Consider the following 228,190-nt stretch of genomic DNA (forward strand, 5'->3'; position numbering starts at 1 on the left):
CGCGATGAGCACGGTCAGCGGTCTCGGCAACGGGTTCGTCGAGTACACCTCGCCGTCCGGCGCCGTCGTGACCGTCCTTCACGGCTACCGCGACGACGTCCCCGACTGCAAGTTCTTCGGCAACGCGTTCAGCGGCTGACCGCACCTCTTCGCAGGGGCCCGCTCCCTTCCGGGAGCGGGCCCTCCGCATTTCCCCGTGGCTCCTCCGCAGCTCTCGTGGCTTTGAGCGGACTCATTCCGCTGGCCGCGAACAGGGGCCCCTTTCGCGTGGATGTGTCCGTCGGTTTGGCTAGGGTCGCTCACGTGAACCAGACTTCGATGACAGGGCCGCAGATGAATGGGGCCGCCTCGTCCTACGGCCTCGACGACCACATCTACCAGCGCCTCCTGCGCGAGCGGATCGTCTTCCTCGGCTCCGAGGTGCGTGACCAGAACGCCAACGCGATCTGCGCCCAGCTCCTGCTGCTGTCCGCCGAGGACCCCGAGGCCGACATCTTCCTGCACATCAACAGCCCTGGTGGCTCGGTCGACGCCGGCATGGCGATCTACGACACGATGCACTACATCCCCAACGACGTCGCCACGGTCGGCATGGGTCTGGCCGCCTCGATGGGCCAGTTCCTCCTGTGCGCGGGCACCAAGGGCAAGCGCTACGCCCTGCCGCACGCGCGGATCATGATGCACCAGCCGTCCTCGGGCATGGGTGGCTCGGCCTCCGACATCAAGATCCAGGCCCAGCAGTCGCTGCACATCAAGAAGGTCCTCTTCGACCTCATCTCCCAGCACACCGGCCAGCCGGTGGAGCAGGTCGAGGCGGACGCCGACCGTGACCGCTGGTTCACCGCCGAGCAGGCGGTCGACTACGGCCTGGTCGACCAGGTCATCAGCAGTGCCCGCCAGGCCGCCGACGAGGGCCGCCCGGCCCGCTCCGACAAGAACTGAGGCTTTTCGATGAACTACTACATCCCCCAGTGGGAGGAGCGGACCTCCTACGGTTTCCGCCGCATCGACCCCTACGGCAAGCTCTTCGAGGACCGCATCATCTTCCTCGGCACGCCGATCTCCGACGACGTCGCCAACGCCGTGATGGCGCAGCTGCTCTGCCTGGAGTCGATGAACCCCGACCAGGACATCAGCATCTACATCAACTCGCCCGGCGGCTCGTTCACCGCGCTGACCGCGATCTACGACACGATGAAGTTCATCAAGGCAGACGTGCAGACGGTGTGCCTGGGACAGGCCGCCTCGGCGGCGGCGGTGCTGCTCGCGGCCGGTGCCCCTGGCAAGCGGCTGGCGCTGCCCAACAGCCGGATCCTGATCCACCAGCCCTACACCGAGGGCACCTTCGGCCAGACCTCCGACATCGAGATCCAGGCCAACGAGATCCTCCGCATGCGTGAGCTGCTGGAGAAGATGATCGCCGACCACTCCGGCAAGGACATGGAGACGGTCAGCCGCGACATCGAGCGCGACAAGATCCTCACCGCCGAGCAGGCCGTCGACTACGGCCTCATCGACGCGGTCCTGGAGTCCCGCAAGGCCGTCCCGGCGCTCGCCTGAGCCCGCGAAAGCACCAGAGGCGTTCCGGTGAAGGTTCCCGTGTCTCGACCCCCAACCGGGGGTCTCACGGGGTACCGTCAAGGGGTTTGCACCCCGCTCGACAGCTCGTCCGACGCTCGATCCCCTGAAAGGACCGCCCGTGGCTCGCATCGGTGACGGTGGTGACCTGCTCAAGTGCTCTTTCTGCGGCAAGAGCCAGAAGCAGGTGAAGAAGCTCATCGCGGGTCCGGGCGTCTACATCTGCGACGAGTGCATCGACCTGTGCAACGAGATCATCGAGGAGGAGCTGAACGAGGGCTCCGACGTTGAGCTCGCCGACCTGCCCAAGCCGCGGGAGATCTTCGAGTTCCTCAACTCCTACGTCATCGGGCAGGAGCAGGCGAAGAAGTCGCTCGCCGTGGCCGTCTACAACCACTACAAGCGGGTCCAGGCCGGCTCCCAGACGCCGCCGTCGGGCAAGCACAGCAAGGACGAGGTCGTCGAGGTCGCCAAGTCCAACATCCTCGTGATCGGCCCCACCGGGTGCGGCAAGACCTATCTCGCCCAGACTCTGGCCCGGATGCTCAACGTCCCGTTCGCCATCGCCGACGCCACGGCCCTGACCGAGGCGGGCTACGTCGGTGAGGACGTGGAGAACATCCTCCTCAAGCTGATCCAGGCGGCCGACTACGACGTCAAGAAGGCCGAGACCGGGATCATCTACATCGACGAGATCGACAAGGTGGCCCGCAAGGCGGAGAACCCCTCGATCACGCGGGACGTGTCCGGCGAGGGAGTGCAGCAGGCGCTGCTCAAGATCCTGGAAGGCACCACCGCGTCCGTGCCGCCGCAGGGCGGGCGCAAGCACCCTCACCAGGAGTTCATCCAGATCGACACCACCAACATCCTGTTCGTGGTGGGTGGCGCCTTCGCCGGGCTCGAGCACATCATCGAGCAGCGCGTCGGCAAGAAGACCCTGGGCTTCACCGCCGAGGTCCGCGGCGCTGCCGAGCGCGAGGCCGAGGACCTGCTCGGCAAGGTGCGCCCCGAGGACCTCACGAAGTACGGCCTGATCCCCGAGTTCATCGGTCGGCTCCCGCTCATCGCGAGCGTCAACAAGCTCGACGAGCAGGCCCTCATCCAGATCCTCACCGAGCCGCGCAACGCGCTGGTCAAGCAGTACCAGAAGCTCTTCGAGCTCGACGGGGTCGAGCTGGAGTTCACCGACGACGCCATCCACGCGATCGCGGAGAAGGCGCTGGAGCGCGGCACCGGCGCGCGCGGGCTGCGGGCGATCATCGAGGAGGTGCTCCTCCACGTGATGTACGACGTGCCGTCGCGCGGCGACGTCGAGAAGGTCGTGATCAGCCGCGAGGTCGTCGACGACGACGTGGCGCCGACCCTCATCCCGCGTGAGGCGGAGTCGAAGAAGAAGAAGTCGGCGTAGGTCTCGACTCTGCTCGACCACCGGTAGCGGCGCTCGCTGCACGATCACTGTGGCGTCGGATCGTCCGCGGAGCTGTCACGGCTGAGCGTGAAGTAGTCCTGTGTGACACGTGGGACTAGTCATAACCTAGTCACAACGGGCCATTCACTTCACCCTCCTCCGGACGACAGACTTAAGTCGTCGCATCGAAGGGAACCGGGTGAGCGATCAACACAGACGACCGTTGTTGGCGTTCCTCCTGGTTCTTCTCGTCTGCGTCATCCTTCTCGGCCATGCGGTTCGAAGCGAGGCTCTGCTGGGCCTGCTGACCTCCGCTGACCGGGAACCGCTCGGATCCGAGCAGGTCAGGCTCTCAGCCCTGGCCCCTGACCGGATTGTGGCGGACGCGAAGAGGCAGGTGCGGTCCCCCCGCGCACCGGCACACGCGTCCGCCACTCCGGTCGTCGGCGTGCAGCGCCCCGCCGCCCGCCCGGTGGCGCGGCCCGCACCCGTCTTCGCCCCGGTCGACGGGGGCGGTCTGCGCGTCCCCACGTCGAAGGTCCACGACAAGGGCCACGACAAGGGCCACGACAAGGGCCGCGGCAAGGTCCGCGGCAAGGGTCACGGCAAGGGTCACGGCAGGGACCACGGCAAGGAAGCCCCTCCGGGCCTGGCCAAGAAGTCAGGCGGCCTCCCGCCGGGCCTGGCCAAGAAGTCAGGCGGCGTTCCGCCGGGTCGGGCCAAGCACGACGGGTGACCCCGTCGAGCTCATGGCGTCTCGGCGAGGTCCGCGTGCACCCGTAGGGCGTCCAACCCGGCATCGACGGTGAACGTCAGCGTGCCGGTGATCTTGCCGGTCTTGCGCAGGTCGTCGGCCGCGGACTCGGCCGCCCGCACCGCGCCCTCGGGTCCGGCGATCTCGACCCGCGCCAGCTCGGCGCGCATCGACACCTTCGCCTCGGACTTGGCGCCTCGGATGCCCGTCAGGGCCTCTGCGACCGCGGCCAGCAGACCTGGGTCGCTGACGCCGTCGACCGCAATCTCGCCGCGGGCCGGCCAGGTCGTCCGGTGGATCGAGCCGGGCTGCCACCAGGACCAGACCTCCTCGGTGACGTAGGGCAGGAAGGGCGCCAGCAGGCGCAGCTGCACGTGGAGAGCGGCAGCCAGCGTGGCGCGGGCCGAGACGGTGGCGGGGCCGCCGTCCTCGGCGTACGCCCGCTCCTTGACCAGCTCGAGGTAGTCGTCGCAGAACTCCCAGAAGAACCGCTCCGCCGCCTCGAGGGCGGAGGTGTAGTCGTAGGCATCGAACGCCGCGGTCGACTCGTCGACGACCTCGCCGAGGCGCGCCAGCAGGGCGCGGTCGACCGGCTCGGTCACCAGGCCGGGGTCGACGTCTGTCGCACCAAGCCCGAGGACGAACTTCGAGGCGTTGAGCACCTTCATCGCCAGCCGGCGACCGACCTTCATCTGCGACTCGTCGAAGGGCGAGTCCAGGCCCGGCCGGGCCATCGCGGCGCGCCAGCGGACGGCGTCGGCGCCGTACTTGTCGAGCACCTCTGACGGCACCACGACGTTGCCCTTGGACTTGGACATCTTCTTGCGGTCCGGGTCGACGATGAAGCCCGAGATCATCGCGTGCCGCCAGGGTGCGGTGTGGTTCTCGAAGTGCGCGCGCACGACGCGCCCGAAGAGCCAGGTGCGGATGATGTCGTGGGCGTGGGTGCACAGGTCGAACGGGTAGACCGCCTCCCAGAGATCCTTGTCGGACTCCCAGCCGCCCGCGATGTGCGGGGTGAGCGACGACGTGGCCCAGGTGTCCATCACGTCGGGGTCGCCCACGAACCCGCCCGGCTTGCCGCGATGGCTCTCGTCGTAACCCACCGGGGTGTCGGTCGAGGGGTCGACGGGCAGCTCGGCCTCGGTCGGCAGCAACGGGTGGGCGTAGTCGGTCTCTCCCTCGTCGTCGAGCGGGTACCAGACGGGGAAGGGGATGCCGAAGAACCTCTGTCGCGAGATCAGCCAGTCACCGTGCAGGCCGCCGACCCAGTTGTCGTAGCGGTGCTTCATGTGGGCTGGCACCCAGTCGATCTCGGCGCCGCGCTCGAGCATCTCCTGGCGCAGGTGCGGGTCACGCCCGCCGTTGCGGATGTACCACTGGCGGGTGGCGACGATCTCGAGCGGCTTGTCGCCCTTCTCGTAGAAGTTGGCCATCCGGGTGGTCGGTGTCGGCTCGCCGTCGAGGTCACCCGCCTCGCGCAGCAGCGTGACCATCGCCTCGCGGGCGGAGAAGGTGGTCTTGCCGGCCAGCTGCTCGTCGTACGTCGTCGCGGCGTCGCCCGAGAGCCAGTCAGGCGTGTCGCGCGAGAGCCGGCCGTCGCGGCCGATCACCGTGCGGATGGGCAGGTCGAGCTCGCGCCACCACGTCACGTCGGTGAGGTCGCCGAAGGTGCAGCACATCGCGATGCCGGCGCCCTTGTCGGGCTCGGCCAGGGCGTGCGCCAGCACGGGGACCTCGACGCCGAAGACCGGCGACGCCACGCTGGTGCCGAAGAGCGACTGGTAGCGCTCGTCGTCGGGGTGCGCGATGAGGGCCACCACACTGACCACCAGCTCGGGCCGGGTCGTCTCTATGAAGAGCGGGGTGCCGTCGGGCTGGTGGAAAGCGACCCGGTGGTAGTGGCCGGCGTACTCACGCGCCTCGAGCTCGGCCTGGGCGACGGCCGACTGGAACGACACGTCCCAGAGCGTCGGCGCGTCCTGGAGGTAGGCCTCGCCGCGCGCGAAGTTGCGCAGGAACGCGCGTTGGCTGACCACGCGAGCCTTGCTGCCGATCGTGGTGTAGTGCTCGGCCCAGTCGACGGACAGGCCCACGCGCCGCCAGAGCTGCTCGAAGACCTCCTCGTCCTGCTCGACCAGCTGCTCGCAGAGCTCGATGAAGTTGGGCCGCGAGATGGAGATCTGACGCTTGGGGTCTGGCTTCTCGGGCGGCGTGAAGTCGGGGTCGTAGGGCAGCGCCGGGTCGCAGCGCACGCCGAAGTAGTTCTGCACGCGACGCTCGGTCGGCAGCCCGTTGTCGTCCCAGCCCATGGGGTAGAAGACGGACTTGCCGCGCATCCGCTGGTAGCGGGCGACGAGGTCGGTGTGGGTGTAGGAGAAGACGTGGCCGACGTGGAGCGATCCGCTCACGGTCGGCGGCGGGGTGTCGATCGAGTAGACGTTCTCGCGCGGTTGGGTGTGGTCGAACCGATAGGTCTCCTCGGCCTTCCAGGTCGCCCCCCACTTGTCCTCGAGACCCTCCAGCGCCGGCTTGTCCGGTACGACGACGGCGCGGCGGTCTGCGCTCGTCGTGTCCGGTGCCTGCGTCTGGGTGTCGGTCATGGGTCGAAGGCTAATCGGCGGGGGACACGCGGGGCGAACCGGTAACCCGGTGGTCGAGCGAAGCCGAGACCACCTAGCGTGCGCGGATGGCCGCGCTCCCAGCCCCCGAGCTCCAGTTCCTCACCGACCCCGCCGACTTCCTCGCGGCGACGGGGGAGGTGCTGGCCGAGGACCCCGTCCTCAACACCGTGATCGCGACGTACACCGAGCGCTTGCGCGACGAGGACGCCGACGGCGTGCCCGTCGACCCGGACCTGCCGCGCTGGTGGGTCGTCGTCCGCGACGACGCCGGGGCGGTGGCCGGCGTGGGCATGCGCACCGCGCCGTTCGCGCCCTACCCGCTCTACCTGCTGCCGATGCCGGACGAGGCAGCGGTGGCGATCGCGCGCGCCCTGCACGAGCGCGGCGAGGACGCGGCCGGCTGCAACGGAGCGTTGCCTGCGGCCCGGCTCTTCGCGGAGGAGGCGGCGCGGCTGGTCGGCGGCCGCGCCGAGGTGGCCATCCAGTCCCGGCTCTTCGAGCTCGGCGAGCTCGGCGAGCTCGTCGAGCCACCGGCTCCTCCCGGCCGGCTGCGCCGGGCGACACGGGACGACGTCCGGCTCTGCCTCCGGTGGTACGACGCCTTCGCCCGTGACGCCGACGAGCAGGCCGGGAGGCCCGCCGGGTCGCACCACGACGTCGCCGAGACCGAGGAGTCGATGCTCCGGAGGATCGACCGCAAGCGCGTCTGGCTGTGGGAGGACGAGCTCGGCGAGGTCGTGCACCTGACCGCCGCCAACCTGCCGTCGTACGGCGTCGCGCGCATCGGCCCCGTCTACACCCCCGCCCAGCACCGCGGTCACGGCTACGCGAGCGCCACCGTCGCTGCCGTGTCGCGCAGCATCCTCGACGAGGGCGCCAGGGCCTGCCTCTTCACCGACCAGTCCAACCCGACCTCCAACAAGATCTACGAGACCCTCGGCTACCGGCCGGTGGTCGACATGGCCAACCTGGTCATTCGACCTGCCTCCTAGACTCGGCCACGCCATGACTGAGACTCCGCAGCCGCGACCCGCCGAGACGTACGCCGAGGTCGAGGACGCGCTGCTGTCGCGTTGGCCGGAGACCAAGCTGGAGCCCTCGCTGGACCGGATCCGCGCGTTCACCGAGCTCCTGGGCGACCCGCAGGCGTCGTACCCGGTGATCCACCTGACGGGCACCAACGGCAAGACCTCCACGTCGCGGATGATCGACACCCTGCTGCGCGCCTTCGACCTGCGCACCGGGCGCTTCACCAGCCCGCACCTGGAGAAGATCAACGAGCGGATCTGTCTCGACGGCGAGCCGCTGGACGACGAGGCTCTCGTCCGGGCCTTCAACGACGTGGCGCCCTACACCCACCTGGTCGACCAGTCCGAGCCGTTCCCGCTGTCGTTCTTCGAGGCCGTCGTCGGGATGGCGTACGCCGCGTTCGCGGACGCGCCGGTCGACGCGGCCGTCGTCGAGGTCGGCATGGGCGGCACGTGGGACGCGACCAACGTCGCCGACGGCGCGGTGGCGGTGGTGCTGCCGATCGCGGTGGACCACGCGCAGTACCTCGGCGACACCGCGGCCAAGATCGCGGTCGAGAAGGCCGGCATCATCAAGCCGGGGGCCACGGCGGTGCTCGCGCAGCAGGAACCGGGGGTGACGGAGGTGCTGCTCGCCCGGGCCACCGAGGTCGGCGCGACCGTCGTCCGCGAGGGCCTGGACTTCGGGGTGATCGACCGGGCTGCGGCCGTGGGCGGACAGGTCGTCTCCATGCAGGGGCTGCGGGCCCGGTACGACGAGGTCTTCATGCCCCTGTACGGCGCCCACCAGGCCCAGAACGCCGTCCTCGCGCTGGCGGCGGTCGAGGCGCTCATCGGCCACGACGGACCGCTCGACGAGGACGTGGTGCGCGCCGGGTTCGCGGAGGTCACCTCGCCGGGCCGGCTCGAGGTGGTCCGCCGCAGTCCGACGATCGTCCTGGACGCCGCGCACAACCCGCACGGCGCGGAGGCAGCGGCCGCGGCCCTGGAGGACTCCTTCAGCTTCGACCCCCTGATCGGGGTCATGGGCGTGATGTCCGACAAGGACGCCGAGGGGGTCCTGGCGGCGTTCGAGCCGCACCTGGCGCACCTGGTCTGCACGCAGAACTCCACCTCCCGCGCGATGCCGGCCGAGCAGCTGGCCGCGGCCGCGATCGAGGTGTACGGCGCCGACCGCGTCACCGTCGTGGCCGACCTGGCCGACGCGATCGAGGCGGCGGCGACCCTCGCGGAGACCGGCGGGACCTCGTCGGTCGGGAGCGGGGCGGTCCTGGTCACGGGCAGCGTCGTCACCGTCGGCGAGGCGCGGGCGCTGCTGCGACCGCGCGACGACCACGGCCGGCGCTCGTGAGGTCGCTCGGATGAGATCTCCCAGGCGCGGCATGTGCGCCGCGATCCTGTCCCTCGAGGCCATCACCCTCGGTCTGACCGCGCCCGTCCTGATCACGATCGCGGACGTGCCGACCCGCACCGCCCTCGGGATCGGGCTCGGGCTGATGCTTGCCTGCCTGCTGCTCGCCGGCATGCTGCGCGGCGAGTGGGCCTACTGGCTGGGATGGGCGATCCAGCTCGTCGCGATCGGTCTCGGCTTCGTGGTGCCGATCATGTTCGCTCTCGGCGTGGTCTTCGCGACGCTCTGGGGGACGGCGTACTTCCTGGGACTGAAGATCGAGCGCGAGCGGGCCGCCGCGACCGCGGGCGGCCCGGAGGACGTCACCGCAGGGTGACGACCAGGTCCGGGGGCACGCTGGCCGCCCGGACCAGCCGGGCGTTGGCCTCGTCGGAGCGGGCGACCCACTCCTCGGCGTACGCCGGCGGCTTGCCGAACTCGACGTGCCGGGCGACCAGGCGGCGGACGCGGAGCTCGTCGTCGGTCTCGACCAGCCAGGTCTCGGCGAGCTCGCCGCGGGCGCGGGACCAGGAGGGGTCGGGGAGCAGCAGGTAGTTGCCCTCGGTCACCACGACGCGCACGGAGGCCGCCACCGGGACGGCACCTGCCACCGGCTGCTCGAGCCCGCGCTCGAAACCGGGTGCGTAGACGACCTCGGAGGTCTCGCGCCGCAGGCGGGCCAGCAGGGCGGCGTACCCCCACGCGTCGAAGGTGTCGGGGTGCCCCTTCACGTGGCGCAGCCCCAGGCGGTCCAGCTCGACGTCGGCGAGGTGGAAGCCGTCCATCGGGACGTGCCCGACCACATCGTCGCCGAGCCGGCCGCGCAGCCGTGCGACGAGCGCACCGGCGAGGGTGGTCTTGCCGGCGCCCGGCAGCCCGGCGACGCCCAGGACGGCCCGGCCCGTTTCGGGCACGAGCGCGACCGCGCGGGACACGAGCTCGTCGAGCGGGGGCAGGGTCTCCACGCAGGGCAGCGTAGGCGCCTCGATAGGGTGCGGCGCATGGTCGACAACGCCGTGCAGCGCACCCTCGTCCTCCTCAAGCCCGACGCGGTGCAGCGAGGCCTGGTCGGCGAGATCCTCGGCCGCTACGAGCGCAAGGGCCTGGGCATCGTGGCCCTGGAGCACCGGACCATCGACGGCGAGCTCGCGGACACCCACTACGCCGAGCACGTCGGCAAGGACTGGTACCCCCCGCTGCGCGACTTCGTGCTGAGCGGTCCGCTCGTCGCGGTCGTCTTCGAGGGCGACGAGGCGGTCCAGGTCGTGCGCGACCTCAACGGCGCCACGGACGGCCGCAAGGCGGCTCCCGGCACCATCCGCGGCGACCTCTCGCTGTCCAACCGCTACAACCTCGTGCACGGCTCCGACTCGGTCGAGTCCGCGGAGCGTGAGATCGCGATCTGGTTCACCGACCTGTGAGGCGGTCTCACCTGACCCGTGACAGGTGAGACTGGTGTGACTCGGCGTGGCGTGCCGGGTCGAGGCCTCGCGCGCTCTTAACCTCGACGTACGGGGTCGCCGTCGTGGCCGGCTCCGGCGGGCCATGGGGCTGCCGGGGAGGCTGCTCGCGTCCCGCTGACCACCGGGCTCACCACCCACCCTTCCTTCCCCAGGGACGACGAACGCGAGGCAGCGCGGATGGCGAACATCATCGGCCGGGACATGGCCGTGGACCTCGGGACCGCCAACACGCTCGTCTACGTCCGCGGCAAGGGCATCCTGCTCGACGAGCCGTCCGTCGTCGCGCTCAACTCCCGCACGGGGGAGATCGTGGCGGTCGGCCACGAGGCCAAGCGGATGATCGGTCGCACGCCCGAGGCGATCACCCCGATCCGGCCGATGAAGGACGGCGTGATCGCCGACTTCGAGGCCACCGAGCAGATGCTGCGCCACTTCATCCACCAGGTGCACCGGCGCCGCTACTTCGCCAAGCCCCGCATGGTCATCTGCGTGCCGAGCGGGGTCACCGCTGTCGAGCAGCGGGCGGTGAAGGAGGCCGGCTACCAAGCGGGGGCGCGCAAGGTCTACATCGTCGAGGAGCCGATGGCCGCGGCGATCGGCGCCGGGCTGCCCGTGCACGAGGCGACCGGCAACATGGTCGTCGACGTCGGCGGTGGCACCACCGAGGTCGCGGTCATCTCGCTGGGCGGCATCGTCACGTCGATCTCGGTGCGCACGGCCGGCGACGACCTCGACGCGGCGATCGTGGCGTGGATGAAGAAGGAGTACTCCCTCCTGCTCGGCGAGCGCACCGCCGAGGAGGTCAAGACGAGCCTGGGCTCGGCCTTCCCGCTCCCCGAGGAGCCCGAGGCGGAGATCCGCGGCCGCGACATGGTCTCCGGGCTCCCGCGCACCGTCGTCGTGTCGAGCGCCGAGGTGCGTCAGGCTCTCGACGAGCCGCTGCACGTGATCGTCGACGCCGTCCGCGCCACCCTCGACCAGACGCCGCCCGAGCTGGCCGGCGACATCATGGACCGCGGCATCGTGCTCACCGGCGGCGGGGCGCTGCTGCGCGGGCTCGACGAGCGGCTGCGCCACGAGACCGGGATGCCCGTGCACGTCGCGGAGGACCCGCTGACCTCGGTCGCCTTCGGCGCGGGCAGGTGCGTCGAGGAGTTCGACGCCCTCCAGCAGGTCCTCGTGGCCGAGGGCCGGCGGCTCTGATGGCCCTGCTCGAGCGCCCGCCCCGGCTGCCGCGCGCCGCTTCGGAGGTCCGTCCCACGGGCGGCCGGGAGCGCAGGTGGCGCACGCTGCGCGGCGTACGCCGGCCCGACGGGCGCTACTCCCCGGACCCGCGCGGCACCCGGTCGCTGTTGATCGCGCTGCTCATGGCCTGCGCGACCTTGATCACCCTGGACCACCAGGCCGGTGGTGCCGCCCTCGACCCGGCGCGCCGGGTCATCGGCGAGGTGGTCGGACCCGCCGAGTCGGCCGCCGACGCCGTGGTCGGGCCGCTGACGCGCATCCCCGGGTGGTTCCGCACGCAGGACGACCTGCGCGACCAGGTGGCCGGCCTGGAGGCCGAGAACGCCGGACTCCGCAGCGAGCTGGCCACCGCCGACTTCGACCGCAACCGGCTCGCCGAGCTCGACGGGCTGACCGCCGCCGCCGAGCAGGCCAACCATGCTCTGGTCCCCGCGCGGGTGATCGGGGTCGGTCCCGCGCAGTCCTTCTCGCGGACGGTGACCATCGACGCAGGCTCTCGTGCCGGGATCGAGCCGGACATGACGGTGGTCAACGGGGACGGCCTGGTGGGCCGGGTGCTCCGGGTGACCAGCACGACCGCCACGGTGCTCCTCGTCATCGACGGCGACTCGGTCGTCGGGGGCCGGGTCGGGTCCAGCCTCGAGGCGGGGTTCCTGCGCGGGCGCGGGGTCGTCGGGGACGACGGCCGGCTCGACCTGGAGCTGATCGACGACACCGTCGTGCCCGCTCGCGACGACGTGATCGTCACGTGGGGGAGCGAGGACGGCGCGCCTTACGTCTCGGGCGTCCCCGTCGGCCTGGTCACGCAGGTCTTCAGCAACGTGCGTGAGACCACCAAGCGAGCCGTGATCGACCCCTTCGTCGACTTCTCCTCCCTCGACCTGGTCGGTGTCGTCGTGCCGTCCGGCACCGAGAGCGACCGCGCGGTCGTCGAGGCCGACGGGAGCCTGAGATGACCTGGCTGCGCGCGGCCGCCGCGGGCGCGCTCGTCGTCGTGGCCCTCCTGCTCCAGGTGAGCGTCTTCCCGCACATCGCCTGGGAGGGGGTCGTCCCCAACCTCGCGCTGCTCGTCGTCGTGGGCGCGGCGCTGACCCGCGGTCCCCAGTTCGCGATGACCCTCGGCTTCGCCGCCGGCGTCCTCCTCGACCTCGCGCCGCCCGCCGACCACACCGCTGGGCGCTGGGCGCTCGCGCTGCTCCTGGTGGGGTACGTCGCCGGGCGGGTCCGTCAGGACCTGCGCCCCGGCGCGGGGTCGGTCGTCGCGACGGTCGCGGCGTCGTCCTTCCTCGGCACCTCGGTGTTCGCGCTGAGCGGCCTGGTCCTCGGCGACCTCGACGTGGGCCCGGCCATCGGGTCTGGGGGGCTGCTGCAGGTCGTGGCGATCGCGGTCGTCTGGGACGTCCTGCTCACCCCGTTCGTGCTGCCGTTGGTGATGCGGGTGCTCGAACGGCTCGAGCCCGCCACGGCGACCGTGTGATGGGGTCTCGACTCGGCTCGACCCCCGATGGGGGCCGCCGTACGACCGGCCGGCTCCGGCTGGTCGTCATCCAGGCGCTGGTGTTCTCCCTCTTCGCCACCCTCTTCGTCCGCCTCTACTACCTCCAGGTCGTCGGCGGCGCCGACTACCAGGCCCAGGCGGCGTCGCAGTCGGTGCGCGAGATCGTCGAGCAGCCGGCGCGCGGCCTGGTGGTCGACGCCATGGGCCGTCCGCTCGTCGCCAACCGCAGCTCGTGGGTGGTCTCCCTGGACCGGACCATGCTCGGCAAGATGGACGACGACGTGCGGGGGCGCCTGGTCGCCCGGGTCGCGCGAGCGGTGTCCCTGCCGACCAAGGAGATCGAGGCGCGGCTGGTGACCTGCGGTCACGAGGGGAGCGTCGGCGGCACCTGCTGGAACGGCTCGCCCTTCCAGCCCGTGCCGGTGGCCGTGGACGTGCCGCAGCGCGTAGCGCTGAAGATCCTCGAGCAGCCCGAGGACTACCCCGCTGTGCTCGCCCAGCAGCAGAGCCTGCGTGCCTACCCCAGCCCCTACGGCATCAACCTGGCCCACGTGCTCGGCTACCTCAGCCCCATCACCGAGGACGAGCTCGACGCGGCCGAGCAGCGCGACGACGAGTCGGTCAACGGCGCCTCCGTGGTGGGGCGTGCGGGGGTGGAGAAGCAGTACGACAAGTGGCTGCGCGGCATGCCCGGCTACGAGAAGGTCGCCGTCGACTCCATGGGCCGCGTCCTCGGCGAGGACTCCACCACCTCGGCGCGGCCCGGCGACACCCTCGTCACCTCGATCGACGCCCACGTGCAGAGCGTGGTCGAGAAGCAGCTCGACCTGATGATGCGCACCGCGCGGACCGTGACCGACCCGGTCACCCGCCGCCCCTACGTCGCCGACTCGGGCGCGGCGCTGGTGATGGAGGCGCGCACCGGCCGCATCGTGGCGATGGCCAGCCAGCCGACGTACGACCCGGAGACCTGGGTGGGCGGCATCTCCGAGGCGCAGCTGAGGCGGCTCTACTCCGAGGCCGCCGGGACGCCGCTGCTGTCGCGGGCGATGCAGGGCCAGTTCGCACCCGGCTCCACGTGGAAGCCGTTCATGACCGCGGGGGCCCTGACCAACGGCTACTCCACCGACACGGCGCTGCCGTGCACGTCCGGCTTCCAGGTCGGCAACCGCGTCTTCAAGAACTTCGAGTCCGGCGCCTACGGCACCATCGGCTTCGCCAAGGCCCTCGAGGTGTCCTGCAACACCTTCTTCTACCGCGTCGGCTACGACTTCTGGCAGCGCTACGGCTCGGACGTGGCCGACGTGAAGGCCCGGGACCCCTTGGTCGAGGAGGCCAAGAAGTTCGGGTTCGGCCGGCCGACCGGCATCGACATCCCCGGCGAGGCGTCCGGCCGGATCGCCGACCGGCAGTGGAAGCGCGACTACTTCGAGGAGATGAAGGACTACTACTGCGACGTCGCGTCGAAGCCGCAGGACGGCAAGACGTCGGACTTCGTCTACCTCTACGCCCGCGAGTTCTGCATCGAGGGCTACGCCTACCGTGCCGGCGACGCGGTCAACTTCGCCATCGGGCAGGGCGACACCATCGTCACGCCGCTCCAGCTGGCCAGGGCGTACGCCGCGCTGTCCAACGGCGGCACCCTCTACGCCCCGCGCGTCGGCAAGGCGATCGTCAGCGCCGACGGCCACGTCGTGAAGCGCATCAAGCCCAAGAAGGTCGGCGAGGTCGGCCTGCCGGCGCACGTGCTCGACTACATCGACGAGGCGCTGAAGGGCGTGTCCCGCCAGGGCACCATGGCGTGGAAGCTGCCCGGCTTCCCGCTCGACCAGGTGCAGATCCGCTCCAAGACCGGCTCGGCCGAGGTGCACGGCAAGCAGACGACCGGGTGGGTGGCCTCCTACACCGACGACTACGTCGTGGTGATGATGATCAGCCAGGGCGGCACCGGTTCGGGCTCGACCGGCGACGGCATCCGGGCGATCTGGGAGGCGCTGTACGGCGTCTCCGGCGAGACCGTCGACACCGCGCGCGCGCTGATCCCAGGCGTCGTCGCGCCGGCCCGCCTGCCGAGCTTCCGCCGGGACGGGTCGATCCTGCCGCCTGCGCGCCGAGGAGAGGGCTGACTCGATGAGCCCTGCCACCCGCCCTGCCACCCGTCCCGCTCGTACGTCGGCACGCACACCCGCCCCGGCCCGGTCGCTGCTGCCCGCGCGCGGCCTCGACTGGGTCCTGCTGGGTGCGGTCGCGGGACTGCTCGTCCTCGGCACCCTGCTGGTGTGGTCGGCCACCGAGCCGCGCGAGGCGCTCACCGGCGGCGACCCCACGGCGTACCTGCGCAAGCAGCTGGTCAACGTCGGCATCGGTCTGGTGCTGCTGCTCGCCGTGGCGGTGACCGACCACCGGTGGGTGCGGATCCTGGCGCCGCTGGCCTACCTCGCCTCGATCGGCGGGCTGGTGCTGGTGCTGACCATGGGATCGACGGTCAACGGGTCCCGCTCGTGGCTGATGCTCGGCGGCCTGTCCATCCAGCCGTCGGAGTTCGCCAAGCTGGCCGTGGTCGTCGGGATGGCGCTGGTCTGTGCGGAGCGGGCGGACTGGCTCAAGCGCGGGGTGCGGTCCTTCGAGGTGCTGGCGATGCTGGTCATCGCCGGGATCCCCGCGGCGCTGATCCTGCTGCAGCCCGACCTGGGCACGATGCTGGTGCTGTCGGCCACGGTCTTCGGCGTGCTGGCCGCCTCGGGGGCACCGCGGCGCTGGTTGGCGCTGATGGTGGCCGGGGGTGTGACGGGCGCGGTCGCCGCGGTGTCGCTGGGCGTGCTCAAGCCCTACCAGCTCGACCGCTTCCTGGCGTTCACGAACCCCGACCTCGACCCCCGGGGCGCCGGCTACAACGTCGAGCAGGCGCGCATCGCCGTCGGCAACGGCGGCCTCTTCGGCCAAGGTCTCTTCGACGGGTCGCAGACGCGCTCCGGCTTCGTCCCCGAGCAGCACACCGACTTCATCTTCACCGTCGCGGGTGAGGAGCTCGGCCTGGTCGGCTCGGCCGTGCTGATCGGGCTGCTCGGTGTGGTCATCTGGCGGTCGCTGGTCATCGCGCGGGCCACCGACGACGTGTTCGGCCGGGTCGCGGCCGCGGGGATCGCCTGCTGGTTCGCCTTCCAGTCCTTCCAGAACATCGGGATGTGCCTGGGGATCATGCCGGTGACCGGCGTACCCCTCCCGTTCGTGTCCTACGGCGGCTCCTCGATGTTCGCCTCGATGCTCGCCGTCGGGCTGCTGGTCAACATCGCGCGCCGGCCCGCCCGCCCCAGCTGAGGGCGCGGGGGTTTTGGGTAACGCCCCTTCGGTGACTCTCCTGCCCCGATATATCGGGGCAGGAGCGCAGGCCAAGGGGCGTTACCCAGAAATCCGGGCGCCCTACGGCGAGATCGTCATGAAGATGTACGCCGCCAGGATCACCAGGTGCAGCCCGCCGTTGAGGGGCTTGCTGCGCCCGGGTACGACGGTGAGGACCCCGACCACCATCGACGACAGCAGCAGCACCAGCTCGGTCTCACCCAGCCCGAGCTCGAGCGGGCCGTCGAGCCAGATCGAGGCGACGGCGAGGGTCGGGATGGTCAGGCCGATGGAGGCCATCGCCGAGCCGTAGGCGAGGTTCAGGCTGGTCTGCACGCGGTGCCGGGCGGCGGAGCGGACCGCGGAGATCGACTCGGGCAGCAGCACGAGCAGGGCGATCACCACACCGACGACGGCGTGCGGGAACCCCACCGCGGCGACCGCGTCCTCGATGGCCGGCGACTCGACCTTCGCCAGGCCGACGACCGAGACGAGCGCCACCAGCAGCAGCGCCAGGCTCACCAGGGCGGTGCGCGTCGAGGGTGGGTCGGCGTGCCCGTCCGCGTCCTCGTCGGGGAGGCCCCCGTGACCCTGCTCCACGGGCAGGAAGAAGTCGCGGTGCCGGACGGTCTGGGTGAAGACGAACATGGCGTAGATCGCCAGCGAGGCGAGCGCCGCGAACGCGAGCTGTCCGCCGGAGAACTCGGGCCCCGCCTCGGACGTCGTGAAGCGCGGCAGCACGAGCGTGAGGGTGGCCAGGGTCAGCACCGTCGCCAGCGCCGAGCCCGCGCCCTCCGCGTTGAACTCCGCCAGCCCGCGCTTCTTCAGCGCGCTCACCACGAGCGAGATGCCGACGATGCCGTTGACGCTGATCATGACCGCGGCGAAGACGGTGTCCCGGGCCAGGGTCGAGGTGTCCTCGGGGCCGGTCAGCATCAGGGTGACGATGAGCGCCACCTCGATGACCGTGACGGCCACGGCCAGGATCAGCGAGCCGAACGGCTCGCCCACCCGGTGCGCGACCACCTCGGCGTGGTGGACCGCCGCGAGCACGGCGGCGACGAGCACGATGGCGACCAGGCCGAGCACGAGGGCAGGGGGCTTGGTGGTGAACGTCCCGGCCAGCACGACGAGCGCCAGCACCGGCGCGATCGAGGTCCAGTGCCAGCGGCTCTCAGCGGTGGCCCGGCTCATGCGTGAACCCTAAAGGGCCCCTAAAGGGACCCTAGGAGGGCTGTGCCAACCCCCGGACCCACACCGCCACCGGCTGCGAGAGCCGCTTCACGTCACGGGACAGGTCGCCGTCGACCACGAGCAGGTCGGCGGCGTACGACGCCCGCAGCCGGCCGGTCTCCGCGCCCAGGCCGCACTGCTCGGCCGCGAAGGACGTGGCCGTGGCCAACGCCTCGTCGACGGGGTAGGCGTCGGCGAGCCAGTCGACGGCGCTCCAGAGGGCACCGTGGGGCTTCGGCGGCGCTGCGCCGGCGTCGAGGCCGCTGCACACGGGGATCCCGTGCGCGCGGACGCGGGTGAACACCTCCATCCGGCGAGCGCGCATCTCGTCGGGCCGCATGCCGAACTTCTCGAAGACCGCCACGATGGCCGGGGGCAGCTGCTCGAGGGTGGGCAGGCGGTCGAGGAGCTGGCCATGGGTCGGGCCCACGACCACTCCCGCCTCGGCGACGCGGGCGAGCAGGTCCTCCGACCACGAGGGACCGTTCTCGGTGAGGCACGAGAAGTGCTCGATCCCGTCGGCGCCGGCCGCGAGTGCGTGCTCGATGCCGGCGAGGGAGTGGGCGTGCGCGAGGAGGCGCAGGCCGGCGTCGTGCGCGGCGTCGACGGCAGCGCGCAGCTCCTCCGCCGTGAACTGGACGCCGAACACATCGCTGCCCAGCGTGAGCATGCCGCCGCTCGCCATCACCTTGATCACGTCGACGCCGCGGGCGGCGTGTGCGGCCACCGCTGCCCGCATGCCGGCCACCCCTTCGACCTCGCCGCCGAGGTAGTGGCAGTGCCCCCCAGGCGTCGTCAGTGGGGGCCCGGCGGCCACGATCCGGGGGAGACCGGGCTCGGCCCGGTCGCGCCACGCCAGGGTCCGGAAGCCGACGTCGCCGAGGTCGCGCACGGTCGTGACGCCCGCGGCCGCCTGGGCGCGCAGCGAGCCCTCGATCATGGCGTCGAGCCCGTCGTCGTCGAGCGTCCCTGCGCGCTCGAGCGAGCCCATCTCGCCGTCGGAGACCAGGTGCACGTGGGCGTCCACGAGGCCCGGCAGGAGGGTGCCGTCGTACGACGTCAGCTCGACGCCCTCGGGGACCTCGAAACCGCCGGGTTCCACGCCGATGATCCGGTCACCCTCGACGAGGACCGTGGCACCGCCCTGCAGGAACCTTTCGCCGTCGAAGGCGTGCGCAGCCCGGATCGCGTGCATGGAGGCAGTCTGCTCCATTCGCGCCTCGTCCCTCGGCTCCTCAGGACAAGCCGTTTCGACCGGGTCCCGCCCGCGGCGTACCCTGGGGCCTCTTCCCCCGACGAGAGGTGTCACCGTCATGCCCGCAGCGCCCGAGAGCGTCTTCGCGCGACTCGAGCCGTTGCTCCCCACGGTGAGCAAGCCGATCCAGTACGTCGGCGGCGAGCTCAACTCCACCGTCAAGGAGTGGGACTGCGCGGGCTCGTCCGAGGACGGCGGTCCGACGGTGCGCTGGGCGCTGATGTACCCCGACGCCTACGAGGTCGGGCTGCCCAACCAGGGCGTGCAGATCCTCTACGAGGTGCTCAACGAGCGCGACTGGATCGTCGCCGAGCGCACCTACTCGGTGTGGCCGGACCTCGAGGCCGCGATGCGGGCGGGCGACGCCGACGGGCCGATCCCGCAGTTCACCGTCGACGGCCACCGGCCGGTGCGCGCGTTCGACGTCTTCGGGCTGAGCTTCTCCACCGAGCTCGGGTACACCAACATGCTCAACGCCCTCGACCTGGCGGGCATCCCGCTGCACGCGGTCGACCGCGGCGACGACGACCCGATCGTGCTGGCCGGAGGGCACGCCGCGTTCAACCCCGAGCCCATCGCCGACTTCCTCGACGCGGCCGTGCTGGGCGACGGCGAGGAGGTCGTGCTCGCGATCTCCGAGGTGGTGCGCGAGTGGAAGGGCGAGGGACGGCCGGGCGGCCGCGTCGAGCTGCTCCGGCGGCTCGCGGTGACCGGCAACGTCTACGTGCCGCGCTTCTACGACGTCGTCTACGCCGCCGACGGGGCCATCGAGGCCGTCGTCCCCAACAAGCCGGGTGTCCCCTTCCGCGTGCGCAAGCACACGCTGATGGACCTCGACGCGTGGCCCTACCCGGCGAAGCCGCTGGTGCCGCTGGCCGAGACCGTCCACGAGCGGTTCTCGGTCGAGATCTTCCGCGGCTGCACGCGCGGGTGCCGCTTCTGCCAGGCCGGCATGATCACCCGCCCGGTGCGGGAGCGGTCGATCGAGACGATCGGCGCGATGGTCGACGCCGGGGTGAAGGCGTCGGGCTTCGAGGAGGTCGGGCTGCTCTCGCTCTCGAGCGCCGATCACACGGAGATCGGCGAGGTGGCCAAGGGGCTCGCGGACCGCTACGAGGGGACCAACGTCTCGCTGTCGCTGCCGTCGACCCGTGTCGACGCCTTCAACATCACGCTGGCCAACGAGTTCTCCCGCAACGGCCGGCGCTCGGGGCTGACGTTCGCCCCCGAGGGCGGCTCGGAGCGGATGCGCAAGGTGATCAACAAGATGGTCACCGAGGAGGACCTCATCAGGACCGTCGCCACGGCGTACTCCCACGGCTGGCGCCAGGTGAAGCTCTACTTCATGGTCGGCCTGCCCACCGAGACCGACGACGACGTCCTCCAGATCGCCGACCTGGCCCGCAAGGTCATCGCCAAGGGCCGTGAGGTCTCCGGCCGCAACGACATCCGCTGCACGGTCTCCATCGGCGGCTTCGTGCCAAAGCCGCACACGCCGTTCCAGTGGGCCGCGCAGCTCGACCACGTCACGACCGACGACCGGTTGAAGAAGCTGCGCGACACCGTGCACCAGGACAAGAAGTACGGCCGGGCGATCGGCTTCCGCTACCACGACGGCAAGCCCGGCATCATCGAGGGACTGCTCTCGCGCGGCGACCGCCGGGTCGGCCGGGTCATCGAGGAGGTCTGGCGCGACGGCGGCCGCTTCGACGGCTGGAGCGAGCACTTCTCCTACGACCGTTGGGTCGCCGCCGCCGAGCGCGGACTGACCGGCACCGACGTCGACCTCGCGTGGTACACCACCCGCGAGCGCGACTACGACGAGGTGCTGCCCTGGGACCACCTCGACTCCGGCCTCGACAAGGACTGGCTGTGGTCGGACTGGGAGGACGCCCTGGCCGTGGCCGACGGCCAGGACATCGAGGTCGAGGACTGCCGCTGGACTCCCTGCTACGACTGCGGCGTCTGCCCCGAGATGGGCACCGAGATCCAGGTCGGCCCCACGGGCAAGCAGCTGCTGCCGCTCTCCGTCGTCTGAGTCGGCTCCCGACTCTCCGGGCGCTCGCTAGCGTCGGGTGCATGATCGACAGCGAAGACCTGGCCAGGCGCTTCCTCTCCACCTTGGAGGCGCGCGACTGGGACGCCTGGGCGGCGCTGCTCGCCGAGGACGTCGTCTACGAGATGCCGCAGACACGGGAGCGGGTCACCGGGCGAGCGGCGTACCTCGCCTTCAACCAGACCTATCCCGGCGAGTGGCACCTCTCGCCCAAGGTGGTGATAGGGAACTCGCAGCGCGCGGTGGCGTGGTTCGGGTTCCGGCTGGACGACGAGAGCGGTGGCGGCCAGGCGTTCATCGAGATCGGTCCCGACGGGCTGATCACGCGGGTGACCGACTTCTGGCCGGAGCCCTACGACCCGCCGGCCAGGCCGGTGCCGGTGGAGCGCTGGTGAGCGACCGCGCGTCCGTCGAGGTCCGCACCGCGACCCTCGACGACCGAGCGGCCGTCGCGGCCCTGCGTCGCGCCTGGACGGAGGAGAACGCCGGCGCCACCATCGACGACCCGACGTTCCTGGCCCGCTTCGACGAGTGGCTGGCCCGCGAGCACGACCAGCGGGTGACCTGGCTCGGGCTGGTCGGGGGCGCGCCGGTGGCGATGCTCAACCTGCTGGTGTTCACGCGGATGCCCGCCCCGCGGCCGCCGGGATCGACCCGGGCGACCCAGTGGGGTTACCTCGCCAACTTCTACGTCCGGCCCGAGCAGCGCGACGTCGGCATCGGCACCGCGATGCTCGGGGCCTGCACGGCGTACGCCGACGAGCACGGCTTCGCCCGCATCGTGCTCAGCCCGACGACGGGATCGGTGCCGTTGTACGCCCGCCACGGGTTCGCTCCGGCGACGTCGCTGATGGTGCGCCAGCCCTAGATCAGCTCGTCGGGGAGACGAGCGTCCCGGTCAGCGGGGCGCCGTCGGCGTTGCGCACGATGCACGGCACCTTGTCGCCGGCGGCGAGCTCGCGGGCGGGGGCCAGCGGCCGCAGCTCGAGCGTCTTGGCGGCGAGCTCGGGTGCGACCTTCGCGCACTCCTGCGCGCCGACGGTGCCCGTGTAGCCGTCCTTGACCATGGCGTCGTCGACGACCAGGCCGGCGACGACCTCCGCGTCGTGGGGGTCGTTGCAGTCCACGACGTCGACGGCGGCGATGCTCTCGCTGCCGGCCCTCAGGTCGTCACTGGACAGGCAGTCACCCACGCGCAGGTCGTCGACAGCCGTCTGCCCCCGCAACCAAAGGACGCCGCCGGCCACCAGCCCGATCAGCACGAGCGTCAGGACGAACCAGAGTCCTGCTTGGCTCTGCGCGGGCAGGCCTGGCGTCGGCTGCTGGTCCGCCATGGTGAAGCCGGGCGGAGGAGCGGCCGCTGGGTTCTGGCTGGCCGCATTCTGACTGGCCGGGTCCTGGCCGGGTGGGGCATACCCCGGCGGGTCGTAGCCGGACGGCTCGTACCCGGGGGGCTCGTACCCCGGCGGCAGGTCGTAGCCGGTGGGCTCGTGGTCCGGGTGGGGGTACCTCGGCGGCTGACCCCCGCCGTAGGGCGGCGGGCCCCCAGGGGGCTGCTCGGTCATGCGGGGCTCCCATCGGGTCTGACCAGGTGGCTGCTGGGACGACCATCTGAGCACACGACCGCCCTCCGAGCACCCACCGGCGTGCGCCGCTGCGCGGCACCGACCGGCCGGCTCCGGCTAGCGGTTCGCGCGTGCGAGCGGCTCGAGCTCGTCCTCAAGGGCCCGCGGCCGGGAGACCCTGGCGCCCAGCACCATCAGCGGGACGACCAGCGCGAGCAGGAGCGTGATCGGGCCACGCCAGCCGCCGGTCGCGTCGTGGAGGGCGCCGACCGCGAAGGGACCCAGGGCGGCGATGAGATAGCCGCTGGACTGGCAGAACGCCGACAGCGCGGCGGTCCCGTCCGGCGTGCGGGCGCGCAGGCCGAGCAGGGTGAGCACGAGGGCGAACGTGCAGGTGCCGATGCCGATCAGGATCGCGGAGGGGATGGCGAGGGTGTGGGGCGCGACGAGCAGGCCGGCGTACCCCACGAGGTAGCAGCTCGCGACGCCCAGGAAGATCCCGACCTGGCTCTCCCGGCGAGCAGCCGCGGCGGGCAGCCACAGCGAGACCGGCACGCTCGTGCCGGCCACGAGCCCGACGAGCGCGCCGGCGGCGACGGGGGAGTAGCCGGCGTCGCGCCAGAGCTGGGCGAACCACCCGAAGATCGCGTAGGCCTGGAGCCCTTGGAGGCCGAAGGCGAACGCCATCGCGAGGCCTAGCCGGGTCCTGGCCACCGCGAGCAGAGGGATGGTCGTCGTCTCGCCGGACGGACGCAGGTCGTGCACCACCAGAACCGTCCACGGCAGAGCGGCGAGCAGGGCGAGCACGGCCCAGATCCCGAGGCCGGTACGCCAGCCGCCCCACGCGTTCGAGATCGGCACCGTCAGGACCAGCGCAGCGGTGAGTCCGGCCGACATGGCGGTGGTGTAGAGCGCCGTGACCGGGCCGACGCGATGGGGGAAGTGCAGCTTCACCAGCGAGGGCAGCAGCACGTTGGCCGTGGCCATGCCGGCCAGGGCGACCATCGAGAGGGCCAGGAACAACCAGGCGTCGTCCGTCAGGACCCGGACGCCGAGGCCGGCGACGACGAGCAGGAGTCCCGCCAGCGTGACGCGGTGCAGGCCGACGAGGCGGGCCAGCCGCGGCGCGAGGGCACCGAAGGAGGCGAAGGCGAGCACCGGTAGCGAGGTGAGCAGGCCGGCCATCGTCGCGGACAGGTGCAGGCCCGCCCGCACCTCGGGGAGGACGGGTCCCACCGCCACAGCCGCAGGACGCAGGTTGAGCGACAGGGCCAGCAGTCCGACGAGCACCAGCAGGCTGCCGCCCAGGGCCTTGGGCAGGTCGCGCCGAGGCCCGCTGGATGGCCCGGTGGATGGTCCAGTGGATGGTCCGGTGGATGGTCCGGTGGTCGACCCGGTCACCGGCGTCGACCGGCCCCCTGCCGGACGCCGGCCCTGGTGGCTCGCCGCCGCTCCCGCTTGGCGTCGCTGGCCACGCGCCGGGTTCCCTCCCACCACTGCGGCAACAGCTCGTCCTGGCCACGGGGCATGCCCCACCGGGCCACGGTCAGGTCCTTCTCCCAGGCGGCGACCGAGCGCGCCCGCGACTGGGACTCGAAGTGGTAGAGCTCGACGTTGCACAGCCAGACGATGCGGCGACCGGAGCGGCGGATCTTGCACGAGAGGTCGACGTCGTTGAAGTTCAAGGGCAGTGCCTCGCAGAAGCCGCCGATCTCCATGAAGACCTCGCGGCTGATCGCCGCGCAGGCCGCCGTCACGCCCGAGGCCTCCCGGTTGAGGGCGAGGGCGCCGAAGGGCCCGAGGGCTCCGCGTGGCTCCATGATGAAGGGGTGCTTGTAGTTCTTGCGGGCATAGGCGTGGCCGGCGTGCTGGATGGTCCCGTTGGCGAAGTAGAGCGCCGCGCCGGTCATCCCGACGCCAGGTTCGAAGAGCGGCGCGACCAGCTGCTCGAGCCAGCCGTGGCTCAGCGCCTCCAGGTCGTCGTTGAGCAGCACGAGGTGGCTGCCACGGGAGTGCAGGACCCCGAGGTTCATCTTGCGGCTGTAGTTGAAGGGCTCGGTGAAGCGCACCAGGGTCAGGTCGTCGCCCGCGACGTCGCGCAGTGCGTCGAGCACGTGGGGTGGGGTCGAGGTGTCGTAGACGACGACGACCTCGACGTGCTCCTGGTCGGTCGCCGCCAGCAGTGACCGGACCGCGTCGACGACGAACACGCGCCGGCGACCCCACACCATGCCCTCGGTGCCGCGGGTCGGGATGATCAGGCTCACCGACACGTCCGGGTCGAGATGACGGCTGACGTGGTAGATGCCGGGAACCGGACCGTGCGTCACCTCCGCCCGGATGCCGATCCGGTCGAGATGATCCTGCACGGCGTTGCGGCCGGCGATGGTGGCGTACGGCTTGGCGTTGCTGTCGCCCGCGGCCGAGCCCGGCACCACGCGCCAGTGGTAGAGCACCTCCGGGATGTGCACGACCCGTCGCGCGACCTCTCCGACCCGCAGGATCAGGTCGTGGTCCTGGGAGCCGTCGTACCCCTCCCGGAAACCGCCGATCGCGCGGACCACCGAGGTGCGGATCACCGAGAGGTGGCCGGTGTACATCTGGCCGCGCAGCCGCTCCGGCGACCACGACGGCTTGCGGAAGAGGTCGTAGTGACGACCCGTGTCGTCGACCTTGTCCTCGTCGGAGTAGAGGTAGTCGACGTCGTCGTGCTCGCGGATCAGCTGGGCGTTGCGCTTCAGGGCGTCGGGGGTGAGGAGGTCGTCGTGGTCGAGGAGCACGATGAACTCGCCCACGGCCGCCTCGATGCCGTCGTTGGAGGCCGCCACGATGTGACCGTTGGTCTCGCGCTCGACGACCTTGATGCGCGGCTCCTCGGCAGCCCGTCGACGCAGCAGCTCGAGAACCTCTGGGTCGGTCGAGCGGTCGTCGACGAGGATGAGCTCCCAGCGCCGGAAGGTCTGCTCGACCACGGAGGTGATCGCGGCGTCCAGCGCGTCGAGCGGGGGGTTGAAGACCGGCGTGACGACCGAGAACAGCGGCGGCTTCGCGCCGGTGGCCCGACCGCTCATCGACCGCGCCTGAAGGGCCGCGTCAACAGCCTGCCCGCGCGCCAGGTCCGCGACGCCAGCAGCGCCTCCGCGCGCCGCTCGCTCTCCTCTGCCCGGCGACGCTGGACGCGGATGCGGCGCTGGAGCTCGGCCGCCTTCTCACGTTGCTGGTTGAGGCGCTCCTTGAAGACGACGAGCAGTCGCGCGGCCTCCTCGGCCTTGGCCTCGAGACCGATGATGTGGTCGCGGGTCGTCAACACCTCGTGCTCGGCGGTGACCTGGGCGTCCTTCAGCTGCTGGGCCTCCTGCTCGAGGGTGGCCAGCCGCTCTCGGAGTCGGCGCACCTCCGCCGTGTCGGCACCGTCGACGTGCAGCCGGGCGATCTCCCTGTGGGACTCGAGGAGCGCGTTGCGCTTCTCCATCACCTCGACGTGCAACGTGGCGTACTGGGACTCGTAGCGGTGGACCAGGTCGCGCGCGGTGGGCTGGGCGTCGGGCGGGGCCTTCTGCACCAGGACCGCCCACGGGGCCAGGAACTCGAGGTTGGCGTCGGTCCTCCGGAAGAAGCCGCGCTCGGCGAACGAGGTCACCCACTCCGCCGTCGGCCGCACGTTGATGTGGGTGGGGTCCTCGAAGTGCCCGGGTGTGGACGTGAAGAGGATCAGGTCCGTGGCAGCGCACATCCGGTCGATGGCGAGCTGCGCGTCGGAGGGCAAGAGGTGCTCGAGCACCTCGACGCAGGTGATCAGGTCGTAGCGGCCGTCGATCGGCTCGGTCGCGGACCCCACGCGCAGCCGGTCGCGGACATCGGCGTGGGCCTTGGCGACGGCATGCTCGGACACGTCGACGCCTCTCGCGTCCACGCCCACGGAGACGAGTGCCTGCACCAGGAGACCCTTCGCGCAACCGACGTCGAGCGAGGTCTGCGCGTTCGTCAGTGCCTTGATCCGGCCGGCGGCGCTGAGGAAGAACTCACGCCAGTGGTCGGTGTCCCAGTCGTAGTCCTCGTGGCCGCGGTAGGTGGCGTAGTAGTCGTCGGCGTAGTCGGCGGACGAGGTGCCCGTGGTCGGGGAGCTCTCCGACAACCTCATCACCCTCTCGCCCTCGTCCACAGGATCCACGGCCACGCGACCCGCGGAAACGCTACCCCACTCCCGCTCGCCGACAGCACGCGGTCACGGCGTCTCCGAGCCGCTGCGCGACGGCGTTCCAGCCGTAGTGCTCGTAGGCCGACGCGGCGGCTGCGGCCGTGCGTGCGGCGTACTCCTGGGGGTCGCGGGCCAGAGCGACGGCCTCGGCGAGCGCGTCGTCCCACTCGTGCGCGCGCACGGCTCGACCGGTGCGTCCGTCGTCGATGGCGGCCGCGAAGGCCGGGGTCGAGCTGGCGACGGTCCACGTGCCCACGGCAGCGGCCTCGAAGTACTTCAGCTCGGACTTGCAGACGGTGAAGGCGTGGTGCTGCAGCGGGGCGATGTTGACCTCCACCTCTGCGATGGACCGCTGCAGGCTCAGGTAGTCCATGAACGGCACCACGTCGATCCGCGAGGACAGCTCGGTGAGGTCGCCGACGACGTCGATGCTCCCGACCACCCGGAGGCGGACGTCGGGGTCGCTCCTCAACAGGCGTCCCAGTGCGGGCGCGGCCACCGCGAAGTCGTGCGCGTGGGTGGGGGAGCCGCTGAAGTACCCGATGGTGATCGGTCCGGTCCGTGCGGCTGAGCCGTCCTGCTTGGCGCCGAGGAGCTCACGCGAGTAGGAGTCCTGCCGACGATCGAGGAAGTTGGGCACGACCTCGACGACTCCGTCGGGGAAGTACGTCGCCAGCCGCTCCTGCAGCGGCGGGACCGTGGTAAGAGCCGCGCGGCACCGGCTTGCGGTGGCCTGGAGCTGACCGGTCAGGGCGTACCAGGTCTGCCACCTCGCGAAGCGCTCGACGTCCTCACCGATCGCCTCCATGACGACGGGCACCATGCCGGGGTCGAAGACCAGGTCGTCCACGTCGAAGATCAGGGGAACCCCTGCGGCGTCGGCGCGCGCCATGAAGCGGCTGAGCGCGGGACCGTAGGGGTAGCGGACGACCACGACGGCGTCGAGGTGGCCGACCAGGTGGTGGAGCCCGTCGAGCTCGGCGTCGCCGAACCACGAGGCGCTGACGTCGCTGTCCTCGTCGGAGTTGAGTGCCGCCACCATGTTGGCCACCCGGTAGCGGAAGGTGCTCGTGTCGGGGGATCGATAGATCCACGCCACCCGGCGCTGCTTGCGGAAGAGCTGGCCGATCCGGTCTGCGAGGGACTGCCCCCACACCGGCGGTGCCGCGGACGGGGGAGCGGGCAGGTCAGCGAACATGCCGACCCGAGCCCAGACGGTCCTCCAGCCTGTCGTGCAGGAAGGCGACCGCCTCCCTCGTCGCCGTCGTCCAGTCGCGCTCGAGCTGGTCGTCCTCGACGTGCCGGCGTCGCAGGTCGTCGTCGAGCCCCAACGTCGCCAGCCGGCCCAACCCCTCGACCATCGACTCGATCGCCGGGTCGCACGCGAGGAGGTTCGCCGAGGCGCTCAGGAGGCTCGGGAGGAGGGCCGCGGTCGTGGTGAGCACGGCCGCTCCGGACGCCGCCTCGCTCACCGACTCGCGGGGGGCGGGGTCGCCTGCGGTCGGGACGAAGACCGCGTCGACGTGCGGACGCTCGGTGAGCCACTCCGTCCGGGTCAGGACGCGAGGGCGGACGTCGCGCGCGAGCACGAGGCCCGGCTCGGCGCCGGCCCATATGACGTCCCACACCTGCGGGTCCACGACGTTGCGCTCGATCGCCTGGCACAGCGCCTCGCCACCACGCCAGTAGAGGCTGCGGGGGTCGTCCGCCTCGGCGAGGACGAGGAGCGTCCGCCGCCCGTCGTCGGCCGGCGACGCGGCCCTGCGCACGTCGGGGAAGGCCGGCTCGAACGAGACCGCCTCGTCACGCAGCTGCGGGAAGTCGGCGCAGAGGCGATCCAGGAGGGCCTGGCCTGCGACGGCCACGGGTGACCCGTGCGGCACCGCCAGCGTCTCCGCGCACATGAGGCGCTCGTCGCCATCGAGGTACGCCGCCCGCTCGTCGTCCAGCAGCACGCGGACGATCTCGTCGGCCCCGAGCGCGCTGGCCATCGCTGACTGCGTCTCCCGCCAGCCCGAGACCAGGACGACGTCACGATCGCCCATCAGCAAGGGATGGGCGCTGCCCGACGGGAGGTGGCTCAGCTCGACGTCGCCGAGCAGCACAGCCCCGTGTCGCCGGGCGACGTGGAGCAGGAGCGCGGCGTCGGGAGCCGCGTCCCGGCCCACCAGGCGCAGGCTGGCGCCCAGGCTGTTCGCCAGCAGGGTGCCCAGGACCAGGAGAGCGTCGAGCGACTCGCCCGCACCCGCGTGGGGGAGCACGAGGCTCACTCGCGGCCCCACTCCGGGCACCCGGACGACGGGCCACGAGGCGATCCCGGCCCACTTGGCGGCGTACTGAGCGCGGAAGCTGCCGCGGCGAGGCGCGCCCCGCAGGCTGTCCAGCCCGCCTGCTCGCCCGTACCTGAGGTAGTGGGCGAGGGGGTTGATGCCCGACTCCTCCACGCCGGGGTTCAGCCGCAGGTAGTCGCTCGTGGAGAAGCCCTCGCTGGGGTCGAGCCCTCGGCCGGCTCCCTCGCGGACGTAGTGGTCCACGGCATCGGCGTCCTCAGGGATCGCCGCGTCGTTCGCCTCGCGGTAGTAGGTCTCGTCGAACAGGCCGGACCCGCGGATGAGCCGGGAGTCGTCACCCATCGGGTCGGGCAGCCGGCCTTCTTCCCGGCCCGACCGCAAGTAGTGCACGAGCGGGTTCCAGGCGGAGAACCTCACGTCGCGGTAGCGGGCGAGGTAACCGGCGCTCGAGAAGTGCGGTGAGGGGTCCCTGCCCTCGCGCGCGCCGCGCGTCAGGTAGTGCCGCGCCAGGTCCGTCCCGGTGGCGACGACGTCGGGGTTCTGCTCCCGGTAGTAGTCCTCGTCGAACAGCCCCGACGACACGATCAGCTCCAGGTCACCGGCCTGGTGACGCGACAGCTTGCGGTTCTTCATGAGGAGCGTCTCCGAGCTACGTGGGTGGGGGCGTCGTCAAGGTGGGGTTCCCAGGGGCGCAGCCGATCCTACGAGATGAGGTGATCGTCTTAGCCCTCGACGGGGTCCAGTCGGTCGGCCATCCACTCCTGCAGGCGACCGATCCCCTCGGCCAGCGAGACGCGCGGTGCCCAGCCGAGCTCCCTGAGCGCGGGGCTCACGTCGCAGGCTGCGTGCCGCACGTCGCCGTCCCGAAACTCGCCCGTGACGTGCGGAGCGGGCGCGGAGTGGAACGAGGCGATGACCGTGGCCAGGTCGCGGATCGTCGTGCGCTCGCCGCTGCCGATGTCGAGGGCGCGGCGGCCATCCGCGGGCGGGTCGGCGATCGCGGCCGCCAGGGCGTCGGCCACGTCGTCGATGTGCACGAAGTCCCGCGTGATCTCGCCGTCCTCGTAGAGCGGGATCGACGTCCCCTTGCGCGCGAGCCGGGAGAAGAGGGTGACGATGCCGGTGTAGGGGTTGGTCAGCGACTGGCCGGCGCCGTAGACGTTCTGGAGCCGCAGCACCGAGAGGTCGACGTCGTGCGACCCGGTCCAGGCGGCGAGGACGTGCTCCTGCGCGAGCTTGGTGGCGCCGTAGACGTTGCCCGGGTTGGGCGTCGTGCTGAGCACCGAGCTGGCGAGGTGCCGGGCGCCGGGGAAGTCCCACTGCGCGGCCGCCAGCTGCGCGTGGGTGCGACCCGCGGGCTGGTACGTCGTCCCGTCGGCGCGCTGCCACGTGCCCTCGCCGTAGACGGCCCGGCTGCTCGTGAGCACGACGTGCTGGGGAAGGTGAGCCACCCTTGTGAGGCCGTCGAGCAGCTGGGTGGTGCCGACCACGTTGACCAGGGCGTGTCGCGAGCTCTCGCTCAGCGACTGGGCCGTGCCGGTCTCGGCAGCAAGGTGGACGACCACGTCGGGACGCACGTCGTCGAGGACGGTGTCCCACGTGTGGGGGTCGGTCACGTCGGCGACGACGAGCTCCGCTGCCTCCGTCAGTGCGTCCGGGCGGGCCCGCGACGCATGCACCTGCGGGTGCAGGTCGTCGACGACCACCCAACGGTCGGCTGCCGCGGCGAGCCGTTCGGCCAGTGCGCACCCGATGAAGCCGGCGCCGCCCGTGACCAGCACGGTCCGCCCGGTCGCAGCGCCGGACGAGGACGGGGACATGCGGGAGGACCTCCAACGGAACGGGCTCGTCTGGACCCCGTGAGCGCCGCCCTAGACTAGTCCATCGCCAACGACCGACCGGGGAGGGAATGTGCCGGCCCAGCCGTGCCGGGCCTGCACCGGGCCCACGTCGCCGTTCGCGACCGCGCGGGTGCTGGGACACGTGGAGGCGACCTACCACCGCTGCGGCGAGTGCGGGATGGTCATGGCGATCGACCCGACCTGGCTGCCCGAGGCCTACAGCGACGCCATCGCGGCCCTCGACGTCGGCCTCCTGGACCGCTGCCAGATCCTGAGCAACGTGACCGCGACGCTCCTGCGCGCCGAACGCCTCCGGGGCGGGACCTTCCTCGACTGGGCAGGGGGCTACGGCACCTTGACGCGGATGATGCGCGACCGCGGCTACGACTTCCACCACACCGACCCGATGGCCGCCAACGTCTTCGCGGCCGGCCACGAGGCACCCGACCTCGCCGGCCGGCGCTACGACCTCGTCACCGCCTTCGAGGTGCTCGAGCACCTCGTCGACCCGGCCGCCGACCTCGCCGAGGTCGCCGGTGCCACCGACCGGTTGCTCGCGACCACGCACCTGGTGCCCCAGCCCGCGCCCGGACCCGAGGACTGGTGGTACTACACGCTCGAGTCGGGCCAGCACATCACCTTCTACACCCGCGCTTCGCTGCAGCGGCTGGCCGAACGGCTCGGTTTCGACGGCGTGGTCACCGGGTCCTTCGTGCACCTCTTCCACCGAGGCCGCGTCGCGCCCGCGACCAGGGCGGTGCTGCGCAGTGCCGGGGCCGCCTACGCCACCGGCCTGCTGACCACGCTCGCCGACCGCCGCCACTCCCTCCTCGAGGCCGACGTCGCTGCGGTCAAGAGGCAGGCGACCGTCGGCCGGGACTGACGGCGCGGCGCACCGGCTTGTGCCGCAACGACGGCCGCTCTACGAGGAACCACGACGCGAAGGCCAGCACCAGCACGATCGGCGTCGCCAGGGCGATCAGCTCCCACGGCTGCAGCGACTCGACCTCCTGCACCAGCACCTGCTGCACGGGGAACGCCCAGATGTAGACGCCGTACGACGCGTCGCCGAGGCGGGTGACGAACCTCCCGACCGGAGGCAGGGCGTAGGCGAACCAGTAGGACAAGTAGACCGCGGCCAGCGTCCAGACCACCACGCGCACCGAGGTGGGCCCGAGCCCCGCCGCCAGGCACACCGGCAGCAGGAGCAGGGCGATCGGCCAGGCGAGCACGATGCGGTCGGCGAAGGAGTACGCCGCTGCCCCGACCGCGAAGGCGGCGATGACGTACGTCGAACCGACGGCGTCCGACGTGAGGGGCACCCAGACCGCGGCCCAGCAGAGCCCGGCGACCGCGATCGACGTGATGACCGCTCGCCGGGCCAGCAGGCCGGAGACGCCGAGGAGGAACAGCAGCAAGTAGGCGAACACCTCGACCGGCAGGCTCCAGAGCGGACCGTTGACGGCGCCGGAGTAGAGGTTGTCCTCGAAGACCCCGGGCAGCCCAGCACCGAAGGGGAACAGGAGGGTGACCCGGATCGGGTAGATCCACGTCTCGAGGGAGGAGAAGTAGTCGCCGAGGGGCTGGGTGGTCATGACCGGGCCGATCACGAAGGCCGTCAGCACCGACACCGTCGCGAGCGCGGGCAGCAGGCGCAGGCCGCGCTTGGCCCAGAAGTCGCGTGGCGTGGGGTCCAGCTCCCAGCTGCGGCGGATGAGCAGTCCGCTGACCGCGAAGAAGACCAGCACCCCGACGTTGCCGAGCGTGGTCCCGAGCTGGTGGAGCGGCTCGGGACGCCCGAGCAGCGCGAAGCTGTGGGAGACCAGGACCGACCACGCCGCGAGGAGCCGGAGGAGATCGAAGTTGTTGTCCCGGCTGCCGAGTCGATCGGCGAGCCGCACCATGGCCCGCAGGCTACCAACGGCCCGGTGCGTGGAGCCTGCGTAGGATCGCCGGTCATGGCGCCGGACCCCAGGAGTGGCCCTGGCGCAGCGGCGCCGGCCACGACGGGACGAGAGCACGGCCTCGTGGTGGGCGCGGCCGTCGCCTACGGGATCTGCGGCTATCTCGTGCTGGTCATCGCCGCCCGCACGCTCTCCACGGCGGACAACTCGCACTTCCTGATCTTCTGGGGCGCCCTGTTCACCTGCTTCGGCACCTTGAACGGCATCGCCTCGGAGGCCACGCGCGCGGTCCGCGCCGGGGGGAGCGGGACAGCCGACGGATCCGCGGCCCCTGGGGCGTCCGTGGTGCGGGTCGCGCTGCTGCTGGGAGCGGCGCTCGCCGCTGCGGTAGCGCTGACGGCGCCGGCGTGGTCGCGTGCCGTGTTCGGTGACGAGGACGCGTTCCCGTGGTCGGCGCTCCTCGTGACGGGCCTGCTGCTCTTCACCGTCCACGCCGGCGTGGTGGGGATCGCTGCGGGGCGCGGCCGGTGGGCGACGTACTCACTGCTGCTGGGTGCCGAGCCGCTCGTGCGTCTCGCGCTGGTCGTCGCCGTGTCGTTGACGGCGCGCCACACGTGGGGCTTCGCCGCCGCGGCTGCGCTGGCGGCGGGGTTCTGGCTGGTCCTGGCCGTCGTCGGTCGACCGGAGCTCGGCTGGCGCACCCGGGCAGCCGGGTTGGATGCGCGCGGGCTCGCCGGCCGGATGGCGAGCGCCTGCGCGGCGGCGGCCGCTTCGGCGGTCCTGCTGGTCGGGTTCCCGGTGCTCGTCCGCATCAGCAGCAGCGACGCCGAGGTGGCGACGGCCGCGCCGCTGGTCCTGGCGGTGTCGTTGTGCCGGGCGCCTCTGCTGGTGCCCCTCGGCATCTATCAGAACGTCGTTATCACCCACGTGATCGTCCGCGGGCTCGGGGCGTTGAAGGTCCCGGCCGGTCTCGTCGGCGCCGGCACGGTCGTCGGGTTCGCCGGTGCCTGGCTGATCGGGCCGTGGTGCCTGCGACTGGTCAACCCCGAGTACGACGTCAGCGGGGCGACCCTCGCGCTGCTGGTGCTGTCGGCGGGGCTGGTCTGCTTGCTGTCCCTCACCGGCGCGGCCTGCCTGGCGCTCGACCACCACCACGTCTCCGTCGCGGGCTGGCTCGTCGCGACGCTGGCCATCTTGTCGGTGCTCCTCGGGCCCGGCGACCTCACCTCACGGACCGTGGTGGCCCTGCTCGCCGGGCCGCCGCTAGGGGTGGCGGTGCACCTGGCCGGGCTCCGCCTCGCCGGCCGTTCCGTCGTTAGAGTGTCCGACCGTCCGACTTCCCCCTGAGCGATTGGTGTCCATGAGCCGGCGTCCTCGCCTCCTGGTCGACCTGCTGTCCTACACGGGGACCAAGGGCGGCATGGAAACCTACACCCAGCAGCTCTATCGCACGTTCGGCGAGATGGACACCGGCCTGGAGATCGTGGGGCTGGCCAGCAAGGAGGGCGGGCGGCGCGATCTGTCGTGGTTCCCCGGCGAGGTGATCAGGTCCCGGATCAGCGGGGAGAACCGCTTCGTCTGGGCCGCCGGCGAGCTGCTGGCCACCGGCTGGGTGGCCGGGAGGCGTGGGGCCGATCTCCTCCACTCACCCGCCACTCTGGGACCGTGGCGGACGCAGATGCCGGCGGTGCTGACCATCCACGACACCCTCTACTGGTCGCACCCGGAGCTGATGTCGACCCCGCTCTACACCGGTCCGGTCAAGTGGATGGAGACCAGGGCGGCCCGCAACGCAGCCCACGTCATCACCGACAGCGAGGCCGCAGCCGTCGACATCCGGAAATACCTCCACGTCCCCGACGACCGTCTGCACGTCGTGCCGCTGGCGGCCACGCCCGTGCCGGCGCGTGCGTCCGACGGCAGGCCCACGGGCGAGGTGCTCCTGCTCGCCAGCGGGCAGCGCCGCCCGCACAAGAACTGGGAAGGCCTCATCGAGGCCATCGCTCTGCTGCCCGCGCCCGAGCGCCCCCGACTGGTCATCACCGGCGGGCGCGGCGACGACCCGTTGCGCGCGGTGGTCGAGCGGCTCGGGGTCGCGGACACCGTCGAGCTGCGCGGCTGGGTCGACGAGGACGAGCTGGCGGCGCTCTACCGCGCCGCGACCGCCATGGTCCTGCCGTCGTTCGTCGAGGGGTTCGGGCTCCCGGTGCTCGAGGCCCTGCAGGCCGGCGTACCCGTGCTCTGCTCCGACATCGCCGCCCATCGCGAGATCGCGGGCGAGGCGGCCGTCTGGTTCGATCCTCACGACGTCGCCTCGATCGCGGCCGCCGTCCGCGTCGCGGTGACGGACCCGGGCCGGATGGCGCGGCTGCGGGTCGAGGGCCGGGAGCGGGCGCGGCTGTTCTCGTGGCAGCGGGTCGCGGACTCGACGCTCGAGGTCTTCCGGACCGCGCTGGCGGGCGGGTCGTGAGCTCGCCGCTCAGCTGCGAGTCGAGATGGCGTGCTCGAGGACGGACCGCACGGCGGACGCGTCACGGGAGCCGATCGCGGCAGGGAGCAGGGTCAGCCCGTGCAGCCGTGAGGTCCAGCGCAGCCGGGCGGCGCGCCGTGCCCTGGTCCAGCCCAGCTCGTCCATCTGCCGCGCGGCGACGCCGTAGTAACGGCGCTCGTCGCGCAGGCGGCGTCCGTTGAGCAGGCTGGTGGCGGAGGCGCTCTGGGTGTGCCGGCGGTAGAGGAAGACGACGGTGGGCTCGAGGACCAGCTGGGCGCCACCGGCCACGAGGTCGATGATCAGTGCGAGGTCCTGGACGATGGGCAGGTTCTCGCGGAAGGCGGGCTTGCGCACCGCGTCCGTGCGGAAGACCAGCGACGGCCAGTAGAGCCAGTCACCGTGGAGCAGGCTGGTCGCCAGCTGCTCGCCGCCGAACACGGTGGGCTCGTCGATGCGCGGTCGGAGCGCCCGCTTGACGCGGTCGGCCAGTGACTCGGTGGGGCGCCCGTCGTCGTCGATGGTGCGCACGCCCGGCTGGATGATCGCTGCGTCGGGAAACCGCTCGTGCGCCGAGCGCACGGTCGCGACGTAGTCGGGGAGCAGGACGTCGTCGCAGCCGAGGAACATCATCAACGGCCCGGTCGCCAGCTCACGGCACTTGTCGTAGTTGCCCGTGATCCCGAGGTTGTGGTCGTTGCGGACGTAGCGGATGCGCGGGTCGGTCTCGGCGGCGAAGTGGGCGGCCACCGAGTCGTCGGGGTAGTCGTCGTCGACGACGGTGACCACCCAGTTGTCGTCGGTCTGGGTGCGGACGCTCTCGACGGTCGCGTAGAGGAGGGCGGGATCGCCCCAGTAGGGGATGAAGATGTCGAGCGGGGCCGAGACGGCACTGGTCACGGCGTGCCGTCGCCCTTTCTGTCGTGGTCGAGGTCGCCGCGGCCGTCGGCATCGCCGTCGCCCTCGTCGTGGTACGCCGCCGGGTCGCGACCGCCCTGCAGGTTCTCCAGGGTGAGTCGGAGGAGCGCGACCTCCTCTGCGAGGGTCCGGCTCTGCTCCTCCAGACGCCCGAGCTCGTAGCTGTGCTGCAGCGTGAGGATCAGCAGGACCAGGGAGGCCACGAAGAAGAGGAGGTTGGTCGGCACCACCAGGCCGAGCGCGTCGCTGGCGCCGATCAGGAGCGCCGGGAACATCGCGGTCAGCAAGGCGGCGATCGCGATGAGGAACCAGATGACGGCGTACTTCTCCCGCAGGCGATGGCGCCGCATCATCTCGAAGAGCGTGAGCAGGATGATGGCCGACCCGACGATGCCCAGGACGTTGACCGCGCTCATCGGGACACCGCTTCCTGGTCGCCGTCCAGGACCGACTGCTGCGTGGCACCCTCGGCGAAGCTGGTGGGCCAGCGGCGCACGAGCGCCATGCTCAGGGCCACGACGGCCCGCAGGAGGTAGATCGCGGCGCGCACGGGGGACGAGGACGCGCGCCCGGCGGCGCGCGGGCGCATGTCGACGGGCACCTGCGTCACGGTGCAGCCCATCCGGGTGGCGATGACGAGGGACTCGACGGTGTCGCCGAGGTACTCCGCTGGGTAGTGCGCCGCGAAGACGCCCATGGCGCGCAGGTTGCATGCCCTGTTGCCCGACGTGACGTCGGTCAGCCTGGTGCGGGCCAGCCTGCTGAGGACCTTGGCGAGCAGGACCATCGCCCAGCGCCGCGGACCGCGCACCTGGTAGGGGTCGCCGTCCCGGGCGAAGCGCGCGCCGATGACGACGTCGGCCTCGCTGAGCTTGTCGAGCAGGACGGGGATGAACGCCGGGTCGTGCTGGCCGTCGGCGTCGACCTGCACGGCAGCGTCGTAGCCGTTGCGCAGGCCGTAGCGGTAGCCGGCCCTCATGGCCCCGCCGACGCCGAGGTTGAAGGGCAGCCGGCACACGGCGGCGCCGGCCTGCTCGGCGCGCTCGGCGGTCGCGTCGGCCGAACCGTCGTCGATGACGAGGACGTCGAGGCCGGGGTTGGTCGCACGGATCTCGGCGACCGTGGCGCCGACCGAGTCCTGCTCGTTCCAGGCCGGGACGATGATCAGCACGCGCGAGGAGGCGGCCGGTCGGGACATGCCGGACAGATTAGTCGTAGGCGATCGGGGGTCAGCCGGAGGAGCCGACGGTGTAGACGCGCTGCCGCTTGCCCACCCAGACGAACTCGCTGCTCTGCGTGAGGCAGGGCGCATCGAGCTTCGTGTGCGTGATCAGCGTCTCCACCTTCAGCACCTCGGGGATCGAGCAGGGATCGACACTGATCAGGACGGTGTCCGGCGTGGGGTTGCTCAGGACGGGCTCGGCTCCGGCCGCCCCGTCGAAGCTCATCCGCAGATAGCTGGCCCCGCGGTTCCAGACGAGCTCCTCGCTGCGGTCGGGATCGAGCTCGACCCAGAGGTCCTCGCGCGGCCCGGCGATCTGCCAGCCGGTCATCGACGGGACACCGTTGGCGACCAGCAGTGCCGAGACCAAGGGGTCGTCGCTGGCGACGTACGACGCGTCGGAGCGGGCGTCGGCGCCGATCTGCCGCACCGCCCCGGCCGCTTGGCTGTCACGCAGGTCGCCGAGGCCCAGGATGACGGGGTTGACCTGGGCGCCGGACCAGAGCAGCACCCCGCAGAGCGGCACGATGGCCAGCCAGCTGTTCGGGAAGACCGTCACCACCCAGATCGCGACGACCACCGCGAGCGAGGAGACCCACACCTCGGTGAGGCTCATCGTGAGCAGCGTCCCCCGCAGGCTGGTGACGCCGTACGCCGTCGCGAGCCCGCACGCGAGCGCCACGACCAGTGCCGACCACGGCCCGACCTTCCGCGTCCGTCCGAGGACGATCACGAGCAGCAGCGTCGCGGCGAAGCCGACCGTCTGCGCCGCGCGGGGCGGGGTGACCAGGTTGAGGAGCGGCAGTGCCGCGCCGAACGAGCCCCACGCCGTGGTGCACCAGGCGACCCAGACCGCGATCGACACTCCGAGGGCAGCGAAAGCCGCGCGCTGCGCGCGGGTCGCGTCGCTGGGCCTGAGCACCAGCAGGAGGGCCCACAGAGCGCAGACCAGGAAGGCCGAGCTGTTCTCGCTCTGGTTGCCGATCGCTGGTCGCTCGCCGCCGGTCAGGTGGTGGAAGCCCGGAGCGCCGAGCAGGTGGAACGGGGCGAGCAGGTCGCCTGTCGCCCGTCGCTGGCCGGGGTAGAGCGTGTCGAGGGTGGCGCGCACGGCCTCGGCGTTCTCCCAGAAGACCAGCGCCAGCAGTGCACCGCCGCAGGCGGCGCCGACGCCGAGGACCAGCAGCCCGGCGCGACGCTGCGGACCGAACAGGATCCAGGCCGCGACGGCGAGCACGAGCGGAACGCCGATCGTCAGGCTCCACGGCACGTAGTAGCCGCCGAGCCGCGCCAGCGCGATGCCGCCCAGAGCCGCGAGCACCAGCGCCGCCGCCCGCGACCTGACAGCCGTGGCCGCCGCCCAGCGTTCGGTCGCCACGACCAGCAGGAAGCAGCCGAGAGACGCGTAGGACAGCACGCGCGGCGGGGTGAAGGACCACCACAGGCTGGCGGGCGCCAGGACGACCAAGGCGTAGCCGAGCCACGACAGCGGCCGGCTCGCGCCCAGGCGCTGGAGCAGCGGCGGCAAGGTGAGCGCGAGGACCAGGAACGGGAGCGCGCGGGAGGCGGCGAACAGCATCGCGTCGGGGAGCCACGGACCCAGCCGCAGGAGGTCCCCGTCGTAGAAGAAGAGAGTCTCGAACGGCTGCCCGGAGGCGACCTGGAGGACGAGGTCAGGTGACTCCGCGAGCGGCGCGGACGACGTGTGTCCGAGCGAGAGGACGTTCAGCTCGGCCGCGGTGCCGGTGAGGAACTCGTCCGAGCGGATGTCTCGAGGGGTGCCCCACATCGTCCCCAGCGGGCTCTGCGGGTCCTGCCTGAGGACGCGGATGCCGAGCGAGGAGGTGGTCGCCCCGGACAGCACGACGCCGGCGTACGCAAGGACGGGGACGAGGACCTCGGCCAGCCGAGCCTTGGAACGAGGAGCGGCGCGAGACCTGAGCCGCGCGAAGCGACGGCCGCTCGGGTCGGTCTCGCTGATGGGTCCTCCTCGGTCCGGTCGCGGACAGGTTAGTCCGTCTCCCGGCTAGGGCTGGGCCGTGGGCTGCTGCCTCCGCCAGCGCATGGTCGCGGCCACCGCGACGGCGAAACCGACCATCGGACCGATCGTCAGAGCCACCGGGATGCGCATGGAGAGTCCTACGACCGGCGCGAACGCGAGCAGGGCCGTGACCGTCAGGGTCGGCGCCAGAGCCAGGGTGGCCAGGCGGTGCCGGTCACCGGACACGGCCAACGCGATGAGGACCTGGACGCCGCCCAGCGCCGCGGCCCCGGTGGTGAGGAGCGCGATCTGCAGGTGCCCGATGACGTAGCTCGAGCCGAGGAGGCTGGACAGGAGCCACGGCCCGGCGACGTACGACGCCACGCCGGACAGCGGGACCACGGCGGACAGGAAGAGCAGGATCGTCCTGTAGTCGCCGCCGGCGTACAACGAGCGCCTGCGCACGAAGACCGGGACCAGCAGCCCCTGGAGCAGCATCAGCGCGATCAAGGGGAACCGGGAGATGACGATCGCGTTCTGCAACCTCCCCACGAAGTCCCGCGACGCGCCGACCATGGCCAGCTCGACGAGCACCGGGGCGCCGGTCAGCAGCGCCGCCGCCATCGCGTTGCCCGCCATCAGCGTGGTCGTCCGCCTCAGCATCGCCCGGACCGACTCGGCGCCCCTCGTCCACGTCGCGTGCCGCAGCAGGACAGGGACCCCGATGAGCGCACTGCAGAACGCGGCCGCGGCCATTCCGGGCACGAGGTCGACCGCGACCCACAAGGCGACGAGGACGACGAGCAGGCGGACCAGTGCCTCGGCGGCGGTCATCGCCGAGAGCGCGGTCAGCCTCATGGATCCCGCCAGGTACCCCCGGGCCGCGAACATGGTGGGGAAAGCCGCTGCGCTGGCGATGACCAGGAGCGCCACCCACACCGAACCCATGTGGAACACGTCGAAGAGCGCCACGACCACGAGCGTCATGCCGCCCGCCGCACAGGCGGCGACGATGGCGGTGACGGCGAGCTGCGTGCCGTCGAGGGGGCCGGGTGCCAGCGAGCGGACCCGGGCGACCTCGGGCTCCAGGGCCGCGACGATGGAGGCGCACCCGAAGACGAGGCCCCAGATCGAGATGAACGAGGCGTTCTCCGCCGGTGACATCGCCCGGGCGGCCAGGAACAGGATGGCCACCCCTGCGAGCGTGGCGACGGCGGCTGCGCCCGCGTTGAGCGCGCCGCCCTGGGTCAATCGCCTGACGGAGATCTCCTCACGATCGACCGACGGCATGGCGTGGAGGCTACCGGGATGAACGGGGACGTCCCCGGGCTGCGGCACGATGCCACCGTGCGACACATCACCGACGACGAGCGACGCGCCAGGCTGGCGATCCGGCACGCCCTCGCTCCGTGGGGCCGGGTCGCCGACCCCGTGGCGGCGACGCGGGCGATGACGGTGCTGCACGCGACCGAGCCGCCGACGGTCCACCTGTCGGTCGCGGCCAGGGTCGACGGCGTGACGGTCGAGGACGTCGAGCGCGCACTCTACGTGGAGCGGTCCCTGGTGAAGCAGCTCGCCATGCGGCGCACGCTCTTCGTCTTCCCTCGAGACCTGCTGCCGGCCGCGTGGGGGGCGCCCGGCGATCGAGTCGCGGCACAGGAGCACCGCAAGATCGCGAAGGACGTGGAGGCCGCGGGCGTGGCGGCAGAGGGGGCGGCGTGGCTCGCCGACGTGCGCGGCCAGCTCCTCCAGGCGCTGCGGGCAGCACCGGAGGGGCTGCCGGCCAGGGAGGTGCGTGCGGCCGTGCCGGCTCTCGACCGCAAGGTGGAGGTCCGGCCCGGCAGCAAGTGGGGCGGTGCGACCCAGGTGGCACCCCGGGTCCTGGCCTGGCTCGGCGCGGCGGGCGACGTCGTCCGGGGCCGCAACGCCGGTCACTGGCGGCTGTCCCGGCCGTCGTACACCCGCATGGACACCTGGCTCGGCGAGGTCCCGCCGGCACTGCCTGAGCCGGACGGCTACGCGGAGCTCGTGCGCCGTTGGCTGTGGACGTTCGGGCCGGGCACCGAGGCCGACCTGGTCTGGTGGCTCGGCGCGACCAAGGCGGCGGTGCGCCGCGCCCTCGCGGACCTGCAGGCGGTCCAGGTGTCGCTCGACGGGGGAGCGGTCGGCTGGGTGCTGCCCGGCGACGACGAGCCGCTCGACCCGGCGGACGAGCCGTGGGCGGCGCTGCTGCCGGTCCTCGACCCGACCACGATGGGGTGGCGCGACCGGGACTGGTACCTCGACCCCCTGCACACGCCATACCTCTTCGACAGCAACGGCAACGGCGGGACCACCGCCTGGTGGAACGGCCGCATCGTCGGCTGCTGGGTGCAGGACGAGGCGGGCCGGGTGCGGGTCGTGCCCCGTCAAGAGCTGCCTCGGGACGCGACCCGGGCGCTGGAGGCGGAGGCCGATCGACTCACCGCATGGCTCGACGGCGTGGTGATCTCCAGCGTCTACAGCTCTCTGCAGATGAAGTCAGCGCGCCTGCCCTGAACTAACCTCCATTCGTGCGTGCCCAGCCCGAGCAGCAGGCGCCGCCGGTGCAGCGGCTACGGATCCGCTACGCCAAGCGCGGCCGGCTGCGGTTCACCTCCCACCGTGACTTCTCGCGCGCCTTCGAGCGGGCGGTCGCCCGAGCCGGGCTGCCGATGGCGTACTCCTCGGGCTTCCACCCGCATCCGCGCATCTCCTACGCCGGCGCCGCCCCGACCGGGGCGGCCAGCGAGGCGGAGTACGTCGAGATCGGCCTCGCCCAGGTCGTGGACCCCGGCGACGTGGCCGCAGCCCTGGCCCAGGCGCTGCCCGACGGTCTCGACGTGCTCACCGTCATCGAGTCCCCGGGCGGCTCGCTGGCCGACCGGCTGACTGCCAGCCGATGGGTGATCCAGGTCCCGGGAGCGGGGGCCGACGCCGAGGAGCTCGAGGCGCGGGTCACGGCGTTCCTGGCCGCGGAGACGATGACGGTCGAGCGGATGACCAAGAAGGGACTGCGCAGCTTCGACAGTCGCGCCGCGGTGATCTCGCTGGTCGTGCGCGAGGAGGGCGGGCGCGCCGTCCTGGACCTGGTGCTTCGGCACACGGTGCCCGCAGTCCGGCCCGACGACGTGCTCGCCGGACTTGCCGCGGTCGCGGGTGAGCAGCCGGTGCAGCCCGCTCTCGTCACGCGGCTCGCGCAGGGCCCACTTGACGAAGCGACCGGCCTGGTGGGCGACCCGTTCGTCCCAGCGGATGGCGGCGTCGCGTAGGTCGGAGGCCGCCGGTGTGCGATACTCGCCGTGGTCGACGTGCTCGACGCCATCGCAGGGATCTTGAGGATCCACGCGGAGCCGCCGCAGCACAACGACACGACGACGTTCTCGCCGGTCTCGCCGCTCCAGCACCATCGCGGTCGTGGCCGGCACATCGAGTGCGGATCGTCGTACCGGACCGCGACGCGGCCCGACTCGAACCGGTGACAGCGGTGGCGGAGTCTGGCCCGGCGACCGCGGCGGGGACGACGCGATGCACACGTTGACGCACACGCGGAGGGTGTCGCCGCCCGACAAGGCTTTGCGTCACCGGCCGACCCGGCCACACCAACCGCAGCACCACCCGCAGCACCGGGCGGGACGGCTCCGGTGGCGCCGACACCCCGAGGCTGAGCCTCGGGCGAGGAGCGCAGATGCTCGACGACGAACTGGTCCCCACGACAGAGACCACCACCCCCGAGGCGGCAGAGGCCGCTGAGGCGCCCGCGCAGACCCCCAAGAAGCGGGTCCGCAAGACCGCGAAGAAGGCGCCTGCCGCAGCTGACGAGGGCGCCCCTGACGCGCCGGCGGACGGCTCGGATGACGGTGCCGAGCCGCCCAAGAAGAAGGCGCGAGCCCGCAAGAAGGCTGCTGCTCCGGAGCCCGCGCCGGTCGCCGAGGCGGCTGCTGCGGTCGAGAGCGCCGACGCCGTTGCGTCGGCTCCGAAGGTCACGACCCGCACCCGCAAGAAGGCCGCGGCCCCGCGACCCGCCGAGGTCGAGACTGCAGAGGAGGAGACTCCCTCCGCCGCCGCGACCGCCGTGCTCTTCCAGGCGCCCGAGCCGACGGGTGAGCCCGAGTCGGCGCCCAAGGCTCGCCGCTCGCGCAAGAAGAAGGCCGAGCCCGACGCGGGCACCACCGCCGAGCAGACCCTGCCTGTCGATGGGCCTGTCGATGGGCCAGTCGATGGGCCTGGCGATGGGCCTGACGATGGGCCTGGCGATAGGCCCGGCGATGGGCCCGGCGACACCCCTGACGAGGACCCGTCCGACGGCACCGACGAGCGCGACGACGCCGACGCGGACGACGAGGACGCGGGCTCCGCCTCGCGCCGCCGCCGCCGCCGTGGCGGACGCCGGCGCCGCAAGGGCGGGGCCGCAGGCGAGGACGCCGGCGACTCCGACACCGACGCCGACCTGTCGGACCCGGGAGCCGACGACCCCGCGGAGAAGTCCGGTGCCCAAGCCGGTGCCCAGTCCGGTGCCCAGTCCGCTGCCCAGTCCGCTGCCAAGTCTGGTGGCAAGTCTGGTGGCAGGTCTGGTGGCAGGGGTGGCGACCGGGCTGAGGAGAAGGACGGCGACAAGGAGGCCGGCGACTCCACCAGCACCCGTCGTCGTCGTCGCCGCCGCCGCGCGGGCGAGGACGGTGGCGACGCCACCGACGATCCCGACAAGACCACCACCCGTGTGCGCCGGGGCCGGTCGGCCGAGGACGAGATCACCGCAGTCAGCGGCTCCACCAGGCTCGAGGCGAAGAAGCAGCGTCGTCGCGAGGGCCGTGAGGCCGGCCGACGTCGCGCACCGATCGTGAGCGAGGCCGAGTTCCTGGCCCGCCGGGAGTCCGTCGACCGGGTGATGGCGGTCCGGCAGCGCAACGACCTGACCCAGATCGCGGTGCTCGAGGACAAGGTGCTCGTCGAGCACTACGTTGCCCGCGAGTCGCAGACCTCGCTGATCGGCAACGTCTACCTCGGCCGCGTGCAGAACGTCCTGCCCTCGATGGAGGCGGCGTTCGTCGACATCGGCAAGGGCCGCAACGCCGTGCTGTACGCCGGTGAGGTGAACTGGTCGGCGCTCGGCCACAAGGAGGGCCAGCCCCGCAAGATCGAGTCGGTGCTGTCCTCCGGCCAGGCCATCCTGGTGCAGGTCACCAAGGACCCGATCGGCCACAAGGGAGCCCGCCTCACCAGCCAGATCAGCCTGGCCGGGCGGTTCCTGGTCTACGTCCCGGACGGGACCACCAGCGGCATCTCGCGCAAGCTGCCCGACACCGAGCGCAACCGCCTCAAGACCCTGCTCAAGGACATCGTCCCCGACACCGCGGGCGTGATCGTGCGCACCGCGGCGGAGGGCGCGGCCGAGGACGAGCTGACCCGGGACGTCGAGCGGCTCAAGGCCCGCTGGGAGGACATCGAGAAGAAGGTCGCCAAGGGCAACTCCCCGCAGCTGCTCTACGGCGAGCCCGACCTCACGCTCAAGGTCGTGCGCGACCTGTTCACCGAGGACTTCTCGCGTCTGGTCGTCCAGGGCGACGACGCATGGGACACGGTGCGTGAGTACGTCGCCCACATGGCGCCCGACCTGGAGGACCGGCTCGAGCACTATGCCGCCGCCGACCACCAGGACGTCGACCTCTTCGCGTCCCTGCGCATCGACGAGCAGATCCACAAGGGCCTGGACCGCAAGGTCTGGCTGCCCTCTGGTGGCTCGCTGATCATCGACCGCACCGAGGCGATGACCGTCGTCGACGTCAACACCGGGAAGTTCACCGGCTCGGGGGGCAACCTCGAGGAGACGGTGACCAAGAACAACCTGGAGGCGGCCGAGGAGATCGTGCGGCAGCTCCGGCTGCGCGACATCGGCGGCATCATCGTCGTCGACTTCATCGACATGGTCCTGGAGTCCAACCGCGAGCTGGTGCTGCGCCGGCTCGTGGAGTGCCTGGGTCGCGACCGCACCCGTCACCAGGTCGCCGAGGTCACGTCGCTGGGCCTGGTGCAGATGACCCGCAAGCGCATCGGCACCGGCCTCCTGGAGGCGTTCTCCGAGACCTGCGACCACTGCGGCGGGCGAGGCCTGATCATCCAGGACGCGCCGGTCGAGCCCAAGCGATCCGACGATGCGTCCGCGCGGGGCTCCGGTCGCCGCACGCGCGGCGGCCGCGGCCGGGACGCCGGGCCCAGCAATGGCAACGGCAACGGCAATGGCAATGGCAACGGCAATGGCAATGGCAACGGCAACGGCAACGGTGGCAAGTCCACCGTTCCGTCGCCGCGCGACGTGGCCGCGATGGCCCGCGAGCACGCGGAGAAGCACCCCACGGACGAGGTGACCGAGGAGCTGGACGCCGAGAGCGGTGCGAGCGCGGACGAGGACGTCCTGACAGCCGCGGACTTCGCTCCCGACGCCGACGAGCTCGATGACACCGCCGACGACACCGCCGAGGCGCTGCCTGAGCGAGACGACGCCGACACGCCTGACGACGACCTCGAGCCGCTGGACAGCGTGACCGACGAGTCTTCACGGGCCCTCGACGACGCGCCCGAGACAGGTGCCGCCGAACCTGCTGCCGAGCAGCACGCAGCCCCCGCGACCACGGTGGTGACCAGGACCCGGCGCCGGGCCGCCAGTCGTCCCGCCGGACCCCCGAACACGGAGGCTTCGCCGACGGCCGCCGAGTCGGCACTGGGTGACGCCCAAGCCGCTGCCGGTGGCGGCGGGCTGCTCGACGACACTCCGCACGTCGAGCATGTCCCGATCAAGAAGAAGGGCACGCGCAAGCGCTGACCCTCGTCCAGGAGCGCTCCTGGCGGCGGTTAGCATGTGCCGACAATGTCGACGACGTGAGGGATCATCCGACCGTGGGGAACGAAAGCACTGCCACGGGGACCGCCGTCGAGGGTCGTGGCTCTCCCACCAGCACGTTGCCCAAGCCGATCGCGGTGGCCGCCGGGTTGCCGGTCCGGGTCGACAAGTGGTTCGAGGCGCGCCGTCGGCTTGCCTGGGTGCTCACCACCGTCCTGCTCGGGGTGGTCGCGGCCATCGTCGTGGTGCCAGCGGCGACGGGCCTCCGTGGCGGTGTCTCGCCGGTGGACGAGTACGTCTACACCGACGCCCTCGACAAAGCCGATCGAGGCGAGTTCAGCAACACCGGCGACAAGGTGGACCAGTACGCCCGGCAGGTCATGGTCTGCCGAGGTGTGGTCGGGCTCCAACCGCCGTCTCCCGAGATCTGTGGCTCGCCGCTGCCCGACGGCTCGGTGCCACTCGGCGGCTACACCAGCGCCGACATCCACCCGCCGACGTACTTCTTCCTGACCGCGGGGGTCGCCAAGGTCATCCGCGCCGTCGGGCTCACCGACGACCTGCTCACCTCGGGGCGGCTTGCCGGCGCTCTCTGGCTCTCGCTCGGCATGCTCGCGCTCGTCGCGCTCGCCCGCGCCTGGGGTGCCGGTTGGGTGATGCCGGTGCTCACGGCCGTTGCGATCGGATGCAGTCCCCTGCTCGTCTCGGTCTCGGGCTACGTCAGCCCGGACTCGATGGGGCTGATGGTGGGCGCGGGCGTCCTGCTGGCCGTGAGGCGGTGGCAGGAGGAACGCCTGCCCCACCTCGCCCTGCTCGCGGTTGCGGTGTTGCCGGCGTTCGTCAAGGTTCCGTTCGTCCTGGCCCCGCTCTTCTCGGCTGTCCTCCTCGTCGTGGCAGCCGCGGCCGGCCAGGCCACGTGGAGGCGCACCCTGACAGGGAGTGCCATCCTCGTCGCTGGTGCTGGTGCCGGCGCCGTGATGTGGCAGGAGCTCCGCGGGCTGCTGGCCGTCGACGTGCCTTTCATCCACCCGGACGCCGCGCCCCCTGGGTTCAGGGTGTTCTACGACTACTTCGGCTACTACCTCGACTCCGTCCCGATCAACAGCGGTGCCCCGCTGCCCGTGACGTACGTGCTCACGTATGGCGCGCAACCACTGCCCTGGTTGTTGCTCGGTGCCGCGTTGGGTGGGGTGTTCCTGCTACGCAGGGAGGACCCGGTCCTGCCCGTCGCCTGGGCCGGGATGGCAGGGATGGTCCTGGGGAGCATCGTGCTCAGCTTCATCGTGTTCCTGGCCAGCGGGGGCTTCCTGGTCGGTACGCCGCGCTACGGGCTCGCGTTGCTGCCGATGTTCGCGGTGCCGCTGATGTGCACGCGGCACCCGGTCGCCGTCCTGGGGATCCTCGGCTCGGCCGGCGTGAGCGTCCTGGCCCACGTGTTGCTGTGGTGAGGGCCCGGCTCGCATGGGCAGCCCTGCTGACTTCCGTGCTCATCGGATTGGCCGGCTGCGCCGAGCCGGTCTTCGTCCCCGTTGCCGGACCCGGAGCACCCGGGTACGGGGAGTCGAGGACGACGCCGCCGCCGCAGGTCGTGATCACCCAGGCGGTGGAGGGCAAGCCGCTGCCGGACGGCGGATACATCGACGCCATCGGCCGCGAGGGTGCCGACCTCAGGGTCACCGGCTGGGCGCTGCTGAACCCCGAGCCTCCGCGCGGCGAGCTCCAGGTCGTCCTGCCGCCGGGTTCGACGGCCGAGGTCCTGCAGGTGGAGGCGCTGCCCCGCGGAGACGTCGTCGGTGTGACCGGCAACCCGGCGGACCTGTGGGCCGGATTCACCTTCCTGCTCAGGGGGTCTCTGCCCGACGACGTGGGCATCTGCATCCTTTCGCAGAGCGACCAGGGAGCGTTCCGGCTCGGCGCTTCCGATCGCAAGCTGTGCCGCAAGCACAAGTAGCAGGGCACCTCCGCTCCGGTCACGGATGTCGCTGTGCTGGCTGGCCCGATCCGCCATGATCCGGCTCTCACCTGTATGTTGGGCCCGATCGGTCGCGATGTTCGCGACGGTGATCGCCCCTCTTCATCAGCGACCGACATTGTTCGGTCCGGGCCGGTTGACCGGCCGGGGCAGAGGTGGCGGATCGCACGGATTCGGCACGAGAGGCTTCACCATGTCCTACCGCCTGGCGCCCACCGCCCAGGTAGCCGAGTCAGCGACCGTCGGCGAGGGCAGCGCGGTCTGGGACCTTGCGCAGCTGCGCGAGGACGTCGTGCTCGGCCCTGGCTGCATCGTCGGCCGGGGGGCCTACGTCGGCACCGGTGTCCAGGTCGGCGCCAACTGCAAGATCCAGAACCACGCGCTGATCTACGAGCCGGCCCGTCTCGGCGACGGCGTGTTCGTCGGGCCGGCCGTCGTCTTCACCAACGACACCCACCCCCGGGCGGTGAACCCCGACGGGTCCCTGAAGTCGGCACACGACTGGGAGCCCGTCGGAGTCGTCGTCGAGGACGGTGCTGCGATCGGTGCCCGAGCCGTGTGCGTCGCCCCGGTGACCATCGGGGCGTGGGCGATGGTCGCGGCGGGAGCCGTGGTCACCAAGGACGTTCCCGCGCACGCCCTGGTCGCGGGTGTGCCCGCGCGCGTGATCGGATGGGTGTCCAAAGCAGGGCAGCGGCTCGAGGAGGGCGTGGACGGGACGTTCCGCGACCCCGGGTCCGGCCAGCACTACACGCTCGTCGACGGCGAGCTCAACGAGAAGGGGTCCGCGTGAGCGACGACTTCATCCCGCCCGCCAAGCCGCTGATCGGCGACGACGAGCGAGCCGCGGTCGATCGCGTGCTCCGGTCGGGCCAGGTCGCTGGCGGCCCCGAGGTGGCGGCGTTCGAGGCGGAGTTCGCCAAGGAGCTGGTGGACGGGCGCGAGTGCGTCGCCGTCAACTCCGGCACGTCCGGACTGCACCTCGGTCTGCTGGCCGCGGGAATCGGCCCCGGCGACGAGGTGATCGTGCCGTCGTTCACCTTCGCCGCGACGGCCAACTCGGTGGCGCTCACCGGAGCCACCCCGGTCTTCGCCGACATCGAGCTGACGCACTTCTGCCTCGACCCCGACGACGTCGCCGCGCGGGTGACGTCCCGGACCAAGGCGATCATGCCCGTGCACCTGTTCGGCCACCCCGCCGACATGAGTGCCCTGGGCGCCGTCGCCGAGAAGCACGGCCTGATGCTTTTCGAGGATGCCGCCCAGGCGCACGGCGCGACGTACGACGGTCGTCAGGTCGGTGGCTTCGGGCGGTTCGCGATGTTCTCGCTCTACCCCACCAAGAACATGACCTCCGGTGAGGGCGGCATGGTCGCCTGCGAGGACGCGCAGCTCAGCCGCCAGGTCCGGCTGCTCCGCAACCAGGGCATGGAGCGCCAGTACGCCAACGAGGTGATCGGGCTCAACAACCGGATGACCGACATCCACGCGGCGATCGGGCGCGTGCAGCTGGGCAGGCTGCCGGGCTGGAACGACACGCGCCGACGCAACGCGGCCTTCCTCGACGAGCACCTGGAGGGTGTCATCGTCCCGGCGGTCGCGGCCACGGCGACGCACGTGTACCACCAGTACACCGTGCGCGTGCCGGAGGGACGCGACGAGATGGTGCGACGTCTGCGCGAGGACTTCAATGTCGGGTCCGGCGTCTACTACCCCATCCCCAACCACCGGCTCGAGTCCTTGGCGGCGTTCGCGCCCGGGCTGGACCTGCCGGCCACCGAGCAGGCGGCGCGCGAGGTGCTCTCGCTGCCCGTGCACCCCTCCTTGTCGGCGGACGACCTCGAGCGCATCGTCACCGCCGTCAACGCGATCGCGGGAGCCGGCGCATGACCGGTCAGCCAGTGCGCGTCGGCCTGATCGGCCTCGGTTCGATGGGTCGTCACCACGCCCGGGTGATCCGGACCACGCCGGGCATGGACCTGGTCGCCGTCGCCGACGCCAGGGGCGACAGCTTCGGCGTGGCGGGCGGGCTGCCCGTGCTGGGCGACGTGGTGGCGCTGATCGACGCCGGCATCGACGCAGCCGTCGTCGCGGTCCCCACTGCTCTGCACGAGGACGTGGCCCTCGCGCTCGCGGCGGCCGGCGTCCACACCATGGTCGAGAAGCCCATCGCCGACAGCGTGGTCGCCGCCGAACGGGTCGCGGCGGCCTTCGAGGCTGCCGACCTGGTCGGTGCGGTCGGGTACGTCGAGCGGTGCAACCCCGCCATGCTCTCGATGCGCAAGCGCATCGAAGAGGGTCTCCTGGGCGAGGTCTACCAGATCACCACGTCACGGCAGGGCCCGTTCCCGAGCCGCATCGCGGACGTCGGCGTGGTCAAGGACCTGGCGACCCACGACGTCGACATCACACCGTGGCTGGCCGGGTCGCCGTACGCCAGGATCACCGCGCACATGACGCACCGGTCGGGACGCGACTTCGAGGACATGCTCGTGGCCTCGGGACGGCTCGCCAACGGGGTGATCGTCAACCACCTGGTGAACTGGCTGTCCCCCCGCAAGGAGCGCCAGTGCGTGGTGACCGGCGAGCGCGGGGCGCTCGTCGCGGACACCCTCACCAGCGACCTCACGTTCTACGAGAACGGCACCTTCGAGACCGAGTGGGAGGCGCTGGCGTCGTTCCGCGGGGTGGCCGAGGGTGACATCACCCGGTTCGCCCTGGAGAAGCGCGAGCCGCTCGCGGTCGAGCAGGCCAACTTCCGCGACGCCATCCGGGGCGACCGGTCGCGCATCGTGTCGATGTCCGAGGGCGTGGCCAGCCTGCGGGTGATCGAGGCCTGCCTCCAGTCGGCGAACGAAGGGCGCGAGATCCGCCTCTGAGGCGGGGTGCGGCGGCGCGCGTCAGCTGGGGTCGAAGGCGTTGGCCAGGTGGCCCTCGCGACGCAGCCGGTCGAGGATGACCCGCGTGGGGTGCTGCTGGTCGAGCCTGGAGGGCCGGCGGTAGTCCTCCCAGTGCGCGAGGAAGTCACGCAGCACCTGCATGTCGAGGCCGGTGAGCACGACGTTCTCCCCGAGGCCCTGTTGCGCCTCCGTGGTCTCGCGCTGCACGGCACACGGCTTGCCGATGACCGCGCACTCCTGCTGGAGCCCCCCGGAATCGGTCACGACGAAGCTGGCCCTGCCCAGGAGTGCGGCGAAGGCGACGTAGGGCTGCTTGTCGATCAGCTGGAACCGCTCGCCGAACAAGCGGGTCAGCCCCAGCTCCTCGATCCGGCGGCGCTCGGTGTTGCCGGCGGGCATCACGAGCGGGACCGTCCTGCTGGCCTCCTCGAGCACCTCGAGGGTCTTGGTGAACACGGCTGCGTTGCGGAGCATCTCGAAGCGGTGCAGGGTCACCAGTCCGAACACCTCGGGGAGCCTCTCGGGCGGCGCTCCGGTCTCCATGACGAGGCGCAGGGCGTCGACGACGGTGTTGGCGCCGGTGTCCACCACCTCGCCCCGCACCAGGCGCTCGGAGCGCAGGTGGGCCACCTCGCGCTCGCTGGGGGCGAAGTGCAGGTGGGCGAGCCGGGCGACCAGGCGCCTGTTCAGCTCCTCGGGCAGCGGGTGCCAGAGGTTGCCGGAGCGCATCCCCGCCTCCACGTGTGCGACCCGGGTCCTCAAGAGGCGGCCGATCAGCGCGCCGAGCACCGTGGTGAACGTGTCGCCGTGGACGACCACGAGCGGCTGCCCCGGCCCGCTGCGCAGCTGGCGGCGCAGCCGGCGGGAGTGGCGCAGCGCGTGCCACAGGATCGCGAGCATCCACCCCGGGACCTGCGCCGAGCTGACGAGCGGTGTCTGCTTGCTCGGCTCGATGAAGTGCTCGTCGGGCTGCGGCAGGTCGAGCGCCTCGAGCGTGGCCCGGAACCCGTCGACGTGCTGACTGGTGTTCCAGAGCCGGTAGCCCTCGCCCTCCTCACGGAGCGCACGCATCAGCGGAGCGAGCTTGATCAGCTCCGCGGTCGTGCCCGCGACGATGATGATGGCCAAACCTGCTCCCTGGGTTCGTCGTGCCGCCCGTGGCTGGATCCTGGGCAATTCCGGACGGCGTCTCCGCCGAGATGCAAGTGACATCCGCACCGCAGGTCGAAACCGACGGCCTGATCCCGAAAGACTGCTGCGGAGGGGGCTGAGCGTCCAGCTCGCAGCCTACAACCCTGGCTCCCGACCACTTGGCCGGTCGCTGTGGTGACCTCGGGCGCGTGCTGCGAGCGATACAGAGACCTTCGCGCGAGCCAGTCCCCACAGGCCTCGCCACATCCCGGCTGAGAACACCACGGCGAAGACGGGCGCGAGCAGGGAGAAGCCACGCACGTCCCGGCTGGACACGCCCATGCGTCGGAACCCGAGCGCGGCAGCGAGCCACGCGGCAGGGGCGGCCAGCAGCAGACGGGGCTTCTTGAGGACGGCCAGCAGCGCGAGAGGGCTGAGCACGAAGTACGCGATGAGCGGTGCGAAGAGTCGAGTGCCGGGATGCAGGTAGCTGTCGAGGATGAAGGTGCCCCGGTGGAAGGAGTGCCGTGCGAAGTCCCGGAACCCCGAGCGGGACAAGTAGTCGGCGGCGTAGTCCGGGGCCATCCAGATCCGCTCACGGGCGGCGATCCATCGGATGAGCGTCGTGTCGTCGGACGCGCTCTTCTCGTCGTCGTAAAGGCTGACGAGCTGCCCGTATGCCTCGAGCAGCAGTTCTCGTGGACAGACGAACCCTCCGGTGCCCTTCGGGTAGTAGTCGAAGTCGTCCTGTCCGAAGCTCACCAGCCGCGGTCGAGCGAGGTATCGCCGCCAGCCGAGGAAGGTCAGGACGTACCAGAACTGAGCCTGTGGGTTCCGCTCGCGGGGGATCTCGATGTGACAGTTCCAGACCCGGGCCTCGGGGTGCTCGACCAGCAGGGAGCGCAGGTTGCGGAGCGAGTCAGGGTGCATGAGAACCCGCTCGCCGATGAAGGACACGAGCGTCCCGTGAGCGAGCTCCGTGCCCGCTCGGCTCGCGGCGAGCCTTCCTTGGTTCGGCTGTCGGTGCACCCGGATCACCGTCTCGGTGGTCGCGGCGATCTCCTCGACGATCGCGACCGTGTCGTCGGTCGAGCCGTCGTCGACGACGACGACCTCGAGACCGTGCCAGTCCGCCCGCTCGACGGCGACGAGCAGGTGGTCGAGGGTGCTCCGGATCAAGCCGGCAGCGTTGTAGGCGATGACCACGAAGGAGAGGGTCGGCGGAGGATCCACCGCTGGCATGTGGGTTCGGTCCCTTCGTCGGTGCTCGTCCGGCTGTGCGCGTCGCGGCAAGCATAAGATCCAGCGTCGGCCGACCAGAGCCCCCTCGACCCGGTGGACGGGCGGCACCGTCGAATTGCTGGTCCCGAGCCCTGTCCGTACTATTGACCCTCGGTGCGCCTGCCGTTCGAGGGGCGCCCGTCCTTGCGTGGCACCCTGCTCCTGCTCGAGCGTCATCGTGAGCAGCCAGTGTGTGCCGCAGACCCCGACGTGATCAGCCCAGACGAAGGAGAACGACGTGTACGCCATCGTGCGCGCTGGCAGCAAGCAGCAGAAGGTTGCCGTCGGCGACGTCTTCGAGATCGACCGCACCTCGACGGCGGTGGGTGAGACGCTGACCCTTCCCGTGGTGATGGTCGTCGACGGCGACAAGGTGACGGCCACCAAGCTCGACAAGGCCGCGGTCACCGTCGAGATCCTCGGTGCCACCAAGGGCCCCAAGATCATCATCCAGAAGTACAAGAACAAGACCGGCTACAAGAAGCGCCAGGGTCACCGCCAGAAGTACACCCAGGTCAAGGTCACCGACATCTCCGTGTGAGGTCCCGCCTCACCACCCCGATCCACCGCCACGCGAAGGACTGAACAACATGGCACACAAGAAGGGCGCGGCCTCGACCAAGAACGGTCGGGACTCCAACTCCCAGCGCCTCGGCGTCAAGCGGTTCGGCGGCCAGGTCGTCAACGCCGGCGAGATCATCGTCCGCCAGCGGGGCACCCACTTCCACCCGGGCACCGGTGTGGGCCGTGGCGGTGACGACACCCTGTTCGCGCTGGTCCCGGGTGCGGTCGAGTTCGGCAAGCGCCGCGGCCGGAGGGTCATCAACATCACGCCCCTCGGCTGAGCCTGCTTGGCCGAGAAGAGGGCGGGAGATTGAGGCAGGCTCGGCTCAGGTCAGAGCCTGCGAGGAGCTGAGCGACCCGTCTCGAGACCCGGTGGCCTCTTAGCGAACATCCAGCAGAGGAGCACCCCGAGATGGCCGTCCCCACCTTCGTGGACCGGGTGACCCTGCACGTCGCGGCGGGTCGCGGTGGCAACGGTGTCGCGTCGGTGCACCGGGAGAAGTTCAAGCCGCTGGGCGGTCCGGACGGCGGCAACGGCGGTCCTGGCGGGTCGGTGATCCTGCGGGTCGACCCCGATGTCACGACGCTCATCGACTACCACCACAGCCCCCGCCGCCGCGCCGAGCACGGTGGTCACGGCGCGGGTGACCACAAGAACGGCGGTCACGGCGCCGACCTCGTGCTCCCGGTCCCCAGCGGGACCATCGTCACGACCAAGGACGGCGAGCAGCTGGCCGACCTGGTCGTCGCCGGCTCCGAGCTGGTCGTCGCCGAAGGCGGTCGCGGCGGTCTGGGCAACGCGGCGCTGGCCAGCTCCAAGCGCAAGGCGCCCGGTTTCGCGCTGCTCGGCGAGCCCGGCGACGAGCTCGACATCGTGCTCGAGCTGAAGGTCGTCGCGGACATCGGCCTGGTCGGCTACCCGAGCGCCGGCAAGTCCAGCCTCATCGCGGCGATCTCCCGGGCCCGCCCCAAGATCGCCGACTACCCCTTCACCACCCTGGTGCCCAACCTCGGTGTGGTGCGCGCCGGCGACACGACCTTCACCGTGGCGGACGTCCCCGGCCTGATCGAGGGCGCCGCGGAGGGTCGCGGTCTCGGGCACGAGTTCCTGCGCCACATCGAGCGCTGCGCAGCGTTGGTGCACGTGGTCGACACCGCGACCATCGAGCCCGGGCGCAACCCCGTGGACGACCTCGACGTGATCGAGTCCGAGCTGGCCCGCTACGGCGGCCTCGAGGACCGCCCGCGTCTGGTGGCTCTCAACAAGGTCGACGTGCCCGACGGCTCCGACATCGCTGGGATGGTCGTCGACGAGCTGCGCGAGCGGGGTCTCGACGTCTTCGAGGTGTCCGCGGCCAGCGGCGCCGGGCTCCGCGAGCTGACCTTCGCGATGGCCGCGCTGGTGGAGAAGGCTCGTCGTGAGACGCCGGTCGACGTCACCGAGCGGATCGTCATCCGTCCGCGTTCGGTCGACGGTGGCGACGACTTCACCGTGGCCGAGTCGCCGGAGGGCTGGCGCGTGCGTGGCACCAAGCCGGAGCGCTGGGTGCGTCAGACGGACTTCTCCAACGACGAGGCCGTCGGCTTCCTCGCTGACCGCCTGAACCGCCTCGGGGTCGAGAAGCGACTGCTGGCGCTGGGCGCGGTCGAGGGCGACACCGTCCTGATCGGGCACCCCGACGACGCGGTCGTCTTCGACTTCAAGCCCGGGGTCGACGCCGGCGGCGAGAACCTCGCCCGGCGCGGGGAGGACCACCGCTTCGAGGAGGAGCGACCCGCGATCCGCCGCCGCAAGGACATCGCGGCCGGCATGGAGACGCGCAGCGAGACCGAGGCGCGCGCCGACGTGGCACGCCGGATCGACCGTCGCGAAGACGAGGACCGGCGCCAGACCGGGCCGACCTCCTACGAGATCGGCTCGGCTCAGGACCCGGACGCCGACCGGTGACCCCCCTGTGATCGCGCCGGCCGACCAGCGCCCCGACGTCGTCGCGGCCAGGCGCGTCGTGGTCAAGGTCGGGTCGTCCTCGCTCACCACCGCCGAGGGCGGCATCGACCCCGAGCGCGTACGCCGCCTCGTCGACGTGCTCGCCTCGGTGCGGGCCAGGGGCGTCGAGGTCGTCCTGGTCTCCAGCGGCGCGATCGCCGCGGGCCTGGCACCGCTCGGCCTCGCCCGCCGGCCTGCCGCTCTCGCGGCCCAGCAGGCGGCGGCCGCCGTGGGTCAGGGACTGCTCGTGCACCGCTACACCGAGGAGCTGGCCCGGCACGGCCTGGTGACGGGGCAGGTGCTGCTGACCGTCGACGACGTGACCCGCCGCTCCCACTACCGCAACGCCCACCAGACCTTCGCCAAGCTGCTCGAGCTCGGCGTGCTGCCGGTGGTCAACGAGAACGACACCGTCGCCACCACCGAGATCCGCTTCGGCGACAACGATCGTCTCGCCGCGCTCGTGGCGCACCTCGTGCACGCCGATCTGCTGGTGCTGCTCTCCGACGTCGACGGTCTCTATGACGCGAGACCGGGCACGGCGGGGGCGACCCTGGTCGCCGAGGTGGCCGCCCTCGAGGACCTGGCCACGGTGCGGATCGGTCGCACCGGCGGCGCCGGCCTCGGCACGGGTGGGATGCGCACGAAGGTCGATGCGGCTCGCATCGCCACCGGCGCCGGCATCCCGGTGGTGCTCACCTCGGCCGAGCAGGCGGGAGCCGCGCTGTCCGGTGCCGCCGTCGGCACCTTGTTCCGGCCTACGGGCAAGCGGCGGCCCACTCGGCTGCTCTGGCTGGCCCACGCCACCGAGCCGAAGGGCACGCTGACCCTCGACGCGGGCGCCGTGCGGGCCGTCACCGAGCGGCGGGCGTCGCTCCTGGCGGCGGGCGTCATCGGTGTCTCGGGCGGCTTCGTCGCCGGCGACCCGGTCGACCTGGTCGGCCCGGACGGCGTGCCCCTGGCGCGCGGCCTGGTGAACTTCGACGCCGAGGAGCTGCCAGGCCTGCTCGGGCGGAGCAGCCACGACCTGAAGCGCGAGCTGGGAGCGGCGTACGAGCGTGAGGTCGTGCACCGCGACGACCTCGTGCTGCTCTGACATCTGTGCTTGCCTAGGCGGTGTGGACGACGAGGAGTTCTTCCGCTGGTACGGCGACTGGGACTCGCTCGACCCACGCGGGCTCGCGGAGGTGATGGCCGGCTTCGACCGGCCGTGGTGGATCGTCGGCGGCTGGGCGATCGAGGCGTTCACGGGAGTGCCGCGCGAGCACGAGGACGTCGACCTGTCGATCCTCACGTGCGACGTCCCGGCCTTCCGGGCCCACCTCGGCGCTGACTGGACGCCCTGGAACATCCACGACGGCACACTGCGCCCGCTCAACGACCAGTTCCCCGACGTCCAGCACCCGGAGAGCCAGATCTGGGTACGCCGCAGCGCCCATGAGCCGTGGGTCCTCGACCTGCCCCTCACCCCCGACCGTGGCGGACTTTGGACCAGCAAGCGTGACCCGACCCACGTCGCACCCGTGGATCAGGTGACGTGGGTGGCCACGGACGGGATCCGCTACCTGTGCCCAGAGATTGTGCTGACCTACAAGGCATCACCGTTGCAGCGGCGGCCGAAGGACGAGCGGGACCGGGATCTCGTGTGGCCGCTCCTCGCGCCGGACCGGCAGGAGTGGCTGCGGGCCACGTTGGACAGGGTCTATCCGGACCATCCGTGGCTGGACCTCTACTAAAGTTTCGCGGAACGACCGTCGGGCAGGGCAGAATTGCCCGCATGTCGACCGAACCGGTGACGGTGTCGACGCTCGGGCGGACATCTGGACAGCTCATGGGTCGTGAGCTGGAGCTCGCTGCCATCGAGCACGCGTTCCGCGCGGAGACCCGCGTGGTGAGCCTGGTAGGCCCCGCAGGCGTGGGCAAGACCCGGCTCGCCGTCGAGCACGCCCAGCGGGCCGACATCGAGGGCGACCTGGTCACCGCGGTCGTGCGCGCCAGCGGACTGCTGGACGCGGCGCTGATGGTCGACGAGGTGATCGCGGCGCTGCCCGGCCCCCAGGGGCTGGCCGTCTCGGCCGCCGAGGCGCTGTGGGAACGCTGCCACGGTGACGACCTGCTGCTGGTGCTCGACGACGTGGAGACCGCCGTCGACGCCGGCTCGCTCGTCGACGAGCTCGTTGCGGGCTACCCAGGCCTGAGGGTGCTCGCGACCGGACTCCGGCCGTTGGGTGCTGAGGGAGAGCAGGTCGTCCGGGTGGCGCCGTTCGACACCGAGGCGCCGCTCGATGGTGACGACCTGCCGCCGGGGGTCCTGGTCTTCGCCCAGAAGGCCGTCGCCGTCGACGCGGGCTTCGCGCTCGGCGAGCACAACCGGGACGACGTGCTGGCCATCTGCCACGAGGTCGGCGGACTGCCGCTGGCCATCGAGCTGGCGGCGTCGCGCACGCCCGCGATCCCCGTCTCGGTGATGGCACGCCAGCTGGCCGGCACGCAGGGCATCGGGCTGCTCCGCGACGGCTCGCGCCGGCGTACCGACCGGCACGCCAGCATGGAGCAGACACTGGACTGGACGTGTGCGCTGCTGAGCGACGACGCAGGCGCGCTGCTGGACCAGCTCTCCGTCTTCGAAGGGCGTTTCGACCTCGAGGCGGCGCTCCGGGTGACGGTCCCCGAAGCCTCGGACACCGCCGAGATGCTGGACCGGTTGTCGGCGCTCGTGGACGTGCAGCTGCTCGACCTGGACGCCCGGGACGCCGACCATCCGCGCTTCGCGATGCCGCGTCTCGTGCGCAGCCACGCCGCACGGCGGCTGACGAGGTCGGGCCGCTCGACCGAGACCGAACGGCGGCACGCGCACTACTTCCAGGCCCGGTGCCGGCGCCCGGTGGGCGCCGACCTGCTGCCCGACATCCTGGCCGCCCTGGACCGAGCCGTCGTCGACGGCTCGGTCGACGACGCGCTGCACGCCGCGGTCGAGGCCACCGCGTCCCAGCGAGGGACCACCCAGGTGCTCCAGCACCGAGTGGACGAGCTGGTCGCACGTCTCGACGAGGAGTCCTCGGACCCGGTCCTGCTCGCCCGGGCGCTGATCCGCTCGGCCACGGGGTCCGAGCGGGTCGTCGAGGGCACGACGTACGCCGAGTGGACCACCGGCCGGGTGCGTGGCGCCGTCGCCGCCGCGCGCCGGTCCGGTGACCAGCAGGCCCTCCTCGAGGCGCTCGTGCTGACGGTGCGCTCGTTGCCGACGACCATGGATGCTCCGAGCGCGTTCGCGGCTGCCGCGGAGGGGCTCGAGCTGGCGCGCGACCTCGGGAACGAGGCGATGACGGCCCAGTTCGAGATGTATGCCGCCATGGGTGCCCAGGTCAGGCAGGACGCAGAGAACACCGCGCTCTTCGGCTACGCCGGTCTGCGCCGGGCTCGTGAGGTGGGCGACCTCTACACCGCGACCCACACGGCACTGCTCCTGCACCGGCTGCCGGCGCGCCTGCGCGACCCCGACGTGGCGCTCCCGTCGCTGGAAGAGCTGTTGGAGGCCTGCGAGCGCCAAGGCGACGGCCGGCTCGGCGGCTCGGTGCTGGCGGCATTGGCGGAGCAGGCGCTGGCCGACGGCGACGACGACGCAGCAGCGCGCTGGGCCTACCGGTTGCAGCGGGTCGCTGCGGACTGGCGGCTGACCGAGCCGCTGGCTGCCACCATCCCGATCGTGACGCTCGTCGTGCTGGCCGCGCGCCGGGGGGACGTCCGAGTCGGGACGGTCCTGCACGCCGCGCTGGGCAAGTTCGAGTCCGTCCTGGCCTTCGCCCTCCAGCCCGACGCCCTCCTCCGCTACCAGGAGGCCGGGGGAACGCTCGCCGCGCTGGCTTCGGCCGGCGAGGGGCCGCACGCCCTCGCGGCGTGGCGTGCCGAGGGGGAGGCCCTGTCGCTCGTCGAGGCACACGACCGCGGCGTCGCGTACGCGCGCACGCTCCTGCGAGGCGGCCGGACCTCTCCGCGGGAGGCTGCCGAGGCCTCACCTGCCTCGGAGCCTGCGTCGGTGCCCGCATCGATGACGGGACTGACCCCTCGCGAGACGAAGGTGCTGCAGGAGATGGTCTCGGGGGCCACCAACCGCGAGATCGGCGAGCGGCTCGGGGTGTCGGCCAAGACCGTGATGCACCACTCGGTCGCCATCTATCGCAAGCTCGGGGTGCGTGGTCGGGCGGAGGCCACGGCGTACGCCGTCCGGGCCGGGCTGGCCGCGTCCTGACCGGCTGGCGCCGGTGTCGCGGTCACGGTGCGGGGCACGCCGTACGCTGGGGGATGCGATGAGCGACCCTTCCCCGACCGTCTACCTCGACCACGCCGCCACCACCCCGATGCTGCCGGCGGCGATCGAGGCCATGACGGTCCACCTGGCGGAGGTCGGCAACGCCAGCTCGCTGCACGCCTCGGGACGGCACGCGCGCCGCGTCGTCGAGGAGTCGCGCGAGACCATCGCGCAGGCGCTCGGCTGCCGGCCCGGCGACGTGGTCTTCACCTCGGGCGGGACGGAGTCCGACAACCTCGCCCTGAAGGGGATCTTCTGGGCCAGGCGCGCCGTCGACCCCCGCCGCACCCGTATCCTGAGCACCGCCATCGAGCACCACGCCGTGCTCGATCCGCTCATGTGGCTGGCCGAGCGCGAGCCGGTCGAGAGGGCGGACGTCGAGCTGCTTCCCGTCGACCAGCGCGGCACGCTCGACCTCGACGCGCTGCGTGCTGCGGTCGAGCGCGACCCCTCGACCGTCGCGCTGATCTCGGTGATGTGGGCCAACAACGAGGTCGGCACCCTCCAGCCCATCGACGAGGTCGTGGCCATCGCGGCGGAGCACCGGATCCCGGTGCACACCGACGCCGTCCAGGCCGTCGGCGCGGTGCCCGTGGACTTCGCGACGTCGGGGGTGGACGCCCTCACCTACACCGGCCACAAGCTCGGCGGGCCCTACGGAGTGGGCGCGCTGGTCGTGCGTCGCGAGGTCGAGGTGGCGGCCCTGGTGCACGGCGGCGGCCAGGAGCGCGACATCCGCAGCGGCACCCTCGACGCGCCCGCGATCGCCGGGCTCGCGGCGGCCACCGAGCTGGCCGTGAAGCAGCAGGCCGAGCACGCCACCCGTGTCGCGCAGCTGCGCGACGACCTGGTGCGGCGAGTGACCGAGGTGGTCCCCGACGCGCACCTCCACGGACACCCGTCGGAGCGGTTGCCCGGAAACGCGCACCTCGGTTTCCCGGGGTGCGAGGGCGACTCGCTGCTGATGCTGCTCGACGCCCGCGGGATCGAGTGCTCGACCGGCTCGGCGTGCTCGGCGGGGGTGCCGCAGCCCTCCCACGTGCTGCTCGCGATGGGCTGCAGCGAGGAGGAGGCCAGGCACTCCCTGCGCTTCTCCTTCGGGCACACCTCGACTGCCGCCGACGTCGACGCGGTCGTCGCGGCGATCGGCCCCGTCGTCGAGCGCGCGCGCTCCGCCAACCGCAAGAGCCGCTGAGCATGCGCGTCGTCGCCGCCATGTCCGGCGGGGTGGACTCCGCCGTCGCTGCCGCCCGGGCGGTCGAAGCCGGCCACGACGTGACGGGGATCCACCTGGCTCTCTCGCGCAACCCGGCGTCGTACCGCTCCGGCGCCCGCGGCTGCTGCACCATCGAGGACGCCAACGACGCACGCCGGGCCGCCGACGTGATCGGCATCCCGTTCTACGTCTGGGACCTGTCCGATCGTTTCCACGAGGACGTGGTCGAGGACTTCATGGACGAGTACGCCGCCGGGCGCACCCCCAACCCGTGCCTGCGCTGCAACGAGAAGATCAAGTTCGCCGCGGTGCTGGACCGGGCGCTGTCGTTGGGCTTCGACGCGGTCGCCACCGGTCACTACGCGCGTCTGGAGACGGGGCCTGCCTCACGGGGCGGCCTGGTCGAGATGCACCGCGCCGTCGACCACGGCAAGGACCAGTCCTACGTCCTCGGCGTGCTGACCCAGGACCAGCTCGCACACTCGCTCTTCCCGCTCGGAGGGTCCACGAAGGCCGAGGTACGCCGCGAGGCGGCCGCGCGCGGCCTGCTGGTCGCCGACAAGCCGGACTCGCACGACATCTGCTTCGTCGCCGACGGCGACAACGCCGGCTGGCTGCGCGAGAAGCTCGGCGACCGGGCCCCCAACCACGGGGGCGACATCGTCGACGACGCCACCGGTGAGGTGCTCGGGCAGCACGAGGGCACGGTCGGCTTCACGATCGGCCAGCGGCGCGGGCTCCGCATCGGGCGTCCGGCGCCGGACGGCAAGCCGCGCTTCGTGCTCGACATCTCGCCGGTGACAGGCACGGTGACGGTCGGCCCGCGCGAGCGGCTGGCCGTCGACCGGATCACCGGGCGGGCGCCGCGCTGGTGCGGCGCGGAGCCGGGTCTCCTCGAGGGACCCCAGGTGACCGTGCAGCTGCGCGCCCACGGCGCCGAGCTGCCCGCCAGGGTCGCCGTCGACGGCGGCACCGTCGAGATCGAGCTGCTCGAGCCGGCGTTCGGCATCGCGCCCGGGCAGGCCGCGGTCGTGTACGACGGCAGCCGGGTCGTCGGGTCCGCCACCATCGCCGCGGCGGTGGCAGCGCGATGACCGCCACGGGCGTCGGCTCGTATCCCGGCGAGGACGACCGCGACTACGCCGAGACGGTGCGGATCGTGCTCGGTGAGCTCGCGCCGCCCGACGGGCTGCCGCACCTGCCGGAGCTGCCCGGACGGGGTGCGGGCGCGACCATGACGGGCCGTGCGCTCGCGCTGGTCGCTCTCTCCGCCGACCTGCAACCCGCCGGATGGCGGCTCACCGGCTCGTCGGCGACCTCGGGGGTCGACCACCGGCGGGCCCGGTCGCAGCACGCGCAGGACCTCGACCAGGTCGAGGACCAGGGCCAGGACCTCGTCGGGGCCTTCAAGGTGCAGGTCGCCGGGCCGTGGACCCTGGCCGCGACCGTCGAGAAGCCGCGCGGCGACAAGATCCTCTCCGACCACGGCGCCCGGCGTGAGCTCGCCGAGGCGCTGGCCGAGGGCGTGGCCGAGCACGTCGCCGACGTCCGCCGCCGCCTGCCGGGGGTCGAGCGGCTGGTCGTGCAGCTCGACGAGCCGGCGCTGGCGTCCGTGCTGAGGGCCGAGGTGCCGACGGCGTCGGGGTTCGGGCGACACCGTTCGGTGGACCTGCCGGAGGCGAGTGGCTCGCTCGGGCTGGTGCTCGGCGCCGTCTCGGCCGCCGGAGCCGAGCCCTGGGTGCACACCTGCGCGGCCCGGACGCCGCTCGACCTCCTGCGCGGCGCGGGCGCCCGGGGCCTGGCGGTCGACGAGGCCCAGCTGCTGCCGGGTGACCTCGACGAGATCGCCGTGGCGCTCGAGGCGGGGGAGTGGGTCGCGCTCGGCGTCGTACCCTCCCTCGACCCGGGCACCCCGCCCGAGGCCGCGCGGGTCACCGGCCGGGTGCTGGGGCTGCTGGAGATGCTCGGCCTGGATCCGGGCGTGGTCGGCGGCCAGGTCGTCCTCACGCCCGCCTGCGGCCTGGCCGGCGCGTCGCCTGCCTGGGTCCGCCAGGCGCTCGAGATCTGCCGGACCGCCGCGCGCGACCTCGTCCGCTGACGTTGCGGCCCCGGCCGACAACTTCCGCGCAATTGCGCTGATGTTGTCGCTGCTGGCCGCCTTTCGCGACCACAACGGCGCAATTGAACGGAAGTTGTCGTCGTGAGCGGGTTCCAGCGACCACAACGGCGCAATTGCGTGGTTACGGTCGCCCGACGAGTGCAGCAGGACCCGCACCCCTGCGAGGGTGCGGGTCCTGTGTCGCTGCCGCGAGGCGGTGGGCGTCAGCCCACGTGGACACCCTCGGGGCCGTCGGTGGCCAGCTCGTCGTGCTTCACGTTAAGGAACAGCCAGACGACGATCGACGCGCCGAGCATCAGGAAGCCACCCGTGAGGAACGCCTGGGTGGAGCCCTCGGTGAAGATCTGGTGCTGGGCGATCAGCTGGTACGCCGCCGCCTGGTCCGCCGCCGGCGCGGGGCCTCCGGCGTTCGCAGCGGCCGCGGCGATCTCGGCACCGCGGTCCGTGAACGTCTGGGTCGCGACCGTGGCGAGCACGGCGAGGCCGAGCGCACCGCCGACCTGCTGCATGGTGTTCAGGACGCCCGAGCCGATGCCGGAGTCCTCGTTGCGCAGGTGGTGCACGGCGGTCAGCGTGACCGGTACGAAGGTCAGGCCCATGCCGACCGCCATCATCACGACGAACGGCAGGATGTCGGTGGCGTAGGAGCCCGTCACGTCGGTGACCGGGAACTCCGTGTCGAACGGCAGCGTGGAGAAGCCGAACAACGCACCGGCGGCGATCAGCGTGCCGACACCCGCGATGTAGCGGGGGTCGATGCGGCTGACGAGGTTGGACGCGAGTCCGGCGCCGAAGACGATGCCGACGGTGAAGGGCAGGAACGCGACACCGGCCTTGAGCGGGCTGTAGCCCATGACGTTCTGGATGTACTGGCTCAGGAAGTAGAACATCGCGAACATCGCCGCAGGCGCCAGGAACATCGCGACGAAGCTCGATGCGCGGGTGCGGTTGAGGAAGACCCGGAAGGGCAGCAGCGGGTGCTCCACGCGGCTCTCGATGACGATGAACAGCACGATCATCACCGCGCCGGCGATCAGGCTCGCGATCGTCCAGCTGTCGCCCCAGCCCTCGGTGCCGGCCCGCGAGAGGCCGTAGACGACGCCGAGCAGGCCCAGGGTGCCGGTGACGGCGCCGGGCAGGTCGAGCTGACCGGGGTGCGACTCGGACTCGTTGAGGAAGCGGGGAGCCAGGAACGCGGCGACGACGCCGATCGGGAAGTTGATCAGGAACGTCAGGCGCCAGCCGTCGATGTCGAAGCCGAGGAACTCGGGCGAGGTGCCGGTGAGCCAGCCACCGAGGATCAGGCCGACCGCCGCGCCGGCGCCCGACATGGCGGCGTACACGGCGAAGGCGCGGTTGCGCGCCGGGCCGGCCGGGAAGGTCGTGGTGATCAGCGCGAGGGCGGCGGGGGACGCGAGTGCCGCGCCCAGACCCTGCAGGCCGCGGGCGCCGAGCAGCAGCGGCTCGTTGGTGGCGAAGCCCCCAAGCAGCGAGGCCACGGCGAAGATGACCAGACCGGTCATGAAGATCTTCCGCCGGCCGTAGAGGTCACCGAGGCGGCCGCCGAGCAGCAGCAGGCTGCCGAAGGCCAGGGCGTAGCCGGTCACGACCCAGGTCAGGTTGGCCTGCGAGATGTTGAGGTCGGCCTGGATGTAGGGGAGCGCGATGTTGGCGATGGTGGCGTCCAGGACCACCATCAGCTGCGCGATCGAGATCAGGACGAGGGCCCAGCCCAGGTGGAGCTTGCGCTCCGGGCGTGCCTGCGCCGGTTCCGCTACGGGAGCGGTGCTGTCGAGATGGCTCACGAGTCTTCCTTCTGTGTGTTCTGTGTGGCTTTCGAGTCGGGTACGCCGCCCGGCCGCACGCCGCAGGCCGGGAGGATGATCTGGTCGACGAGAGCGGCGATCGTGCTCTCCGTCGGCGGTTCGCCGAGGACGAAGGTCCGGTGCAGGACCATGCCGGCCAGGGCGGGGGCCACGAGGTCGATGTCGACGTCAGGGTCGATCTCGCCGCGCTCCCGGGCACGCTCGAACGCGGCGCGCCCGATGGTGACCTTGGGACCGATGAAGTCGCGGCGGAACGCCGCGGCGAACTCCGGGTCCTTGTTGACCGCGGTGATGAGGCTGGCGAGCACGCCCATGGCGCGCGCGTCGGTGACACCCCCCTGGCCGCAGTGCATCTCCAGCAGGTCGGCGCGGAGGCTGCCGGTGTCGGGTGCCCGCGCGGGACCCTTCTGGGCCAGGATGGCGTCGATGACGAGGGCGGCCTTGCTGCTCCACCGTCGGTAGAGCGTGGCCTTGGACGCCTTGGCCGCCGAGGCGACCGCGTCCATGGTCAGCCGGTCGTAGCCGACCTCGGCGAGCACGTCGAGGGTCGCCTGCAGGATCTCCTGCTCACGATGGCCCTCGATGCGCGGCCGGTGGGCGGCGACGGTGGCTGCTTCTTGCGGGGTCATGCGGGGTGTTGCTCCTGCCGGTCGGTCTGTTCACGCGGATGAAACGAAACAGTTTCGTTTCATCCGGAACCGTAGCTCCGGGGCAGGCATTCCCCAAATCTCGAGAAACTTCGAGAATTCTCAGATCATCGTCAGAACCGCGTCGCGGGCGTGGGCATTCCAGGTCGACGCGCGGCGCAGCATGTAGTGACCGGCGGCGCGCAGGACGACGTGCTCGGCGGTGGCGGCGACCGTGCTCGCCCGCTCGACGAACCGCTCGCTCTGGCGGTACGACGTGATGCGGTCGTTGCTCCCGTGCACCCCGACCAGGTGCTTGCCGCGCAGCGCCTCGACGGGCTCGTCGCCGGGCCACCAGGGCGCGAGGCCGACGACTCCCACGACGGCCGCGTCGTCCGCGACGTGGACGGCGGTGCGCCCGCCCATCGAGTGGCCGAGCAGCACGACCGGCAGGTCGCCGAGCTCGCGGCGTACCTGCTCCAGCGCCCAACGGGCGTCCTCGACCGGTCCGCTGCCGCCGTTCCAGCCGCGGACCCGATAGCTCATCAGGCAGGTGAGCAGCCCGGACTCGGCGAAGGCCGGTGCGAGCGCCCGCTGCATCACCAGTGACCGCCGCCGCGACAGGCTGCGGTCGTCGACGACCTCGGTGGAGCGGTCCTTGCCGCCGTGCAGCATGAGCACCACGCCGCGTACCCGGTCGTCCGGCGGCGCGACGGCGGCCGGGGTCAGGGTCGGCACGGTCATGCAGCTCTCCTTGTGGGCGCTCACGCTGGTGTGTTCGTCGCCGCGAGCGTGGCAGATGGGTGAGGAGCCGGGAGGGATCCGGGCTGAAGGATGTCGGTGGTTCGCGGCAGGATGAGCCCCATGACGCAGCGCGAACAGGATGCGGGCGAGTCGACGTCTGGGCCGACGTCCGAGCCGCCCGTGCCGACCGCCACGGCCCGCGAGCGGCACGCCGAGCTGAGCGAGCAGGTCGAGCAGGCCCGGTGGCGCTACTACGTCCTCGACGACCCGACCCTCTCCGACGCCGACTTCGACGTCCGGCTGCGCGAGCTGGAGGCGCTGGAGGACGAGTTCCCCGAGCTGCGCACCCCGGACTCGCCGACGCAGAAGGTCGGGGGAGCGGTCTCGACCGAGTTCACCGCGGTCGACCACCTCCAGCGCATGGAGTCGCTCGACAACGCGTTCTCCTACGACGAGCTGGAGGCGTGGTACTCCCGGCTCGGCCGTGAGGGTCTCGAGTCGCCCGACCTGCTCTGCGAGCTGAAGGTCGACGGCCTCGCGATCAACCTCCTCTACGAGGACGGCCGACTGGTGCGGGCGCTGACCCGCGGCGACGGACGGACGGGTGAGGACGTGACGCCCAACGTCAAGACCATCGCGTCGGTGCCGCACCGGCTGACCCCGACTGACGAGTTCCCGGTCCCGGCGCTGATCGAGGTACGCGGCGAGGTGTTCCTGCCCGTCGCGGCGTTCGAGCGCCTCAACGTCTCGATGACCGGGGCCGGCAAGCCGGTCTTCGCCAACCCCCGCAACGCCGCCGCCGGCTCGCTGCGCCAGAAGGACCCGCGCGTCACCGCCACCCGAGACCTCGGCATGGTCTGCCACGGCATCGGCGAGCGTCGTGGGTTCGAGCCCAAGGCCCAGTCGCACGCCTACGAGGCGCTCGCCGCCTGGGGCCTGCCCACCTCCGAGCAGGTGCGGGTGCTGCCCACGCTCAAGGACGTCGAGGCCTACATCGAGCACGCGGGCGAGAATCGCCACTCGATCGTCGACTACGAGATCGACGGCGTGGTGGTGAAGGTCGACGACGTCTCGCTCCAGCGCCGGATGGGCTCGACCTCACGGGCGCCGCGCTGGGCGATCGCGTTCAAGTACCCGCCCGAGGAGGTCAACGCCAAGCTCCTCGAGATCCGGGTGAACGTCGGGCGCACCGGCCGCGTCACGCCGTACGGCGTCATGGAGCCCACCCGGGTGGCGGGATCGACCGTCGAGAACGCCACGCTGCACAACCGCTACGAGGTCGAGCGCAAGGACGTGCGACCCGGCGACACGGTGATCCTGCGCAAGGCCGGCGACGTCATCCCGGAGATCGTCGGCCCGGTGAAGGCGCTGCGGCCCAAGGGCCTGCGCAAGTGGAAGATGCCGACCCGCTGCCCCTCCTGCGGCACGCTGCTGGCCGAGCAGAAGGAGGGCGACAAGGACCTCCGCTGCCCCAACTCGCTCGCCTGCCCGGCGCAGGTGCGTGAGCGGGTGTTCCACGTCGCCGGGCGCGGTGCGTTCGACATCGAGGGCCTCGGCTACGAGGCGGCCGCGGCGCTCCTGGACGCGGGCGTGATCGTCAACGAGGGGGACCTCTTCTCGCTCACCCGGGAGCGGCTGGTCGAGGCGCCGCTCTTCACGCGGGCGCCCAAGAAGGGCGAGGACGGCCCCCAGCTGTCCGCCAACGGCGAGCGCCTCGCCGCCAACCTCGAGAAGGCCAAGAGCGTGCCGCTGTGGCGCGTGCTGGTCGCCTTGTCGATCCGGCACGTCGGGCCGACGGCCGCCCGGGCGCTGGCTCAGGAGTTCGGCTCGATGGCCGCCATCCGAGCCGCGTCCGAGGCTGAGCTCGCGGCCGCTGAGGGAGTCGGTCCGACGATCGCCGAGGCGGTCATCGCCTGGTTCGAGGTCGACTGGCACGTCGCCATCGTCGACGCCTGGGAGCGCGACGGGGTGAGCCTGGAGGACGAGCGCGACGAGTCCGTGGCGCGCACGCTCGAAGGGCTCACGGTCGTCGTCACCGGGTCGCTCGAGCGGTTCAGCCGCGACTCCGCCAAGGAGGCGATCCTCAGCCGTGGAGGCAAGGCGGCCGGCTCGGTGTCCAAGAACACCGACTACGTCGTGGTGGGGGAGAATGCCGGCTCCAAGGCCGACAAGGCCGAGTCGCTGGGGGTCCCGATCCTCGACGAGGCCGGATTCGAGCTGCTCCTGGAGAAGGGTCCCGCCGGCCTGTAGGCCGGCCATGTCAGTGGGGCGTCAGGCAGGGTCGGCCCAGTCGAGCCCGTGCCGGCGCCAGTACGCCGCGATCGCCTGCTCGACCTCCCGTGGCCAGGTGCCGCCGACGGCTTCGACGGCTGACCGACCGTGGGTCCGCAGAGCGTCCTTCGCCACCGTCATGGCCGCGACGACGCTCTCGCGCGTGGCGACCGGGCGGGGGAGCGAGGCGAGGAGCTCGCGCTGCTCGGGCGTCAGCCGGCTGCTCCACTGCTTGAGGCCCATCGGCGGAAGAGGTTCGTTGGCCAAGGCCAGCAGGTTGTAGAGCTGGACGTTGCAGTTGTGGGCGGCGACCTGCCCGAGCAGCCAGTCGCGGCGGGCCACGACCGCCGCAGGGAAGATCGCGCCCTGCCGCAGGAACTCCGTCACCACGGCGTCCATCCGCGCGAGGTCCGGGCCGGGCGGATCGTCGACTGACGTCGGGGTGCCCAGCCCGTCCTTGTCGAGGACGGCGACCCGGTGCCGGTAGGGCGTGTCGGCGTGCGCGTCCACGGCTTCGACCACGACGTCGACCCTGAGCCCGGCGCGCGTGGTGAGCGCGAAGCAGCCGGGCAGGCCGGGTATCGGGATCGTGATGACGGGGTCGAGGGCCGCCCACGTGCCGGGGCCGGCCAAGGCGTCCGGGTCGGGGACGGTGAGGATCACGTCGAGGTCGCTGCCGGCGTCCGCGGTGCCGCGCCCGACAGAGCCCGACAGCCAGACCGCACGGATGCGCTCGTCGTCCCGCGCGATCCCGAGCAGCCTGTCCAGCACGGCGTCGTACCCGTCCTCGAGCGGAGCAAGTGCGGCCGCGACGTCCATGCCGAGCAGGCTATGCGCTCGCCGAGGCTGGGTCAGGAGCCGCCGGAGAGCGGGTGCCGGTGCAGCCGGGTGACCAGCAGCCGGCGCTCGGCGTCGGCGAGCGCGTGGGTGGCCTGCTCCGGACCGAGCTGGGCCAAGCTCCCTCTCGACGCCGCAAGGCGCGCGTTCCCGACAGATCCGTCGAAATAGTCGCAGGGAATCTCAGCACCCACGCCGGGCCGGTCTGGTCCGCTGGCCCGCTCGGACAGATTCCGCGTGTGCTCGACGCGGGTGCGTCGCTACGCTCGTTCCTCTCGGGATCCAGTCCAGGACAGGTGCCTCATGGCCGAACCCGAAGAGCTCGACGAGACCGCTCCCGCCGTCTCCCTGGGCGACGGCGCGCGGCACGGAGGGCTGTCCGCCAGCGCGTGGGCAGCCGTGGCTGCCCTCGGTGCGGCCGCGATCACCGGTGCCGTGACACTCACGACCCACTTCCTGCCTCCTCCCGAGACGCCGGATCCGCAGTCGGTCGCCGCGGCCTCGACGAGCGACGCCGGCTCGGACGACGACGAACCGACGTCCGACCAGCCATCCGCTGCCACTCCGTCGGCCACGGCCACGGCCATGGCCACGGCCGGGTCGGCTCCTCGTTCGGCGTTGCTCGACGAGCTGACCGGCACCTGGTCGGGTCCGGCCAGGTCGGGCGTTCAGAAGTTCACGATGACGTTGGTCGTCACCAGTGACTGCGTCGAGGGCGGGCCGTGCGGCACGCTCACCACCGACCTGCTGCCCTGCGTCGGCAACATCACCCTGGTCAAGATCGACGACGGGCCCGCCTTCGACTTCGCGACCGGCTCCTTCAGCAGCGACAGTTCGTCGTCGTGCAAGCTGCGCCTCGAGGGCGGCGACTACTTCACCCTGGGTGACGACGTGCTGTCCTACGCCACCGGCTACGACGGCGGCCTGCGCGGCACCCTGCACAGGGTCGACTAGCAGAGCCACCCATAGGATCGCGGCATGCCCGAGATCTCCCGCGACGAGGTGGCGCACCTGGCCGACCTGGCGCGGATCGACCTGTCCGAAGCCGAGCTCGACCACCTTGCTCCGCAGCTCAGCGTGATCCTCGAGTCGGTCGCGTCGATCGCCGGTGTCGCCGGCGACGACGTGCCGCCGACGTCCCACGCGATCCCGCTGACCAACGTCTTCCGCGAGGACGTCGTCGTCCCGGGACTGTCGGCGGCGGAGGCCCTGTCCGGCGCCCCGGCGCAGGAGCAGCAGCGCTTCGCGGTGCCGCGGATCCTGGGTGACGAGCAGTGAGCGACCAGCACACCGGGGACCTGACCCGTTTCTCCGCCGCGATGCTCGCCGACCTTCTCGACGCGGGCGACGTCTCGAGCGTCGAGCTGACCCAGGCCCATCTCGACCGGATCGCCGCGGTCGACGGCGAGGTGCACGCGTTCCTCCAGGTCGACGGCGACGGTGCGCTCGCGCAGGCGGGCGACTCCGACGAGCGTCGTCGGGCCGGAAACGCGCAGAGCCGCCTCGACGGTGTCCCGATCGCGGTCAAGGACGTGCTCGCCACCCGAGGGCTGCCCACCACGTGCGGCTCCCGGATCCTCGAGGGCTGGGTGCCGCCGTACGACGCCACCGTGGTCGCCCGGCTGCGTGCCGCCGGTTTGCCGATCCTCGGCAAGACCAACATGGACGAGTTCGCGATGGGCTCGTCGACCGAGCACTCGGCGTACGGCCCGACCCACAACCCGTGGGACCTCGACCGGATCCCCGGCGGTTCCGGCGGTGGGTCCGCCGCCGCTGTGGCCGCCTTCGAGGCGCCGCTGGCGATCGGAACCGACACCGGTGGCTCGATCCGTCAGCCGGGTGCGGTCACCGGCACGGTCGGGGTGAAGCCGACGTACGGCGGGGTGTCGCGCTACGGCCTCGTCGCGCTGGCCAACTCCCTCGACCAGGCCGGCCCGGTCACCCGCACCGTCCTCGACGCGGCGCTGCTGCACGAGCTGATCGGCGGGCACGACCCGCTCGACTCGACCAGCATCGACCAACCGCTGCCCGGGCTCGTCGCCGCAGCGGAGCAGGGCGTCACCGGCGACCTCTCCGGCGTGACGATCGGCGTGGTGACCGAGCTCGGCGGCCCAGGATCAGCAGAGGGCTATCAGGCCGGAGTGCTGGAGCGCTTCCAGGAGTCGGTCGACCTGATGGTCGACGCCGGGGCGAAGGTCGTCGAGGTCTCCTGCCCGTCGTTCGTGCACGCGCTGGCGGCCTACTACCTGATCCTGCCGGCCGAGGCGTCGTCCAACCTCGCGAAGTTCGACGCCATGCGCTACGGCCTCCGGGTCCTGCCTGAGGGCGTGGAGTCGCCGTCGGCCGAGGAGGTCATGCGCGCGACGCGTGACGCGGGCTTCGGCGACGAGGTGAAGCGGCGCATCATCCTCGGCACCTACGCGCTGTCGAGCGGCTACTACGACGCCTACTACGGCCAGGCGCAGAAGGTCCGCACGCTGATCACCCGCGACTTCGAGCAGGCCTTCAGCCAGGCCGACGTGCTGGTCTCGCCCACCGCGCCGACGACGGCGTTCAAGCTGGGGGAGAAGCTCGACGACCCGCTGGCGATGTACCTCAACGACCTCGCCACCATCCCTGCCAACCTCGCGGGCGTGCCCGGCATCTCGGTGCCGAGCGGCCTGGCCGAGGAGGACGGGCTGCCCACCGGCGTACAGATCCTCGCGCCGGCGCTCGCCGACGACCGCGTCTACCGCGTCGGCGCCGCGCTCGAGGCGATGCTCGTGCACCAGTGGGGCGGCGCGATCCTCGACAAGGCGCCCGCGCTTCCCACGGAAGGAGGCTCGCGATGACCACCCAGTCAGTGGGGCTGCTGTCGTTCGAGGAGGCGCTCGAGAAGTTCGACCCGGCCCTCGGCCTCGAGGTGCACGTCGAGCTCAACACGGCGTCCAAGATGTTCTGCGGCTGCGCGACGGAGTTCGGCGCCGAGCCCAACTCCCAGGTCTGCCCGACCTGCCTCGGACTGCCCGGAGCGATGCCGGTCGTCAACGGGAAGGCCGTCGAGTCCGCTATCCGCATCGGCCTGGCGCTCAACTGCGAGATCGCGGAGTGGTGTCGCTTCGCGCGGAAGAACTACTTCTACCCCGACATGCCGAAGAACTTCCAGACCTCGCAGTACGACGAGCCGATCGCGTTCGACGGCTTCACCGAAGTAGAGGTGGACGGCACGACGTACCGCATCGGCATCGAGCGCGCCCACATGGAGGAGGACACCGGCAAGTCGCTGCACGTCGGCGGCTCCACCGGCCGCATCCACGGCGCCGACTACTCGCTGGTCGACTACAACCGCGCCGGCATCCCGCTCATCGAGATCGTCACCAAGCCGATCACGGGCACGGGCGCGGCAGCACCCCTCGTGGCGAAGGCGTACGTCGCGCAGCTGCGCGACCTGCTCCTCGCCCTCGGCGTGTCCGACGTGCGCATGGAGCAGGGCTCGTTGCGGTGCGACGTCAACCTGTCGCTCGCCCCGAAGGGGTCCGGGACGCTCGGCACCCGCACCGAGACCAAGAACGTCAACTCGCTGAGGTCGGTCGAGCGGGCGGTGCGCTACGAGATGCAGCGGCACGCGGCCGTGCTGGACGCGGGGGAGACGATCCTGCAGGAGACCCGGCACTGGCACGAGGACACCGGCGTCACCACGAGCGGGCGCGAGAAGTCCGACGCGGAGGACTACCGCTACTTCCCCGAGCCCGACCTGGTGCCCGTGGCGCCGTCGCGCGAGTGGGTCGAGGGGCTGCGCTCCGGGCTGCCCGAGGCGCCCGAGAAGCGCCGGGCCCGGCTGCAGGCCGAGTGGGGCTTCTCCGACCTGGAGATGCGCGACACCGTCGGCGCCGGCGCGCTCGGCCTGGTCGAGGAGACGATCGCGGCCGGGGCGCCGCCCGCCGCTGCGCGCAAGTGGTGGCTCGCCGACCTCGCTCGCCGCGCCAACGACTCGGGTGTCGAGCTCTCGGCGCTCGGCGTGAGCCCCGCGCAGGTGGCCGCCGTCCAGTCGCTCGTCGACGCAGGCACGCTCAACGACAAGCTGGCCCGCCAGGTGTTCGAGGGTCTGCTCGCGGGGGAGGGGACGCCCGAGGAGATCGTCGCCACGCGCGGCCTCGCCATCGTCTCCGACGACGGCGCCCTGTCGGCTGCGGTCGACAACGCCATCGCCGCCAACCCCGACGTCGCCGACAAGATCCGCGACGGCAAGCACGCCGCGGCGGGCGCCCTCATCGGCGCGGTGATGAAGGAGATGCGCGGCCAGGCCGACGCCGGCCGGGTCCGGGAGCTGATCCTGGAGAAGCTGTCCTGACCGGCTCGCGCGTCCGCCGGCCCCGTCCGGCCGACATGACGGCGCCAGTCGGCGCCCGCGAGGTCTACACCGACGGTGCCTGCCGGGGGAACCCCGGACCGGGCGGCTGGGCGTGGGCGCTCGACGAGGCGACGTACGACTCCGGCGGCGAGGCCGTCAGCACCAACCAGCGCATGGAGATCCGTGCTGCCCTCGAGGCGGTGCGCGCGCTGGACGGGCCGCTGGTGGTGGTCAGCGACTCGACGTACGTCGTGAACTGCTTCCGCGACGGCTGGTGGGAGGGCTGGCTGGCCCGCGGCTGGACGACGTCGGCCCGCAAGCCGGTCGCCAACCAGGACCTGTGGCAGCCGCTCGTCGAGCTCGTCCGCGAGCGTGCCGAAGGCGACGGGCTGTCGTTCCGCTGGGTCAAGGGTCACTCTGGTGACCGGATGAACGACTTCGTCGACGCCCTCGCGGTGGCCGCCTCGCGCGCCTGAGGGCTCTCGGTGTCGAAGAGCGAGACAGTTGTCCGACGGCGAGAACCGCCGGACAGCAACCCGACGTAGTGCGAATGCACCTGTGGGTAACGGCTTCTGGCACGCTCGGTTGTCGGTGGTCGCGCCTAGCGTGGTGTCCACGATGATCGATCCCACACTCTTCCGCCCCCACTCGCCAGCGCAGCGCAGAGCCCGGCTCGTCACCACCCACGAGTGCCAGATCAACGGGTGCACCGTGCCCGCCGCGTGGTGCGACAGCCACCACCGAGAACCCTGGGCACTCGGCGGGAAGACCGACCAGAAGGACCACTTCCTCGCCTGCAGTTGGCACCGCGGCAAGATCCACGACCCCCGATACGACACGACGTATCACTCCGACGACACCATCACCCTGCACCGGCGGACGTGACCGACCGCAGTCCACCGAAGGCGCCCGGATTCCCCGCCGACGTCCCGCAGGAGTACGGTGGCGGCGCACACCACACATCCACGTCCGCACGTGGGGGAAGCCGGTCGAAGTCCGGCGCTGACCCGCAACCGTAGGCCGACCCGATCTCGATCGGGGGAGCGAGCCGGAGCACCTGCCGCGGCACGTCCTCATGAATCGCTGTCGAGGTCACAGCGGGTTCGACCACCTGGTCCGACCCGCTCTGCAGCGGGAAGGAACCCAGTGATCACCATCCGAAAGCGCGTCCTCGCGCTCGCCACGGCCACCGCCGTGGCAGCCACCACGGCCCTGGCCACGACGCCGGCCCAGGCGGCGTCGCCCGCCCAGGACACCGCAGCCTGGCTCACGGGCGAGCTGGTCGACGGCTTGATGCCGTCGGGCTACTCACCGCCGTTCGACAAGGACCTCGGGCTCACCCTCGACACGGCGTTCTCGCTGGCCGCCGTCGGGGGGCACGGCGCGACCGTCACCCAGATCCGCAACGCCTTCGAGCCGCGCATCGGTGAGTACGTCGAGTACGTCCCCAACTACATGCTCCCCACGCCCACCGAGGACGACACGCACCGCGGTGCCGGCCAGCTCGCCAAGGCGCTGGCGTTCGTCCAGCTGGCGGGCGGCAACGGGACGTCGTACGGCGGCCGCAACCTCCTCGCCGAGCTCGAGGGCCGGACCGGGGCCGACGGGCGCATCGAGGACAAGCTCGCACAGGGTGACACCAACCCGGACTCGCCGGGGGACCAGCCCGACACCGACTACGCCAACTCGGTCGGCCAGGCCTTCGCCGCCCGCGCGCTGACCATCGCCGGCTCGCCGGAGGCAGCGGCCGCCCGGTCGTTCCTCCTGCAGCAGCAGTGCCCGGCCGGCTTCTTCCGCGAGCAGTTCGCGGCCAAGGGAGCGCCTCAGCAGGCCTGCAACAGCAACGACGCGCCCGCGACCGACGTGACCGCCCTCGCGGTGCTCCAGCTCGTCGCGATCCCCAGCAAGGACAACGCCACCACCGCCGCGATCACCAAGGCCACGGCGTGGCTGCGCTCGACCCAGCGCGCGGACGGTTCCTTCGGGACCGGCCCGGTCGACTCGGTGTCCAACACCAACAGCACCGGGTCCGCCGCGTGGGCGCTGTCCACGCAGGGCGGGTGCGCCGATGCCGGTCGCGCGGGCGCCTGGGTGCAGAAGATCCAGGTCCGCAACCCCGCGTCCGGCTCGCCGCTCGCCGGTGAGAACGGCGCGGTCGCCTTCGACGTCGATACCTTCAACGCCGCCAAGACGTCCGGCATCGACCCGGCCGCGCGCTACGTCTGGCGACGGGCCAGCACGCAGGCCGCTCCCGGACTGCTCGCGGCGCTGACCGCCGCCGACGTCACCTTCGCGGGCCCGAGCGCGTTCCAGCGGGCGGGCACGACCGCGTCGCTGTCCGTTGGTGGCGTGGGCGAGGGGGAGCGAGTCTGCCTCACGGGACCGGGCATCATCGGGGAACGCAGTCTCACCGGCACCGGCCTCGCCGCCCCGCTCGGCACGACCGTCGCACTGCCCACGAAGACGGCGATCTCGACGTTCACCCTCACCACGGCCACTGGCTCCAAGACCGTCGCGGTGAAGACGCTGGCCAAGACGACGCTCAAGGCGAAGGTCAAGAAGAAGACGATCCGCAAGGGCAAGAAGCAGGTCGTCAAGGTCTCGCGTCTCGAGGCGGGAGAGAAGGTCGTCGTCCGGGTGGGCGGCAAGCGCGTGGCCAAGGGCGTGGCCGACGCGAAGGGCGTCTTCAAGGCCAAGTTCAAGATCAAGAAGAAGCTGGCCAAGCCGGGCAAGAAGAAGGTCAAGGTCTTCGGCCAGTTCAAGAACCTGCGGAGGGGCAGCGCGACCTTCCGCGTCGTTCGATGACCCGTTCGTCCCGTCGTACCGTCCGGCTCGTCGCCGCGGCCCTCTTGGCCGCGGCGGCGGCGCCGGTCGCCCTCGTCGCCGGCCTCGTCGCGTCGGCGGCGCCCGCCGCCGCGGCGGTCTGCCAGGACGCAGGCGGGGTCAGCGTCGTCGTCGACTTCCGTGAGCTCGGCGGTGGCACGCAGACGCTGTGCGACGCCGACGGCGGCGGCAAGAGCGCAGCGGCGCTCCTCACCGACAACGGCTACACGGTCACCTACGTCCAGCGCCAGCCGGGCTTCCTCTGCCGGATCGACGGCGTGCCCGCCGAGGACCCCTGCGTCAACACACCCCCGTCCAACGCCTACTGGGCGTTGTACTGGTCCAACGGCACCTCGGGGTCGTGGGCCTACGCCTCCCTGGGCCCCACGGCGTTGACCATCCCGGCAGGAGGGTCTGTCGGATTCGCCTGGCAGGGGGCGTCGCAGGGGCCGCCGGCGGCCGCCCCTCCGGCCACCGCCGCGTCGCCCTCGGCATCCCCCTCGGCTTCCCCGAGCGCCAGCAGCTCGCCGACCTCGGGCGCGTCGCCGTCGACCAGCCCGACCAAGAGTCCGTCGAAGTCGCCCAGCAGCACGCCGACCAAGAGCTCGGGGGGTACGCCGACCAGCGGCGGCCCCCAGGCCGGGTCGTCCGGAAGCGCATCGCCGTCGGCCGATCCAGGGCAGGGCGGCTCGGCAGACCCGGCAGACCCGGCAGAGACGACGCCTCCGGGATCGACGAGGTCGGCAGGGTCGGCAAGCGCGAGCGGGACCACCGATCCTGCGAGCGACCCTGCGAGCGAACCCGCCAGCGAGCCCGCCAGCGACGGCGCCACGACGGCGACCGCAGAGGCGACCGACGCGACCACGCCCGTGTCCAGCGAAGCCGCGGACCCGGCCGCCGGCGGCGGGTCCGTGCCACTGCCACTGGTGCTCGCCATCTTGGCCGTGCTGGGCGCGATCGTGGCCGGCATCGTCGTCGTCCGCGGCCGGAGGGCCGCGTGATCCCACTCGCTCCTCGTGCCGTCCCATGAGCCGCCTGCCGCGTGACCTGCACCCCGTGGCCTGGTGGCTGTGGGCGCTCGGTCTCGCGGCGGGCTCCTCGATGACCACCAACCCGCTGACGCTGCTCCTGCTGATGACGGTGGCAGCCGTGGTCGTCGCCGCCCGGCGGTCGGACCACGCGTGGTCCGGATCGTTCCGGTTGTACGTCGGCCTGGCGATCGTCATCGTCGTCATGCGCGTGGTCTTCCGGCTGGTCTTCGGTGGCGTGGACGGTGGCCGCGTGCTGCTCGACCTTCCCGAGATCCCGCTGCCCGACTGGGTCGCCGGCGTCCGGTTGCTCGGGCCGGTCACGCAGCAGTCCCTGCTGGCCGGGCTGTACGACGGCCTGCGGCTGGCCGCCCTCGTGATCTGCGTGGGCGCGGCCAACTCCCTGGCCAACCCCAAGCGTCTGCTGAAGTCGGTGCCGCCCGCCCTCTACGAGATCGGCACGGCACTGGTCGTCGCCGTCACGATCTTTCCCCAGCTCGCCGACAGCGTGCGCCGCGTGCGGTCGGCACAGAACCTGCGTGGCGGGCCGAGTGGCCGCGTGGGCCGTTTGCGGCGCTTCCTGGTGCCGGTCCTGGAGGACGCGCTGGAACGCTCGCTCGCTCTCGCGGCGGGCATGGACTCGCGCGGCTACGGCCGGGCTCCCGGCCTCGACAGCAGCGCCCGGCGCCTCACCGGGACCCTGCTCGTCGTCGGGCTCCTGGGCATCTGCGTCGGCACGTACGCCGTGCTCGACCTCACGGCTCCACGGGTCCTCGCCGTGCCGATGCTCGCGCTGGGATCAGTCGCCGCCGTCGCGGGTCTCTGGAGCGCCGGCCGCCGCGTCGATCGGACGCGTTACCGACCAGAGCGGTGGCAGGCCGCCGAGCTGCTGGTGGCGGCCTCGGGCGTGGTCGTCGCCGTGGCGATGTGGGAGGTCGGGAGGACCCAGCTGTTCGTCGCGCACCCCGGTGTGGACCTGACGCCGACGTTGAGCGTGCTGGCGCTGGTCGGCTGCCTCGTCGGACTCGCGCCCGCCGTCCTGGCGCCGCCGCCGACGTCGACGGTGCCGAAGGGGGCCCCGGCCCTTGAGGAGGCGTCCGAGCGAGAGGCGGTGGCCGCCCGATGATCGAGCTGCGCGAGGTCACCGTGCGCTACGACGACGCCTCGGCACCCGTCCTCGACCGCGTCGACCTGGTCGTCGAGGAGAGCGAGCTGGTCGTGGTGTCGGGGCGCACCGGTGTGGGCAAGTCCACCCTGCTCGGTGTGCTCACCGGCCTCGTGCCGCGGTTCACGGGAGGCCGGCTCTCCGGGGATGTGCTCCTCGACGGGGCGAGCATCCTGCACGCACCGCCCCGCGAGCGTGCGGACCGGATCGGCTACGTCGGCCAGGACCCGCTCGCGGGGTTCGTCACCGACACCGTCGAGGAGGAGCTGGCCTACGGCATGGAGCAGCTGGGCCTCCCGACCGCCACGATGCGCCGACGCGTCGAGGAGACGCTCGACCTGCTCGGCATCGCCGACCTGCGCGCCCGTGACCTGCGCACCCTCTCCGGAGGACAGCAGCAGCGGGTCGCGATCGGGAGCGTGCTCACGATGCACCCGCGACTGCTGGTGCTCGACGAGCCGACGTCCGCGCTCGACCCGACCGCGGCCGAGGACGTGCTGGCCACGTTGACCCGCCTGGTCCACGACGCCGGGCTCTCGGTGCTGCTGGCGGAGCACCGGCTCGAGCGCGTGCTGCCCTTCGCCGATCGGATCGCGTTGCTGACCGGCGACGGGGGCGTGCTCGTCGGAGTGCCCGACGAGGTGCTGCCGCACTCGCCGGTCGTGCCGCCGATCGTCGAGCTGGGGCGCGCCGCCGGCTGGCAGCCGTTGCCGTTGACGGTCCGGGACGCGCGCCGGCGTACCCGAGGCCTCACGCTGCCGGTGCCGACGGTCGTCCCCGAACGTGCTGCGACGGCGCCGCTGCTGGCGGCGAGCGGGATCACGGTCACCCACGGCAGGGTCGTGGCCCTGCGTGAGGTCGCCCTGACCCTGCCGACGGGCTCGGTGACCGCGCTGATGGGACGCAACGGCTCGGGCAAGTCGACGCTGCTGTGGACGTTGCAGGGGAGCGGTCGGCGTCGCGCAGGCGAGGTCGCGGTCGGTGACGCGACCCCCGTCGATCCCGCTGCCGTCGACGCTGGGCAGCGGCGGGGGCTCGTCGGGCTGGTGCCGCAGACGGCTGCCGACCTGCTCTACCTCGAGACCGTCGACGAGGAGTGCTCGGCCGCGGACGCCGGGTCCGGCACGGCCGCCGGCACCTGCCGCGCGCTGCTCGACCGGCTGGTGCCGGGCCTGCCCGGCGACCAGCACCCGCGCGACCTCTCCGAAGGTCAGCGACTCGCGCTCGCCCTGGCGATCGTGCTGACCTCCCGGCCCCGCGTCGTGCTGCTCGACGAGCCGACGCGCGGCCTCGACTACCCCGCCAAGCGGCACCTCTCCGACCACCTGCGCTCGCTGGCGGCCGAGGGTCACGCGGTGCTGGTCGCCACGCACGACGTCGAGTTCGTGGCGCAGGTCGCCGACGACGTGGTGGTGCTCGCCGACGGCGAGGTCGTCTCGTCGGGCCCGGTACGCCGGGTGGTCGCCGAGTCGCCCGCGTTCGCGCCGCAGGTGACCAAGATCCTCGGCCCGCCGTGGCTGCGGGTCGATGAGCTCGCACTCACCTCGGGAGCGGCCTCGTGAGCGCGCCGGAGATCCGACCGGAGATCCGACCGGAGATCCGGCCAGAGGTCAGGCCAGAGGTCAGGCCAGAGGTCAGGCCGGAAGTCAGGCCGGAAGTCAGGCCGGGGGTCCCTCGTGCGGTGCACGCGGTGCCGCTGCGACCCCGCTCGCTCCTCGTCCTCGGTGTCGCCTCGCTGGCCGGACTGATGATGCTGGTCTGGCCGCTGCTGGTGAAGGTGCCCGTCGGCGAGCGGATGGACCCGCCCTTCCTCTTCCTCGCGCTGCTGCCGCTCGTGGTCGTGGTCGTGCTTGCCGAGATGAGCGAGGGCGGCATGGACGCCCGCGTCCTCGCCGTCCTGGGGGTGCTCAGCGCCATCAACGCCGTGCTGCGCGCGCTGAGCGCGGGGGTAGCCGGCATCGAGCTGGTCTTCTTCCTGCTGGTGCTCGCAGGCCGGGTCTTCGGCCCGGGCTTCGGGTTCGCGCTCGGGTGCACCTCGCTCTTCGCCTCGGCGCTGATGACGGCGGGAGTGGGACCGTGGCTGCCCTTCCAGATGCTGGTCTGCGCCTGGGTCGGCATGTTCGCCGGACTGCTGCCTCGCCGGGTGACCGGCCGCGCGGAGATCATGATGCTCGCGGTCTACGGGATCGTGGCGGCGTACGCCTTCGGGCTCTTCATGAACCTCTCGGGATGGCCGTTCCTGCTCGGGGTGGAGATCCCGGGCGCGGCGCCCGACGGGGGGCTGTCGTTCGTCCCGGGCGACCCGCTGACCGAGAACCTGCAGCGCTTCGCCTACTACACGCTGCTCACCTCGACCGGCTCCTGGGACACCGGCCGGGCGATCACCACGTCCGTCGCGATCCTCGTCCTCGGGCCGGCGGTGCTGCACACCCTGCGCAGGGCGTCCCGCCGAGCGGTGATCGAGGGCACGGTCAGCCGCCGTTGACGTCGACCACCAGGATCCGGTCGTCCTGGGCCGCGGGCTCGCCGCGGCCGTCGCGGTTGGACGTCGTGACCCACAGGTTGCCGTCCGGGGCGACGACGACCGCCCGCATCCGCCCGTAGTCGCCGACGAAGAAGTCCTGCGGGTCCTTGGCGGTGCCGGTCGACACGTCGACGCGCCACAGCCGGGCGCCGCGTAGGGCAGCCATCCAGACGTGCCCGTCGAGGTAGGCGAGCCCGGAGGGCGAGGCGTCCTCGGTGCGCCACACCACCTGCGGGTCGGTGAGCTCCTCGCGGTTGCCCTGCCCCTCGACCTCGGGCCAGCCGTAGTTGTCGCCCTTCTCGATGCGGTTCAGCTCGTCCCAGGTCGAGTCCCCGAACTCCGAGGCCCACAGCCGGTCGTCGTCGTCGAAGGCCAACCCCTGCACGTTGCGGTGACCCCACGACCACACCGGCGAGCCCGCGAACGGGTTGCCCGGCGCTGGTTCGCCGTCGGGGGTGACGCGCAGGATCTTCCCGCCCAGGGAGTCCCGGTCCTGGGCCAGCGAGGGCTCACCGGTCTCGCCGGTCGACACGTAGAGCATCCCGTCCGGGCCGAACGCCAGCCGTCCGCCGTCGTGGATGAAGCCGTTGGGGATGCCGTCGAGCACCACCTCTGGATCGCCGAGCCTGGCGCCGTCGTACGGCACCCGGACGACGCGGTTGTCCTCGGCGGTGGTGAGGTAGAGGTACACGAAGGAGTCGGTGACGAAGTCGGGAGACACGGCGACGCCGAGCAGGCCCCCCTCGCCCTCAGGCTCGGCGCCGACCCGGCCGAGCTCGTCGACCTCCCCGTCGGCGGTGATGCGCAGCACCCGCGTGGTGTCGCGCTCGGTCACGATCGCGGACCCGTCGGGCAGGAAGTCGATGCCCCACGGGACGGACAGGCCGTCGGCGACGGTGGCGACGACCTCGGGCCGAGCTGGCGGGTCGGGCTCGGACCCGTCGTCGGACGGCCCGTCGTCGGACGGCCCGTCGTCGGACGGCCCGTCGTCGGACGGCTCGGCGGTGACGGTCGCCCCGCCGACCTCCGGGGCGCCGTCGCCACAACCGGACACCAGCAGCGCGGTCACCGCGACCAGCAGCAAGCCCGCCGCGGCAGGAGCCCGGACGGTGGTCGACATGCCGCGATTGTGCCCCAGCACCCCGACTAGTTCGGTGCGGGTTCGGCCATGGGCGCCGACGGACTGGAGCGGGTGGCGCCGATGCTCGCCGCGATGACGCACGCGATGGCGAGCACCTGCAGGGAAGTGAGCAGCTCGCGGAGCAGCAGCAGCCCCGCCAGCGCGGCTGCGGCCGGCTCGAGGCTCATGAGCACGCTGAGCAGTCGGGTGGACATGGTGCGCAGCGCGATCAGCTCGAGCGAGTAGGGCACGACCGAGCTGAGCAGGCCCACCAGCGCGCCCAGCGCCAGGATGCGCGGGTCGAGCAGCGCCGACCCCGCCGTGCCGAGCGCGAAGGGGGTGATGAGCAGGGCCGCCACCACGCTCGCCACGGCCAGCCCGTCGAGGCCGGGCCAGTGCCGGCCGGTACGCGCGCTGAGCAGGATGTACGCCGCCCACGACCCGCCCGCGACGAGCGCGAACAGCACCCCCGGGAGCGTCACCTCGCCCGGCTCCAGCCCGAGGAGGGCGACGCCGGCGGCGGCGAGCGCCACCCAGATGAGGTCGCGCGGTCGACGCGACCCGATCACGGCGAGCGCCAACGGGCCGATGAACTCGATGGTCACCGCGATGCCGATCGGGATCCGGGCGAAGGACTGGTAGATCGCCCAGTTCATCAGGCCGAGGCTCAGCCCGAAGGCGACCGCGACCCGCCAGTCCGCCCCGGAGCGCCCTTTCAGCCGCGGCCGCGCGAGCAGCAGCATCACCGCCGCGCTCGTGAGCAGGCGCAGGCACACCATGGCGGTCGGGTCGATCTCGTCGAAGAGGTACTTCGCGATCGCCGCGCCGAACTGCACCGACAAGATGCCGGTGAGCACCAGCCACACGGGCGAGATGTGCAGCGGCGTCGAATCGGAGCGCGGCGGCACCCGGCCACGCTAGCGGAGGCCGCTCACGAGCGCCCTGACAGCGCAATTGCGCGGAAATGGTCTTCGAAACCGCCGCACGACGGCCCTAACGGCGCAATTGCGCGGAAATGGTCATCGTGAAGATCGTGTCCGGATCGAGATGAATCCATGGGGGTGGCCGGGTCTACCGTGACGTCGAGGGTCGAAGTCGATCGAGGAGGAGCACGGATGAGCACGGTTCTGCTGGTCGGGACGCGCAAGGGCCTGTGGGTCGGGCAGTCGGACGACGAGAGGGCGTCCTGGTCGTGGACCGGGCCGCACTTCCAGATGGAGGAGGTCTATTCCGCCACCGTCGAGACCAGCGGTGACCGGCCGCGGATCCTGGCCGGTGCGTCCTCCTCGTGGCTCGGCCCGCAGGTGTGGCGCTCCGACGACCTCGGCGAGTCGTGGCAGGAGACGCCCAACGGCGCCATCCGCTTCCCCGAGGACACCGAGGCGACGCTCGCGCGGGTCTGGCAGCTCACGCAGGGTGCCGAGCCTGGAGTGGTGTACGCCGGCACCGAGCCGGGCGCGATCTTCCGCTCGACCGACCGCGGGGAGAGCTTCGAGTTGGTGCGCGGGCTCTGGGAGCACCCGCACCGCAAGGAGTGGGGCGAGGGCTACGGCGGGCAGGCCTTCCACACGATCCTGCCGCACCCGACCGACCCCCGGTCCGTGATCGCCGCCATCTCGACCGGCGGGGTCTACCGCACCAGCGACGGCGGCTCGACGTGGGAGCCCGCCAACCAGGGCGTGAAGGCGGAGTTCTTCCCTGGCGAGCGCAACTATCCCGAGTTCGGCCAGTGCGTCCACAAGATCGCCCGGCACCCCGGCAAGCCCGACCGGCTCTACCTCCAGAACCACGGAGGGGTCTACCGCTCCGACGACGCCGCCGACTCCTGGCAGGACATCGCGCCGGGTCTCCCGACCGAGTTCGGCTTCGCGATGGTGGTGCACCCGCACGACCCCGACACCGTGTTCACCTTCCCCATCGCCGACGCCGGCGCGCGGTGGCCGGTCGAGGGCAAGGCCCGGGTCTGGCGCTCGCAGGACGCCGGCTCCACGTGGGCGCCGCTCGGCGAGGGCTCCTTGCCCGATGACTACTTCGTCGCGGTGATGCGCGACGCGATGTGCACCGACGGCCACGACACGGCGGGTCTCTACTTCGGAGGCCGCAACGGCGCGGTGTGGGCGTCGGCCGACGAGGGCGCGACCTGGCAGGAGGTCGCCCGGGACCTGCCCGACGTGATGGTGGTGCGCGCGGCCCGGATCTGACAGACCTGCCTCGACACGCCTGACCGCCGCTTCGCAAGCTCAGCGGCGCGGCTGCTCGACCTGGCCGCGCCCACGCCGTCCGCTCGTTCCTCGCGGGCGGGCTCCGCTGCTCAAAACCAACCGATCGGTCAGGAACACTCCCGACCCTCCCTAGGGAGGGTCTAAGGTGCCGCGCATGGCCGAGTTCACCTACGTGCGCGAGATGGACATCGACGCCGACCCGGCGCGTGTGCACGCCCTGATCAACGACTTCCGCAACTGGCAGCAGTGGTCGCCGTGGGAGGACCTGGACCCCGACCTCCAGCGTGAGTACTCCGGCCCCGCCCAGGGGGTCGGCTCCCACTACGCGTGGCGCGGCAACAAGAAGGCCGGGGAGGGGGCGATGGAGATCACCGAGTCCAACCCGGCGCGCATCGACATCAAGCTCTCGTTCCTCAAGCCTTGGAAGGCACGCAACGACGTCAGCTTCGCGATCGAGCCGACCGGCAACGGCGGCGCGGGCAGCCACGTGGCCTGGCGGATGACCGGCGAGAACAAAGGCATGGCCGCCGTGTTCGCCCGGATGTTCAACATGGACAAGATGCTCGGCAAGGACTTCGAGAAGGGGCTCGCGCGGCTCAAGTCCGCCGCGGAGAGCTGATCAGCTCACGGCGTCGACGATCCGCTCCACGGTCGCCAGCGTCACCGGCTCGTCGATCCCCTCCCGCGCCCACGCCTCGACGTGACGCCGCTCCGCCTCGTCCGGGGCGTCGAGCCAGCGCCGGCACGCGATCTCGGTGATGTGACCGAGCTGGGCGACCAGCATGGTGAGGTCGCCAGGGGTGGTCACCCGGCCCGGACCGCCCGCGGCGACGTACGCCGCGTGGAGGGCGCGGATCCGGTCGGGATCCTCGAGCCCGAAGACGAACAGCGCCGACCCGAGCTCCTGGGAGGGGCTGCCCGGGCCGCTGTTCTCCCAGTCCAGCACCACGAGGCCGCCGTCCGCGCCGGGAAGCAGGTTGTCCTCCCACAGGTCGAGGTGGCAGCGCTGGGTCGCGCGGTAGGGCTCGACGATCCCCTCGACCTCGAGCAGCCGCGGCACCAGCGCGGCCAGGTCGTCGGCGAACGGCGCTCCGGCGTCCGCCAACGTGCCGACCAGCTCGCTCCACCGCGCCGCGCCCACCGGAGCGGCGTACCAGTCGTCGGCGGGCTGGTCGACCGGGACGACCACCCGGTGGATCTGAGCCAGCAGCGCGCCCACCTCGGCAGGGTCGAGGCGCCGGTCGCGGGGCAGCACGTCGACCCAGTCGTAGAGCCGTACCAGGGATCCGTCGACCTCGACCAACACCTGCGCGTCGGGAGTCCGCAGCACGGCCGGCATCGGCACGCCGGCCGCGCGCACGAGGTCCTGGTACGCCGCGTCGGCCAGCGCGTCGTCGGGGGTCGTCTCGACGAACGGGTCCTTGACGGCGTACGCCGCCCTGGAGTCGGCCGGTCCGGTCTCCAGCCGCCAGACCTGGCCCTGCTCACCGCGGGCGACGGGGCCGGTCATCATGGCGTCACCCGGCAGCCCGAACGCGGCGGCGACGGCGGGTCCGGACGCGGGCGTCAGCACCCCGGACAACCTAGTGGGCGTGCGCGGGTGCGGCGACTAGGTTGTCCGGCGTGCTCGACGACCGCGCCCTGACCGCCGCCGCCTCGGCCGCCGGGCTCTCCCCCCTGCGGTTCGAGCGGCAGCTCGGAGGCAGCGACCGCAGCCAGGTCTGCCGGGTCGCCGACGCGGACGGCACGACGTACGTCGTCAAGCAGTACCTCTCGCGAGACGGCGGCACCTACGCGCGCGAGCCCGCGGCCCTCGAGGCGCTCGCGGGCACGGGCGTCGGCCCCCGGCTGCTCGGCTCCAGCCACGACCCCGACCTGGTGGTCCTCGCCGACCTGGGCACCCACCCGACCGTCGCCGACGCGCTGCTCGGCCGGGATCCGGACGCGGCGAGCGCCGCCATCGACGGCTGGGTCGACGCGATCGCGGCACTGCACCTGGCCGGCGACGACGACGTCCTCGACACCTACGGCCGTCGCCTCAGCGCCCGCGCGAAGGACATGGACACCCACCGGATGCCCGGAACGTTCAGCTACGCCGCCGACCGCTACGAGGGCGTGGGCCAGCGGCTGGGCGTCGCTGCGCCACCCGGTTTCCTCGAGGCGCTGCGCGACCTCACCGCCGGGTTGGGGCCGGCCCCGCCCGTGCTCACCCCGGGCGACGCCTGCCCGGACAACAACCTGCTGTCCGACGGACGGGTGGTGCTGCTCGACCACGAGTTCGCCGAGGTGCGGCACCCGATCTGGGACGTCGCCTACCTGCGCGTGCCGTGGCCGACGTGCTGGTGCTCCTGGCGGCTGCCCGACGCCGTGGCCGACGGCGCCGTCGACCGCTACCGGGCGGCCGTCGCACCGCGGGTGCCCTCGGTCACCGGCGACCGGTTCCTCGCCGATCTCGACCTCGCCACGCTGGGCTGGTGCCTGTCGTCGTGCTCCTGGCAGATCGAGACCGCCATCGAGGAGGACCGCGGGCCGGACGGCCTGGACGGCCCGACCGCGCGTCCCAAGATCCTGCACCGGCTGTGGCTGGCGTCTCGGCTGCCCGGCCCTGCCCCGCTGACGGCGTACGCCCGCAGGCTGCTGGACGAGCTCTCCCGGCTCTGGGGCGAGCCCACCCTCGTGCTCGCGCCCGCCTTCCGGTCGGACGACATCACCATCCCCTGACCCCCGTAGGCTCACGCCCATGCCCGAGCACGACATCAAGCCCCGTTCGCGCGACGTCACCGACGGACTCGAGAAAGCCGCAGCCCGGGGCATGCTCCGCGCGGTCGGCATGGGCGACGACGACTTCGCCAAGCCGCAGATCGGCGTCGCGTCGTCGTGGAACGAGATCACCCCCTGCAACCTCTCGCTCCAGCGGCTGGCGCAGGCGGTCAAGAACGGCGTGCACGCGGCGGGTGGGTACCCGCTCGAGTTCGGCACCATCTCAGTCTCCGACGGCATCGCCATGGGTCACGAGGGCATGCACTTCTCGCTGGTCAGCCGCGAGGTGATCGCCGACTCCGTCGAGACGGTGATGATGGCCGAGCGCCTCGACGGCTCGGTCCTGCTGGCCGGCTGCGACAAGTCGCTGCCCGGCATGCTGATGGCGGCCGCGCGTCTCGACCTCGCCAGCGTCTTCCTGTACGCCGGCTCGATCATGCCCGGCCAGGTCGACGGCCGTGACGTGACGATCATCGACGCCTTCGAGGCCGTCGGCGCCTGCCTGGCCGGCAAGATCACCCGCGAGGAGGTCGACCGGATCGAGCGGGCGATCTGTCCCGGCGAGGGTGCCTGCGGGGGCATGTACACCGCCAACACCATGGCCTCGGTCGCCGAGGCCCTCGGCATGTCCCTGCCGGGCTCCGCGGCACCGCCCGCGGTCGACCGGCGCCGCGACGGGTTCGCCCACCGCTCGGGCGAGGCGGTCGTCGGCATGCTGCGCCAGGGCATCACCGCCCGCCAGGTGATGACGCGCGAGGCGTTCGAGAACGCCATCGCGGTGGTCATGGCGCTGGGCGGCTCCACCAACGCGGTCCTCCACCTGCTCGCGATCGCGCGCGAGGCCGACGTCGACCTCGAGCTCGACGACTTCAACCGGATCGGCGACAAGGTGCCGCACCTCGGCGACCTCAAGCCGTTCGGCCGCTACGTCATGAACGACGTCGACAAGGTCGGCGGCATCCCCATGGTGATGAAAGCGCTGCTCGACGCCGGGCTGATGCACGGCGACACGCTCACGGTCACCGGCAAGACGATGGCCGAGAACCTCGACGCCCTGGCACCGCCGAAGGTCGACGACGACGTGATCCGCGACCTCGGTCGCCCGATCCACCGCACCGGCGGCCTGACCATCCTCAAAGGCACCCTCGCCCCGGAGGGCGCGGTCGTGAAGAGCGCCGGCTTCGACGAGTCGACCTTCACCGGCACGGCCCGTGTCTTCGACCGCGAGCGCGCCGCCCTCGATGCGCTGACCGCCGGTGAGATCAAGGCAGGCGACGTCGTCGTCATCCGCTACGAAGGTCCCAAGGGCGGCCCGGGCATGCGCGAGATGCTGGCCATCACCGGCGCGATCAAGGGCGCCGGCCTCGGCAAGGACGTGCTGCTGATCACCGACGGCCGCTTCTCGGGTGGCACGACCGGTCTCTGCGTCGGCCACATCGCGCCCGAAGCCGTCGACGGCGGTCCGATCGCGTTCGTTCGCGACGGCGACCCGATCACCCTCGACGTGGCCAACCGGCGCCTCGACATCGACGCCGACCTCGAGTCGCGCAAGGACGGCTGGGAGCCGCTCCCGCCGACGTACACCCGCGGCGTGCTGGCGAAGTACTCCAAGCTGGTGCAGTCCGCAGCCCACGGGGCCATCTGCGGCTGACCCGCTCGCACCGGCGCGGGGTGCCCACCCTCAGGGGTGGAGGCACCTAGGCTCCCCGCATGCGGTCCCAGACCCCCCGCTCGCTGGTCGCCGCCATCGCCGGACTCGTCCTGCTGGCCGTACCCGTGGCCCTGCCGGGCGTGCTCGCCGAGGGGCAGCTCGCCACCGCGACCGACCAGGCCCCTCGGGTCCGTCCGTCGGCGGACAGCACCCCGTCCGCCGTGCCCCAGGAGCGGGAACGCGCCGCGCAGCGAGTGGAACTCCCCGGCGGCGGCACCAAGGTGTTCGGCCACCGACGCTTCCTGACCGCCTACTACGGCACCGCCGGGACCGGCGTGCTCGGCGTGCTCGGCGAGACCGACATCGACGCCGCGCACGAGCGCGTGGTCAAGGCCGGTCAGCCGTTCCTGCGCAACGGCGAGCTGCTGCTCCCGGTCTACGAGCTGATCGTGACCGTCGCGGACGCCGGGCCCGGCGACGACGGTGACTTCAGCCACGACATCAGCCACCGCCTGGTCGAGCCCTACGTCCGGGCCGCCCGTCGCAACGGCGCGCTGCTCGTGCTCGACCTCCAGCCCGGCCGCAGCGACTTCCTCACCGTCGCGAAGCGCTGGCGGTGGGCGCTCGAGAAGCCGTACGTCGGCCTCGCGCTCGACCCCGAGTGGCGGATGGGCCCACGCGAGGTCCCGGGCCGGACCATCGGCCAGGTCAGTGCGAAAGAGGTCAACCGCGTCTCCGCCTGGCTGGCCGGCATCGTCGAGGAGCGCAACCTGCCCGAGAAGGTCTTCATGCTCCACCAGTTCCGCAGCGACATGATCCCGGACATCCACCGCGTGAAGGCGCGCGAGGGACTCGCCCTCGTCCAGCACGTCGACGGCTTCGGCAACCCGGGGCAGAAGCTCGCGACGTACCACGCCGTCGCCCGCCCGAAGCTCTTCACGATGGGCTTCAAGCTGTTCTACGACGAGGACCGGCCGCGGATGACAGCGCAGGCCGTCCGCCGAGTCACGCCGCCGGTGCGTTTCGTCAGCTTCCAGTGAGAGACGATGCGGTCGTGACCGACCTGAACCCAGGCCCTCTCGACGCTGCCGACCCGCTCGCCGCACTCCGCGACCGCTTCGTGGGCGCCGACACCCCGCTGGTCTACTTCGACGGCAACTCCCTGGGCCGTCCGCTGCGCGTCACTGCCGACCACCTCGCGGACTTCGTGCGCGACGAGTGGGGCGGCCGGCTGATCCGCGGCTGGGACGAGCGGTGGTACGAGCTGCCGCTCACGCTCGGCGACGAGATCGGGCGGGTCTGCCTCGGCGCCGCACCCGGCCAGACCTTCGTCGGCGACTCCACGACGGTGCTGCTCTACAAGCTGATCCGGGCCGCCGTGGACGCAGCGCCGCCGGGCCGCACCGAGATCGTCATCGACGACGACAACTTCCCGACCGACCGCTACATCGTGGAGGGCATCGCCGCCGAGCGCGGCCTCACCGTCCGTTGGGCCGAGGTCGATCGTGCCTCCGGGGTCACCACCGAGCTGCTCGCTCCGCTCGTGGGGGAGCAGACCGCGCTGCTGGTCCTCAGCCAGGTCGCCTACCGGTCCGCCCACCTCGCCGACGTGCCCGCGATCACCCGGCTCGCCCACGACGCCGGCGCGCCCGTGCTGTGGGACCTGTGCCACTCCGCCGGCGTGGTGCCGACCGCGCTCGACGAGTGGGAGGTCGACCTCGCGGTCGGCTGCACCTACAAGTACCTCAACGGCGGCCCCGGCTCCCCGGCCTATGGGTACGTCGCCGAGCGGCACCAGGACTCCCTGCGCCAGCCCGTCCAGGGCTGGATGGGACACGCCGACCCGTTCCTGATGGGGCCGGGCTACACCCCCTCCGCCGGCATCCGGCGCTTCATCTCCGGCACCCCCGCCGTGGTCGGGATGCTCGCCCTGGCCGACATGGTCGCCCTCATCGACGAGGCCGGTGTCGACGCCGTGCGCGCGAAGTCGGTGGCCCTCACGTCGTACGCCGTGGAGCTGGCCGACGCCTGGCTGGCCCCGCTCGGCGTCCAGCTCACCTCACCCCGTGACCCGGCCGAGCGCGGCGGTCACGTGACCCTCACCCACCCGCGCATGCGCGAGGTCGTGGCCACGCTCTGGGAGCGCGACATCATCCCCGACTACCGCGACCCCGACGGCCTTCGTGTGGGCCTGTCACCGCTCTCGACCAGCTTCGCCGAGGTCGAGTCGGGCCTCGCCGCCGTACGGGACCTGCTCAGCGACTGACGCCGGCGAGCTCGCCGTTGGCCCACTTCTCGAGGGCCACCCCGGCGAGCCGGTCGGCCGCCTCGCGGATCGACAGGCCGGCCAGGTCGACCGCATGCTCGCCCCCGTAGCGCTGCCCGACGTCGTTGTTGTGCCGGTCGGCCTGTGAGTCCCGTCGGTCAGGCGTACCGACCTCCTGGGCGTCAGCCACCGACCGCGCCAGCTCGACGCCGTGCCGGGCGGTGAGCAGCGCCTGCCACACGAAGTGCCGGGTCGCGTTCTGCCGTCCCGGCACGCCCCGCCCGCGGCGGGTCGCGACCGTGGTCGCCGCCGCGGAGATCGAGACCACCTGGGCCGCGTCGACCGGGGACGCTCCCGCCTTGAGCGCCGCCGTGAAGATGCGGGGGACCCCCGAAGCGGCATGAATGGCTGCGCGCAGGCTCATCACGGGGCCACTCTGGCATTTGCCTTCGCATCGGCCTTCTCGGGTTCCCTGCGGGGGCTTTGCGTTTCCCCTGGGGTCTGGCTGGTCTGTGGGGTCCTCGTCGTTGCGCTGTGCGCCGGGCTCCGGCCCACCAAGGCCCCGCGCGCAAACCACCCTCTTCGCTCGTTCCTCACGAAGAGGGGGCCAGGCCCATCCACAGCGCGCGGGGCCTTGGTGGTCCGGAACCCGGCTTCGCGCAACGCCGAGGACCAACGCGGGCGGCCGGCTCACGGGCCACGCGGGGTGGAGCGGCGCGCCAGGTCAGCTCGGCGAGACCGCCGTCGGCGGCTACCCGGCGGCCGCCGACGCAACGTCTGCCCGAACCCGGCCTGGTGGGCGCTCCTCCACCCGCGGACCCGCAGGCCGGCCGCCAGCGCAGGAGCGAGGACCCCACAGACAACCGACCCGACGGGGAAACGCAAAAGCCCCCCGCAGGGGATCTCACACAGGGTCGAGCCGATCGGCGGTCGGGAGCGCGTCGGCGGGCGTAGGCGCCAAGCGCGACCAGAGGAGCGTGAGCGTGGCCGCGCCGGCCATGCCCAGGAGGGCTCCGCCGATCCAGACCCGACGGTCGCCCCACTCCAACAGGGCCCCGGCCAGCGGGGGAGCGATGACCATGCCGCCGAGCGAGGCGGCGCCGTACAGGCTCTGGTAGCGGCCGTGCATGCCCTCCGGCGCACGGTCGGCCGCCGTCGCTGTCGCTGTCGGCTTGTAGAGCATCTCGCCGGCGGTCACCACGGCGACGGCGACCAGGACGAGGGCGATCCCGGGCGCGGGGGCGACGACCAGCCAGCCGAGACCCACGAGCAGGAAGCCGGCCGCGATGAGCCGCCAGGCCTCCCGGTGGCGTAGTCGGTGGGCGAGGTAGGGCTCGAGCAGCACGATCAGGGCGCAGTTGAGCGAGATCGTCGTGCCGTAGACCCACGGCTCCGCGCCCAGCTCTTCGAGCTGCCACGGGACGGCGGTGTAAGCCCAGCGGTACGCCGTGTCGACGACGGCGACGCTCACCAGCAGCAGCACGAACCGGGGGTCGCGGCGCAGCGCGCCGAGGACCCGGCGCGGCACGCCCTCCGGAACCGGCACCCGCTCCACGTGGGGGACGACGCCGAGCACCACCGCCAGCATCAGCAGGCTGGCCACCGCGTCGCCGACGAAGATCCAGGTGAAGTCGTACGCCGCCACCAAACCGCCCACTGGCGGCCCCAGCACGGTCCCCGCGTTGTTGACTGCGCGCATCAGCGCGCTGGCCTGCCGACGCTGGTCGGAGGGGAGGGCGCCAGTCACGAGAGCGAAGGACACCGGTCGGGCGGCGCCGCCGAGCAGCCCCATCAGTCCGAGCACGACCGGCAGACCCGACGTGGTGGTGACCGGCACCAGGGCGCAGCCCACCGCGGAGGCGAGCGAGGCGGCCGCGAGCGTGCGACGCATCCCGAACCGGTCACCGAGGGAACCGCCCACGAGGTTGCCGCCGATGATGCCGACGCCGTAGACGGCGGCGATCGTGCCGGCCTCGGGGGTGTCGAGTCCGCGGTCGCTGACGAGGTAGAGCGGGATGAAGACCCACGCCATCGACCCGAGCGCGTTGACGAACCGACCCGCTAGCAGCGCCTTCACCCAGAAGGGGAGGTCACCCATCGTCGGGCTCGAGCTCGCCGAGGGCCTCCTCGCCCTTCCGCTGCGCGGCCTGCCGCTGGTCGGCGTCGAGCCCGGCCCAGTAGTCGTCGAACGCCAATCGGGTGCGCTCGGCGTGCAGCGCGAAGTCGGGGTCGGTCGCGAGGGCACGCACGTGCAGGCGTCCGTCGAGGACCGCGGCGATCTTGTCGCCGAGCTCGGTCCCCGCGGTCTCCGCCGCGCGCTCGCGCAGCTCCCGGCGCAGCCACGCAGCCGCCACTGGGTCGCCGGTCAGCTCGAGGAGTGAGTCGGCCGCTGCGCTCATGCGACCCCCAGCTCGCGCAGGTCCGCGAGGGGCTCGCGGGTCGCCTCGGCCAGCTCCTCGTCGCCGACGTCACCGGACTCGCGGAGCTCGGGTCCGTCGACGTCCACCCGAGGATCCTCGCGATGGCGCCACCACCTCACTGGGACTCCGTGTGCTGTCGCGACGTCATAGCGCGTCCAGCTCACGCAGTGCTCTGCGGGCTGCCTCTGCGAGCTCTGCGTCGCCGACGTCCCCCGGCTCGCGCAGCGCGGGCACGTCGACGTACTCCACGCACTCGATGGCGAGCCGATCGAGGATGGGGAACAGCGGCTCGCCAAGGAGCGGGAGGTGCAAGAACGCTTCTCGGTACGCGACGTCGAAGGTCTGGGCGTCGATCTCACCGGCCACGAAGCGGCGGATGAGGCTGATCAACGCCTCGACGCTGGGTTCCATGTCAGCCCCCTCCTAGCTTGCCGGTCTTGATCACGTTGAGGATCTGCTCGTACGACATCCGCCATGCGCTCACGAACGTACCGTCGGGCTTGAGCACGACCACCCAGCCTGTCGACGCGTCGAAGCCGATAGTCACCGAGTCTCCCCGGTAGGTGCCGGCTCGGGTGCGCGTCCCAGGCGCCGTGAGGAAGTCATCGAGGGCCTTCTTGAACGCCTCGAACCCAGCACGCCCGCGTGGCAGCTCGATCCCGAAGTCCTTGGCGTGCTTGAACTTGCTCTCCAGCTGCTTGAGGTTCGTCGTCATCTTGGCCCTTGGGAGCTCCTTCATCCGCACGAGGGCCCGCGCCGTCTTGAGGTTCTCGAGCGCCAGCCGGATCGGGCCGAGCTTGGCGGTAACGGCGCCGATCCGCACGACCGCTCGCGCAGCGCGCAGCGCCTTCAGCGCGGAGAGGATGCGCACGGCGTACTTCACGGCCCGCGCGGCGATCACGCCGCCTGCCACGACACCTGCCCCACCGAAGGTGAAGAAGCTCAGCCCTACGCCGATACCGGCGCTGACCGCGCACTCGACGGCGAGGTCGTGCAGCAGGTCCTTGATGGTCTGGCGGGTCTCGTCGACCTGGGTGCCGTAGTCACGGCAGGCCTCGCCGAGGGCACGCAGCTGGGCAGCCAGGTCGACGACGTGACCCCGCGTGGTCCCGAGGACGGACAGGGCGGTCGGGATCTCGGGCGAGCGCTGCGTCTCGAGCATGGCGACCGCGACGTCGATCTTGCCGGTGAGGCCCTCGACGGTGCTCGCGGCGGACTCCCACGCGGTCGCGGCGTCCCGGAGCTGGTCGGTGTTGGCGCTCGGCCAGCCGAAGCCCTGGAGGTGGTCGACGACGTGGTTCCACCAGTCCGGCAGGTCGTCGTTGTCGCCGCCGAGGCTGGTCGGCGGGGTGAAGGCGGTGACCTCGACGGGTCCGTCGCCGGGCAGGCCGCCGTCGTACGTCGGTCGTGCCCGTCCGTAGACCGAGTCGGCGTTGGCTCGTCGGTGGTTCTGCACCGACGCGAAGGTGACGTCGCCGAGCGTGCCGAGCCCGTCCACGAGCAGCCGCAGCGCGTCCACAGCCGCCTGCGCGGCCTCGTCGTAGCTGGCGACGAACTCCTCCGAGCTGGCGTCGTCGCCACCGAGCGCGTGGTAGCCGGCGAGCTTGTCCGTCAGGGAGTCGTAGGCCATCGCGGCCACCTGGTTGGCGCCGTAGAGCGCCTCGGCCGCCGAGTCATAGCTGGTGCCGCTGACCTCCAGCCTCACGTCAGGCCCTCCCACATCGTCACGTTGGCGTCGGCCGCCGCGAGGTAGTTGCCGTGCGCGATCCGGGCGGCGGCGCGCAGGTCGGTCATCGCCTCCTTCATGGCGGCCATGCCCTGGGCCCACTCCTGGTGGGCCTCGGTGTGTGCCTGCGCGGCAAGCCCCTCCCAGGTCTCCTTCAGCACCGCCATCTGCTTGTCCAAGTCGGCGGCGAGCGTGAGGAGCGCCGACTCGGTGCCTTCGAGCCGGACGACCACGTCGTCGAGGTCGTCCCGGTCGAGGGTGTAGTCGTCGACGTCGCCGCCCGCCCCACCGGCGCCGCCCATCAGCCGAGCCTCTCGATGATGCGCGTCGAGATGGCATCCAGCGCCTGCTGGGAGGCTTCGTCCTGGGCGACGAAGTCGCGGCGCGCGGCCACGAGCAGCCCGCTCATGGCGACGAGGCCCTCCTCGACGTCGACCGCGGCGGTCAGCCAGTCGCCCCACGCGTCGACGAAGGAGTCGGCGGCCACTCCGGTCCAGCCGCTGCCGAGAAAACCGCGCACCCGCTGGTCGATCGCGCGTCGGTCGGTGCCGAGACGGTCGGAGGCGGCGCGCACGTCGCCGAGGCCCTTGTCGAAGGCGTCGAGGATCAGCTGCATCGTCACGCCGGGCAACCTACCCACGACCGCGGACGCGTAATCGCGTTGATCCGCGACCTGTGGATGGACACCATGACGCATGGCCATCGTCCTCCCCGAGCCCCTTCGCCCCGGCGACCGGATCGGGGTCACGTCGCCCTCGAGCGGCGTCCCGGCGCCGCTGGTGCCGCGCTTCGACGTGGCGGTGCGCGCGCTGCGCGACCGTGGCTTCGAGGTCGTCGTCGGCGACTGCATGGACGGCGAGGACGTCATGAGCGCCCCCAAGGCGGAGCGCGCGGCCGAGCTCACCGCCATGCTGACGGACCCGACGATCCGCGCCGTCATACCTCCGTGGGGCGGCGCCGGCACCGGTCTCGACATCCTCGACCAGCTGGACTGGGACGCGATCGCTGCTGCCGAGCCCACGTGGGCGATCGGCTACAGCGACACCACCGCCTGGCTGTTGCCCCTCACGCTGCGGACCGGGTGGGCCTCGCTGCACGGGTCGAACCTGATGGACACGCCGTTCGCCGCGCCCGAGGGCCTCCTGCACTGGACCGACGTCGCCGCGGCCACGGGGCCGGTCACCCAGCGCGGCGTCGGCCGTTTCCGCGACCGGGTCTTCGACGACTATGCCGTCAACCCCACGATCGACACGTTCGACCTCGACGGGACCGGCGACTGGTCCTTGCTGGACCCGACAGCGGGCAGCGTGGACGTCACCGGCCGCCTGGCCGGCGGGTGCATCGAGGTGCTGGGCGCGATCTGCGCGACGTACGCCGACGTGGCCGGCTTCGGACGTGAGCACGCCGCCGACGGCCTCGTCGTCTACGTCGAGGCCTCCGACGAGGAGGCGTACTCCATCTGCCGCAACCTCCACGCGATGCGGTACGCCGGGTGGTTCGACAACGCCTCGGCCGTCCTTGTGGCCAGGACCCTTGCGCCCGGCTCCGAGGGGATGAGCCAACACGATGCCGTGCGCGACGCCCTCGGTGAGCTCGACGTGCCGGTGATCCTGGACGTCGAGTGCGGCCACGTGGCGCCGTACCTGCCCCTCGTCAACGGCGCGCTGGCCCGCGTCGTCATGGACGGGCAGCGGCGCGAGATCACGCAGGACCTCAGCCGCTGACGTGGCTCCCCTGGGCGCGGGCGGGCAGGCGCCTGTCGAGCCGGTGGAAGAGCGCGATGAGTGCGACGAAGAGCACGGTGACGCCGACGCACACGACCGCGACCGAGCGCCAGCCCTCCTCGCGGAAGTCGAGGAACGGGTAGGGGAACCAGTCCGAGGCGGCGCCCACCACCAGCGTCCCGACCAGCCACACGACCGGCCAGGCCAGCGCGACCACGATCTCGCGGTTGCTCACCCGTGGCCGCGGCCCGAAGAGCACCCAGCCGAGGACCGCGAGGACCGGCACCCCCATGTGCAGCGTCTTGTCGCACCACCAGTCCAAGCCCTCGAGGTCCAGCAGCGGCCGCAGCAGGAAGGAGTGCACGAGCCCCGTCACGGTGATGCCGACCAGGCCGGCGAAGCGCACGATCCGCCAGCGCCGGTCGTCGCTCCAGGGATCGCGCGACAGCATCAACGAGGACGCGGCCACCAGCAGGTTGCTCTGGATCGTGAAGTAGGCGAAGAAGCGGTAGAGCGTCTCGGGAGTCGTCGGCTCGGTCTCGTCGACTAGGACCCGGGCGCCGGTGAGCGCGAGCACCAGCTGCACCACGATCGCGACACTCGCCACGACGCCGACCACGAGGTGCCAGCTCCTGGCGAACCGCTCGTCATCGTTCACGCGCGTCAGCGTAGGACGCGGGAGACTGACCCTGTGGGACGCACGAACCAGTACGGTCAGGCCATCGGCGACGACGTACCCGGCTGGTCGCCCCGACCTCGACCGGCGCCGGTGACGCTGCCCGGGCGCACAGTCACGCTCGAGCCGCTCGGCCCCGAGCACGCGGACGCGTTGTACGCCGCGCTGTGCGCGCCGGACGACGCGTGGCGCTGGACCTACCGCCCGCACGAGATGCCGGCGTCGCGGGAGGAGTCCGACGCGTTGATCGACCGGATGGTCGCCGACGACTCCGTCGTGACGTTCGCGATCGTCCCCACCGATGGGGTCGGAGGCGGGCTGGCCCAGGGGCACGCGACACTGATGCGCTGCGACCCGGCGGCGGGCAGCGTCGAGGTCGGCGGGATCATCTACGGCCGCGCCCTGGAGCGCACGGTCGCCGCGACCGAGGCGCAGGTGCTGCTGATGCGCCACGTGTTCGACGACCTCGGTTACCGCCGCTACGAGTGGAAGCTCGACCACCACAACGCACTGTCGGCCGCGGCCGCGCGCCGGCTCGGCTTCACCTATGAGGGGCGCTTCCGCAACGCGCTGGTCTACAAGGGCCGCAACCGCGACACCGACTGGTTCGCCATGACTGACGTCGACTTCGGCCGGCTGCGGCCGGCGTACGACGCCTGGCTCGACCCGACGAACTTCGACGAGCACGGTCGCCAGCGGTCCCGGCTCGACACGACCGTGGGCGTGACAGGCTGAGGAGATGGACCAGCGTGTCAGCTTCATCACCTTGGCCGTGCGCGACATCGGTGCGAGCCGGGCGTTCTTCGTCGACGGGCTCGGCTGGGAGAGCGCCCTGGACGTGCCGGGGGAGGTGCTGATGTTCAAGGTCGCCGACAAGGTGGTGCTCTCGCTGTGGGACGCCGACCACTTCGAGGCGGAGATCGGCGCCCCGCCGAGCTGGGGTGGGGTCCCGCCCGTGACCCTGGCGCACAACTGCGCGACCAAGGCGGGCGTCGACCGCGTGCTCGAGACCGCGCGCCTCGCCGGATCGGACCAGGTCGCCGCGGCCGTCGAGCGGGAGTGGGGCGGCTACTCCGGCTACTTCGCTGACCCCGACGGCTTCCGCTGGGAGGTCGCCTATAACCCCGGCGAGATCGGCCAGGCCGTCCTGCCCTAGCCCCCACCCGTGGGGAGGCTTCCGAGCGACAGCGCGCCGTGCTTGGTTGGACGCATGAGCGACGACAAGCAGGTGCTGTCCGAGGACGACGTGGCCGCCGAGCAGCTCGTGGCGTGGACGTACGACGCCGCTGACGGAGGGAGCCTGAGGTCGACGTTCGACACCGGAGACTTCGCCACCGGCCTGGCGCTGGTCAACAAGATCGGCGAGCTGGCCGAGGCCGTCAACCACCATCCCGACCTCGTCCTCACCTACCCCGCGGTCTCGGTGCTGCTGACCAGCCACGACGTCGGGGGAGTGACCGTGCGGGACGTGCGGATGGCGCGGTCGATCACGGAGCGTGCCGCCGGTCTCGGCGTGATGCCCCAACAGGGCACGGCAGGCGGCTAGTCCCGACCGGTGACGGCGAGGTTGATGCCCAGGCCGATCATCGAGGCGCCGCCGACGGCGCCGATCGCCTCACCCCGCTTGGGCGAGGCGGTGAACCAGTCGCGGACCCGGCTCGCGACGACCGCCCAGAGCGAGTCGGAGACCAGGCCGATGACGACGGCGACCATGCCGAGCAGGAGCAGCTGCGTGGGCACGTGTCCCGCTTCGGGCAGCACGAACTGCGGGAGCAGCGCGCCGATGATCATGAACGCCTTGGGGTTGGAGACGCCGACGAGGTACCCCTGGCGCATCGCGGTCAGCGGCGGCAACGTGCGGTCCTCGATCTCGGCCGCCCGGAAGCCCTGCCGGTGCCGGATCGCCTGCACGCCGAGATAGACGAGGTACGCCGCGCCGACGAGCTTGAGCACGGTGAAGACCACGATCGACTCCGCGACCAGCACTCCGAGCCCCGCGACGACCAGCAGCACGATGGTCAGCAGGCCGAGGGTGTTGCCGACCACGCTGGCCAGCGCCACGGCGCGGCCGTACGAGAGCGCCCTACCGACGACGAAGACGACGCTCGGTCCAGGGATCGCGATGAGGATCGCGGCGGCGATGCCGAAGGTGGCGGCCTGGTCCCAGGTGAGCACCCGGCCAGCATAGGGATGAGACGAGAGTCCCGTATGGTGGGACGCCTGTCACACTGGGTTGACGCCGGGATGGCGGTCCGGGGACCGTGAGTGCATGCGCCTCCTCGTAGTCCCCGACGCGTGAGCTGAGACCACCCGGTCCCGCCGCTCACGCGTCCGCCCCTCCGCCGCCCTCGGCCGAGGGGTTTTTTGTCGCCCGATCCCAGAACAGGACCCACCGATGACCACCAGCCAGGGGAGCTCCGCCAGCTCAGCCCCCGAGCGGATGACCGGCGCCCAGAGCCTGATCAGGTCGCTGGAGAACGCTGGCGCCGAGCACATCTTCGGCATCCCCGGCGGCGCCATCCTCCCGGCGTACGACCCCTTGATGGACTCCACGAAGATCCGGCACTTCTTGGTCAGGCACGAGCAGGGCGCGGGTCACGCCGCCGCCGGCTACGCCTCGGCGACCGGCCGCGTCGGCGTCTGCATGGCCACCAGTGGTCCGGGCGCCACCAACCTGGTCACCCCGATCGCGGACGCACACATGGACTCGGTGCCGATGGTCGCGGTCACCGGTCAGGTCGGCGCGGCGGCCATCGGCACCGACGCCTTCCAGGAGGCCGACATCCGCGGCATCACGATGCCGATCACCAAGCACAACTACCTGATCACCGACCCCGCCGAGATCCCGCGCACCATCGCCGAGGCCTTCCACATCGCCTCGAGCGGGCGCCCGGGACCGGTCCTGGTCGACGTGGCGAAGTCGGCGCTGCAGGCACAGACGACCTTCGAGTGGCCGACCGAGCTGTCGCTGCCGGGCTACCGGCCGACGACCCGCCCCCACAGCAAGCAGATCCGCGAGGCCGCGCGGATGATCCAGGAGGCCAAGCGCCCGGTGCTGTACGTCGGCGGCGGAGTGATCCGCGCGCAGGCCTGGCGCGAGCTCCGCGTGCTGGCCGAGCTGACCGGCATCCCGGTGCTGACCACCCTGATGGCGCGGGGTGCGTTCCCCGACAGCCACCCGCAGCACCTCGGCATGCCCGGGATGCACGGCACCGTCGCCGCCGTCGCGGGCCTGCAGCGCTCCGACCTGATCATCAGCCTGGGCGCCCGCTTCGACGACCGGGTCACCGGCAACCTCGACTCGTTCGCCCCGAACGCCAAGATCATCCACGCCGACATCGACCCGGCCGAGATCGGCAAGAACCGTTTCACCGACGTGCCGATCGTGGGCGACTGCCGTGAGGTGATCAGCGACCTGATCGTCGCGCTCAAGGCCGACGCCGACGCCGGCACGACCGGCGACTACGAGCAGTGGGTGGAGTTCCTCGCGGGCATCAAGAAGCGCTACCCGGTCGGCTACGACGCCCCGGCGGACGGCTCCCTCGCCCCGCAGCTGGTGATGGAGCGGCTGAGTGCGCTCGTCGGACCCGAGGCGATCTACGTCAGCGGGGTCGGCCAGCACCAGATGTGGGCGGCCCAGTTCATCGGCTACGAGAACCCCCGCACCTGGATCAACTCCGGCGGCCTCGGCACCATGGGCTTCTCGGTCCCCGCGGCGATGGGCGCCAAGGTCGGCCGGCCCGACGCGACCGTGTGGGCCGTCGACGGCGACGGCTGCTTCCAGATGACCAACCAGGAGCTCGCCACCTGCACCATCGAGGGCATCCCGATCAAGGTGGCGGTCATCAACAACGAGTCGCTCGGCATGGTCCGGCAGTGGCAGACGCTCTTCTACAACGAGCGCTACTCCAACACCGACCTCCACACCGGCGCCGACCGGCGGATCCCCGACTTCGTCAAGCTAGCGGAGGCCTACGGCGCGGTCGGGCTCTCCTGCGACTCGCCCGGCGACGTGGACGCCACGATCCGCAAGGCCATGGAGGTCGACGACGTGCCCGTCGTGGTGGACTTCCGCGTGCACCGCGACGCGATGGTCTGGCCGATGGTCGCCGCCGGGACCTCCAACGACGACATCAAGTACGCGCGCGACCTGGCGCCGGACTTCGAGGAGGACGAGCTCTGATGTCGACGCACACCCTGTCCGTCCTGGTCGAGGACAAGCCAGGCGTCCTGGCCCGCATCGCCGGGCTGTTCGCCCGCCGCGGCTTCAACATCAACTCGCTGGCCGTGGGCCCCACCGAGCACCCCGACATCTCGCGGATGACCATCGTCGTCAACGTCGAGGAGTCGCCGTTGGAGCAGGTCACCAAGCAGCTCAACAAGCTCGTGGAGGTGATCAAGATCGTCGAGCTCGACGGCTCGGCGTCGGTCAACCGCGAGCTGCTGCTGGTGAAGGTGAAGGCTGACGCCGCCACGCGGGGCCAGGTGCTCGACGCGGCCAACCTGTTCCGGGCCAAGGTGGTCGACGTGGCGCCCGACGCGATCACCATCGAGGTGACCGGCAACGTCGACAAGCTCGCCGACTTCCTCGCGGTGCTGGAGCCCTTCGGCATCCGTGAGCTCGTGCAGTCCGGCATGGTCGCCATCGGTCGTGGCGGCCGGTCCATCTCGGAGCGCACCCCCCGGCCCGTGCCGGTGCAGATCGCCCCCGCCAGCTGACCTTTTCATCCCACTGATCTCGACAAGCACGATCAACAACGAAGGAGAGCCCCCTGTGGCTGAGATGTTCTACGACGACGACGCCGACCTGGCCCTGATCCAGGGGAAGAACGTCGCGGTCCTCGGCTACGGAAGCCAGGGTCACGCCCACTCGCTGTCGCTGCGCGACTCCGGTGTCGACGTGCGCATCGGTCTGCCCGAGGGCTCCAAGTCGCGGGCGAAGGCCGAGGCTGAGGGCCTTCGTGTCCTCACCCCCGCCGAGGCGGTCGAGGAGGCCGACGTCATCGTCATCCTCGCCCCGGACCATGTGCAGCGAAAGCTGTACGCCGAGTCCGTCGAGCCCAACATCGCCGAGGGCGACACGCTCGTCTTCGGCCACGGCTTCAACATCCGCTTCGGCTACATCACCCCGCCGCCCGGCGTCGACGTCTTCATGGTCGCGCCCAAGGGCCCCGGACACCTGGTCCGCCGTGAGTTCGTCGACGGCCGCGGCGTCCCCGTCCTGGTCGCGGTCGAGAAGGACGAGTCCGGTCAGACCTGGCCGCTCGCGCTGTCGTACGCCAAGGCCATCGGCGGCCTGCGCGCGGGCGGCATCAAGACGACGTTCACCGAGGAGACCGAGACCGACCTCTTCGGCGAGCAGGCGGTGCTCTGCGGCGGCGCGTCCAAGCTTGTGCAGTACGGCTTCGAGGTGCTGACCGAGGCGGGCTACCAGCCCGAGGTTGCCTACTTCGAGTGCCTGCACGAGCTGAAGCTGATCGTCGACCTGATGTACGAAGGCGGCATCGCCAAGCAGCGTTGGTCGGTCTCCGACACCGCTGAGTACGGCGACTACGTCTCCGGCTCGCGGGTGATCACCCCGCAGGTGAAGGAGAACATGATCGCCGTCCTCGAGGACATCAAGAACGGCTCGTTCGCCCAGCGCTTCATCGACGACCAGGACGCCGGCGGCCCCGAGTTCAAGGCGTTCCGCGAGGCCGAGGAGAAGCACCCCATCGAGCAGACCGGCCGCGAGCTGCGCAAGCTGATGGCGTGGGTCAAGAGTCACGACTCCGATTACGTCGAGGGCAGCTCCGCTCGCTGAGCTGATTGCCGGCCGTCGCATCGGGAACGGGAGGAGCGTGCAGACTTTCCTCCCGTTCTCCGATTTCGAGGCGTCCGCGCGCGTGCTGGACGTCAAGCGTCTGGGCAAGCAGCGGGTCGAGTGCATCCAGGTGCTGCGCGGAGGCGGTCTGCGAGCTGCCTCAGTGGCTCGGTGACGACGACGTGCACCGCAGCCACCGGTCGGCGCTCGTCCGCAAGGATCCGGACTTCTACCGTCCGGTCTTCCCGGACGTGCCTGACGACCTGCCGTACGTCTGGCCGACTTCGCGCACCACTGGGTGAGTCGATTCAGCGCAGCGCGGTGATGCCGCCGGGGCCTCGCCACTCGAAAACGCCGGTGGGCAGGCGTGTGTAGCGCCAGAGTCCTGCGGTCTTGGCGCGGTGGTGTCGTCGGCAGAGGGCGGCGAGCTTGGAGGGGCTGGTTTGTCCGGGTGGGCCGTGGGGGTTGTAGGGCTCGATGTGGTCGAGGTCGCAGCGTCTGGCGTCGACTTGGCAGCCGGGGAACACGCAGGTCTTGTCGCGGAGGATGACGGTCTCGCGGATCCTCTCGGGTGGGTCGTGCCGGTCGAGGGTGGGTTCGGGGTGGGCTGCTTGGCCGGTGTTCATCCAGATGACGGGTTGGATCTTCACCCGGGTGTGGCCGACCCAGTCGTGGAGCTTGGCGGTGGTGAGGGGGCCAAGTTTCTCGACCTCGCCGATCCCGGTGGTCGAGCCTGTCGAGGCGGGTTCGTCGAGGAGGTCGGTCAGGTCGGCGTGCACGTAGAGCACCGTCTCGCTGGTGGTCGAGGTGGTCGCGCAGCGACTGTCAGGAGAGCCCGGCGGGGTGTTGACGAGTCCGCAGAGGGCTTCTGCTTTCCGGGCCCCGAGGGGTCGGTCGTCGCCGGCCTTGCCCGCAGCGGCGGCTTGTTGGCAGGCGTGTTGGTAGAGGCGGGTGAGTCCGAGGGTGTCGCCGGTGATGTGGAGCTCGCTGGTCCCGGCGTAGGCGGGGGTGTCGGGGGTGAACAGGGTGACCTCCCACCCGGCGGTCGCGGCTTCCTCGGTTTGAGCGTGCTGCTCGGGTTGGTGCTTCGCGATCACCATCGCGATGGCTTTGTCGATGGTGCGGGGTCCGGCGTGCTTGAGCCTGGGGGCGAGGCGTCGGTCGACCTCCGCCGCGGCCTCCCGGGACAGGGCATTGGTGGCGGTGGCGACCCGGCGTGCTTTCCAGGCGGGGACCTTGAGGGTCTCGACCATGGCGTGGCACAGGGGGAGTCGGTGGCGTAGGTCGAGGGCGTCGGCGATCAGCTGCCGGGCGGAGGCGGGGGAGATCTCGAGGGTGACCGCGAGGGGTTCGGCGGCGAACGCCTCCACGCTGGGGCATCCGTCGCCGCCGAGTGATTCGTCGGTGAGCAGGAACGAGTCACCACCCCAGGTGGAGGTGCCGGTCTGGGTGGTGGCGGGGTGGGTGATCGCCCATTGGTAGGCCAGGGCGAGCTTGTCGGCCTCGGCCTGCCGCGACCTGCGGTCCACAGTGGCGAGGGCGTCGAGCAGCGCGGTGGGGCCGAGGTCGTCGAGACCCGGCTCGTGGTCGCGTGCTGCTGTCATGTCACCAATCCAAGCAGTGGCCACCGACAACGCCCCCCGGGTCGCAGGGCCTTGTTCCACAGGTGGTCTCGCACGCTTCCGGGGTCTGGTGACGGTCGCTGCGCCAGCTCCTCGACTGCCGGGTGGTGGTCTCGACTTTCCGCTCGCTTCGCTCGCTGCTCGACCACCGGGGCGCTGGGTGGCGTCCTCGACCGCCGGGGCGCTGGGTGGCCTCCTCGACCACCGGGCGCGTGGCGCGACGTCCTCGACCGCCGGGGCGCTGGGTGGCCTCCTCGACCACCGGGTGGTGGTCTCGACTTTCCGCTCGCTTCGCTCGCTGCTCGACCACCGGGCGCGTGGCGCGACGTCCTCGACCACCGGGGCGCTGGGCGGCCTCCTCGACCACCGGGAAGGCTGGGCGACGTCCTCGACCAGTGGTCACCGCCGGCCATCGCGTTGCGTGCGCTTGGCAGAATCGAGGCATGAGCACGGTGCAGACGCGACCGTCGGGTGGCAAGGTCGCGTTCCCGACCGCGGTCCTTGTGGTCGGCGGGCTCGTGGCGTTCATGTGGGTGCTGGAGGCGTACGACCAGGCGACCCGACACTCCCTGGACCCTTACGGCATCAGGCCGCAGACTGACGAGGGCTTGGTCAGCATCTTCTTGGCGCCGTGGTTGCACGGCGGCTGGCAGCACCTGATCGGCAACTCCCTGCCATTCCTGCTGCTCGGCACCTTGGTGCTGCTCGACGGTTGGCGGAAATGGGCGTGGACGACACTGACGATCGTCGTGGTGTCGGGCGCGGCCGTCTGGCTGTTCTCTCCGCCCAGCTCGATCACTCTCGGCGCGAGCGGGGTGGTCTTCGGTTGGCTGACCTACCTCCTGGTCCGCGGTTTCTACTCCGGGAGCTTCGCGCAGGTCGGAATCGGGATCGTGGTCTTCCTCCTGTACGGCGGCATCCTGTGGGGCGTGCTCCCCGGCGCCGTCGGCATCAGCTGGCAGGGCCACCTGGGCGGCGCGATCGGGGGAGTGCTCGCCGCCCGTTGGCTGCACCGCACGCCCAGCCGACCATGACCGACACCGCTGGGCGTCCGGTGTTCGTCTTGCACGAGCACCGCAAGCCCGCACCCCACTTCGACCTCAGGCTCGAGGAGGACGGCGTGCTGCGCTCGTGGGCGGTGCCCAAGGGGATGCCCACCGACGTCCGGCGCGATCGGCTCGCGGTCGCCGTGGACGACCACGACCTGGAGCACGCGACGTACACCGACCCCGACAAGGACATCGCCGACACGGGCTGGTGGGAGCTGGAGGACCGCACCGCGAAGCGGTTCGTGTTCGTGCTGCACGGGCGTGAGGGCAGCCGTCGCTACGCGCTCATCGACACCGGGCGCGACTGGCTGCTGCACCGCACCAAGGTGCAGCCCCGGTTCGACCCGTGACAGGTCAGCGGGTGACGCGGACCTTGCCGACGGGGTACGACCCGTCGGCCCGCCGTCCCTGGATGGCCAGGTTCATCGGGGCGAGATAGCCGGCGGGGTCCACCACCGACAGCGCGAGCCGATACCTGCCCTCGGGCAGCCTGGGCAGGCGGAGCTTGGACGAATAGGTCCGCTTGCCCGGCAGCAGCCGCCCCAGCTGCACCCCGAGCGGCCGCGTAGCGACGGTCTCGCCCCGTGCGTCACGCACTTGGAGAACGACGTCCCAGTCGTCGTACGTCGGCGCGGACCCCGAGTTGCGCCAGCGGCTGACCACCGTCAGCTTGTCACCGCGACCGATCCGCTTCGGAACGGTCACCTTGCGTACCTCGTAGCGGAATCCCGCCGCGAGCGCGGCGGCGCGGAAACCCCGCTGTTCCTGGGCTGATCGATCCGGGTACGCCGGTTTGAGGTTGCCGCTGGAGACCTGGGAGATGTGGAAGTCCCGCACCTGGCGGGCGCCCAGGACCGTGCTGGTCGTCGGCGTGCCGCACCACTCGCTCAGCACCGGCGCGGTCTTCCACCGCTCCTGCATCTCGGGGCTCGTGGCGAGCACCGAGAACATGTCGACCTCGCCGAGGCAGTCGACCCGCAGTCCGAGCTGCGGATGGGCGCGCATCGCCGCCAGCACATGACGCGGGTCCATCGCGTTCAGCACCACGTGCTTCGACGGGAATGCGGTGATCACCGCCCGGACCACACGGGCGGCGTTCGCGTCCGAGATCTTCTGACCCGACGACACGTGCCCCTCTCCCCAGGCGCCGTAACCGCCGACGTCGACCCACCCCATGCGTGGGTCGTCGTCGTAGCGGGTCCCGAGCTCGCCCATGAGCCGCTCCCAGCCGGACAGGAAGGCTTCGCTGTTCCAGTCGGGGATGTCGGTTCCGGGCTGCAGCGGCACGAAGGAGGGTGTGGCGTCGTCGAACCAGCAACCGGGGCAGTACGCCAGCACGCGGAAGCCGAAGCGGCCACCGCTCTGCTGGGCTGCCTCGAGGCCCGCTTCGAACCACCGGAGGTCGAAGCTGCCGGCGGTGGGTTCGATGCGTCCCCACGGGACCTGGTCCCGGTAGTACACATCGGTGGTCGGCCACCCGGCCGGCTGGGCTGCCTGTCCGAGCCAGGCGTACTGGCCACGGAACGAGTTAGGCACCTCAGCGGCCTCGCCCCTGGGGCCGATCACCCGGGGCCGGTAGGTCGCGGTCCGCGACTCCTCGGAATGGACCCGCGCGCTCGCGCTGACCGTTTCGCCAATCGGGGGGGCTGGGCGATAGAGCACAGCAGTGGCGAGTGTCAGCGCGAGCGCGGGGACAACCATGGAGCGGAAATTCATTTCCGGCGGACGACCTTCGAGCGTTGCGGGGGGTCAACTGGGGGGAGCCCGTTGAGGTGTTGGACTGACCCTAAGGAAGGTCAAGCACCGACTGAGGGTTTCGGCCAAGGTTGGGGCGTCCGTCCGAGGTGTTTAGCCCGAGTGGGCTATGCCGGAGTAGTCCGTTCGGACCTTGCGCAGCCGCCCGTGCGAGCCATCGGTTCCCATTCAGGGGCTCGAGGCTGGACACCGCCACGTCGTGGCGGCAGCCACGGGTAGGCTGGGCGGCGCACAGCGTCGTGCGCACGCCTGCCCTCCGCAGGCACCCATCGTCGCCACATCATCGCGAGGACCTCACGCTGTGACCCCACAGACCCGCCCGGTAGTCCTGATCGCCGAAGAGCTCAGCCCTGCGACCGTCGAGGCGCTCGGGCCCGACTTCGAGATCCGCAGCTGTGACGGGTCCGACCGCGAGTCCCTGCTGGGCGCGATCGGAGACGCCGACGCGATCCTGGTGCGCTCGGCCACCAAGGTCGACGCCGAGGCGCTGGCGGCCGCACCTCGCCTGAAGGTCGTGGCCCGCGCCGGTGTCGGGCTCGACAACGTCGACGTCAAGGCCGCGACCCAGTCGGGCGTCATGGTGGTCAACGCACCGACCTCCAACATCGTCAGCGCAGCCGAGCTCGCCGTCGCGTTGATGCTGGCCGCGGCCCGCCATCTCTCGCCGGCGCACGCGGCGCTCAAGAACGGCGAGTGGAAGCGTTCGCGCTACACCGGCATCGAGCTCTACGAGAAGACCGTCGGCATCGTCGGCCTCGGCCGGATCGGCGTCCTGGTCGCCCAGCGGCTCTCGGCCTTCGGCATGTCGGTCATCGCCTACGACCCCTACGTCCAGGCCGGCCGCGCCGCCCAGATGGGCGTCCGCCTCGTCGACCTCGACACCTTGCTGGCCGAGTCTGACTTCATGTCCGTCCACCTGCCCAAGACGCCCGAGACCGCCGGGCTCATCGGTGCCGACGAGCTGGCCCGCGTCAAGCCGTCCCTCGTCCTGGTCAACGCCGCCCGCGGGGGGATCGTCGACGAAGAAGCGCTGTACGACGCGCTCAAGACCGGTCGCATCGCGGCCGCCGGGCTCGACGTCTTCGCCAAGGAGCCCTGCACCGACAGCCCGCTCTTCGAGCTCGAGAACGTCGTCGCCACCCCGCACCTGGGCGCGTCGACCGACGAGGCGCAGGAGAAGGCCGGCGTCGCCGTCGCCCGCTCGGTGCGGCTCGCGCTCGCCGGCGAGCTGGTGCCGGACGCGGTCAACGTGCAGGGCGGGGTCATCGCCGAGGACGTGCGTCCCGGGCTGCCGCTCACCGAGCGGCTCGGCCGCGTCTTCACCGCCCTGGCCGGCGAGGTCGCCCAGCAGGTCGACGTCGAGGTCCGTGGCGAGATCACCGAGTTCGACGTCAAGGTGCTCGAGCTCGCGGCGCTCAAGGGGATCTTCCACGACATCGTCGAGGACCAGGTGTCCTACGTGAACGCCCCGCTGCTCGCGGCCGAGCGCGGCACCGCCGTACGCCTGGTCACCGATGCGGAGAGCCCCGACCACCGCAACCTCATCACCATCCGCGGCACCCTCGTCGACGGCTCGCAGGTGTCGGTGAGCGGCACCTTGGTCGGGCTGTCGCAGAAGGAGCGGCTGGTCGAGGTCAACGGCTTCGCCGTCGACCTGGAGCCGACCGACCACCTCGCGTTCTTCACCTACGAGGACCGTCCCGGTGTCGTCGGGACCGTCGGCCGGATCCTCGGGGAGTCGGCGGTCAACATCGCCGGCATGCAGGTCTCCCGCGACGAGAAGGGCGGCGCCGCCCTGGTGGCGCTGTCGGTGGACTCGGCGATCCCGGCCGAGGCGCTCGACGAGATCGCGGTCGCGATCGACGCGGCCAAGGTGCGTGGCGTGAACCTCGTCTGACTCTCACACGTGGGGCTTCGTCAAGACCGCGACGGCAAAGGATGCCGCCTTTCTGAGCCGTCGTCGTGGACAATTGTCACGAATCGATAACGATGCGACCTGACGGACCGGTCGGGTGTATCGGCAACAGTCGGTGCGAGCGCAGGATGCCGAGCGGTGGGAAGGCTGGCCTGCCGTCTCGGTCGTGTCGCGGCCTGAGCTCGGGAACCAGTCTGCCCGCCGTCCGTCAGGTCCGACTCGGCGCGATCCGTCGAGCGGCCAAGGAGACAAGGAACCCATGTGAACCGCATCCACCGACGTCGTCGCCAAGGCTTGGTACTGCTCGTCGCGACGACACTCCTGGGGGGCGGCGTCTTCGCCTCCGCTACCGTCGGCGCCTCGGCGCAGGCGCCCAAGAAGCCATCCAAGGCCTACGTGGCCGCGGCCAAGAAGGCCGACCAGGACAGGGGCCACGTCCGCGAGGAGACCTGGGCACTCGCGAAGAAGCGCGAAGCCCAGAAGCAGGCCGCGCTACAGCGCAAGCTCCAGGGCAAGAAGCCCTTCAAGGGCAGCGGCAAGAACAAGACCGTGCCGCTCGAGGTGGAGGGCAAGGACCGCATCTTCGTGGTGCTGGCCGAGTTCGACACCGAGCGGCGCCACCCGGCGTACTGCGATGCCGAGGCCGTAGAGCCCCCAGGCACCCAGCCCTGCACGTATCCCTCCGACGGCACCCCGCAGGAGTACGACGGCCCGCTGCACAACACGATCCCGGCTCCCGACCGCGCCGTCGACAACTCCACGCTGCACCAGACCGACTACAGCGCGGACCACTACCGCGACATGTACTTCAACCGGATGCGGAAGTACTACGAAACCCAGTCCTCGGGTCGCTACACCTTCGACGGTGACGTGACCGAGTGGGTCAAGGTGCCCTTCAACGAGGCCCGCTACGGCCGTGACTTCTGCGGCGACATCGTCTGCAACAACACCTGGTTCCTCCTCCGTGACGCGATGAACGTCTGGACCGCGGACCAGCTCGACAGCGGCAAGTCCTTGGCCGACATCCAGGCGTACCTGAAGACGTTCGACGTCCAGGACCGCTACGACATCGACGGCGACGGCAATTACGACGAGCCGGACAACTTCATCGACCACTTCCAGATCGTGCACGCCGGTGGTGACCAGGCCGCGGGCGACCCGACGTTCGGCAGTGACGCGATCTGGAGCCACCGCTGGCGTGCAGCCCTGAGCCAGCACCCCAACGGAATTCCCGGCTTCAACATCGGCTCGGGCGGTGTGACCGGTGGCATCACGTTGCCGGACAACTCAACCGATGTGTGGGTCGGCGACTACACCATCCAGCCGGAGAACGGCGGCCTCGGCGTTTTCGCGCACGAGTACGGTCACGACCTCGGCCTGCCCGACCTCTACGACACCTCCGGCAACACCGGAGGCGCCGAGAACAACACCGCCTTCTGGTCCCTGATGTCGTCCGGCGCCAACATCGGCGACGGCGGCTCCGAGGGCATCGGCGACGCCCCGACCGACCTGGGTGTCTGGGAGCTGTTCCAGCTCGGCTGGTTGAACGCGCAGGGCAACCAGGGGCCGTTCTACGACGTCGCGTCCGCGGGCGAGAAGTCGTCACACCGGCTGTCGGCCAACGTGCCCGCGACCCGCAACGGCAAGCAGGCGCTGTTCGTCGTGCTGCCCGACAACATCGTGCAGTTCGACGTCGGGACGCCCTACGAGGGAACGCACCAGTTCTACTCCGGCAACGGGAACAACCTGAACAACACGATGACCAAGCTGGGTACCACCGGCACGGCGTTGACGGCACAGGTCCGCCACGAGATCGAGACCGACTGGGACTACGCGTTCCTCGAGGCCACGACCAACGGCGGCCAGACCTGGGTCCCGGTGCTGACGAACCTGTCGGACAACTCCGGTGACCAGAGCGGCTTCAACGGCTCGCTGACCGGCATCACCGGGACGCGTGCCGCGTGGACCCAGCTCACCGCGACGCTGCCCGCCGGCACCAACGGCGTGCGGTTCCGCTACCAGACCGACGGTGCGGAGGCCCCCTCGGGCTTCCGGGTCGACGACATCCGCATCGGGGGCACGGTCATCGGCAACGCCGAGTCGGACGAGGGCTGGACCTTTGACGGGTTCTCCATCGCGACGACCATCGCCGAGCGTGCCGAGTTCAACGCCTACGTGGCCGAGAACCGTCAGTACGACGGCTACGACAGCTCGCTCAGGACGGCGTACAACTTCTCCTACGGCCTCACCCGGCCGGACTGGGTGGAGACGTACCCGTACCAGAACGGGATGCTCGTGTCGTACTGGAACGAGGAGTTCGAGGACAACAACGTCGGAGACCACCCCGGCGGCGGCCTCATCCTCCCCGTAGACGCCCGTCCGGGCTTCACGCACTGGGCGGACAACACCCTGCTGCGCAACCGGATCCTGTCGTTCGACTCGACCTTCGGGACCGAGGCGACCGACGCGATCACCCTCCACCGCGAGGTGGCGGGTCCGGGCGGAACCGTGGTGACCCAGACGGCCACCATCCCCTCCTCGCCGGCGATCCCGACCTTCGACGACACGAAGACCTACTGGTTCAACGGCGACGGGCACGGCGTCACCGGTGCCCACGTGGGTCGCTACCAGCCCGGCTGGTACAGCGTGGACGTGCCGAAGACGGGCACCACGATCAGCGTGCGTGGCGGGTTCCGCGACGGTGTGCTGAAGGTGGACGTGGCCCCGAAGGGCTGATCTGCACTGCTAGCTCCATCCCGAGGGCCTCGTCCGCAGCAGCGGGCGGGGCCCTTGGCCCGTCAGGCGACCATGACTCGGGATCGTGAGGGAACCGAGACGCGGCCCTGGCTCACGGCCGCCCAGGCCTCGGCGAGGCGGTCGACCGCGAGCTCGAGCTCGGCGACCGAGCGGGTCCACGGCACCCGCACGTAGCGGTTCAGGCCGCCCTCGACGGCGAAGACCGGGCCGGGGGCGACGATCACGCCGCGGCGCTCGGCCTCGGTGACGAGCTCGACCGCTCGGTCGGCCGGCAGCTCGCACCACAGCGCGAGCCCTCCTCCCGGCAGCCGGAAGCGCCACTCGGGCAGCCGCGCGGAGATCGCGGCGGCCAGGACATCACGCTGCTCGCGCAACCGGGCCCGGTGGTGCTCGAGGACGTCGGACCCGCCTTCGAGAAGGTGGGCCAGCACGAGCTGCTCGAGCACAGGTGCGCCCAGGTCGAGCGAGATCCGGGCTCGGGTCAGGCGGTCCATCATCCGATGGGGTGCGCGGATCCAGCCGAGGCGCAGACCGCCCCAATAGGGCTTGCTGGCGCTGCCGAGCGTGATCGTGTCGGCGGCGTACGACGCGAACGGGCGCGGCATCCCCTGACCCTCGAGCGGCAGCGCCTGGTGCGCCTCGTCGACGAGCGCGACGGTGCGGGCGCGGCGCAGGTGGTGGGCGTACTCCTCGCGCTGCTCGTCGGGCATCAGGTGGCCGGTGGGGTTCTGGAAGTCGGGGATGAGATAGGCCAGCGTCGGCGCGTGCTGGCGCAGGCCGGCCGCGACCACGGCGAGGTCCCAGCCGTCCGGGTCGACCGGGTTGCCGACCAGCCGGGCGCCGTGGTGGCGCAGCGACTCGGTCGCGTTGGGATAGACAGGCGTCTCGACCAGCACCCGCTGGCCGGGTGCGGTGAACGCCGCCGACACGATCGACGCGGCGCTCAGCGCTCCGGCGGTCACCATGACCTGGTCGGGGTCGGTGGGCAGCCCGCGGGCGTCGTACGTCGCCGCGATCGCCTGCTGGAGGCGGGGGAGCCCGGCGGGGTAGTAGCCGTGGCCGCTGAGGTAGGCGGGCAGGTCGGCCACCGCCGCCTCGTAGGCCTGCTGGATCCCCGGCGGGGACACCGGCGCCGCGCAGTTGAGGTCGATCGCGTCGGCGTCGCCGGCCCGGGGGAGCAGCGCTCGGTCGTGGGTGCGCGCCCGCCCGCCAGGGACGCGGGTGAAGGTGCCCGAGCCGCGGTGCGCCTCGGCGTACCCCGCCTCGACGAGCGCGGCGTAGGCGCGCGTCACGGTGGTGCGCGACACGGCCAGCGCTGCGGTCAGCTCGCGCTCGCTCGGGAGCCGCGCCTCCACCGGCAGCCGGCCGTCGGTGAGCAGGTGCCGGATCGCCTCCGCGAGGCCGGCGTAGGCGGGGGATCGGTCGAAGTCGCCCACCAGCGTGGCCATGCGCGAGGCGCCGATCGTGGGGGTCATGCAGACCACTCTCGCACGATTGGCTATTTGTTCCATAGCCAATCGAGGGAAGAGTGGCCCTCGTGAGCACCAGCACCACGACTGCGAACGGCACTGCGGCCGTCCTCGCCGACCTCGGCCCGATCGCCCAGCTGCGCGCGGGTGGCCTCGGTCGGCGGCTGCCGCAGCTGTACGCCGGCCTGGTGCTCTACGGACTCTCGATCGCCATGATGGTGCGCTCCGACCTGGGGGTGGCCCCCTGGGACGTGCTGCACACCGGTGTCACCCACCACCTGCCGTTCACGATCGGCCAGGTGCTCGTCGGCGTCAGCTTCCTCGTGCTGGTGTTCTGGATCCCGCTGCGCGAGAAGCCCGGGATCGGCACCGTCTCCAACGCGCTGGTGATCGGCTTCAGCGCCGATCTCTTCCTGTCCGTGCTGAGCACGCCCGACTCCCTCGTCGCGCGGGCCGCGCTGGTCGTCGGCGGCGTGGTTCTCTGCGGCTTGGCGACGGCGGTCTACATCGGCGCGCAGCTCGGCCGCGGCCCGCGCGACGGCCTGATGACCGGCCTGTCGCGCCGTACCGGTCTCTCCCTGCGGCTCGTGCGCACCGGTCTCGAGATCACCGTGGTCGTCATCGGCCTGCTGCTCGGCGGAGCGCTGGGCTTCGGGACGGTGCTCTACGCGCTGGGCATCGGCCCGCTGACGCAGGCGATGCTGCCCTACGTCATCGCGCCCGTCTCGGTGCGCGATGTAGTCACTAGCGCCGAGTAGCGATCACCGCGGACGCGTCGGGGGCGATCATCACCTCGACGGCGGTGAAGCGGTCGTCCGTCAGCCACTGCTCGCGCAGGGTGTCGACGCGGTTGTAGGCCACCGGCGGCCAGGACTCGCACGGAGCGAAGTCGTCGAGCACGACGATCCCGCCCGGCTCGACGAGATCGGCGATCGCGTCCACCCGGACGCTCTCGGGGTCGCCGGAGTCGAGGAAGAGCAGGGAGAACGGACCCTTGTCCATCAGCGTCGACCAGTCCGCCGCCAGCACCTCGACCTGGCTGTCGTCCTCGAAGATCTCGGCGGCCGCGCCCGCCAGCCGGGCGTCGAGCTCGGCGGTGAGGATGTGGGCACCGTTGCGGATGCCCGACCGCAGCCACGCCGTGCCGACGCCGCAGCCGGTGCCGAACTCGGCCAGGGTCCCCGACCTCGTCGCGGCCAGCGCGGCCAGCAGGCGACCGGTCTCGTTGCGGCAGAAGGAGACGTAGCCGGCGCGGCGCGAGACGTCGAAGGCACGCTGCACGATCTCGGGGAGGTCGGGGGGTGCGCTCACCGCGCGATCTTTTCATCCGCGCGGGCGGTCTTCCATGCTGGGCTGCAAGTCTCACATCCTGAACGGAACCGCAAAATCCACTGCCGAGGCCGGACCGGCGGCGTACGGTGGATCCATCATGCGGAGCGTCTTCGTACTTATTGACTGCCGCGGCGAGGCCTGACAGCAAGGCCACCTCGCCGCGGTGTTCGGCGTTGATCCCGCTCCCGGGCCTTGCGAATCGCTGAAGATGCCCGCGGCGCGACGCTCCTCAAGGCGTGACCCGCCTCCTGTGCGCCAGCTCGTCTGGCCAGGCTCTTCTCCACGTGATCCGTGACCGGTCTGGTTCCGGCCTCGTGCCTCTTCCGCGATATCTCAAGGCCCGGGCTGCCAACCCATCCACAGAGAAGTCACAGGAAGAGACAGACCGATGTACGACATGTACCCCGACTGGGGTCCCAGCCAGCACGACCCGGAGAACCCCCGCAGCGCCGAGGCAGCCGTCCAGGCCGCGATCGACCTGCGGGACAACGGCGGTCAGCGCCCGGACGACAACTAGCCTCGTCCACTGTGACCTCCCCGCCGTCCCAGCCTGCCTCCGCACCCGCCCGTCTCGCCGTCATCCCGGGTGACGGGATCGGGCCCGAGGTCGTCTCCGAGGCGCTCAAGGTGCTCGAGGTGGCGTCTCCGGTCAAGCTCGAGACCACCCGCTACGACCTGGGTGCCGAGCGCTACCTCGCGACCGGTGAGGTGCTGCCCGACAGCGTGCTGGACGAGATCCGCGGGCACGACGCGATCCTGCTGGGCGCCGTCGGCGGCCGGCCCGGCGACCCGAACCTCCCGGCGGGGCTGCTCGAGCGGGGGCTGCTCCTCAAGCTGCGCTTCGAGCTCGACCACTACGTCAACCTCCGGCCGTCGAAGATCTACCCCGGTGCGGTGACCCCGCTGTCCGAGGCGGTGCTGGCCAGGGGCGAGGTCGACTTCGTCGTCGTCCGCGAGGGCACCGAGGGCCCCTACGTCGGCAACGGCGGCGCGCTGCGGGTCGGCACCCCGGCCGAGATCGCCACGGAGGTCAGCGTCAACACGGCGTACGGCGTCGAGCGGGTCGTCCGTGACGCGTTCTCCCGGGCCCAGCGCCGGCCCCGAAAGAAGCTCACCCTGGTCCACAAGACCAACGTGCTCGTCCACGCCGGCGCCGTCTGGTCGCGGATCGTCGGCGAGGTCGCGCCGGACTTCCCCGACGTGACCGTGGACTACCTCCACGTCGACGCCGCGACGATCTTCCTCAGCACCGACCCGGCCCGCTTCGACGTGATCGTCACCGACAACCTCTTCGGCGACATCATCACCGACCTCGCCGCCGCGGTCACCGGAGGCATCGGGCTCGCGGCGTCGGGCAACATCAACCCCGACCGCACCGCGCCCTCGATGTTCGAGCCGGTGCACGGCTCGGCGCCCGACATCGCCGGGCAGCAGAAGGCCGACCCGACGGCGACCATCCTGTCTGCGGCGCTGCTGCTCGACCACCTCGGCCACGCTGACGCTGCGGCGGCCATCGAGACCGCCGTGCTGGCCGACCTGAGCGAGCGAGTACCCGGCGCACCCCGGCGTACCGCCGAGGTCGGCGACGCGATCGCGTCCCGTCTCTCCTAGGTCCACCAGCGAGCGGTCCGGGGTGCGGTTTCCCACGTCCCCATGACCCTTGAACGAGAGGTCGGATACCGTGCATTTCGTGTCCAGCACCCTGCAGCTCAGCACCACCCAGAACCCCAACCCCGTCCCTGACGAGCGGCTCGCCGAGATCCTCGCGAACCCCGGTTTCGGCACCCACTTCAGCGACCACATGCTCACCCTCGAGTGGACGCCCGACCAGGGTTGGCACGCCGGGCGCATCGAGCCCTACGGTCCGCTGACCCTCGACCCGGCGACCGCCGTCCTGCACTACGCGCAGGAGATCTTCGAGGGCATGAAGGCCTACCGGCACGACGACGGCTCGATCTGGACCTTCCGTCCCGAGGCCAACGCCGAGCGGATGGTCCGCTCCAGCGGGCGGCTGGCGCTGCCGGTGCTGCCGGTCGAGGACTTCGTCGCGGCCGTCGACGCGCTGGTCACCCAGGACGCACGCTGGGTGCCGGACTCGACGGGGGAGAAGAGCCTCTACCTGCGGCCGTTCATGTTCGCGTCCGAGAAGTTCCTCGGCGTCCGGCCCGCCCAGCACGTGACCTTCATGGTGATCGCGAGCCCTGCAGGCGCGTACTTCAAGGGCGGCCTCAAGCCGGTCACCCTGTGGCTCACCGAGGAGTACACCCGCGCCGGCCGCGGCGGCATGGGCGCGGCCAAGACGGGTGGCAACTACGCCAGCTCGCTGGTGGCCCAGCAGGAAGCGACCGAGCAGGGCTGCGACCAGGTCGTCTTCCTCGACGCCGCCGAGGGCAAGTACGTCGAGGAGCTGGGCGGCATGAACATGTACTTCGTGCACGCCGACGGCCGCATCGTCACCCCCGCCACCGGCACGATCCTCGAGGGCATCACCCGCTCCAGCATCATCGAGCTCGCCGGCAAGCTCGGCCACGACGTCGAGGAGCGCAAGCTGTCCATCGACGAGTGGCGCGACGGCGTCGGCAGCGGCGAGATCACCGAGGTGTTCGCCTGCGGCACGGCGGCCGTCGTCACGCCCGTCGGCGCCCTCAAGTGGGACGGCGGCACGACGCCCGACGTCACCGAGGCAGGTCCTGTGACCCGCCAGGTGCGCCAAGCGCTGGTCGACATCCAGTACGGGCGCGCCGACGACACCTTCGGGTGGATGCACCGCGTCTGCTAGCCGCGTGCCCGGACGTGCGAGCCGGTTGCCCTGATGGGCAGCCGTGGGATCCCGGCTCGGGGCGGGTCGCGCGGGTACATTCGACGGCGTGACGACCGCCTCGCCGGCCCCGGCGCCCGGCCAGCCGACCGGCCAGCCGACCGGCCCGCCGACCGGCCAGCCGACCGGTCCGCCGCCGGGGCTGACCGTCGACGGGTACCGGCTGCTGACCCGCATCGGCGAGGGCGGCATGGGTGTGGTGCACCTGGCCCAGCGCCCGGGCGGCGCGCGCGTCGCCCTCAAGGTGCTGCGCCCGCACATCGTGGGCGACGAGGAAGCCCGTCAGCGGCTGTCCCGCGAGGTGGGGTCGCTGTCCCGGATCCGGCACGTCGGCGTCGCGGAGATCGTCGACTCCGACCCGTGGGGCGACGTGCCCTACGTCGCCACCCGTTACGTCCCCGGGCTCTCCCTGCACGACCACGTCCGCGAGGAGGGCCCGATCCCCGCGGGTGACCTGGTGTGGTTCGCGACCAGGCTCGGTGAGGCGCTCATGGCGGTGCACGCCCAAGGGGTGCTGCACCGCGACGTGAAGCCGTCCAACGTCTTGATGGAGGGTCGTGCCCCGATCCTCATCGACTTCGGCCTGGCGCGCGTGGCCGACGACCCCAAGCTGACCCACACCGGATGGCTGCTGGGCACGCCCGGCTTCCTGGCGCCCGAGATCCTGCACGGCGATGACGCCACGACCGCGTCCGACGTGCACGCCTGGGCCGCCACGGTCGCGTTCGCGGGGACCGGTCGCGCACCGTTCGGCCGCGGCCCGTCGATGGCGATCATGGACCGCGTCCGGCGCGGCGAGCACGACCTGTCCGGCCTGCCCCAGCACGTCCGCTCGGTGCTGGTGGGCGCACTGCACCCCGACCCGAGACAGCGACCGTCGCTGCTCGAGGCAGTGCGCCGACTCCAGGAGCCGCCCCCGGTGCCGACCGCCCGGCGTACCGTCGACAAGCCCTTCGAGGACGACTTCTTCACCACTCCGCTGGCGCTGGCGTCGTCGGCACGTGCCCACGACGTGACGCACCCGGAGCCGACGTACGTCGACCCCACCCTCAACGAACGGGCCGACTCCGGGTGGCACGACCCCTGGGCGATGGACCCGCGCTTCGGACCGACGCCGCCCGCGCCCAAGCCGCCGCTGGGCGTGCGGCTGCGCACCAGCGGCTTGCTCGTCGCCACGGGCCTGGCGATGGGCGGGGCGATCGGCGCCTATCCCTACCTCGCGACCTTCCTGGTCGTCATCGTCGTCTGGCTGCTGCGCAGCGGGTCCCTGGCGGCCAGCGCGGCCAGCAACCGACGGATGCTGCGGGGGCGGTCCAGCTGGTACGACGGACCGCAGCTCCTCCTCGCCACCCCCTGGCACCTCGTGCAGTCCGTGCCCGGCACGCTGATGCTGGCGCTGTGGGGGCTCGGCCTGGCGACCGCGGCGGCACTGCTGGGCTACGCGTTCGCGCTCGGCGTGCCCTGGACGCTGGCGTTCTGCGGCGTCACCTTCATGGTCGGGTTGTGGCTCGGCCCGGGCGGCAGCCGGGTGCGGGGACCTGTGCGGCGGGTGGTCCGCCCGCTCACGGCACGACCCGCGCTCTGGCTCGTCACGACCGCGCTCGTGCTGGCCTCGGCGTCGCTGGCCGGCTGGTCGGTCGACACCCGAGGGCCCGACTGGGCGCCGGCCGACGACCACCTGCTGGCGGGCTTCAGCCTCGACTCGTTCCTCCCTGGTCTGCGCTGACCTCTCGGGAGGGCCATTTCCGCGCAATTGCGCAGTTGTTGCCCCTCCCGGGCGCCCACGACGGCAATTTCCGCGCAATTGCGCGGTTACGGTCCCCTCCCGGTCGGCCGGATCGCGAGACCCCGCCCCAGGACGAACAGGACCGTGCCAGACTCGGAGACGTGCAGCAGTCGCTCATCATCATCGCCTAGCGCGTCGGGACCCTCCCGCCGCGCCAACCTCTCGTCCACGCGAGAGGTTTTTTTACGCCCGAACAGGGCGGAAGGATGAGGAGGATGGGCGGCGGTTCGAGCGCAGCGAGGACGGCCGCCCAGCCGTCTCGAAACCCGGTCAGCCAACGAGGAAGACAGAGATGGAACTTCAAGGTTCGTTCCACGTCTACGACACCACCCTGCGCGACGGCGCCCAGCAGGAGGGGCTCAACCTGACGGTCGCCGACAAGCTGACCATCGCCAAGCAGCTGGACGGGCTGGGCGTCGGCTACATCGAGGGCGGCTGGCCAGGAGCGAACCCTAGGGACACCGAGTTCTTCCGCAGGGCCGCCGACGAGCTCGACCTGCGGCACGCCAAGCTCGCGGCCTTCGGCGCCACCCGCCGCGCCGGCGTACGCGCGGCCGACGACCCGCTGGTCGCCGCGCTCCGTGACAGCGGTGCCTCGGTCGTCACCCTGGTCGCCAAGTCGCACGACCGTCACGTCGAGCTGGCGCTGCGGACCACGCTCGAGGAGAACCTCGCCATGGTCCGCGACACGGTCAGCCACCTCCGCGATGAAGGGCAGACGGTGTTCCTGGACGCCGAGCACTTCTTCGACGGCTACCGCGCCAACCGGGCCTACGCGCTCGAGGTGCTGCGCACGGCGTACGACGCCGGGGCCGAGGTCGTGGCGTTGTGCGACACCAACGGCGGCATGCTGCCCAGCTGGGTGGGTGACGTCGTCCACGACGTCGTGTCGACCGGGGTCCGCGTCGGGATCCACTGCCACAACGACACGGGGTGCGCGGTGGCCAACACGCTGACCGCGGTCGACGCCGGCGCCACGCACGTGCAGGGCACGATCAACGGCTACGGCGAGCGCACCGGCAACGCCGACCTGGTCTCCGTGGTCGCCAACCTCGAGCTCAAGCTGGACAAGCGCGTGCTCCCGCAGGGGCTGCTGCGCGACGCCACCCGGATCGCGCACGCGGTCGCCGAGGTGACCAACGTGCCGCCTGCGTCACGGCAGCCGTACGTCGGCACCAGCGCCTTCGCCCACAAGGCGGGTCTGCACGCGTCGGCGATCAAGGTCGACCCGGACCTCTACCAGCACATGGACCCGATCGGCGTCGGCAACGACATGAGGCTGCTGGTCTCCGACATGGCGGGCCGCGCGACCATCGAGCTGAAGGGCCGCGAGCTCGGCTTCGACCTGAGCGGCGACCGCGAGCTGGTCACGCGGGTCACCGAGCGAGTCAAGGAGATGGAGGCGCGCGGGCACAGCTTCGAGGCCGCCGACGCGTCCTTCGAGCTGCTGCTGATCGAGGAGGTCGAGGGCGTCCGGCCGTCGTACTTCGACATCGAGTCCTGGCGCGTCATCACCGACTCGAGCCCGGACGGCGAGGCGGTGTCGGAGGCGACGGTCAAGCTGCGTGCCGAGGGGGTGCGCTACGTCGTCACCGGCGAGGGCAACGGCCCGGTCAACGCCCTCGACGCTGCCTTGAGGTCGGCGATCGAGCAGGCGTTCCCAGAGGTCGCGAAGTTCGAGCTGATCGACTACAAGGTGCGCATCCTCGACCCGTCGCTGCCTGGCGGGCATGGCACCGACGCGATCACGCGGGTGCTGATCGAGACCTCGGACGGCGAGTCGACGTGGGTGACGGTCGGCCTCGGCGCCAACGTGATCGAGGCGTCGTGGGACGCGCTGATCGACGGGCTCACGTTCGGTCTGCGGAAGCACCACCGGCAGGAGGGGGATAGGGGCTAGCGCCCACGATCCTCCCGGCCAGGTCGGCCCAGCCGTCGTACACCCGGCCGACGTCGAGCCCTTCGATGCGCACCTGCTGGTCGAGGATCGGCGCCTCCAGGGGCGCCATCAGCGCCACCGCGAGCAGCTGGAGGTCACCGGCGACGCCGAGCTGGGTCAGGAGGTAGCGCAGGTGCATCGCCGCGAACGAGTAGGCGGCGAAGGAGCGGGTGCCGGCGCGACCGGCGTTGCGGATCAGGTCGGCGTGCTCGAGCGAGGTCTCCAGCCGCGAGCGGCCGAAGGCGAGGAGCCGCTCCCATGGCGGCGCGCCCGGGCCCAGCGGCGGCGGACCGGAGATGACCGCCGCCTGCCACTCCGTCTCGGAGTGGTCGAGCACGGCTGCCATCAGGCCCTCGCGCGACTCGAAGCGCCGGAACACCGTGCCCTTGCCCACGCCGGCTGCCTCGGCGACCGCGTCCATCGTGACCTTGTCGATCCCGTAGTGCTCGATCAGCCGCTGGGCGGCCTCCAGCAGGGCCATGCGGTTGCGCGCGGCGTCGCGCCGCTCGGGCGGACGCTCGTCGAGCAGCGGCAGGGCGCGGGGAGTGAACAGGTCCCCCGGAGTGATGGTCATGACGGGCACACGGTAGCCAGCCGCGCCGACGTCGTCGCCTGACCTCTAGACCGGGTTCCCGGCTCGGGAATAGAAGCGGACTGTAGTCCGTTTTGCCGGTGTCCCCGTACCCACCCTGAGGAGCTCCCTGTGCCCGAAGCTGCCACCCGCGTCGTCGTGCTGCTCGGCAGTCTGCGTCCCGACTCCCTCAACCGCCGCATCGTCGAGCTCCTGGACGCCTCCGCGCCCGCGGGCGTCACGATCGAGGTCGCCGAGGGTCTCGACCAGCTGCCGTTCTACACACCCGAGATCGACGGCCCTGACGGCTGCCCGGCTCCCGCCCAGGCCCTGCGCGACCTCGTCGGCTCCGCCGACCGCGTGCTCGCCGTCACGCCGGAGTTCAACGGCACCATGCCCGCCGTGCTCAACAACGCGATCGACTGGCTGTCCCGCCCGTACGGCGTCGGCGCGATCACCGGCAAGCCCTTCGCCGCGATCGGCGCGACCCCCACCCGCTTCGGCGGGAAGTGGTCCCACGACGACGCCCGCCGTTCTGCACGCATCGCTGGCGCCGACGTCCTCGAGCACGTGGTGGTCTCCGAGTCGGCCGTCGAGGGCGACATCCTCGCGGACCCTGAGGTCGTGGCCCGCTTCGTCGGCGCGCTCACCGCTCTCGTCGAGCACCGTCCGGCGGTCGCCGCCGCCTGACGGTCACTGGTCAGTCGTCGCCGAGCCCGCGGGCCTGGAGCGCGTCCCCGGTCTCGTGGGCGCGGGCCACGACCCTGATCACGAAGGGCGTGAGGTAGGCGCGTGGGTGTCGGCCCAGGCCGCGCGCCCGAGCGGCGTCGCGGGTCTCGAGCGCCAGGGCGACCGTGCCCGGCAGCGCGCCGATGGCCAGGGTGATCGTGAGCGCGACCCGCTCGGGGTTCACCCCTATCCCGCGAGCCGGGCCCACGGCACGCACGAAGGTGTCGAGCATCGCGTTCACCGGAGTCGAGCTCGACACCACGATCGCCATCAGCGCGAGCGCCACCAGGTCGACGAATGTCTCGACCGCCTTGTCGCGGCCGTACCACCACCACTGGAAGGCCGACGCCACCAGCGCGATCGCCAGCACGGCCCGGGTCGCGCGGGCCACCGCGCCCAGGGGGACCCTGGCCACGAGCGCGGCCCCCACGGCGACCGCCAGGAACGCGAACGCCAGCGGCATGCTCCGCGTGAGCACCACGGTCAGGCTGTACGCCGCCAGGGCGACCAGCTTGGCCCCCGGCCACAGCCGGTGCACGACGGTGTCGCGGGGGACGTAGGCGCTGACCAGGACGGTGTCACTCATGGTCACTCACGCTCCGACCGAGGCCACGTAGTCGTCGACCGCGGCGCCCGGGTCGCCGTCGTACCTGATGCGTGCGTCCTCGACGACCAGCACGCGCTCGCAGCGACGGGCCAGGTCGAGGTCGTGCGTGACGAGCACCAGCTGCTGCTCGAGCCTGAAGAGCAGGTCGGCCACCTGCCGCGTGTTGGCCAGGTCGAGCAGCGTGGTCGGCTCGTCGGCGACGAGGACGGCCGGCTCGACGGCGAGGACGCCGGCCAGCGCGAGCAGCTGCTTCTGGCCGCCGGACAAGGAGTGCACGCTGTCGTGGGCGTGGTCGGCCAAGCCGAACCGTTCGAGCACGTCCATGGCACGCGCTCGCCGCGCGCCTGCGTGCCGCTCGAGGGAGCGCAGCGACAGCTCGACGTCCTCGACACAGGTGGGCATCACGAGCTGGGCGGCCGGGTCGGTGAAGGCGAAGGCGACCAGGCGCCGCACCTTGGCGCCCTGACGGGCGACGTCGAACCCGTCGACCACGACCCGACCCGCGCTCGGCTCGACCAGGCCGTTGAGCATCCGGACCAGTGTCGACTTGCCCGACCCGTTGGCCCCGATCACGCCGATGCGGCGCTCGGTGAGGGTGAGCGTGGTCGGCGCGAGGACGACCCTGTCGCCGACGGTCAGGCCGGCGCCGTCGAGCGCGAGGGTCGGCACTCCGTGCGTCGAGACGTCAGTCGCGGTGGAGCAGCCGCGGGAAGGCGCGGTGCACCTCGGCGGCGATCAGCGCGACCAGGGTCGTCTTGAGGACGTCGCCCAGCCAGAACACCACGTCGATCTTGAAAGCCTCACGCAGCGAGATGTCGAGGACCAGCATCAGGCCGCCCATGCCCATCGGGTGGATGACCAGCGCGCTTGCAGTGATGGAGCAGAGGAACACGGCGAGGGCGCGCGTCTTGCCCTTGCGCCCGGCGACGTACTTCACCAGGAAGCCGCCGACCAGGGCGGCGACGGGGAAGGACCAGAGGTAGCCCGCGCTGGCGCCGGTGAAGACCGCCAGGCCGGACGAGTGCTCGGCGAAGACGGGGAGACCGACGGCACCGAGGCCGAGGTAGAGCGCCGCGGCGAGAAAGCCGCGAAGGTGTCCCAGCAGGCAGCCGGCGAGCATGACGCCGAAGGTCTGGAGGGTGATCGGCACGCCGGAGCCGCCGACCGGGATCGCGCCGACGTACGCGCAAGCCGAGATCAGCGCCGCGAAGGCGGCGATGAGCGCGAGGTCGGTGGGGGAGAAGCGGCTCCTGGTGGCGGCCGGGGCGTCGGACTGGATCTGGTCGGACTGGGTCTGGTCTGACTGGTTCGTCATGGTCACGCCTGCGTCGTCCTTAACTCGGGAGAACCTGAACGGTGGTCAGGTGAACGGCGTTCAGGTTAGGGTCGTCGCTCGACGCCGTCAACGAGGGTGGGTGAGACATGCGTTACCGCCGGGCCGACATCGTCACCAGGGCCGTTGCGCTGCTCGACGCCTACGGCCTCGGCGACCTGTCCATGCGTCGCCTCGGAGGTGAGCTGGGGGTGCAGCCGAGTGCCCTCTACCACCACTTCGCCAACAAGCAGACGCTGCTCGCGGCCGTCGCCGACGAGGTCCTGCGCCTGGGCGCCCGGCCCGCTCCCGCCGCGGACGCGGCCTGGGACGACGTCGTGCGGCACGTCTGCGGTGAGCTCCGCGACGCGGTGCTGGCCTACCGCGACGGTGCCGAGCTGGTCGCGACCGTGCACGCCTTCGGGCTCGGCGCTCTCGAGCCCGCGAGGCGGCTGGAGTCGAGCCTGGCAGCGGCCGGCTTCGACCCCTCCCTGGCCTCGGCGGGCGCGCGGACCCTGCTCCACTACGTCTTCGGCCACGCCGCCGACGAGCAGGCCTACCTCCAGGCCGGGTCTGCCGGCGCGGTCGACGGCCCGCCGCGCTCCACCTCCGACTTCGACCTGGGCCTGTCGCTGATCGTCGACGGCCTGGCCGTCCGGCTTCCCGTGCCCGAACTACCCAGAGGTGTCGACGTCCGCGCCCTGCAAGGTGGCGAGGTGGACGGCGCCGGCGAGGTCGAGGCGCGTACGCCGCAGGGTCGCTGACGCGAGGTCCACCCCGTCGAGCGTGGCACCGCGGAGATCAGCCTCCGTCAGGTTCGCCTGTCGGAGGGTGGCTCCGTCGAGCCGGCAGTCGCGCAGCACGGCCCCGGAGAGGTCGGTCATCGACAGGTCCGACTCACGCAGGTCCACGCCAGTGAGGTCGACCTTGGCCAGGCTGCCGCCGCGGAAGGTCACGCCGCGCCAGACACCGCCCGTCACGGTGACCGGCTTCAGCACGCACTCGCTGAAGACCGAGCCCGTCAGCTTGCAGCCGTCCAGCGTCACGTCGAAGAGGCTGGTCCGCTTGAAGTCGCAGCCCACGAACGCCGTCGAGGTGTGCACCGACGAGTTGAGCCGGCAGTTGGAGAAGACGCAGCGTTCGAACGTCGCCCCGTGGCTCGTCGCCTCGGTCAGGTCGACGTCGGTGAACGTGCAGTCACGCCAGACCCGGGCGCCGAGCTCCTCGGCGTACCAGTCCTCGTCGCGGTACGCCAGCCCCACGGTCTCCTGACCGGGGTCAGACATCGACCGAGCCGCCGGTGCGCCAGTAGACACCCTCCTCGCGGGTCAGGAACCCGTCGTCCACGAGATACCGACGCAGGGCTGCATAGTCGGGATGCACCTTCTCCAGGTCATCGCTCACCTCGGCCTCGGAGTAGCGCCGGCCGGGCTCGAACCGTTGTGAGAGGTGGTCGAGCACGACCAGCAGCTTCGAACGCTTCGTCGGGATCGTGTGCAGCGTCCCATCGGGCCTGAGGAACGCCTTGAGCACGCGTTCGTAGGCGGCGGGATCGGCAGGGACAGACTCAGTCACCCGATCGACCTTAAGAGCCTCCCGCACTCCTCAGCCAGCCGATTGCGCAGCGGCGCGGCGCGCTCGGCGAAGCCACGCTGCGCGGCGGCGTACTCCCGCTTGCCCTCGGGCGTCTCGATGCGGATCGGCTCGAAGCCCAGGTCGGCGAGGTCGTAGGGCGAGGCACGCATGTCCATGACCCGGATGTCGCGGGCGAGCTCGAAGCAGTCGGCGACGAGCTCGCTCGGGACCATCGGCGAGAGCCGGAACGCGTGCTTGTAGAGATCCATGTTGCCGTGCAGGCAGGCGGGCTGCTCGTACGCCGGCCGGTCGGCCGGGCCGGGCTGCAGCACGTTGAGCGGGCGGGCCGAGGGGGTGAAGAAGCGGAACGCGTCGAAGTGCGAGCAGGCGATGCGGTGCGACTCGACGACCTGGTCGGTGCCGTCGGGGCCGAGTCGCAGGGGCCAGTCGGGGTGGCGGGTCTCGTCGTCGGCCAGGCGATGGACCATCGCCCACTCGTGCAGGCCGAAGCAGCCGAAGTTGGCCGGACGACCGGCCGTCGCCGTGAGCAGCGCCAGCGTCGACTCGAGGAGCTGATGCTGCGACTCGACGTACGCCGCGGACACGCCGTGCTCGTCGTAGCCCTTCCAGTCCGCTCGCTCGGCGGCGTCCTCGAGGGCCACCCCGAAGCCGGGGTGCCAGCGGCGCAGCTGCGCGGGCCGCTGGGAGTAGTAGGTGAAGAGGAAGTCGTGGACCGGGTGCTGCACGCCGTCGCGGCGGCGCTCGAGGTGCGGCGCGACAAGCGCGTCGACGCGCGCCTCGTGGGCGGCCGCGCGGGCGGTCCACTCGGATCGCGGCAGTCGTACGGCGGTCCGGAGCACTGAGGCAGGCTATCCGTCGAGGTCTCGTGACCGTTGCTGCGAGCTCCTCGACCACCGCTGGGCGACCACCGGTACCTCGATAGGGTCGAGACCGTGCGTATCGCGAGGTTCACGACCGGTGACGAGCCCAGGTTCGGGGTGGTGATGGGCGACGTCGACGACCTCGGCCAGCCCGACGACGACACCGTGGTGGTCGAGCTGGCGGGCGATCCGCTCTTCGCGGGGGTGAAGCCGACGCAGACCGAGCACCGGCTGGCCGACGTGCGGCTGCTCGCACCGGTCATCCCGCGCAGCAAGGTGGTCGCGATCGGGCGCAACTACGCCGCGCACGCCGCCGAGATGGGCCACGACCTGCCGGAGGAGCCGATGATGTTCCTCAAGCCCAACACCTCGGTGATCGGCCCGGGTGACCCGATCATCTATCCGCCGCAGACCCAGAACCTGCACTTCGAGGGCGAGCTCGCCGTCGTCATCAGCGACGTCGCGCGGCACATCGCGCCGGAGCGGGCGACCGACGTGATCTTCGGCTACACCATCGCCAACGACGTCACCGCGCGCGACCTGCAGAAGAAGGACGTGCAGTTCACCCGGGCCAAGGGCTTCGACTCCTTCTGCCCGCTCGGGCCGTGGATCGAGACCGACCTTGACCCGCAGGACTTCGCCGACGGACTCGCCGTGCAGACCTACCTCAACGGCGACCTCAAGCAGGACGGCTCGACCAAGGACCTGATCTTCGACATCCCCACGCTCGTGGCCCACATCACCAGCGTGATGACGCTGCTGCCCGGCGACGTGATCCTGACCGGGACGCCCGACGGCGTCGGACCGATGGAGGTCGGCGACGAGGTCGAGATCGCGATTGCCCGCATCGGCAGCCTCGCCAATAGGGTCGCGTCCCGTGACTGAGCCGCAGAACGACTCCATGGTCAGGGTGCGCATGGCGCCGTCCCCGACCGGCAGCCCGCACGTCGGCCTGGTGCGCACGGCCCTCTTCAACTGGGCGTTCGCGCGCCACCACGGCGGCACCTTCGTGCTGCGCATCGAGGACACCGACGCCTCCCGCAACACCCAGGAGTCCTACGACGGCCTGATCGACCTCTTCACCTGGCTCGGCTTCGACTGGGACGAGGGACCCGACGTCGGCGGCCCGCACGCGCCGTACCGGCAGTCGGAGCGCGGCGACGTCTACCGCGACGCGCTCGACAAGCTGCGCGCCGGCCAGCACACCTACGCCTGCTACTGCACCACGGACGAGGTCGCCGCGCGGCGTCAGGCGTCGGGCTCCAAGAGCATGGGGTACGACGGCTTCTGCCGCGAGCTCACCGCCGACCAGGTCGCGGCGTTCGAGGCGGACGGCCGCGCGCCGGTGACTCGCTTCCGGATGCCCGACGGCGAGATCACCTTCGACGACCTGGTCCGCGGCGACGTGACCTTCCACAGCGACCACGTGCCCGACTTCGCGCTCGCGCGCGCCAACGGCGACCCGCTCTACACCCTGGTCAACCCCGTCGACGACGCATTGATGGGCATCACCCACGTCCTCCGCGGCGAGGACCTGCTGTCGAGCACGCCGCGGCAGATCCCCCTGTACGCCGCGCTCGCCGAGGCCGGCATCGGCACCGGGGCTCCGCGCTTCGGCCACCTGCCCTACGTCATGGGCCAGGGCAACAAGAAGCTCTCCAAGCGCGACCCCGAGGCCCACGCACTGGCCTACCGCGACCAGGGCTTCTTGCCCGAGGGCCTGCTCAACTACATGGCGCTGCTGGGCTGGGCGATCGCCGCCGACCGCGACGTCTTCACCATGCAGGAGATGGTGGCGGCCTTCGACATCAAGGACGTCAACCCGAACCCGGCGAGGTTCGACCTCAAGAAGCTCGAGGCGATCAACGCCTCGCACATGCGGCTGCTCTCCACCGAGGAGATCGGCCGGCGCGTGCTGCCCTACCTCCAGTCCGCCGGGCTCGTCGCCGACCCGCCGACCGCCGGCGAGCAGGCCGTCCTCGACGCGGCGATGCCCCTGGTGTCGGAGCGGATGAACAAGCTGACCGAGGCCGTCGACATGCTGTCCTTCCTGCTGGTGGACGAAGCCGGCTTCACCCGCGTCGACGAGGTCGACGAGGCCGGCCGGCCGGTGGTGCAGGCGGCTTACGACGCCCTGTCGGCGCTGCCCGAGTGGACCACCGCTGCCATCGACGAGGCACTCCGGGTCGCGCTCGTGGAGAAGCTGGAGCTCAAGCCACGCCTGGCCTTCGGGCCGGTACGCATCGCGGTCACCGGGCGCAAGGTCTCGCCGCCCCTGTTCGAGAGCCTCGAGCTCCTCGGACGCGAGCGGTCCCTCGCCCGGTTGGCCGCGGTCGCCGGCTGAGCTGGCGAACGGGGGACGCGATGCAGGGCGGGCGGCTGGAGTACCACGAGCTGCAGCGGGCCGGTCAGCCCGGGATCTGGCGGCCGATCCTCGGCGTGCTCCTCGCGGTGGGCGCCTTCATCGGGGTCACCGCCGCGTGGCTGGTGCCCTTCTCGGCGTACCTCTTCATCCAGGGGTACACCGCTGACGAGGCCCTCAACACGCTGGCCGGCGTCAGCGACCCGACGCCGGTGACGCTGGCCTACCTCAATGTCTCTCTGGCGAGCCTGATCCCGGCGGTGTGGTTGCTCGGCTGGGCGCTGCACGGCCTCAAGCCGGGGTGGCTGTCGTCGATCCGGCCACGGATCCGGTGGGGCTACTTCTGCGCCTGCCTGCTGGTGTCGATGGTGGCGCTCGTCGCGACGGTGCTCGTCTCGCTCGTGCTGCCCGACCAGCAGGGCACCGGCCCCGAGGTGTCGGGCCAGCTCAACGACTTCACGCGGCAGACCCGCGACTTCCTGGTCATCGTGGTGTTCCTGACGCCGTTGCAGGCGGCAGGGGAGGAGTACTTCTTCCGCGGCTACCTGACCCAGGCGTTCGGCGGCTTCTTCTCCCACTTCAGCGAGACCGCCGCCAAGATCCTGGCCGTGGTGGTCCCGTCGATCCTCTTCGCCCTCGCCCACGGGGTCGGTCAGAGCGTGCCCATCTTCTTCGACCGGCTGGCGTTCGGTCTGGTCGCGGGCACGCTGGTGATCCTGACCGGCGGTCTCGAGGCGGGCATCGCGATGCACGTGCTCAACAACCTCCTGGCGTTCGGGCTCGCCCTGGCGTACGGCGACATCGCCTCGAGCCTGAGTCCGTCCGGCGGCACGTGGTGGAGCATTCCAGTGACCCTCACGCAGTCGCTGGTCTACCTCGGGCTCGCGGTCCTCGTGGCCCGCCGGATGGGCCTGTCGACCACTGCCGACCCGGCCGTTTTGGCCGCCTCCCGAGGGCCTGTGTATCGTGTCCCCTCGGCTCGGGCGTGAGGTTCCGCTGGTCGTCAGAACCCCTTGTTGAGATGGGGTTTCGGCCCTCGTCACCGCAGGTCTGGATGCCCCGGTGGGGTATGGTGTAATTGGCAGCACGACTGGTTCTGGTCCAGTTAGTCTAGGTTCGAGTCCTAGTACCCCAGCTCATGATCCCGGTGTCCTCCTCGGAGGAGCCGGGATTTTGTATGACCAGCCCGTGACCGATAAAGTCTCGCGCTGTTGCTCCTCGCACGCTGAGGACACGCCCCCGTTGTGTAGCGGCCTAGCACGCCGCCCTCTCAAGGCGGTAGCGCCGGTTCGAATCCGGTCGGGGGTACACGTAGAAGAGGGGCCCTGACCAGCGGAAGCGCTGGACAGGGCCCTTTCTTGCTCTTGCCGCCTACGTGGCCTTCCGACCATGACGGGGTGTCGTTCCGTCCCGTCTCCAGGACGGAGGACAGGGTTCCGGGGGCGGGCGCGACGCCCTGGCGCTGGTGGTAGCGCAGGTCGAAGTCCCGGGCGTCCGTCTCCATCCCCGGGCGAACGCATCGGTCTTGCGCACGAAGCTGACCATCAGCTTCCTCCAGCGTGTGCCGCGCCTTCCCCCGTCAGGGTGAAGTCGCCCGACTTCCCCCGGGGCTAGCGTGCGGGCGTGGAGTTCCGGGCACTCGTGTGCAGAGTGGATTCGGGATCGGGAACGCTGCTGGTGAGCGGCTCGGTCGACGAGACGCGCGTCGACGATCTCCGGAGTGCGATCGACGAGTGCACAGGGCACTACACGCGCGACCTCACCATCGATCTGGCAGACGTCGACTTCCTGCCGAGCACTGCTGTCGGGGTGCTGGCAGAGGCGCTCCGCGAAGCCGGGAAGCAAGGTCGTCGGCTCGAGCTGCTGGCCCCGGCCGCTTCGATCGCCGGTCGTGTGCTCCTCATCTGTGGACTGCCCCACGTCCACCGCTGAACACTGGGACGCCTGTCGGAGGGGTGAGGCGTCCTGCGGAGTCGCGGGGCAGGCGCAGGACGGGATCGATCGTGCGCTGCGTGTCCGGCCGCCACTGCTCCATGGCGCCAATGCATTCCTCGTCGCTCTCAAGCGGACCGTCGTCCGATCTCGACGGCAGCGCCAGACGTGGGCGTAGGGTCGCGAGCACGGAGCCGATCAGGCTTCCTCTCAGAGAGATCCCCCATGGCCGACAAGTCGCCCCGACAGGGCATGTCCAAGAAGAGCGGGAAGTCCATCAAGGAGAAGCGCGCCGAGAAGCGTGGCAAGGGGGTCGAGGAGACCTTCTCCGACAAGATCCACCCGTCGAAGAAGAAGTAACGCCTCGGCGAGGAGGTGCGCGTGGTCGTCCTGGTTCCGGTGACGTCGGTCAACTGGCGTGAGGTCACCCGCGTCCGGGCGGCGGAGCACCAGCGCCGATGGGTCGCTGACGTCACCTACTACCTGTGTCTCTCGGCGTACGACGGGCTGTGGCGCTCGTGCGCGGTGCAGGACGAGGACAGCGCGACAGTCGGTCACGTCATGTGGGCCGTCGACCCCGAGGATGACAGCCACTGGATCGGCGGCCTCGTGATCGACGCCGCGCACCAGGGCAAGGGCTTCGGCCGGGCCACGGTGCTCGCGTTGATGACGCTCTGGGAGCACGAGGAGCCGTCGCTTTCCGGAACGCCCTACGCGCAGGCGGCGCTCTCCGTCGCACCCGACAACCGTGGAGCGCTCGGGCTCTACCGATCGCTCGGGTTCGTGGAGACCGGCGAGCTCTCGGACGACGAGGTCGTGCTCAGGCGAGGACGGCCCGCACAGGCTCCGCTCAGGGGCAGCGGCTAACGTGGCCGGGTTCCGTCAACGACCAGAAAGCAGTACTCGTGCTCCTCAGTCTTCGTCGTCCCGCCGCCGCCCTGTGCGTCGCCCTCCTGATCCCGGCCCTCGCTGCGTGCGGGGGTGACTCGGGTGAGGCCGACGACAACGGGTCGTCGTCCGAGTCGACCTCGGGGGGTGCCGCAGCAGGTGAGCTGTCCGAAGTGGCCTTCGAGGGCGACGTGGGCGACAGCCTGAAGGCCACCTGGGAGTCGGCGGTCGAGGCTCCCGACGCGACCGAGGTGACCACGCTGGTCGCGGGAGACGGCGACGCGCTCGCCGAGGGCGACACGGTGACCGCCTACCTCTGGCTCGGGAACGGCAAGACCAAGGAAGAGCTCTACAACGGCTACGACGCCGGGGCACCCGAGTCCATCCCGAACACCCCGGAAGTCGGCCCGGTCTTCGTCGACCTGCTGGCAGACGCGACGTACGGCTCCCGGGTGGCGGCGGTGACCAGCGCCGGCGAGCTCTTCGGGGACGGCGTCGAGGGCAACCAGTTCGGGGTCGTGGCCGAGGACCCGCTCGTGGTCGTCGTCGACCTCGTCGAGAAGCAGCAGGAGTCGCCGGAGCCCACTGACGACAAGGTCCACGACGCGGACCCGAGCACCCAGCCGACCGTGGTCGAGGAGGGCGGCAAGCCCACCGGCCTGGACTTCGAGGGCATCGAGGAGCCGGAGCTCGACACGCCGGTGCAGCGCGTGGTGCTCGAGGAGGGCGACGGTGCGGTGGTGAAGAAGTCCGACACCCTCGAGGTCGACTACCTCGGCGCGACGTACGACGCCGAGGCGCCCTTCGACGAGAGCTTCTCCAAGGAGCCCATGACCTCGGCCCTGACCGGTCTCATCCCCGGCTGGTCCATCGGTCTGGAGGGCGTGAAGGTGGGCAGCCGGGTGCTGCTCCAGATCCCGCCGGCCTACGGCTACGGCTCGCAGGGCAGCGGCGCGATCCCGGCCAACGCCACGCTGTGGTTCGTGATCGACGTGATCTCCGCCAAGAAGGGCTAGTCGAGGCCGAGATGGCCTACTCGGCGGCGGGGCCCAGCTCGTCGAGGTACGCCGTCACGCGCTCCTCGGACCAGTCAGCCTCGAGGTCGGCGACGACCCGCTCGCACACCTGCGCCGGGGCGCCGTCGGCCGGGGTCCAGTCGCCGCGGGTCCAGCCCTCCAGGTAGGCGTCGCTGCCGACCGCGCCGAGCCGCATGGCCGCCTCGTCGATGGCCTCCTGGAACCGCTGTGCGAGCGGCGCCTTCGTGGTCGCGTCACCGTCGCGGGCGACGACGAGGGAGGGCAGCTCACGCCAGTGGGTCACTTGATACTCGGTCACGGGGCGAGGCTAACCGTCTCGCGAGCCCCCGACTGGTCCGGTACGGCACGCGGTGACAGCGGCCTCGACGGTCGGGAGCCTGAGAGCATGGCCCATGGCCCTGGTCGGACGCCACGAGGAGACCTCCGCGCTCGCGCAGCTTCTCGGCACGCCGGTCGACGATCCGCGCCGGGCCGCGCGTCTGGTCGTGCTCGAAGGTCCGCCCGGCGTCGGCAAGACGAGCCTGTGGGACCACGCGGTCGGGCAGGCCGCGGCATCCGGCGCGCGGATCCTCCTCGCGCAAGGCTCGGAGGCGGAGGCCCTCCCCTTCGGCGGGATCGTCGACCTGATGTCGGAGGTCGGCCGCACCGAGCTCCAAGCACTGCCGGAGCCGCTGCAGGCGGCACTCGAGGTGGCGACCTACCGAGCCATGCCCGGAGAGCACCCGCCGGCCGCGTCGGTCCTCTCGCTGGCCGTGCTGTCCATCCTCCGGGCGCTGGCCGCTCACACGCCGGTGCTCGCGGCGATCGACGATCTCCAGTGGCTCGACGAGCCGTCCGCCGATGCGCTGTCGTACGCCGCCAAGCGCCTGCGTCACGACCACGTGACCTTCTTGCTGACCCGGCGGCCCGGCCGCGTCTCGACGCTGGAGCGGGCTGTCCGCGGCGAGCAGGTGCACCGGATCGAGGTCGGCCCGCTCAGCCTCGGGGCGCTGCGACAGATCCTGCTCGAGCGGCTCGACGTCCGACTGCCCCACCACCTGCTCCGCCGGGTCTACGACACCACCGGGGGGAACCCGCTCTTCGCGATCGAGGTCGGCCGCCTGCTCGCGGCACGCGATCCCGGATCGTTGGGGGACTCGATCGGCGAGGACCTGCCCGTGCCCGACGACGTGGAGGACCTGCTAGGGCTCCGGGTGGCAGACCTCGGCGACGCCGTGAGAGCCGTCCTCTTCGCGGTGTCGTTGTCGGCCGAGCTGACGATCGAACAGGTCCGGCGGGTGGCCGGGCACCGGGCGCTCGAGGACGCCATCGCCGTCGGGGTCGTGGAGGTCTCGCGAGGTCGTGTGCGGGCCGCCCATCCGCTGCTGGCCGCCGCTGCTCGGCGGCGCGTCGGTGACGACGAGCGGGCTGCTGCCCACCGGGCACTGGCCGAGGTGGTGCCGGACGAGGAGCGCCGCGTCCTCCACTTGTCGCTGGCGACGCCCGAGCCCGACGAGGCGTTGGCCGACCGCGTGGCGGCGGCCGCAGCCCAGGCCGCTGCGCGGGGTGCGACGCGCCTTGCCGTCGACCTGTCCACGCACGCGCTGAGACTGACCCCGGCCACCGTTGCCGCCGACGACCGGCTCCTCGCGCTGGCGGGCCACCTGCACGACGCCGGCGAGAGGCAGCGGTTGACCGAGCTGCTCGCCGGCCGGGTCGAGTCCCTGCCGACGCCGGCCGACCGGGTGCGTGGTCACCTGCTGCTGGCCGGCGGCCTGATCGAGGGCGTGGACGACATGCGGGCCTGCTTCGATCGCGCCTTGGTCGCTGCGGGTGACGATCCCGTGCTGCGCGGTCGGGTGCTCGCCAACCTCGCCGTCAACGACGCGGTCGTAGCCGTGCGCGACGTCGATCGTGCCGACGACCTCGCAGCGGAGGCGGCCAGAGCGACGGCGGGTGCCGAGCCGGAGCTTGAACGCTTCGCGCTCTACGCACACACATGGACCACCGCGCTGCGCGGGCGCCGACTGGCGGACCTGGTGGTTCGGTTCGACGCCGTCGAGGGCGGTGTGGTCTACCTGACTCGGCACCCGTCACGGGTCGCCGGTCAGCAGCACGTGTGGCGGGGCGAGATCACCGCGGCTCGCGCGGTGCTTCGCGGCTACCGCGACCTGGCGGAAGAACGCGCCCAGGCCTCGTCGACCGCTCTCGCCCGACTGCACCTCTGCGAGCTGGAGCTGCGCGCCGGCAACTGGCCGGAGGTGCGTCGGATCGTCGACGAGTGGGCTGCCACCACGGACGCCGAACAGCTGCACTGGCCCATGTTCGAGCGGTGCCGGGCGCTGCTCGCCGCCGGGCGCGGTGATGTCGACGACGCCCAGCGTTGGGGCTCTCACGCGGTGTCCTTGGCCGAGGGGAACGGCGGCCGCTGGGACTGGCTCGAGGCGAGGAGGGCGCTGGGGACGGCGGCGCTCCTCGCGCACGACCTTCCCGTCGCCATCGATCACCTCGGTTCGGTCTGGGATCACGCCGAGACGAACGGCGTGCTCGACCCTGGCGTGTTCCCGGTCGCGCCCGACCTGGTCGAGGCCCTCGTGGAGTGCGGCGACCTCGCGGCCGCGGGTCGGCTCCTGGACGTCCTCTCGGAGCGTGCCGCGACCCAGGACCATCCCTGGGCCGCGCTCGCGGTCCGTCGAGGGCGCACGACGGTCCGGGTCGCCGAGATGTCGTACGACGACGCGGCCGGAGCCGAGCTCGACGCCGTCGCCGCGGCGTACGACGACCTGGAGCTGGCGTTCGACTCAGCGAGGACGCGCCTGTGCCTGGGCCGGTCGCAGCGCCGCGCGCGCAAGTGGGGTGCGGCACGGACCTCGCTCGACACTGCGGCGTCTGCCTTCGACGGCATGGACGCGCCGGGCTGGGCGGCGGCTGCGCGTGCCGAGCTCGAGCGGGTGGGTGCCCGCCGTCCCACAGCGGCCGGCGCGCTCAGCCGGGGCGAGCAGCGCGTCGCCGAGCTGGCCGCCCGGGGCCTGTCCAACAAGGAGATCGCACGGGCTCTCTCGGTCACCGTGCACACGGTGGAATTTCACCTCGGCCACGTGTACTCGAAGCTCGGGCTCCGCTCCCGGGTGCAGCTGGCCGCTCACTTCCCTCCTCAATAACTGGGGTGATCCCTAGTTTCGGGCTCCAGTCACGTGGGCCCACCGTGGACGCGTGCCTGAGTACCTCGTCGAGCTGTACGCCGCCAGAGGTGACGAGCGCGGCGTCCGACTGGCCGCCGAGCGCTTGTCAGCGGCGTGCGACCAGCTGACGCGCGGAGGTCAGGAGGTCCGCTACCTGCGCTCGATCTTCGTGCCGGAGGACGAGACGAGCTTCTCGCTCTGCGAGGCCGAGTCCGCCGAGTCGGTGCGGCAGGCCGTGTCCATCGCCGGCCTCGGGTCCGCGCACGTCTCCACCGCGGTGCCGGTGCCAGGCCGATCACCTGAGGTCCGACAGGAAGGAATCCGCTCGTGACCCTCCCACCACTCCATCGCCGGGCACCGGTCGTCGCCATCGTGGTGGCGGGTCTGTTCCTGGCCACCGCACCGACGGTCGGAGCGGCAGCGCTCATCACCGGCAAGGACGTGAAGAACGGTTCCCTGCGCGGCAAGGACGTGAAGGACGCCAGCCTCACGGGCACCGACGTCCGTGACGGTTCCCTGACCTCCGCCGACTTCAGCGGACTCACCCCTGGACCCCAAGGCGCCCAGGGTCCGACAGGCCCGCAGGGCGACCCGGGTCCGAAGGGAGCGACCGGGCCGACGGGCGCGACCGGCATCGCCGGTCCCGCGGGAGCCACCGGAGCTGCGGGGGTCAACGGTCCGGCGGGCCTGACCTACGTCACGCAGGGGCAGAGCATCACTCCCTCGCCCGACCTGATCTACAACTACGTGTACTGGAGCGTCGCCTGCCCCTCGGGCAAGGAGGCGCTGGGCGGTGGTGTATCGAGTGCCAATCCCTCCGTCGTGTACATCGTCCAGTCCGCACCGACCGCAGACGGTCTCGGGTGGCGCGCCGGAGCCCTGAACCGGTCAGCCAATGCCCAGGACTCGTTCGTCTGGGCGATCTGCGGAGCGGGGTGATGGCGATGAGGGGGAAGGTGAGCAGCGGACGGCGCGCCAGGGCCGCGGTGGTGGTGGCAGCGACCCTCGTGGTGGCCGGGGGCAGCGCGGCTGGCGCAGCGGCGCTGGTCACGGGAAAGCAGGTGAAGGACGGCACCCTGACCGGGAAGGACGTCAAGGACGCGAGCCTGGCGGGAGGGGACGTGAAGGACGGCTCCCTGACGCCGGCAGACGTCGCCGGCGGTCTGGCCGGTCCGGCCGGTCCGCAGGGCGCGCAGGGGGCGGCCGGGCCGAAGGGCGTCACCGGTCCCGCCGGGTCCGTCGGTGCGACCGGGGCCCAGGGGCCGGCCGGCGCGCCGGGAGCCACCGGCGCGCCGGGCACCAGCGGTCTGGAGTACGTCGTCGTCGGCAACAGCGTGGCGGCGGGGGCACGGGAGTTCTGGCAGGCGGACTGCCCCGCCGGCAAGAAGGCCGTGGGCGGTGGCGTGTCCAGCATCAGCCCGAACAAGGACGTGCGCGTCGTCGAGACCGCTCCGCTCGACAACCTGGCCGGCTGGTGGGTGGGGATCCACAACGCCACCGGTGCTGCCAAGAACTCCTACGCCTGGGCCGTGTGCGTGACGGGATGACGACGATGACGAGAAACCTCTCCAGCCGCACCAAGCTGGCGCTCCTGCTGACCGGAGCCTTGGTCCTGGGGTCCTCGACCGGAGCCGGCGCCGCTGCGCTCATCACGAGCAAGGACGTTAAGGACGGCTCCTTGGCCGGCCGCGACGTCAAGAACGGCAGCCTCACCGGGGCCGACGTGCGCGACGGCTCTCTCACGCAGAGCGAGTACACCGGTTCGCTGGTGGGACCTGTCGGGCCACAAGGTCCTGCGGGCCCCAAGGGCGCGCAGGGGGCACAGGGGGCGCCGGGGGCCTCGGGTGCCGCCGGCGCCCAGGGACCGGTCGGGCCCACCGGAGCGCAAGGACCGGCGGGCGTCAGGAACGTGGTGGCCGTCTCCTCGGGCGACGTGACCGTGCCCTGGCAGAACACCGCTTTCTGGGGGGTGAACTGCCCTGCCGGCACCAAGGCGCTCAGCGGCGGCCTGTCCGGCCCCGACGGGGACCTCATCGAGACGGCCCCACAGGACAACGGGGTCGGCTGGTGGGTCGGCGTCTACAACTCGTGGCCCTCGAGCCACACCTACCGGGCGTGGGTGGTCTGCGCGACCGCCTGAGCCAGTCCGCGAACGACGACGGAACCTCGCCGCGCTTCGACGGCTTGAATGAGGTGTGGAGCAGGTCGGGTTCGTCGAGTTCGTGGCCGCGCGGTCGCGATCTCTCATGCGCACGGCGTACCTCCTGACCGGCGACCACCAGCGGTCCGAGGATCCGGTCCAGGCGACGCTGACGAAGGTGTACCTCAAGTGGGCGCGGGTCTCCCGGATGGACCAGCCGGCGGCGTACGCACGCAGGATCCTGGTCAACGAGGCGACCAGGTCGCGATGGTGGAGAGCCTCGGGTGAGCTCACCGGCAGGCTGCCGGAGACGCCCGCCGACGACGCCAGCGAGCGGCTCGCCACCAGCAGCTCCGTGTGGAACGCGGTGCTGAGGCTGCCACCACGCCAGCGTGCCGTAGTGGTCCTGCGCTACTACGAGGACCTCAGCGAGGCTGAGATCGCCGACGTGCTCGGCATCGCGCCGGGGACGGTCAAGAGCACCGCGCACGCGGCGACCCAGCGGCTGGCCGGTGCGCTCGCCGACCTGATGACCGAGGGGAGCACGCCATGACGCTCGACGAGCTCTTGCGCGTCGCGGCGGAGGACGTCGCGAGCCGTTCTGTGGACGCCGACGTCGACGCGGCGCGCATCCGGCCCGGGCGCTCAAGATCAGGCAACGGCGTCGGGTCGGCGCCGCCGTGGGAGCGGCGGTGGCCACGGCCTTGGTTGCTGTCGGCCTGCAGGCGGTCGGGGGTGGCCGTGCGGCGCCGGACCCGATCGACCCACCGTCCCCGACTCCGTCACCGAGCGTGCTCGGGCGCAGCGAGCCGATCGTCACCATCCCCGAGATCGCCCCCGGCGACCTCCGCGAGTACGACGAGCTGGCCACGGTCACCAACGCCCAGGCGGAGGGCCCGCGGCTCACCGAGCTGGTCTTCGACGTGCCGGTCCGGGACCGGTTCGCGTTCGAGTACAGCTTCTTCTGCACCGGTGATCCCGAGACCTGGTACGTCCTGATCGTCGGAGACACGGGTGCGTCGGCGTACGGCTTCTGCGACCAGCCGCCGACGCAGCCCTTCCCGAGCTTCCCCGAGATCATCTCCCCGTTGGACCACAGCGGAGGCGAGGAGGCCACGCTCTCGGTGCGGATGTTCGTCACCGGCCCGCTGCCCCAGGAGCACGAGCGGTGCTTCGTGCGCCAGTCGCCGACCGACTGCCAGGACAAGGAGCCGCCGCTGGAGCCACTGGAGAGCACCGACGTCACCTTCGGCGTCTCCATCTACGAGTACTGGGCGCCTGCTGTCGCCGAGTTCGGCGAGGAGCGCATCTCGGCTCGAGCGTCGGCCGACGGCGTCGACCACGTGCTCAGCCGGGTGCTGGAGTCGACGCCCGGGCAGGACGCCTTCTCCACGACGCTCCCTGCGGTCGACACCGAGCGTCTGGTGACGGTGCTCACGACGTACACGGACGCTGGGGTCACCTGCGCCAGCGAGGCCCCCAGCCAGCAAGAGGCAGACGCATGTTTCCCCGAGGTCGAGCTGAGCATCGGCGATCGGACCGTGCTTCTCGGTCTCGGCAAGGTGGGGGACGTCGAACGCTTGAGCGGTCGCCACGGGTTCTACCGGGTCCCCGCCGGTGAGCGGCGGCTCGGGGTGCGGGTCGCGTCAGGCGACCCCGGGCACGTCCAGTACGCGTTGCTCGTGTTCGACAAAAGTCTCTAGTGGGATAGTCGCTGGACCAGACCGGGTTGCGACTTTGGTCGGGGGTGCGGATCATCCCTCCTGGGGGCAGGAGGGGTGGGATGGGTCGAGCGCGAGAACGTCTGCTGGGCCGACTCGTCGGGACGGTCGTGGCTGTCGGGTGCATCGTCGGGTGCGTCGCCGGGACCTCCACGGCGGGTGCGACGGCGCCGATCACCGGCAAGCAGGTGAAGAACGAGTCGCTGACCGGCAAGGACGTGCGCAACGGCACCCTGACGGGGGCCGACGTGACGGACTCTTCCCTCACGCCCGCGGACTTCACCGGCGGCACGCCGGGACCCCAGGGACCTGCCGGTCTCGTCGGCCCGACCGGGCCGCAGGGTGTCCGCGGGCCGACAGGCCCGTCGGGCCTCGACGGCCCGCGCGGAACCACCGGCCAACAGGGTCCTCCTGGTGAGATGGGGGGCGCCGGCGTCTTCTACAACGTCGTGGGCGAGTCCATCCCGGCCTTCACCACGGAGTACTGGACGGTCGGCTGCCCCTCGCCCTACAGCGCGGTCGGCGGCGGGGTGTCCACGGCCACGACGAGCTTCCGCAACATCACCGACTCGTTCCCGACCAACAACGGCAGCGGCTGGCGGGTCGGGGTCGAGAACGCCACCAGCACGGCGTACGAGTACTTCGCCTGGGCCATCTGCATCGAGACCGGCAGGACGAGCTCATGACGTTCACGACGCTCCTCACCAGCCGGACCAGGGTCGCGCTCGTCCTCGCCGGAGCGATGCTCGTCTCGTCCGCGGCCACGGCGACCGCGGCCGCGCTGATCACCGGCAAGGACGTGAAGGACGGGTCGCTGACGGGCAAGGACGTCCGCGACGGCCGGCTCTCGGGCGCGGACGTGAAGGACGAGTCGCTGACGCCCTCCGACGTCGCCGGGGGCGCGCTCGGTCCGACCGGGCCCGCCGGTCCGGCGGGGGCGCGCGGACCGACCGGGCCAGCAGGCCCGGCGGGTCTGACCGGGCCCAAGGGCAACACCGGGCCCCAGGGATTCACCGGGCCACCAGGCACCACCGGCGCCAGCGGGCTCGAGTACGTCGTCGTCGGGCAGTCGATCGGCGCCGTCTCCACCGAGTTCTGGCAGGCGGACTGCCCGGCCGGCAAGGAGGCCCTGGGTGGCGGGGTGTCGAGCTCGGTGGTCAACAAGACCATCGTCCAGGAGTCGGCCCCGCTCAATGACCTCGCCGGGTGGTACGTCGGCATCTACAACTACGGCGCCGTCCCCCAGACGTCGTACGCCTGGGCCGTGTGCGTGACGAAGTGAGGTGGGGACGATGAAGGACGCAGCGCAGTCGCCGGTCGTCACCCGGACAGGGCTGGCCCTGCTCGTCGCCGGCGCCGTGCTCGCCGCATCGACCACGACGGCCGGAGCTGCTGCGTTGTTCACCGGCAGGGACGTCAAGGACAGCTCGCTGACGGGCAAGGACGTGAAGAGCGCGTCGCTCACAGGATCCGACGTCAGCGACGGGTCACTCACCGCAGACGACTTCTCCGGCCCCACCGAAGGGGCTCCGGGGCCGCAGGGTCCACAAGGGCCTGTGGGCGCGGCGGGGCCAATCGGCCCGGTGGGGGCCGGCGGCCCGACCGGCGACGCGGGCGGCCCGGGCGCGACCGGTCCCAAGGGCCTTGCTGGTGTCCGCAACCCGGTCTACGTGTCGTCGGCCAACACGATCACCGAGCTCAACATCGAGTACTGGCCGGTCTATTGCCCCGCTGGCACCAAAGTGTTGTCCGGAGGGGTGTCCGGCGGGACCAGCAAGGTGATCTACGAGACCGCGCCGCTGGACAACGGTGTCGGCTGGTACGTCGGGGTCCACAACCCCCTCAACCTCCCGGGTGACTCCTCGCAGGACTACTTGGCGTGGGCGGTGTGCGCGACGACCTGACGCCATCCGCCCGGCGAGGGCGTAGCGTGCGGCCGTGATCACGCTCGACCTGGCCGCGCGCATGACGCAGGCCGCGATCGACAAGGCCCAGGCCATCGGTGCGCTCGTGTCGGCCGCGGTCGTCGACCAGGGCGGTCACCTCGTTCACTTCCAGCGCATGGACAAGGCGGAGGTGGCCGGTCCCACGCTCGCGGTCGACAAGGCGTTCACGTCGGTCGCACACCGCATCGAGACCGCCGAGCTCGCCGCCCTCACGCAACCGGGCGCCGATCTGTGGGGCCTGCAGGCCAACGGCGGCGGCCGCTACGTCGTCTTCGGTGGCGGGGTGCCCTGCTGGTACGACGGCGTGGTGGTCGGGGCCGTGGGTGTCAGTGGCGGCACCGCCGAGGAGGACGCCGACTGCGCGCGGGCCGGACTGGCCGTCTTCGAGTCCTTCCTGAGCGAGCGTTCAGGGCAATAGGGTCCGGTCCATGACCGATCAGCGGGTGGGGCGCATCCGCTTCATGGACCAGCAGCGGGTCAACCTCGACGGGTTCGCCCACGAGGACGTGGACCTCGGCCTGATCGCGATGGCGAGCCCGCACGATCCCGATCCGTCCTTGCGGGTCGAGGACGGGCGCGTCGTTGAGATGGACGGTCGTCCGGTCGACGACTTCGACGCGCTCGACGCCCTCATCGCCACGCACGGCATCGACCTGTCCGTGGCGGACGAGGCGATGAGCCTCGACGACGTCGCCTTCGCGCGCCTCTTCGTCGACCCTGCGGTGCCGCGTGCCGAGATCGTGCGTCTCGTCGCGGGCACGACCCCGGCCAAGCTCGCGAAGGTCGTCACGTTGCTGCGCCCGGCTGAGCTCACGCTGGCGATGACCAAGCTGCGCGCGCGGCGCACGCCGAGCAACCAGGCCCACGTCACCAACCGGCTCGACGACCCGCTGCTGCTGGCCGCCGACGCGGCCACCGCGGCGGCGTACGGCTTCCGCGAGGTCGAGACCACCGTGCCCGTCCTCGCCGACGCTCCCTCCAACGCGGTTGCGGTCACCGTCGGCGCCGCGATCGCCTCGCCGGGGGTGCTCGTCCAGTGCTCGGTCGAGGAGGCGATGGAGCTCGAGATGGGCATCCGCGGCCTGGTGTCCTACGCCGAGACCGTCAGCCTCTACGGCACCGAGTCGGTGTTCGTCGACGGCGACGACACGCCCTACAGCAAGGCGATCCTGGCCGCGGGCTACGCCAGCCGGGGCGTGAAGATGCGGGTCTCCTCCGGAGCGGGCGCCGAGGTGCTGATGGGCGGCGCCGAGCAGTGCTCGATGCTCTACCTCGAGTCGCGCTGCGTCTCGCTCGCCCGCGCCATGGGTGTCCAGGGCGTGCAGAACGGCGGCATCGACGGCGCGAGCGTCGCCGCCTCGGTGCCGCGCGGGGTCCGCGAGCTGATGGCGGAGAACGTCATGGTGATGGCCCGCAACCTCGAGGCGTGCACCGGCAACGACGCGCTGATGTCGGAGTCCGACGTACGCCGGACCTCGCGCACCCTCCCGATCCTCCTGGCCGGCAGCGACTACGTCTGCAGCGGCTTCGGCAGCATCCAGCGCTACGACAACATGTTCGGCCCCTCGCAGTGGAACGCCGAGGACCTCGACGACTGGCTCGCGATGCAGCGTGACTGGGGCGTCGACGGTGGCCTGCGCACCGCCCAGCCGGAGGAGGTCGGCCGGGTGCGGCGCGAGGCGGCCGAGGCGTGCCGCGACGTCTACCGCTATCTCGGCCTGGCCGACTTCACCGACGACCACGTCGACCGGGCGGTCGACGCGGTCGGCTCGAAGGATCTCGCCGTCGACGGCGTCGAGCCCGACCCCATGGTGGTCCTCGGTGCCGCGCAGGCGATCCGCAGCTCGGGGCTGGGGTCGCTCGAGGTGGCGAAGGCGCTGCTGGAGTGCGGCTACGAAGCCGCTGCCGGGCGGGTGCTCGACATGCTGGCCGCGCGCGTGCACGGCGACCACCTGCAGACCGCCGCCATCTTCGACGAGTCGATGCGGGTGCTCAGCCTGGTCACCGACCCCAACGACTACGCCGGGCCCGGCACCGGCTACGAGCCCAGCGAGGAACGCCAGGCCGAGATCGACGGCATCCGACAGGCCCGTGGCGTGGAGGACCTCCGCAAGGACCAGGCGCTGGAGGCCGACGGCTCGTTCCGGGTGCTCGGCCCGGCCGCCCAGGGCAGCGACCCGCGCGAGGTCGTCATCGGCGTCTCGCCGGGCGTCGGCCGCAACGTGTGGCAGACGCTGTCGGGCCTGTCCGTCATCGACGCGCTGGGCGAGCTGTTGGCCGGGCTCGAGGAGGAGGGCTGCGTGGCGCGCGTCGTGCGCGTCAACGGGTCGTTGGACCTCGGCATGGTCGGACTCACCGCTGCCCGGCTGTCGGGCTCGGGCATCGGCATCGGTCTGCAGGGCAAGGGCACCGCGCTCATCCATCGCCGAGACCTGCCGCCCCTGGCCAACCTCGAGCTCTACAGCATGGCGCCGGTGATCACGAGGGACCTCTACCGGCTGCTCGGCACCAACGCCGGGAGGCACGCGAAGGGCGCGACGCCGGTGCCGGCCCGCAACCCCTACACCGACGAGGCGATCGAGGCGCGCTACCACACCAGCGTCATCGCGCTGGTCGCCCTCGAGCGTGCGTGCGTCGACCGGTCGCTGGGCAACGAGGACGTGGAGGTCGTCCGATGAGCAGCGAGTCCGTCCGGGCGTTCTCCGGCCGCGACGCCGACGAGCTCACGATCGACCGGCTGTCCCGCGACGAGCTGGTGATGGACGACGTCCGCATCAGTCCCGATCAGCTCGAGCAGCAGGCTCAGGTCGCCGAGCAGCACGCCAACCCGCAGCTCGCGGCCAACTTCCGTCGCGCCGCCGAGCTCGCCCTGATGTCCGAGGCCGACGTGATGGCGCTCTACGAGAGCCTGCGGCCGCACCGCGCCACCGCCGAGGAGCTCGAGGCGCTGGCGGTCACGCTCGAGGGGGTGCCGGCGCCGCTCTGCGCCGCGCTGGTGCGCGAGGCTGCTGCCGTGTACGCGCGCCGCGGGCTGCTGCGTTGACGGCCTCGTGACCTTCATCGCCGGGATCGACGTCGGGAACGCGACGACGGAGGTCCTGCTCGCGCGCGTGCCGGACGGGCCGGACGGGCCGGACGGGCCGGACGGGCCGGACGGGCCAGACGGGCCAGTCGGGCCGGTCGAGGTGATCGGGGTCGGCCGGGCACCGACCCGTCGCGCCAAGGGGTCGCCGGAGAGCCTGGCCGGGGCGGTGGCCGTCGTACGCCGCCTCGAGCGCCAGCACGCCGTGCGGGTCGACCGCGCCGTGGCGGCCCCGCTGCGGCCGGTCGTGACCAGCCGGGCGTCCCTGCCCGAAGAGGTGCCCGACCTCGGGCGCCTCGCGCTCGTCGCCGCGGGGTCGGGCACGGCGGGCGGCACCGGCTTCGGTGCCGGCCGTCCGGTCCTGCTCGGCGAGGTGCCGTCGGAGGGCGAGCCGGTGGTCGCCGTGGTCCCCTCGGGAACGGGGTTCGCCGCCGCGGCCGCCCGGCTCGCGCCGCTGGTCGAGGCGGGGCGGGTCGTGGCCGTGCTGGCCGAGGCCGACGAGGGCGTGCTGCTGGCCAACCGCCTGCCTGGCGGGGTTCCCGTCGTGGACGAGATCGACCCAGGTAGGGCGCTCGCCGCCGAGCGGGTCGCCGTCGAGGTCGCCGGCGACGGCCAGCCGATGCGCGTGCTGCCCGACCCGCTCAGGCTGCGCGCCGCGCTCGGGTTGGGCGAGGAGGAGCTCGTCGACGCCGCACAGCTGGCGCGCCTGCTCTTCGACGCCACCAACGCGGTGGTCACCGTCGGGGGCCGTGTCGCCGCGGTGACGGCGGTCGCGGCGGCGCCGACAGGCTGGATGGACCTCGCCGGTGATCGGCTGCCGTTCGTCGAGGGCCTCGCCAGGGTCCGCGCCGAAAGGGTGGGTGCGGTCTCGGCGTACGCCGTGCCGCCGGACCACGAGACTCGCGCCGTCGACGACCTCTGGGCGCTCGACCTGGCCGCGGTGGCGGCCGCGGTGCAGGCTCGCGTGGGTGCGGCGAGCCGGCGTCCGGTGACGCTGGCGTCCCTGCGGGCCTCCGCCCCCTACGCGGACCCGGCGGACCGGCTGGCGGGGCTGCTCGAGGTGCCCGTGCGGACGGTGGACACCGAGGCGCGAGCCGCCCGGGCCGGCGCGATGTCGACGCCAGGGGTCGGCACGGGAGCGGTGGTCGTCGACCTCGGTGGCGGGACGATCGACGCGGTCTCGCCGGACGGCGACGTCGTGGCAGCCGGCGCGGGCGACCTCCTCACCGAGTCGGTGGCGGCCCTGACCGGCATCACGGCGGCGGCGGCCGAGTGGGTGAAGCGCGGCCCGGCGTACCGCGTCGAGGCACCTCAGGTGCTGCTCGCCGAGGACGGCACCCGGACCTTCCAGGACCGCCCCGCCCCACCGGAGGCCATCGGCCGGCTGGTCGCGTCCGGACCGGCGGGGCTGCTGCCCTTCTCGGCGTCCCTGGCGCCGGGGGAGTGGCGGGCGCTGCGGATCCGGCTCAAGGTCGAGCACGTCGGCGGCAACGTCGCACGCGCGCTGCGCACGTTGGGCGCCGACCCTCGGTCGGTCGTGGTGGTCGGCGGGCTGGCCGGCGACGACGAGATCCTCGCGGCCGTGGCGGGCGCGCTGCCCTCGTCCACCGCCGTCGGCCGCGGCGACGTCGCGGGCACCTTGGGACATCGGTACGCCGTGGCGTACGGGCTGGTCGTCCTCGACGCCGCCAACAACGAGCGGTGAGCGAGACAGGATTCGAGCCCCCAGGAAATGCTGCCTAGGTCACCGCCCAGGCGCGGTCAGGGCTTGAGGCGCGGCCGCAGCGCGACGACGCGGCCCGACCGCTCGCTGCGTGGGGCAGCGGGGGTCCGGACGCTGATCACGGTGCGGTCGGCGCGGAACAGGTCGTGGGAGAACTCGAAGACCTCGCCGTCCGGGTCCCTGGTCGTGCGGGTGATCGACAGCAGCGCGGCGTCGGTCTCCGTGCCGAGGATCGAGGCCTGGTCGTCGCTGGCGGGGACGACCTCGATGTGCTCCTCGGCCTCGCCGGGCACGGTGTCGTAGTGCTCCTCGAGAAGGTCGTAGAGCGAGCCGCCGAGGGGCAGGTCGAGCAGCTGCGGGAACCTCTCGGCCGGGAGTCGCACGTGCTCGAGCGAGATGGGGGACCCGTCTGCGAGCCGGATCCGCACCACGTCGATCACGAAGGCACCCGCGCCGAGACCGAGCGAGGCGGCCGTCTCTTCATCCGCCTCCGTGATCCCGGTGCTGATGATGCGCGAGCCCGACGTCATGCCCTGGGCCCGCAGCAGCGCGGGTACGCCGACCACGCGCGACAGGTCGCGCTCGACCTTCTGTGAGCGCACGAACGTGCCGCCGCCCCGCCCGGGCACGCGTCGTACGGCGCCGGCGGACTCGAGGGCCGCCAGCGCCTGCCGCATCGTCGAGCGGCTCACGCCCATCGACGTGGCCAGGTCGCGCTCGGCCCCGAGTCGCTCGCCCGGCCGCAGCAGCCCGTGCTGGATCTGGTCCAGCAGCTGGCGGCGGACCCGCTCGGCGGCCGGGCCGATCGTGGCGCGGGCGTCTGTCACGAGCGGACCTTAGTGCCCCGCGTTGCAGGACACTAGATGCCTTCGAGCGCCGCAGGTGACTCGGGCAGCACTTGGCCGCCGTCGACGACCAGCGTCTGACCGGTGATGTAGCCGGCCTCGTCGCTGGCGAAGAAGAGCGCGGCGTTGCCGATGTCGTCGACGGTGCCCAGCCGGTGCTGCGGGATCGCAGCCTCCATGCCGCGGATGTAGTCCTCGCCCATGCCGTCGAGCCCTTCGGTCGCGATGTTGCCCGGCATCACCGCGTTGACGGTGATGCCGCGCGGGGCGAGCTCGATCGCAGCCGTGCGCAGGAAGCCGAGCTGGGCAGCCTTGCTGGCGCCGTAGTGGGACCAGCCGGGGTAGCCCGTGATCGGACCGGTGATGGACGACGTGATGACCACGCGTCCCCGGCCGCTCGAGGTGAGGGCGTCGAGGCAGGCCTGGACCGAGAACATCGTGCCCTTGAGGTTGACCCCCAGGACGTCGTCGACGTCGGCCTCGGTCATGTCGGCGAGCGGCTTGTCGGGGAAGATGCCGGCGTTGGCGCAGAGCACGTCGATGCGGCCGAACCGCTCGAGCGCCGTCGCCGCGAGGGCGCGGCAGCCGTCGACGACGGAGACGTCCGCGGCGATCGACTCGACGCGACCGGTCGCCCCGTCGGCGAGCTCGGCGGCCGCGGCGGCCAGGACACCCTCGTCGCGGGCGGCGATCAGCACGTCGGCGCCGGCGCGCACGAAGCAGCGGGCGATGCCCTTGCCGATGCCCTTGCTGGCACCGGTGACGATGACGGCCCGGCCGTCGAGTGAGTTGAACACGTGATCTCCTTGGTGGACGAGGGGCTCAGGCGAAGCGGGAGAGGTAGGACTCCGCGAGGGCGCAGCTCGCGGCGGTGTAGTCGACGCCCATCGACCGGGCCAGGTCGGTGCCGGAGTGCGAGCCGATCCAGGCGACCAGGAGCAGCCGTCGCATCAGCACGAACGTCGGGATCTCGGCCTCGTCCTCAGCGGGCAGCTCGCGCACGGCGCGATAGCCGCGCACCCATGCGTCGGTGAGCTCGGGGACCCTCGGGTCGTCCTCGAAGAAGCTCACGGCGGTGCCGAAGTCGTAGAGGAACCAGCTGAAGCCCGAGTCGTCGAAGTCGATGACGTAGACCTCGTCGCCGTCCTCCAGGAGGTTGGCCAGCCGCAGGTCGGCGTGGACGAGTCCGAAGCGCTGGGGGGCCGACCCGAACCGCTCCAGCCGGGACCGCAACGTGGCGTCGAGGCGCCCGAGCACCTCGAGCTCCTCCGGACCGATGGCCATCCCGTCCTGCCAACGCCCCCAGCGGGCGACTTGGCCGAAGGCGCCGTCGTAGTCCCACGCGAAGCGGGTGAAGCCCGGCGGGCGCCGCCAGGTGAGCGCGTGCTCGTGCATGCGCGCGGTGATGCCGCCGAGCAGCTCGAAGGACGCCGGCAGGCTGGCGCCGCTCTCGTCGGGCTCCGCGCCCGGGAGGAACTCGAAGTGCACGACGTGCCGTGGGTCGCTCTCGCCCTCCTCGGGCATCGCCAGCACCCGGCGACCGTCCCGTGTGGGCAGCACCCGCGGGGTGCGTACGCCGGTGTCGTCGCGGAGGGCGTCGAGCCAGGCGAGCTCGGACTCGATCTCGCGGCCGTCGTGATAGCCGTGCCGGTGCACGCGCAGCACGGTGCGCTCACCGGTGGCGGGATCGTCGACGGCGTACGTCGCGTTCTCGCTGACGTTGAGCAGCGTGAGCTCGGCGCCCGGGTCGATGTCGTACTCGCCGAGCGCGCGTCTGGCGACCGGCTCCAGCCGGGCTGCCACATCGGCAGCGGACAGGTCATGGGTGGTCATTGGTCGCGTCCCTCCACCTCCTGGAGCACCCGCGTGATCTCGTCCCGAGCCTTGACCACGTCGGCCGTGCTTCCACTCATGTAGACGCGCCCGGCCGCGCCGATCATCGACACGTCTACCAAGGTCACGCCCGGGGCCACCTTCTCGGCGGCGTTGGCGGCGACAGTAGCGAACAGCGCCGGCGTCATCTCGTAGACCAGCAGCGACTGACCCGGCATCAGCATCGACGCCTGCCGCGTGCGGTTGATGATCACCGCATGCTGGTCGGTGACGTCCTCGATCACGTCATGGAAGAGCACCTGCGGCCGCAGCTGGTCGGTGGCCTTCGCGCCGAGCCCGCCGAGGATCGCCTCGCCGGCGCGGCGCACGTCGTCGAGGTCCGTCGCGTGCACCTCCAGGACGCCGAACTGCCGCTCGACGAAGAGGATGCCGGGCTCGACCGCGGGCACCGCCCGCAGCGCGAGGTCGGTCACCCGCTCGATCGCCAGGCCCGGAGCCACCTCGACGATGAGGGCGTGCTGTCCCTCGAACGGCGGGTAGCCGCGCGCCCGCGAGGGCGTGCCCATGTAGGCCGCGAACTGACGCTGCAGGTCCTCGAGCAGGAGGTAGACCCGCAGCTCGGGACCCTTCATGTGAACGGTCACTCCTCCGTGCTGGCGGAGGTGTCGAAGTGCCGGCCGAGCTCGGGGTGCGGTCGCGGGATGACGTGCACGGACACCAGCTCGCCGACCTGACCGGCGGTCTCGGCGCCGGCCTCGGTCGCGGCCTTCACCGCGCCGACGTCGCCCACGATGGTGACGGCGACGAGCCCGTCGCCGACCTCCTCGCGGCCGACGATGGTCACGCTGGCTGCCTTCACCATCGCATCCGCCGCCGCGAGCGCGGCCACGTAGCCCTTCGTCTCGATCAGGCCGATCGCCTGGTTCGCCATTTCTCTCTCCTTCGGTTGTGCCGGTTGTCTACCCAGCCGTCATTCGGGGTCGATGGACCCGATCACCAGTGCATCCACGGGCGGATGCGGTGCGGGGAAGTACGCCGCGGCCACGGATCCCGTGGCGACGAGGACGTGCTCGTCGACGCCGGTTCCGAGGACGTCGAACGCGACGATCCGGGCACCGCCGTCGATCTCCACCTCGAGGAAGGCGCCGTTGGGGAGCCCCTCGACCTTCTTGGTCGACCACACCCGGCCGACGACCTTTGCCTTGAGCATCAGCGCTCCTTCTCGATCTGGACTCCCAGCGTCCGGGCCTTGTCCCGGGCCAGCGGGGTCAGCACGGCTCCGCGCCCGAGCACGAGACGGGTACCGGCCGCCGCGGCCCGCACGACCGCGCGCTCGGTGACGGCGCCTCGGTCGATCCTCGTGACGGATCCGTCGTGGCCTGGGCCAGACGCCCGTACCGTCTCCGACCGGTCGGCCAGGCGGAAGCCGTGACGACCACCCTGCAGCTCGGTGCGCACGTGCGGGTCCTCGCAGAGGGCGGCCACCCGGCGTACGAACGCGGTCAGGTCGCCGTCGGAGCCGATGACCACGTCGCCCTGGCCTGCCTGCGGCCCGGCGGGCGGTGCCGGCGGCGTCGGCGCAGCGACCAAGCCGTCGGGCAGCACGTCGCGCAGCACGGCGCGGACGGCGGCGCGCAGGTCGTCGGGGCTCAGGTCGCCGAGAGGGTGGGGGCCGGTCACGTCGCCGTCCTCAACGCCTGCTCGGCGGCATCGGCGGCGGCTCGCACGTCGGACTCGTCTCCGGTGAGGTAGACCCGGCCCGTCGCGCCGATCATGCGGTAGTCCACGACCTTGATGTCGGCGGCCTTCTCGGCCTCGTTGGTCGCGAGGATGGCGTACGACGCCGGCTGCATCTCGAGCACGAAGAGCGACTCGCCCTGCAGCGCCATCGACCCGATCTTGTTGCGGTTGATCAGGAACGCGTGCTGCGCGTCGATGCGCGACACGATCCGCGACGCCAGGATCGTCGGCGCCGTCGCGTCCGAGGCCTGAGCATCGAGCGCCTGCAGCACCGCGGCGGCGGCGGAGCGGACCGCCTCCGTGGACCGCGAGTGGATCTCGAGGTAGCCGAACTGCCGCTCTACCACGAGGATCCCGGCCCCCACGTCGGTGTTCTTGAGCGCCACGTCGGTCAGCGGCTCGATGTCGAGCCCGGGTGCCACCTCGATGATCTGCGCCGCCATGTCGGACCGGGGCAGGCTGCCCTTGATCCACGTGCCGAGATAGCACATCGTCTGCGGCTGGAGCTGGTCCAGGAAGATGAAGGACCGGAGCTCGGCGCCCGTCGAACCCTGCGTCATGTGTCGCCTCAGCCCTTGATGATTGCGGTCAGCTCTTCGACGATGAGGCGGCGCAGCTCCTCGCGGAGCTCGGCCGTCCCCTCCTTCGGAGCGGTCTGGACGGGGGAGTCGGTGAGCGGGCCGGCCGCCGAGCTCGCGACCGGGTACGCCGGCACCGGACCGACCGGCGCCGCCCACGGCTCGATCCCCTCGAACGACGGCAGCACCTCGCTCGGGTCGACGCTGTAGGCGATGCGGGTCAGGTCGACCAGGTGTCGCGGCTCGAGGTTCTCGCTGAGCGAGCTGCGGCCGACGTAGCCCGTGCCGATCGTCATGGAGGGTGCGAGGTTCGTCGCGAACCCCGCGCTGCCGGTGCTGCCGCCCTCGTTGACGGTCACCCGCAGCACGTCCAGCGCGGCGGCGTACTCCATGACGACGCGGGGGTCGTTGCTGTGGATCACCGCGGAGTGTCCGGCCCCACCGATGCGGAGCAGGGCCTGTGCCGTGCGGATCCCCCTGCGCGCGGTGGGCACGCGGGTCACGCCGAGGACCGGGCAGAGCTTCTCGCGGGCGAGCGGCTCCTCCTTGACCGCCAGGTCGAAGGGCGCGAGCAGCACCCGGGTGCGGGCCGGGACGCGGACGCCGGCCTTGTCGGCGATCGTCGCGGCGTCCTTGCCGACGAGCGAGACGTCGAACCTGCCCTCGGGGAACACCGTGTCGCGCACGCGGTCGCGCTCGTCGGGGTCGAGCAGGTGCGCACCGTGGCGGGCCATCTCGCGCAGCAGCCGGTCGGCGACGGGCTCCTCGACGACGAGCACGCTCTCGTTGGTGCAGAGCACCGAGTTGTCGAAGGCCTTGCTGTCCACCAGCTTCTTGGCGGCGCGTGCGAGGTCGGCGGTCGCGTCGACCATGACGGGCACGTTGCCGGGGCCGACGCCGATGGCGGGGTTGCCGGACGAGTACGCCGCCCGCACCACCGCGACTCCGCCGGTGGCCAGGATGACGTCGGTGCGGGAGTCGGTCATCAGCGCCTCGATCAGGGGCACCGACGGCTCCTCCACCCACTGGACGACGCCGTCGGGAGCGCCGGCGGCCACTGCTGCCTCCGCCAGCACGCGAGCGGCGTCGGAGCACGACTCCTTGGCGTAGGGGTGCGGGCTGATCACGACGGCGTTGCGGGTCAGCAGCGAGAGGATCACCTTGAAGTAGACCGTCGACACCGGGTTGGTCGAGGGCGTCAGTGCGAGCACCACCCCGGCCGGACGCGGCACCTCCACGATCTTCCGCTCGGCGTCGATCCGAGGGCTCACGTAGTCGTGGTCGCGGTAGGCCTCGAGGATGCCGCGCGAGCACAGCCTGTTCTTCACGGTCTTGTCGGCGACGATGCCGAAGCCGGTCTCGCGCACCGCCCACTCGGCGTACTGCTCGGCCCGCTCCTCGGCCACCCGCACGACCGCGTCGACGACGCGCAGCACGGACTCGCGGTCGTACTTGGCGAACGACCTGGCCGCCCAGGCGGCCCGCTCGAGCATCTGGCGGGCTCGCGGCACCCCTGCGGCCTCCAGCGGTGGCAGGTCGTACTCGAGTGCGCTCATGCGGCTCGCCAGCCCGAGTCGCGCACCTCGGCCCACGACGACCGGATCGCCACCTCGGTGCGGTCGAGGAGGTCCTCGCACAGCTCTGGCGTCATCAGGATGCCGGGCTTGAACTGCAGCACGCGCGGGTCGAGCGTCGAGAAGATGGCCCAGACGCCGTTGGCGTAGAGGTGCCGCATGACGTACTTGGCCCCCTGCGGGTGCGCGAACTCCAGGCCCATCACGACGCCGTTCTGGCGGATGCCGACGAACCAGTCGGGGTGGTCTGCCTGGATCTCGCGCAGTCCGCGACCGACCAGGTCGCTGATGTAGTGGACCATCGAGCGGGTCTCCGGGCGGGTGCAGATCTCCAGGGTCTTCAACGCGGCGATGCAGCCGAGCTCGGCGCCGCCGAAGGTCGAGATGTGCCCGAAGCCGTCCTCGGCGAGCCACCCGGCAGTGTGCTCGGCCAGCAGCACCGCCGAGATCGGGTACATGCCGCCCGAGAGCCCCTTGCCGGCCACCAGGATGTCGGGCGTGAAGCTGTGCTTGGTGATGCCCCAGAGCTCACCCGTGCGCATCAGCCCGGTCTGCACCTCGTCGGCGATGTAGAGCGTGCCGTGCTGCTCGCAGAGGCGCTTGACGGTCTCGAGGTAGCCGGGCTCCGGCAGCGGGAAGCCGTACGTCGCCGGGATCGTTTCCATGATCACCGCCGCCACGTCCCGTGCGCTGAGCGCCTGCTCCATCGCCTCGAGGTCGTTGAAGGGCACGTGCGCGAACTCGTCGGGCCGATCGGAGAGGAAGAGCTTGCTGAACCTCTCGTCGCCGGTACCGACGGCGAGCCCCGTGTGTCCGTGGTACGCCTTCACGACGGAGACGATCCGGCGCCGCTGTGTGGCGTGCCGGGCGGTCTTGAGGGCGATGTCGATCGCCTCCCCGCCTCCGCTTCCGTACACGACCTTGGTGATGCCCTCGGGTGCGGTTCGCACGAGGGCCTCGGCCAAGGCGGTGCGGGTGAGGGCCGGGAAGTGGTGGTTGCCGATGTCGAAGTGCGACATGGCGGACGCGACGGCCGAGGCGACCTCGGGGTTGCGGTGGCCGAGGTTGTAGGTGCCGCCGTTGAGGTGCACGTCGAGCAGCTGCTTGCCGCTCATGTCGTAGAGGTAGTAGCCCTCGCGGCGGTCGATGACCAGGGGCACGCCTGTCTCGACCCAGAAGTCGGTCTTTCCGGGGTTCCAGAACTCGCGCGACTTGTCGAGCACCTCCTCCTTGGAGGCGAAGGAGAACTCGCCGTAGTCGAAGCTCACGCGGCGCCTCCTAAACGCAGGACAGGGCTGGGACCAAGTGCAGACCAAATGTCTAATTGGTCTGCACTACGGTTTGTAACAGGGTCCTAACGGTCCGGTCAACAGGTCTGGGGGCCTGGACCCTTGTCAGCGCCCTGGTTGCGCTGGCAGCATGCCGCGAAGTGGCTTGGGACACACCGGACCGCACGAACGCAGGTCGCAACGGCGTGCACCGTGCGACAGATTCGGTTCGCTGCTGTCGCCCCCTCGATCTGGTAGGTGGGCCCGAGAGGTTGGAGTGACACGTGTCGACGCAAGAACATGACACGGCGCGGGAGCGCGCCGACGGCGGGGGGCACCGGCACGCCCTGAAGGCAGGCGCGATCGGGCTCGGCAGCGTGCTCTTCATCGCTGTGGCGAACGCCGCGCCCATCACCGCGATGACGGGCAACACCCCCATCGCCATCGGCTACGGCAACGGCATCGGCGCGCCTGCGGGTTTCCTCGTGGCGACCATCGTGCTGACGCTGTTCACGATCGGGTTCATCTCGATGGCCCGGCACATCACGACGGCTGGTGCGTTCTACGGGTTCATCACTCACGGCCTGGGCCAGGTCTGGGGGATGGCGTCCGGTGCGCTCGCGACGATGGCGTACGTCGTCTTCGAGGGCTCGCTGATCGGCATCTTCTCCTACTTCGGCAACAGCGCCTTGAACCGCTGGTTCGACATCGACGTCAACTGGCTGATCATCGCCATCGGCGGGATCATCGTGATCGGGCTCTTCGGCTACTTCGACATCAGCATCGCCGCGACGTTCCTCGGCATCACGCTGATCGCGGAGGTCGTCCTCCTGCTTGCGCTCGCCCTCTCGGTGCTCTTCTCCGGCGGCGGACCCGACGGGATGGTGCCGGAGGCGGTCAACCCGCTCAACGCGTTCAAGTCCCTCGAGACCGGCGGCGGCATGGGACTCGAGATCGACGGCACCGCGATCGCGGCCGGCAGCGCCGCCATCGGCGTGTTCTTCGCGTTCTGGTCGTGGGTCGGCTTCGAGACCACCGCGGTCTACGGCGAGGAGTCGCGCAACCCGCGGCACATCGTGCCGCGGGCGACGTTGATCGCCGTGATCGGGCTGGGCACGTTTTACACCTTCGTGTCCTGGATGATGATCGCCGGCAACGGCAAGGCGACGGCCATCGAGAAGTCCAACACCGACTCCATCGGCCTCTGGGTCGACCTGGCTGAGGACAAGCTCGGTGGCTCCTTCATCGGCGACATCTACCTGTTCCTGATCGTGGTCGGTTCGTTCGCCTGCGGGCTGGCGTTCCACACCGCCGCGAGCCGCTACATCTACGCCATCGGACGCGAGCTGCCGCTGACGGCAGGCACGCTGGGCCGCACGCACGGCACGCACGGGACGCCGCACGTGGCCTCGCTGGTCCAGAGCGCGATCACCCTGGTCTTCACGCTCGGCTTCTTCGTGCTCACCCCCGACGGGAACGACCCGTTCACCGGCGCGTACGTGTTCCAGTACGGCCTCCTGGCCATCCTGGGCACGATGGCGATCCTGATCGTGCAGGCCATCACGTGCCTCGCGGTGATCTGGTACTTCCACGTCAAGAAGGTGCACCCGGGCAACCTGCTCACCACCGGGCTGATCCCGGCCCTGGGCGGGATCGGGATGCTCTTCGTCGTGTGGCTGCTGATCGACAACATCGACTTCGCGGGTGGTCTGGCAGCCGAGTCGGCCTTCTTCAAGCTCATCCCGTGGCTCGTCATCGGCATCTTCGTGGTCGGCCTCCTCGCCGTGCTGGCGCTCCGGTCCCGGAGCCCCGAGGTCTACCGCAAGATCGGCAGGACGGTGTTCGAGGAGGCGCACGAGCGAAAGTGACGTCCGTCCTGAGGTTCGAGCCCGACGCCGAAGGTGACCCCACCAAGCTGGCGTACACCTTCGGCGGGTTCGAGCCGTTGGTCAGCGTGCGTCCCGGCACGACCGTGTCGACCTGGACGCTCGACTGCTTCGCGGGGCGGGTCCGCTCGACGGCGGACCTGCCCTCGCAGGTGTGCGACCCCCGGTTCCTGAACCCGCAGACGGGCCCGTTCTTCGTCGAGGGCGCGGAGCCGGGGGACACGTTGGTGGTGCACTTCCACTCGATCACGCCCCGTGGGGGCAGAGGGGTCAGCTCGACGGTGCCGATGTTCGGGGCGCTCACGACGACGCCGTTCACCGCGCTGCTGCACCCGCCCCTGCCGGAGCGCACGTGGGTCTACGAGATCGACCTGCAGGCGGGTGTGGTGACGTACGACGCCCTGGACTCACCGCACCAGATCGACCTGCCGCTTGACCCGATGCACGGCACCGTCGGGGTGGCCCCGGCCCTCGGCGAGGTGCGCTCGGCCCTCGCTCCTGGCGACTGGGGCGGCAACATGGACACACCGGAGATGCGCGCGGGCACCACCTGCTACCTCGGCGTCAACGTCCCTGGAGCGCTCTTCAGCCTCGGCGACGGCCATGCCCGCCAGGGGGAGGGCGAGACCTGCGGCGTAGCCGTCGAGTGCGCCATGGACACCGTGCTCACGATCGACCTGATCAAGGGGGGCCCGCCCACGCCGTGGCCGCGGCTGGAGGACGACGCCTTCATCATGACGACCGGCTCCGCGCGGCCGCTCGAGGACGCCTTCCGGATCGCGCACACCGAGATGGTCCGCTGGGTCGCGGAGCTCACGGGGCTCTCCGACATGGATGCCTACCAGCTCGTCAGCCAGGCCGCGCTCACTCCCATCGCCCAGGTCGTCGACACCAGCTACACGGTGGTGACCAAGGTGGAGAAGCGCTTCCTGGGCAGCCCGACCGTGATGCAGGGGATGCACGCGCGCTGGCGAGCCTGACGGCTCCTTCCGGCCAGTCGGTCTCCGCAACGTCACCGTCTCCACGGCTGCGTCCTCTCAGTGGCGCGCGGTGGGCTCACGTGCGCCGGTGGAGGGTGAGGGTGCCGTTGGGGTGGTAGGTGGTCTGGTATCGGGGGTCGTGGATCTTGTGGTGGTGCCAGGCGCAGGCGAAGTAGTGGTCTTGGTGGTTGGTCTTCCCGCCGTTTGCCCATGGGTCTCGGTGGTGGCTCTCGCACCAGGCGGCGGGGACGGTGCAGCCGTCGATCTGGCACTCGGTCGTGGTGAGGAGGCGGGCTTTGCGTTGGGCGGGCGTGTGGAGTCTGGCGGTGCGGCCGAGGTCGAGGACTTCGGACTGGGTGCCGAGCACGGCGGGGATGAGCCCGGCATTGCAGGCGAGGCGGCGGGCGTGGCCGGCGGTGATGGTCTCCCCGGTGGACAGCTGGGCGGTGCCGAGCCCGGTGGTGAGCTCTCGGTGGGTGATGGTGACGAACACCGAGACGGGCTTGCCGCCGTGCTGGCCGAGGTCTTGGGGGTCGAGGTTGGCGATGAGGTCGCGGAACGCCTCGCCGCGGACTTGGTCGGCGGTGAGGCGTTGCCCGGTGGCTGGGTCGGTCCACCCACCGGCTTGGTCGCGGCGTCGGGGTGAGGACTTGGCGTCGATGACGGTCTTGAGGATGGCGCCCTCGACGGGGGGCAGGATCCCGGAGTACTCCAGGGACCCGTCGGGTCTGGTCGTGTAGGTCAACCGCGTCCTGGTTTCGGCTCTGCGTTCGGCCGCTTCCAACGCCTTCAGCTCCTCGGCGTCGGCGACCTCGGGTGCCACATAGGCCAGGATCCGGTCACCCAGCTTGACCAGCTCACGCGGCCCGAAGGAGTCAGCGAACTCGAGCAGTCGTTCCTCGGCGAGACGGCGGACCTCGGGGCCGACCTGGGGTGGGAGCAGGTCGAGCGCCCTCACGATCACCCGGGCCTGGTCCAGGTGCACCCGCCCCGAGGTCACCCCGCCGCCGATGCGAGCCCACCGCCCGTCCAACGCTTCGGCGAGGGTCTGCTGGGCGTGCGCGGCGCGTTTGTCGCACCTGGTCTGACGGGCGACCCAGTCCGCGACCCTCTTGTCGGCGTGCTCGGCGGCGACGTCGTCGGAGGCGGCGATCACCTTGAGGCGGAGTCCTTCGACCTGGGAGGAGAGGGTGGTGAACCTGAGGAGGAGGTCCTTCTTGTCCTCGGTCGCGAGGTAGGTGGGGTCGACACCGGCGACGCCGGCGAGGACCTTGTCCAGGTCGTCGGCGGCCTCCACCAGGGGGTGGCGCGGGGTGGGTGTCGAGTAGCTCATCACCGACAACGCTAGGGGTGACCACCGACAACCGAGAGTCTCAGGAACCCCTTGTTCACAGGGCCTTGAGGTCTTGTTGTGTGACGCTCACCTCACAGATGGCTGCACTGTCCGCCGAAAGCAGTACCTCGTCGACCGACGGGGCGTGAGCGTGCTTCCTGACGAAAGGTGCAGGGCCGCCCTACGGTCAGGCGGATGAGACGCCCGGTCGACACCCATCCTCGACCTTCCTTCGGGCGAGCCCGCAGCGGCTGCATGTCGAGATCACGCCGCCGGCTCCGTCCCTGCTGTAGACCAGAGACATCCAGACGGGAGTGGCAGCAGTGGCACAGGTACGCACGTTCGACCACGTCGGCATCACCGTGTCCGACATCGACAGCGCGGCGAGGTTCTTCGTGACCCTCGGCCTCGAGATCGAGGGCCGCACGTTCTTGGAGGGCGAGTTCGTGGACGACGTCATCGGGATCCCCGGCTCGCGGAGCGAGATCATGACGCTCCGACCACCCGACGGTGGGACCGGGGTGGAGCTCTCGTGCTTCGTCCGGCCCGACCATGTGGCGGGGTCGGGCAACCCGATGAGCACGGAGGTCGGGATCCGCAACGTCTGCTTCCAGGTCGAGGGCCTGCGTGAGCTGGTCGTGCGCCTCGCCGTGGACGGCTACGGCCTGGTGGGCAGCATCGGCGAGCACGAAGGTTGGCTCATGACGTATGTCCGCGGACCCGAGGGGATCATCGTCGCGCTCGCCGAGCCGCCCGCCGCTCAAGCCGCGACGCAGGTTGTGGCGGGTGAGTGACGTCCTGGACGAGGGCCCGTTCTTCCACGGCACGAAGGCCGACCTGCAGGTCGGCGACCTCCTGGCTGCGGGATACCGGTCGAACTACCGGCCCGAGATCGTGATGAACCACATGTACTTCACCGCACTGCTGGACGGCGCCGGCCTGGCAGCGGAGCTCGCGGTTGGGGACCGACCGCCACGCGTGTACGCCGTGGAGCCGACGGGGGCGTTCGAGGACGACCCCAACGTGACCGACAAGAAGTTCCCCGGCAACCCCACCCGGTCCTACCGCAGCAAGGACCCGCTCAGGGTGGTCGGGGAGGTGGCTGACTGGACGCGACTGACACCGGAGGCTCTCCAGGAGTGGCGCGACAAGCTGGCAGCGCTCCTTGCGGACGAGCGCGGGGAGATCATCAACTGATCCGCGCCCTCTCGAGGCGCCGCGCGAGGTACGGCGCGGTCGCGCTGCCTGCCGCCGTGGCGACGTCGGCCGGCGTGCCGGTCGCGACGACCTGACCGCCGGCGTCCCCTCCGCCCGGGCCGAGGTCGATGACCCAGTCGGCGGTGGCGATCGCGTCGAGGTCGTGCTCGACAAGGACCACCGTGTTGCCGGCGTCGACGAGCCGGTGCAGCTGGCGCAGCAGCAGCGCGGTGTCAGCGGGGTGCAGACCCGAGGTCGGCTCGTCGAGCAGGTAGAGCGCGTGGCCGCGGTGCGCCCGCTGGAGCTCGGTGGCGAGCTTGATGCGTTGTGCCTCTCCGCCGCTGAGCTCGGTCGCCGGCTGTCCCAGTCGCAGGTAGCCCAGGCCCACCTCGCGCAGCGTCCGGAGGCTGCGCTCGGCGCCAGGCACGTCCGCGAGGAACGTCGCCGCGTCGTCGACGGACAGCGCGAGCACCTCGGCGACGTTCTTGCCGCGGTAGGTGATCTCGAGCGTCTCGGCGTTGTACCGGTCGCCGTGGCACGTCGGGCAGGGTGCGTAGGTGCCGGGCAGGAAGAGCAGCTCGACAGAGATGAACCCCTCGCCCTGGCAGGTCTCGCAACGCCCCTTCGGGACGTTGAAGGAGAACCGGCCGGCGTCGTAGCCGCGGGCCCGGGCCGCGTCCGTGTCGGCGTACAGCTTGCGCACGGCGTCGAACATCCCCGTGTACGTCGCGAGGTTGGACCGCGGCGTCCGACCGATCGGCCGCTGGTCGACGAGCACCAGCCGGTCGAACGACTCGAGAGCAGCCGGGTCCTCGGCGAGCACCTGGCTGACCAAGGTCGACTTGCCGGAACCGGACACGCCCGTGACGGCGGTCAGCACGCAGAGAGGGATGTCGACGGACAGGTCCCGCAGGTTGTGGCGGCGCGCATGGGCCACCCGCAACCAGCCTTGTGGAGGCCGCACGTCGTGCACCAGGCGCTCGGCGCGGCCGAACATGTGGTCGCTGGTCGCCGACTCGGTGACGTGCTCGAGACCAGCCACCGGACCGCTGTAGAGCACTCGTCCCCCGGCCTCGCCCGCACCAGGCCCGATGTCGACGACCCAGTCCGCGCGCCGGACGACGTCGAGGTCGTGCTCCACGACGAACAACGAGTTGCCCGACGCCTTCAGACGGTCCAGGACGTCCATCAAGGGCTCCGCGTCGGCCGGGTGCAGTCCGGCGGAGGGCTCGTCCAGGACGTAGACGACCCCGAACAGCCCGGAGCGCAGCTGGGTGGCGATCCGCAGGCGCTGTGCCTCCCCGGGCGACAGGGTCGTCGAGCTCCGTCCCAGGCTGAGGTAGCCCAGGCCCAGGTCGAGGAGGACCTCGATGCGGGCGACCAGGTCGGCACAGATCCGCACCGCGACCTCGTTGGTCTCCTCGGGCAGCTCGGCGACCGGCCGCAGCAGCTCCACCAGCTGGGTGAACGGCAGGTCGTTGACCTCGGCGATCGAATGCCCGAGGAAGGTCACCGCGAGCGCCTCCGGCCGCAGCCCGCTGCCCTGGCAGTCCGGGCAGGGCGCGTCCTCCACGAACCGCAGCGCCCGCTCGCGCATCCGCTCGCTCTTGGAGTCGGCCAGCACGTGCATGACGTGCTTGCGCGCGCTCCAGAACTTCCCGAAGTAGCCGTGGTCCACGCGATCGGGTTCGGGCTCGATGAGCACCGATGGCTGCTCGTCGGTGAAGAGCAGCCAGTCGCGGTCCTTCTTCCGGAGCCGGTGCCACGGGCGGTCGATGTCGATGCCGAGACCGTTCACGATGCTGCGCAGGTTGGCGCCCTGCCAGGCGCCGGGCCAGGCCGCGATCGCCCCCTCGCGGATGCTCAGGGACGGGTCGGGGACGAGCAGCTCCTCGGTGACGTCGTGCACGACCCCCAGGCCGTGGCACCGGGGGCACGCGCCTGCCACGGTGTTGGGGGAGAACGCCTCGGCCGGAAGATGGTCGCTCCCGGAGGGGTAGTCGCCAGCTCTCGAGTAGAGGATCCGCAGCAAGTTGGACAGCGTGGTGAGGGTGCCGACGGACGAGCGGGACGTGGCCGCGCCGCGACGCTGCTGCAGCGCCACCGCCGGCGGCAGCCCGGTGATCTCCTGGACGTGCGGAGCGCCGACCTGCTGCAAGAGCCGGCGCGCGTAGGGCGCCACCGACTCGAAGTAGCGGCGTTGCGCCTCGGCGTACAGCGTGCCGAAGGCCAGCGACGACTTGCCGGAGCCGGAGATCCCGGTGAACGCCACCAACGCGTCCCGGGGGATCTCGACGTCGACGTTGCGGAGGTTGTGCTCGTTGGCACCGCGGACACGCACGAAGCCGTCGATCGCGTCGGCGGTCACAGGCCCCTCGTACCCAGCCGAGCGCGACCCACCCAGCCCGTCTCGGCGGCGGGGGACCGCGGACAGCCGGTGCTCACGACCTCAGCGCGCCGACGTACTCCTCGAACATCCCTCGCCCGGTGCCGAGCCAGAAGTCGCGCGCGGGTGGCGGCATGTTGGCCTCCATCGTGGCGTTCTCGGTCGGCAGCAGCTGTTCCTGGATGAGGCCGATGACCAGCCACGGCTTGTCACCGGAGAACCGCTGGAACGCGTTGGCGCTCATGGCGCCCCACTCGGCGACGTCGATGCACTGGCCGATCAACGGCACCACGTCCGCCTCTTCGTGGTCGAGGTGCTCGATCAGGCTCTCGCCCAGAGTGTCGAGGGTGCTCAGCAGCTCCGCTCGCGAGCCGTCCGACGGCGCCGCGCGCCAGGAGACCAGGGCCTCCTCGGCCGCCTCGAGCCTGCCGACGACGGCCTCGTGCTCGGCGTTGCCGCGATTGATCAGCTCGGCGTGCTCGGGCAGTCGCTCCAGCATCCACGGGAAGATCGTGTCGTCCTCCGCCTCGTGGTGCGCGTGCAGCAGCGCCAGGACGTTGGCGTAGTAGCCGCCGACATGGTCGGCACGGGCGTGGTCGCCGGCGGCGACCTCGCCGATGAAGCGAGGCGCTGCGTCGAGTGCCTCGCGGAAGATGCGGTGGAAGCGGATCATCGCCGTGGCATCGACGAGGGGCAGTGGGGGTGAGGTCGTCACAGCGGCTCCTTGCTTCGGAAGGCGACGTGACGAGGGTGTTCCCTCCGCGCAGGGGTGGTCAAGCAATGACGACTCCCGCAGCGAGGTCACCGCAACAGGTCGTCGAGCCGATCCACCACCTGGTCTGCCGACGGCATGGCGGCGATCTCCTCAGCCACCAGGGCCGCTCGCGCGGCGAAGCCCTGGTCCTCGAGGACGATGGAGACCGCCTGCCGGATCCGGTCCGGATCCTGTTGGTCCCCTCTCAGCACGATCGCCACTCCTGCCCGCTCGGCTGCTGCCGCGTTGAGGAACTGGTCGGCGCCCTGGGGGACCAACACCTGCGGCAGGCCGTGTGCAAGAGCCGCCAGGAAGGTGCCGGACCCGCCGTGCGACACCACGGCGGCGCAGTGCGGCAGGAGGTCGTCCTGGGGGACGAAGCGCGCCAGGTGCACGTGTTCCGGCTGGTCACCGTACGCCGCCGGGTCGATGTCGAAGCCCACCGTGGCCACCACCGACACGGGCAGGCTCGCGACCGCCCCGACCACCGAGGCAAGCAACCGGGGATCGTTGAACACGGTCCCGAGGGTGGCGTAGACCAGCGAGCGGTCCGTCAGGTGCCGCAGCGGGCCGGGCAGCGGACCGGGCACCGCGCCGAAGGGCGGCACCGGGCGGATCAGCTGGCGCCGGGAGATGTGGTCGCGTGGCGACATCGCGAGGCCGGGCGGGTAGATGTCGAGGTACAGGTGGTCGTAGCTGCCGCCGTACGGGCGCGGGGTCAGCCCGGCAGCGCGCCACAGTCCGGCCACGTCGTCACCGGTCCGGGCGACCCGCACCGTGGGCAGCACGTCACCGAACCCGTGCGAGACGTGGGGGATCCCCAGGGTTCCTGCGACGATCGCGGAGGCGTACTCCGCCTGGTCGTGCACGACCAGCTCGGGCGGCCACTCGGCGACGAGCTCCCTGAGGTCGTGCAGCATCGGTCCCGCCCGACCCGAGCCGAAGATCCAAGGCGCCAGCCAGTTGGGGCGCTCCTCCGGAGGCAGGTGGGCGAAGCGACGCTGGCCCGCGTCGCGTGCGGTGTTGAAGTCTTCTTCAGTGAGGCCGGCCGGGACCGCCCGGAAGCCAAGGCCCTCGACGCGGGCGCAGGCGTCGGGTCCGGTGGCCCACATGACCTCGTGACCACGCGACACCAGGGCAGACGCCAGCGGCAGCAGCGGCCGGAGGTGGCCCCACAGAGGCAGCGTCGCGACCAGGACGCGCACCGGCTCAGGACCTTCTGCCGGCCTGCCAAGCGAGGACGGTGTCGGCCAGGCAGCACAGGGGTGTGGACTGCTCGCATGTTCGCTCGGGCGTAAGCGTCTGGGTGATCTGCATGCCCACGATGCTAAGAGTCCTGAGCGACCGTCACCAGGAGTCCGGGACCGCCGCGGGCAGGGGTCTCCCTATCGGCCCTCGTGTCCGATTCCCGCTAGTACACCTGTGGGTCACCCGGCAGGATGGTGGCATGACGACGACCGAGCAGCCTCAGCGACTGGACGCCCAGTTGGACGACGAGTCCTGCTACCGGGCGGTGAAGTCGAGGGACCGTCGCTTCGACGGCGTCTTCTACACCGCGGTGCACACCACCGGCATCTACTGCCGGCCGAGCTGCCCGGCCCGCACGCCGGCGTACCGCAACGTGAGCTTCCACCCGACGGCGGCCGCGGCCCAGGCTGCGGGCTTCCGCGCCTGCAAGCGCTGCCTTCCCGACGCGACCCCGGGCAGCCCCGACTGGGACGTCGCCGCCGACGCGGCCGGCAGGGCGATGCGGCTGATCGCCGACGGCGTCGTGGACCGCGAAGGCGTCGAGGGCCTGGCGGGCCGGGTCGGCTACACCTCCCGTCACCTGACCCGGTTGCTCAAAGCCCAGCTCGGCGCGGGACCGCTGGCGCTGGCCCGCGCCAAGCGGGCACAGACGGCGCGGACCCTGGTCGAGACGACCGAGCTGCCGCTGTCGGACGTGGCGTTCGCGTCGGGCTTCTCGAGCATCCGTCAGTTCAACGAGACCGTGCGCGAGGTCTACGCGCTGTCGCCCACCGAGCTGCGCGGTCGCCGTCGCGTGGCGGCCCACGCGGTCACCGGCCAGCTCGAGCTGCGCCTCGCGGTGCGCACGCCCTACGCGGGCGGCGCGTTCCTGGGCTTCCTCGCGCACCACCTCGTGCCAGGCGTGGAGACCGCCGGCCCGGACTGGTACGCCCGCACCCTCGACCTTCCCCACGGTCCGGGCACGGTGCGGCTGTCGTTCCCGCAGTCCGAGCAGCCGGGGGAGACGGCCTTCGTGACCGCCGCTTTCACCCTCACCGACCTCCGTGACACCGCAGCAGCTGTCGAGCGCGCGCGCCGGCTCGTCGACGCCGACTGCGACCCGGTGTCCGTGGGCGACCACTTCGCGGGCGACCCGCTCGTCGGCCGGCTCGCGCGTGCGACCCCCGGGCTTCGCGTTCCCGGCCAGGTAGACGGCGACGAGACCTCCGTGCGCACCGTCATCGGGCAGCAGGTCAGCGTGGTGGGGGCGTCGACGGTGACCGGCCGGCTGGTGGCGGCGTACGGACGCCCGGTCGAGACGGGGATCCCCGGCCTCACTCACATCTTCCCCGACGCGGCGACGCTGGCCGCTGTCGACCCCGAGACGCTGCCGATGCCCCGGGCACGCGGTCGCGCGTTGGTCGGTCTGTCGACGTCGCTGGCCAGCGGCGAGGTCGCGCTCGACCGGGGTCCGGACCGCGACGACGTACGCCGTCGGCTGCTGGCCCTGCCTGGCATCGGACCGTGGACGGCCGACTACGTCGCCATGCGTGCCCTGGGCCACCCCGACGTCTTCCTGCCCACCGACCTCGGCGTCCGTCAGGTGCTCGTCCGGCTGGGTCACGACCCGGCCGACGACACTCCGTGGCGCGACGGCGGCTCCTGGTCGCCCTGGCGGTCCTACGCCCTCATGCACCTCTGGAACACCTTGATGCCGGCCCACCCGGCACCCCCTGCACTCGAAGCAGCCCGCAGCACGAAGGAGAACCGACCATGTGGACCCTGATGAGCTCGCCCGTCGGCGACCTGCGCATCGTCGAGCACGACGGGGCGGTGACGGCCATCGAGTTCTCGCCGTTCCGACCGAGCAAGGGACGCCCCCTCGGGGATCGCGACGACACGCACCCGGTCCTGGCGGAGACGGTCGCCCAGCTCACGGCGTACTTCGCCCGTGACCGCAAGGACTTCGACCTGCCGCTCGCCCCCGAGGGCACGGCCTTCCAGCGGACGGTCTGGAACGCACTGCTGGGCGTGGGCTACGGCGACACCGCGACGTACGGCGAGATCGCGCACCGGATCGGCAAGACCAATGCCGCGTCTCGTGCGGTTGGCCTCGCCAACGGCCAGAACCCCATCCCCATCGTGATCCCGTGCCACCGGATCATCGGCGCGAACGGCACGCTGACCGGGTACGCCGGCGGGCTGGAGCGCAAGCAGCTGCTGCTCGAGATCGAGCAGGACGCGCTGTTCTGAGCCGCGTCGCCCGCAGCGGCCGGCGCCGCGTCGCCCACCACAGGGACGCGGCGCCGGCCTCCCCATCCAAGGCCGGGTCGCCCGTGACGACATCGGCCCACGTACTCATCCGTCGGCTCATCTATCGGCTCATCCATCGGCATGATGGCCGCGTGACCGGCTGGCAGACACACGCGTCCACGACGATCTACGCGAACCCCTGGCTGCGGCTGAGGGAGCACGAGGTGACAAAGCCTGACGGCAGTCCGGGCCGATACGGCGTCGTCGAGATGCAGCACCCGTCGGTGTTCGTCGTCGCCGTCACCGACGCCGACGAGGTGGTGCTCGTCGATCTCTTCCGCTACACCACGCAGACGATGTCCACGGAGGTCCCGGCAGGCGGCACCGATGGCGAGGACCCCTTGTCGGCCGCGCAGCGCGAGCTCCGCGAGGAAGCCGGGCTCGAGGCGGACGACTGGACCGAGCTGACGCGGATGTTCGCCCTCAACGGTGTCTGCGACGCGCCCGAGGTCGTCTTCCTAGCGCGGGGGTTGCGCGAGGTCGAGGGTGCCGCGCACGAGGAGGAGGGCATCACCGGCGTACGACGGGTGCCGTGGGCCGAGACGATGCGGATGGTCCGCGACCGCGAGATCGACGACTCGGAGTCGCTGGCTGCGCTGCTGTGCGCGGCGGTGGCGCTCGGGAAGCTGTAGCCGCGGGTTACTCGGCGGCCGCGCGTCGCAGGCTCTCCGAGAGCCGCTCCGCCGCGGCGAGCACGGCAGGCGCGTGCATCCGGCCGGGCTGGCGCGACAGTCGCTCGAGCGGACCGGACACGGACACGGCCGCGATGATCTTGCCTCCGGGGGAGCGGACCGGTGCGGAGACCGACGCCACTCCTTGCTCCCGCTCGCCGACCGACTGGGCCCACCCGCGACGGCGGATGCCCGAGAGGGCGGTGGCGGAGAAGGCAGCGTTCTGCAGTCCGCGGTGCATGCGCTCGGGGTCCTCCCAGGCGAGCAGCACCTGTGCGGCGGAGCCGGCACGCATCGTCAGCTGCGAGCCGACGGGGATGGTGTCGCGCAGCCCCGAGGGCCGCTCGGCCGCGGCGACGCAGACGCGGTGCTCACCCTGGCGGCGCCACAGCTGGGCGGACTCACCGGTGATGTCGCGCAACCGGGCGAGGATCGGGCCTGCGGCGGCGAGCAGCCGGTCCTCGCCGGCGGCGGCGGACAGCTCGGAGAGACGGGGTCCGAGCACGAACCGGCCCTGCATGTCGCGGGCGACGAGGCGGTGGTGCTCGAGGGCGACGGCGAGCCGGTGCGCGGTCGGCCTGGCCAGCCCCGTGCCTGCCACGAGCCCGGCCAGGGTGGCGGGCCCGGACTCGAGGGCGGAGAGTACGAGTGCGGCCTTGTCGAGAACGCCGACACCGGATCCGTTGTCCATATACCGATATTCTCATCTCAGATCATGGGATGCAAGGTCTACATTGCCTGGATAGATCGAACCGTCGTGAAGGAGATGCCGACGCCATGGGCAAGACGTTGTCGGAGAAGGTCTGGGACGAGCACGTCGTGCGCAGCAAGGACGGCGAGCCCGACCTGCTCTACATCGACCTCCACCTGATCCACGAGGTGACGAGTCCGCAGGCGTTCGACGGGCTCCGCCTCGCTGGGCGGACGGTCCGCCGGCCCGACCTGACCCTCGCGACCGAGGACCACAACGTCCCGACGGTCGACCAGGACAAGCCGATCGCCGACCTGGTCAGCCGCACGCAGGTCGAGACCCTGCGCCGCAACGCCCAGGAGTTCGGCGTCCGTCTGCACCCCCTCGGTGACATCGAGCAGGGCATCGTGCACGTCGTCGGCCCGCAGCTCGGACTGACCCAGCCCGGCATGACCATCGTCTGCGGCGACAGCCACACCAGCACGCACGGCGCCTTCGGTGCCCTGGCCTTCGGCATCGGCACCTCCGAGGTAGAGCACGTCCTCGCGACGCAGACGCTGCCGCAGGCCCGACCCAAGACCATGGCGGTCACCGTGAACGGCAGCCTCCCCGAGGGCGTCACCGCCAAGGACCTGGTGCTCACGCTTATCGCCCACACCGGCACCGGAGGCGGTCAGGGGTACGTCGTCGAGTACCGCGGCCAGGCCATCGAGGAGCTCTCGATGGAGGCCCGGATGACGGTGTGCAACATGAGCATCGAGTGGGGCGCCAAGGCCGGACTCGTCGCGCCCGACCAGACCACCTTCGACTACCTGAAGGACCGCCCCGAGGCCCCCAAGGGCGCCGACTGGGATGCCGCGCTCGAGGCCTGGCGCTCGCTGCGCACCGACGACGACGCCGAGTTCGACGAGGAGATCGTGCTCGACGCCTCGACCATGACGCCCTTCGTCACATGGGGCACCAACCCGGGCCAGGGCGTGCCGCTCGGCGGCGTCGTCCCCGGTCCCGAGGACTTCGACGACGCCAACGACAAGATCTCGGCCGAGAAGGCCTTGACCTACATGGGCCTGACGGCCGGTACGCCGCTGCGCGACATCAAGGTGGACACGGTCTTCGTCGGCTCGTGCACCAACGGCCGCATCGAGGACCTGCGCGCGGCCGCAGAGGTCGTCAAGGGCCGCAAGGTGGCCGAGGGCACCCGCCTCCTCGTGGTGCCGGGCTCGGTTCGCGTCCGTCTGCAGGCCGAGGAAGAAGGCCTCGACGTCGTCTTCAAGGAGGCGGGCGGTGAGTGGCGCGGCGCCGGGTGCTCCATGTGCCTGGGCATGAACCCTGACCAGCTCGCTCCTGGCGAGCGCAGCGCATCGACGTCCAACCGCAACTTCGAGGGCAGGCAGGGCAAGGGCGGGCGGACCCACTTGGTGTCCGTTCCCGTGGCCGCCGCAACCGCGATCAGGGGCACGCTGTCGGCGCCCACCGACCTCGAGCCCGTCGTGCTGGAAAGGGTCTGAGCGTCATGGAGAAGTTCACCTCGCACACCGGCGTCGGAGTTCCGCTGCGCCGCAACAACGTCGACACCGACCAGATCATCCCCGCCGTCTACCTCAAGAGGGTCACCCGCACCGGGTTCGAGGACGGCCTCTTCGCGGCCTGGCGCAACGACGAGTCGTTCGTGCTCAACAATCCCGCCTATGCCGGAGCGTCCGTGCTGGTCGCCGGGCCCGACTTCGGCACCGGGTCGTCGCGCGAGCACGCCGTCTGGGCCTTGCAGGACTACGGCTTCAAGGCGGTCGTGTCGTCGCGTTTCGGAGACATCTTCCGCGGCAACTCCGGCAAGTCGGGACTCCTGGCCGCCAAGGTGGACGAGAAGGTCGTGCAGCGACTGTGGGACCTGCTCGAGGAGCAGCCCGGCGCCCAGGTCACCGTCGACCTCGAGAGCCGCACCGTCCGTGCGGGTGAGGGTCCCGACGCGATCGAGGACAGCTTCGACATCGACGACTACACCAGGTGGCGCCTCCTCGAGGGCCTCGATGACGTCAGCATCACGCTCTCGCACGAGGCTGACATCACCGCGTTCGAGGCCCGGCGCCCGGCACACCGTCCGCGCACGATGGCCTGAACGCCCCAAACGTCCCAAAAACCCGTCAATACAAGGAAAAACCGCCTCGCGACGGAGCGTCGCGATTGTGACTGCGTCCACAAGTGCCTAGCGTGCAAGGGAAATGCCGGGCAGTGGCCCGGCTCAAACTCTTCACTGGAAGGGAAGCTAGTGAACAAGTCACAGCTTGTAGACGCGCTTGCCGCGCGTTTCGAGGGCAACCGAAAGGCGGCACAGCACGCGCTCGAGTCCGTCCTCGACACCATCACCCGCGAGGTCGCGAAGGGCGAGAAGGTCGCGATCACGGGGTTCGGCTCGTTCGAGAAGCGAGTCCGGGCCGCGGGCTTCGCCCGCAACCCGGCCACGGGTCAGCGGATCCGCACCAAGAAGAAGTCAGTGCCGAAGTTCACTCCCGGCCAGGACCTCAAGAACGTCATCTCCGGCGCGAAGAAGCTGCCGAAGCTGACGCTCGCCACGGCCACGAAGGCCGCCGCTCCCGCGCCGGCCAAGAAGGCGGCTCCGGCTAAGAAGGCCGCGACCGCCAAGAAGGCTGCACCGGCCAAGAAGGCGACCGCCAAGAAGGCAACGACGAAGAAGGCGGCTCCGGCGAAGAAGGCGGCGCCCGCCAAGAAGGCAGTCACCAAGAAGGCCGCTCCGGCCAAGAAGGCGCCCGCCAAGAAGGCCGTGACCAAGAAGGCCGCTCCGGCCAAGAAGGCCGCAGCCAAGAAGGCCCCGGCCAAGAAGGCGCCCGCCAAGAAGGCGCCGGCCAAGAAGGCCGCCAAGAAGTCCTGAAGAACTACCGAGACGGCGGGTCCCTGAAGGGGCCCGCCGTCTCGGCGTCTCCGGCCCCTCTCCGGTCCGCCCAGACCCCGGTGGTGTGCCGACCGAGGAGCCCGAGCGCGGCCAGCTCCTCCAGGTCCCCGGCGGTGTCGACGTCGCGGCGCAGGGTCGTCAGGTCGCCGGCCAGCGCGACGGCCCCGGCGCTCTCGTGGACCCTGGCCGAGTCCGGCCCGAAGCTCGGCTCGAACCCGCCCGCCGGCGCAGCGTACGTCGTCGTGCCGGAGCCGAGATGGTCGGCGACGTAGGCGCTCTCACCGTCCCGCACCTGCGCCAGCGCGTCGGCGAGGTCGTCGGGGCGCAGCGCCGGAAGGTCTGCGCAGACGGCGACGACCATGCCGGTGAAACGCCCTGCCGCCGCGATCAGGCTCGGGTTCAATCCGCCCACGTCGGGGAGCACGCGACACTCGCGCTGCTGCGCGAGGTGCGCGACCTCGTCGTCCGAGGTGACCACGACCGCCTCCGCGATGCCGGGTGTTGCGCGGATCGCGTCGAGGGTGTCGAGGGCGAAGGCGAGGGCCAGCGCTCTGCGGTCACCGGCGCGGGGGCCGGCGAGCCGCGACTTGCCGAGCGAGGGTGACTTCACTGGTACGACGGCCACCCACCGGCGATGCATCCGCTGCGTCATCGGGGCGAGCATGCCACGGCCGTTCCGCTGCAGGGTGCCCGGTCACCATGCGAGTAGCCTGCTCCGCGTGCGGGTGCGCAAGCTGAACCAGGACCGGCCCTGGACGTTCCTGGTGGGCGCGGGGGTCCTCAAGCCGATCCTGATCCCGCTGGCGTCGCGCACCTGGATCGACGGGGAGAAGATCCCGGCGACCGGCGGGTGCATCGTGGCCGTCAACCACATCTCCCACCTGGACCCGTTGACGATGGCGCACTTCGTCTACGACCACGGCCGCATCCCGCGCTACCTCGCGAAGTCCGGCCTCTTCAAGAACCGCGTGGTCGGAGGCTTCCTGCGGTCGGCCGGTCAGATCCCCGTCGAGCGGCTAAGCCGCAACGCCATCGGCGCCTACGACGCGGCGGTCGACGCGGTGAACGACGGCGAGTGCGTCGTGATCTATCCGGAGGGCACCCTCACCAGGGATCCAGCCCTGTGGCCGATGACCGGCAAGTCGGGTGCCGCGCGGATCGCCCTCGCCACCGGCTGTCCGGTGATCCCGGTCGGGCAGTGGGGAGCGCAGGACATCCTGCCGCCGTACGCGAGGACACCCGATCTCTTCCCGCGCAAGCACATCACGATGAAGGTCGGCGACCCGGTGGCTCTCGACGACCTGCTGGCGCTGCGCGTCACCCGCGAGACGGTTCACCAGACGACGGAGCGGATCATGGCCGCCATCACCGAGATCGTCGCTGAGCTGCGCGGTGAGCCCGCCCCGACGACGAGGTTCGACCAGAGCTCTTCCGGCGGCCAGCAGATCGGCAACCCCAAGGGCAGGCACAACAGCAGGACCGGCAGCAGGAAGAGGCGGCTCAGATGACGAAGGTGGCGGTCTTCAGCGCCGGGTCGTGGGGCACGGCGTTCTCGCTCGTGCTGGCCGACGCCGGCAACGACGTGGTGCTCTGGGCGCGCCGCGAGGAGCTGGCGGACGCGATCAACAGCACCCACCAGAACCCCGACTACCAACCAGGCATCCAGCTGCCCCCGTCGGTGAGCGCCACGCACGATGTCGAGAAGGCGCTCGCGGGCGCCGAGGTGGTCGTGCTGGCGACTCCGTCGCAGACGCTCCGGGGCAACCTCACCGAGTGGGCACCGCACATCGAGCCGGACTCGGTGCTCCTCTCGCTGATGAAGGGCGTCGAGCTCGGCAGCCTCAAGAGGATGAGCGAGGTCATCGCCGAGGTGACCGGGGCGGGACCCGAGCGCATCGCCGTGCTCAGCGGTCCCAATCTCTCCCCGGAGATCGCCCGGCGCGAGCCGGCCGCGTCGGTCGTCGCCTGCGAGGACGAGGACGTCGCGAGACGGCTGCAGGACCTCTGCCACTCGCCGGCGTTCCGCCCCTACACGTCGGTCGACGTGCTGGGCTGCGAGCTCGGCGGTGCCTACAAGAACGTCGTGGGTCTCGCCGTCGGCATGGCGGTCGGCCTCGGCTTCGGCGACAACACGACCGCGTCCGTCATCACCCGTGGCCTGGCCGAGACCGCGCGGCTGGCGATGGCCCTGGGCGCCAACCCGTTGACCCTCATGGGCCTGGCCGGCCTCGGTGACCTCGTCGCCACCTGCTCGTCGCCGCTGTCGCGCAACAGGAGCTTCGGAGAGAAGCTCGGCAAGGGCATGACCACCGACGAGATCTACGCCTCCACGCGACAGGTGGCCGAGGGCGCGAAGTCGTGCTCGTCACTGCTGGCACTGGCCCGGCGTACCGGAGTGGATGCGCCGATCGCCGAGCACGTCGACGCCGTCGTCGCGGGGCGCCTCACCGCCGAGGACATGATGGAGGCCTTCATCGCTCGCGACACCAAGGCCGAGACCGACTGAGGAGGGTCAGCTCCTGCCGGCCCGCAGCTCCTGGAGCCGGCGTACGAGCGTGGCCCGGTCCGTGCCCTTGAGGTGGTCCTTGTCGAGCGCGGACTCGGCCGCGGCCACCAGCTGGTCGAGGGAGGCGTCGTCGAGGGTGGCCGCGAGGGCGACCCCGGCCCGCAGGGCGTGGTACTGCTCGAACGACGACCGCGGCTCGGTGACGCCGGACAACACGATGTCGAGGGTGCCCAGGTCCGGTCGGACGTCGATGGCGCCGAGCGCCACGATCCGCCTGCCTTCCTGCCCGCTTCTCCAGAGGCCTTGCACCTTGTCGGCCGTGATGCGTCCGCTCCGCGCGAGGTCGCCGGCCCTCCGGACCACGCGTCCGAGCTCGCGCGTGCGGTCCCAGCCGGAGGGCTGCTCGGCCCGCACCTGGGTGTAGGTCTGCGCCAGCCCCTCGCGGTCCTCGAACACCTCGGCGCCGCCCACGGTGCTGCGGAACACCCGTCCAGCCGCCACGAGCTCGTCGAGCAGGGGCACCGCCACCTCCGGCCGGAGCCCCGTCTCGGCGAGGATCTGGGAGAGCTCGGCCGGCTCGACGAGCAGGCTGTCGAGCAGGCGCTCCCTCCTGGTCTCGGCGAGCGCCGCCTCCACGTCCAGCGCCCGTGCTCGTGCGGCGCGCTTGCGGCGGCCGGCCGGCAGCGGCCGGGCCGTCTCCAGCAGCACGCTGCGCACGTCACCGGCGGTCTGGCCGCGGTCGGTGGCCCACACGATGATCGCCGCTGCGGCGACGTTGAGCGCCGACACCGACGTCCCCTGGATCGTCGGATCGGCCAGCATGTCGGCCATCGCCCCTTCCGCCACTCGGGCCGGGGCGTAGATGTCGGGCTTGCCCGCGTCTGGGAAGAACGGCGAGTACGCCGTCGGCGATCCCGCCTCGTCGAGCGCTCCGACCGCGAGCACGTCCTCCGCCCACGCCGGGTACGACGGTGCGGCGCTGTTGCCGCCCGCGGCGATCACCAGTCGACCGGCCTCCGTCAGGCGGCCGGCGGCCGCCGCGACGTTCTCGTCGTTCTCGGGACCGCCGAAGTCGAGCACGACGACGTCGGCGGCCACGGCCTGGTCCATCCAGGCGACGATGCGGTCATAGGTGGCCGTCCCGTCCATGAAGGGCGACGTCAGTGTGAGGAGCTCCGCCAGCGACGACGCGACGTCCGTGCCCTCGGAGGTGACCACGCGGCCGGACACCCAGTGCTCGGCCGCGAGCTGGGTGACCGCGCGGCCGAACTCCGCCTCGCGGTTCTCGGTGTGCTGCCCGGCGACCGCGACCCGCAGGGACCTGCGCATCACGTCGGGCGCCGGCTCGTGCCCGCTCTGGGCGACGGTGGGTGGCGGCACCGGCTCGCTGCCGAACACCGGCGGCGGCGGAGCGGGCGTGCCGCTCGTGGGCAGGCTCGCGGCGATCTGGTCGACGATGTCCTTGATGTCCGTGGTCGCGACGTTCGCCCGCTCCTCGATGCGCGCGGCCAGCTCGTCCCACTGCTCCAGGCGGCTCAGGTTGGAGAAGTAGCCTGCGAGGTCGGACTCCTGATACCTCGCCAGGATCGGCTGGTTGCGCCGGATCCACTGCCAGACGTCCTTCCAGTCCAGGCCCTCCAGGAGCACGGGCTGCACGTGGGGACTGGGCAGGTCGGCGGTCAGTGCGACCAGCTCCGTGGTGGAGGCGACCGCGACGCGCACCCGGCTGCGTCGCTGGAGCAGCGCGGCCAGCGCGGCGACGACCAGGTCACCCTTCTCGCCCACGAGCGCGTCGGCGTCGTCGACGACGAGGGCGAGCCGCACGTCCGTCAGCTCCTCGAGGATCCGCTTGTCCCACCAGTCCTTCGCGTCCTTGGGGCGCCGGCCGCCGACCTTGTGCCCAGCGCGGTCGAGCAGCTCCACCACGAGGTCGCACAGCTCGCCCAGTGGATCGTCCTCGGCCATCAGCTGGGTGGCGCTGACCGAGAGGATGCGCACGCCCTCGTCCAGCTCCTCCAGGGTCCTGTCGAGGAAGGACGACTTGCCGCTTCCCGGTCGCCCGACGATCTTGAGCAGCCGCGCCTGGTTGCGCTCCGAGAGCACGTCGACCGCCTGGCGCAGCAACGTGAGTCGGGAGATGAAACGCAGGTCGCGCTGTCGCGCACCCAGTCGCAGGGCGACGCGCGATGGTCGCCTGAAGGGCTCGGCCCGGGCTCCAGGGTCGATCACGGGACCCGGCAGGCTGCCGCCGACGAAGAGGTTGGGCACCGCCCAGTTCACGAGGGTGCCGCCGGTGTGCTCGTCGTCGGCGACTGCCAGGCGCGCCAGCCGGAGGGCCTCGGCGACGGGCTGGCCCGCGGTCAGCGCCTGGTAGAAGAAGCGGGTCAGCAGCCGCTCGGTGCCGAACGGCAGCACCGCCTGCATGCCCACCACCATCGGCGCCGCGTCCCGCACGCACAGGTCGGCGATCGACAGCGGACCGGGCCAGGTGCCGGCCGCCGGGTCGTTCTCCGCCCGTGCGGTCTCGCAGCCGGCGAACACCGCCAGTCGCAGGTCGGGCATCTGTTGCAGCAGTGCGGTGAGCCGTGAGCTCGGCACGAGCACGCCACGACCGTTCGCGCGCTCCAGCCGCAGCCCAGCGGGCTGGGCGTGACCCAGGTAGTGCAGCACGTGGAAACCCCGTTGCTGCTTGCCGATCCGCTCGCGCAGCCGCTCCATCGTCGGCCGGTCCTCGACCTCGATCCGCAGGAGTCCTCGGTCCTCCAGGGGGCGCAGCTCGGTGAGCAGCGCCCGCTTCTCCTCGTAGAGGTCGAAGGGCGTCTCCTCGGCGGTCGACCCCTCGGGCAGCGGGCTCGACATCACCATCAGCAGGTTCAGCGGCGGGTCGAGCGGCTCGGCGCGGACGGCGTACGTGCGTGCCCGTCCCGCACGCACCACGTGGACGTCGCGGGCCATGGCGAGGAACTGCTCGGGTCGCTGGGGGTCGAGGATCGTCTCCCAGGGCCACCGGCTCAGGCTCAACGGTGCAGCGAGCAGGCGGAGCAGGACCTGGGCACCCCGGGTTGCCGCGGCCCCGCGGGTCTGCTGGAAGAGCGCGGCGATGTCGGGGACGCCGAAGACCAGGTCGTGCAGCTGCTTGCCGACCACGAGTGCGTCCGCCCCGGCCTCGCGGCGAGCCAGCCGTACCGCCCCGGCGAGCCAGGCGGACGGGTCGGCCGAGTCACCGGGCAGCGTCCAGGTCAGCGGCTCACGGGGGACGCCGAACACCGAGCCCTGTGACGAGCTCGCCGACACCCACACGTGGCTGCCGGCGTCGAGGACGCTCAGGTCGAAGACGTCGAGGTCGCGCGTGGGGGGAGTCGCCACGGTCTCAGCCGATCGTGGACACGTCGACCACGCTGACCACGTCCGTCACCGCATGGGTGCCCGCACCTCCGACGGTGACCCGGTAGTCGCCCTCGGCGAGCGCGTCGCGCTCCGCCTGCTGCCAGCCGTCGGCGGAGGGCACGAGTGGCACGACGAGCGGGGCGCCGCCGGCGAGTGGCTCCAAGGTCGCCGTGAGGGGGAGGTCGGCCGCGCTGCGCGCCCGCACGACCAGGGGCTCGTCGGTGGTGACGTCCTCGACCTCCAGCGCCACGGAGGTGTCGGCAGCCGGGAAGACGTCGACCGGGTCGAGCGGCGTACGACGCAGCAGGCCGCCGATGTGGTCGAGGACCGGGTCGTCGTTCTGCAGCGACGCGTGCCGTTGGCTCATGAACGCCGCTTGCTGGAACCCCGTGAGCAGCTCGTGGGGGGACGCGGAGATCTTGGGGACGGTGCCGTCGCCGCCGTCCTCCCCGGCCGCCCGGGCGAACATCGCCCGCACGGTCGTCCCGGCGCCGTCGCCGGAACGGTGCAGCGCCCAGCGGGTGCGCTGGAAGTCGCCGATGACCGGTCGTACCTCGTACCCGGGGCCGGCGTCGGCCGCGAGCCGCGCGTCGACGGCGGCCCGCAGGTCGCGCTGCAGGGTGATCGCCTCGACGAGCCGGTCCTGGTGCACGCCGCTGCCCGACCAGTCGACCTCGTCGAGGTTCAGCCAGGCACCGCCGTCGCCTTGGAGGCAGCGGTACGACGGCAGCAGCTGGTAGACCGACGTGAAGGACCGGATCGTGTCGGTGAGGTCGACGGTGAACGGACCCCAGCCCTTCTTGAACCCGTTGACCAGGAACTCGGTCGCGTTGACCGAGCCGCTGTAGGGCGTGCCGAGGGTGATCAGCGTGCGGGTGTCCTTCCAGCCCTCGAGCTGCTCGAGGAAGAGCCGCGCGACGATGCCGCCCATGGAGTGTCCGATCAGCACCAGCTTGGCGTCGTCGTTGCCGGAGCTGTGGCGCCACTCCTTCAGCCAGGCGGCCGAGCGCCGGGCCAGCGTTCGCGCGGCCACCCGGTTGTCACGGCGCCAGTCGTAGGGCAGCTCGAAGAAGTTCTGCCCGGCCACGAGTCCGAACCTCTGCACGACCTGCGCGGCGAAGCGTCCGTACCCGTCGATGCGCCAGTCGAGGCCCGGCACGACGTGGAAGTCGGGCAGCAGCCGCGTCGCGGTGACGCCGTCGCCGAGGTCGTCGGCCGCGGGATCGTCACCGTCGAGGGCGAGGGCCTTGATCGTGCCGCCGCGGCTGAGCACGCCGCGCAGGGCGGCTCCAGCGCTGAAGGACCAGATCTCCTTGCCGTCCTTGCTGAGGGCGGAGCCGCCGATTCCCGGGATGAGCACCACGACGTCGTTCATCACTCGAGGGTGATCCTCGTGCAGGGGAGGGGTCAACGAGTCCTAGGTCGCGGTCTGGTCCAGGCTTGCGGCCGGCTGTCGGCGACGCGTGGTTGGGTCGGGACACAGGACCAACACAGACCTAGGGGGCTTCATGGACGTCGTTCTCGTGCCGGGCGCGTGGCTGGACGGGTCGTGCTGGGACGCGGTCGTGCCGAGGCTGGAGTCGGCCGGGCACCGCGCTTCCCCGCTGACCCTTCCGGGCATGGAGCGTGCCGCGGAGGACCGGGCCCAGGTCCGGCTGGCCGACCAGGTCGCCGCCGTCGTGGCGGCGATCGACGCCGCCGACGGCGCGGCGCTGCTCGTGGGCCACTCGATCGGCAGCGGCATCGCCCACCAGGCCCTCGACGCACGGCCTGACCGGGTGTCCCGGATCGTCCACGTGGGCGGCTTCCCGTCCCCGGATGGCGCTGCCCTCCTGCCCGGCCTGGCCGCCGTGGACGGCGAGGTCGCCATGCCCGACTGGGCCGAGGTGGGGGAGGAGGCCAACGTCCGCGACTTCGACCGCGAACGGCTCGCGAGGTTCTACGCCGAGGCGATCCCGCAGCCGGAGCACGTGTGCACGGACCCGGTCCGGCTGACCGACGACCGCCGCCTCGAGGTCCCGGCCACGATGGTGTGCCCCGAGTACTCCGCCGTCGACCTCCGCTCCTGGGTGGAGGCGGGCGAGGTGCCCGAGGTCGCCGCCCTTCACCACGTGGACTACGTCGACATCGGCGGCGGCCACTGGCCGCAGCTCACCCAGCCCGACCGGTTGGCGCGGGTGCTGATCGAGGTCGCGTCGCGCGGTCTCGACTGAGCTCGAGCACCGAGCTCAGCCACCGGGGGCGATCACGGAAGCTTGTCGAGCGCCTGCTCGAGGTCGGCCCAGAGGTCGTCCACGTCCTCGATGCCGACGCTCATCCGCACCAGCCCTTCGGGGATCGTGGCCGCCTCGGTGCGCCAACGTCGACGGCGCTCGAAGGTCGACTCCACCCCGCCCAGCGACGTCGCGTGCACCCAGGTGCTCGTGGTCCGTGTGAGCAGGTCGGCGCGGTCGGCCCCGTCGACGACCACCGACACGACTGCCCCGAAGCCGGGGTAGCGCACCTCCTGCACCTGCCGGTGGCCGCGGAGACGCTCGACCAGTGCCTGCGCGTTCGCCTGGGCCCGTTCGACGCGCAGGTGCAGGGTCCGCAGGCCGCGCAGCGCGAGCCAGGCCTCGAGGGTGCCGGGGATCGCGCCGACCATGTCACGCCGCTGCTTGAGGACGTCGTGGAGCTGGTCGTCGCGCGTGACGATCGCTCCGAGGACGGCGTCGGAGTGGCCGGCGAGGAACTTCGTCGCCGAGTGCACGACGACGTCGACGCCGAGGTCGAGGGGGCGTTGGAGCAGCGGTGTCGCGAAGGTGTTGTCGACGACGACGTACGCGCCGGCGTCATGGGCGGCCTCGGTGATGGCGGCGATGTCGGCCAGCTCGAGGGCCGGGTTGGTGGGCGACTCGATCCACACCAGCGCAGCGTCGTCGCACGCTGCCACGACCGCGTCCGTGTCGGAGGTGTCCACCAGCAGAGCGCTGAGCCGGCCACGCGACTCGAGGTCGGCGAGCTGGGCGATGGAGCCGTGGTAGGCGTGGTGGGGCGCGACCACCTTGGCGCCCTGGCCGACCAGGTCGAGCACCGTCGAGACGGCGGCCAGCCCTGACGAGAAGGCCAGGCAGCGGCCGCCCTCGAGGGCGCCCAGCGCGTCCTCGAACGCGGTCCAGGTGGGGTTGGCGTAGCGGCCGTACTCCAGATCGCCGCCGGCGACGTACGTCGACGCCATCGTGATCGGGGTGTTCAACGGCGCATCGGGCCGATGCTCGGGACGCCCCGCCGTGACGGCTGTGGTCGCGGGGGACAGACCCGTGGTCTGGGCGGTCGGCTCGTCGGTCATGGGCTCCAGACTAGGAGCGTTAGGGTCGTGACGATGTCCGCCCCCAAGCCCCGCGTCGCCGTCGTCTTCGGCGGTCGTTCCAGCGAGCACGCCATCTCGTGCGTCACGGCCGGCAGCGTGCTGGCGGCGATCGACCCCGAGGCGTACGACGTGGTGCCGATCGGCATCGCCACCGACGGCCGCTGGGTGCTCGAGTCCGGGGACACCAGCAGGCTCACGCTGGACGACCCCGAGAAGCTGCCCGAGGTCGACGGCGGGCGGGTCGGTGTGGCGCTCGAACGGGTGACCACCGGCACCGACCTCGTGGTCTCCGAGGCGGCGGACGCGCCGCGGACCCTGGGTGAGGTCGACGTGGTGTTCCCGCTGCTCCACGGGCCGTGGGGCGAGGACGGCACCATCCAGGGGATGCTCGAGATGGCGGGCGTCCGTTACGTCGGCGCCGGGGTGCTCGCGTCCGCGGTCGGCATGGACAAGGCCTACATGAAGGTGGTGCTGGTCGCCGCGGGGCTGCCGGTGCTGCCCTGGGTGACCGTGACGACGCGAGAGTGGCAGCGCGACGCCGGCTCCGTGCGCGAGAGGGTGGCGGCCCTCGGCTACCCGGTCTTCGTGAAGCCCGCGCGGGCGGGCTCGTCGATGGGCATCTCCAAGGTGCACCACGCCGACGAGCTCGACGCGGCGATCGCCGAGGCGCAGCGCCACGACCCGAAGGTGCTCGTGGAGGTGTCGGCGGAGGGGGCGCGCGAGATCGAGTGCGGCGTCCTGGAGTCCTTCGACGGGCCCCCGGAGTCGAGCCTGCCCGCCGAGATCAGGATCGGCGGCGACCACGAGTTCTATGACTTCGCCGCGAAGTACCTCCCCGAGGAGCACACCGAGCTCGACGTCCCCGCCGACCTCGACGACGCGACGACGGAGGAGGTCCGCGCCCTCGCCGCCAGGACCTTCGAGGCGGTGTCGTGCGAGGGCCTGGCCAGGGTCGACTTCTTCCTCATGCCCGACGGCTCGCTCGTGGTCAACGAGCTCAACACCATGCCGGGCTTCACGCCGCTGTCGATGTTTCCCCGCATGTGGGCCGCCACCGGTCTCGACTACCCCGCGCTGGTGGACCGCCTCATCAGGCTGGCCCTGGCTCGCGACACCGGCCTGCGCTGAGCCGGCCTCATGAGCCGTGCCGCCTGACGGCACGACGCCCCGCCGCCCTGGCGGGCGCGGGGCGTCGGCGTACGTCGCGGGGTGCGGCTAAATGTGCACGACCGGGCAGGTGAGGGTGCGCGTGATGCCGTCGAGCGTCTGCACCTTGGCCACGACCAGCTTGCCGAGCTCGTCGACGTTGCGGGCCTCGGCCCGGACGATGACGTCGTAGGGGCCGGTGACGTCCTCGGCCATCGTGACGCCCTTCACCGCAGCGATCGCCTTGGCTACGTCGGCCGCCTTGCCGACGTCGGTCTGGATCAGGATGTAGGCCTGCACGACCATGGAAGGCTCCTCGGGGTGTCCGGGACTGTGTCGCCGCCAACCTACCGCGCGGCCTTCGCGTGTCGGAAGCCGCCGTGGGCCTCGGGCGCACTCCGTCTGGTGGGATGGGGCACATGGACGAGTCGCTGGGCGAGATCGGTGAGTTCGGCCTGATCGCAGAGCTGACGAAGCTCTTCCCGCAGGGGGAGCACGTGCTCGTGGGCCCAGGGGACGACGCCGCCGTGCTCCGGGTCCGGACCGGGCACGTGGTCGTCTCGACCGACATGATGGTGGAGGGGCGGCACTTCCGGCGCGACTGGGCGCCCGCCGCCGACATCGGCCACCGGGCCGCGGCGGCCAACCTGTCCGACATCAACGCGATGGGGGGCCGGGCCACCTCGCTCACGGTGGCCCTCGCCGCGCCGGCGGACCTGCCGGTCTCGTGGGCGCTGGAGTTCGCGAAGGGCTTCGCCGACGAGGCTGGCCTGGTCGGGGCGAGCGTGGTCGGCGGCGACCTCACCCAGGCCGACCAGGTCGTCGTCGCAGTCACGGTCATCGGCGTGTGCACCGTCTCGCCGGTGCTGCGCTCGGGCGCCCAGGTGGGCGACGTGGTGGCCCTGGCCGGTCGGCAGGGCTGGGCCGCGGGCGGTCTGGCCGTCCTCGGGCGGGGATTCCGCTCGCCGCGGGTGCTCGTGGAGGCCTACCGCCGTCCGGAGCCGCCGTACGACGCCGGGGGGATCGCCGCCGAGGCCGGGGCGACCGCCATGATCGACGTCTCGGACGGCCTGGTCGCCGACGCCGGCCACGTGGCCACGGCCTCGGGCGTGGCGATCGACCTGCACCGCGCGGCGTTCGAGATCCCGGAGCCCCTGCACGCCGTCGGCGCCGCGCTCGGTGCGGACCCCCTGCAGTTCATCCTGGGCGGGGGGGACGACCACGCACTCCTGGCGACCTTCCCTGACGTGGCGTCGGTGCCCGACGGGTGGCTCGTCGTGGGCGGGGTCGGAGACGGCGAAGGCGTCACCGTGGACGGTGACGCCTTCGAGGGACCCTCAGGCTGGACGCACTTCTGACGAGTGCGCTCGTGCTGGGATCAGCGAGCGGTGCGCTGGACCTTGCCGGCCTTGAGGCAGGAGGTGCAGACGTTGAGGCGCTTCGGCGTGCCGTTGACCGTGGCGCGCACCCGCTGGATGTTCGGGTCGAAACGACGCTTGGTGATCTTGCGCGACCAGGGTCGGTTGTTGCCGAAGTTCGGCTTCTTCGCGCAGATGTCGCAGACGGCAGCCACCGGTGACTCCTGACAGGCTCGGGTTCGAATGATCGGGGCCCGCGATCCTCCACGGAGGTGTGACTCCTGGCGAGCGGGCAACCGAGCAAGAGTATCCGAGACACCCGTGCCGGAAGAAATTGCGAGCGGAACGGCCCGACTACTGTCTGACGCCATGCCGTCCGGTACCCCTCCCGACGAACGCGGATCCCGCGTCTCGGCGGAGATCGTCGCACGCTTCGTCGACGTCGCCGTCGACGCGCTGTCCGCCGCGCGCGAGGAGATCGACGCGCTCAACGTCTACCCCGTGCCCGACGGCGACACGGGCACCAACATGTTCCTCACGGTGTCGGCGGCGAGGGACGCCCTGCGCGAGGCCATGGCGGCCGGAGCGGCCCCCGAGGACTCGTTGGCCGCCTTCTCGAAGGGCGCGCTCATGGGTGCGCGCGGCAACTCCGGCGTGATCCTCAGCCAGATCCTCGGGGCGCTGGTCCACCGGCTGACCACCGCCGATCCCGGCGAGCGCAACGCGCAGGTCGTGGCCTCGGCCATCGACCAGGCCACCGTGGCGGCGTACGACGCCGTCGGCACCCCTGTCGAGGGCACGATGCTGAGCGTGGCCCGGGGGGCTGCCGACGCGGCGCTCGCCCACGCGGCGAGCGAGGGGTCGCGGGGCCGGGAGGTGTTCGCTGCCGCCGCCCGTGGTGCGCGGGAGGCGCTCGCCCGCACCCCCGACCAGCTCCAGGTGCTCAAGGACGCCGGGGTCGTCGACGCCGGCGGACGGGGCCTCAGCGTCGTGCTCGACGCGGCGGAGACCGCCCTGACCGGTCGTCGGCCCACTCCGGTCACGGCTCCGATGGGCACCCGGCACATCCCGACGCCGGCGACGGGCCCCCTCGCAGGGTCGGCCGGTGCGGTCGCTGGGGCGCACGCCCTCGTCGAGGACGGGCCGGCGTACGAGGTGATGTACCTCCTCGACGCGCCCGACGACCGTCTGCCCGCGCTCAAGGCGGCTCTCGCCGCCCTCGGTGACTCGCTCGTCGTGGTCGGTGCCGACGGGCTGTGGAACGTCCACGTCCACGTCGACGACGTCGGTGCCGCCGTCGAGGCGGGGATCGAGGCCGGGCGGCCGCACCGCATCCGGGTCACCCACTTCGCCGAGCAGGTCGCCGAGCAGCAGGCGCGGCGGGACGGGGAGCGGAGCGGACGCCGCGTGGTCGCCGTCGCGGCCGGACCCGGACTGCGGGCGTTGTTCGAGGCCGCCGGCGCCACTGTCGTCGACGGTGGGCCGGGGCGGCGGCCGTCGGCGGGGATGCTGCTCGAGGCGATCACTGACTGCGGCGCGGCCGAGGTGGTGGTGCTGCCCAACGACCCGGACTCCGTGCGCTCGGCGGAGGTCGCGGCCCGCACCGCCGAGACCGACGAGGTCACCCGCGGCATCCGGGTGGTGGTGATCCCCACCGTCGCCCAGGTCCAGGGCCTCGCCGCTCTGGCCGTGCACGAGCCCGGCCGGGCCTTCGATCGCGACGTCCTGGAGATGACCGCGACCGCCCGGCACTCGCGTCACGGTGCGGTGACGGTGGCCGCCCGCGCGGCGATGACGATGGCCGGTCCCTGTCGGCCCGGCGACGTGCTCGGTGTCCTGGAGGGCGACTTCGTGGTGGTCGGTGACGACCCCTACGCGGTCGCCACCGACGTGCTCACCCGCCTGCTCGGTGGCGGCGGCGAGCTGGTCACCGTCGTGGTCGGCGCGGAGGAGGGGGCCGCGGAGCTCGGCGCGCGCTGCGCGGCGTACGTCGAGGAGCAGCACCCCCTTGTCGACGTCGTGGTGTACGACGGTGGTCAGGAGCGCTACCCGCTCCTGGTCGGCGTCGAGTGAGCCCCGATCGAGCCCGAGTGAGGAGGAGTCGACCGTGATCACCCTCGACTCGCCGATCGCGACGCTCATCCCGGACCAGGCGAAGAAGCGCACCAAGGTGGCCGACGGCCTCGGCCTCAAGACCGTCGGCGACCTGATGCGGCACTTCCCGCGGCGCTACCTCAAGACCAGCGAGCTGACCGCCGTCGCAGAGCTGGAGGAGGGTCAGCTCCTCACGGTCGTCGGCGAGATCAGCCACAGCGACCTCAAGACCTACCGCGACCGTCGCAGCGGCCGGATGGCCTACCGGTTGGAGACGGTGCTGCGCACCGACGGCCCGAGCCTGCAGATGTCCTTCTTCGCGCAGAAGAAGCACGTCGCCGACTACCACCAGCGCCAGCTCGCCGTCGGAGCGAAGGGGCTGTTCACCGGGCAGGTGAGCCGGTTCCGGGACCGCTGGCAGCTGACCAACCCGAAGATGTTCATGTTCGGCAAGGACCCGGACCAGGACTCCGAGGCCTTGGAGGTGCAGGAGAGCATCCGCGGGCTCTACCCGATCTACCCGCTCACCAAGGGCATCGACACCTGGGACCTGCAACGAGCGGTGACCTTCGCGCGCGGGGTGCTCGACGACGTCCCCGACGTCGTCCCCGCCGACCTGAGGGTCAAGCACGGACTGCCCGACGCCCGCACCGCGCTGGACTGGATCCACGCCCCCGAGGACTACGCGCAGGTCACGAGCGCGCGCAAGCGCTACCGCTACGAGGAGGCGCTGGTGACCCAGCTGGTGCTGGCCCGCCGGCGCGCCTTCTACCGCCAGCTCGGCGGGCGTCCCTGCGCGGGCGGCCAGGGCGGGCTCCTGGCTGCCTTCGACGCGCGACTGCCCTGGCCGCTCACCGACGGTCAACGTGAGGTGAGCGAGACGATCTTCGAGGAGCTCGGCCGCTCCTGGCCGATGAACCGGCTGTTGCAGGGGGAGGTCGGGTCCGGCAAGACCGTGGTCGCGGTGCGGGCGATGCTGCGGGCCATCGACTCCGGCGCCCAGGCCGCGCTGCTTGCGCCCACCGAGGTCCTCGCGCAGCAGCACCACCGCTCCATCACCGCCCTGCTCGGCGACCTCGCTGCCGGGGGGATGCTCGGCGGCGCAGAGGAGGCCACGACGGTCACGCTCCTCACGGGGTCGATGTCGACGACCCAGCGCAAGCAGGCGCTGCTCGACATCGCCTCCGGTCAGGCCGGCATCGTCGTCGGCACGCACGCCCTGTTGGAGGAGCGGGTGCAGTTCGTCGACCTCGGGCTCGTCGTCGTCGACGAGCAGCACCGGTTCGGAGTCGAGCAGCGCGCTGCGCTGGCCGACAAGGCGTTGATGCCACCGCACGTCCTGGTGATGACCGCGACGCCGATCCCGCGCACCGTCGCGATGACGGTCTTCGGCGACCTCGAGGTCTCCACGCTCACCGAGCTGCCCAGCGGGCGGGCGCCGATCCAGACCAACGTCGTCCCGCTCGACGAGCACCCCGAGTGGATCGCCCGGGTGTGGGGCCGTGTCCGGGAGGAGGTCGAGAAGGGCCATCAGGTCTACGTCGTCTGTCCCCGCATCACCGGCGACCAGGCAGAGCAGGGAGAGCGCGACGAGATCTCCGTCGACGCCGACGGCAACGCCGTGCCGCCGAAGGGCACGTTGGCGGCCGTCACCGAGGTCGCGGTCGCCCTGCACGACGGTCCGCTCTCGGGGCTGCGGGTGGCCGTGCTGCACGGCCAGCTCGCCCCGGAGGAGAAGGACCGCACGATGCGCGACTTCGCCGCGGGGCGGATCGACGTGCTCGTCGCGACCACGGTGATCGAGGTCGGCATCGACGTCGCCAACGCCACCGCCATGGTGCTGCTCGACGCCGACCGCTTCGGGGTCAGCCAGCTCCACCAGCTCCGGGGCCGGGTCGGCCGGGGTGGTCTGCCCGGGCTCTGCCTGCTGGTGACCCACGCCGAGAACGGCAGCGCGGCGCGCGAGCGCGTCGACGCGGTGGCCGCGAGCTCAGACGGCTTCGAGCTGTCCCGGGTCGACCTCGAGCTGCGCCGTGAGGGCGACGTGCTCGGCGCGTCGCAGTCGGGTTTTCGCAGCGGTCTGCAGAACCTCCGCGTGCTGCGCGACGAGGACACCATCGTGGCCGCGCGGGAGGACTCGATCGCGCTGCTCGAGGCCGATCCCGGTCTCGACGAGCACCCGCTGCTGCGCACTGCGGTGGACGAGTTGGAGCAATCAAGTCAATCTGGGTTCATGGAGAAGTCATGATCTGCGCGTGGGATTCGCGCTCGGCATGACGCGCATCATCGGGGGAACGGCGGGAGGACGGCGGATCGCCGTACCCCGGGGCGCCGCCACCCGTCCCACCAGCGACCGGGTGCGAGAGGCCCTCTTCTCGACCATCGAGTCGTGGTGCGGGTCCCTCTCGGGGCTGCGCTTCCTCGACCTGTACGCCGGGTCCGGTGCGGTCGGGCTCGAGGCGTGGTCGCGGGGCGCGGGCGTGGTCTCGCTCGTCGAGCAGGACCGGCGCACAGCCGCCCTGATCGAGTCCAACGCCACCTCGCTGGGGTTTCGCAAGGCCGACGTGCGGGCCACCTCGGTGACGGCCGCCCTGGGGCGCCTTCCCACGGCGCCGTACGACGTCGCCTACCTCGACCCGCCCTACCCGCTGGCCGACGCCGACGTCGTCGCCGCGCTCGAGGCGCTGCTGCGCAACGGGTGGCTGGTGCCCGGCGCCCTGGTGGTGGTCGAGCGTGCGGCGCGGGGTCCGGCGCTCGCCTGGCCGGTGGGCTACACCCCGCACAAGTTCCGCACCTACGGCGACAGCGCGCTCTGGTACGGTCACGCGGCCGACGGCCGGACGGCCGCCGCGCACGGCGAGGCCTGAGGCGAGAGGGGGAGGCGAGATGTCCCGAGCGGTGTGCCCCGGGACCTTCGACCCGGTCACCCATGGCCACGTCGACATCGTGACGCGGGCCGCCCGGCTCTTCGACGAGGTCATCGTCGCGATCGGCGTCAACGCGTCCAAGAACAGGCTCTTCTCGGCCGAGGAGCGCATCGACATGCTGCGCCAGGCCACCTCCCACCTCGACAACGTGCGTGTCGACGGCTTCATGGGCCTGGTCACCGCCTACTGCGTCGAGCAGGGCGCGAACGCCATCGTGAAGGGGCTGCGCTCCGGCGGCGACTTCGGCTACGAGCTGCAGATGGCGCAGATGAACGCCGGCCTCGCGCCCGGCGTCGAGACGCTCTTCCTGCCGACGGCGGCCGGCCACGGGTTCGTGTCGTCCTCGCTGGTCAAGGAGGTGGCGTCGTACGGCGGCGACGTCTCCCCGCACGTGCCCGCCTTCGTGCTGGAGGCGCTCACGGAGCGGTTGCGGGAGCGTTGAGGCACCCGGCCGGGGTCTCCCGCGGTGAATTGGCCGCGCACGCACCCTCCGGATACGCTTCTCGACGGATCTGTTGTGTCCGCACCACGGAAGTGATCACCTGAACAGCCTGGACCCGAGAGCGCCGCTCGTGCTCGATACCCGCGAGCTCGGCCGCCGCCCGGGGTCCCAGCGTCAGGTGGCGCGTTCGGTGGCGGCCCCACCGGATCTCGGCATCGAAGTCCTCCGCGTCGTCGAGGGGTCGCCGGTCGAGCTCGACCTGCGCCTCGAGGCGGTCATGGAGGGTGTGCTGGTGACGGGGACGGCCACGGTCGCCCTCGTCGGGGAGTGCACGCGGTGCCTGGAGGCGATCGAGGACGAGACCACGGTCGATCTCCAGGAGCTGTTCATGTACGACGACCAGCACGCCTCGGCCCGCCATCAGGGTGATGACGAGCTCGAGGGCGAGGCCGGGCGACTCGAGGGAGACCTGATCGACCTCGAGCCGCTGCTGCGGGACGCGGTGGTGCTCGCACTCCCGTTCCAACCGTTGTGCCGAGACGACTGTCCCGGTCTGTGCGTCGAGTGCGGCGCGCGGCTCGCGGACGAACCGGACCACACGCACGACGCACCGATCGACCCGCGTTGGCAGGCCCTGCAAGACCTGGGGCAGCAGCCGACCGAATGACCCAGCACCTGTCGAGATGCACCCTGAGCAAGGAGAAGAACAGTGGCAGTCCCGAAGCGGAAGATGTCGCGCAGCAACACGCGTCACCGTCGCTCGCAGTGGAAGGCCGTCGCGCCGACCCTCGTGACGTGCGCCAACCCGGCCTGCGGGGCCAAGCACCTCCCGCACCGGGCGTGCGGCACCTGCGGTCAGTACGGCGCGCGCGCCGCCCGTCGCCAGGTCCTCTGACGCGCATCTCGGTCCACTGACCGACTACGAGGACCTCCGCAAGCAGCTCGGCGATCCGATCCTGGATCCCGGGCTGCTGGACCGCGCCCTCACGCACCGCTCGTACGCCTACGAGAACGGCGGCCTGCCCACCAACGAGCGCCTCGAGTTCCTCGGCGACTCGGTGCTCGGCGTGATCGTCACCGAGACGCTCTACCGCTCCCACCCCGACCTCTCCGAGGGTCGGCTGGCCAAGCTCCGCGCCGCCGTCGTCAACGCCCGCGCGCTGGCCGAGGTCGCCCGCGGGATCGGCCTGGGTGCCTACATCAAGCTGGGCCGCGGCGAGGAGACGACCGGCGGCCGGGCCAAGGCCTCGATCCTGTCCGACACCGTCGAGGCGGTCATCGGGGCCGTCCACCTCAGTGGCGACTTCGAGGCCTCCGGGCCGGTGGTGCACCTGCTCTTCGACCCGCTGATGGCCGCCGCCGCCAAGCTGGGTGCCGGGCTGGACTGGAAGACCTCCCTCCAGGAGCTCTCCGCGCTGCGCGGTCTGGGCGTCCCCGACTACGTCATCGCGTCGGAGGGCCCTGACCACATGAAGACGTTCACCGCCCAGGTGCGCGTGGGCGACCGCCTCTACGGCCACGGCATCGGCCGCTCCAAGAAGGAGGCCGAGCAGCTCGCGGCCGAGACGGCCTACGGCGAGATCTTCGACGACGTGTCCGACCCGGCGGCGGCCGCGATGTCCGAGGAGGTCACCAAGGAGATGTTCGCTCCGGACCCCGACCTCCCGACTGAGCCCGACGCCGAGTCCGACGCCGAGTCCGAGTCCGACACCGAGTCCGACACCGAGTCCCACTCCGCGCCCTAGTGCCCGAGCTGCCCGAGGTCGAGGTCGTCCGGGCCGGCCTCGCGCGCCACGTGCTCGGCCGTTCGATCGAGGGCGTCGAGGTGCTGCACCCGCGTCCCGTACGCCGCGACCCGCGCGGGTCCACCGGCTTCGTGGCCGCGCTCGTCGGGCGCCGGATCGAGGCTGCGCACCGGCGTGGCAAGTACCTCTGGCTGGCGCTGGACAACGACGACGCCCTGCTCGGGCACCTCGGCATGAGCGGCCAGGTGCTCCTGCAGCCGCCGGGGGCCGAGGACGAGCGGCACCTGCGCGTCCGCTTCGCGCTCTCCGGCGTGGACGGCGGCGGCGCGCCGTTGGAGATGCGATTCGTGGACCAGCGGATGTTCGGCGGCCTGCTGGTCTCCGCGGGCGGCGCCGGGCTGCCGACCGAGATCGCTCACATCGCGCGCGACCCGCTCGACCCGGCGTTCGACGACGCGGCGTTCGTCGCCAAGGTGCGGCGGCGCGCGTCGGGGATCAAGCGGCAGCTCCTCGACCAGAACCTCGTCTCGGGCGTCGGCAACATCTACGCCGACGAGGCGCTGTGGCGCGCACGGATCCACGGTGACCGGCCGGGTAGCCGGCTGACCCGGCCGCAGGTGACGGGTCTGCTGGGCCACGCCCGCGAGGTGATGACCGCTGCGCTGGGGGAGGGCGGCACCTCCTTCGACGCGCTCTACGTCAACGTCAACGGCGAGTCGGGCTACTTCGACCGGTCCCTGCACGCCTACGGCCGTGAGGGCGAACCCTGTGACCGGTGCGGCGCGCCGATCCGCCGCATCTCGTTCATGAACCGCTCGTCGTACTTCTGCCCGCGCTGCCAGCCCGCTCCCCGCCGGAGACGTCCGACGGATTGACCGGACCGGGTTGTGGTGGGACTCTTGAAGACAGCCCAGACGCCCCAACAGGGCGGACTACACCTCGGGCGAGACCACTGGGCTCCGCTCCCGATTCGGAAGGCTTCACTACATGGCCAAGGCGCTGATCGGATACCTGGACAGCGACCTGCGCACCCCCACCCGCCTCTCCGTCGACAACAGTCGGCTGCGTCGCCGGGTGGCCGAGCTCGAGTCCCTCGTCCTGCGCCTGCAGGAGGAGAACGACAGGCTCACCGCGGCCCATGCCGCGGCGCTGATCGAGCTCGAGACCGCGTCGCTGACCGCGACGCTGCAGGAGATGCAGCCCGCCTGACAGGCGCGGCACCGCCGACGGTCCCGTCGAGGACGGCCGGCGTTGACGGGCGACCCATGAGGTCGACCGTCAGACGACAGCGCGTGGTTCGATGACCTCGTGGACGTCCTCACGGAGCTGATCAGGTCCCTGCCCGCGGGTGTGGTCGTCACCGACGCCACGGCGACGGAGAAGTATCGCTACGACTGGTCGAGGGATGCCTCGGCCGGCACCCCGCTGGCCGTCGTCCGCGCGGAGGACGCGTCGCAGGTGCAGGCGACGGTGCGCTGGGCAGCCGCGCACCGGGTCCCCGTCGTCCCGCGCGGCGCCGGCAGCGGTCTGTCCGGGGGCTCCAGCGCGGTCGACGGCGGCATCGTCTTGTCGCTGGAGCGGATGCGCGCGATCGAGGTCGACGCCGACTGCCAGGTCGCGGTCGTCGAGCCGGGGGCGTACAACGCGGAGGTCAAGGCGGCCGCGGCCGAGCACGGGCTGTGGTACCCACCCGACCCCTCGTCCTTCGAGATCTGCTCGATCGGCGGCAACGTCGCCACCAACGCCGGCGGTCTCTGCTGCGTGAAGTACGGCGTCACCACCGACTACGTGCTCGGCCTCGACGTCGTCCTCGCCGACGGCACCCTGGTAACCCTGGGCGGCAAGCGGATCAAGGACGTGGCCGGGCTCTCGCTGACCAAGCTCTTCGTCGGCAGCGAGGGGACGCTCGGAGTGGTCACCCGCGCGATCCTGCGCCTGGTCCCGGCCCAGGGAGCCCGGTCGACCCTGGTCGCGTACTTCCCGACGGCGGTCGCGGCCGCTCAGGCCGTCGTCGCCGTCCGGAGCAGGATGCGCCCCTCGATGATGGAGCTGATGGACCGCTGGTCGATCAACTGCATCGAGGACTACAAGCCGATGGGCCTCGACCGCGACGCGGGCGCGCTGCTGATCGCGCAGTCCGACGCGCCCGGGACCTCCCGGGGCGAGGAGGTCGCGCTCATGGAGCAGGCGTGCAGCGCGGCCGGCGCCTCCGAGGTGTTCGTGACCGACGACGCCGAGGAGGGAGAGATGTTCGTGGCCGCCCGGCGCGCGCACTTCCACGCGACGGAGAGCAGGGGAGCGCTGCTCCTGGAGGACGTCGGCGTCCCGGTGCCGCTGCTGCCCGACCTGCTCGCCCGGGTCGCCGAGATCGCCGCGCGGCACCGGGTCGAGATCCCCGTGGTCGCGCACGCGGGCGACGGCAACACCCACCCCATCGTGGTCTACCCGCCCGGCGACGTCGCGGCCGAGCAGCGGGCTCGCGCCGCCTTCGACGAGGTCATGGCCGCCGCGATCGCCCTCGGCGGCACCATCACGGGCGAGCACGGCGTCGGCCGGGCGAAGAAGCACGCGCTTCCCGACCAGCTGGGCCCCGACGTGATGGCGCTGACGCGCAAGATCAAGGACGCGCTCGACCCCGACGGGATCATGAACCCCGGGGCCGTTCTGTGACGCGCAGCCGATTCGGAGGAACGAGGGATCGGCGTGGTCAGGTCGCGACCTTCCGCTCGCAAGCTCGCTGCTCGACCACCGAGGACCCGTCACCCGCCGAAGGTCAGGCGCCCGGCGGCCCGTCCAGGTCGCGCGGGAGCGCGCGGGCGGCGTACTTCTGCCAGTTGCTCTCGAGCGCCTCCATCAGCTGGGTGACCATCAGGGGCGAGAGGTTCACGCGGGCGACGACCTGCCCGGTGTGCCCGCCCCCGCCGGTGGGGTGCGCGAAGTCCAGGCGCACGAAGTCGATGGTGAACTCGTAGGGCGAGTGCGACACCGTGGCGAAGTTGGCCCAGACGCCCGCGGAGACCCCCTCGGGCACCGTGATCTGGAAGTTGTGGCCGCGGGACTGGCCCTGTCCGGAGGGGGTGTCAGGCATGGAGTCACGCTACCGAGCGGAGGCAGCCACCGGGGCGACACGCTTCCCGGACTCTGACCGCGGGTCGCCCGCCCCGTAGTCTGGGCGGGCTGCCTTCCCCGAGGTCTGCCCTAGGAGCCTTTCGTTGTACCTGAAGAGCCTGACCCTGAAGGGGTTCAAGTCCTTCGCCTCCTCGACGACCCTCCAGCTCGAGCCGGGCATCACCTGCATCGTGGGTCCCAACGGTTCGGGCAAGTCCAACGTCGTCGACGCACTCGCATGGGTGATGGGCGAGCAGGGCGCCAAGAGCCTGCGCGGCGGCAAGATGGAGGACGTCATCTTCGCCGGTACGTCGGGTCGCCCGCCGCTCGGTCGCGCCGAGGTGCTCCTGACCATCGACAACTCCGACGGCGCGCTGCCGATCGAGTACTCCGAGGTCACGATCAGCCGGACGATGTTCCGGTCGGGCGGGTCGGAGTACGCCATCAACGGCACCACCTGCCGGCTGCTCGACGTCCAAGAGCTGCTCAGCGACTCCGGCATCGGCCGTGAGATGCACGTCATCGTCGGCCAGGGCCAGCTGGACCAGATCCTGCACGCGACGCCGGAGGACCGGCGCGGCTTCATCGAGGAGGCGGCCGGCGTCCTCAAGCACCGCAAGCGCAAGGAGAAGGCGCTCCGCAAGCTCGACTCGACCGACGGCAACCTCACCCGCCTGACCGACCTGCTCAGCGAGATCCGCCGCCAGCTCAAGCCGCTGGGTCGCCAGGCCGAGGTGGCCCGCAAGGCCGCGGCCGTGCAGGCGACGGTGCGCGACGCTCGGGCCAGGCTGATGGCCGACGACCTGATGACCGCGCGTGTCGCGCTGGAGCAGGAGCTGGCCGACGAGTCGATCCTGCTCGAGCGCCGCACCGAGGTCGAGGCCGCGCTGGCCAAGACCCGCGAGACCGAGGCCGCCCTCGAGGCCGCCCTGCGCGAGGACCTGCCGGCGCTGTCGCGGGCCCAGGAGACCTGGTTCGCGCTGTCGGGCCTGCGAGAGCGGCTCCGTGGTACCCAGTCGCTGGCCCAGGAGCGGGTGCGCAACGCCGCCGCCTCCCACGAGGTCGAGACGGCCAGCGGGCGCGACCCCGACGAGATCGAGGCCGAGGCGGCCCGGGTCCGCGAGCAGGAGCGCGCGATCGGTGCCGAGGTCGACGGCCTCCGCACAGGACTCGAGCAGGCGCTCGCGGCCAAGCGCACCGCGGAGGACGCCGCGGCCGAGGAGGAGCGTCGGGTGGCCGGTCTCGTCCGGGCCGCAGCAGACCGTCGCGAGGGCCTGGCCCGGCTGCACGGACAGGTCAACGCGCTGAGGTCACGCTCCGCAGCCGCGGCGGACGAGCTGGGGCGCCTGGCTCAGGCCCGCGAGGAGGCGGTGGCGCGCGCCGAGCGTGCGCAGCGCGACTTCACCGCGCTCGAGACGAAGGTGGCCGGCCTCGACGCCGGCGAGGAGGGACTCGACGCCGAGCACGAGGTCGCCGTCTCGACCCTCGACGACCTCGAGTCGCGCCTGCTCAAGCTGCGCGAGGAGGCCCAGCAGGCCGATCGCGACCGCGCCTCGCTGGCCGCACGTCGCGACGCCCTCGAGCTCGGCCTCAACCGCAAGGACGGCGTCGGTGCGCTGCTCGCCGCCTCCGACGAGGTCGGTGGGCTGCTGGGGTCGGTCGCGGCGCTGCTCACCGTCAGGTCCGGCTTCGAGGCCGCGGTCGCGGGTGCGCTCGGCAACGCCGCCGACGCGGTCGCCGTGCGCGACAGCGCCGCGGCCGTCGACGCCTTGGAGCACCTCAAGGCCGCCGACCTCGGCCGCGCCGGGCTGCTGCTCGGTGGGGCGCCGGGAGGAGACCGCGACTGGCCGAGCCTGCCGGCCCACGCGACGTACGCCGTCGACGTCGTCGAGGCGCCCGCCGAGCTCGACGCGGCGGTGGCCCGGCTGCTCTTCAAGGTCGCGGTCGTCCACGACCTGGCCGCGGCCCGTGCGCTGGTCGCCGAGCTGCCCGACGTGACCGCGGTGACCCGGGACGGAGACGTGCTCGGTGCGCACTTCGCTCGAGGCGGGTCCTCGAGCCAGCCGAGCCTCATCGAGATCCAGGCCGCCGTCGACGAGGCCACGTCCTCGCTGGCCGAGGCCGTGGCGGCCTCGGAGCGGCTCGCCTTCGAGACCTCGCGGCTCGAGGCCGAGCGTCTCGACGCCCAGAAGCGCGCCGACGTCGCGCTGGCCCGGCTGCACGAGTCGGACGCCACCCTGGCCGCGGTCGCCGAGGAGCTCGGTCACTACGGCTCGCAGGCACGCGCCGCGCGCGCGGAGGCGGCCCGCGTCGTCGACGCCATCGCAGCGGCCGAGGAGGCCCGCGACCGTGACCTGGCCGGCCTCGCCGAGCTGGAGGAGCGGCTCTCGACCGCTGAGTCCGCGCCCGACGAGGAACCCGACACCACCCGGCGCGAGCAGCTGGCCGAGGCCGCGCGGACGTCGCGCCAGGCCGAGATGGAGGCGCGGCTCGCGCTGCGCACCGCCGAGGAGCGCGCGCGTGCGCTGCACGGCCGGGCCGACCAGCTGGACCGCTCGGCCGCCGCCGAGCGCGAAGCCCGCGCCAAGGCCGCCGAGCGCCGGGAGCGGCTGCTGCGCGAGGGCCGCGCTGCCGAGGCCGTCCTGACCGCCACCCGTGCGGTGCTGGCCGCCCTCGACCGTTCCGTCGACCGGGCGACGTCGGCGCGCGCCGAGGTCGAGCAGGCTCGCGCCGGCCGCGAGGAGCAGCTGCTCGAGTGCCGGGCGGCCTTGCGTGACCTGGCCCGTGAGCACGACGAGCTGGTCAACTCCGTGCACCGCGACGAGATGGCCCGCACCCAGCAGAAGATGCGCATCGAGCAGCTGGAGGAGCGCGCGCTCGAGGAGCTCGGCCTGGACCCCGACGGGCTGGTGACCGACTACGGACCGGAGCTGCCGGTGCCGTTCACCGGCCCGCTGGCCGAGGGGGAGGAGCCGCCCGAGCCGACGGCGTACGTCCGCGAGGAGCAGCAGAAGCGGCTGCGCGCCGCCGAGCGTGACCTGGCCCTCCTGGGGAGGGTGAACCCCCTCGCCCTCGAGGAGTTCACCGCCATGGAGGAGCGCCACAAGTTCCTCACCGAGCAGCTCGAGGACCTCAAGAAGACCCGCAAGGACCTGCTCGACATCGTCAAGGACGTCGACGCCCGGGTCGAGGAGGTCTTCAAGGAGGCGTACGCCGACGTGTCGAAGGCGTTCGACGAGACCTTCGCCCGGCTCTTCCCCGGCGGGGAGGGCCGGCTGGTGCTCACCGAGCCCGGCGACATGCTCGCGACCGGCGTCGAGGTGGAGGCCCGGCCACCGGGCAAGAAGATCAAGCGGCTCTCGCTGCTGTCCGGTGGTGAGAGGTCGCTGGTGGCGGTCGCCTTCCTGGTCGCCCTCTTCAAGGCCCGGCCGTCGCCGTTCTACATCCTCGACGAGGTCGAGGCCGCGCTCGACGACACCAACCTCGGCCGCCTGCTGGAGATCTACGAAGAGCTGCGTGCCCACTCACAGCTTCTCGTCATCACCCACCAGAAGCGGACCATGGAGGTCGGCGACGCCCTCTACGGCGTCACGATGCGGGGTGACGGAGTGTCGACGGTGATCTCGCAGCGGCTGCGCGACGCGGCGTCGGCCTGAGGTCCGCCTCGTGGTCGACGACCTCCGGGGCCGCGAGCTGTGCCGGGCGTTCTTCGAGGAGCACGTCGCGCCGGCGCTCGACCGGGGTGTCCCCGGCCTCCCCTATGCCGCGGCCCTGCTCGGGCGTGGGTCCGAGGTGCTCGGCTACGACGACGAGCTGTCCCGCGACCACAACCACGAGGCGCGGGTCGTCGTCCTCGTCCGTGACGAAGAACGCACCGACGAGGTCGCGGCGCTGCTCGAGGCGGCGCGACCGGAGCGGTTCCTCGGCCGGCCCACCGAGGTCGCCGTCACGACACCGGCGGCGTACGTCCGTGAGTTGCTGGCCGTCGACCTCGACGCCGAGCTGGACCCTGGGCTGTCGGCCCGCGACTGGCTCACCATCCCCGAGCAACAGCTCGTCACGCTCACGTCGGGCGCCGTCTTCCACGACGACATCGGGTTGGACGAGGTGCGGGCGCGGTTCGCCTACTACCCGCGAGACGTCTGGCTCTTCCTGATGGCGGCCACGTGGTGGCGGTTGCACCCGGAGGGCAACCTCGTGGGCCGGATCGGTCACGTGGGGGACGAGCTCGGGTCCACGTTGCTCGGCGCCCGCCTGGTCGAGGCCTCCATGCGGCTCTGCTTCCTGATGGAGCGCACCTACGCGCCGTACGTCAAGTGGTTCGGCACGGCGTTCTCCCGGCTCGCCTGCGCCCCGGACCTCACGCCTCCGCTGACGCGGGCACTCCGTGCCGATCGGTGGCCTGCCCGGGAGGCCGCCCTGTCCGAGGTCTACCGGCTGCTCGGGGCCCAGCACGATCGGCTGAACGTCACCGCACCCGTCCCGATGGAGGACGTGCGGATGTGGGACCGGCCGTTCACGGTCCCGTGGGGGGACTTCCCCGAGGCGTTGCTCGAGCAGGTGACCGACCCCGAGGTGCGCGCGCTCGCCGACGCGTGGCCCTTCGGCGGCGCCGACCAGGTGCGCGAGGTTCTCTGGACCCCGTCGGCGCGGCCGGCGCTGCTGCGCCTGCTGGAGTGACACGCGGCCTGACCTCGACGTTTGGCAGCCCGCCCGACGCTTGTGCCAGGGTGGAAACGACCCCGCCGCCTGCCCCTCGGAGGCTCCCCGTGACCAGCATCATCGTCGCGATGATCGTGATCGTCGCGATCGCCGCCGCCGTCGTCGTGTACGTCGCGTACCCCCACCGCGGCGAGCGGCTGCCCGTCGTCCCGATCCTGGGCGACGCCATGCGCAAGTCCGTCGACGCGCTTCCGACCGTCGCGGTCGAGGATGTCGACCGGCTGCCCGCGGCCGAGCTGACCGACTCCTCGGGGCGCATCCCGCCCACGCCGGTCGCCGGGCGCCACGCGCGCCCCTGATCGGGCCGCCTGATCGCGCCGCCTTATCGGGCCGCCTGATCGACCGGTCCCCGCGAATCGGTGGCTGCTGCCGCCCGTGATTGGATCGGCGCATGGCTGGTGAGACCCTCGCTCTGATCATCGGCATCGCCGTCGTGGCGATCGCCCTGGTGGCCGGGCTGCTGACGACGGGACGTCGACGACCGCCCTCGGTGCAGGGCCGTTCGACCGATGTCATCTCGCCGTCGAAGGCGGCGCCGCCCGCCGCCGACACCGCCGTTGCCGAGGTCCCGGCGGCCACGGTCGAGGCACCGCCCGCTCCGGCTCTCGAGAGGCCGGAGAGCACCGCATCCCGGTTGGTGCGGCTGCGGCAGCGACTGGCGAGCTCCCAGGGGGCGCTCGGTCGCGGTCTGCTCGGGCTGCTCTCGCGCGACAAGCTCGACGAGGACACCTGGGAGTCCATCGAGGACGTGCTGCTGACCGCCGACCTCGGCGTCGCGCCCACGCAGCAGGTGGTGACCAACCTGCGCACCCGCCTTCGCGTCGAGGGCGGCGCCAAGAGTGGGGAGCGCCCCGACGTGCGCGCGGTGCTCCGTGAGGAGCTCATCGCCCTCGTCGACCCCGGCCTCGACCGTCGCCTGGCGGTGACGGGCGACGGAAACCCGGGAGTCCTCCTCGTCGTCGGGGTCAACGGCGCCGGCAAGACCACGACCGTCGGCAAGATCGCCCGCATCCTGGTGGCCGAGGACCGCTCGGTCGTGCTCGGCGCCGCCGACACCTTCCGCGCCGCCGCCGTCGACCAGCTCGCGACGTGGGGCGAACGGGTCGGCGTCGAGGTGGTCCGCGGGGGCGAGGGCACCGACCCGGCGAGCGTCGCGTTCGACGCGGTCAAGTCCGCCGTGGACCGCGGGATCGACACCGTCATCGTCGACACCGCGGGACGCCTGCAGAACAAGGCCGGCCTGATGGACGAGCTCGGCAAGGTCAAGCGGGTCATCGAGAAGCAGGCCCCGGTCACCGAGGTGCTGCTCGTCCTCGATGCGACGACCGGTCAGAACGGTCTCGTGCAGGCCAAGGTCTTCTCCGAGGTCGTCGACGTCACCGGGGTCGTGCTCACCAAGCTCGACGGCTCGGCCAAGGGCGGCATCGTGGTCGCGGTCCAGCAACAGCTCGGCGTGCCCGTCAAGCTGGTCGGCCTCGGCGAGGGCCCCGACGACCTGGCGCCCTTCGACGCCGCAGCGTTCGTCGACGCCCTGCTCGGCTGACGCAGCTCCCGACGAGCCCGACGAGCCCGACGATCTCGACAGGCCGACGAGCCCGACAGGCCGACGATCTCGACAGGCCGGGGATCTCGACAGGCCGGGGATCTCGACGGGTCAGGGATGCCGTTCACACGGGTGTAACAGACGCCGCACGGTCGTTGCCTGACCGCAACACGCGACGGCGTACGACGAAACCTCGCTCGGTGAGGGTTCTGGCATCGGGTGGCCGGTCATCGTGGCCAGGCCGCCTCCCATAACTCGATCCTTGGAGGTTCCATGGACTACGGCTACCACGCCTGGATGCTGGTGGCGGCGTCCCTGGTCATCATGATGACCACGCCGGCGCTGGCACTGTTCTACGGCGGCATGAGCCGTTCGAAGTCAGTGCTGAACATGATGATGATGTCGTTCGGCACGATGGGCATCGCGGCCATCATCTACGTGCTGTGGGGCTGGTCGATGTCCTTCGGCCCGTCCGACGTCGGCATGCTCTTCGCCAACCCGTTCTCGCTCTTCGGCCTCGACGGGGTCAGCGGTCAGGACTACATCTTCGTCGGCTTCCAGCTGACCTTCGCCGTCATCACCGCGGCCCTCATCAGCGGCGCGGTGGCCGACCGGATGAAGTTCTCGGCCTGGATGCTCTTCGTCCCGCTCTGGCTCACTCTGTCCTACTTCCCGATCGCCCACATGGTCTGGGGCGGCGGCTTCCTGGGCACGGCCGAGAACGGCCTCGCGGCGCTGCTCTTCGACGGCGACCCGCTCCCGATCGACTACGCGGGCGGCACGGTCGTGCACATCAACGCCGGTGTCGCGGGCCTGGTGCTCGCCGTGATGCTCGGCAAGCGGATCGGCTTCCTCAAGGAACCGATGCGTCCGCACAACCTGACGCTGACCATGATCGGCGCGGGCCTGCTGTGGCTCGGCTGGTACGGCTTCAACGTCGGCTCGATCGTCTTCGGCGGCTCCAGCCCCGAGGCCGACGCCGAGCAGTTCCTGAGCGAGACCAGCCTGGTCTGGCTGAACACCACCGTCGCGACGGCCGCCGCGATCCTAGGCTGGCTCGCGGTCGAGAAGGTCCGGCACGGCAAGGCCACCTCGCTCGGCGCCGCGTCCGGCGTGGTGGCCGGCCTGGTCGCGATCACCCCTGCCTGTGGCGCCCTGTCGCCGGTCGGGTCGATCATCCTCGGCCTCGTGGCCGGCGCGCTCTGCGCCCTGGCGGTGGGCCTGAAGTACCGGTTCGGCTACGACGACGCGCTCGACGTGGTCGGCGTGCACCTGGTCGGAGGTCTCGTCGGCACCATCGGCGCCGGCTTCCTGGCCACCAGCACCGGACTGTTCTACGGCGGGGGAGCCTCCCAGCTCGTCCTGCAGGTCCTGGTCGCGCTGATCGCGATGCTCTGGTCCGGTGTGGCGACGGTCATCGTCGCCCTGATCGTCAAGGCGGTCATCGGGCTGCGGGTCGACGAGGAGGACGAGATCGACGGCATCGACTTCGCCGAGCACGGCGAGTCCGCCTACGAGATCGGACCGGGCAGTGCCCGTCGTACGGTCATGGTCGGCAGCGCGTCCGGGTCGTCTGGGTCGTCTGGGTCTTCTGGGGCGCCTGGGTCGACGACCGAGTCCAAGGAGAACGAGGGAGCGAACGCATGAAGCTCGTCACCGCGGTGATCAAGCCGCACAAGTGGGAAGACGTCCGCGAGGCTCTCGAGACCTTCGGCGTCACCGGCATGACGGTCTCGGAGGTCAGCGGCTACGGCCGGCAGAAGGGGCACACCGAGGTCTACCGGGGTGCGGAGTACGACATCGCGCTCGTGCCGAAGATCCGCATCGAGATCGTGGTCGACGACGCCGACGTCGAGGACATCACCGGCATCGTCGTCAAGACCGCGCAGACCGGCCGGATCGGTGACGGCAAGGTCTGGGTGAGCCCGGTCGAGACCGTCGTCAGGGTTCGCACGGGAGAGCGCGACGGGGCTGCGCTCTAGGGAGACCGACGCACGCGAGAGCTGTGCCCGGCCGGGCCTCCGGCCGGGCGCACTCATGCCCGAGAGCTCCCACCGGGCCGAGACCAGGAGGTGACGCGTGACCGCAGCCGAGCGTGCAGCGCGCGCCGATCGCGCGGACGAGCTCTGCGCGACCGCGTACGCCGGCGCCGGCGGCCCGCTCGTCGGGGTCGCGCTGGTGGCGGTCGGCGGCTTCGGCCGCCGCGAGCAGGCGCCCTACTCCGATCTCGACCTCGTGCTCGTGCACGACGACGCCGTCGCGCCCGGGGCGGTGGCCGAGAGGGTGTGGTACCCGCTCTGGGACGCCGGCGTCCGGATGGACCACTCGGTGCGGTCGCTCTCGGAGATGGTGGCCGCCGCTCAAGAGGACGTGCGCGTCGCGCTCGGGCTGCTCGACGTACGCCACCTGGCCGGCGACCCGAGCCTCACCCTGCGGCTGCGCACCACGATGCTCGCCGACTGGCGCCAACGAGCCCGCACGCGGATGCCGGCGCTGCGCGAGCTGGTGCGGTCGCGCCACGACCGGCTCGGCGAGCTCGCCCACCTGTCGGTCCCGGACCTCAAGGAGGCCGAGGGCGGGCTGCGCGACACCGTCGTCCTGAAGGCACTGGTCGCGACGTGGCTCGTCGACGTGCCGCACGTCGCGCTGGAGCGGTCTCGGCTGGCCCTGCTCGACGTGCGCGACCACCTGCACGAGGTGGCCGGCCGTCCCACCGACCGGGTGGGTCCCGAGGCCTGGGAGGACCTGTCGGCTCGCCTGGGTCTCGACGACGCGGACGCGGCGCAGCGCCACGTGCGCGAGCTCGGCCGCCGCATCACCCACCTGAGCCGGCTCACCTGGCGCCGCGTCGACGCCGTGCTGGACAAGCCCGCGTCGCGACCGGGGACCCGCGGCCCCGGCCTGGTGCCGGTCGCCGCCGGGGTGGCGACCGCGTCCGGGGAGGTCGTCCTCGATGCCGGCGCCCGACCCGACCACGACCCCGTGCTCCTGCTGCGGGCGGCCGCGGAGGCCGCCGAGCGTGACCTCGTCCTCGCGCCGGCGACGGCGGCCCGGCTGGCGCGGGAGTCCGCGCCGTTGCCCGAGCCGTGGCCCGAGGAGGCGCGACAGCTGCTCGTGCGCCTTCTCGCGGCCGGACCCGGACTGCTGCACGTGTGGGAGACCCTCGAGGAGACCGGCGCCCTCGCCTCGGTGCTGCCGGAGTGGGAACGCATCCGCCTGCAGCCGCACGCGTCGGAGATCCATCGCTTCACCATCGACCGGCACGTGGTCGAGACGTGCCTGGAGGCCTCCGCCCTGATCCGGTCGGTGCGCAGACCCGACGTGCTCATGATCGCCGCTCTTCTCCACGACATCGGCAAGGGCGGTCTGACCGAGCACAGCGTCGCCGGTGAGCCGATCGCGAGGAGCGTCGCCACGCGCATGGGGTACGACGCCGAGGCCGTCGACCTCGTCGCGCTCCTGGTGCGCTGGCACCTGCTGCTGGCGGAGACCGCGACCACCCGGGACCCCGAGGACCCTGCGACGCTGCAGCACATCACCTCGCGCCTCGGGTCGGCCGAGGCGGTGTCGCTGCTCATGGCGCTGACCGAGGCGGACGCGCGCGCGACCTCTCCGCAGGCGTGGTCGAAGTGGCGGTCCTCGCTCGTGCTCCGGGTGGGTGCGGCGGCCCGCGACTCCTTCGAGAGCAGCCCGGCCGCGGCTTCGGTCGTGAGCACGCCGCCACCTGAGGTGAAGATCCCCCGGGCGGTCCGCAAGGGCGCCGTGAGCATCGAGGTCGACGAGACCGACCGGGGGTCACGGGTGACGGTCATCGCGAAGGACCGGGTGGGCCTGCTGGCCGACGGCGCCGCGATGCTGGCACTGCAGCGCTCGTCCGTGCGGGCGGCGCGCACCTGGCTGCAGGGGGAGCACGCCGTTGCCGTCTGGGAGGTCGACGAGGAGGTGCTCGACCCGCGCGTGCTCCGCCAGCGCTTCACCGCGATCGTCGAAGGTCGGCTCGACGCCCGCACGCGGCTGTCCAGGATCACCGCCGAGGGGCTGGCCCCTCGCGTCAGCGTCCGGTCCGACGCGGCCCACGGGGCGACGGTGCTCGAGGTGCGGGCGACCGACCGACCGGGGGTGCTCTACCTCGTGCTGGTCGCGCTCGCCGACCTCGACGTCACCGTCCGCTCCGCCCACGTCGCAACGCTCGGCCCGCAGGCCGTCGACGTGTTCTACGTGCAGGAGGCGCACGCGGGTGTGCTGTCCGACGACAGGTCCGCCCAGGTCGCCCACGCCGTGCGGGCGGTCCTCGGCGGCTGACCGTGCGCCGGCCGGACGCGGGCGAGGCCGCCATGACAACCCTCGGCGGTTAGGCTGAGGAGCCACCAAGCAGGACACCCGCACGACGTACCCGAGGACTCCCCACTTGTTCGCCACGCTCTCCGACCGGCTCGCCGACACCTTCAAGAACCTTCGCGGCAAGGGCCGGCTCTCCGAGGCCGACATCGACGCGACCGCACGCGAGATCCGCATCGCGCTGCTCGAGGCCGACGTCGCGCTGCCGGTGGTCAAGGAGTTCGTCGCCGCGGTCAAGGACCGGGCGCGCGGCGAGGAGGTGAGCGGGGCCCTCAACCCGGCCCAGCAGATCGTCAAGATCGTCAACGAGGAGCTGGTCACGATCCTCGGCGGCGAGACGCGCCGCCTGCGCTACGCCAAGTCCGGGCCCACCGTCATCCTGCTCGCCGGCCTCCAGGGCGCCGGCAAGACCACGCTCGCCGCCAAGCTGGCGCTGTGGCTCAAGGAGCAGGGCAAGGCCCCCGTCCTGGTGGCCGCCGACCTCCAGCGCCCCAACGCCGTCAACCAGCTCCAGATCAACGGGGAGCGCGCCGGGGTGCCGGTCTTCGCCCCTGAGCCGGGCAACGGTGTCGGTGACCCCGTGGCCGTCGCACGGGCCTCGATCGACGAGGCCAAGCGCAAGCTCTACGACGTCGTGATCGTCGACACCGCCGGCCGGCTCGGCGTGGACGCGGAGCTGATGCAGCAGGCGGCCGACATCCGTGACGCGGTCCAGCCCGACGAGGTGCTCTTCGTCGTCGACGCGATGATCGGCCAGGACGCGGTCACGACCGCGCAGGCCTTCCTCGAGGGCGTCGGGTTCGACGGTGTGGTGCTGACCAAGCTCGACGGCGACGCACGCGGTGGCGCGGCCCTGTCGATCCGCTCGGTCACCGGCAAGCCGGTGATGTTCGCCTCGGCGGGCGAGAAGCTCACCGACTTCGACCTCTTCCACCCCGACCGGATGGCCGGCCGGATCCTCGACATGGGCGACATGCTCACCCTGATCGAGCAGGCCGAGAAGACCTTCGACCACGAGCAGGCCCTCAAGGCCGCCGAGAAGCTCACCGGCAAGGGCGACTTCACCCTCGACGACTTCCTGCAGCAGATGCAGCAGGTGCGCAAGCTCGGGTCGATGTCCAAGATCATGGGGATGTTGCCCGGCATGGGTCAGTTCCGCGACCAGCTCGAGAACTTCGACGAGCGCGAGATCGACCGAATCCAGGCGATCATCCAGTCGATGACACCGGCGGAGCGCGACGACCCCAAGATCATCGACGGCTCGCGGCGCCAGCGGATCGCGCGCGGCTCGGGTCGCACCGTCACCGACGTCAACCAGCTCGTCGACCGGTTCTTCGAGGCCCGCAAGATGATGATGCAGTTCGCACAGGGCGGCGGCATGCCGTCCCTCCCCGGGATGCCGGGCTTCGCCGCAGCGGGCGGCCGGAAGAACAAGCAGAAGCAGAAGCCCGCCAAGGGCCGCCGCGTCTCCGGCAACCCCGCCAAGGCCGCTCAGCAGGCCAAGAAGGCCCAGGAGAAGTCAGCGGCCCCGCCCACCAACCCCTTCGGCACTCAGTCGATGGATGGCGAGGGCGAGGACATGGACTACGAGAAGGCCGCGGCGGCGCTCAACCTGCCCAAGGACTTCTCCAAGTACCTCAACTGAGCCCTCGACCGTCCCCGTGCGCACCCTCCTGGTCGTCGACGGCGCCAACGTCGTCGGCGCGGACCCGGCCGGCGAGTGGTGGAAGGACCGTGCAGGCGCCGCGGCGCGGCTGCACGAGAGCCTGATGACCGCCGACACGTCGTACGACGACGTGGTGCTGGTGCTCGAGGGGCAGGCGAAGCAGGGCGTCCGAGCGGGTCGCGACGCCCACCTCCGCACCGTGCACGCGCCCGGCAACGGCGACGACACGATCGTGCGGGAGGCCCGGCTCGGCGTCGAGAAGGGCAGGGTGGTCGCCGTCGTCACCGCCGACCGCCGGTTGAAGGACCGCGTGCACGCCCTCGGCGCGACCACGTTGGGGCCGACCTGGCTGCTCGAGAGGCTCTGAGCCACCGGTTCACGAGCCCCGACAGAGGGCGACCCCGCCGGGCCCGAGCCGACAGGGGTCAGCCCGGGACCGGGGCAGGGGAGCCAGTGACCCGAGAGGGTCAGCCGAGGCCGGCCGGGCGCGCGTCCGGCCGGCCTCGGCGACGAGGAACATCGGCGCATGGGGTCGCCGACGGTCCGGTCAGGACGCGGAGCTGCTGGTCTCCGCGAGTCCTGGAGTCTCGCCCTGCGGTGTCAGGGTCACCGCCGGCGAGGAAGCGACGAAGCTGTGATGACGGCTGGGGGCGAGCTGCGGAAACCGTTGTCAGGTCAGCCCTGATCGACGAGATCGCGTGCATGGAAACCCCTGGGACGGTGAACCGGTCGTCATCGGGGGGACAAAAGTATGATGTCCGGTTCGGGGCCCGACGTCCAGACCCAGATTGGACCGGTCAGCGGACGCGGGTGTCAGCCGATCGGGACCCTGGCCGCTTCGCCGCGGCGGCCCACCGTCCCGCCGAGCCGACCGCCTACTATGACCGGCGTGCTCGACCTTCGACTGATCCGTGACGACCCCGACCTCGTCAAGCGGGCGGTGGAGGCGAAGGGGATCGACCTCGACGTCGACGCCCTGCTCGCTCTCGACGCCGAGGTGCGCCGTCTCAAGGGCAGCTCCGAGGCCGCCCAGGCGGAGAAGAAGCGGCTGTCCAAGGAGTTCGGCCGCGCCGACGAGGAGACCCGCGCGAGGCTTCGCGAGGAGATCGCACGCATCGACGCCGGCCTGCAGAAGGACAAGGACGACCTGGCCGCGAAGCAGGCCGAGCTCGACGAGCTGATGCTGCTGACCCCGGGGATCCCGTGGGAGGGCGCGCCCGTCGGCGCCGACGAGTCCGACAACGTCGTGATCAAGAAGGTCGGGGAGCCGCCGGTCTTCGACTTCGAGCCGCTGGACCACATCACCCTGCTCGAGCAGCGGGGCTGGGCCGAGTTCGCCCGCGCCCGCAACGTCGCGGGTGAGCGCGCGTACGCCCTCGTCGGTGACGCCGTGCTGCTCGAGAGAGCCCTGCTGTCCTACGCCCTCGACGTGCTCGTGACGCGCGACTTCACGCCGATCTCGGTGCCGTCGCTGGTGCGCGAGATGGCGCTGGTCGGCACCGGCATGTTCCCCAAGGGACGCGAGGAGACCTACGAGCTGCCCGCGGACAACCTCTTCCTGGCGGGCACCGCCGAGGTCGCGCTCGTCGGGCTGCACGCGGGGGAGATCCTCGACAAGGCCCGACTGCCGATCAAGTACGCGGGCATCTCACCGTGCTTCCGCCGGGAGATCGGCAGCGCCAGCCGCGACGTGCGCGGTCTGGTCCGCGTGCACCAGTTCGAGAAGGTCGAGCAGTTCATCCTCTGCGAGGCCGACGACGCCGAGTCCGAGCGCTGGCACGCCACGCTCCTCGACTGCGCCGAGTCGCTCCTCCAGGCGCTGGGGCTCGCCTACGAGGTCGTCGAGTGCGCGACCGGCGACATGGGTATCGGCAAGTTCCGCATGAACGACATCAACACGTGGTTCCCGTCCCTGCACACCTTCCGCGAGACGCACAGCTGCTCCACCCTCCACGACTGGCAGGCCCGCCGCGCCGACCTGCGCTACCGCGACAGCGACGGCACGGTCAAGCACGTGCACACCCTCAACAACACCGCCATCGCCACGCCCCGGCTGGTCGCTGCCCTGGTCGAGAACCACCAGAACGCCGATGGCACCGTGACCGTCCCCGAGCCGCTGCGTCCCTACCTCGGTGGTCGGGCCGTCCTCTGAGGGCCATTTCCGCGCAATTGAACGGTAGTGGCCGCTCGCGGGGCGTCACGGGCGCCACAACAGCGCAATTGCGCTGAAGTTGCCCTCGGATAGCGTCGCCTCGTGACGGTCCAGCGCTTCTCCGGTCCTGTCCTCCCCGACGGCGAGGCACGCGACCTCCACGTCGTCGACGGGCGCATCACGCTCGAGCCGCAAGCGGGTGCCGAGACGGTGGCCCGGGGCTGGATCGTGCCGGGGCTCGTCGACGCGCACTGCCACCTCGGCCTCGGCGACGACGGCGCAGTCGACGAAGCCGAGACGGAGGCCCAGGCGATCCAGGACCGCGACGGCGGTGCGCTGCTCATCCGCGACGCCGGCAGCGCGGCGGACACGCGCTGGATCCACGACCGCGACGACCTGCCGAGGCTGATCCGGGCCGGCCGGCACGTCGGCCGGACCAAGCGCTACATCCGCGGCTACGCCCACGAGGTCGAGCCCGAGGACCTGGTCGGCACCGTCGCCCGGGAGGCCAGGTCCGGCGACGGCTGGGTCAAGCTCGTGGGGGACTGGATCTCCCGCGACTCCGGCGACCTCGCCCCGTCGTTCCCCGCCGAGGCCTTCGCCGCGGCGATCGCCGCCGCCCACGCGGAGGGCGCCAAGGTGACCGCGCACTGCTTCGGCCACGAGGTGCTTCCGGGACTGATCGGGGCCGGGATCGACTGCATCGAGCACGGCACCGGGCTCACGACCGACCTCATCGACGAGATGGTCGCGCGCGGCACCGCCCTGGTGCCGACGGTGATGCAGCTGGCCAAGTTCCCCGAGTACGCCGCAGCGGCGACCCGCTTCCCGGCGTACGCCGCCACGATGACCGACCTGCACGAGCGCACCCGGGACACCCTGATGTCGGCGTACGACGCCGGTGTCGCGCTCTACGCCGGCTCCGACGGCGGCGGCATCAGCAAGCACGGCAACCTGGCCGGAGAGGTCATTGCGCTGGCCGGGCTCGGGATGCCGGCCGCCTACGCGCTCGGCGCCGCTTCGTGGCGGGCCCGGGAGTGGCTGGGCTGGAACGCCACCCTCGACGAGGGAGCTCCCGCCGACTTCGTCGTCTACCCCCGCGACCCGCTCGCGGACCTCTCCGTCCTGCGCGAGCCGACGGCGATCGTGCTCCGCGGCAAGGTCGTCGGCAGGGTCGTCGCGTGACCGCCGTCCCCGACCTGCTGCCCATGCTGGGACTGCGCGTGTCCGCCGGCCCGCTCGAGCTGCGCGGGCTGCGCGACGAGGATCTCGCCACGCTCGTCGACGTCGTCGCCGCCGGCGTGCACCCGCCCGAGCGGATGCCGTTCACCTTCCCGTGGACCGACGTGGACCGTGACCGCCTGCCGACCGCGTTCGCGCAGTACCACTGGCGCACCCGTGCCGACTTCTCGCCCGACTCGTGGAGCCTCAACCTCGGGGTCTGGTACGACGGCCGGCTGGTCGGCGTGCAGGGCTTCGACACGTCGAAGTACCTCGTCACCCGCTCCGGCGAGACCGGCTCCTGGCTGGGTCTGGGTCACCAGGGCCGCGGCATCGGCACGGCCATGCGCCAGGTGATGTGCGCCTTCGTCTTCGACCACCTGGACGCCGTGCAGATCACGTCCGGGGCCTTCACCGACAACCCGTCGTCGCAGGCGGTGTCGCGCAAGGTCGGGTACGTCGAGAACGGCCGGATCCGGCGGGAGCGACGTCCCGGCGAGGCGGCGACGACGATCCAGCTGCTGCTGACCCCGGAGGCCTTCGTCCGCGGTGAGCATCCCCTCGAGGTGAGCGGGGTGGAGGCGTTCAGGCGCTCGATCGGGCTGGATTCGGACTGATCGCCCGGTTCTGGCAGAATCAGCCCTCGTGTCCTGCGAGTCCGGGCCCTCTCACCCGGACGCCGTACGGCCCTTCGAGGCTCCGCCCCGGTAACCCACTCCGGGCAACGGCGTCTCACTCCACACCACAGTCCGAGGAGACACCACTCACGTGTCCGTCAAGATCCGTTTGAAGCGCCTGGGCAAGATCCGGGTGCCGCAGTACCGCATCGTCGTCGTCGACTCGCGCAAGAAGCGCGACGGCCGCGTCATCGAGGAGATCGGCAAGTACCACCCCAAGGAGGACCCGTCCTTCATCGAGGTGGTCTCCGACCGCGCGCAGTACTGGCTCGGTGTCGGCGCTCAGCCGTCCGAGCCCGTGGCCGCGATCCTCAAGGTCACCGGCGACTGGCAGAAGTTCAAGGGTGAGCCGGGCGCCGAGGGCACCCTGCGCGTCAAGGAGCCGAAGAGGTCCAAGCTGGACGTCTTCAACGAGGCCCTCAAGGACGCCCAGTCCGAGCCCCGAGGCGAGGCCGTGACCAAGAAGGCCGCAGCCAAGAAGTCGGCTCCCGCCGCGGAGAAGGGCGCTGAGAAGCCCGCCGAGGCGAAGGCCGACGAGGCGAAGGCCGACGAGGCGAAGGCCGACGAGGCGAAGGCCGACGAGGCCGTCGCCGAGACGCCCGCCGAGACGCCTGCACAGGTCCCCGCTTCGGAGACCCCCGAGGGCGCCGCGGAGGAGGCGGAGGCTGCTGAGACGGTCACCGCCGAGGACGCCGGCAAGAGCGAGTCCTGATCATGCTGGCCGACGCTCTCGAGCACCTGGTCCGCGGCATCGTCGAGCACCCGGACGAGGTGTCCGTGCGTGACCGCGCGCTGCGGCGTGGCTCGATCCTCGAGGTCCGGGTCCACCCCGACGACCTCGGCAAGGTGATCGGCCGCAACGGCCGGACGGCGACCGCGTTCCGCACCGTCGTGTCGGCGCTCGCCGGTCGCGGCGGCGCGCGCATCGACTTCGTCGACGTCGACCGCCGCCGCTGACCCTTCGGTCGAGCGCCATCGAGACCGACACCGGGCGTCACCCCTCAGGGGTGGCGCCCGGTTCGCTCTCTAGGCTGACCTCGTGGAGGACATCGAGGTCGTCGTCGGCCGCATCGGCAAGCCGCACGGTCTGCGCGGCGAGGTGACCATCGACGTCCGCACCGACGAGCCGGAGCGGCGCTTCGTCGACGGAGCCGTGCTGATCGCCCGTCCGCCGCAGGGCTCGGCCTCGCCGCTGCGCTCGGTCACCGTCTCCCAGACCCGCTGGCACCAGCAGGTCCTGCTGGCGCGCTTCGACGAGATCGCCGACCGCAATGCCGCCGAGGCCGCCCGCGGGATCGTCCTGCACGCCCTGCTCCCGGCCGACGCGACCCCCGAGGACCCCGAGGAGTTCTACGACCACCAGCTCGTCGGGCTGGCGGCGTACGACGTCGACGGCACGCCGCTCGGCGAGCTGGTCGCCGTGACCCACGGCGCGGCCCAGGACCTGCTGACGATCCGCACGACCGACGGCAGGGAGGCGCTGGTGCCGTTCGTGGCCGCTCTCGTCCCCGAGGTCGACCTCGCCGGCGGCCGCATCGTCATCGCCGACCGGCCGGGCCTGGTGGCGCCGTACCCGGACGCGGACGAGCCGGACCCAGGGCAGGACGACTGAACCGTGCGCGTCGACATCGTCACGATCTTCCCGGCGTACCTCGACCCGCTGACGCTCTCGCTGCCCGGGAAGGCGCGGGAGAGCGGACTGCTCGACCTGCGCGTCCACGACCTGCGCGAGTGGACCCACGACCGGCACCGCACGGTCGACGACACTCCGTACGGCGGTGGCGCGGGCATGGTGATGAAGCCCGAACCGTGGGGCGAGGCCCTGGACGCGCTGGCGACGCCGAACACGACCGTCGTGGTGCCCACGCCGGCGGGACGCCCGTTCAGCCAGGCGCTGGCGCGTGAGCTCGCGACGCGACCGCACCTGCTCGTGGCCTGCGGCCGCTACGAGGGCATCGACCAGCGGGTGCTCGACCATGCGGCCGCGCGACCCGACGTCGCCGAGGTCGTCGAGGTCTCGCTGGGCGACTACGTGCTCAACGGCGGCGAGGTGGCGGCGCTGGCGATCGTCGAGGCGGTCGCGAGGCTGCAGCCCGGCTTCATGGGCAACGCGGCGTCGCTCGCCGAGGAGTCGCACGAGGACGGGCTGCTGGAGTACCCCGTCTACACCAAGCCGGCGTCCTGGCGCGGCCATGACGTGCCCGACGTGCTGCTGTCGGGTGATCACGCCGCCATCGCCTCCTGGCGGCACGAGCAGTCCCAGCGCCGTACCGCGGAACGCCGGCCGGACCTGCTGGCCGCGGCGTCGCTGCCGGGCGGCGTCGAGGTGCGGCCGTCCGTTCTCGCCGACGCCGGTGAGCTGTTGACGCTTCAGCTCGCGTGCTGGGTGCAGGAGGAGAAGGACAATCCCGGCGTGCCGATCCCGCCGCTCGAGGAGTCGCTGGAGGACGTCCGGTCGTGGCTGGCCGAGTGCACGGTCCTCGTCGCTCGCCGCGCGGGTCGTCTGGTCGCGGCGGTGCGTGCGCGGCGCAGGCACGAGGCCTGGGACATCGGTCGCCTGATGGTGGCTCCGGACCTGTGGGGGCAGGGCCTGGGGCGGGGCATGCTCCAGCAGATCGAGGATGCGGCTCCGGCCGGGGTGACGACGTTCGAGCTGTTCACCGGTGCCGGGTCGCGCCGCAACCAGCGGTTGTACAAGAAGGCGGGGTACCGGTTGCGCGGCGAGATCGAGCCCGGCGTCGTACGCCTGACCAAGCGGCGGCCATCGATTTAGTCCTCGGCGGTTGCCTCTGGCAGACTTGCTCGTCGGTCCTGCCGGCCGAAGGACAGCTCCGTGGAGTTCACAGCGGAGGGTCTGCGTCGGGCTCCTGCCACAGGGGGAGCCTCGCGCCGCCGGCCATGACGGTGGGACCGACCCAGCACCACACCTTCCATTCCGCGGCTGACCTGTGGCACCTGCGAGGAGACATCATGAGCAACGTCATCGCCGAGATCGGCGCCACCAGCCTGCGTGACGACGTCCCCGCCTTCCGTGCGGGCGACACGGTCAAGGTCCACGTCAAGGTCATCGAGGGCAACCGCTCCCGCGTCCAGGTCTTCCAGGGCGTCGTGATCCGCGTGCACGGCTCGGGCATCGGCCGCACCTTCACCGTCCGCAAGGTCTCCTTCGGGGTCGGCGTCGAGCGCACCTTCCCGCTCAACTCCCCGATCTTCGAGACGATCGAGATCGTGACCCGCGGCGACGTCCGCCGGGCCAAGCTCTACTACCTGCGCAACCTGCGTGGGAAGGCCGCCAAGATCAAGGAGCGGCGCGAGGCGTGAGCACCCGCCTCGCCAGCCACCGGCTGGTTAGCATCTCCGGGTGACCTCCTTGGACCGCGGCTCGGCGTCGTCCGATCTTCCCGACGACGAGGACCGCGCCGATCCGGGGGGCGGCCGCTGGGGCCGACGCAAGAGCCGCGACGAGCACGAGGACAAGCACCTGCCGCTGTGGCAGGAGACGATCCTGCTGCTCGCCATCGCGCTCGGTCTGGCGATCCTGATCAAGGCCGTGCTCGTGCAGGCCTTCTTCATCCCCTCGCAGTCCATGGAGCCGGGGCTCAAGGTCAACGACCGCATCCTGGTCCAGAAGGTGTCCTACTGGGGCGGCGGCGAGCCCCAGCGCGGTGACGTGGTGGTGTTCAAGGACCCCGGCGGCTGGCTCGGCTCGGCCGAGTCGTCCGGCCCCAGCTCGCTGGTCACCCGCGCGATGTCCAAGATCGGCCTCTACCCCAGCGGCGGCCACCTGGTGAAGCGGGTCATCGGCGTCGAGGGTGACGTCATCACCTGCTGCGACAAGAAGGGCCGCATCTCGGTCAACGGCCAGCCGTTGAACGAGAAGGCCTACATCCAGCTCGACGGCGCCGACTGCAACGGCCCGATGACGCGCACCTGCGACTGGACCGCTGGCCCCGTCCCGCCCGACCGCATCTTCGTGATGGGCGACAACCGCAACAACTCCGCCGACTCGACCCGGCACATGTGCCTCGACGAGAGCACGGGCTGCGTGCCGGGGGAGGAGTTCGTCCCCGTCGACCTGGTCGTCGGCAAGGTGTTCGTGCTCCTGTGGCCACGCGACCACTTCCGCTGGGTGACCCGGCCCGACAGCTTCGACGACGTCCCCGCCTCCCCTGGCGATGAGTGAGCTGCCCAAGGGTCTGACCGTACGCCGGGACGCCGGCCTCTACGGCTACGAACGCGCACTCCGTCGGGTCGGGATCGAGCCCATCGCCGGGGTCGACGAGGCCGGTCGCGGCGCTTGCGCCGGCCCGCTGGTCGCCGGTGCGGCGATCCTGCCGGCGGGCAAGGTCGGCATCGTGCCCGGGCTCGCCGACTCCAAGCTCCTCACCGAGGCGGCGCGCGAGCGGTGCTACGCCCAGATCGTGCGCCGGGCGGTGGCGTGGTCGGTGGTGGTCATCGAGTCCGACGAGTGCGACCGGCTCGGGATGCACGTCGCCAACGTCGAGGCGCTGCGACGCGCGGTGGCGCTGCTGGACCAGCGGCCGGAGTACGTCCTCACCGACGGCTTCCCCGTGGACGGCTTCGACGTCCCCGGCCTGGCGGTGTGGAAGGGCGACCGCGTCGCAGCCTGCATCGCAGCCGCCTCCGTCCTCGCCAAGGTCACCCGCGACCGGATCATGCGCCAGTGGCACGAGTCGCTGCCGGCGTACGACTTCGACGTGCACAAGGGCTACGTCACCGACCTGCACTCCGCGCGCCTGGCCGAGCACGGACCGTCGGCGATCCACCGGATGCGGTTCGTCAACGTCCGGCGGGCCGCGGGACTGGAGCCCGAGGTCGTGGGGCAGGATCAGGAGCGCGCCGGGGACGCGGTGGGACGGTTCGAGCTGGAGGAGTCGCGATGAGTGCCGAGGACCTCGAGAAGTACGAGACCGAGATGGAGCTCACGCTCTACCGCGAGTACCGCGACGTGGTCTCGATCTTCAAGTACGTCGTCGAGACGGACCGCCGGTTCTACCTCTGCAACCAGGTCGACGTGAAGGCGCGCACCGAGGCCGGCGACGTCTTCTTCGAGGTGTCGATGTCGGACGCCTGGGTCTGGGACATGTACCGTCCGGCGCGCTTCGCCAAGAACGTGAAGGTGCTGACCTTCAAGGACGTCAACGTCGAGGAGCTTGCGCCGGCGGAGATAGACCCGCCCAAAGCCTGACGACCTTCGTCTGGGGGTCCTAGGTAGGGCCGACCCTCGGAAGGTATGTCCGCTCGGTTAAATGCCGTCGGCACGCCCGCCCGCCGCCGCTGACTTTCGTCTTCCGACGCTGCGCTGCTCTGCCGGCCCGCCTCCCGCACGTTCACCATTGCCTTCGTCAGTGGTAACCGGGGGAAGGCAAGCACGTGATGGGTCGAAGGTCGCGCAGACGCGCGCCGCTCCGCGAGGACGGCGCCGCCGCCGTGGAGTTCGCTCTCGTGACGCCGATCCTCTTCCTACTCGTGTTCGGCATCATCCAGTACGGCTTGTACTTCTACGACGCCACGGGCACCCGCAACGGCGTGCGCGAGGCCGCCCGCCAGGGCGTGGTCAAGAACTTCCCTGCCTGCACGGGCGCCGCGAACGACTGGGCCAAGCTCAAGTGCAACACCAAGTCGCAGATCGACGCGGTCACCGGTGACACCTACGTCAAGGTGTCGGCCCCCGACGGCTGGGCCAAGGGCAAGCGGCTCGTCGTCTGCGCGATGGTCGACAGCGAGGGAGGGATGGGGCTGCTCCCCATGCCCAACGACGGAGTCATCCGGTCCAAGACGCAGATGTCGATCGAGGTCGACGGAGCGCCGTCGGGCAGCGCCTCGGCCGACACGGCTCCGACAGGACAGGACTGGTCATGGTGCTGACCCGGTTGGCCAGGCGTCGTGCGGCCGAGGACGAGCGGGGTGCGGTCGCGATCTTGGTGGCGGTCCTCGCTGTCAGTCTCTTCCTGATCGCGGCCCTCGTCGTCGATCTGGGCTTGGCGCGCGACAACCGCAGGCAGTCCCAGAACGCGGCCGACGCCTCCGCGCTCGCGGCCGGCAACGTGCTGTACCTGACTGGTGGTGCCTGCTCCACGGCCCCCTGCTTCACCCAGGCGATCGACGCCGCGAAGTCCTACGCCGAGGTGAACTACGGAGTCGCCACGAGTGCGTGGTCGGCCTGCACGGACGCATCGAAGCTCAGCTACGTGCCGACCGGGCAGAGCCCGTGCATCTCCTTCGACAGCGCCACTGCGCCGAAGCACGTGCGCGTCAAGATCCCGGACCGCAGCATCGACACGACGTTCGGGACCTTCGCCGGCGTCGAGAACATCTCGATCGGCGCCGCCGCGCGGGCCAGTCTGCAGACGGGTGGCGTCCTCCCTTGCGGGCTCTGCGTGATCGGCCCCGGGCCTCACGACCTCCAGAACGGTGACACGACGGTCACCGGGGCCGGCGCTCACTTCAACGGCAGCGTGTCGGTCGGCCCCAACGGCCTCGTGTCCACCGGCGGGAACACCGTGCAGGGCACGGTCAACCGCCCGGGCAACTTCACACCCGCGGCCATCACGGGCTCACCGCAGATCCCTGACCCTCTCGCCGAGCTCGCGCTCCCGCCGTCGATGGTCGGTCTCAGCGCCCAGACGGCCAACACCAGCGCGACTCCCTGCGTGCTGCAGCCGGGCATCTACGTCGGCTTCCAGATCCGGGCCAAGACCTGCACGATGAATCCCGGCCTCTATGTCTTCCGGTCGGGGACCCTGGATCTGGCGAGCAACCCGAGCACCCGGCTGCAAGGCACGGGTGTCACGCTCTACTTCACCTGCTCCACGGGGACCACCGTCCGTGCCTGCAACGCCAACGAGTCCGGCGCGACGATGGACTTCAGCGGCAACGGATCGCTCGCCCTCACCGGGCCGACCTCCGGGGAGCTGAAGGGCCTGAGCATCGTCTACGACCGCAACAACACGAGCGGCCTCCGACTGACCGGGAACGGCGTGACAGGCACCAGCGGCACGATCTACATGGCCAACGGGCTGCTCGACATCCGCGGCAACGGCTGCTCCACGGCGTACTCGGCGGTCATCGTGAAGTCACTCGCCTACAGCGGTACGAACTCGTGCCTCAACGTCAACTACAACAGCGGCCAGAACTATCAGCCGCTGCCCGCGGGGCTGCACCTGAGTCGATAGCGCCACGGCGGTCTCACCGCCAGCCCCGACCGAATGGTCCAGACCAGTCCGCTCCAGGGCGTCATGCCTGGGCAAAATAACCGTCCAAGGTACGCCGCACGCGACCTCAGTCGCGCATTCACCTTCGCCTGTCCTCCTGCCGCGCGTAGGCTCGGGTCGGCGAAGAGGCCTACTTTCGTATTGCGGAGGCTCGGTGACTGAGTTTCGAGTGAGGGCACGACGCACCGAACGCGGTGCGGCGGCGGTGGAGTTCGCCCTGGTGATCCCCATTTTCCTGGTCCTGGTGTTCGGAGTTATCCAATACGGGCTCTACTTCTTCGCCATGCAGACCGGCACGACGGCCGTTGGGGACGCTACGCGTCGCATGTCGGTCGGCGACTGCCAGACGGAGGCGCAGGTTAAGTCCTTCATCCACTCGCACCTCGGCAGCGCGACCACGGCTGGCTCCGCGTCGGGCATCACCATCGTCACACGCACCTACACCAAGGCGGACGGCACGGGCAGCGTCGCCTCTCCTGGGGAGATCGGCGGCACGGTGACCCTCACCGCCACGTTTCCTACCCTGAACCTGAACTTTCCGCTGATCCCAGTTCCCGGTGACGGAGTCGTCACCCGGTCGGCGACGGCACGCGTCGAGGACATAACAGCATCGTCAGTGGGAGCTTGCTGATGACTCGCAACAATCCTCGAGACGAGCGTGGGGCTGTCGCTGTAATGACCAGTCTGCTCATGCTGGTGCTTCTCATTGTGGCTGCCTTGGCCGTCGACATCGGAAACGCCTACGTCCACAAGCGCGAGCGTCAGAAAGACTCTGATCACGCGACGCTGGCTGGCGCGGGCATCGGCGGAAGTAATCTCCCGGCTCCGGGAGCAGGGACGTCCTGCTCGCCGACGACGGAGCACTTGGCGTACACCAAGGTCGGCACGACCGACCAGGCTGCCGTTGACGTCGCTGCACACCTGACGCGTCAGTTGGGACGGACCATTACCGCCTCCGAACTCACCAACTGCAAGGTGGGTGAGGACGGGGAGCTGTTCTACGGCACCCCGAAGGTGGTCTCAGGCAAGTGGTCCCTTACCTACAACAAGAACCAGTTGTCGCTCGTGACGCCGCCGGACGAAGTGGACTTCGGTTTCGCGGGGATCATCGGTTACGACAGCACGAACGTTGCAGGGATCTCGACCGTGGAGATCCGCACGCCCAAGATGGAGACGCTGCCGTACTTCGCGCTCGACTCCTGCAGCTACGGCGCCCAGACCCTGCAGCAGCCGAGCAACGGACTCGCGTCCAAGGAGTTGCTGTACCTGAAAGACCAGACCAACGCCGCCACGGTCTCCACGGTGACACCGGCCTCTTATGCCGTCGCCGTGACGCCAACCACGCAACTCACCATCACGGGCAACAACTTCACCAACGTCACCCACGTGGGCTTCTTCGAGCCGGGGGCTTCGGGCCCAGGCCCGGCACCGACCGAGGTAGCCGTCCAGGCTGCCTGGAAGACGGCCACGAGCATCACGATCCCAGCGGCCAGCCTGCCTGCGTCGCTCTTCACCACCAACGCCTATTTCTTCATCCGCGTCAAGATCGGGACCAACTGGTCGGCTGCAACCTTTGGCAACGGCAACAACGAACGGATGACTCCTAACATTATCGTCGGTGCACCGACCCTCAATTGCGGGCAGGGCTCGACGACAGGCAACTTCGGAACGCTCAGGCTCGCGAACTCGCATGTGAGCGGCGAGCCCGACCAGATCGCGTACAACGTGGCCGACGGTTTGGAGTCGACGCTCGCGCCGCACCCCAACCCGAACGCTCCTTTCGACTGCAACAGCACGAACAGCAAGGTCTGGCCGACCGAGGGAACCAACTGCGTCCAGTCCAAGCCCGGCGGCATGGATGCCGGTCCCGCGTGGAAGGGATTTGTGGCCGGTGTCGGCGGCAGCCCGGCCGTACCCGGGTTGTTGACTGACGTGTCCGCCGGGACGGGTTGCGCCACAAATGGCCAGCCTGCCACGACCACAATCCGTGGCGTGACGATCAACAACGACAACCTCACCTGCTTCTTCACCAACGACACGGTGGCTGTGGGCGACGTCAGCAGCCGGACCTACGCTGGCGGGGCTGTCATCTCCTCGAAGATCTACGACTCGCCCAGGTTTGTCAGCGTCCCGGTCTTCGGGAGAGCGTTCGTTGGTGCTGAGTACCTCAAAGTCATAGGCTTCCGGTCCGGCTTCATCACCGACCAGCCGAACTCCGCGACGAAACTGACGGGCGTCACTACCAGTACGAATGGATTGACGACTCAGAACAATGGACCCAATGTCGACTTGCTATCGGTGCAGATCATCTTCTTGAACGAAGCGGCGCTCCCGCCACCGCCGGTAAAGGCTGGGACGATCGCCTATACGGGCATCGGCGTCAAGGTCCCGCTGCTCGTCAACTAGGCGTGTCAGTTTCGTAGGGGGCCCACCTCACGTCCACACGTCGCCAGCGATCTCTCTCGTCCACAGACCCCCTTTCCTGAACCTCGCGTCGTCCTTGCCCTAGGCCATCGTGGTCCGGCGAGGAGGTCGCGATGACAGATCTGACGGAGACGGCGGCAGCAGCGCCGGTGGCATGGGCGGCGACGAGGCACCACCAGGCGCTCGGTGACTACGGTGAGCGGCTCGCCGAGCGACACCTGACCGGGCTGGGGATGCGACTCCTCGACCGCAACTGGCGATGTCGCGACGGAGAGGCAGACCTCGTCCTGCGCGACGGCGACGTCCTCGTGGTCTGCGAGGTCAAGACGCGCACCAGTCTCGACTACGGCAGCCCGCAGGAGGCCGTCACCGACGAGAAGCTCGAGCGCCTCGGCCGGATCGGCCAGGCCTGGGTGACCGCTCACCACGTCCGCCCGTCGGGGGTGCGCATCGACCTGGTCGCGGTACTGCGTCCCCTCAAGGGGCCCTCGACCATCGAGCACGTGCGGGGGCTGAGCAGATGACGGTCGCTATCACCCACACCGTGTCGCTCCAAGGGACCTTGGGCCACCTCATCGACGTCCAGGCCGACGTGTCGAGCGGTCAGGTCGCCCTCAACCTGGTCGGCCGACCAGACGCCTCGCTCAATGAGGCCAAGGAGCGGTGTCGCATGGCCGTGCTCAACAGCGGTGTCGACTGGCCCTCGGCCAAGCGCATCACGATCCTGCTGTCGCCGTCCGACCTCAAGAAGAGGGGCACGCACTTCGACCTGGCGATCGCGGTTGCCGTCGTGGCTGCGAGTGCCGACAAGCCGCTGGCCGGCCTGGCCGGCACGGTGATGATCGGCGAGCTGACCCTCACCGGAGGGCTGCGCTCGGTGCCGGGGGTGCTGCCCATGGTCCTGGCCGCCCAGGCCCGCGGGCACCGGAGAGTCATCGTCCCGGAGCCGCAGGCACGAGAAGCAGCGATGGTGCCCGGGATGGAGGTGCTCGGCTTCCGCTCGCTGGGCCAGGTCCTCGCCGAGCTAGCAGGAGAGGAGGTGCCCGACGCTCCGCCCGTGGCGCCGATGTCGGCGCAGCGCCTCCTGAGCTGGCGGGGGCAGGACCGCCAGGAAGAGTCCGACCTCGCGGACCTCAAGGGGATGCAGGACGCCAGGTTCGCCGTCGAGGTGGCAGCCGCCGGCGGTCACCACCTGATGTTGTCCGGGCCCAAGGGCTCCGGGAAGACGTCGCTCGCCGAACGCATCAGCGGGGTCCTTCCCGACCTGGGCACCGAGGAGATGCTGGAGCTGACCGCGTTGCACTCCCTCGCCGGCGCTCTCGAGCCGGGCGACGACCTCATCCGCCGTCCCCCTTTCTCGGCGCCGCACCACTCGTCGTCGAAGGCCGCCCTGTTGGGCGGCGGCAGCGGCCGGGTCCGCCCGGGCGAGCTCAGTCGGGCGCACGGAGGCGTGCTCTTCCTCGACGAGTTCCCGTTGCTGGCCTCCGACGTGATCGAGGCTCTGCGTCAACCGCTGGAGAGTGGTGAAGTGACCATCGCGCGTGGCGACGAGACGGCGACCTTCCCAGCCAGGGCCATGGTCGTCCTGGCGGCCAATCCGTGCCCGTGCGGCGACTTCAGCCTTCGGCAGCACCTCAACAGGTGCACGTGCCGCGAGGCGGCGCGGCGCGACTACCGACGCAAGCTCACCGGCCCGATGCTCGACCGGGTCGACATCCTGCGGCACGTCGAGCCGCTCACCAAGCCAGAGGCCCGAGATCCGCTGGCCAAGCGTGAGTCCAGCGCCGACGTGCGGCAACGCGTCACCGCTGCCCGGTCCCGGCAAGCCTCGCGGTTCGAAGGGCGCGGCTGGCGGCTCAACGCGCAAGTGCCGGGGCCACAGCTGGTGGCCGAGTGGCGGCTGACCGACGCTGCCACGCGACGGCTCGAGGACGAGCTGTACGCCGGGCGCGTGACGTTCCGCGGCGTGGTGCGCGTGCATCGGCTCGCCTGGACCCTGGCGGACCTGCGCAACGTCGATCAGCCCGGTCTCGACGAGCTCGAGACAGCGCTGCGGCTGCGCTCGGGCGAGCCGCTCCTCGCCGCCACGCTCGAGCGTGCCGGGTGAGCGCGGCGCAGGACGCCCTCGCCCGGGTCGCGCTCAACCAAGTCGTCGAGCCCGGTCGTTTCAGGCTGTTGGACCGGGTGTCGGCCCGAGGCGCGGTCGACGTTCGCGACGAGCTGCTCGCCATGAGCGGCGAGTCCGCAGACCATCAGCTGGTCGCCCAGCGGCTGCGCGCGGTCGACCCCGCCGCTGTGCTCGAGCGCGCACACCGGATGGGGCTGCGATGGGTCGTGCCCGGTGACCCGGAGTGGCCTTCCGGTCTCGACGACCTCGAGCACGTCGAGCCGCTGCACGATCGGTCAGGGGTGCCCCTGGGGTTGTGGGTGAAGGGCCCGCTCCGACTGGATGCATTGGCGAGATCCGTTGCCGTCGTCGGCTCTCGATCGTCCACGGCCTACGGCACTCACGTCGCCCGTGAGATCGCCTGTGAAGTGGTCGACAAGGGGTGGGGCGTCGTCTCGGGCGCGGCGTTCGGGATCGACCAGGCCGCCCACCGGGGTGCCCTGGCGGGAGAAGGACCCACGGTCGCCGTGCTGGCCTGTGGGGCCGACCGGATCTACCCCAAGGACCACGAGACGCTCTTCCGCCTCCTGGCCCAGCAGGGCGCCATCGTGTCCGAGGCGGCGCCGGGGTGGGCACCGATGCGCGTCCGCTTCCTGGCCCGCAACCGGCTGATCGCCGCGCTGACGCGGGGCACCGTCGTCGTGGAGGCCGCCGCGCGCAGCGGCGCCCTCACCACCTCGACCTGGGCGGACCGGTTGAGCCGGCCGGTCATGGGAGTCCCCGGGGCGGTGACCAACCCGCTCGCCCAAGGGGTGCACCAGCTCCTGCGCCGGGGTGGCTCCCTGGTGACGAGCGGCGCCGAGGTGCTCGAGCACCTCGGCGCGGCCGGCGAGCACGTCACCACGGAGCAACGCGGCCCGGACCGGCCGCGCGACCTGCTCAGCCCGGTGGACAGGCAGGTGCTCGAAGCCGTGCCGTTGTCGCGGCCGGCATCCCTCGAGTCCGTCGCCCGGCTCGCGGCCCTCGAGACGGGAGTCGTCAAGGGTGCGCTGGAGTCCTTGGCGGGCCAGGGCATGGTGGTCCACACGGCACGCGGGTGGCGTCAGGGCGCGGCGTCGTCGGACCGGCCGCTGCCGTTCCTAGACTCTCGTGGGTGACAGCGCCGACGGAGCCCCCGACCGGCGACCAGCGCATGGCCACGGCGTCGGCCGTCGCCGACGAGCTCCCGGAGGCGATGGCGGCGGTCCTAGTGGCGTACGAGCGTCACCTGGTCTCCGAGCGGGACCTCACCCCGCACTCCGTGCGCGCCTACCTCGGCGACGTCGCAGGACTCCTCGCGCACGCCGCGCGTTTGGGTCACGAGGAGCCCACCAGCCTCGACCTGCGTGCGCTGCGCAGCTGGCTGGCCAAGCAGCAGACGCTCGGTCGCTCACGCACCACCCTGGCCCGCCGGGCGACCGCGGCGCGCGTCTTCACCGGGTGGCTGGCGCGCACCGGTCGGTCGCCCCAGGATGCGGGCGCGCTGCTCGGCTCGCCACGGCCGCACCGGACGTTGCCGCCCGTGCTCCGCGCCGACGAAGCGGCCGAGCTCCTGCAACAAGCGGTGGCCGATGCCGACGACGGAAGCCCCCTGGGTGTGCGTGACGCCGCGATCCTGGAGTTGCTCTATGCCAGCGGCATCCGGGTCGGTGAGCTGGCCGGCCTCGACGTCGACGACCTCGACCGGGGCCGCAACGTCGTGCGCGTCATGGGCAAGGGCCGCAAGGAGCGCACCGTCCCGTTCGGAGTGCCGGCAGCCCGGGCGTTGGACCGGTGGCTGACCGTAGGACGGCCGGCCCTGCGCGCCGACGGCGCCGGGCCGGCACTGTTCCTGGGCGCGCGTGGACGGCGCATCGACCAGCGGGCCGTGCGAGAGATGGTGCATCGCCGCGTGGCCGCCGTACCGGGGGCTCCCGACATCGGACCGCACGGGCTCCGGCACACAGCCGCCACGCACCTCCTCGAGGGCGGGGCCGACCTGCGCTCCGTGCAGGAGCTGCTCGGTCACGCTTCCCTCGCGACCACGCAGCTCTACACCCACGTCACCACGGACCGGCTCAGGGCCGCCTATCGGCAAGCGCACCCGCGCGCCTGAACCGCGGCCAAGAGGACCACCGCCCAGGGCCGGGCCCCTGGCAACGTTGCCAGCGCAGCGGCCCGCAAAGGGATCTCCGTCGGCAGGGGCCGCAGGCCAGGCGCCGGGGGCTGGGACGGCAGAGGCGCGTCGGACCACAACGGCAGAAGACGGACCGGGCCTCCTCCCACCAGGGTGAGCGGGTCCAGGTAGGCCTCACCCTGCAAGAGCCCCCAGTGCAGACAAGCGCGCGGCAGGCAGTGTCCGCCCGCGAGCTCGAGGGTTCCCAGCTGCTCACCACCAGCGATGCGCGAGCCTCGAGCGACCAGGGCAGCCACGGGCTCGTAGGTGGTGCGCGTCGCGCCGTGCGCGACGACCACGACGCCCCGGCCGGCGATCCGTCCGGCGAACTGGACGGTCCCGGCCAGGGCGGCGCGCACGGACTGGCCGACGGTGCCGGCCAGGTCCACCCCCCGGTGGCCTGCATCCCACGGCTGGCCGGGCGGGTCGAACCCGCTCACCACCTCGGGGACGGGATCGAGCGGCCAGACGCCCTCGTCCGGCGATGGAGACGGTGCCCCTACCGCGCCTGCTGCAGACCAGGCGAGCGACGTCGCGACCATCGCCAAGACGACGGCGCGACGGAGGCTGGGGGAGCGGGGCACGGGACGAGACTGCCCGGGCGGGGCAGGGTGGTCGGGCGCGCGCCGCCGACCCTGTGGACGGGGGGCGCTGTCGGCCGCCTGTGGACGGGGGCGGGGCCGTCTCGCGATTGGGTCGGCGGGCGCCGGTCGTCTAGTCTTGAGGGGCAGTCCCTCGTGGATTGACTTCGCACGCACACAGACCACGACGAGGCTCCTCCTGGAGCCTCGACCGCCCGTGGGCGTCGACCCTCGGTCCCGGCTCACCGTAGCCGGGTCGGTCGCGCGTGTGCGTCAGGGCCGAGGACACCCGTCCGAGGCAGCAACTGAAGACAAACGGCGTGACCACGCGCGGCCGGACCTGCCTGAGCACAGACCAAGGTCCGGCGAGACGCGCGGGTGCGCCACACACCAGGAGAACAAATGGCAGTCGTCACCATGCGCCAGCTGCTCGAGAGCGGCGTGCACTTCGGACACCAGACCCGTCGGTGGAACCCGAAGATGAAGCGCTTCATCATGACCGAGCGCAACGGCATCTACATCATCGACCTGCAGCAGTCGCTGGCCTACATCGACCGCTCGTACGCCTTCATCAAGGACACCGTCGCCAAGGGCGGCACCGTGATGTTCGTGGGCACCAAGAAGCAGGCGCAGGAGGCCATCGCCGAGCAGGCGATGCGCGTGGGGATGCCCTACGTCAACCAGCGCTGGCTCGGCGGCATGCTCACCAACTTCCAGACGGTGCACCAGCGGATCAACCGCCTCAAGGAGCTCGACGAGGTCGACTTCGACGACGTGGCCGGGAGCAGCCGCACCAAGAAGGAGCTGCTCCAGATGCGCCGCGAGCGCGACAAGCTGAACAAGTCGCTGGGCGGCATCCGTGAGATGACCCGGCCGCCTGCCGCGGTGTGGATCGTCGACACCAACAAGGAGCACCTCGCCGTCGAGGAGGCCCGCAAGCTGCGGATCCCGATCATCGGCATCCTGGACTCCAACTGCGACCCCGACCTGGTCGACTTCCCGATCCCGGGCAACGACGACGCGATCCGCGCCGTCGGCCTGCTGACCCGCGTCGTCGCCGACGCCGTCGCGGAGGGCCTGATCGCCCGCTCCGGCGTCAAGACCGAGGGTGCGGAGCAGGTCGGCGCCGAGGAACCCCTCGCCGACTGGGAGCGCGAGCTCCTGGGCGGGGAGGCGACGGAGGCCGCAGTGGCCGCGACCGGTGGGGACGAGTCCGCCGAGACGCCGGCCGCTGAGGCGACCGGCGCGGCCACGGAGGCGACCGAGGCCGCCGCTCCCGCCGAGGAGCCGGCCGCCGAGGAGACCCCGGCCGAGGAGCCGGCTGCTGCCGAGGAGACCCCGGCCGAGCCGGTCGCTGCCGAGGAGACCCCGGCCGAGCCGGTTGCTGCCGAGGAGGCCCCGGCCGAGCCGGTTGCTGCGGAGGAGCCTGCTGCCGAGGAGACCGCCGTCGAGGAGCCTGCTGCCGAGGCGACCGACGAGGCCGCTGCCGAGCCGGAGGCCGAGGCCGACAAGGCCTGAGCCCGACCGCACACCCGTTTCACCGGTGGCCCCGTCCCGTAGGGGCGGGGCCACCGTTCCCTCACCACCACCAGCCGTTCTACGCGGCTTCCGAGGAAGCCGAAGGAAGAAGGTCGCATCCATGCCGAACTTCACCGCCGCCGACGTCAAGCGCCTCCGTGAGCTCACGGGCGCCGGGATGATGGACTGCAAGAAGGCCCTCGACGAGTCCGACGGCGACTTCGACAAGGCCATCGAGCTGCTCCGGGTCAAGGGCGCCGCCAAGGCCGCCCAGCGCGGCGCGGAGCGCGAGGCGACCGCAGGTCTCGTGGCGCACGCCCCCGGTGTGCTGGTTGAGCTCAAGTGCGAGACCGACTTCGTCGCCAAGGGTGCCGACTTCATCGAGGCCGCCCAGAAGATCGCCGACGCGGCCTCCGCGGCCGGCGCCGGCGACCCCGAGGCGCTCAAGGCGGTCAAGATCGGCGACCAGACCGTCGGTGAGCTGGTCGAGTCCCTCGCGGTCTCCATCGGCGAGAAGATCGAGCTCGGCCGGGTCGTCTACTTCGACGGCCCCGTCGTGGCCTACATGCACAAGCGTGCGGCGGACCTGCCGCCGGCCGTGGGCGTGCTGGTGGAGTACGACGGTGCGGACTCCGACGCCGCCCGCGGTGCCGCCATGCAGATCGCGGCCATGCGCCCGCAGTACCTCACCCGCGACGAGGTCCCGGCCGAGATCGTCGCCAAGGAGCGCGAGATCGCCGAGGCCACCTCGCGCGAGGAGGGCAAGCCCGAGCAGGCGATCGCGAAGATCACCGAGGGCCGGCTCAACGGCTTCTTCAAGGACGTCGTGCTCCTCGAGCAGCCGTCGGTCACCGAGAATAAGAAGTCCGTCAAGGCGGTCCTCGACGAGGCCGGCGTGACGCTCAAGCGCTTCGCCCGCTTCGAGGTCGGCGGCTGATCGGATAGGTTCTGTCCCGGATGTGAGGAGGCCGGTTGCGATGTGCTCGATGACCCAGTCACGAGGATCGCGACCGGCCTTCTTCCGTTGACCTGGCCACACGACGAAGGGAACCCACCCGCGTGACGAAGTACGACCGTGTCCTGCTCAAGCTGTCCGGCGAGGAGTTCGGCGGCGGCAAGCTCGGCGTCGACCCCGACGTCGTGGCCCGCATCGCCGGTGAGATCGCGGCGGTGTCGCGAGCCGGGGTGCAGATCGCGGTCGTGATCGGTGGCGGCAACTTCTTCCGCGGCGCCGAGCTGCGCCAGCGCGGCATGGACGGCGTCCGCGCCGACTACATGGGCATGCTCGGCATCGTCATGAACTG

General features: G+C 71.5%; 221 protein-coding genes, 2 tRNA genes and 2 pseudogenes (2 of these 225 cut by a window edge). 155 read left to right on the plus strand and 70 right to left on the minus strand.

Annotated elements, in window-relative coordinates:
* From ABD295_RS02050 to ABD295_RS02070, 5 genes are all read left to right on the plus strand, one after another.
* Positions 1-139, plus strand: partial view of a hypothetical protein gene (locus ABD295_RS02050; RefSeq protein WP_344301931.1) — the end only. It extends 551 nt beyond the left edge of the window; only the last 139 of its 690 coding nucleotides appear in the window; its start codon lies off the left edge, out of view; it ends in the stop codon at positions 137-139.
* Between the two features lie 194 nt (positions 140-333).
* Positions 334-942: an ATP-dependent Clp protease proteolytic subunit gene (locus ABD295_RS02055; RefSeq protein ID WP_425573980.1), complete on the plus strand. Its 609-nt coding sequence runs from the start codon at positions 334-336 to the stop codon at positions 940-942.
* A 9-nt stretch (positions 943-951) separates the two neighbouring features.
* Positions 952-1,560, plus strand: coding sequence for an ATP-dependent Clp protease proteolytic subunit (locus ABD295_RS02060; RefSeq protein WP_344301932.1), 609 nt, complete (start codon positions 952-954; stop codon positions 1,558-1,560).
* A gap of 139 nt (positions 1,561-1,699) precedes the next feature.
* Positions 1,700-2,986 carry an ATP-dependent Clp protease ATP-binding subunit ClpX gene (clpX, locus tag ABD295_RS02065; RefSeq protein ID WP_344301933.1) on the plus strand — a complete coding sequence of 429 codons (1,287 nt, stop codon included), beginning with the start codon at positions 1,700-1,702 and terminating at the stop codon, positions 2,984-2,986.
* Between the two features lie 448 nt (positions 2,987-3,434).
* Positions 3,435-3,722 carry a hypothetical protein gene (locus ABD295_RS02070; RefSeq protein ID WP_344301934.1) on the plus strand — a complete coding sequence of 96 codons (288 nt, stop codon included), beginning with the start codon at positions 3,435-3,437 and terminating at the stop codon, positions 3,720-3,722.
* An 11-nt stretch (positions 3,723-3,733) separates the two neighbouring features.
* Here the strand turns inward: ABD295_RS02070 and valS are convergent, their stop codons facing one another.
* Positions 3,734-6,343 (minus strand): valine--tRNA ligase, encoded by a 2,610-nt coding sequence (gene valS / locus ABD295_RS02075; protein WP_344301935.1) that lies wholly within the window; start codon positions 6,341-6,343, stop codon positions 3,734-3,736.
* Positions 6,344-6,429: 86 nt separating this feature from the next.
* On the opposite strand from valS, the gene ABD295_RS02080 reads away from it, so the two are divergent.
* The 3 genes from ABD295_RS02080 to ABD295_RS02090 are packed head-to-tail and all read left to right on the plus strand — an operon-like array spanning position 6,430 to position 9,119.
* Positions 6,430-7,356: a GNAT family N-acetyltransferase gene (locus tag ABD295_RS02080; RefSeq protein ID WP_344301936.1), complete on the plus strand. Its 927-nt coding sequence runs from the start codon at positions 6,430-6,432 to the stop codon at positions 7,354-7,356.
* A gap of 13 nt (positions 7,357-7,369) precedes the next feature.
* On the plus strand, positions 7,370-8,743 hold the full coding sequence (locus ABD295_RS02085) for a bifunctional folylpolyglutamate synthase/dihydrofolate synthase (RefSeq protein ID WP_344301937.1): 1,374 nt from the start codon (positions 7,370-7,372) through the stop codon (positions 8,741-8,743).
* A gap of 10 nt (positions 8,744-8,753) precedes the next feature.
* Positions 8,754-9,119: a DUF4233 domain-containing protein gene (locus ABD295_RS02090; protein ID WP_344301938.1), complete on the plus strand. Its 366-nt coding sequence runs from the start codon at positions 8,754-8,756 to the stop codon at positions 9,117-9,119.
* Here the strand turns inward: ABD295_RS02090 and ABD295_RS02095 are convergent.
* A complete protein-coding gene (locus tag ABD295_RS02095) occupies positions 9,106-9,747 on the minus strand; it encodes a nucleoside/nucleotide kinase family protein (protein WP_344301939.1) in 642 nt (213 codons plus the stop codon). The genes ABD295_RS02090 and ABD295_RS02095 overlap by 14 nt on opposite strands.
* 36 nt (positions 9,748-9,783) lie before the next feature.
* Between ABD295_RS02095 and ndk the strand changes: the two genes are divergently transcribed.
* The 6 genes from ndk to rodA all read left to right on the plus strand — a co-directional run bounded on the left by ndk (position 9,784) and on the right by rodA (position 16,306).
* Positions 9,784-10,203 (plus strand): nucleoside-diphosphate kinase, encoded by a 420-nt coding sequence (ndk, locus tag ABD295_RS02100; protein WP_344301940.1) that lies wholly within the window; start codon positions 9,784-9,786, stop codon positions 10,201-10,203.
* A gap of 219 nt (positions 10,204-10,422) precedes the next feature.
* Positions 10,423-11,448: a rod shape-determining protein gene (locus ABD295_RS02105; protein ID WP_344301941.1), complete on the plus strand. Its 1,026-nt coding sequence runs from the start codon at positions 10,423-10,425 to the stop codon at positions 11,446-11,448.
* On the plus strand, positions 11,448-12,446 hold the full coding sequence (mreC, locus tag ABD295_RS02110) for a rod shape-determining protein MreC (RefSeq protein WP_344301942.1): 999 nt from the start codon (positions 11,448-11,450) through the stop codon (positions 12,444-12,446). The genes ABD295_RS02105 and mreC overlap by 1 nt, the downstream gene beginning before the upstream one ends.
* Entirely contained in the window at positions 12,443-12,967 is a 525-nt protein-coding gene (gene mreD / locus ABD295_RS02115) for a rod shape-determining protein MreD (protein ID WP_344301943.1), read from the plus strand. Before mreC ends, mreD begins: the two co-directional genes overlap by 4 nt.
* Positions 12,967-15,114, plus strand: a complete 2,148-nt coding sequence (gene mrdA, locus ABD295_RS02120) for a penicillin-binding protein 2 (RefSeq protein WP_344301944.1) — start codon at positions 12,967-12,969, stop codon at positions 15,112-15,114. Before mreD ends, mrdA begins: the two co-directional genes overlap by 1 nt.
* Before the next feature lie 4 nt (positions 15,115-15,118).
* Positions 15,119-16,306 carry a rod shape-determining protein RodA gene (gene rodA, locus ABD295_RS02125; protein WP_344301945.1) on the plus strand — a complete coding sequence of 396 codons (1,188 nt, stop codon included), beginning with the start codon at positions 15,119-15,121 and terminating at the stop codon, positions 16,304-16,306.
* Positions 16,307-16,408: 102 nt separating this feature from the next.
* Here the strand turns inward: rodA and ABD295_RS02130 are convergent, their stop codons facing one another.
* Both ABD295_RS02130 and ABD295_RS02135 read right to left on the minus strand, forming a co-directional pair.
* Positions 16,409-17,521, minus strand: a complete 1,113-nt coding sequence (locus ABD295_RS02130; RefSeq protein ID WP_344301947.1) for a calcium:cation antiporter — start codon at positions 17,519-17,521, stop codon at positions 16,409-16,411.
* Positions 17,522-17,552: 31 nt separating this feature from the next.
* Positions 17,553-18,755 (minus strand): amidohydrolase family protein, encoded by a 1,203-nt coding sequence (locus ABD295_RS02135; RefSeq protein ID WP_344301948.1) that lies wholly within the window; start codon positions 18,753-18,755, stop codon positions 17,553-17,555.
* A gap of 118 nt (positions 18,756-18,873) precedes the next feature.
* Here ABD295_RS02135 and ABD295_RS02140 point away from each other — a divergent pair, with 118 nt between their 5' ends.
* Genes ABD295_RS02140 through ABD295_RS02150 form a run of 3 tightly spaced genes read left to right on the plus strand, consistent with a single transcriptional unit; the run spans position 18,874 to position 21,739 of the window.
* Positions 18,874-20,853, plus strand: coding sequence for a TIGR03960 family B12-binding radical SAM protein (locus ABD295_RS02140; protein ID WP_344301949.1), 1,980 nt, complete (start codon positions 18,874-18,876; stop codon positions 20,851-20,853).
* Between the two features lie 41 nt (positions 20,854-20,894).
* Positions 20,895-21,266: a nuclear transport factor 2 family protein gene (locus tag ABD295_RS02145; RefSeq protein ID WP_344301950.1), complete on the plus strand. Its 372-nt coding sequence runs from the start codon at positions 20,895-20,897 to the stop codon at positions 21,264-21,266.
* Complete coding sequence (locus ABD295_RS02150) at positions 21,263-21,739, plus strand: GNAT family N-acetyltransferase (RefSeq protein WP_344301951.1); 477 nt, start codon at positions 21,263-21,265, stop codon at positions 21,737-21,739. Before ABD295_RS02145 ends, ABD295_RS02150 begins: the two co-directional genes overlap by 4 nt.
* A gap of 1 nt (position 21,740) precedes the next feature.
* Here ABD295_RS02150 and ABD295_RS02155 read toward each other — a convergent pair whose 3' ends face one another.
* The 7 genes from ABD295_RS02155 to ABD295_RS02185 all read right to left on the minus strand — a co-directional run bounded on the left by ABD295_RS02155 (position 21,741) and on the right by ABD295_RS02185 (position 30,745).
* Entirely contained in the window at positions 21,741-22,436 is a 696-nt protein-coding gene (locus ABD295_RS02155; RefSeq protein ID WP_344301952.1) for a hypothetical protein, read from the minus strand.
* Positions 22,437-22,553: 117 nt separating this feature from the next.
* Positions 22,554-23,726 (minus strand): MFS transporter, encoded by a 1,173-nt coding sequence (locus ABD295_RS02160; protein WP_344301953.1) that lies wholly within the window; start codon positions 23,724-23,726, stop codon positions 22,554-22,556.
* A gap of 107 nt (positions 23,727-23,833) precedes the next feature.
* Positions 23,834-25,507, minus strand: coding sequence for a glycosyltransferase family 2 protein (locus ABD295_RS02165; protein WP_344301954.1), 1,674 nt, complete (start codon positions 25,505-25,507; stop codon positions 23,834-23,836).
* Entirely contained in the window at positions 25,504-26,571 is a 1,068-nt protein-coding gene (locus ABD295_RS02170; protein WP_344301956.1) for a class I SAM-dependent methyltransferase, read from the minus strand. Before ABD295_RS02170 ends, ABD295_RS02165 begins: the two co-directional genes overlap by 4 nt.
* Positions 26,572-26,629: 58 nt before the next feature.
* Positions 26,630-27,832: a glycosyltransferase gene (locus ABD295_RS02175; RefSeq protein WP_344301957.1), complete on the minus strand. Its 1,203-nt coding sequence runs from the start codon at positions 27,830-27,832 to the stop codon at positions 26,630-26,632.
* Positions 27,822-29,558, minus strand: a complete 1,737-nt coding sequence (locus ABD295_RS02180; protein WP_344301958.1) for a hypothetical protein — start codon at positions 29,556-29,558, stop codon at positions 27,822-27,824. The genes ABD295_RS02175 and ABD295_RS02180 overlap by 11 nt, the downstream gene beginning before the upstream one ends.
* Positions 29,559-29,647: 89 nt before the next feature.
* Entirely contained in the window at positions 29,648-30,745 is a 1,098-nt protein-coding gene (locus ABD295_RS02185; RefSeq protein ID WP_344301959.1) for an NAD-dependent epimerase/dehydratase family protein, read from the minus strand.
* 91 nt (positions 30,746-30,836) lie between these two features.
* Between ABD295_RS02185 and ABD295_RS02190 the strand changes: the two genes are divergently transcribed.
* The gene (locus ABD295_RS02190) at positions 30,837-31,649 is read left to right on the plus strand and encodes a class I SAM-dependent methyltransferase (protein ID WP_344301960.1); all 813 of its coding nucleotides are present in this window, start codon (positions 30,837-30,839) and stop codon (positions 31,647-31,649) included.
* Here the strand turns inward: ABD295_RS02190 and ABD295_RS02195 are convergent.
* The gene (locus ABD295_RS02195) at positions 31,618-32,670 is read right to left on the minus strand and encodes an acyltransferase family protein (protein WP_344301961.1); all 1,053 of its coding nucleotides are present in this window, start codon (positions 32,668-32,670) and stop codon (positions 31,618-31,620) included. The genes ABD295_RS02190 and ABD295_RS02195 overlap by 32 nt on opposite strands.
* Before the next feature lie 54 nt (positions 32,671-32,724).
* Here ABD295_RS02195 and ABD295_RS02200 point away from each other — a divergent pair, with 54 nt between their 5' ends.
* Complete coding sequence (locus ABD295_RS02200) at positions 32,725-34,017, plus strand: hypothetical protein (RefSeq protein WP_344301962.1); 1,293 nt, start codon at positions 32,725-32,727, stop codon at positions 34,015-34,017.
* Positions 34,018-34,030: 13 nt separating this feature from the next.
* On the plus strand, positions 34,031-35,140 hold the full coding sequence (locus tag ABD295_RS02205; protein ID WP_344301963.1) for a glycosyltransferase family 4 protein: 1,110 nt from the start codon (positions 34,031-34,033) through the stop codon (positions 35,138-35,140).
* A gap of 9 nt (positions 35,141-35,149) precedes the next feature.
* Here ABD295_RS02205 and ABD295_RS02210 read toward each other — a convergent pair whose 3' ends face one another.
* The 5 genes from ABD295_RS02210 to ABD295_RS02230 all read right to left on the minus strand — a co-directional run bounded on the left by ABD295_RS02210 (position 35,150) and on the right by ABD295_RS02230 (position 40,566).
* Positions 35,150-36,058 (minus strand): glycosyltransferase family 2 protein, encoded by a 909-nt coding sequence (locus ABD295_RS02210; RefSeq protein ID WP_344301964.1) that lies wholly within the window; start codon positions 36,056-36,058, stop codon positions 35,150-35,152.
* Complete coding sequence (locus ABD295_RS02215; RefSeq protein WP_344301965.1) at positions 36,055-36,492, minus strand: DUF2304 domain-containing protein; 438 nt, start codon at positions 36,490-36,492, stop codon at positions 36,055-36,057. Before ABD295_RS02215 ends, ABD295_RS02210 begins: the two co-directional genes overlap by 4 nt.
* Positions 36,489-37,274, minus strand: coding sequence for a glycosyltransferase family 2 protein (locus ABD295_RS02220; protein ID WP_344301966.1), 786 nt, complete (start codon positions 37,272-37,274; stop codon positions 36,489-36,491). The genes ABD295_RS02215 and ABD295_RS02220 overlap by 4 nt, the downstream gene beginning before the upstream one ends.
* A 31-nt stretch (positions 37,275-37,305) precedes the next feature.
* Positions 37,306-39,159, minus strand: coding sequence for a DUF7657 domain-containing protein (locus ABD295_RS02225; protein ID WP_344301967.1), 1,854 nt, complete (start codon positions 39,157-39,159; stop codon positions 37,306-37,308).
* A 162-nt stretch (positions 39,160-39,321) separates the two neighbouring features.
* Positions 39,322-40,566, minus strand: coding sequence for a hypothetical protein (locus ABD295_RS02230; protein ID WP_344301968.1), 1,245 nt, complete (start codon positions 40,564-40,566; stop codon positions 39,322-39,324).
* Positions 40,567-40,584: 18 nt separating this feature from the next.
* Here ABD295_RS02230 and ABD295_RS02235 point away from each other — a divergent pair, with 18 nt between their 5' ends.
* The 9 genes and pseudogenes from ABD295_RS02235 to ABD295_RS02275 all read left to right on the plus strand — a co-directional run bounded on the left by ABD295_RS02235 (position 40,585) and on the right by ABD295_RS02275 (position 50,983).
* A complete protein-coding gene (locus ABD295_RS02235; protein ID WP_344301969.1) occupies positions 40,585-41,814 on the plus strand; it encodes a winged helix DNA-binding domain-containing protein in 1,230 nt (409 codons plus the stop codon).
* Between the two features lie 14 nt (positions 41,815-41,828).
* The gene (locus ABD295_RS02240; protein ID WP_344301970.1) at positions 41,829-42,566 is read left to right on the plus strand and encodes a TIGR03936 family radical SAM-associated protein; all 738 of its coding nucleotides are present in this window, start codon (positions 41,829-41,831) and stop codon (positions 42,564-42,566) included.
* A 30-nt stretch (positions 42,567-42,596) separates the two neighbouring features.
* Positions 42,597-42,776, plus strand: a complete 180-nt coding sequence (locus tag ABD295_RS02245; protein WP_344301971.1) for a hypothetical protein — start codon at positions 42,597-42,599, stop codon at positions 42,774-42,776.
* Positions 42,777-43,900: 1,124 nt separating this feature from the next.
* A pseudogene (locus ABD295_RS02250) lies at positions 43,901-46,114 on the plus strand (Rne/Rng family ribonuclease); the annotation flags it as partial.
* Positions 46,115-46,188: 74 nt separating this feature from the next.
* Positions 46,189-47,580 (plus strand): hypothetical protein, encoded by a 1,392-nt coding sequence (locus ABD295_RS02255; protein WP_344301973.1) that lies wholly within the window; start codon positions 46,189-46,191, stop codon positions 47,578-47,580.
* A 35-nt stretch (positions 47,581-47,615) separates the two neighbouring features.
* Positions 47,616-48,083, plus strand: coding sequence for a single stranded DNA-binding domain-containing protein (locus ABD295_RS02260; RefSeq protein WP_344301974.1), 468 nt, complete (start codon positions 47,616-47,618; stop codon positions 48,081-48,083).
* Between the two features lie 214 nt (positions 48,084-48,297).
* Positions 48,298-48,897 carry an acyltransferase gene (locus ABD295_RS02265; protein WP_344301975.1) on the plus strand — a complete coding sequence of 200 codons (600 nt, stop codon included), beginning with the start codon at positions 48,298-48,300 and terminating at the stop codon, positions 48,895-48,897.
* A complete protein-coding gene (locus tag ABD295_RS02270) occupies positions 48,894-49,994 on the plus strand; it encodes a DegT/DnrJ/EryC1/StrS family aminotransferase (RefSeq protein ID WP_344301976.1) in 1,101 nt (366 codons plus the stop codon). The genes ABD295_RS02265 and ABD295_RS02270 overlap by 4 nt, the downstream gene beginning before the upstream one ends.
* The gene (locus tag ABD295_RS02275; protein WP_344301977.1) at positions 49,991-50,983 is read left to right on the plus strand and encodes a Gfo/Idh/MocA family protein; all 993 of its coding nucleotides are present in this window, start codon (positions 49,991-49,993) and stop codon (positions 50,981-50,983) included. Before ABD295_RS02270 ends, ABD295_RS02275 begins: the two co-directional genes overlap by 4 nt.
* A gap of 21 nt (positions 50,984-51,004) precedes the next feature.
* Here the strand turns inward: ABD295_RS02275 and ABD295_RS02280 are convergent, their stop codons facing one another.
* Positions 51,005-52,132, minus strand: a complete 1,128-nt coding sequence (locus ABD295_RS02280) for a UDP-N-acetylglucosamine 2-epimerase (RefSeq protein ID WP_344301978.1) — start codon at positions 52,130-52,132, stop codon at positions 51,005-51,007.
* A 159-nt stretch (positions 52,133-52,291) separates the two neighbouring features.
* Positions 52,292-53,368: a glycosyltransferase family 2 protein gene (locus ABD295_RS02285; protein ID WP_344301979.1), complete on the minus strand. Its 1,077-nt coding sequence runs from the start codon at positions 53,366-53,368 to the stop codon at positions 52,292-52,294.
* Between the two features lie 286 nt (positions 53,369-53,654).
* Between ABD295_RS02285 and rplU the strand changes: the two genes are divergently transcribed.
* The 9 genes from rplU (at position 53,655) to ABD295_RS02330 (ending at position 63,590) form a co-directional block, all read left to right on the plus strand.
* A complete protein-coding gene (rplU, locus tag ABD295_RS02290; RefSeq protein ID WP_344301981.1) occupies positions 53,655-53,957 on the plus strand; it encodes a 50S ribosomal protein L21 in 303 nt (100 codons plus the stop codon).
* Positions 53,958-54,006: 49 nt separating this feature from the next.
* A complete protein-coding gene (rpmA, locus tag ABD295_RS02295) occupies positions 54,007-54,261 on the plus strand; it encodes a 50S ribosomal protein L27 (protein ID WP_344301983.1) in 255 nt (84 codons plus the stop codon).
* 131 nt (positions 54,262-54,392) lie between these two features.
* Positions 54,393-55,928 (plus strand): GTPase ObgE, encoded by a 1,536-nt coding sequence (gene obgE, locus ABD295_RS02300; RefSeq protein ID WP_344301985.1) that lies wholly within the window; start codon positions 54,393-54,395, stop codon positions 55,926-55,928.
* A 7-nt stretch (positions 55,929-55,935) separates the two neighbouring features.
* Positions 55,936-57,063, plus strand: a complete 1,128-nt coding sequence (proB, locus tag ABD295_RS02305; protein ID WP_344301987.1) for a glutamate 5-kinase — start codon at positions 55,936-55,938, stop codon at positions 57,061-57,063.
* 22 nt (positions 57,064-57,085) lie between these two features.
* A complete protein-coding gene (locus tag ABD295_RS02310; RefSeq protein ID WP_344301988.1) occupies positions 57,086-57,703 on the plus strand; it encodes a nucleotidyltransferase domain-containing protein in 618 nt (205 codons plus the stop codon).
* A gap of 41 nt (positions 57,704-57,744) precedes the next feature.
* Complete coding sequence (locus ABD295_RS02315; protein WP_344301989.1) at positions 57,745-60,216, plus strand: LuxR C-terminal-related transcriptional regulator; 2,472 nt, start codon at positions 57,745-57,747, stop codon at positions 60,214-60,216.
* A 58-nt stretch (positions 60,217-60,274) separates the two neighbouring features.
* The gene (locus ABD295_RS02320) at positions 60,275-61,471 is read left to right on the plus strand and encodes a cysteine desulfurase family protein (protein WP_344301990.1); all 1,197 of its coding nucleotides are present in this window, start codon (positions 60,275-60,277) and stop codon (positions 61,469-61,471) included.
* Positions 61,472-61,473: 2 nt separating this feature from the next.
* Positions 61,474-62,586 (plus strand): tRNA 2-thiouridine(34) synthase MnmA, encoded by a 1,113-nt coding sequence (gene mnmA / locus ABD295_RS02325; protein ID WP_344301991.1) that lies wholly within the window; start codon positions 61,474-61,476, stop codon positions 62,584-62,586.
* Positions 62,583-63,590, plus strand: coding sequence for a uroporphyrinogen decarboxylase/cobalamine-independent methonine synthase family protein (locus ABD295_RS02330; RefSeq protein ID WP_344301992.1), 1,008 nt, complete (start codon positions 62,583-62,585; stop codon positions 63,588-63,590). Before mnmA ends, ABD295_RS02330 begins: the two co-directional genes overlap by 4 nt.
* Before the next feature lie 224 nt (positions 63,591-63,814).
* On the opposite strand, the gene ABD295_RS02335 is transcribed toward ABD295_RS02330, so the two are convergent.
* The 3 genes from ABD295_RS02335 to ABD295_RS02345 form a co-directional block, all read right to left on the minus strand.
* Positions 63,815-65,416, minus strand: coding sequence for an MFS transporter (locus ABD295_RS02335; protein WP_344301993.1), 1,602 nt, complete (start codon positions 65,414-65,416; stop codon positions 63,815-63,817).
* Positions 65,413-66,066, minus strand: coding sequence for a TetR/AcrR family transcriptional regulator (locus ABD295_RS02340; protein WP_344301994.1), 654 nt, complete (start codon positions 66,064-66,066; stop codon positions 65,413-65,415). The genes ABD295_RS02335 and ABD295_RS02340 overlap by 4 nt, the downstream gene beginning before the upstream one ends.
* A gap of 120 nt (positions 66,067-66,186) precedes the next feature.
* Positions 66,187-66,807 (minus strand): alpha/beta hydrolase, encoded by a 621-nt coding sequence (locus tag ABD295_RS02345; RefSeq protein WP_344301995.1) that lies wholly within the window; start codon positions 66,805-66,807, stop codon positions 66,187-66,189.
* A gap of 120 nt (positions 66,808-66,927) precedes the next feature.
* Here ABD295_RS02345 and ligA point away from each other — a divergent pair, with 120 nt between their 5' ends.
* Entirely contained in the window at positions 66,928-69,057 is a 2,130-nt protein-coding gene (gene ligA, locus ABD295_RS02350; RefSeq protein WP_344301996.1) for an NAD-dependent DNA ligase LigA, read from the plus strand.
* Positions 69,058-69,078: 21 nt separating this feature from the next.
* Here the strand turns inward: ligA and ABD295_RS02355 are convergent, their stop codons facing one another.
* A complete protein-coding gene (locus ABD295_RS02355) occupies positions 69,079-69,897 on the minus strand; it encodes a nucleotidyltransferase domain-containing protein (protein WP_344301997.1) in 819 nt (272 codons plus the stop codon).
* Between the two features lie 321 nt (positions 69,898-70,218).
* On the opposite strand from ABD295_RS02355, the gene ABD295_RS02360 reads away from it, so the two are divergent.
* The 11 genes from ABD295_RS02360 (at position 70,219) to ABD295_RS02410 (ending at position 81,746) form a co-directional block, all read left to right on the plus strand.
* Complete coding sequence (locus tag ABD295_RS02360; protein WP_344301998.1) at positions 70,219-70,869, plus strand: hypothetical protein; 651 nt, start codon at positions 70,219-70,221, stop codon at positions 70,867-70,869.
* Between the two features lie 24 nt (positions 70,870-70,893).
* Complete coding sequence (gene gatC, locus ABD295_RS02365; RefSeq protein ID WP_344301999.1) at positions 70,894-71,193, plus strand: Asp-tRNA(Asn)/Glu-tRNA(Gln) amidotransferase subunit GatC; 300 nt, start codon at positions 70,894-70,896, stop codon at positions 71,191-71,193.
* Positions 71,194-71,234: 41 nt separating this feature from the next.
* Positions 71,235-72,746 (plus strand): Asp-tRNA(Asn)/Glu-tRNA(Gln) amidotransferase subunit GatA, encoded by a 1,512-nt coding sequence (gatA, locus tag ABD295_RS02370; RefSeq protein WP_344302696.1) that lies wholly within the window; start codon positions 71,235-71,237, stop codon positions 72,744-72,746.
* Positions 72,743-74,245, plus strand: coding sequence for an Asp-tRNA(Asn)/Glu-tRNA(Gln) amidotransferase subunit GatB (gene gatB, locus ABD295_RS02375; protein ID WP_344302000.1), 1,503 nt, complete (start codon positions 72,743-72,745; stop codon positions 74,243-74,245). Before gatA ends, gatB begins: the two co-directional genes overlap by 4 nt.
* A gap of 35 nt (positions 74,246-74,280) precedes the next feature.
* Positions 74,281-74,721, plus strand: coding sequence for a ribonuclease H family protein (locus ABD295_RS02380; protein WP_344302001.1), 441 nt, complete (start codon positions 74,281-74,283; stop codon positions 74,719-74,721).
* A gap of 142 nt (positions 74,722-74,863) precedes the next feature.
* A complete protein-coding gene (locus ABD295_RS02385) occupies positions 74,864-75,130 on the plus strand; it encodes a hypothetical protein (protein ID WP_344302002.1) in 267 nt (88 codons plus the stop codon).
* 261 nt (positions 75,131-75,391) lie between these two features.
* On the plus strand, positions 75,392-77,050 hold the full coding sequence (locus tag ABD295_RS02390) for a prenyltransferase/squalene oxidase repeat-containing protein (protein WP_344302003.1): 1,659 nt from the start codon (positions 75,392-75,394) through the stop codon (positions 77,048-77,050).
* The gene (locus tag ABD295_RS02395; protein ID WP_344302004.1) at positions 77,047-78,069 is read left to right on the plus strand and encodes a hypothetical protein; all 1,023 of its coding nucleotides are present in this window, start codon (positions 77,047-77,049) and stop codon (positions 78,067-78,069) included. Before ABD295_RS02390 ends, ABD295_RS02395 begins: the two co-directional genes overlap by 4 nt.
* 25 nt (positions 78,070-78,094) lie before the next feature.
* A complete protein-coding gene (locus tag ABD295_RS02400) occupies positions 78,095-79,222 on the plus strand; it encodes an energy-coupling factor transporter transmembrane component T (protein WP_344302005.1) in 1,128 nt (375 codons plus the stop codon).
* On the plus strand, positions 79,219-80,823 hold the full coding sequence (locus tag ABD295_RS02405; RefSeq protein ID WP_344302006.1) for an ABC transporter ATP-binding protein: 1,605 nt from the start codon (positions 79,219-79,221) through the stop codon (positions 80,821-80,823). The genes ABD295_RS02400 and ABD295_RS02405 overlap by 4 nt, the downstream gene beginning before the upstream one ends.
* Before the next feature lie 128 nt (positions 80,824-80,951).
* Positions 80,952-81,746: an ECF transporter S component gene (locus ABD295_RS02410; protein WP_344302007.1), complete on the plus strand. Its 795-nt coding sequence runs from the start codon at positions 80,952-80,954 to the stop codon at positions 81,744-81,746.
* Here the strand turns inward: ABD295_RS02410 and ABD295_RS02415 are convergent.
* Both ABD295_RS02415 and ABD295_RS02420 read right to left on the minus strand, forming a co-directional pair.
* Entirely contained in the window at positions 81,733-82,905 is a 1,173-nt protein-coding gene (locus tag ABD295_RS02415; RefSeq protein ID WP_344302008.1) for a PQQ-dependent sugar dehydrogenase, read from the minus strand. The genes ABD295_RS02410 and ABD295_RS02415 overlap by 14 nt on opposite strands.
* Positions 82,906-82,931: 26 nt before the next feature.
* The gene (locus ABD295_RS02420) at positions 82,932-83,813 is read right to left on the minus strand and encodes an EamA family transporter (RefSeq protein WP_344302009.1); all 882 of its coding nucleotides are present in this window, start codon (positions 83,811-83,813) and stop codon (positions 82,932-82,934) included.
* Between the two features lie 207 nt (positions 83,814-84,020).
* Between ABD295_RS02420 and ABD295_RS02425 the strand changes: the two genes are divergently transcribed.
* Both ABD295_RS02425 and ABD295_RS02430 read left to right on the plus strand, forming a co-directional pair.
* A complete protein-coding gene (locus ABD295_RS02425; protein WP_344302011.1) occupies positions 84,021-85,106 on the plus strand; it encodes a sialidase family protein in 1,086 nt (361 codons plus the stop codon).
* A 175-nt stretch (positions 85,107-85,281) separates the two neighbouring features.
* Positions 85,282-85,746 carry an SRPBCC family protein gene (locus ABD295_RS02430; protein ID WP_344302012.1) on the plus strand — a complete coding sequence of 155 codons (465 nt, stop codon included), beginning with the start codon at positions 85,282-85,284 and terminating at the stop codon, positions 85,744-85,746.
* On the opposite strand, the gene ABD295_RS02435 is transcribed toward ABD295_RS02430, so the two are convergent.
* A complete protein-coding gene (locus tag ABD295_RS02435) occupies positions 85,747-86,700 on the minus strand; it encodes a phosphotransferase enzyme family protein (RefSeq protein WP_344302013.1) in 954 nt (317 codons plus the stop codon). It lies immediately after the preceding gene.
* A gap of 50 nt (positions 86,701-86,750) precedes the next feature.
* Between ABD295_RS02435 and ABD295_RS02440 the strand changes: the two genes are divergently transcribed.
* The 4 genes from ABD295_RS02440 to ABD295_RS02455 are packed head-to-tail and all read left to right on the plus strand — an operon-like array spanning position 86,751 to position 91,804.
* Entirely contained in the window at positions 86,751-87,848 is a 1,098-nt protein-coding gene (locus ABD295_RS02440) for a protein kinase family protein (protein ID WP_344302014.1), read from the plus strand.
* Positions 87,849-87,867: 19 nt separating this feature from the next.
* Entirely contained in the window at positions 87,868-89,538 is a 1,671-nt protein-coding gene (gene ilvD / locus ABD295_RS02445) for a dihydroxy-acid dehydratase (protein WP_344302015.1), read from the plus strand.
* A 59-nt stretch (positions 89,539-89,597) separates the two neighbouring features.
* Positions 89,598-90,578 carry a hypothetical protein gene (locus ABD295_RS02450; protein WP_344302016.1) on the plus strand — a complete coding sequence of 327 codons (981 nt, stop codon included), beginning with the start codon at positions 89,598-89,600 and terminating at the stop codon, positions 90,576-90,578.
* Positions 90,579-90,592: 14 nt separating this feature from the next.
* Positions 90,593-91,804, plus strand: a complete 1,212-nt coding sequence (locus ABD295_RS02455) for a kynureninase (RefSeq protein ID WP_344302017.1) — start codon at positions 90,593-90,595, stop codon at positions 91,802-91,804.
* Here ABD295_RS02455 and ABD295_RS02460 read toward each other — a convergent pair.
* The 7 genes from ABD295_RS02460 to ABD295_RS02490 all read right to left on the minus strand — a co-directional run bounded on the left by ABD295_RS02460 (position 91,794) and on the right by ABD295_RS02490 (position 96,566).
* Positions 91,794-92,228, minus strand: a complete 435-nt coding sequence (locus ABD295_RS02460; protein ID WP_344302018.1) for a DUF6973 domain-containing protein — start codon at positions 92,226-92,228, stop codon at positions 91,794-91,796. The two genes, ABD295_RS02455 and ABD295_RS02460, sit on opposite strands and share 11 nt — an antisense overlap.
* Positions 92,229-92,708: 480 nt before the next feature.
* Positions 92,709-93,902, minus strand: coding sequence for an MFS transporter (locus tag ABD295_RS02465; protein ID WP_344302019.1), 1,194 nt, complete (start codon positions 93,900-93,902; stop codon positions 92,709-92,711).
* Positions 93,895-94,203, minus strand: a complete 309-nt coding sequence (locus tag ABD295_RS02470; RefSeq protein ID WP_344302020.1) for a hypothetical protein — start codon at positions 94,201-94,203, stop codon at positions 93,895-93,897. The genes ABD295_RS02465 and ABD295_RS02470 overlap by 8 nt, the downstream gene beginning before the upstream one ends.
* A 165-nt stretch (positions 94,204-94,368) precedes the next feature.
* Positions 94,369-94,635, minus strand: a complete 267-nt coding sequence (locus ABD295_RS02475; protein ID WP_344302021.1) for a colicin immunity domain-containing protein — start codon at positions 94,633-94,635, stop codon at positions 94,369-94,371.
* 1 nt (position 94,636) lies between these two features.
* On the minus strand, positions 94,637-95,929 hold the full coding sequence (locus ABD295_RS02480; RefSeq protein WP_344302022.1) for a colicin D domain-containing protein: 1,293 nt from the start codon (positions 95,927-95,929) through the stop codon (positions 94,637-94,639).
* The gene (locus tag ABD295_RS02485; protein WP_344302023.1) at positions 95,926-96,252 is read right to left on the minus strand and encodes a WXG100 family type VII secretion target; all 327 of its coding nucleotides are present in this window, start codon (positions 96,250-96,252) and stop codon (positions 95,926-95,928) included. The genes ABD295_RS02480 and ABD295_RS02485 overlap by 4 nt, the downstream gene beginning before the upstream one ends.
* On the minus strand, positions 96,252-96,566 hold the full coding sequence (locus ABD295_RS02490; RefSeq protein WP_344302697.1) for a WXG100 family type VII secretion target: 315 nt from the start codon (positions 96,564-96,566) through the stop codon (positions 96,252-96,254). The genes ABD295_RS02485 and ABD295_RS02490 overlap by 1 nt, the downstream gene beginning before the upstream one ends.
* 79 nt (positions 96,567-96,645) lie before the next feature.
* Here ABD295_RS02490 and ABD295_RS02495 point away from each other — a divergent pair, with 79 nt between their 5' ends.
* Positions 96,646-97,674: a S66 family peptidase gene (locus ABD295_RS02495; RefSeq protein ID WP_344302024.1), complete on the plus strand. Its 1,029-nt coding sequence runs from the start codon at positions 96,646-96,648 to the stop codon at positions 97,672-97,674.
* Here the strand turns inward: ABD295_RS02495 and ABD295_RS02500 are convergent.
* Complete coding sequence (locus tag ABD295_RS02500) at positions 97,664-98,332, minus strand: Pr6Pr family membrane protein (RefSeq protein WP_344302025.1); 669 nt, start codon at positions 98,330-98,332, stop codon at positions 97,664-97,666. The two genes, ABD295_RS02495 and ABD295_RS02500, sit on opposite strands and share 11 nt — an antisense overlap.
* A 33-nt stretch (positions 98,333-98,365) precedes the next feature.
* On the opposite strand from ABD295_RS02500, the gene ABD295_RS02505 reads away from it, so the two are divergent.
* The 3 genes from ABD295_RS02505 to ABD295_RS02515 are packed head-to-tail and all read left to right on the plus strand — an operon-like array spanning position 98,366 to position 99,896.
* Complete coding sequence (locus tag ABD295_RS02505; protein ID WP_344302026.1) at positions 98,366-99,085, plus strand: GNAT family N-acetyltransferase; 720 nt, start codon at positions 98,366-98,368, stop codon at positions 99,083-99,085.
* Positions 99,086-99,089: 4 nt separating this feature from the next.
* A complete protein-coding gene (locus ABD295_RS02510; protein WP_344302028.1) occupies positions 99,090-99,506 on the plus strand; it encodes a VOC family protein in 417 nt (138 codons plus the stop codon).
* 54 nt (positions 99,507-99,560) lie between these two features.
* Complete coding sequence (locus ABD295_RS02515; RefSeq protein ID WP_344302029.1) at positions 99,561-99,896, plus strand: 4a-hydroxytetrahydrobiopterin dehydratase; 336 nt, start codon at positions 99,561-99,563, stop codon at positions 99,894-99,896.
* Here the strand turns inward: ABD295_RS02515 and ABD295_RS02520 are convergent.
* On the minus strand, positions 99,893-100,525 hold the full coding sequence (locus ABD295_RS02520; protein WP_344302030.1) for a LysE family translocator: 633 nt from the start codon (positions 100,523-100,525) through the stop codon (positions 99,893-99,895). The two genes, ABD295_RS02515 and ABD295_RS02520, sit on opposite strands and share 4 nt — an antisense overlap.
* 220 nt (positions 100,526-100,745) lie before the next feature.
* Between ABD295_RS02520 and ABD295_RS02525 the strand changes: the two genes are divergently transcribed.
* From ABD295_RS02525 to ABD295_RS02540, 4 genes are read left to right on the plus strand one after another with little or no spacing between them, the layout of a single operon-like run.
* Complete coding sequence (locus ABD295_RS02525) at positions 100,746-102,533, plus strand: acetolactate synthase large subunit (RefSeq protein ID WP_344302031.1); 1,788 nt, start codon at positions 100,746-100,748, stop codon at positions 102,531-102,533.
* A complete protein-coding gene (gene ilvN, locus ABD295_RS02530) occupies positions 102,533-103,069 on the plus strand; it encodes an acetolactate synthase small subunit (protein ID WP_344302032.1) in 537 nt (178 codons plus the stop codon). The genes ABD295_RS02525 and ilvN overlap by 1 nt, the downstream gene beginning before the upstream one ends.
* Before the next feature lie 55 nt (positions 103,070-103,124).
* Positions 103,125-104,153, plus strand: coding sequence for a ketol-acid reductoisomerase (gene ilvC, locus ABD295_RS02535; RefSeq protein WP_344302033.1), 1,029 nt, complete (start codon positions 103,125-103,127; stop codon positions 104,151-104,153).
* A gap of 37 nt (positions 104,154-104,190) precedes the next feature.
* Positions 104,191-104,328, plus strand: a complete 138-nt coding sequence (locus tag ABD295_RS02540) for a pyrimidine dimer DNA glycosylase/endonuclease V (protein WP_344302035.1) — start codon at positions 104,191-104,193, stop codon at positions 104,326-104,328.
* A gap of 133 nt (positions 104,329-104,461) precedes the next feature.
* On the opposite strand, the gene ABD295_RS02545 is transcribed toward ABD295_RS02540, so the two are convergent.
* Positions 104,462-105,757, minus strand: a complete 1,296-nt coding sequence (locus tag ABD295_RS02545; RefSeq protein WP_344302036.1) for an HNH endonuclease signature motif containing protein — start codon at positions 105,755-105,757, stop codon at positions 104,462-104,464.
* A gap of 545 nt (positions 105,758-106,302) precedes the next feature.
* Here ABD295_RS02545 and ABD295_RS02550 point away from each other — a divergent pair.
* Complete coding sequence (locus ABD295_RS02550; RefSeq protein ID WP_344302698.1) at positions 106,303-106,809, plus strand: rhomboid family intramembrane serine protease; 507 nt, start codon at positions 106,303-106,305, stop codon at positions 106,807-106,809.
* A complete protein-coding gene (locus ABD295_RS02555) occupies positions 106,806-107,174 on the plus strand; it encodes a DNA polymerase ligase N-terminal domain-containing protein (protein ID WP_344302037.1) in 369 nt (122 codons plus the stop codon). Before ABD295_RS02550 ends, ABD295_RS02555 begins: the two co-directional genes overlap by 4 nt.
* 4 nt (positions 107,175-107,178) lie before the next feature.
* On the opposite strand, the gene ABD295_RS02560 is transcribed toward ABD295_RS02555, so the two are convergent.
* Complete coding sequence (locus tag ABD295_RS02560) at positions 107,179-108,360, minus strand: DUF4832 domain-containing protein (RefSeq protein WP_344302038.1); 1,182 nt, start codon at positions 108,358-108,360, stop codon at positions 107,179-107,181.
* Positions 108,361-108,880: 520 nt separating this feature from the next.
* Here ABD295_RS02560 and serA point away from each other — a divergent pair.
* Both serA and ABD295_RS02570 read left to right on the plus strand, forming a co-directional pair.
* The gene (serA, locus tag ABD295_RS02565; protein WP_344302039.1) at positions 108,881-110,476 is read left to right on the plus strand and encodes a phosphoglycerate dehydrogenase; all 1,596 of its coding nucleotides are present in this window, start codon (positions 108,881-108,883) and stop codon (positions 110,474-110,476) included.
* Between the two features lie 279 nt (positions 110,477-110,755).
* The gene (locus ABD295_RS02570) at positions 110,756-113,230 is read left to right on the plus strand and encodes an immune inhibitor A domain-containing protein (protein WP_344302040.1); all 2,475 of its coding nucleotides are present in this window, start codon (positions 110,756-110,758) and stop codon (positions 113,228-113,230) included.
* Positions 113,231-113,292: 62 nt separating this feature from the next.
* Here the strand turns inward: ABD295_RS02570 and yczR are convergent, their stop codons facing one another.
* Positions 113,293-114,726, minus strand: coding sequence for a MocR-like transcription factor YczR (gene yczR, locus ABD295_RS02575; RefSeq protein WP_344302041.1), 1,434 nt, complete (start codon positions 114,724-114,726; stop codon positions 113,293-113,295).
* A gap of 62 nt (positions 114,727-114,788) precedes the next feature.
* On the opposite strand from yczR, the gene yczE reads away from it, so the two are divergent.
* Complete coding sequence (yczE, locus tag ABD295_RS02580) at positions 114,789-115,478, plus strand: membrane protein YczE (protein ID WP_344302042.1); 690 nt, start codon at positions 114,789-114,791, stop codon at positions 115,476-115,478.
* Here the strand turns inward: yczE and ABD295_RS02585 are convergent.
* Positions 115,465-116,031, minus strand: a complete 567-nt coding sequence (locus ABD295_RS02585) for an O-methyltransferase (RefSeq protein ID WP_344302043.1) — start codon at positions 116,029-116,031, stop codon at positions 115,465-115,467. The two genes, yczE and ABD295_RS02585, sit on opposite strands and share 14 nt — an antisense overlap.
* A 409-nt stretch (positions 116,032-116,440) precedes the next feature.
* Here ABD295_RS02585 and ABD295_RS02590 point away from each other — a divergent pair, with 409 nt between their 5' ends.
* From ABD295_RS02590 to cimA, 5 genes are all read left to right on the plus strand, one after another.
* Positions 116,441-116,569, plus strand: a complete 129-nt coding sequence (locus ABD295_RS02590; RefSeq protein WP_344302044.1) for a hypothetical protein — start codon at positions 116,441-116,443, stop codon at positions 116,567-116,569.
* A gap of 11 nt (positions 116,570-116,580) precedes the next feature.
* On the plus strand, positions 116,581-117,663 hold the full coding sequence (locus ABD295_RS02595) for a 3-isopropylmalate dehydrogenase (protein ID WP_344302045.1): 1,083 nt from the start codon (positions 116,581-116,583) through the stop codon (positions 117,661-117,663).
* 79 nt (positions 117,664-117,742) lie between these two features.
* Positions 117,743-118,831 (plus strand): branched-chain amino acid aminotransferase, encoded by a 1,089-nt coding sequence (locus ABD295_RS02600; protein WP_425573940.1) that lies wholly within the window; start codon positions 117,743-117,745, stop codon positions 118,829-118,831.
* An 88-nt stretch (positions 118,832-118,919) separates the two neighbouring features.
* Positions 118,920-120,596 carry a serine/threonine-protein kinase gene (locus ABD295_RS02605; protein ID WP_344302046.1) on the plus strand — a complete coding sequence of 559 codons (1,677 nt, stop codon included), beginning with the start codon at positions 118,920-118,922 and terminating at the stop codon, positions 120,594-120,596.
* Positions 120,597-120,948: 352 nt separating this feature from the next.
* Entirely contained in the window at positions 120,949-122,556 is a 1,608-nt protein-coding gene (gene cimA / locus ABD295_RS02610; protein WP_344302047.1) for a citramalate synthase, read from the plus strand.
* Here the strand turns inward: cimA and ABD295_RS02615 are convergent.
* Positions 122,507-123,169: a TetR/AcrR family transcriptional regulator gene (locus ABD295_RS02615; RefSeq protein ID WP_344302048.1), complete on the minus strand. Its 663-nt coding sequence runs from the start codon at positions 123,167-123,169 to the stop codon at positions 122,507-122,509. The two genes, cimA and ABD295_RS02615, sit on opposite strands and share 50 nt — an antisense overlap.
* Before the next feature lie 129 nt (positions 123,170-123,298).
* On the opposite strand from ABD295_RS02615, the gene ABD295_RS02620 reads away from it, so the two are divergent.
* Positions 123,299-123,856, plus strand: coding sequence for an NAD(P)H-dependent oxidoreductase (locus ABD295_RS02620; protein ID WP_344302049.1), 558 nt, complete (start codon positions 123,299-123,301; stop codon positions 123,854-123,856).
* Between the two features lie 10 nt (positions 123,857-123,866).
* Here the strand turns inward: ABD295_RS02620 and ABD295_RS02625 are convergent, their stop codons facing one another.
* Genes ABD295_RS02625 through ABD295_RS02635 form a run of 3 tightly spaced genes read right to left on the minus strand, consistent with a single transcriptional unit; the run spans position 123,867 to position 125,817 of the window.
* Positions 123,867-124,481, minus strand: coding sequence for an energy-coupling factor transporter transmembrane component T family protein (locus tag ABD295_RS02625; protein WP_344302050.1), 615 nt, complete (start codon positions 124,479-124,481; stop codon positions 123,867-123,869).
* Positions 124,482-124,487: 6 nt separating this feature from the next.
* The gene (locus ABD295_RS02630) at positions 124,488-125,171 is read right to left on the minus strand and encodes an energy-coupling factor ABC transporter ATP-binding protein (protein ID WP_344302051.1); all 684 of its coding nucleotides are present in this window, start codon (positions 125,169-125,171) and stop codon (positions 124,488-124,490) included.
* 16 nt (positions 125,172-125,187) lie between these two features.
* The gene (locus ABD295_RS02635; RefSeq protein ID WP_344302052.1) at positions 125,188-125,817 is read right to left on the minus strand and encodes a biotin transporter BioY; all 630 of its coding nucleotides are present in this window, start codon (positions 125,815-125,817) and stop codon (positions 125,188-125,190) included.
* Positions 125,818-125,924: 107 nt separating this feature from the next.
* Between ABD295_RS02635 and ABD295_RS02640 the strand changes: the two genes are divergently transcribed.
* Entirely contained in the window at positions 125,925-126,578 is a 654-nt protein-coding gene (locus tag ABD295_RS02640) for a TetR/AcrR family transcriptional regulator C-terminal domain-containing protein (protein ID WP_344302053.1), read from the plus strand.
* On the opposite strand, the gene ABD295_RS02645 is transcribed toward ABD295_RS02640, so the two are convergent.
* Genes ABD295_RS02645 through ABD295_RS02655 form a run of 3 tightly spaced genes read right to left on the minus strand, consistent with a single transcriptional unit; the run spans position 126,489 to position 128,249 of the window.
* Complete coding sequence (locus ABD295_RS02645) at positions 126,489-127,100, minus strand: pentapeptide repeat-containing protein (RefSeq protein ID WP_344302054.1); 612 nt, start codon at positions 127,098-127,100, stop codon at positions 126,489-126,491. The two genes, ABD295_RS02640 and ABD295_RS02645, sit on opposite strands and share 90 nt — an antisense overlap.
* The gene (locus ABD295_RS02650; RefSeq protein ID WP_344302055.1) at positions 127,093-127,389 is read right to left on the minus strand and encodes a DUF2087 domain-containing protein; all 297 of its coding nucleotides are present in this window, start codon (positions 127,387-127,389) and stop codon (positions 127,093-127,095) included. Before ABD295_RS02650 ends, ABD295_RS02645 begins: the two co-directional genes overlap by 8 nt.
* Positions 127,386-128,249 carry a 3-methyladenine DNA glycosylase gene (locus tag ABD295_RS02655; RefSeq protein WP_344302056.1) on the minus strand — a complete coding sequence of 288 codons (864 nt, stop codon included), beginning with the start codon at positions 128,247-128,249 and terminating at the stop codon, positions 127,386-127,388. Before ABD295_RS02655 ends, ABD295_RS02650 begins: the two co-directional genes overlap by 4 nt.
* 93 nt (positions 128,250-128,342) lie before the next feature.
* On the opposite strand from ABD295_RS02655, the gene ABD295_RS02660 reads away from it, so the two are divergent.
* The 9 genes from ABD295_RS02660 (at position 128,343) to ABD295_RS02700 (ending at position 134,468) form a co-directional block, all read left to right on the plus strand.
* Positions 128,343-129,155, plus strand: a complete 813-nt coding sequence (locus ABD295_RS02660) for a fumarylacetoacetate hydrolase family protein (protein WP_344302057.1) — start codon at positions 128,343-128,345, stop codon at positions 129,153-129,155.
* A gap of 16 nt (positions 129,156-129,171) precedes the next feature.
* Positions 129,172-130,614, plus strand: a complete 1,443-nt coding sequence (gene gltX / locus ABD295_RS02665) for a glutamate--tRNA ligase (RefSeq protein WP_344302700.1) — start codon at positions 129,172-129,174, stop codon at positions 130,612-130,614.
* A gap of 20 nt (positions 130,615-130,634) precedes the next feature.
* On the plus strand, positions 130,635-131,621 hold the full coding sequence (locus ABD295_RS02670; RefSeq protein ID WP_344302058.1) for a CPBP family intramembrane glutamic endopeptidase: 987 nt from the start codon (positions 130,635-130,637) through the stop codon (positions 131,619-131,621).
* Positions 131,622-131,695: 74 nt separating this feature from the next.
* A tRNA-Gln gene (locus ABD295_RS02675) sits at positions 131,696-131,767 on the plus strand.
* Between the two features lie 100 nt (positions 131,768-131,867).
* Positions 131,868-131,940 (plus strand) — tRNA-Glu (locus ABD295_RS02680).
* A gap of 315 nt (positions 131,941-132,255) precedes the next feature.
* A complete protein-coding gene (locus ABD295_RS02685) occupies positions 132,256-132,564 on the plus strand; it encodes an STAS domain-containing protein (protein WP_344302059.1) in 309 nt (102 codons plus the stop codon).
* A gap of 225 nt (positions 132,565-132,789) precedes the next feature.
* Positions 132,790-132,924, plus strand: a complete 135-nt coding sequence (locus tag ABD295_RS02690; RefSeq protein WP_344302060.1) for a hypothetical protein — start codon at positions 132,790-132,792, stop codon at positions 132,922-132,924.
* Positions 132,925-132,945: 21 nt separating this feature from the next.
* Positions 132,946-133,431, plus strand: a complete 486-nt coding sequence (locus ABD295_RS02695) for a GNAT family N-acetyltransferase (RefSeq protein WP_344302061.1) — start codon at positions 132,946-132,948, stop codon at positions 133,429-133,431.
* A 38-nt stretch (positions 133,432-133,469) separates the two neighbouring features.
* The gene (locus tag ABD295_RS02700) at positions 133,470-134,468 is read left to right on the plus strand and encodes an FKBP-type peptidyl-prolyl cis-trans isomerase (RefSeq protein WP_344302062.1); all 999 of its coding nucleotides are present in this window, start codon (positions 133,470-133,472) and stop codon (positions 134,466-134,468) included.
* Positions 134,469-134,484: 16 nt separating this feature from the next.
* On the opposite strand, the gene ABD295_RS02705 is transcribed toward ABD295_RS02700, so the two are convergent.
* The gene (locus ABD295_RS02705) at positions 134,485-134,787 is read right to left on the minus strand and encodes a virulence factor (protein ID WP_344302063.1); all 303 of its coding nucleotides are present in this window, start codon (positions 134,785-134,787) and stop codon (positions 134,485-134,487) included.
* A gap of 94 nt (positions 134,788-134,881) precedes the next feature.
* On the opposite strand from ABD295_RS02705, the gene ABD295_RS02710 reads away from it, so the two are divergent.
* The 14 genes from ABD295_RS02710 (at position 134,882) to ABD295_RS02775 (ending at position 148,244) form a co-directional block, all read left to right on the plus strand.
* Positions 134,882-137,629, plus strand: coding sequence for a helix-turn-helix transcriptional regulator (locus tag ABD295_RS02710; protein ID WP_344302064.1), 2,748 nt, complete (start codon positions 134,882-134,884; stop codon positions 137,627-137,629).
* A 52-nt stretch (positions 137,630-137,681) separates the two neighbouring features.
* Positions 137,682-137,981 (plus strand): hypothetical protein, encoded by a 300-nt coding sequence (locus tag ABD295_RS02715; RefSeq protein WP_344302065.1) that lies wholly within the window; start codon positions 137,682-137,684, stop codon positions 137,979-137,981.
* Positions 137,978-138,589 (plus strand): hypothetical protein, encoded by a 612-nt coding sequence (locus ABD295_RS02720; protein ID WP_344302066.1) that lies wholly within the window; start codon positions 137,978-137,980, stop codon positions 138,587-138,589. The genes ABD295_RS02715 and ABD295_RS02720 overlap by 4 nt, the downstream gene beginning before the upstream one ends.
* A 17-nt stretch (positions 138,590-138,606) precedes the next feature.
* A complete protein-coding gene (locus ABD295_RS02725; RefSeq protein ID WP_344302067.1) occupies positions 138,607-139,197 on the plus strand; it encodes a hypothetical protein in 591 nt (196 codons plus the stop codon).
* Positions 139,198-139,202: 5 nt separating this feature from the next.
* A complete protein-coding gene (locus ABD295_RS02730; protein ID WP_344302068.1) occupies positions 139,203-139,790 on the plus strand; it encodes a collagen-like domain-containing protein in 588 nt (195 codons plus the stop codon).
* A gap of 55 nt (positions 139,791-139,845) precedes the next feature.
* Positions 139,846-140,343 (plus strand): SigE family RNA polymerase sigma factor, encoded by a 498-nt coding sequence (locus tag ABD295_RS02735; RefSeq protein ID WP_344302069.1) that lies wholly within the window; start codon positions 139,846-139,848, stop codon positions 140,341-140,343.
* A gap of 139 nt (positions 140,344-140,482) precedes the next feature.
* On the plus strand, positions 140,483-141,493 hold the full coding sequence (locus tag ABD295_RS02740) for a hypothetical protein (protein WP_344302070.1): 1,011 nt from the start codon (positions 140,483-140,485) through the stop codon (positions 141,491-141,493).
* Between the two features lie 80 nt (positions 141,494-141,573).
* A complete protein-coding gene (locus tag ABD295_RS02745) occupies positions 141,574-142,197 on the plus strand; it encodes a hypothetical protein (protein ID WP_344302071.1) in 624 nt (207 codons plus the stop codon).
* Positions 142,194-142,793, plus strand: coding sequence for a hypothetical protein (locus ABD295_RS02750; RefSeq protein WP_344302072.1), 600 nt, complete (start codon positions 142,194-142,196; stop codon positions 142,791-142,793). Before ABD295_RS02745 ends, ABD295_RS02750 begins: the two co-directional genes overlap by 4 nt.
* Before the next feature lie 10 nt (positions 142,794-142,803).
* Positions 142,804-143,415: a hypothetical protein gene (locus ABD295_RS02755; RefSeq protein ID WP_344302073.1), complete on the plus strand. Its 612-nt coding sequence runs from the start codon at positions 142,804-142,806 to the stop codon at positions 143,413-143,415.
* Between the two features lie 34 nt (positions 143,416-143,449).
* The gene (locus ABD295_RS02760) at positions 143,450-143,875 is read left to right on the plus strand and encodes a GlcG/HbpS family heme-binding protein (RefSeq protein ID WP_344302074.1); all 426 of its coding nucleotides are present in this window, start codon (positions 143,450-143,452) and stop codon (positions 143,873-143,875) included.
* 10 nt (positions 143,876-143,885) lie between these two features.
* Positions 143,886-146,135 carry a propanediol/glycerol family dehydratase large subunit gene (locus ABD295_RS02765; protein WP_344302075.1) on the plus strand — a complete coding sequence of 750 codons (2,250 nt, stop codon included), beginning with the start codon at positions 143,886-143,888 and terminating at the stop codon, positions 146,133-146,135.
* Entirely contained in the window at positions 146,132-146,500 is a 369-nt protein-coding gene (locus ABD295_RS02770) for a diol dehydratase small subunit (protein ID WP_344302076.1), read from the plus strand. The genes ABD295_RS02765 and ABD295_RS02770 overlap by 4 nt, the downstream gene beginning before the upstream one ends.
* Before the next feature lie 7 nt (positions 146,501-146,507).
* Positions 146,508-148,244 carry a diol dehydratase reactivase ATPase-like domain-containing protein gene (locus tag ABD295_RS02775; protein ID WP_344302077.1) on the plus strand — a complete coding sequence of 579 codons (1,737 nt, stop codon included), beginning with the start codon at positions 146,508-146,510 and terminating at the stop codon, positions 148,242-148,244.
* Between the two features lie 56 nt (positions 148,245-148,300).
* Here ABD295_RS02775 and ABD295_RS02780 read toward each other — a convergent pair whose 3' ends face one another.
* Genes ABD295_RS02780 through ABD295_RS02825 form a run of 10 tightly spaced genes read right to left on the minus strand, consistent with a single transcriptional unit; the run spans position 148,301 to position 156,100 of the window.
* On the minus strand, positions 148,301-149,089 hold the full coding sequence (locus tag ABD295_RS02780; RefSeq protein ID WP_344302078.1) for a GntR family transcriptional regulator: 789 nt from the start codon (positions 149,087-149,089) through the stop codon (positions 148,301-148,303).
* A 32-nt stretch (positions 149,090-149,121) separates the two neighbouring features.
* Complete coding sequence (gene fabG / locus ABD295_RS02785) at positions 149,122-149,904, minus strand: 3-oxoacyl-ACP reductase FabG (protein ID WP_344302079.1); 783 nt, start codon at positions 149,902-149,904, stop codon at positions 149,122-149,124.
* Between the two features lie 25 nt (positions 149,905-149,929).
* Positions 149,930-150,940: a phosphotransferase enzyme family protein gene (locus tag ABD295_RS02790; protein WP_344302080.1), complete on the minus strand. Its 1,011-nt coding sequence runs from the start codon at positions 150,938-150,940 to the stop codon at positions 149,930-149,932.
* The gene (locus tag ABD295_RS02795) at positions 150,937-151,572 is read right to left on the minus strand and encodes a microcompartment protein (RefSeq protein ID WP_344302081.1); all 636 of its coding nucleotides are present in this window, start codon (positions 151,570-151,572) and stop codon (positions 150,937-150,939) included. Before ABD295_RS02795 ends, ABD295_RS02790 begins: the two co-directional genes overlap by 4 nt.
* Positions 151,573-151,580: 8 nt before the next feature.
* Entirely contained in the window at positions 151,581-151,871 is a 291-nt protein-coding gene (locus tag ABD295_RS02800; protein WP_344302082.1) for a BMC domain-containing protein, read from the minus strand.
* 39 nt (positions 151,872-151,910) lie between these two features.
* Positions 151,911-152,150 (minus strand): EutN/CcmL family microcompartment protein, encoded by a 240-nt coding sequence (locus ABD295_RS02805; protein WP_344302083.1) that lies wholly within the window; start codon positions 152,148-152,150, stop codon positions 151,911-151,913.
* Positions 152,150-152,620 carry a hypothetical protein gene (locus tag ABD295_RS02810; RefSeq protein WP_344302084.1) on the minus strand — a complete coding sequence of 157 codons (471 nt, stop codon included), beginning with the start codon at positions 152,618-152,620 and terminating at the stop codon, positions 152,150-152,152. The genes ABD295_RS02805 and ABD295_RS02810 overlap by 1 nt, the downstream gene beginning before the upstream one ends.
* On the minus strand, positions 152,617-153,240 hold the full coding sequence (locus ABD295_RS02815; protein WP_344302085.1) for a BMC domain-containing protein: 624 nt from the start codon (positions 153,238-153,240) through the stop codon (positions 152,617-152,619). The genes ABD295_RS02810 and ABD295_RS02815 overlap by 4 nt, the downstream gene beginning before the upstream one ends.
* A gap of 8 nt (positions 153,241-153,248) precedes the next feature.
* Entirely contained in the window at positions 153,249-154,814 is a 1,566-nt protein-coding gene (locus ABD295_RS02820) for an aldehyde dehydrogenase family protein (RefSeq protein ID WP_344302086.1), read from the minus strand.
* Positions 154,811-156,100 (minus strand): class-III pyridoxal-phosphate-dependent aminotransferase, encoded by a 1,290-nt coding sequence (locus tag ABD295_RS02825; RefSeq protein WP_344302087.1) that lies wholly within the window; start codon positions 156,098-156,100, stop codon positions 154,811-154,813. The genes ABD295_RS02820 and ABD295_RS02825 overlap by 4 nt, the downstream gene beginning before the upstream one ends.
* A 284-nt stretch (positions 156,101-156,384) precedes the next feature.
* Here ABD295_RS02825 and ABD295_RS02830 point away from each other — a divergent pair, with 284 nt between their 5' ends.
* Both ABD295_RS02830 and ABD295_RS02835 read left to right on the plus strand, forming a co-directional pair.
* A complete protein-coding gene (locus ABD295_RS02830) occupies positions 156,385-157,968 on the plus strand; it encodes an APC family permease (RefSeq protein WP_344302089.1) in 1,584 nt (527 codons plus the stop codon).
* Positions 157,965-158,966, plus strand: coding sequence for an acetamidase/formamidase family protein (locus ABD295_RS02835; RefSeq protein ID WP_344302090.1), 1,002 nt, complete (start codon positions 157,965-157,967; stop codon positions 158,964-158,966). The genes ABD295_RS02830 and ABD295_RS02835 overlap by 4 nt, the downstream gene beginning before the upstream one ends.
* A 76-nt stretch (positions 158,967-159,042) precedes the next feature.
* On the opposite strand, the gene ABD295_RS02840 is transcribed toward ABD295_RS02835, so the two are convergent.
* Positions 159,043-160,299 (minus strand): HNH endonuclease signature motif containing protein, encoded by a 1,257-nt coding sequence (locus ABD295_RS02840; protein ID WP_344302091.1) that lies wholly within the window; start codon positions 160,297-160,299, stop codon positions 159,043-159,045.
* A 314-nt stretch (positions 160,300-160,613) separates the two neighbouring features.
* Between ABD295_RS02840 and ABD295_RS02845 the strand changes: the two genes are divergently transcribed.
* On the plus strand, positions 160,614-161,093 hold the full coding sequence (locus ABD295_RS02845; RefSeq protein ID WP_344302092.1) for a VOC family protein: 480 nt from the start codon (positions 160,614-160,616) through the stop codon (positions 161,091-161,093).
* Positions 161,086-161,496, plus strand: a complete 411-nt coding sequence (gene arr, locus ABD295_RS02850; protein ID WP_425573941.1) for an NAD(+)--rifampin ADP-ribosyltransferase — start codon at positions 161,086-161,088, stop codon at positions 161,494-161,496. The genes ABD295_RS02845 and arr overlap by 8 nt, the downstream gene beginning before the upstream one ends.
* On the opposite strand, the gene ABD295_RS02855 is transcribed toward arr, so the two are convergent.
* From ABD295_RS02855 to ABD295_RS02865, 3 genes are all read right to left on the minus strand, one after another.
* Positions 161,489-163,864 carry an ATP-binding cassette domain-containing protein gene (locus ABD295_RS02855; RefSeq protein ID WP_344302094.1) on the minus strand — a complete coding sequence of 792 codons (2,376 nt, stop codon included), beginning with the start codon at positions 163,862-163,864 and terminating at the stop codon, positions 161,489-161,491. The two genes, arr and ABD295_RS02855, sit on opposite strands and share 8 nt — an antisense overlap.
* Positions 163,865-163,937: 73 nt before the next feature.
* Positions 163,938-164,597 carry a hemerythrin domain-containing protein gene (locus tag ABD295_RS02860; RefSeq protein ID WP_344302095.1) on the minus strand — a complete coding sequence of 220 codons (660 nt, stop codon included), beginning with the start codon at positions 164,595-164,597 and terminating at the stop codon, positions 163,938-163,940.
* Between the two features lie 86 nt (positions 164,598-164,683).
* Positions 164,684-165,841, minus strand: coding sequence for a glycosyltransferase (locus tag ABD295_RS02865; protein WP_344302096.1), 1,158 nt, complete (start codon positions 165,839-165,841; stop codon positions 164,684-164,686).
* 242 nt (positions 165,842-166,083) lie between these two features.
* On the opposite strand from ABD295_RS02865, the gene ABD295_RS02870 reads away from it, so the two are divergent.
* From ABD295_RS02870 to ABD295_RS02880, 3 genes are all read left to right on the plus strand, one after another.
* Positions 166,084-167,649: an AlkA N-terminal domain-containing protein gene (locus ABD295_RS02870; RefSeq protein WP_344302097.1), complete on the plus strand. Its 1,566-nt coding sequence runs from the start codon at positions 166,084-166,086 to the stop codon at positions 167,647-167,649.
* Complete coding sequence (locus tag ABD295_RS02875) at positions 167,637-168,116, plus strand: methylated-DNA--[protein]-cysteine S-methyltransferase (protein ID WP_344302098.1); 480 nt, start codon at positions 167,637-167,639, stop codon at positions 168,114-168,116. Before ABD295_RS02870 ends, ABD295_RS02875 begins: the two co-directional genes overlap by 13 nt.
* 152 nt (positions 168,117-168,268) lie before the next feature.
* Positions 168,269-168,808 carry an NUDIX domain-containing protein gene (locus ABD295_RS02880; protein ID WP_344302099.1) on the plus strand — a complete coding sequence of 180 codons (540 nt, stop codon included), beginning with the start codon at positions 168,269-168,271 and terminating at the stop codon, positions 168,806-168,808.
* Positions 168,809-168,815: 7 nt separating this feature from the next.
* On the opposite strand, the gene ABD295_RS02885 is transcribed toward ABD295_RS02880, so the two are convergent.
* Entirely contained in the window at positions 168,816-169,538 is a 723-nt protein-coding gene (locus ABD295_RS02885) for an IclR family transcriptional regulator (RefSeq protein ID WP_344302101.1), read from the minus strand.
* Between the two features lie 86 nt (positions 169,539-169,624).
* On the opposite strand from ABD295_RS02885, the gene leuC reads away from it, so the two are divergent.
* The 3 genes from leuC (at position 169,625) to ABD295_RS02900 (ending at position 172,425) form a co-directional block, all read left to right on the plus strand.
* Positions 169,625-171,046, plus strand: a complete 1,422-nt coding sequence (gene leuC, locus ABD295_RS02890; RefSeq protein WP_344302102.1) for a 3-isopropylmalate dehydratase large subunit — start codon at positions 169,625-169,627, stop codon at positions 171,044-171,046.
* A 5-nt stretch (positions 171,047-171,051) separates the two neighbouring features.
* Positions 171,052-171,654 (plus strand): 3-isopropylmalate dehydratase small subunit, encoded by a 603-nt coding sequence (gene leuD, locus ABD295_RS02895; protein ID WP_344302103.1) that lies wholly within the window; start codon positions 171,052-171,054, stop codon positions 171,652-171,654.
* Positions 171,655-171,804: 150 nt separating this feature from the next.
* Complete coding sequence (locus tag ABD295_RS02900) at positions 171,805-172,425, plus strand: HU family DNA-binding protein (protein WP_344302104.1); 621 nt, start codon at positions 171,805-171,807, stop codon at positions 172,423-172,425.
* 4 nt (positions 172,426-172,429) lie between these two features.
* Here the strand turns inward: ABD295_RS02900 and cofC are convergent, their stop codons facing one another.
* Complete coding sequence (gene cofC, locus ABD295_RS02905; RefSeq protein WP_344302105.1) at positions 172,430-173,098, minus strand: 2-phospho-L-lactate guanylyltransferase; 669 nt, start codon at positions 173,096-173,098, stop codon at positions 172,430-172,432.
* A 67-nt stretch (positions 173,099-173,165) separates the two neighbouring features.
* On the opposite strand from cofC, the gene ABD295_RS02910 reads away from it, so the two are divergent.
* On the plus strand, positions 173,166-173,954 hold the full coding sequence (locus tag ABD295_RS02910) for a lysophospholipid acyltransferase family protein (RefSeq protein WP_344302106.1): 789 nt from the start codon (positions 173,166-173,168) through the stop codon (positions 173,952-173,954).
* Positions 173,951-174,952, plus strand: a complete 1,002-nt coding sequence (locus tag ABD295_RS02915; protein WP_344302107.1) for an NAD(P)H-dependent glycerol-3-phosphate dehydrogenase — start codon at positions 173,951-173,953, stop codon at positions 174,950-174,952. Before ABD295_RS02910 ends, ABD295_RS02915 begins: the two co-directional genes overlap by 4 nt.
* Positions 174,953-174,958: 6 nt before the next feature.
* Here the strand turns inward: ABD295_RS02915 and ABD295_RS02920 are convergent, their stop codons facing one another.
* Positions 174,959-178,318, minus strand: coding sequence for a CHAT domain-containing protein (locus tag ABD295_RS02920; RefSeq protein ID WP_344302108.1), 3,360 nt, complete (start codon positions 178,316-178,318; stop codon positions 174,959-174,961).
* Positions 178,319-178,322: 4 nt separating this feature from the next.
* Positions 178,323-179,714: a lipase/acyltransferase domain-containing protein gene (locus ABD295_RS02925; RefSeq protein ID WP_344302109.1), complete on the minus strand. Its 1,392-nt coding sequence runs from the start codon at positions 179,712-179,714 to the stop codon at positions 178,323-178,325.
* A 133-nt stretch (positions 179,715-179,847) separates the two neighbouring features.
* Here ABD295_RS02925 and ABD295_RS02930 point away from each other — a divergent pair, with 133 nt between their 5' ends.
* Positions 179,848-180,552 carry an alpha/beta fold hydrolase gene (locus ABD295_RS02930; protein WP_344302110.1) on the plus strand — a complete coding sequence of 235 codons (705 nt, stop codon included), beginning with the start codon at positions 179,848-179,850 and terminating at the stop codon, positions 180,550-180,552.
* Between the two features lie 32 nt (positions 180,553-180,584).
* On the opposite strand, the gene ABD295_RS02935 is transcribed toward ABD295_RS02930, so the two are convergent.
* Entirely contained in the window at positions 180,585-181,667 is a 1,083-nt protein-coding gene (locus ABD295_RS02935) for a trans-sulfuration enzyme family protein (RefSeq protein ID WP_344302111.1), read from the minus strand.
* 33 nt (positions 181,668-181,700) lie between these two features.
* On the opposite strand from ABD295_RS02935, the gene ABD295_RS02940 reads away from it, so the two are divergent.
* On the plus strand, positions 181,701-182,816 hold the full coding sequence (locus ABD295_RS02940) for a D-alanine--D-alanine ligase family protein (RefSeq protein ID WP_344302112.1): 1,116 nt from the start codon (positions 181,701-181,703) through the stop codon (positions 182,814-182,816).
* 87 nt (positions 182,817-182,903) lie between these two features.
* Here ABD295_RS02940 and ABD295_RS02945 read toward each other — a convergent pair whose 3' ends face one another.
* Entirely contained in the window at positions 182,904-183,140 is a 237-nt protein-coding gene (locus tag ABD295_RS02945) for an Lrp/AsnC ligand binding domain-containing protein (protein WP_344302113.1), read from the minus strand.
* A gap of 113 nt (positions 183,141-183,253) precedes the next feature.
* Here ABD295_RS02945 and ABD295_RS02950 point away from each other — a divergent pair, with 113 nt between their 5' ends.
* The gene (locus ABD295_RS02950; RefSeq protein ID WP_344302114.1) at positions 183,254-184,192 is read left to right on the plus strand and encodes a thiamine-phosphate kinase; all 939 of its coding nucleotides are present in this window, start codon (positions 183,254-183,256) and stop codon (positions 184,190-184,192) included.
* Positions 184,193-184,212: 20 nt separating this feature from the next.
* Here ABD295_RS02950 and rpmB read toward each other — a convergent pair whose 3' ends face one another.
* A complete protein-coding gene (rpmB, locus tag ABD295_RS02955) occupies positions 184,213-184,407 on the minus strand; it encodes a 50S ribosomal protein L28 (RefSeq protein ID WP_344302115.1) in 195 nt (64 codons plus the stop codon).
* A 154-nt stretch (positions 184,408-184,561) separates the two neighbouring features.
* Between rpmB and ABD295_RS02960 the strand changes: the two genes are divergently transcribed.
* The 10 genes and pseudogenes from ABD295_RS02960 (at position 184,562) to ABD295_RS03005 (ending at position 194,070) form a co-directional block, all read left to right on the plus strand.
* Entirely contained in the window at positions 184,562-186,265 is a 1,704-nt protein-coding gene (locus ABD295_RS02960) for a DAK2 domain-containing protein (protein ID WP_344302116.1), read from the plus strand.
* A 34-nt stretch (positions 186,266-186,299) separates the two neighbouring features.
* Positions 186,300-188,534, plus strand: coding sequence for an ATP-dependent DNA helicase RecG (locus ABD295_RS02965; protein ID WP_344302117.1), 2,235 nt, complete (start codon positions 186,300-186,302; stop codon positions 188,532-188,534).
* A gap of 7 nt (positions 188,535-188,541) precedes the next feature.
* Positions 188,542-189,153: a 16S rRNA (guanine(966)-N(2))-methyltransferase RsmD gene (rsmD, locus tag ABD295_RS02970; RefSeq protein WP_344302118.1), complete on the plus strand. Its 612-nt coding sequence runs from the start codon at positions 188,542-188,544 to the stop codon at positions 189,151-189,153.
* Positions 189,154-189,172: 19 nt separating this feature from the next.
* A complete protein-coding gene (gene coaD, locus ABD295_RS02975) occupies positions 189,173-189,655 on the plus strand; it encodes a pantetheine-phosphate adenylyltransferase (RefSeq protein WP_344302120.1) in 483 nt (160 codons plus the stop codon).
* Between the two features lie 130 nt (positions 189,656-189,785).
* Entirely contained in the window at positions 189,786-190,322 is a 537-nt protein-coding gene (locus ABD295_RS02980) for a YceD family protein (protein ID WP_344302121.1), read from the plus strand.
* Positions 190,323-190,364: 42 nt separating this feature from the next.
* A complete protein-coding gene (gene rpmF / locus ABD295_RS02985; protein WP_344302122.1) occupies positions 190,365-190,550 on the plus strand; it encodes a 50S ribosomal protein L32 in 186 nt (61 codons plus the stop codon).
* A 16-nt stretch (positions 190,551-190,566) separates the two neighbouring features.
* Positions 190,567-191,226 (plus strand): annotated as a pseudogene (rnc, locus tag ABD295_RS02990) (ribonuclease III); the annotation flags it as partial.
* 173 nt (positions 191,227-191,399) lie between these two features.
* Positions 191,400-192,275 (plus strand): bifunctional DNA-formamidopyrimidine glycosylase/DNA-(apurinic or apyrimidinic site) lyase, encoded by an 876-nt coding sequence (mutM, locus tag ABD295_RS02995; protein ID WP_344302123.1) that lies wholly within the window; start codon positions 191,400-191,402, stop codon positions 192,273-192,275.
* Between the two features lie 112 nt (positions 192,276-192,387).
* Complete coding sequence (locus tag ABD295_RS03000; RefSeq protein ID WP_344302124.1) at positions 192,388-192,609, plus strand: hypothetical protein; 222 nt, start codon at positions 192,388-192,390, stop codon at positions 192,607-192,609.
* Positions 192,610-192,708: 99 nt separating this feature from the next.
* Positions 192,709-194,070, plus strand: coding sequence for an FAD-binding oxidoreductase (locus ABD295_RS03005; protein WP_344302125.1), 1,362 nt, complete (start codon positions 192,709-192,711; stop codon positions 194,068-194,070).
* Positions 194,071-194,173: 103 nt separating this feature from the next.
* Here the strand turns inward: ABD295_RS03005 and ABD295_RS03010 are convergent, their stop codons facing one another.
* Positions 194,174-194,488, minus strand: coding sequence for a DUF3467 domain-containing protein (locus tag ABD295_RS03010; protein ID WP_344302126.1), 315 nt, complete (start codon positions 194,486-194,488; stop codon positions 194,174-194,176).
* A gap of 124 nt (positions 194,489-194,612) precedes the next feature.
* On the opposite strand from ABD295_RS03010, the gene smc reads away from it, so the two are divergent.
* The 28 genes from smc to ABD295_RS03150 all read left to right on the plus strand — a co-directional run bounded on the left by smc (position 194,613) and on the right by ABD295_RS03150 (position 224,727).
* Positions 194,613-198,164, plus strand: coding sequence for a chromosome segregation protein SMC (gene smc, locus ABD295_RS03015; RefSeq protein ID WP_344302127.1), 3,552 nt, complete (start codon positions 194,613-194,615; stop codon positions 198,162-198,164).
* 10 nt (positions 198,165-198,174) lie between these two features.
* The gene (locus tag ABD295_RS03020; RefSeq protein WP_344302128.1) at positions 198,175-199,188 is read left to right on the plus strand and encodes a DUF4037 domain-containing protein; all 1,014 of its coding nucleotides are present in this window, start codon (positions 198,175-198,177) and stop codon (positions 199,186-199,188) included.
* Positions 199,189-199,277: 89 nt separating this feature from the next.
* Positions 199,278-199,529: a hypothetical protein gene (locus tag ABD295_RS03025; protein ID WP_344302129.1), complete on the plus strand. Its 252-nt coding sequence runs from the start codon at positions 199,278-199,280 to the stop codon at positions 199,527-199,529.
* Between the two features lie 92 nt (positions 199,530-199,621).
* Positions 199,622-200,773, plus strand: a complete 1,152-nt coding sequence (ftsY, locus tag ABD295_RS03030) for a signal recognition particle-docking protein FtsY (RefSeq protein WP_344302130.1) — start codon at positions 199,622-199,624, stop codon at positions 200,771-200,773.
* A 273-nt stretch (positions 200,774-201,046) separates the two neighbouring features.
* Positions 201,047-202,420 carry an ammonium transporter gene (locus ABD295_RS03035; protein ID WP_344302131.1) on the plus strand — a complete coding sequence of 458 codons (1,374 nt, stop codon included), beginning with the start codon at positions 201,047-201,049 and terminating at the stop codon, positions 202,418-202,420.
* Positions 202,417-202,755, plus strand: coding sequence for a P-II family nitrogen regulator (locus ABD295_RS03040; RefSeq protein ID WP_344302132.1), 339 nt, complete (start codon positions 202,417-202,419; stop codon positions 202,753-202,755). The genes ABD295_RS03035 and ABD295_RS03040 overlap by 4 nt, the downstream gene beginning before the upstream one ends.
* Positions 202,756-202,852: 97 nt before the next feature.
* Positions 202,853-205,075, plus strand: coding sequence for a [protein-PII] uridylyltransferase (locus ABD295_RS03045; protein ID WP_344302133.1), 2,223 nt, complete (start codon positions 202,853-202,855; stop codon positions 205,073-205,075).
* Positions 205,076-205,181: 106 nt separating this feature from the next.
* Positions 205,182-206,756: a signal recognition particle protein gene (ffh, locus tag ABD295_RS03050; protein ID WP_344302134.1), complete on the plus strand. Its 1,575-nt coding sequence runs from the start codon at positions 205,182-205,184 to the stop codon at positions 206,754-206,756.
* Positions 206,757-206,772: 16 nt separating this feature from the next.
* The gene (locus tag ABD295_RS03055; RefSeq protein WP_344302135.1) at positions 206,773-207,144 is read left to right on the plus strand and encodes a hypothetical protein; all 372 of its coding nucleotides are present in this window, start codon (positions 206,773-206,775) and stop codon (positions 207,142-207,144) included.
* A gap of 522 nt (positions 207,145-207,666) precedes the next feature.
* Positions 207,667-208,929, plus strand: a complete 1,263-nt coding sequence (gene serS / locus ABD295_RS03060) for a serine--tRNA ligase (protein WP_344302136.1) — start codon at positions 207,667-207,669, stop codon at positions 208,927-208,929.
* 102 nt (positions 208,930-209,031) lie between these two features.
* Complete coding sequence (locus ABD295_RS03065; protein ID WP_344302137.1) at positions 209,032-210,114, plus strand: amidohydrolase family protein; 1,083 nt, start codon at positions 209,032-209,034, stop codon at positions 210,112-210,114.
* On the plus strand, positions 210,111-210,767 hold the full coding sequence (locus ABD295_RS03070; RefSeq protein WP_344302138.1) for a GNAT family N-acetyltransferase: 657 nt from the start codon (positions 210,111-210,113) through the stop codon (positions 210,765-210,767). The genes ABD295_RS03065 and ABD295_RS03070 overlap by 4 nt, the downstream gene beginning before the upstream one ends.
* Positions 210,768-210,918: 151 nt before the next feature.
* Positions 210,919-211,539 carry a 30S ribosomal protein S16 gene (gene rpsP / locus ABD295_RS03075; protein WP_425573944.1) on the plus strand — a complete coding sequence of 207 codons (621 nt, stop codon included), beginning with the start codon at positions 210,919-210,921 and terminating at the stop codon, positions 211,537-211,539.
* 2 nt (positions 211,540-211,541) lie between these two features.
* Complete coding sequence (locus ABD295_RS03080; RefSeq protein WP_344302139.1) at positions 211,542-211,784, plus strand: RNA-binding protein; 243 nt, start codon at positions 211,542-211,544, stop codon at positions 211,782-211,784.
* Between the two features lie 82 nt (positions 211,785-211,866).
* Positions 211,867-212,439, plus strand: coding sequence for a ribosome maturation factor RimM (gene rimM / locus ABD295_RS03085; protein WP_344302140.1), 573 nt, complete (start codon positions 211,867-211,869; stop codon positions 212,437-212,439).
* A 3-nt stretch (positions 212,440-212,442) separates the two neighbouring features.
* The gene (trmD, locus tag ABD295_RS03090) at positions 212,443-213,600 is read left to right on the plus strand and encodes a tRNA (guanosine(37)-N1)-methyltransferase TrmD (protein WP_344302141.1); all 1,158 of its coding nucleotides are present in this window, start codon (positions 212,443-212,445) and stop codon (positions 213,598-213,600) included.
* Positions 213,601-213,797: 197 nt separating this feature from the next.
* Positions 213,798-214,148 (plus strand): 50S ribosomal protein L19, encoded by a 351-nt coding sequence (gene rplS / locus ABD295_RS03095; RefSeq protein WP_344302142.1) that lies wholly within the window; start codon positions 213,798-213,800, stop codon positions 214,146-214,148.
* A gap of 40 nt (positions 214,149-214,188) precedes the next feature.
* Positions 214,189-215,010 (plus strand): signal peptidase I, encoded by an 822-nt coding sequence (gene lepB / locus ABD295_RS03100; protein ID WP_344302143.1) that lies wholly within the window; start codon positions 214,189-214,191, stop codon positions 215,008-215,010.
* Positions 215,003-215,731 (plus strand): ribonuclease HII, encoded by a 729-nt coding sequence (locus ABD295_RS03105; RefSeq protein WP_344302144.1) that lies wholly within the window; start codon positions 215,003-215,005, stop codon positions 215,729-215,731. Before lepB ends, ABD295_RS03105 begins: the two co-directional genes overlap by 8 nt.
* Positions 215,728-216,036, plus strand: a complete 309-nt coding sequence (locus ABD295_RS03110) for a DUF2469 domain-containing protein (protein WP_344302145.1) — start codon at positions 215,728-215,730, stop codon at positions 216,034-216,036. The genes ABD295_RS03105 and ABD295_RS03110 overlap by 4 nt, the downstream gene beginning before the upstream one ends.
* A gap of 188 nt (positions 216,037-216,224) precedes the next feature.
* Entirely contained in the window at positions 216,225-216,716 is a 492-nt protein-coding gene (locus ABD295_RS03115; RefSeq protein ID WP_344302146.1) for a TadE/TadG family type IV pilus assembly protein, read from the plus strand.
* Positions 216,707-218,023, plus strand: coding sequence for a pilus assembly protein TadG-related protein (locus tag ABD295_RS03120; RefSeq protein WP_344302147.1), 1,317 nt, complete (start codon positions 216,707-216,709; stop codon positions 218,021-218,023). Before ABD295_RS03115 ends, ABD295_RS03120 begins: the two co-directional genes overlap by 10 nt.
* 244 nt (positions 218,024-218,267) lie before the next feature.
* Positions 218,268-218,693, plus strand: a complete 426-nt coding sequence (locus tag ABD295_RS03125; protein ID WP_344302148.1) for a TadE family protein — start codon at positions 218,268-218,270, stop codon at positions 218,691-218,693.
* Positions 218,693-220,468 carry a pilus assembly protein TadG-related protein gene (locus ABD295_RS03130; RefSeq protein ID WP_344302149.1) on the plus strand — a complete coding sequence of 592 codons (1,776 nt, stop codon included), beginning with the start codon at positions 218,693-218,695 and terminating at the stop codon, positions 220,466-220,468. Before ABD295_RS03125 ends, ABD295_RS03130 begins: the two co-directional genes overlap by 1 nt.
* A 131-nt stretch (positions 220,469-220,599) precedes the next feature.
* Positions 220,600-221,010, plus strand: a complete 411-nt coding sequence (locus ABD295_RS03135; RefSeq protein ID WP_344302150.1) for a YraN family protein — start codon at positions 220,600-220,602, stop codon at positions 221,008-221,010.
* Entirely contained in the window at positions 221,007-222,593 is a 1,587-nt protein-coding gene (locus ABD295_RS03140; RefSeq protein WP_344302151.1) for a YifB family Mg chelatase-like AAA ATPase, read from the plus strand. Before ABD295_RS03135 ends, ABD295_RS03140 begins: the two co-directional genes overlap by 4 nt.
* Positions 222,590-223,750 (plus strand): DNA-processing protein DprA, encoded by a 1,161-nt coding sequence (gene dprA, locus ABD295_RS03145; RefSeq protein ID WP_344302152.1) that lies wholly within the window; start codon positions 222,590-222,592, stop codon positions 223,748-223,750. Before ABD295_RS03140 ends, dprA begins: the two co-directional genes overlap by 4 nt.
* A 35-nt stretch (positions 223,751-223,785) precedes the next feature.
* Entirely contained in the window at positions 223,786-224,727 is a 942-nt protein-coding gene (locus tag ABD295_RS03150) for a tyrosine recombinase XerC (protein WP_425573981.1), read from the plus strand.
* On the opposite strand, the gene ABD295_RS03155 is transcribed toward ABD295_RS03150, so the two are convergent.
* On the minus strand, positions 224,700-225,371 hold the full coding sequence (locus ABD295_RS03155; RefSeq protein WP_344302153.1) for a M23 family metallopeptidase: 672 nt from the start codon (positions 225,369-225,371) through the stop codon (positions 224,700-224,702). The genes ABD295_RS03150 and ABD295_RS03155 overlap by 28 nt on opposite strands.
* 399 nt (positions 225,372-225,770) lie before the next feature.
* Here ABD295_RS03155 and rpsB point away from each other — a divergent pair, with 399 nt between their 5' ends.
* From rpsB to pyrH, 3 genes are all read left to right on the plus strand, one after another.
* Entirely contained in the window at positions 225,771-226,886 is a 1,116-nt protein-coding gene (rpsB, locus tag ABD295_RS03160) for a 30S ribosomal protein S2 (RefSeq protein ID WP_344302154.1), read from the plus strand.
* 121 nt (positions 226,887-227,007) lie between these two features.
* Complete coding sequence (tsf, locus tag ABD295_RS03165; RefSeq protein ID WP_344302155.1) at positions 227,008-227,823, plus strand: translation elongation factor Ts; 816 nt, start codon at positions 227,008-227,010, stop codon at positions 227,821-227,823.
* A 122-nt stretch (positions 227,824-227,945) separates the two neighbouring features.
* Positions 227,946-228,190, plus strand: partial view of a UMP kinase gene (gene pyrH, locus ABD295_RS03170; RefSeq protein ID WP_344302156.1) — the 5' end (the start) only. The gene runs 469 nt beyond the window's last position; 245 of the gene's 714 nt are visible here — the first part of the coding sequence; its start codon is at positions 227,946-227,948; the stop codon falls past the right edge of the window.

Source organism: Nocardioides bigeumensis (assembly GCF_039531755.1).
GTDB lineage: Bacteria > Actinomycetota > Actinomycetes > Propionibacteriales > Nocardioidaceae > Nocardioides > Nocardioides bigeumensis.

Coding starts and splice junctions, on each gene's coding strand:
- ABD295_RS02055 (WP_425573980.1), top strand. CDS start 334: ATGAATGGGGCCGCCTCGTCCTACGGCCTCGACGACCACATCTACCAG.
- ABD295_RS02060 (WP_344301932.1), top strand. CDS start 952: ATGAACTACTACATCCCCCAGTGGGAGGAGCGGACCTCCTACGGTTTC.
- valS (WP_344301935.1), bottom strand. CDS start 6,343: ATGACCGACACCCAGACGCAGGCACCGGACACGACGAGCGCAGACCGC.
- ABD295_RS02080 (WP_344301936.1), top strand. CDS start 6,430: ATGGCCGCGCTCCCAGCCCCCGAGCTCCAGTTCCTCACCGACCCCGCC.
- ABD295_RS02085 (WP_344301937.1), top strand. CDS start 7,370: ATGACTGAGACTCCGCAGCCGCGACCCGCCGAGACGTACGCCGAGGTC.
- ABD295_RS02090 (WP_344301938.1), top strand. CDS start 8,754: ATGAGATCTCCCAGGCGCGGCATGTGCGCCGCGATCCTGTCCCTCGAG.
- ndk (WP_344301940.1), top strand. CDS start 9,784: ATGGTCGACAACGCCGTGCAGCGCACCCTCGTCCTCCTCAAGCCCGAC.
- ABD295_RS02105 (WP_344301941.1), top strand. CDS start 10,423: ATGGCGAACATCATCGGCCGGGACATGGCCGTGGACCTCGGGACCGCC.
- mreC (WP_344301942.1), top strand. CDS start 11,448: ATGGCCCTGCTCGAGCGCCCGCCCCGGCTGCCGCGCGCCGCTTCGGAG.
- mreD (WP_344301943.1), top strand. CDS start 12,443: ATGACCTGGCTGCGCGCGGCCGCCGCGGGCGCGCTCGTCGTCGTGGCC.
- mrdA (WP_344301944.1), top strand. CDS start 12,967: ATGGGGTCTCGACTCGGCTCGACCCCCGATGGGGGCCGCCGTACGACC.
- rodA (WP_344301945.1), top strand. CDS start 15,119: ATGAGCCCTGCCACCCGCCCTGCCACCCGTCCCGCTCGTACGTCGGCA.
- ABD295_RS02130 (WP_344301947.1), bottom strand. CDS start 17,521: ATGAGCCGGGCCACCGCTGAGAGCCGCTGGCACTGGACCTCGATCGCG.
- ABD295_RS02135 (WP_344301948.1), bottom strand. CDS start 18,755: ATGCACGCGATCCGGGCTGCGCACGCCTTCGACGGCGAAAGGTTCCTG.
- ABD295_RS02140 (WP_344301949.1), top strand. CDS start 18,874: ATGCCCGCAGCGCCCGAGAGCGTCTTCGCGCGACTCGAGCCGTTGCTC.
- ABD295_RS02145 (WP_344301950.1), top strand. CDS start 20,895: ATGATCGACAGCGAAGACCTGGCCAGGCGCTTCCTCTCCACCTTGGAG.
- ABD295_RS02155 (WP_344301952.1), bottom strand. CDS start 22,436: ATGACCGAGCAGCCCCCTGGGGGCCCGCCGCCCTACGGCGGGGGTCAG.
- ABD295_RS02165 (WP_344301954.1), bottom strand. CDS start 25,507: ATGAGCGGTCGGGCCACCGGCGCGAAGCCGCCGCTGTTCTCGGTCGTC.
- ABD295_RS02175 (WP_344301957.1), bottom strand. CDS start 27,832: ATGTTCGCTGACCTGCCCGCTCCCCCGTCCGCGGCACCGCCGGTGTGG.
- ABD295_RS02180 (WP_344301958.1), bottom strand. CDS start 29,558: ATGAAGAACCGCAAGCTGTCGCGTCACCAGGCCGGTGACCTGGAGCTG.
- ABD295_RS02185 (WP_344301959.1), bottom strand. CDS start 30,745: ATGTCCCCGTCCTCGTCCGGCGCTGCGACCGGGCGGACCGTGCTGGTC.
- ABD295_RS02195 (WP_344301961.1), bottom strand. CDS start 32,670: ATGGTGCGGCTCGCCGATCGACTCGGCAGCCGGGACAACAACTTCGAT.
- ABD295_RS02200 (WP_344301962.1), top strand. CDS start 32,725: ATGGCGCCGGACCCCAGGAGTGGCCCTGGCGCAGCGGCGCCGGCCACG.
- ABD295_RS02205 (WP_344301963.1), top strand. CDS start 34,031: ATGAGCCGGCGTCCTCGCCTCCTGGTCGACCTGCTGTCCTACACGGGG.
- ABD295_RS02215 (WP_344301965.1), bottom strand. CDS start 36,492: ATGAGCGCGGTCAACGTCCTGGGCATCGTCGGGTCGGCCATCATCCTG.
- ABD295_RS02220 (WP_344301966.1), bottom strand. CDS start 37,274: ATGTCCCGACCGGCCGCCTCCTCGCGCGTGCTGATCATCGTCCCGGCC.
- ABD295_RS02230 (WP_344301968.1), bottom strand. CDS start 40,566: ATGCCGTCGGTCGATCGTGAGGAGATCTCCGTCAGGCGATTGACCCAG.
- ABD295_RS02235 (WP_344301969.1), top strand. CDS start 40,585: ATGAACGGGGACGTCCCCGGGCTGCGGCACGATGCCACCGTGCGACAC.
- ABD295_RS02265 (WP_344301975.1), top strand. CDS start 48,298: ATGTCCTACCGCCTGGCGCCCACCGCCCAGGTAGCCGAGTCAGCGACC.
- ABD295_RS02275 (WP_344301977.1), top strand. CDS start 49,991: ATGACCGGTCAGCCAGTGCGCGTCGGCCTGATCGGCCTCGGTTCGATG.
- rpmA (WP_344301983.1), top strand. CDS start 54,007: ATGGCACACAAGAAGGGCGCGGCCTCGACCAAGAACGGTCGGGACTCC.
- obgE (WP_344301985.1), top strand. CDS start 54,393: ATGGCCGTCCCCACCTTCGTGGACCGGGTGACCCTGCACGTCGCGGCG.
- ABD295_RS02315 (WP_344301989.1), top strand. CDS start 57,745: ATGTCGACCGAACCGGTGACGGTGTCGACGCTCGGGCGGACATCTGGA.
- ABD295_RS02320 (WP_344301990.1), top strand. CDS start 60,275: ATGAGCGACCCTTCCCCGACCGTCTACCTCGACCACGCCGCCACCACC.
- mnmA (WP_344301991.1), top strand. CDS start 61,474: ATGCGCGTCGTCGCCGCCATGTCCGGCGGGGTGGACTCCGCCGTCGCT.
- ABD295_RS02330 (WP_344301992.1), top strand. CDS start 62,583: ATGACCGCCACGGGCGTCGGCTCGTATCCCGGCGAGGACGACCGCGAC.
- ABD295_RS02340 (WP_344301994.1), bottom strand. CDS start 66,066: ATGACCCCGCAAGAAGCAGCCACCGTCGCCGCCCACCGGCCGCGCATC.
- ABD295_RS02345 (WP_344301995.1), bottom strand. CDS start 66,807: ATGACCGTGCCGACCCTGACCCCGGCCGCCGTCGCGCCGCCGGACGAC.
- ligA (WP_344301996.1), top strand. CDS start 66,928: ATGACGCAGCGCGAACAGGATGCGGGCGAGTCGACGTCTGGGCCGACG.
- ABD295_RS02355 (WP_344301997.1), bottom strand. CDS start 69,897: ATGGACGTCGCGGCCGCACTTGCTCCGCTCGAGGACGGGTACGACGCC.
- ABD295_RS02360 (WP_344301998.1), top strand. CDS start 70,219: ATGGCCGAACCCGAAGAGCTCGACGAGACCGCTCCCGCCGTCTCCCTG.
- gatC (WP_344301999.1), top strand. CDS start 70,894: ATGCCCGAGATCTCCCGCGACGAGGTGGCGCACCTGGCCGACCTGGCG.
- gatA (WP_344302696.1), top strand. CDS start 71,235: ATGCTCGCCGACCTTCTCGACGCGGGCGACGTCTCGAGCGTCGAGCTG.
- gatB (WP_344302000.1), top strand. CDS start 72,743: ATGACCACCCAGTCAGTGGGGCTGCTGTCGTTCGAGGAGGCGCTCGAG.
- ABD295_RS02380 (WP_344302001.1), top strand. CDS start 74,281: ATGACGGCGCCAGTCGGCGCCCGCGAGGTCTACACCGACGGTGCCTGC.
- ABD295_RS02385 (WP_344302002.1), top strand. CDS start 74,864: ATGATCGATCCCACACTCTTCCGCCCCCACTCGCCAGCGCAGCGCAGA.
- ABD295_RS02395 (WP_344302004.1), top strand. CDS start 77,047: ATGACCCGTTCGTCCCGTCGTACCGTCCGGCTCGTCGCCGCGGCCCTC.
- ABD295_RS02400 (WP_344302005.1), top strand. CDS start 78,095: ATGAGCCGCCTGCCGCGTGACCTGCACCCCGTGGCCTGGTGGCTGTGG.
- ABD295_RS02405 (WP_344302006.1), top strand. CDS start 79,219: ATGATCGAGCTGCGCGAGGTCACCGTGCGCTACGACGACGCCTCGGCA.
- ABD295_RS02415 (WP_344302008.1), bottom strand. CDS start 82,905: ATGTCGACCACCGTCCGGGCTCCTGCCGCGGCGGGCTTGCTGCTGGTC.
- ABD295_RS02425 (WP_344302011.1), top strand. CDS start 84,021: ATGAGCACGGTTCTGCTGGTCGGGACGCGCAAGGGCCTGTGGGTCGGG.
- ABD295_RS02430 (WP_344302012.1), top strand. CDS start 85,282: ATGGCCGAGTTCACCTACGTGCGCGAGATGGACATCGACGCCGACCCG.
- ilvD (WP_344302015.1), top strand. CDS start 87,868: ATGCCCGAGCACGACATCAAGCCCCGTTCGCGCGACGTCACCGACGGA.
- ABD295_RS02450 (WP_344302016.1), top strand. CDS start 89,598: ATGCGGTCCCAGACCCCCCGCTCGCTGGTCGCCGCCATCGCCGGACTC.
- ABD295_RS02460 (WP_344302018.1), bottom strand. CDS start 92,228: ATGAGCCTGCGCGCAGCCATTCATGCCGCTTCGGGGGTCCCCCGCATC.
- ABD295_RS02465 (WP_344302019.1), bottom strand. CDS start 93,902: ATGGGTGACCTCCCCTTCTGGGTGAAGGCGCTGCTAGCGGGTCGGTTC.
- ABD295_RS02470 (WP_344302020.1), bottom strand. CDS start 94,203: ATGAGCGCAGCGGCCGACTCACTCCTCGAGCTGACCGGCGACCCAGTG.
- ABD295_RS02475 (WP_344302021.1), bottom strand. CDS start 94,635: ATGGAACCCAGCGTCGAGGCGTTGATCAGCCTCATCCGCCGCTTCGTG.
- ABD295_RS02485 (WP_344302023.1), bottom strand. CDS start 96,252: ATGGGCGGCGCCGGTGGGGCGGGCGGCGACGTCGACGACTACACCCTC.
- ABD295_RS02490 (WP_344302697.1), bottom strand. CDS start 96,566: ATGCAGCTGATCCTCGACGCCTTCGACAAGGGCCTCGGCGACGTGCGC.
- ABD295_RS02495 (WP_344302024.1), top strand. CDS start 96,646: ATGGCCATCGTCCTCCCCGAGCCCCTTCGCCCCGGCGACCGGATCGGG.
- ABD295_RS02510 (WP_344302028.1), top strand. CDS start 99,090: ATGGACCAGCGTGTCAGCTTCATCACCTTGGCCGTGCGCGACATCGGT.
- ABD295_RS02515 (WP_344302029.1), top strand. CDS start 99,561: ATGAGCGACGACAAGCAGGTGCTGTCCGAGGACGACGTGGCCGCCGAG.
- ABD295_RS02525 (WP_344302031.1), top strand. CDS start 100,746: ATGACCACCAGCCAGGGGAGCTCCGCCAGCTCAGCCCCCGAGCGGATG.
- ilvN (WP_344302032.1), top strand. CDS start 102,533: ATGTCGACGCACACCCTGTCCGTCCTGGTCGAGGACAAGCCAGGCGTC.
- ABD295_RS02545 (WP_344302036.1), bottom strand. CDS start 105,757: ATGACAGCAGCACGCGACCACGAGCCGGGTCTCGACGACCTCGGCCCC.
- ABD295_RS02550 (WP_344302698.1), top strand. CDS start 106,303: ATGTGGGTGCTGGAGGCGTACGACCAGGCGACCCGACACTCCCTGGAC.
- ABD295_RS02555 (WP_344302037.1), top strand. CDS start 106,806: ATGACCGACACCGCTGGGCGTCCGGTGTTCGTCTTGCACGAGCACCGC.
- yczR (WP_344302041.1), bottom strand. CDS start 114,726: ATGACCCCCACGATCGGCGCCTCGCGCATGGCCACGCTGGTGGGCGAC.
- ABD295_RS02590 (WP_344302044.1), top strand. CDS start 116,441: ATGTACGACATGTACCCCGACTGGGGTCCCAGCCAGCACGACCCGGAG.
- cimA (WP_344302047.1), top strand. CDS start 120,949: ATGGAACTTCAAGGTTCGTTCCACGTCTACGACACCACCCTGCGCGAC.
- ABD295_RS02615 (WP_344302048.1), bottom strand. CDS start 123,169: ATGACCATCACTCCGGGGGACCTGTTCACTCCCCGCGCCCTGCCGCTG.
- ABD295_RS02625 (WP_344302050.1), bottom strand. CDS start 124,481: ATGAGTGACACCGTCCTGGTCAGCGCCTACGTCCCCCGCGACACCGTC.
- ABD295_RS02635 (WP_344302052.1), bottom strand. CDS start 125,817: ATGACGAACCAGTCAGACCAGACCCAGTCCGACCAGATCCAGTCCGAC.
- ABD295_RS02640 (WP_344302053.1), top strand. CDS start 125,925: ATGCGTTACCGCCGGGCCGACATCGTCACCAGGGCCGTTGCGCTGCTC.
- ABD295_RS02645 (WP_344302054.1), bottom strand. CDS start 127,100: ATGTCTGACCCCGGTCAGGAGACCGTGGGGCTGGCGTACCGCGACGAG.
- gltX (WP_344302700.1), top strand. CDS start 129,172: ATGGTCAGGGTGCGCATGGCGCCGTCCCCGACCGGCAGCCCGCACGTC.
- ABD295_RS02670 (WP_344302058.1), top strand. CDS start 130,635: ATGCAGGGCGGGCGGCTGGAGTACCACGAGCTGCAGCGGGCCGGTCAG.
- ABD295_RS02690 (WP_344302060.1), top strand. CDS start 132,790: ATGGCCGACAAGTCGCCCCGACAGGGCATGTCCAAGAAGAGCGGGAAG.
- ABD295_RS02710 (WP_344302064.1), top strand. CDS start 134,882: ATGGCCCTGGTCGGACGCCACGAGGAGACCTCCGCGCTCGCGCAGCTT.
- ABD295_RS02730 (WP_344302068.1), top strand. CDS start 139,203: ATGACGAGAAACCTCTCCAGCCGCACCAAGCTGGCGCTCCTGCTGACC.
- ABD295_RS02745 (WP_344302071.1), top strand. CDS start 141,574: ATGGGTCGAGCGCGAGAACGTCTGCTGGGCCGACTCGTCGGGACGGTC.
- ABD295_RS02750 (WP_344302072.1), top strand. CDS start 142,194: ATGACGTTCACGACGCTCCTCACCAGCCGGACCAGGGTCGCGCTCGTC.
- ABD295_RS02755 (WP_344302073.1), top strand. CDS start 142,804: ATGAAGGACGCAGCGCAGTCGCCGGTCGTCACCCGGACAGGGCTGGCC.
- ABD295_RS02765 (WP_344302075.1), top strand. CDS start 143,886: ATGACCGATCAGCGGGTGGGGCGCATCCGCTTCATGGACCAGCAGCGG.
- ABD295_RS02770 (WP_344302076.1), top strand. CDS start 146,132: ATGAGCAGCGAGTCCGTCCGGGCGTTCTCCGGCCGCGACGCCGACGAG.
- ABD295_RS02790 (WP_344302080.1), bottom strand. CDS start 150,940: ATGACCACCCATGACCTGTCCGCTGCCGATGTGGCAGCCCGGCTGGAG.
- ABD295_RS02795 (WP_344302081.1), bottom strand. CDS start 151,572: ATGAAGGGTCCCGAGCTGCGGGTCTACCTCCTGCTCGAGGACCTGCAG.
- ABD295_RS02800 (WP_344302082.1), bottom strand. CDS start 151,871: ATGGCGAACCAGGCGATCGGCCTGATCGAGACGAAGGGCTACGTGGCC.
- ABD295_RS02805 (WP_344302083.1), bottom strand. CDS start 152,150: ATGCTCAAGGCAAAGGTCGTCGGCCGGGTGTGGTCGACCAAGAAGGTC.
- ABD295_RS02815 (WP_344302085.1), bottom strand. CDS start 153,240: ATGACGCAGGGTTCGACGGGCGCCGAGCTCCGGTCCTTCATCTTCCTG.
- ABD295_RS02820 (WP_344302086.1), bottom strand. CDS start 154,814: ATGAGCGCACTCGAGTACGACCTGCCACCGCTGGAGGCCGCAGGGGTG.
- ABD295_RS02840 (WP_344302091.1), bottom strand. CDS start 160,299: ATGAGCTACTCGACACCCACCCCGCGCCACCCCCTGGTGGAGGCCGCC.
- ABD295_RS02870 (WP_344302097.1), top strand. CDS start 166,084: ATGACGACGACCGAGCAGCCTCAGCGACTGGACGCCCAGTTGGACGAC.
- ABD295_RS02875 (WP_344302098.1), top strand. CDS start 167,637: ATGTGGACCCTGATGAGCTCGCCCGTCGGCGACCTGCGCATCGTCGAG.
- ABD295_RS02885 (WP_344302101.1), bottom strand. CDS start 169,538: ATGGACAACGGATCCGGTGTCGGCGTTCTCGACAAGGCCGCACTCGTA.
- leuC (WP_344302102.1), top strand. CDS start 169,625: ATGGGCAAGACGTTGTCGGAGAAGGTCTGGGACGAGCACGTCGTGCGC.
- leuD (WP_344302103.1), top strand. CDS start 171,052: ATGGAGAAGTTCACCTCGCACACCGGCGTCGGAGTTCCGCTGCGCCGC.
- cofC (WP_344302105.1), bottom strand. CDS start 173,098: ATGACGCAGCGGATGCATCGCCGGTGGGTGGCCGTCGTACCAGTGAAG.
- ABD295_RS02915 (WP_344302107.1), top strand. CDS start 173,951: ATGACGAAGGTGGCGGTCTTCAGCGCCGGGTCGTGGGGCACGGCGTTC.
- ABD295_RS02925 (WP_344302109.1), bottom strand. CDS start 179,714: ATGAACGACGTCGTGGTGCTCATCCCGGGAATCGGCGGCTCCGCCCTC.
- ABD295_RS02930 (WP_344302110.1), top strand. CDS start 179,848: ATGGACGTCGTTCTCGTGCCGGGCGCGTGGCTGGACGGGTCGTGCTGG.
- ABD295_RS02935 (WP_344302111.1), bottom strand. CDS start 181,667: ATGACCGACGAGCCGACCGCCCAGACCACGGGTCTGTCCCCCGCGACC.
- ABD295_RS02940 (WP_344302112.1), top strand. CDS start 181,701: ATGTCCGCCCCCAAGCCCCGCGTCGCCGTCGTCTTCGGCGGTCGTTCC.
- ABD295_RS02945 (WP_344302113.1), bottom strand. CDS start 183,140: ATGGTCGTGCAGGCCTACATCCTGATCCAGACCGACGTCGGCAAGGCG.
- ABD295_RS02950 (WP_344302114.1), top strand. CDS start 183,254: ATGGACGAGTCGCTGGGCGAGATCGGTGAGTTCGGCCTGATCGCAGAG.
- ABD295_RS02960 (WP_344302116.1), top strand. CDS start 184,562: ATGCCGTCCGGTACCCCTCCCGACGAACGCGGATCCCGCGTCTCGGCG.
- coaD (WP_344302120.1), top strand. CDS start 189,173: ATGTCCCGAGCGGTGTGCCCCGGGACCTTCGACCCGGTCACCCATGGC.
- ABD295_RS03000 (WP_344302124.1), top strand. CDS start 192,388: ATGGCCAAGGCGCTGATCGGATACCTGGACAGCGACCTGCGCACCCCC.
- ABD295_RS03010 (WP_344302126.1), bottom strand. CDS start 194,488: ATGCCTGACACCCCCTCCGGACAGGGCCAGTCCCGCGGCCACAACTTC.
- ftsY (WP_344302130.1), top strand. CDS start 199,622: ATGGCTGGTGAGACCCTCGCTCTGATCATCGGCATCGCCGTCGTGGCG.
- ABD295_RS03035 (WP_344302131.1), top strand. CDS start 201,047: ATGGACTACGGCTACCACGCCTGGATGCTGGTGGCGGCGTCCCTGGTC.
- ABD295_RS03040 (WP_344302132.1), top strand. CDS start 202,417: ATGAAGCTCGTCACCGCGGTGATCAAGCCGCACAAGTGGGAAGACGTC.
- ABD295_RS03080 (WP_344302139.1), top strand. CDS start 211,542: ATGCTGGCCGACGCTCTCGAGCACCTGGTCCGCGGCATCGTCGAGCAC.
- rplS (WP_344302142.1), top strand. CDS start 213,798: ATGAGCAACGTCATCGCCGAGATCGGCGCCACCAGCCTGCGTGACGAC.
- ABD295_RS03105 (WP_344302144.1), top strand. CDS start 215,003: ATGAGTGAGCTGCCCAAGGGTCTGACCGTACGCCGGGACGCCGGCCTC.
- ABD295_RS03110 (WP_344302145.1), top strand. CDS start 215,728: ATGAGTGCCGAGGACCTCGAGAAGTACGAGACCGAGATGGAGCTCACG.
- ABD295_RS03115 (WP_344302146.1), top strand. CDS start 216,225: ATGGGTCGAAGGTCGCGCAGACGCGCGCCGCTCCGCGAGGACGGCGCC.
- ABD295_RS03120 (WP_344302147.1), top strand. CDS start 216,707: ATGGTGCTGACCCGGTTGGCCAGGCGTCGTGCGGCCGAGGACGAGCGG.
- ABD295_RS03130 (WP_344302149.1), top strand. CDS start 218,693: ATGACTCGCAACAATCCTCGAGACGAGCGTGGGGCTGTCGCTGTAATG.
- ABD295_RS03135 (WP_344302150.1), top strand. CDS start 220,600: ATGACAGATCTGACGGAGACGGCGGCAGCAGCGCCGGTGGCATGGGCG.
- ABD295_RS03140 (WP_344302151.1), top strand. CDS start 221,007: ATGACGGTCGCTATCACCCACACCGTGTCGCTCCAAGGGACCTTGGGC.
- ABD295_RS03150 (WP_425573981.1), top strand. CDS start 223,786: ATGGCCACGGCGTCGGCCGTCGCCGACGAGCTCCCGGAGGCGATGGCG.
- rpsB (WP_344302154.1), top strand. CDS start 225,771: ATGGCAGTCGTCACCATGCGCCAGCTGCTCGAGAGCGGCGTGCACTTC.
- tsf (WP_344302155.1), top strand. CDS start 227,008: ATGCCGAACTTCACCGCCGCCGACGTCAAGCGCCTCCGTGAGCTCACG.